The 230686-nt window shown below is 62.7% G+C and carries 196 protein-coding genes and 1 pseudogene (2 of these 197 running past the window's edge); 112 read left to right on the top strand and 85 right to left on the bottom strand.

The window, feature by feature from the left end:
* Positions 1–73, bottom strand: the 5' end (the start) of a protein-coding gene (locus tag ABIB80_RS11625; protein WP_007595372.1) for a phasin family protein. It extends 515 nt beyond the left edge of the window; the window shows 73 of its 588 coding nt (coding positions 1–73); the start codon lies at positions 71–73; its stop codon lies beyond the left edge, outside the window.
* 362 nt (positions 74–435) lie between these two features.
* Here ABIB80_RS11625 and ABIB80_RS39350 point away from each other — a divergent pair.
* Positions 436–546 (top strand): annotated as a pseudogene (locus ABIB80_RS39350) (autotransporter outer membrane beta-barrel domain-containing protein); the annotation flags it as partial.
* Between the two features lie 105 nt (positions 547–651).
* Here ABIB80_RS39350 and ABIB80_RS11620 read toward each other — a convergent pair.
* Positions 652–2442: an adenylate/guanylate cyclase domain-containing protein gene (locus tag ABIB80_RS11620; protein WP_354127443.1), complete on the bottom strand. Its 1791-nt coding sequence runs from the start codon at positions 2440–2442 to the stop codon at positions 652–654.
* A gap of 275 nt (positions 2443–2717) precedes the next feature.
* Here ABIB80_RS11620 and ABIB80_RS11615 point away from each other — a divergent pair, with 275 nt between their 5' ends.
* The 3 genes from ABIB80_RS11615 to ABIB80_RS11605 all read left to right on the top strand — a co-directional run bounded on the left by ABIB80_RS11615 (position 2718) and on the right by ABIB80_RS11605 (position 5714).
* Entirely contained in the window at positions 2718–3206 is a 489-nt protein-coding gene (locus ABIB80_RS11615) for a lipocalin-like domain-containing protein (protein ID WP_354127442.1), read from the top strand.
* A 289-nt stretch (positions 3207–3495) separates the two neighbouring features.
* Positions 3496–4410: an amidohydrolase family protein gene (locus ABIB80_RS11610; RefSeq protein ID WP_354127441.1), complete on the top strand. Its 915-nt coding sequence runs from the start codon at positions 3496–3498 to the stop codon at positions 4408–4410.
* A gap of 1007 nt (positions 4411–5417) precedes the next feature.
* Positions 5418–5714: a hypothetical protein gene (locus ABIB80_RS11605; RefSeq protein ID WP_245285915.1), complete on the top strand. Its 297-nt coding sequence runs from the start codon at positions 5418–5420 to the stop codon at positions 5712–5714.
* 685 nt (positions 5715–6399) lie between these two features.
* Here the strand turns inward: ABIB80_RS11605 and ABIB80_RS11600 are convergent.
* Positions 6400–6681 (bottom strand): hypothetical protein, encoded by a 282-nt coding sequence (locus tag ABIB80_RS11600; RefSeq protein WP_157158590.1) that lies wholly within the window; start codon positions 6679–6681, stop codon positions 6400–6402.
* Positions 6682–8085: 1404 nt separating this feature from the next.
* Between ABIB80_RS11600 and ABIB80_RS11595 the strand changes: the two genes are divergently transcribed.
* Complete coding sequence (locus ABIB80_RS11595; RefSeq protein ID WP_007595348.1) at positions 8086–8301, top strand: hypothetical protein; 216 nt, start codon at positions 8086–8088, stop codon at positions 8299–8301.
* 298 nt (positions 8302–8599) lie between these two features.
* Here ABIB80_RS11595 and ABIB80_RS11590 read toward each other — a convergent pair whose 3' ends face one another.
* Both ABIB80_RS11590 and ABIB80_RS11585 read right to left on the bottom strand, forming a co-directional pair.
* Complete coding sequence (locus ABIB80_RS11590) at positions 8600–8866, bottom strand: hypothetical protein (RefSeq protein ID WP_007595347.1); 267 nt, start codon at positions 8864–8866, stop codon at positions 8600–8602.
* 800 nt (positions 8867–9666) lie between these two features.
* Positions 9667–10404 carry a metallophosphoesterase gene (locus ABIB80_RS11585; protein ID WP_354127440.1) on the bottom strand — a complete coding sequence of 246 codons (738 nt, stop codon included), beginning with the start codon at positions 10402–10404 and terminating at the stop codon, positions 9667–9669.
* 592 nt (positions 10405–10996) lie between these two features.
* Between ABIB80_RS11585 and ABIB80_RS11580 the strand changes: the two genes are divergently transcribed.
* Positions 10997–12427 (top strand): undecaprenyl-phosphate glucose phosphotransferase, encoded by a 1431-nt coding sequence (locus ABIB80_RS11580; protein ID WP_219684428.1) that lies wholly within the window; start codon positions 10997–10999, stop codon positions 12425–12427.
* A 503-nt stretch (positions 12428–12930) separates the two neighbouring features.
* Here ABIB80_RS11580 and ABIB80_RS11575 read toward each other — a convergent pair.
* The 7 genes from ABIB80_RS11575 to ABIB80_RS11545 all read right to left on the bottom strand — a co-directional run bounded on the left by ABIB80_RS11575 (position 12931) and on the right by ABIB80_RS11545 (position 21688).
* Complete coding sequence (locus ABIB80_RS11575) at positions 12931–13224, bottom strand: hypothetical protein (RefSeq protein ID WP_219684429.1); 294 nt, start codon at positions 13222–13224, stop codon at positions 12931–12933.
* Between the two features lie 632 nt (positions 13225–13856).
* Positions 13857–14546, bottom strand: a complete 690-nt coding sequence (locus ABIB80_RS11570; protein ID WP_157158589.1) for a hypothetical protein — start codon at positions 14544–14546, stop codon at positions 13857–13859.
* Positions 14547–14572: 26 nt separating this feature from the next.
* On the bottom strand, positions 14573–15856 hold the full coding sequence (locus tag ABIB80_RS11565; protein ID WP_219684430.1) for a hypothetical protein: 1284 nt from the start codon (positions 15854–15856) through the stop codon (positions 14573–14575).
* Between the two features lie 226 nt (positions 15857–16082).
* Positions 16083–16718: a hypothetical protein gene (locus ABIB80_RS11560; RefSeq protein WP_354127439.1), complete on the bottom strand. Its 636-nt coding sequence runs from the start codon at positions 16716–16718 to the stop codon at positions 16083–16085.
* Between the two features lie 68 nt (positions 16719–16786).
* Positions 16787–19201: a polysaccharide biosynthesis tyrosine autokinase gene (locus tag ABIB80_RS11555; RefSeq protein ID WP_007595333.1), complete on the bottom strand. Its 2415-nt coding sequence runs from the start codon at positions 19199–19201 to the stop codon at positions 16787–16789.
* Between the two features lie 642 nt (positions 19202–19843).
* Entirely contained in the window at positions 19844–20827 is a 984-nt protein-coding gene (locus ABIB80_RS11550; RefSeq protein ID WP_007595332.1) for an NAD-dependent epimerase/dehydratase family protein, read from the bottom strand.
* Between the two features lie 402 nt (positions 20828–21229).
* Positions 21230–21688 carry a hypothetical protein gene (locus ABIB80_RS11545; RefSeq protein ID WP_157158587.1) on the bottom strand — a complete coding sequence of 153 codons (459 nt, stop codon included), beginning with the start codon at positions 21686–21688 and terminating at the stop codon, positions 21230–21232.
* A gap of 274 nt (positions 21689–21962) precedes the next feature.
* On the opposite strand from ABIB80_RS11545, the gene ABIB80_RS11540 reads away from it, so the two are divergent.
* Positions 21963–23033: a glycosyltransferase family 2 protein gene (locus ABIB80_RS11540; RefSeq protein ID WP_354127438.1), complete on the top strand. Its 1071-nt coding sequence runs from the start codon at positions 21963–21965 to the stop codon at positions 23031–23033.
* A 23-nt stretch (positions 23034–23056) separates the two neighbouring features.
* Here the strand turns inward: ABIB80_RS11540 and ABIB80_RS11535 are convergent, their stop codons facing one another.
* A complete protein-coding gene (locus ABIB80_RS11535) occupies positions 23057–24334 on the bottom strand; it encodes an O-antigen ligase family protein (RefSeq protein WP_007595325.1) in 1278 nt (425 codons plus the stop codon).
* A gap of 138 nt (positions 24335–24472) precedes the next feature.
* Here ABIB80_RS11535 and ABIB80_RS11530 point away from each other — a divergent pair, with 138 nt between their 5' ends.
* From ABIB80_RS11530 to fcl, 6 genes are all read left to right on the top strand, one after another.
* Positions 24473–25594 (top strand): acyltransferase family protein, encoded by a 1122-nt coding sequence (locus tag ABIB80_RS11530; protein WP_083869846.1) that lies wholly within the window; start codon positions 24473–24475, stop codon positions 25592–25594.
* A gap of 212 nt (positions 25595–25806) precedes the next feature.
* Positions 25807–27153: a glycoside hydrolase family 16 protein gene (locus tag ABIB80_RS11525; RefSeq protein WP_007595322.1), complete on the top strand. Its 1347-nt coding sequence runs from the start codon at positions 25807–25809 to the stop codon at positions 27151–27153.
* A 179-nt stretch (positions 27154–27332) separates the two neighbouring features.
* Positions 27333–28433, top strand: coding sequence for a glycosyltransferase family 61 protein (locus ABIB80_RS11520; RefSeq protein WP_007595320.1), 1101 nt, complete (start codon positions 27333–27335; stop codon positions 28431–28433).
* 13 nt (positions 28434–28446) lie between these two features.
* Entirely contained in the window at positions 28447–29994 is a 1548-nt protein-coding gene (locus tag ABIB80_RS11515) for a lipopolysaccharide biosynthesis protein (protein WP_007595318.1), read from the top strand.
* A gap of 5 nt (positions 29995–29999) precedes the next feature.
* The gene (gmd, locus tag ABIB80_RS11510; protein WP_035993338.1) at positions 30000–31082 is read left to right on the top strand and encodes a GDP-mannose 4,6-dehydratase; all 1083 of its coding nucleotides are present in this window, start codon (positions 30000–30002) and stop codon (positions 31080–31082) included.
* On the top strand, positions 31063–32019 hold the full coding sequence (fcl, locus tag ABIB80_RS11505; RefSeq protein ID WP_007595314.1) for a GDP-L-fucose synthase: 957 nt from the start codon (positions 31063–31065) through the stop codon (positions 32017–32019). The genes gmd and fcl overlap by 20 nt, the downstream gene beginning before the upstream one ends.
* A gap of 86 nt (positions 32020–32105) precedes the next feature.
* Here the strand turns inward: fcl and ABIB80_RS11500 are convergent, their stop codons facing one another.
* Entirely contained in the window at positions 32106–32906 is an 801-nt protein-coding gene (locus ABIB80_RS11500) for an FkbM family methyltransferase (protein ID WP_007595312.1), read from the bottom strand.
* A 424-nt stretch (positions 32907–33330) separates the two neighbouring features.
* Here ABIB80_RS11500 and ABIB80_RS11495 point away from each other — a divergent pair, with 424 nt between their 5' ends.
* Complete coding sequence (locus ABIB80_RS11495) at positions 33331–34458, top strand: polysaccharide pyruvyl transferase family protein (protein ID WP_007595310.1); 1128 nt, start codon at positions 33331–33333, stop codon at positions 34456–34458.
* A gap of 10 nt (positions 34459–34468) precedes the next feature.
* On the opposite strand, the gene ABIB80_RS11490 is transcribed toward ABIB80_RS11495, so the two are convergent.
* A complete protein-coding gene (locus tag ABIB80_RS11490) occupies positions 34469–36139 on the bottom strand; it encodes a putative Ig domain-containing protein (RefSeq protein WP_219684435.1) in 1671 nt (556 codons plus the stop codon).
* 276 nt (positions 36140–36415) lie between these two features.
* Here ABIB80_RS11490 and ABIB80_RS11485 point away from each other — a divergent pair, with 276 nt between their 5' ends.
* Complete coding sequence (locus ABIB80_RS11485; RefSeq protein ID WP_007595306.1) at positions 36416–37246, top strand: glycosyltransferase family 25 protein; 831 nt, start codon at positions 36416–36418, stop codon at positions 37244–37246.
* 88 nt (positions 37247–37334) lie between these two features.
* Here the strand turns inward: ABIB80_RS11485 and ABIB80_RS11480 are convergent, their stop codons facing one another.
* Positions 37335–38366 carry a glycosyltransferase family 2 protein gene (locus ABIB80_RS11480; protein WP_007595304.1) on the bottom strand — a complete coding sequence of 344 codons (1032 nt, stop codon included), beginning with the start codon at positions 38364–38366 and terminating at the stop codon, positions 37335–37337.
* 108 nt (positions 38367–38474) lie between these two features.
* On the opposite strand from ABIB80_RS11480, the gene ABIB80_RS11475 reads away from it, so the two are divergent.
* Positions 38475–39671, top strand: a complete 1197-nt coding sequence (locus ABIB80_RS11475; RefSeq protein WP_354127437.1) for a glycosyltransferase — start codon at positions 38475–38477, stop codon at positions 39669–39671.
* Here the strand turns inward: ABIB80_RS11475 and ABIB80_RS11470 are convergent.
* On the bottom strand, positions 39660–40658 hold the full coding sequence (locus ABIB80_RS11470) for a glycosyltransferase family 2 protein (protein ID WP_007595299.1): 999 nt from the start codon (positions 40656–40658) through the stop codon (positions 39660–39662). The two genes, ABIB80_RS11475 and ABIB80_RS11470, sit on opposite strands and share 12 nt — an antisense overlap.
* Positions 40659–41572: 914 nt before the next feature.
* Between ABIB80_RS11470 and ABIB80_RS11465 the strand changes: the two genes are divergently transcribed.
* The 7 genes from ABIB80_RS11465 to ABIB80_RS11435 all read left to right on the top strand — a co-directional run bounded on the left by ABIB80_RS11465 (position 41573) and on the right by ABIB80_RS11435 (position 55924).
* Entirely contained in the window at positions 41573–42544 is a 972-nt protein-coding gene (locus ABIB80_RS11465; RefSeq protein ID WP_007595297.1) for a UDP-glucuronic acid decarboxylase family protein, read from the top strand.
* Positions 42541–43524: a UDP-glucose 4-epimerase GalE gene (gene galE / locus ABIB80_RS11460; RefSeq protein WP_007595295.1), complete on the top strand. Its 984-nt coding sequence runs from the start codon at positions 42541–42543 to the stop codon at positions 43522–43524. The genes ABIB80_RS11465 and galE overlap by 4 nt, the downstream gene beginning before the upstream one ends.
* Before the next feature lie 12 nt (positions 43525–43536).
* A complete protein-coding gene (locus tag ABIB80_RS11455; RefSeq protein WP_198288247.1) occupies positions 43537–44697 on the top strand; it encodes a glycosyltransferase family 2 protein in 1161 nt (386 codons plus the stop codon).
* Entirely contained in the window at positions 44694–47624 is a 2931-nt protein-coding gene (locus tag ABIB80_RS11450; RefSeq protein WP_007595292.1) for a trifunctional glycosyltransferase/class I SAM-dependent methyltransferase/polysaccharide deacetylase, read from the top strand. Before ABIB80_RS11455 ends, ABIB80_RS11450 begins: the two co-directional genes overlap by 4 nt.
* On the top strand, positions 47621–48616 hold the full coding sequence (locus tag ABIB80_RS11445) for a glycosyltransferase family 2 protein (protein WP_007595290.1): 996 nt from the start codon (positions 47621–47623) through the stop codon (positions 48614–48616). Before ABIB80_RS11450 ends, ABIB80_RS11445 begins: the two co-directional genes overlap by 4 nt.
* Before the next feature lie 50 nt (positions 48617–48666).
* Positions 48667–50460: an ABC transporter ATP-binding protein gene (locus tag ABIB80_RS11440; protein WP_198288246.1), complete on the top strand. Its 1794-nt coding sequence runs from the start codon at positions 48667–48669 to the stop codon at positions 50458–50460.
* Between the two features lie 226 nt (positions 50461–50686).
* Entirely contained in the window at positions 50687–55924 is a 5238-nt protein-coding gene (locus ABIB80_RS11435; protein WP_354127436.1) for an Ig-like domain-containing protein, read from the top strand.
* Here the strand turns inward: ABIB80_RS11435 and ABIB80_RS11430 are convergent.
* On the bottom strand, positions 55911–57377 hold the full coding sequence (locus ABIB80_RS11430; RefSeq protein WP_157158586.1) for a lipopolysaccharide biosynthesis protein: 1467 nt from the start codon (positions 57375–57377) through the stop codon (positions 55911–55913). The genes ABIB80_RS11435 and ABIB80_RS11430 overlap by 14 nt on opposite strands.
* Before the next feature lie 415 nt (positions 57378–57792).
* Here ABIB80_RS11430 and ABIB80_RS11425 point away from each other — a divergent pair, with 415 nt between their 5' ends.
* Positions 57793–59433, top strand: a complete 1641-nt coding sequence (locus tag ABIB80_RS11425; protein ID WP_007595276.1) for a hypothetical protein — start codon at positions 57793–57795, stop codon at positions 59431–59433.
* Complete coding sequence (locus tag ABIB80_RS11420; RefSeq protein WP_354127435.1) at positions 59387–59881, top strand: thiol-disulfide oxidoreductase DCC family protein; 495 nt, start codon at positions 59387–59389, stop codon at positions 59879–59881. The genes ABIB80_RS11425 and ABIB80_RS11420 overlap by 47 nt, the downstream gene beginning before the upstream one ends.
* A 41-nt stretch (positions 59882–59922) precedes the next feature.
* Here the strand turns inward: ABIB80_RS11420 and ABIB80_RS11415 are convergent, their stop codons facing one another.
* On the bottom strand, positions 59923–61074 hold the full coding sequence (locus tag ABIB80_RS11415) for a glycosyltransferase family 2 protein (protein ID WP_354127434.1): 1152 nt from the start codon (positions 61072–61074) through the stop codon (positions 59923–59925).
* A gap of 617 nt (positions 61075–61691) precedes the next feature.
* Positions 61692–61982, bottom strand: a complete 291-nt coding sequence (locus tag ABIB80_RS11410; RefSeq protein WP_354127433.1) for a hypothetical protein — start codon at positions 61980–61982, stop codon at positions 61692–61694.
* Positions 61983–62983: 1001 nt separating this feature from the next.
* Here ABIB80_RS11410 and ABIB80_RS11405 point away from each other — a divergent pair.
* Positions 62984–64207: an acyltransferase family protein gene (locus ABIB80_RS11405; RefSeq protein ID WP_219684440.1), complete on the top strand. Its 1224-nt coding sequence runs from the start codon at positions 62984–62986 to the stop codon at positions 64205–64207.
* 1490 nt (positions 64208–65697) lie between these two features.
* Here ABIB80_RS11405 and ABIB80_RS11400 read toward each other — a convergent pair.
* Positions 65698–66771, bottom strand: coding sequence for a glycosyltransferase family protein (locus ABIB80_RS11400; protein WP_446479886.1), 1074 nt, complete (start codon positions 66769–66771; stop codon positions 65698–65700).
* A 307-nt stretch (positions 66772–67078) separates the two neighbouring features.
* On the opposite strand from ABIB80_RS11400, the gene ABIB80_RS11395 reads away from it, so the two are divergent.
* The 3 genes from ABIB80_RS11395 (at position 67079) to ABIB80_RS11385 (ending at position 70488) form a co-directional block, all read left to right on the top strand.
* Positions 67079–68086, top strand: a complete 1008-nt coding sequence (locus tag ABIB80_RS11395) for an NAD-dependent epimerase/dehydratase family protein (RefSeq protein ID WP_354127432.1) — start codon at positions 67079–67081, stop codon at positions 68084–68086.
* Positions 68087–68110: 24 nt separating this feature from the next.
* A complete protein-coding gene (locus ABIB80_RS11390; RefSeq protein WP_354127431.1) occupies positions 68111–69523 on the top strand; it encodes a mannose-1-phosphate guanylyltransferase/mannose-6-phosphate isomerase in 1413 nt (470 codons plus the stop codon).
* A gap of 74 nt (positions 69524–69597) precedes the next feature.
* On the top strand, positions 69598–70488 hold the full coding sequence (locus ABIB80_RS11385; protein ID WP_354127430.1) for an aldose 1-epimerase family protein: 891 nt from the start codon (positions 69598–69600) through the stop codon (positions 70486–70488).
* 30 nt (positions 70489–70518) lie between these two features.
* Here ABIB80_RS11385 and ABIB80_RS11380 read toward each other — a convergent pair whose 3' ends face one another.
* Positions 70519–71367, bottom strand: a complete 849-nt coding sequence (locus ABIB80_RS11380; RefSeq protein ID WP_354127429.1) for an MBL fold metallo-hydrolase — start codon at positions 71365–71367, stop codon at positions 70519–70521.
* Between the two features lie 247 nt (positions 71368–71614).
* Here ABIB80_RS11380 and ABIB80_RS11375 point away from each other — a divergent pair, with 247 nt between their 5' ends.
* A complete protein-coding gene (locus tag ABIB80_RS11375; protein WP_354127428.1) occupies positions 71615–72427 on the top strand; it encodes a winged helix-turn-helix domain-containing protein in 813 nt (270 codons plus the stop codon).
* A 226-nt stretch (positions 72428–72653) separates the two neighbouring features.
* Here the strand turns inward: ABIB80_RS11375 and ABIB80_RS11370 are convergent, their stop codons facing one another.
* Positions 72654–73442, bottom strand: coding sequence for a transglycosylase SLT domain-containing protein (locus ABIB80_RS11370; protein ID WP_354127427.1), 789 nt, complete (start codon positions 73440–73442; stop codon positions 72654–72656).
* Positions 73443–73540: 98 nt separating this feature from the next.
* Positions 73541–74668, bottom strand: a complete 1128-nt coding sequence (locus ABIB80_RS11365; RefSeq protein WP_354127426.1) for an alpha/beta hydrolase family protein — start codon at positions 74666–74668, stop codon at positions 73541–73543.
* Positions 74669–74810: 142 nt separating this feature from the next.
* Here ABIB80_RS11365 and pgm point away from each other — a divergent pair, with 142 nt between their 5' ends.
* The 4 genes from pgm (at position 74811) to ABIB80_RS11345 (ending at position 79542) form a co-directional block, all read left to right on the top strand.
* Complete coding sequence (gene pgm, locus ABIB80_RS11360; protein WP_354127425.1) at positions 74811–76457, top strand: phosphoglucomutase (alpha-D-glucose-1,6-bisphosphate-dependent); 1647 nt, start codon at positions 74811–74813, stop codon at positions 76455–76457.
* Positions 76458–76741: 284 nt separating this feature from the next.
* Positions 76742–77791 (top strand): aromatic ring-hydroxylating dioxygenase subunit alpha, encoded by a 1050-nt coding sequence (locus tag ABIB80_RS11355; protein WP_354127424.1) that lies wholly within the window; start codon positions 76742–76744, stop codon positions 77789–77791.
* 6 nt (positions 77792–77797) lie between these two features.
* Positions 77798–78550: a GntR family transcriptional regulator gene (locus ABIB80_RS11350; RefSeq protein ID WP_007595257.1), complete on the top strand. Its 753-nt coding sequence runs from the start codon at positions 77798–77800 to the stop codon at positions 78548–78550.
* An 11-nt stretch (positions 78551–78561) separates the two neighbouring features.
* Positions 78562–79542 (top strand): PDR/VanB family oxidoreductase, encoded by a 981-nt coding sequence (locus ABIB80_RS11345; RefSeq protein ID WP_354127423.1) that lies wholly within the window; start codon positions 78562–78564, stop codon positions 79540–79542.
* A gap of 213 nt (positions 79543–79755) precedes the next feature.
* Here the strand turns inward: ABIB80_RS11345 and ABIB80_RS11340 are convergent, their stop codons facing one another.
* Positions 79756–81717 (bottom strand): putative bifunctional diguanylate cyclase/phosphodiesterase, encoded by a 1962-nt coding sequence (locus ABIB80_RS11340; protein ID WP_354127422.1) that lies wholly within the window; start codon positions 81715–81717, stop codon positions 79756–79758.
* Positions 81718–82138: 421 nt separating this feature from the next.
* Entirely contained in the window at positions 82139–82510 is a 372-nt protein-coding gene (locus ABIB80_RS11335) for a hypothetical protein (RefSeq protein ID WP_007595254.1), read from the bottom strand.
* A 662-nt stretch (positions 82511–83172) separates the two neighbouring features.
* On the opposite strand from ABIB80_RS11335, the gene ABIB80_RS11330 reads away from it, so the two are divergent.
* On the top strand, positions 83173–84630 hold the full coding sequence (locus ABIB80_RS11330; protein ID WP_007595253.1) for a DUF1254 domain-containing protein: 1458 nt from the start codon (positions 83173–83175) through the stop codon (positions 84628–84630).
* Positions 84631–84795: 165 nt separating this feature from the next.
* Here ABIB80_RS11330 and ABIB80_RS11325 read toward each other — a convergent pair whose 3' ends face one another.
* Complete coding sequence (locus ABIB80_RS11325) at positions 84796–85161, bottom strand: nuclear transport factor 2 family protein (protein ID WP_354127421.1); 366 nt, start codon at positions 85159–85161, stop codon at positions 84796–84798.
* A gap of 98 nt (positions 85162–85259) precedes the next feature.
* Here ABIB80_RS11325 and ABIB80_RS11320 point away from each other — a divergent pair, with 98 nt between their 5' ends.
* The 3 genes from ABIB80_RS11320 to hemC are packed head-to-tail and all read left to right on the top strand — an operon-like array spanning position 85260 to position 88534.
* Positions 85260–85862 (top strand): TetR/AcrR family transcriptional regulator, encoded by a 603-nt coding sequence (locus tag ABIB80_RS11320; RefSeq protein WP_354127420.1) that lies wholly within the window; start codon positions 85260–85262, stop codon positions 85860–85862.
* A gap of 40 nt (positions 85863–85902) precedes the next feature.
* Positions 85903–87528 (top strand): GMC family oxidoreductase, encoded by a 1626-nt coding sequence (locus ABIB80_RS11315; RefSeq protein WP_354127419.1) that lies wholly within the window; start codon positions 85903–85905, stop codon positions 87526–87528.
* Between the two features lie 25 nt (positions 87529–87553).
* Entirely contained in the window at positions 87554–88534 is a 981-nt protein-coding gene (gene hemC / locus ABIB80_RS11310) for a hydroxymethylbilane synthase (protein ID WP_354127418.1), read from the top strand.
* Positions 88535–88737: 203 nt separating this feature from the next.
* Here hemC and hemE read toward each other — a convergent pair whose 3' ends face one another.
* Entirely contained in the window at positions 88738–89772 is a 1035-nt protein-coding gene (gene hemE, locus ABIB80_RS11305) for a uroporphyrinogen decarboxylase (RefSeq protein ID WP_354127417.1), read from the bottom strand.
* A 110-nt stretch (positions 89773–89882) separates the two neighbouring features.
* Here hemE and ABIB80_RS11300 point away from each other — a divergent pair, with 110 nt between their 5' ends.
* Together ABIB80_RS11300 and ABIB80_RS11295 are read left to right on the top strand one after the other, a co-directional pair.
* Entirely contained in the window at positions 89883–90098 is a 216-nt protein-coding gene (locus ABIB80_RS11300) for a hypothetical protein (protein WP_007595236.1), read from the top strand.
* Between the two features lie 170 nt (positions 90099–90268).
* The gene (locus ABIB80_RS11295) at positions 90269–92173 is read left to right on the top strand and encodes a sensor domain-containing diguanylate cyclase (RefSeq protein WP_354127416.1); all 1905 of its coding nucleotides are present in this window, start codon (positions 90269–90271) and stop codon (positions 92171–92173) included.
* A gap of 6 nt (positions 92174–92179) precedes the next feature.
* Here ABIB80_RS11295 and ABIB80_RS11290 read toward each other — a convergent pair whose 3' ends face one another.
* Complete coding sequence (locus ABIB80_RS11290) at positions 92180–92398, bottom strand: SlyX family protein (protein ID WP_007595232.1); 219 nt, start codon at positions 92396–92398, stop codon at positions 92180–92182.
* The gene (trhO, locus tag ABIB80_RS11285) at positions 92388–93185 is read right to left on the bottom strand and encodes an oxygen-dependent tRNA uridine(34) hydroxylase TrhO (RefSeq protein ID WP_219684455.1); all 798 of its coding nucleotides are present in this window, start codon (positions 93183–93185) and stop codon (positions 92388–92390) included. Before trhO ends, ABIB80_RS11290 begins: the two co-directional genes overlap by 11 nt.
* A 186-nt stretch (positions 93186–93371) precedes the next feature.
* Here trhO and ggt point away from each other — a divergent pair, with 186 nt between their 5' ends.
* From ggt to ABIB80_RS11260, 5 genes are all read left to right on the top strand, one after another.
* Positions 93372–94958 carry a gamma-glutamyltransferase gene (gene ggt / locus ABIB80_RS11280; protein ID WP_007595222.1) on the top strand — a complete coding sequence of 529 codons (1587 nt, stop codon included), beginning with the start codon at positions 93372–93374 and terminating at the stop codon, positions 94956–94958.
* Positions 94959–95127: 169 nt separating this feature from the next.
* Positions 95128–95742 (top strand): (2Fe-2S)-binding protein, encoded by a 615-nt coding sequence (locus tag ABIB80_RS11275; protein ID WP_007595221.1) that lies wholly within the window; start codon positions 95128–95130, stop codon positions 95740–95742.
* A 4-nt stretch (positions 95743–95746) separates the two neighbouring features.
* Positions 95747–96763, top strand: coding sequence for an FAD binding domain-containing protein (locus tag ABIB80_RS11270; RefSeq protein WP_219684458.1), 1017 nt, complete (start codon positions 95747–95749; stop codon positions 96761–96763).
* A 2-nt stretch (positions 96764–96765) separates the two neighbouring features.
* Positions 96766–99057 (top strand): xanthine dehydrogenase family protein molybdopterin-binding subunit, encoded by a 2292-nt coding sequence (locus ABIB80_RS11265; protein WP_007595217.1) that lies wholly within the window; start codon positions 96766–96768, stop codon positions 99055–99057.
* Between the two features lie 61 nt (positions 99058–99118).
* A complete protein-coding gene (locus ABIB80_RS11260; RefSeq protein WP_007595215.1) occupies positions 99119–99583 on the top strand; it encodes an FKBP-type peptidyl-prolyl cis-trans isomerase in 465 nt (154 codons plus the stop codon).
* Positions 99584–99641: 58 nt separating this feature from the next.
* On the opposite strand, the gene ABIB80_RS11255 is transcribed toward ABIB80_RS11260, so the two are convergent.
* Positions 99642–99860: a CsbD family protein gene (locus ABIB80_RS11255; protein ID WP_007595214.1), complete on the bottom strand. Its 219-nt coding sequence runs from the start codon at positions 99858–99860 to the stop codon at positions 99642–99644.
* A 128-nt stretch (positions 99861–99988) separates the two neighbouring features.
* Between ABIB80_RS11255 and ABIB80_RS11250 the strand changes: the two genes are divergently transcribed.
* From ABIB80_RS11250 to ABIB80_RS11240, 3 genes are all read left to right on the top strand, one after another.
* The gene (locus ABIB80_RS11250; RefSeq protein WP_007595213.1) at positions 99989–100501 is read left to right on the top strand and encodes a cupin domain-containing protein; all 513 of its coding nucleotides are present in this window, start codon (positions 99989–99991) and stop codon (positions 100499–100501) included.
* Positions 100502–100632: 131 nt separating this feature from the next.
* Positions 100633–101061: a VOC family protein gene (locus ABIB80_RS11245; RefSeq protein ID WP_354127415.1), complete on the top strand. Its 429-nt coding sequence runs from the start codon at positions 100633–100635 to the stop codon at positions 101059–101061.
* A gap of 40 nt (positions 101062–101101) precedes the next feature.
* Positions 101102–101590, top strand: coding sequence for a VOC family protein (locus ABIB80_RS11240; RefSeq protein ID WP_354127414.1), 489 nt, complete (start codon positions 101102–101104; stop codon positions 101588–101590).
* Between the two features lie 124 nt (positions 101591–101714).
* On the opposite strand, the gene ABIB80_RS11235 is transcribed toward ABIB80_RS11240, so the two are convergent.
* Positions 101715–102878: a hypothetical protein gene (locus ABIB80_RS11235; protein WP_354127413.1), complete on the bottom strand. Its 1164-nt coding sequence runs from the start codon at positions 102876–102878 to the stop codon at positions 101715–101717.
* A 2-nt stretch (positions 102879–102880) separates the two neighbouring features.
* Positions 102881–103582, bottom strand: coding sequence for a FecR family protein (locus ABIB80_RS11230; protein WP_354127412.1), 702 nt, complete (start codon positions 103580–103582; stop codon positions 102881–102883).
* A 51-nt stretch (positions 103583–103633) separates the two neighbouring features.
* Between ABIB80_RS11230 and ABIB80_RS11225 the strand changes: the two genes are divergently transcribed.
* Positions 103634–105064, top strand: a complete 1431-nt coding sequence (locus tag ABIB80_RS11225) for a phospholipid carrier-dependent glycosyltransferase (protein ID WP_354127411.1) — start codon at positions 103634–103636, stop codon at positions 105062–105064.
* Between the two features lie 56 nt (positions 105065–105120).
* Here the strand turns inward: ABIB80_RS11225 and ABIB80_RS11220 are convergent, their stop codons facing one another.
* Positions 105121–105762 carry an OmpA family protein gene (locus tag ABIB80_RS11220; protein ID WP_007595207.1) on the bottom strand — a complete coding sequence of 214 codons (642 nt, stop codon included), beginning with the start codon at positions 105760–105762 and terminating at the stop codon, positions 105121–105123.
* 507 nt (positions 105763–106269) lie between these two features.
* On the opposite strand from ABIB80_RS11220, the gene ABIB80_RS11215 reads away from it, so the two are divergent.
* The 3 genes from ABIB80_RS11215 to ABIB80_RS11205 all read left to right on the top strand — a co-directional run bounded on the left by ABIB80_RS11215 (position 106270) and on the right by ABIB80_RS11205 (position 108163).
* Entirely contained in the window at positions 106270–106515 is a 246-nt protein-coding gene (locus ABIB80_RS11215) for a hypothetical protein (protein WP_354127447.1), read from the top strand.
* Between the two features lie 119 nt (positions 106516–106634).
* Complete coding sequence (locus ABIB80_RS11210) at positions 106635–106883, top strand: hypothetical protein (RefSeq protein ID WP_354127410.1); 249 nt, start codon at positions 106635–106637, stop codon at positions 106881–106883.
* 116 nt (positions 106884–106999) lie between these two features.
* Positions 107000–108163, top strand: coding sequence for a winged helix-turn-helix domain-containing protein (locus ABIB80_RS11205; RefSeq protein WP_354127409.1), 1164 nt, complete (start codon positions 107000–107002; stop codon positions 108161–108163).
* Between the two features lie 92 nt (positions 108164–108255).
* On the opposite strand, the gene ABIB80_RS11200 is transcribed toward ABIB80_RS11205, so the two are convergent.
* Positions 108256–108684, bottom strand: a complete 429-nt coding sequence (locus ABIB80_RS11200) for a ribosomal maturation YjgA family protein (protein ID WP_007595193.1) — start codon at positions 108682–108684, stop codon at positions 108256–108258.
* A 78-nt stretch (positions 108685–108762) separates the two neighbouring features.
* Here ABIB80_RS11200 and ABIB80_RS11195 point away from each other — a divergent pair, with 78 nt between their 5' ends.
* From ABIB80_RS11195 to ABIB80_RS11150, 10 genes are all read left to right on the top strand, one after another.
* Positions 108763–110097 carry an MFS transporter gene (locus tag ABIB80_RS11195; RefSeq protein WP_354127408.1) on the top strand — a complete coding sequence of 445 codons (1335 nt, stop codon included), beginning with the start codon at positions 108763–108765 and terminating at the stop codon, positions 110095–110097.
* Positions 110098–110319: 222 nt separating this feature from the next.
* Positions 110320–111426 carry an efflux RND transporter periplasmic adaptor subunit gene (locus ABIB80_RS11190; protein ID WP_219684466.1) on the top strand — a complete coding sequence of 369 codons (1107 nt, stop codon included), beginning with the start codon at positions 110320–110322 and terminating at the stop codon, positions 111424–111426.
* A gap of 179 nt (positions 111427–111605) precedes the next feature.
* Entirely contained in the window at positions 111606–114743 is a 3138-nt protein-coding gene (locus ABIB80_RS11185; protein WP_007595187.1) for an efflux RND transporter permease subunit, read from the top strand.
* A gap of 35 nt (positions 114744–114778) precedes the next feature.
* Positions 114779–115378 carry a TetR/AcrR family transcriptional regulator gene (locus ABIB80_RS11180; RefSeq protein ID WP_007595185.1) on the top strand — a complete coding sequence of 200 codons (600 nt, stop codon included), beginning with the start codon at positions 114779–114781 and terminating at the stop codon, positions 115376–115378.
* Positions 115379–115518: 140 nt separating this feature from the next.
* The gene (locus tag ABIB80_RS11175; protein ID WP_354127407.1) at positions 115519–116142 is read left to right on the top strand and encodes a flavin reductase family protein; all 624 of its coding nucleotides are present in this window, start codon (positions 115519–115521) and stop codon (positions 116140–116142) included.
* A 279-nt stretch (positions 116143–116421) separates the two neighbouring features.
* Positions 116422–118689 (top strand): acyl-CoA dehydrogenase, encoded by a 2268-nt coding sequence (locus tag ABIB80_RS11170; RefSeq protein WP_354127406.1) that lies wholly within the window; start codon positions 116422–116424, stop codon positions 118687–118689.
* Positions 118689–119972 (top strand): acetyl-CoA C-acetyltransferase, encoded by a 1284-nt coding sequence (locus tag ABIB80_RS11165; RefSeq protein WP_354127405.1) that lies wholly within the window; start codon positions 118689–118691, stop codon positions 119970–119972. The genes ABIB80_RS11170 and ABIB80_RS11165 overlap by 1 nt, the downstream gene beginning before the upstream one ends.
* A gap of 2 nt (positions 119973–119974) precedes the next feature.
* Positions 119975–122071 carry a 3-hydroxyacyl-CoA dehydrogenase NAD-binding domain-containing protein gene (locus tag ABIB80_RS11160; RefSeq protein ID WP_354127404.1) on the top strand — a complete coding sequence of 699 codons (2097 nt, stop codon included), beginning with the start codon at positions 119975–119977 and terminating at the stop codon, positions 122069–122071.
* A gap of 37 nt (positions 122072–122108) precedes the next feature.
* Positions 122109–122519, top strand: a complete 411-nt coding sequence (locus tag ABIB80_RS11155) for an acyl-CoA thioesterase (protein WP_007595177.1) — start codon at positions 122109–122111, stop codon at positions 122517–122519.
* 216 nt (positions 122520–122735) lie between these two features.
* Positions 122736–122927, top strand: a complete 192-nt coding sequence (locus ABIB80_RS11150; RefSeq protein ID WP_007595173.1) for a hypothetical protein — start codon at positions 122736–122738, stop codon at positions 122925–122927.
* Positions 122928–123148: 221 nt separating this feature from the next.
* Here the strand turns inward: ABIB80_RS11150 and ABIB80_RS11145 are convergent, their stop codons facing one another.
* Complete coding sequence (locus ABIB80_RS11145) at positions 123149–123625, bottom strand: nuclear transport factor 2 family protein (protein WP_354127403.1); 477 nt, start codon at positions 123623–123625, stop codon at positions 123149–123151.
* Between the two features lie 153 nt (positions 123626–123778).
* Here ABIB80_RS11145 and ABIB80_RS11140 point away from each other — a divergent pair, with 153 nt between their 5' ends.
* Together ABIB80_RS11140 and ABIB80_RS11135 are read left to right on the top strand one after the other, a co-directional pair.
* On the top strand, positions 123779–124453 hold the full coding sequence (locus ABIB80_RS11140) for an HAD family hydrolase (RefSeq protein WP_007595168.1): 675 nt from the start codon (positions 123779–123781) through the stop codon (positions 124451–124453).
* Positions 124454–124543: 90 nt separating this feature from the next.
* Positions 124544–125389 carry a DeoR/GlpR family DNA-binding transcription regulator gene (locus ABIB80_RS11135; RefSeq protein WP_354127402.1) on the top strand — a complete coding sequence of 282 codons (846 nt, stop codon included), beginning with the start codon at positions 124544–124546 and terminating at the stop codon, positions 125387–125389.
* 2 nt (positions 125390–125391) lie between these two features.
* Here ABIB80_RS11135 and ABIB80_RS11130 read toward each other — a convergent pair whose 3' ends face one another.
* Both ABIB80_RS11130 and ABIB80_RS11125 read right to left on the bottom strand, forming a co-directional pair.
* A complete protein-coding gene (locus ABIB80_RS11130) occupies positions 125392–125817 on the bottom strand; it encodes a type II toxin-antitoxin system VapC family toxin (RefSeq protein ID WP_219684472.1) in 426 nt (141 codons plus the stop codon).
* Positions 125814–126083: a type II toxin-antitoxin system Phd/YefM family antitoxin gene (locus ABIB80_RS11125; RefSeq protein ID WP_007595159.1), complete on the bottom strand. Its 270-nt coding sequence runs from the start codon at positions 126081–126083 to the stop codon at positions 125814–125816. The genes ABIB80_RS11130 and ABIB80_RS11125 overlap by 4 nt, the downstream gene beginning before the upstream one ends.
* Positions 126084–126314: 231 nt before the next feature.
* Here ABIB80_RS11125 and glpD point away from each other — a divergent pair, with 231 nt between their 5' ends.
* From glpD to ABIB80_RS11090, 7 genes are all read left to right on the top strand, one after another.
* Positions 126315–127865: a glycerol-3-phosphate dehydrogenase gene (glpD, locus tag ABIB80_RS11120; RefSeq protein WP_354127401.1), complete on the top strand. Its 1551-nt coding sequence runs from the start codon at positions 126315–126317 to the stop codon at positions 127863–127865.
* The gene (locus ABIB80_RS11115) at positions 127862–129001 is read left to right on the top strand and encodes an ABC transporter ATP-binding protein (protein WP_007595155.1); all 1140 of its coding nucleotides are present in this window, start codon (positions 127862–127864) and stop codon (positions 128999–129001) included. The genes glpD and ABIB80_RS11115 overlap by 4 nt, the downstream gene beginning before the upstream one ends.
* Positions 129002–129013: 12 nt before the next feature.
* A complete protein-coding gene (locus tag ABIB80_RS11110) occupies positions 129014–130099 on the top strand; it encodes an ABC transporter ATP-binding protein (protein WP_007595153.1) in 1086 nt (361 codons plus the stop codon).
* On the top strand, positions 130099–131001 hold the full coding sequence (locus ABIB80_RS11105; RefSeq protein WP_354127400.1) for a carbohydrate ABC transporter permease: 903 nt from the start codon (positions 130099–130101) through the stop codon (positions 130999–131001). The genes ABIB80_RS11110 and ABIB80_RS11105 overlap by 1 nt, the downstream gene beginning before the upstream one ends.
* Positions 131001–131807, top strand: a complete 807-nt coding sequence (locus ABIB80_RS11100) for a carbohydrate ABC transporter permease (protein ID WP_007606994.1) — start codon at positions 131001–131003, stop codon at positions 131805–131807. The genes ABIB80_RS11105 and ABIB80_RS11100 overlap by 1 nt, the downstream gene beginning before the upstream one ends.
* A 10-nt stretch (positions 131808–131817) precedes the next feature.
* Positions 131818–132147, top strand: coding sequence for a DUF2160 domain-containing protein (locus ABIB80_RS11095; protein ID WP_007595147.1), 330 nt, complete (start codon positions 131818–131820; stop codon positions 132145–132147).
* 127 nt (positions 132148–132274) lie between these two features.
* Entirely contained in the window at positions 132275–134017 is a 1743-nt protein-coding gene (locus ABIB80_RS11090) for an ABC transporter substrate-binding protein (protein ID WP_035993295.1), read from the top strand.
* A 188-nt stretch (positions 134018–134205) separates the two neighbouring features.
* Here ABIB80_RS11090 and ABIB80_RS11085 read toward each other — a convergent pair whose 3' ends face one another.
* The 3 genes from ABIB80_RS11085 to ABIB80_RS11075 all read right to left on the bottom strand — a co-directional run bounded on the left by ABIB80_RS11085 (position 134206) and on the right by ABIB80_RS11075 (position 137556).
* Positions 134206–135306 carry an alkene reductase gene (locus tag ABIB80_RS11085; RefSeq protein ID WP_354127399.1) on the bottom strand — a complete coding sequence of 367 codons (1101 nt, stop codon included), beginning with the start codon at positions 135304–135306 and terminating at the stop codon, positions 134206–134208.
* A 183-nt stretch (positions 135307–135489) separates the two neighbouring features.
* Complete coding sequence (locus ABIB80_RS11080; protein ID WP_007595142.1) at positions 135490–135993, bottom strand: DUF1993 domain-containing protein; 504 nt, start codon at positions 135991–135993, stop codon at positions 135490–135492.
* Between the two features lie 261 nt (positions 135994–136254).
* Positions 136255–137556, bottom strand: a complete 1302-nt coding sequence (locus ABIB80_RS11075; RefSeq protein ID WP_219684475.1) for a lytic murein transglycosylase — start codon at positions 137554–137556, stop codon at positions 136255–136257.
* Positions 137557–137855: 299 nt separating this feature from the next.
* On the opposite strand from ABIB80_RS11075, the gene htpX reads away from it, so the two are divergent.
* Both htpX and ABIB80_RS11065 read left to right on the top strand, forming a co-directional pair.
* Positions 137856–138788, top strand: a complete 933-nt coding sequence (htpX, locus tag ABIB80_RS11070) for a zinc metalloprotease HtpX (protein WP_354127398.1) — start codon at positions 137856–137858, stop codon at positions 138786–138788.
* A 134-nt stretch (positions 138789–138922) separates the two neighbouring features.
* A complete protein-coding gene (locus ABIB80_RS11065; protein ID WP_354127397.1) occupies positions 138923–139564 on the top strand; it encodes a tetratricopeptide repeat protein in 642 nt (213 codons plus the stop codon).
* 4 nt (positions 139565–139568) lie between these two features.
* Here ABIB80_RS11065 and ABIB80_RS11060 read toward each other — a convergent pair whose 3' ends face one another.
* Both ABIB80_RS11060 and ABIB80_RS11055 read right to left on the bottom strand, forming a co-directional pair.
* The gene (locus tag ABIB80_RS11060; RefSeq protein ID WP_007595135.1) at positions 139569–139916 is read right to left on the bottom strand and encodes a hypothetical protein; all 348 of its coding nucleotides are present in this window, start codon (positions 139914–139916) and stop codon (positions 139569–139571) included.
* Between the two features lie 164 nt (positions 139917–140080).
* Entirely contained in the window at positions 140081–140887 is an 807-nt protein-coding gene (locus tag ABIB80_RS11055) for a hypothetical protein (RefSeq protein ID WP_219684476.1), read from the bottom strand.
* Positions 140888–141115: 228 nt separating this feature from the next.
* Between ABIB80_RS11055 and ABIB80_RS11050 the strand changes: the two genes are divergently transcribed.
* Positions 141116–141409 (top strand): antibiotic biosynthesis monooxygenase, encoded by a 294-nt coding sequence (locus ABIB80_RS11050; protein ID WP_007595131.1) that lies wholly within the window; start codon positions 141116–141118, stop codon positions 141407–141409.
* A gap of 111 nt (positions 141410–141520) precedes the next feature.
* Here the strand turns inward: ABIB80_RS11050 and ABIB80_RS11045 are convergent, their stop codons facing one another.
* Positions 141521–142966: a helix-turn-helix domain-containing protein gene (locus ABIB80_RS11045; protein ID WP_219684477.1), complete on the bottom strand. Its 1446-nt coding sequence runs from the start codon at positions 142964–142966 to the stop codon at positions 141521–141523.
* A 226-nt stretch (positions 142967–143192) separates the two neighbouring features.
* Between ABIB80_RS11045 and ABIB80_RS11040 the strand changes: the two genes are divergently transcribed.
* From ABIB80_RS11040 to ABIB80_RS11030, 3 genes are all read left to right on the top strand, one after another.
* Positions 143193–144824, top strand: a complete 1632-nt coding sequence (locus ABIB80_RS11040; protein WP_354127396.1) for an isocitrate lyase — start codon at positions 143193–143195, stop codon at positions 144822–144824.
* Positions 144825–144854: 30 nt separating this feature from the next.
* Positions 144855–145061, top strand: a complete 207-nt coding sequence (locus tag ABIB80_RS11035) for a DUF4170 domain-containing protein (RefSeq protein ID WP_007595122.1) — start codon at positions 144855–144857, stop codon at positions 145059–145061.
* 199 nt (positions 145062–145260) lie between these two features.
* Entirely contained in the window at positions 145261–145815 is a 555-nt protein-coding gene (locus tag ABIB80_RS11030) for a hypothetical protein (RefSeq protein ID WP_219684479.1), read from the top strand.
* A gap of 113 nt (positions 145816–145928) precedes the next feature.
* Here ABIB80_RS11030 and ABIB80_RS11025 read toward each other — a convergent pair whose 3' ends face one another.
* A complete protein-coding gene (locus tag ABIB80_RS11025) occupies positions 145929–146810 on the bottom strand; it encodes a metallophosphoesterase family protein (protein WP_354127395.1) in 882 nt (293 codons plus the stop codon).
* 78 nt (positions 146811–146888) lie between these two features.
* On the opposite strand from ABIB80_RS11025, the gene ABIB80_RS11020 reads away from it, so the two are divergent.
* From ABIB80_RS11020 to ABIB80_RS11000, 5 genes are all read left to right on the top strand, one after another.
* Positions 146889–147380: an NUDIX domain-containing protein gene (locus ABIB80_RS11020; protein ID WP_007595115.1), complete on the top strand. Its 492-nt coding sequence runs from the start codon at positions 146889–146891 to the stop codon at positions 147378–147380.
* Between the two features lie 62 nt (positions 147381–147442).
* Complete coding sequence (locus tag ABIB80_RS11015; protein WP_219684482.1) at positions 147443–148390, top strand: glycosyltransferase family 2 protein; 948 nt, start codon at positions 147443–147445, stop codon at positions 148388–148390.
* Between the two features lie 68 nt (positions 148391–148458).
* The gene (locus ABIB80_RS11010) at positions 148459–148974 is read left to right on the top strand and encodes a GNAT family N-acetyltransferase (protein WP_219684483.1); all 516 of its coding nucleotides are present in this window, start codon (positions 148459–148461) and stop codon (positions 148972–148974) included.
* Positions 148975–149009: 35 nt separating this feature from the next.
* Complete coding sequence (locus tag ABIB80_RS11005) at positions 149010–149687, top strand: methyltransferase domain-containing protein (RefSeq protein WP_219684484.1); 678 nt, start codon at positions 149010–149012, stop codon at positions 149685–149687.
* 33 nt (positions 149688–149720) lie between these two features.
* Positions 149721–150878, top strand: a complete 1158-nt coding sequence (locus ABIB80_RS11000; RefSeq protein ID WP_354127394.1) for a hypothetical protein — start codon at positions 149721–149723, stop codon at positions 150876–150878.
* A gap of 22 nt (positions 150879–150900) precedes the next feature.
* Here ABIB80_RS11000 and ABIB80_RS10995 read toward each other — a convergent pair whose 3' ends face one another.
* The 7 genes from ABIB80_RS10995 to ABIB80_RS10965 form a co-directional block, all read right to left on the bottom strand.
* The gene (locus ABIB80_RS10995; RefSeq protein WP_219684486.1) at positions 150901–153258 is read right to left on the bottom strand and encodes a TonB-dependent receptor; all 2358 of its coding nucleotides are present in this window, start codon (positions 153256–153258) and stop codon (positions 150901–150903) included.
* A gap of 147 nt (positions 153259–153405) precedes the next feature.
* The gene (locus ABIB80_RS10990) at positions 153406–153810 is read right to left on the bottom strand and encodes a DUF2946 domain-containing protein (RefSeq protein ID WP_219684487.1); all 405 of its coding nucleotides are present in this window, start codon (positions 153808–153810) and stop codon (positions 153406–153408) included.
* Between the two features lie 226 nt (positions 153811–154036).
* Positions 154037–155050 carry an alpha/beta fold hydrolase gene (locus ABIB80_RS10985; RefSeq protein ID WP_219684488.1) on the bottom strand — a complete coding sequence of 338 codons (1014 nt, stop codon included), beginning with the start codon at positions 155048–155050 and terminating at the stop codon, positions 154037–154039.
* Positions 155051–155310: 260 nt separating this feature from the next.
* Positions 155311–157374, bottom strand: a complete 2064-nt coding sequence (locus ABIB80_RS10980) for a hypothetical protein (RefSeq protein WP_219684489.1) — start codon at positions 157372–157374, stop codon at positions 155311–155313.
* A 7-nt stretch (positions 157375–157381) separates the two neighbouring features.
* Positions 157382–160195 (bottom strand): DUF4159 domain-containing protein, encoded by a 2814-nt coding sequence (locus ABIB80_RS10975; RefSeq protein WP_219684490.1) that lies wholly within the window; start codon positions 160193–160195, stop codon positions 157382–157384.
* Positions 160192–161136, bottom strand: a complete 945-nt coding sequence (locus ABIB80_RS10970; protein ID WP_354127393.1) for a DUF58 domain-containing protein — start codon at positions 161134–161136, stop codon at positions 160192–160194. The genes ABIB80_RS10975 and ABIB80_RS10970 overlap by 4 nt, the downstream gene beginning before the upstream one ends.
* Entirely contained in the window at positions 161136–162134 is a 999-nt protein-coding gene (locus tag ABIB80_RS10965; RefSeq protein WP_007595083.1) for an AAA family ATPase, read from the bottom strand. Before ABIB80_RS10965 ends, ABIB80_RS10970 begins: the two co-directional genes overlap by 1 nt.
* A 276-nt stretch (positions 162135–162410) precedes the next feature.
* On the opposite strand from ABIB80_RS10965, the gene ABIB80_RS10960 reads away from it, so the two are divergent.
* The 5 genes from ABIB80_RS10960 to ABIB80_RS10940 are packed head-to-tail and all read left to right on the top strand — an operon-like array spanning position 162411 to position 165980.
* Positions 162411–163022, top strand: a complete 612-nt coding sequence (locus tag ABIB80_RS10960; protein WP_219684492.1) for a DUF1285 domain-containing protein — start codon at positions 162411–162413, stop codon at positions 163020–163022.
* Positions 163019–163690: a CoA pyrophosphatase gene (locus ABIB80_RS10955; RefSeq protein WP_007595081.1), complete on the top strand. Its 672-nt coding sequence runs from the start codon at positions 163019–163021 to the stop codon at positions 163688–163690. Before ABIB80_RS10960 ends, ABIB80_RS10955 begins: the two co-directional genes overlap by 4 nt.
* Positions 163687–163950, top strand: coding sequence for a DUF6111 family protein (locus ABIB80_RS10950; RefSeq protein WP_007595079.1), 264 nt, complete (start codon positions 163687–163689; stop codon positions 163948–163950). Before ABIB80_RS10955 ends, ABIB80_RS10950 begins: the two co-directional genes overlap by 4 nt.
* Positions 163951–163959: 9 nt before the next feature.
* Positions 163960–165216, top strand: a complete 1257-nt coding sequence (locus ABIB80_RS10945; RefSeq protein WP_354127392.1) for a CCA tRNA nucleotidyltransferase — start codon at positions 163960–163962, stop codon at positions 165214–165216.
* Positions 165213–165980, top strand: a complete 768-nt coding sequence (locus ABIB80_RS10940) for a sulfite exporter TauE/SafE family protein (RefSeq protein ID WP_354127391.1) — start codon at positions 165213–165215, stop codon at positions 165978–165980. Before ABIB80_RS10945 ends, ABIB80_RS10940 begins: the two co-directional genes overlap by 4 nt.
* A gap of 42 nt (positions 165981–166022) precedes the next feature.
* On the opposite strand, the gene ABIB80_RS10935 is transcribed toward ABIB80_RS10940, so the two are convergent.
* Positions 166023–166517, bottom strand: a complete 495-nt coding sequence (locus ABIB80_RS10935; RefSeq protein WP_354127390.1) for a nuclear transport factor 2 family protein — start codon at positions 166515–166517, stop codon at positions 166023–166025.
* Here ABIB80_RS10935 and ABIB80_RS10930 point away from each other — a divergent pair.
* Positions 166483–169995 carry a LuxR C-terminal-related transcriptional regulator gene (locus ABIB80_RS10930; protein ID WP_354127389.1) on the top strand — a complete coding sequence of 1171 codons (3513 nt, stop codon included), beginning with the start codon at positions 166483–166485 and terminating at the stop codon, positions 169993–169995. The genes ABIB80_RS10935 and ABIB80_RS10930 overlap by 35 nt on opposite strands.
* A 94-nt stretch (positions 169996–170089) precedes the next feature.
* On the opposite strand, the gene ABIB80_RS10925 is transcribed toward ABIB80_RS10930, so the two are convergent.
* Positions 170090–170305, bottom strand: coding sequence for a hypothetical protein (locus ABIB80_RS10925; RefSeq protein ID WP_007595064.1), 216 nt, complete (start codon positions 170303–170305; stop codon positions 170090–170092).
* Positions 170306–170695: 390 nt separating this feature from the next.
* On the opposite strand from ABIB80_RS10925, the gene ABIB80_RS10920 reads away from it, so the two are divergent.
* Positions 170696–171769, top strand: coding sequence for a TauD/TfdA family dioxygenase (locus ABIB80_RS10920; protein ID WP_354127388.1), 1074 nt, complete (start codon positions 170696–170698; stop codon positions 171767–171769).
* A gap of 243 nt (positions 171770–172012) precedes the next feature.
* Here the strand turns inward: ABIB80_RS10920 and ABIB80_RS10915 are convergent, their stop codons facing one another.
* Positions 172013–172210, bottom strand: a complete 198-nt coding sequence (locus ABIB80_RS10915) for a DUF1127 domain-containing protein (protein WP_354127387.1) — start codon at positions 172208–172210, stop codon at positions 172013–172015.
* Between the two features lie 41 nt (positions 172211–172251).
* Positions 172252–173661 (bottom strand): MFS transporter, encoded by a 1410-nt coding sequence (locus ABIB80_RS10910; protein WP_354127386.1) that lies wholly within the window; start codon positions 173659–173661, stop codon positions 172252–172254.
* Between the two features lie 248 nt (positions 173662–173909).
* On the opposite strand from ABIB80_RS10910, the gene ABIB80_RS10905 reads away from it, so the two are divergent.
* Complete coding sequence (locus ABIB80_RS10905) at positions 173910–174689, top strand: ArsR/SmtB family transcription factor (protein WP_007595057.1); 780 nt, start codon at positions 173910–173912, stop codon at positions 174687–174689.
* A 177-nt stretch (positions 174690–174866) separates the two neighbouring features.
* Here ABIB80_RS10905 and ABIB80_RS10900 read toward each other — a convergent pair whose 3' ends face one another.
* The 6 genes from ABIB80_RS10900 to ABIB80_RS10875 all read right to left on the bottom strand — a co-directional run bounded on the left by ABIB80_RS10900 (position 174867) and on the right by ABIB80_RS10875 (position 178678).
* Entirely contained in the window at positions 174867–175064 is a 198-nt protein-coding gene (locus ABIB80_RS10900) for a YodC family protein (protein ID WP_219684499.1), read from the bottom strand.
* 371 nt (positions 175065–175435) lie between these two features.
* Entirely contained in the window at positions 175436–176182 is a 747-nt protein-coding gene (locus tag ABIB80_RS10895) for an HAD family hydrolase (protein WP_354127385.1), read from the bottom strand.
* The gene (gene hemF, locus ABIB80_RS10890; RefSeq protein ID WP_354127384.1) at positions 176179–177066 is read right to left on the bottom strand and encodes an oxygen-dependent coproporphyrinogen oxidase; all 888 of its coding nucleotides are present in this window, start codon (positions 177064–177066) and stop codon (positions 176179–176181) included. Before hemF ends, ABIB80_RS10895 begins: the two co-directional genes overlap by 4 nt.
* Positions 177067–177185: 119 nt before the next feature.
* Positions 177186–177551 carry a 6-pyruvoyl trahydropterin synthase family protein gene (locus ABIB80_RS10885; RefSeq protein WP_247357255.1) on the bottom strand — a complete coding sequence of 122 codons (366 nt, stop codon included), beginning with the start codon at positions 177549–177551 and terminating at the stop codon, positions 177186–177188.
* Between the two features lie 17 nt (positions 177552–177568).
* Entirely contained in the window at positions 177569–178201 is a 633-nt protein-coding gene (gene queE / locus ABIB80_RS10880; RefSeq protein ID WP_354127383.1) for a 7-carboxy-7-deazaguanine synthase, read from the bottom strand.
* A gap of 18 nt (positions 178202–178219) precedes the next feature.
* On the bottom strand, positions 178220–178678 hold the full coding sequence (locus ABIB80_RS10875) for a tRNA (cytidine(34)-2'-O)-methyltransferase (protein WP_007595044.1): 459 nt from the start codon (positions 178676–178678) through the stop codon (positions 178220–178222).
* A gap of 288 nt (positions 178679–178966) precedes the next feature.
* On the opposite strand from ABIB80_RS10875, the gene petA reads away from it, so the two are divergent.
* The 5 genes from petA to ABIB80_RS10850 all read left to right on the top strand — a co-directional run bounded on the left by petA (position 178967) and on the right by ABIB80_RS10850 (position 185561).
* Positions 178967–179497 (top strand): ubiquinol-cytochrome c reductase iron-sulfur subunit, encoded by a 531-nt coding sequence (gene petA / locus ABIB80_RS10870; RefSeq protein WP_007595042.1) that lies wholly within the window; start codon positions 178967–178969, stop codon positions 179495–179497.
* A gap of 62 nt (positions 179498–179559) precedes the next feature.
* Positions 179560–181632: a cytochrome b/c1 gene (gene fbcH, locus ABIB80_RS10865; RefSeq protein WP_354127382.1), complete on the top strand. Its 2073-nt coding sequence runs from the start codon at positions 179560–179562 to the stop codon at positions 181630–181632.
* A gap of 144 nt (positions 181633–181776) precedes the next feature.
* Positions 181777–182451, top strand: coding sequence for a dienelactone hydrolase family protein (locus ABIB80_RS10860; RefSeq protein WP_007595039.1), 675 nt, complete (start codon positions 181777–181779; stop codon positions 182449–182451).
* 396 nt (positions 182452–182847) lie between these two features.
* Positions 182848–185013: an anthranilate synthase component I gene (locus tag ABIB80_RS10855; protein WP_007595037.1), complete on the top strand. Its 2166-nt coding sequence runs from the start codon at positions 182848–182850 to the stop codon at positions 185011–185013.
* Positions 185014–185021: 8 nt separating this feature from the next.
* Positions 185022–185561: an adenine phosphoribosyltransferase gene (locus ABIB80_RS10850; protein ID WP_007595035.1), complete on the top strand. Its 540-nt coding sequence runs from the start codon at positions 185022–185024 to the stop codon at positions 185559–185561.
* Positions 185562–185600: 39 nt separating this feature from the next.
* On the opposite strand, the gene ABIB80_RS10845 is transcribed toward ABIB80_RS10850, so the two are convergent.
* From ABIB80_RS10845 to ABIB80_RS10810, 8 genes are all read right to left on the bottom strand, one after another.
* Positions 185601–186269 (bottom strand): hypothetical protein, encoded by a 669-nt coding sequence (locus tag ABIB80_RS10845; RefSeq protein ID WP_007595033.1) that lies wholly within the window; start codon positions 186267–186269, stop codon positions 185601–185603.
* Between the two features lie 60 nt (positions 186270–186329).
* Complete coding sequence (locus ABIB80_RS10840; RefSeq protein WP_007595031.1) at positions 186330–187082, bottom strand: P-loop NTPase family protein; 753 nt, start codon at positions 187080–187082, stop codon at positions 186330–186332.
* A gap of 205 nt (positions 187083–187287) precedes the next feature.
* On the bottom strand, positions 187288–188526 hold the full coding sequence (locus tag ABIB80_RS10835; RefSeq protein ID WP_007595029.1) for a M48 family metallopeptidase: 1239 nt from the start codon (positions 188524–188526) through the stop codon (positions 187288–187290).
* A gap of 150 nt (positions 188527–188676) precedes the next feature.
* On the bottom strand, positions 188677–189237 hold the full coding sequence (locus tag ABIB80_RS10830) for a LemA family protein (RefSeq protein WP_007595027.1): 561 nt from the start codon (positions 189235–189237) through the stop codon (positions 188677–188679).
* Positions 189238–189376: 139 nt separating this feature from the next.
* Positions 189377–190354, bottom strand: a complete 978-nt coding sequence (locus ABIB80_RS10825; RefSeq protein WP_354127381.1) for a small ribosomal subunit Rsm22 family protein — start codon at positions 190352–190354, stop codon at positions 189377–189379.
* A 112-nt stretch (positions 190355–190466) separates the two neighbouring features.
* Entirely contained in the window at positions 190467–193931 is a 3465-nt protein-coding gene (smc, locus tag ABIB80_RS10820; protein ID WP_354127380.1) for a chromosome segregation protein SMC, read from the bottom strand.
* Between the two features lie 217 nt (positions 193932–194148).
* A complete protein-coding gene (locus ABIB80_RS10815) occupies positions 194149–194805 on the bottom strand; it encodes a DsbA family protein (RefSeq protein WP_035995178.1) in 657 nt (218 codons plus the stop codon).
* 127 nt (positions 194806–194932) lie between these two features.
* Complete coding sequence (locus ABIB80_RS10810; RefSeq protein ID WP_007595017.1) at positions 194933–195427, bottom strand: DUF721 domain-containing protein; 495 nt, start codon at positions 195425–195427, stop codon at positions 194933–194935.
* Between the two features lie 122 nt (positions 195428–195549).
* Between ABIB80_RS10810 and mutY the strand changes: the two genes are divergently transcribed.
* Together mutY and ABIB80_RS10800 are read left to right on the top strand one after the other, a co-directional pair.
* Positions 195550–196650: an A/G-specific adenine glycosylase gene (mutY, locus tag ABIB80_RS10805; protein WP_035993278.1), complete on the top strand. Its 1101-nt coding sequence runs from the start codon at positions 195550–195552 to the stop codon at positions 196648–196650.
* Positions 196651–196718: 68 nt separating this feature from the next.
* On the top strand, positions 196719–197141 hold the full coding sequence (locus tag ABIB80_RS10800) for a PaaI family thioesterase (protein WP_354127379.1): 423 nt from the start codon (positions 196719–196721) through the stop codon (positions 197139–197141).
* Between the two features lie 211 nt (positions 197142–197352).
* Here the strand turns inward: ABIB80_RS10800 and ABIB80_RS10795 are convergent, their stop codons facing one another.
* Positions 197353–198630 carry a flavin-dependent oxidoreductase gene (locus tag ABIB80_RS10795; RefSeq protein ID WP_219684699.1) on the bottom strand — a complete coding sequence of 426 codons (1278 nt, stop codon included), beginning with the start codon at positions 198628–198630 and terminating at the stop codon, positions 197353–197355.
* Between the two features lie 141 nt (positions 198631–198771).
* On the opposite strand from ABIB80_RS10795, the gene ABIB80_RS10790 reads away from it, so the two are divergent.
* Entirely contained in the window at positions 198772–199392 is a 621-nt protein-coding gene (locus ABIB80_RS10790; protein WP_219684698.1) for a glutathione S-transferase family protein, read from the top strand.
* Between the two features lie 126 nt (positions 199393–199518).
* Here ABIB80_RS10790 and ABIB80_RS10785 read toward each other — a convergent pair whose 3' ends face one another.
* Positions 199519–200436, bottom strand: coding sequence for a LysR family transcriptional regulator (locus ABIB80_RS10785; protein ID WP_007595001.1), 918 nt, complete (start codon positions 200434–200436; stop codon positions 199519–199521).
* 90 nt (positions 200437–200526) lie between these two features.
* Here ABIB80_RS10785 and ABIB80_RS10780 point away from each other — a divergent pair, with 90 nt between their 5' ends.
* A complete protein-coding gene (locus tag ABIB80_RS10780; protein WP_219684697.1) occupies positions 200527–200970 on the top strand; it encodes a nuclear transport factor 2 family protein in 444 nt (147 codons plus the stop codon).
* A 335-nt stretch (positions 200971–201305) separates the two neighbouring features.
* Positions 201306–203315 (top strand): HAMP domain-containing methyl-accepting chemotaxis protein, encoded by a 2010-nt coding sequence (locus tag ABIB80_RS10775; protein ID WP_354127378.1) that lies wholly within the window; start codon positions 201306–201308, stop codon positions 203313–203315.
* 58 nt (positions 203316–203373) lie between these two features.
* Here ABIB80_RS10775 and ABIB80_RS10770 read toward each other — a convergent pair whose 3' ends face one another.
* From ABIB80_RS10770 to ABIB80_RS10760, 3 genes are all read right to left on the bottom strand, one after another.
* Positions 203374–204060, bottom strand: coding sequence for a glutathione S-transferase family protein (locus tag ABIB80_RS10770; protein ID WP_007594996.1), 687 nt, complete (start codon positions 204058–204060; stop codon positions 203374–203376).
* Positions 204061–204192: 132 nt separating this feature from the next.
* Positions 204193–204519, bottom strand: a complete 327-nt coding sequence (locus ABIB80_RS10765; protein WP_007594994.1) for a hypothetical protein — start codon at positions 204517–204519, stop codon at positions 204193–204195.
* Positions 204520–204686: 167 nt separating this feature from the next.
* Positions 204687–205817, bottom strand: a complete 1131-nt coding sequence (locus ABIB80_RS10760) for a site-specific DNA-methyltransferase (protein ID WP_007607106.1) — start codon at positions 205815–205817, stop codon at positions 204687–204689.
* A gap of 410 nt (positions 205818–206227) precedes the next feature.
* Between ABIB80_RS10760 and ypfJ the strand changes: the two genes are divergently transcribed.
* The gene (gene ypfJ, locus ABIB80_RS10755; protein WP_354127377.1) at positions 206228–207151 is read left to right on the top strand and encodes a KPN_02809 family neutral zinc metallopeptidase; all 924 of its coding nucleotides are present in this window, start codon (positions 206228–206230) and stop codon (positions 207149–207151) included.
* 156 nt (positions 207152–207307) lie between these two features.
* Positions 207308–207871, top strand: a complete 564-nt coding sequence (moaB, locus tag ABIB80_RS10750) for a molybdenum cofactor biosynthesis protein B (RefSeq protein ID WP_354127376.1) — start codon at positions 207308–207310, stop codon at positions 207869–207871.
* A 250-nt stretch (positions 207872–208121) separates the two neighbouring features.
* Here the strand turns inward: moaB and ABIB80_RS10745 are convergent, their stop codons facing one another.
* Both ABIB80_RS10745 and ABIB80_RS10740 read right to left on the bottom strand, forming a co-directional pair.
* Positions 208122–209048: a bifunctional helix-turn-helix transcriptional regulator/GNAT family N-acetyltransferase gene (locus tag ABIB80_RS10745; protein WP_354127375.1), complete on the bottom strand. Its 927-nt coding sequence runs from the start codon at positions 209046–209048 to the stop codon at positions 208122–208124.
* Between the two features lie 61 nt (positions 209049–209109).
* The gene (locus ABIB80_RS10740; protein WP_007594985.1) at positions 209110–209685 is read right to left on the bottom strand and encodes a glycosyltransferase family protein; all 576 of its coding nucleotides are present in this window, start codon (positions 209683–209685) and stop codon (positions 209110–209112) included.
* Positions 209686–210008: 323 nt separating this feature from the next.
* On the opposite strand from ABIB80_RS10740, the gene ABIB80_RS10735 reads away from it, so the two are divergent.
* Positions 210009–210848: an RMD1 family protein gene (locus tag ABIB80_RS10735; protein ID WP_007594984.1), complete on the top strand. Its 840-nt coding sequence runs from the start codon at positions 210009–210011 to the stop codon at positions 210846–210848.
* 233 nt (positions 210849–211081) lie between these two features.
* Here the strand turns inward: ABIB80_RS10735 and ABIB80_RS10730 are convergent, their stop codons facing one another.
* On the bottom strand, positions 211082–212269 hold the full coding sequence (locus tag ABIB80_RS10730; RefSeq protein ID WP_354127374.1) for an acetate/propionate family kinase: 1188 nt from the start codon (positions 212267–212269) through the stop codon (positions 211082–211084).
* Between the two features lie 8 nt (positions 212270–212277).
* A complete protein-coding gene (locus tag ABIB80_RS10725) occupies positions 212278–214692 on the bottom strand; it encodes a phosphoketolase family protein (RefSeq protein WP_354127373.1) in 2415 nt (804 codons plus the stop codon).
* A gap of 211 nt (positions 214693–214903) precedes the next feature.
* On the opposite strand from ABIB80_RS10725, the gene ABIB80_RS10720 reads away from it, so the two are divergent.
* From ABIB80_RS10720 to ABIB80_RS10705, 4 genes are all read left to right on the top strand, one after another.
* On the top strand, positions 214904–216067 hold the full coding sequence (locus ABIB80_RS10720) for a PA0069 family radical SAM protein (RefSeq protein WP_007594981.1): 1164 nt from the start codon (positions 214904–214906) through the stop codon (positions 216065–216067).
* A gap of 24 nt (positions 216068–216091) precedes the next feature.
* Positions 216092–216547: a VOC family protein gene (locus ABIB80_RS10715; RefSeq protein ID WP_007594979.1), complete on the top strand. Its 456-nt coding sequence runs from the start codon at positions 216092–216094 to the stop codon at positions 216545–216547.
* Between the two features lie 84 nt (positions 216548–216631).
* A complete protein-coding gene (gene rnhB, locus ABIB80_RS10710; protein WP_354127372.1) occupies positions 216632–217468 on the top strand; it encodes a ribonuclease HII in 837 nt (278 codons plus the stop codon).
* Between the two features lie 98 nt (positions 217469–217566).
* Complete coding sequence (locus ABIB80_RS10705) at positions 217567–219075, top strand: glycosyltransferase family 39 protein (protein WP_354127371.1); 1509 nt, start codon at positions 217567–217569, stop codon at positions 219073–219075.
* A 120-nt stretch (positions 219076–219195) separates the two neighbouring features.
* Here ABIB80_RS10705 and ABIB80_RS10700 read toward each other — a convergent pair whose 3' ends face one another.
* Positions 219196–220005 carry a uracil-DNA glycosylase gene (locus ABIB80_RS10700; protein WP_007594976.1) on the bottom strand — a complete coding sequence of 270 codons (810 nt, stop codon included), beginning with the start codon at positions 220003–220005 and terminating at the stop codon, positions 219196–219198.
* A 135-nt stretch (positions 220006–220140) separates the two neighbouring features.
* On the opposite strand from ABIB80_RS10700, the gene ABIB80_RS10695 reads away from it, so the two are divergent.
* From ABIB80_RS10695 to ABIB80_RS10685, 3 genes are all read left to right on the top strand, one after another.
* Entirely contained in the window at positions 220141–221802 is a 1662-nt protein-coding gene (locus ABIB80_RS10695) for an electron transfer flavoprotein-ubiquinone oxidoreductase (protein ID WP_219684688.1), read from the top strand.
* A gap of 336 nt (positions 221803–222138) precedes the next feature.
* Positions 222139–223941, top strand: coding sequence for a tetratricopeptide repeat protein (locus tag ABIB80_RS10690; RefSeq protein WP_219684687.1), 1803 nt, complete (start codon positions 222139–222141; stop codon positions 223939–223941).
* A gap of 86 nt (positions 223942–224027) precedes the next feature.
* A complete protein-coding gene (locus ABIB80_RS10685) occupies positions 224028–224912 on the top strand; it encodes a 4-(cytidine 5'-diphospho)-2-C-methyl-D-erythritol kinase (protein ID WP_354127370.1) in 885 nt (294 codons plus the stop codon).
* On the opposite strand, the gene ABIB80_RS10680 is transcribed toward ABIB80_RS10685, so the two are convergent.
* From ABIB80_RS10680 to ABIB80_RS10660, 5 genes are all read right to left on the bottom strand, one after another.
* Complete coding sequence (locus ABIB80_RS10680; protein WP_354127446.1) at positions 224909–225769, bottom strand: alpha/beta fold hydrolase; 861 nt, start codon at positions 225767–225769, stop codon at positions 224909–224911. The two genes, ABIB80_RS10685 and ABIB80_RS10680, sit on opposite strands and share 4 nt — an antisense overlap.
* 14 nt (positions 225770–225783) lie before the next feature.
* Complete coding sequence (locus ABIB80_RS10675; protein ID WP_354127369.1) at positions 225784–226416, bottom strand: LysE family translocator; 633 nt, start codon at positions 226414–226416, stop codon at positions 225784–225786.
* A 60-nt stretch (positions 226417–226476) separates the two neighbouring features.
* Entirely contained in the window at positions 226477–227733 is a 1257-nt protein-coding gene (gene fabF, locus ABIB80_RS10670; RefSeq protein WP_354127368.1) for a beta-ketoacyl-ACP synthase II, read from the bottom strand.
* Between the two features lies 1 nt (position 227734).
* Positions 227735–228250, bottom strand: a complete 516-nt coding sequence (locus ABIB80_RS10665; RefSeq protein ID WP_007594966.1) for a winged helix-turn-helix transcriptional regulator — start codon at positions 228248–228250, stop codon at positions 227735–227737.
* A gap of 315 nt (positions 228251–228565) precedes the next feature.
* Positions 228566–229573, bottom strand: a complete 1008-nt coding sequence (locus tag ABIB80_RS10660) for a polyprenyl synthetase family protein (RefSeq protein WP_007594965.1) — start codon at positions 229571–229573, stop codon at positions 228566–228568.
* A gap of 132 nt (positions 229574–229705) precedes the next feature.
* Here ABIB80_RS10660 and ABIB80_RS10655 point away from each other — a divergent pair, with 132 nt between their 5' ends.
* Together ABIB80_RS10655 and ABIB80_RS10650 are read left to right on the top strand one after the other, a co-directional pair.
* Positions 229706–229933 (top strand): putative signal transducing protein, encoded by a 228-nt coding sequence (locus ABIB80_RS10655; RefSeq protein ID WP_007607161.1) that lies wholly within the window; start codon positions 229706–229708, stop codon positions 229931–229933.
* Positions 229926–230686 carry the 5' portion of a tRNA1(Val) (adenine(37)-N6)-methyltransferase gene (locus ABIB80_RS10650; protein WP_219684682.1) on the top strand. 10 nt of this gene lie beyond the right edge of the window, so 761 of the gene's 771 nt are visible here — the first part of the coding sequence; it begins with the start codon at positions 229926–229928; its stop codon lies off the right edge, out of view. The genes ABIB80_RS10655 and ABIB80_RS10650 overlap by 8 nt, the downstream gene beginning before the upstream one ends.

The raw sequence follows: 230686 nt of genomic DNA, 5'->3' as shown, positions 1-230686 counted from the left end.
CTCTCTCGGCAGCGCGAGAAGCTTTATCCTCTGGATTATGGGTAGCCCTGTTCTCGTGGCGTTCGTGGGCCATTGTCCTTCTCCATCTCTCACGGGCATTTTCGGGGTGCTTTGCGGCTCCCTAATCAGAGCGGCATCCTAAGCAAAAAAAACGTGGTCAGTTTACGTCCGTTCCGGAAGGAATGAGATTTCACGTGCGGCTCGGCCGAGCGTGGAGCACCAATGGATCCGTGGAGTTGGTTACAGCCAGCCGGTGCGATGGACCATTGCCTCAAGTGGATAGGCGCGCTGCCGTGCCACAGTCAGGAGAACTGACGTTTCGCACCTAGGCTCCAATCGGGCGCGTGCTGCTGACCAACCGCGAGCACAGCGCCATGGACGCCAGTTTCAGACGCTGCCGGACGAGATTTGTGGTCAACGGCGGACGGCAGGCGGCTGCTGACCGGGTCCGCCGAAATGAAGTGGATCACCGGCTGGTCTACGGCCGCAACCTTCGAAGGGGAGTTCTCCAACGTGACGCGCAGCTACGCCCGATATGCTTGGTAACGTCGCGACTTCCGCTGTTGACCCACAGCGCCAGTTGCGAAGTGCAGCGACATGTCCCGACGCAGGCGAGGACCGGAAGTCGGTCGCTCAGCGGGAAACCGGACATCATCCGTCCGGCACCTCCGCCAGCCGCAGGCCCTGATACACACGCTCGCGTTTGGCGAGGTAAATTGGGTTATCGCTGCAAGCTCCATCTCGGAAGCGGCGGATGGTGAAGCTTGGAACCAGCGCAAATATCGCCTTTGCAGCAGCTTTCGCCTCGTCCAGCGAGCCAAGCAACGCGAGCGCGGCAGCCAACCCGAAATGTGCGTTCACGTCATTTCGATTGGCCTCGATGCTGCGGCGGAACCAGCAGACTGCTTCAGCATCCTCGTTAAGCTGCAGCTTGGCAAAGCCGGCTATCATGAGCCATCGATGGCCGAAGATATCACGAGGAGACAGGCGAAGTGCTTCGTTGATATGAGTCACCGTCTGCGCTCCGCGCCCCATGTACAACTTAGCGCCGCCGATTTGCGCGTGAGCCTCAGCCAAATTGTGATCCAACGTCAACGCCCTCTCGAACTCAGCGATGCCCTGAGCCGCGCGGTTCGTGCACATTAATGCGCAGCCCAAAGCCAAGTGTGCGTAAGCATGGTTGGGCGCGAGGCACAGCGCCCTTATTGATGTCGCCTCGGCCACTGCGTAATGCTCGCTCGTGGCGTCATCCAAGTAGCTCGCTCCAAGCATCAGATCGGCGCCAGCCATCCACACCATCGCGTCGACATTCTTGGGGTCGAGGGTCACCGCCCGTTCAAAAATCGTGCGCGCTTGTGGCACACCTTCCAACGTCCACCCCTTGTGCAACAAAGCTTTGCCTCGGAAATACAAGTCCATCGAATTGGGATGCGGAGATCGCTCTGATCGCCTGGCCTCTTGTTCAGTGAGTTGGGCGTCCAGTGTGTTGGCGAGGCGCGATACGATCTCGTCTTGCATATCAAAAAGATCGGCGACGGGTTTGTCAAAGCGGTCGGCCCATAGATGCGCGCTGGTTTCCGCATCCACGAGCTGAACGTTTACGCGAAGTCGATCGCCGGCTCCCTGCATAGAACCCTTTAGCACGTACCGAACATTCAGTTCGCGGCCAATCTGCTTGAGATCGATCGCTTTGCCCTTGTACGCGAATGCGGTGTGTCGGCCGATAACGAACGAGCCGGAGATGCGCGACAAATCTGTGGTCAAACTCTCGGTCACGCCATCGACAAAGTAGTCCTGCCCAGGATCGTCACTGAGGTTAGCGAAGGGCAACACAATGATGGAAAGGCGGGGCGGTGAAAGTGCGCTTGATCCCGCCCCCGGAGATAGCGCCGCCGTGCCGAACCCATCCAGAACCACAGCATAAGCTCGAACCGGACGGCCGATGTTTTTGAGGTTCTGTTCACCAATATCGGCGAACCTGTCGCCAAACTTGCCCTGGACCTGATCGTAGACAGCCGAAGAGATGCAGATGCCGCCGGGTGCTGCGACGCTCTCAAGCCGTGCGGCGATATTCACCCCATCGCCAAAGATGTCGTGGGGCTCGACGATGACGTCACCAATATTAATGCCCACTCGAAAAGCGATGCGCCTGTCTTCCGGGGCGCCGGCGGTAAGTTCGCGAACGCGCGCTTGGAATACCATCGCAGCCCGAAGAGCTTCGACGGCACTCGGAAACTCTGCGAGAAACCCGTCGCCGGTATTCTTGACGATCCGGCCGCTGTGTTCGGCGATTGTTGGATCAACAGCCTCCGCCAAGAGAACTGTCAGTTTGGTATGCGTGGTCTCTTCGTCATGGTGCATGAGCCTCGAATAGCCAGCCACCTCGGCGGCCAATATAGCCGCCAACCTCCGTTCGATCCGTCCTAGCCGCTCCTGTGCCATGACCCGCGATCCAATCTGAATGCCATTCTACGCCGGATCGGAAGGAATGCCCACGCGGACCGACAATCGGTTATTGGCCCTAAGAAGAGCGGTTCAGCCTCCCTGACGTCCGCTGTCGCTGGATAAACCGGACGCCGAGCTGCGCGTGGCTCGCCAGCTGCTTTTGACCCACAGCAGACCTTCCCGGCCCCCTCGCTCTGGCGGATTTCCTCTCTCACAGCTAGCCTTGGCATTTGTTTGAACGCACCCGGTCATCTGCTGAGAGGGAGGAAGATATGGTACTTCTCCGTGTGCTCGCTGCTGCTATTGTATGCGTCTGTTTTCAAGCTGGATTTGCCCTTGCGGAGGATACAGCGGGGCAACTCGCAGGTAGTTGGAAGCTAAGCTCATGGACAATTCAGATTATCGGTGGAGAGGCGACTGAGCCTTTCGGTCCCAATCCCAAAGGCAGGGCGGTCTTCGCGGCAGACGGATACGTGACATTCGTCATCGTGGCGGCAAATCGCAAACCGGCAACGAGCAATGAGGAGTCGGCAGTCCTTCTGAAGTCACTCCTCGCCTACTCCGGAAAATTTATGATCGAAGGAGACAAGTTTACGACCAAAGTTGATATATCGGGAAATGAGCTTTTGACCGGACAGGACCAAATACGATTCTTCAAGCTGGAAGGAGATAAGCTGACCATTCGAACGGCGGAACAAGTCAGCTCCGTTTTTCCCGGAAAGAGAGTGGTAGGAAGCCTGACTTGGGAACGCGAGCGCTAATAGCGCTGGGGTGGCACCTGTGTTCTGCTCCGCCCCGCGTCGATCAGGCATGAACTAAGAAACGACGACTTCCGTTATCGGACCAACGGAGCCAATATGCGCCGCAGGAAAGCTGCGATGCCAATCACCCTTTGAACCTTTATGGTCGCAACTTTGATTTACATTCATAAATGCGAGCAAATTCGCAGCGCTTGGATAGCGCGGGCTTCGGCCGCCACCGCGCGTGACAACATTAAGCAGTCAAGGAGGTTGAATGCTTTCACGCCGTCGTCTCCTCACCGGCACCGTCGTGACCGGTGTCGCGCTGTCAGTTCATCCGGCCACGACATTTGCGCAGCCAAAACGGGTGATCGTCGATTCGCAGGTTCACCTCTGGCCGGCGAGCACTCCGGAGCGACCTTGGCTACCCGGTGCCAAGCCGCAGCTTCCCGAGCCCTTCATCATCGAGCGGGTCATACCGCTGATGGACGAGGCCGGCGTCGATCGCGTCGTCATCGTTCCGCCGGCATCACTCGAAGGCGAGCGCGTCGACTATGCCCAAGAGGCCGTCAAACGGTATCCGAACCGCTTCGCGATCATGGCGCGTGTGACCCTCAACAAGCCCGAGGGCGCAGCGCGGCTTGCGACGTGGCGCGACCAGCCCGGCGTTCTGGGCGTGAGATTGAACTTCGGGCCCGACGAAGCCGCGTGGCTGACTGACGGGACCGCGGACTGGTTCTGGCCGGCCGCGCAGAAGGCTCGTTTGCCTGTGATGTTTCTCACATCGGGCCAGACGTCGCTGTTCGCACGTATCGCCGAGCGACACCCCGGCCTTACGCTTATCCTCGACCACATGGGCGTCGGCGCGGGTCTTCGCCCTCGTGCTGATTCATCACAATCCGGGAAAAACAACCAAGTGGCGGAAGCTATTGCCGAGGCGGCCGAGCTCGCAAAATACCCGAACGTTTCGGTGAAGCTGTCCTCGGTGCCACTGATCTCGACCGAGTCCTATCCATTCCGCGATACCATTCCGCATATTCAGCGCCTTTTCGACGCGTATGGACCGGAGCGCTGCTATTGGGGCACCGATATTACCAATTCGTTCGCCCGGGCCACCTATCGGCAGCGCGTGACGCAATTTACGGAGGAGCTTCCATTCCTCACCGAAAGCGACAAGGACTGGGTCATGGGTCGGGCGATCTTGGCGCGGCTTCGCTGGGCATGAGCTAACCTTGCGGCGATGCGCGAGTCTGCTGTTGGCCCTTCAGCGACCTCGGCAGACGTCCGCTTTCCCGCCGCTGGTAGGGGGTGAGCGGACATAAGGCGGCCAGCTGCTTAATGAGTACACAGCCTAGGAGGGTCCTGCTGCCAGTTAAATTCGGCGACTGTTCGCGATTCCTCGCCGTGCGCAGACGCCGCCCCTGCACTGGCGGTGATCCACAGGCGATGCTTGCGCTATTCCCGCCGCGGCATGCGGCACGGATCCGTAGCCCGCACATCGCCTGTTTCGTCCAGCCGTTTGCACGCAAATTCCCTGTTCACTACCGATAAATTCCCTGTTCGGATTCGGCGGATCGCGCCCCGGATGCGCTGAATTTCAAGGCAAATGTTCGCATTTCCATGGGATAGCGGCCTCACCGCAGGCGCGCTTTCCCTGTAAAATTCCCTGTTCGCAGGGAATTCGGACCGCATGTTGGCGCAGAGCGAAATGACAACCATCCAGTCGCGCACGAGCGTCCATTGCACGTCCCAGGAGAGATGGCCCGCGATTGGGACCACCCCTGAGACTAGTCAAATTGGGCCATCGGGTCTGTTCGCTTTCGCACTCGCGCGAGAGCCGGACCAGGGAGTCCTGATCGTCTCCCATGATGGTGCGTGCATCCGAACCGCCGATGAAATGGCGGCGGTCGTCGGATTGAACCTAACGATATGAGTTGGCGCGTCGGCGCCATTTGCCTGGACGAAAGCCACCGGGATCTCCTGTTGTCGCGTTGCGAATACAGCTCTTGGCTGCACTGCCGCGAACCCCGGGAGCGTTACTCATTCGACCGGGCGCACAGGTCAAATGCAGAGGAATGCCAGTCCTTTCTGCGGCAATGTTGTTGCTCATCTTGCGGCCAAATTTGTGGTGCAATCGATAACTGGGAACTTCAAGCGAGCGAGCGGGCGGCCCGGCACCGGCTCTCGCCCAAAAGCGACAAATCAAAGCCAAATGCATGAAGGGGCACGGCAATGAATCATGGCGAAAGAACGCCCATTGATCGCCGCACCGGTTACGCTAGAGCCAAAGCCGAACGGTCGATGCCAACAACTCTGCAGGAACACCTTGAACAGGTTGAGCGCGACATCGAATTATACGCAGAGTTTGATAAGGCCGAGAAAGCTCGGTTCAATCGCGAGTCTTACTTATGGACGGCAGAAGAACGCATCGAGTGGCAGGAGACACAATCTGACAATGCCAAAAGAGTTCGTGAATTGCTCGAACAGCGCGGCGCCTTGCGCCGGCAGCGACCAGTAAAGTGGCTGTGAAGCGGAGAGTTGAAACTGTCATTCTAAGTACTTCCGCCATCTTTAATCCGACGGGTCGCCTCGCCACTTTTCTGCACATGACATGTTGGTATTTGGGTTGCAGCGGGATTATGTTTTGCGGGCGTCCGCCGCAAGTTTTTTGGCCTTCTCGTTCTCCACCTGCTCTTCGACGAACATGAGGATCCTGCGGCGAGTAGCTTCGTATCACATGCTGAAAACCGCAGCATCCAAAGGCCTTCGATAGTGTTCGGCCGGGCTAAAGCCGCAAGCGTGATAGGGCTCCGCGAGCTCACAATCGAGGTGCGCGATCGAGGCGTGTGGCTGCTCGGCGCCAGTTCTCCGGGCAACAGTTCGCCGCCGCTCACGACATGCCGACCCGTGCTGCGTTTTCGCGGGTGAAGCGAATGACCGATTAAGGCTTCTGTCGTGTCGCCCGCCCGCGCCAGATCGATTTTCGTCTGTGAAATAGCCTGTGCGGACCGTAGTCTCTTCAGCCCTCAACACGCGGAGTCTAAGGCTCTGAAGTTCGGCAAGCTCGGAACGGGCGCATCGCAATGCTGTCTCAGCAAAATTGCGTGATTATACGCCGCAGCAGGTTTACTCGTTGCACGCCCCTAGAAATATACGTTGATCAAAAAAGCGGCAACAACATGCAATAGAAATACAACCTATGAGGTTACAATAGTCAAGATGCGCCGCGGCGACGTGCGTGAACCACCTCGAAAAGAACTTCAGCAGCACCGCGCTCTTTGGCGAAATTCTGTAGGCGGCGGCCAGTGCAGTTGACCCAAATCACGACGATGGCGGCCGTTACGGTGACTGGGTTTGCGCACTCAAGCGCGACCGGAGCGGCCGAGGGCAATCGCGGCACCGGAAGGAACTTCCTGCGTCTGTGGTGGATTTGCTGTTCAAACAAAGGGAGATCATCCATGATCAGAAAATCTGCACTCGTGGCACTTGCATGCATTGCTCTGTCCTCACCGGCCTTCGCGCAAGGAGGTGGCGGAGCAGGAGGAGCCGCTGGAGGTGGCAGCGCGGGGGCGGCGGCGAGTTCCGGCGCTGGCACCGGCACCTCGACGAGCAGCACTAATTCCGGAGCCTCAGCTCCCTCAGGCATGGGAACGCAGGACACCACGATTGGCGCCAGCCACAGCAATGCATCGCAGAACAATCCGAACGTCCAGCCGCCGACGCCAAACGGAACATCGCCGACCGCTGCACAGGCGGAGCGAAATAGCGGCGTAGGTCATGCCGCCAACGGGTTGCCGATCGGTAGTCCCGGTACGGGCACCAGCAACGAAGACCAAAAATAGCGCTTCCCTGAGACTAACGCCCGCAAGTTTTGTGGGCCTCTTTCGCGCGCATGCGGCGCGCACTCCGAACCGCGACTGGTGAGGAGCCTTGAAAGTAGGTAGGCAAGACGCTCCTGCATTGATGGGCACCTCCAACTCTATGGCCCGCCGAATGGCGGCAGCGAGATTCTTGAGCGGCAGACTTGAAGTGTTAGCCCGCCCAAGGGAAATGTCTTGGAAGGAGCGAGATCGGGCAGGAAAGCGATGGCGTCTCGACGCAAACTCGGATCACTTGTTCGGTCGATCGCTCATGCGTAGGCTCGTGTAGTCGCCCTTTTGCTTTGGCGCTTTTGCTGCGCGAGGCCCGCTTGCGGCCTTCTGTCTCTGCTTGGCATGGTTGAGACGAGTCTCATCTGCAATGGCCGTCGACAGACAGAGCTCATAATAGACGCTCCGTCCCGGGCGGCCACGCTTGGCCTTCAGCTTGCCACGGACGGCTTGCATGTCCTTTGACGCTTCGGGCGAACAGTCCGTGAAGCGTCGCCTCGTGCGGGTGTAGCTTGGTCGTTCGCCTGTCAAGCTTAACCTCAATCGGCTGCTCCAAAAATCTCGTAAGCTTCGACGGCCGCGGGAAGTGGGCGCTCTTCGGCCGGCCGCGCCGCTGAGGCTGTGGCCGGACTCCAAAGTGCGTTGCTTTAGGCGGCTTGCCGTAGCCGACCTCGTACGGACGTTCCTCGTGCTGCTTCGCAAGTTTGCGGCGGTCGGTGCCACCGCTCTCATCAGCTTCCATCATCTCAACTCCACTTCGGCATCAGCGCCTCGGAGTGAGAGGTCTTGCAGCAGAAAGCCACGAAGACGCCACACGCCCAGGCGCGACAATCGCGCATCTAAAGGCTTGATGACACTTTTTATTTTGACTTGGTTAGTTGGGATCAGCGCCGAATTTGCTTCATTTGCCCTGCTAATTCCCGTTCGGGCGTTCGCCTAAGATGATCGATGGTCGCCCGGCGCGCGCACCACTCCGTTTGAAGCGCTCCGAATAGATCGGACAGTCTGCGGCCGGTGTGTTAAAGGCGGGGATGAAAAAATTCATTTTGGCGACGCTGCTCATTACGACGCCGGCATTGGCGCAGACCGAACCGCCAGCTCCGAAGGCCCCATTGACCGATCGCGAACGGGTTCAGGCCGATCGTGCGCAGGCCGCCACGCAGGAGAAGGACGCCCCAACAGCGCGCCCTTGGGACAGAGGGACGGACGGCAAGCGGCCCTGGGAGCGGGGCGCGTCGCCGAAGTAGCGGCCCTCGCGGCAATCGGCGGTCCTTCCTGACGGAGCGAAGTCTTATTTGCCTGGCCCGCTGGCGGTGTTCGGCTTGTGCCCGACCCTGCAGCGCGAGCTGCATGACCAGCTCAAGGCCATCATTCAAAGCCAACACTCAAGGCCAGGGTCAAATACAAGGCTCAAGGCCAAGACGCGCATTCGTGCGCGAGCGCATTCTCAATGGGATCCAAACGAAAACCGCCGCCGCTGGTTGCCCAGTCGTGCGGCGGTTCATTATCGGAGCGCAGCTCGGCTCTTGCCAAGCGCGCACATATCTAGCGGACGTACCAATATCCCCACCAACGCTGGGACACGGGCCGCGCTTCCGCCTTCATGGCCGCGACGTCCTCGACGGAGCGTAGCTGCGGGCCATAGATCGCGGGCGGATAGACGTCATCCCACAACACGACCCCGGTTCGGATATAGGCGGCGTGATGATGTGGCGGAACGAGTGTGAGCTCCGCGGCAGGGGCGGCAGTCGTGGTCAAAGCGAGGCCAAGGGCAGAAAGAGCAATGAATGTACCGGGAGCGCGAAAGTTCATTGGATTGAATCCCTCTCAAAATGCGGCGTGAAAATAATGCGACGGCTTCGGAATGGTTGCAAGTGTCTTCCTGAGCGTCGGCTCATTCCCGAGGGGGATAGTTCGCAACCGAACCGGCTTGAGCAACGCCGCCTTGGAGGCCGTCCGCGCCACTTGCGAAAGCTTGCGCCTCGACGGGCAGAAAGAATGCCGGAGCACCGCTGCTTCCCGACAGAGCAGGCCTGAACAATCTTTCGGCGTCCTCAATCATCGCGAACCATGATGTCGACACACTGCGTGCTCTTGATGGGCATCGCACCATCCAGGACGGTTTCCATGGCTTCTGGATTGTTGGCGTCGTCCCCGGACCTCAACCTTCCGGCATTCCGACAAGCGTTTCGGTCTCATGGGTTCGCGTGACGGGATCTCGTTCGGATAAGACGTCAAAAGAAGGTACAAGGGCATGACCAAGGCGAGGAAGGATGCTCCGAGGCGCTACATCGTAGATGGAGCCGGACAGCGTGTCCTGGTCGGGCTGACGAGTTCGGAAACCGTCGAGTTCGAGAGGCTGGATAGTCCGGAAGGGTCTCTGGGAGGCCCTTCTTTGCTCCAGGAGCACCTTCGCCTTGGTCAGAACAACAGCGATGAGCGCTGGTTGGAACTTTACCTCAAGCACGAGCGGGCCTGGAGCGTTTGGATGGCGGAAAGCCGAGCACGCTCGCATTCGCTGTGCATGCTCAATTAGGTGTCGGTTGGAGGCATATTCGCCCCTCCTCGTAGAGCTCGCCCCGGCCGATCGACAGCAGGCGAATGCGGATCGTTCACACCGCGAGCATTCGGCTTCCCTGGATGCTCATCAGCGTGAGATTGCCCGTCGCATAGGCGCCTGTGTCGATGTTGGCGCGATTGTTTCGCACGTCGGCGCTCCGCACCGGCGTGTGACCGTGCACGATATATTTCCCGAAATGCTTCTCGCTCTCCAGGAACTCCGCGCGAAGCCACAAAAGATCGTTTTCCTGCTGTTCGGACAACCCCACGCCCGGTCGGACGCCCGCATGCACGAAGAAGAAATCCCCGCACGTAAAGCTCAGCCGCAGATTGTCCAGAAATTCCAGATGTTCAGTCGGCATTGCGCGAATCAAATCGCGCAAGATCGATGTTGGCTCATCGCGCTTCAGATCTGCCGGAGCGAGTCCATAGGACATCAATGTCTGGGTTCCGCCGACGGCAATCCAATCCTCGAACAGTGAAGGGTCTTCGAGCACCTCCACCAGAAATGCCTCGTGATTACCCTTGAGGAAGACCGCATTTCCTCGGCGACTCCGCTCGACTAGGATGTCGAGGGTGGCGCGCGTGTCCGGACCACGATCGATGTAATCGCCCATGAAGACCTCGATCGCATAGTGCGGGCGGCTGCGAGCCATGTCGGCGTCGATGACCCGCAACATGGGCTGCAGCAGATGCGCACAGCCGTGGATATCCGAGATCGCATAGATGCGAACCCCCTCGGGCAAGTGCGGCTTTTGGATTGGCCGACGTCGTCGGGCGAGAGATATCATGGCGCACAATCGATCAGGTGGTCGACAAAATCTCCCCAAGTCGCCGCACCTGAGAACTCTCCATCTGACGCGAACAGTGTGCGGTGGATAGAGTGACGTCCTCATTCTCCGGTGATCACGCCAAAAGAAGGGCGGAATTCTTTTGTGTGGTCCGCCGGACAACAGGGCCGTGGAAACTGCATTACTGAAGTGCACCGCGCGGCAAAGATGCATGCCTAATGCAAATCCGGGGTACATCCGTAGATAGATATCCGCCGGAGTTCGCGCAAATGACTCCAGTAGCAGTCTCGCAACACGATGGAAACGTCGCAAAGATGAGCGGACACCGCTCGCGCGACCATTGAAGCATCGTGTTGGAATGTGGAACTTGGTTCAGAACAGGGCAACGCGTCACCGATATGTCAGCACTGTGACGAGAGCTTTGAGCGCCACAAATTCGATGCGCATTTTCGACGCGACGCATATCCGGGCATCGTAAATTTGCGTGCGGCGCCACACAATCGCTGCGATCACTTAACACCCTCTGCTTGGGAAGCGGCAAATCTTCAGCATCACAATGACCGCCAGGCACCCTCCACACTTCGAGGATCGAATGGTTGTTGCAGCTTATAGCTCTGAAAGCGCTTATGCGGTGTCCTCCGCACGGGGCACGGCTCTTCAGAGGCCTTTTCAGCTTTTCGTTATCGCGGCCGACCTTTTGCAGATTTTGCTCTGCTACGCGCTAGCGTCGGAGCTTTATAACCTCGCCACGCCGTCATCCAGAGACGGAGCGCCCATCGGCGCCGGATTGATCGTCAGCACAGTGTTTGTTGTGATCGCCTATTCGCAGGGTGTGTATGCAACGCACCGTCTGCTAAATCTGGTCTGGCAATTGCGCAAAGCGGTGATCATCTGGCTGGTGTCACTGACAATCCTTGCGGTCGCGGCGTTTCTATTGAAATCGTCGGACAATCTGTCCCGCGGCACGTTCCTCATCTTTACCGGCGTTGGCGGTGTTGGGCTGCTCAGCCTGCGCTTTGCGTGGCAGTGGGCGCTTCAGACGAGCTTTGCCAAGGGCCGATTGGTCGACCGCAAGGTTGCCCTACTCAGTCTGAAGCCGCTTGATTTCACCTCGAGCCGTTTCAAGGACCTGCGCAAGAATGGGTTCGACGTGGTGCGCCATTTCGTGCTTCCCGCTAATAACGATGGGAACGGTTGGGAGAGGCAAATCCGCGATGTCATCCACCAAGCCCGTGCAGCAGATGTGCAGGAGTACCTGCTGGCGGTTGACTGGAACGAGCTACCGTTGTTGCAGCAACTCGAACTGCACTTGCGCGCCGTGCCACAGCCGATCCGGCTATTGCCGGATAATTCGATCGCCGATCTGGTATCGCGCCCGTTTTTGCCGGTCAGCGGCACGGTGGCAATTGAGATTCAACGGCCACCACTCAGCGTGTTTGAACGTCTCCAGAAGCGCTGCCTCGACATCGGTCTGGCCTTGTTTTCGCTCGTGGCCTTGGCGCCGGTGCTGATCACGGTTTCCATTCTAATCAAGCTGGATTCGCCCGGGAGCGTGATCTTTCGACAGTCGCGCCGCGGCTTCAACGGCAAGCCGTTCGACATTTGGAAATTTCGCAGCATGAACGTGTGCGAGGATGGTCACTCGATTACTCAGGCGACCAAGCGGGACGCCCGCGTCACGAGGATGGGGCGCTTCCTTCGCATGACCAGCATTGACGAGTTGCCCCAGCTCTGGAACGTGCTGCGAGGCGACATGTCGTTGGTCGGACCACGCCCACATGCGCTTGCCCACGACAACTATTATGACGAGATCATCAGCAATTATGTATACCGCCATCACATGAAGCCAGGCCTGACAGGCTGGGCCCAGGTTAACGGCTTTCGGGGCGAAACGCCGACCATCGACCTGATGGAAAAGCGGGTAGAATATGACGTTTGGTATGTAAGGAATTGGAGCATTTGGCTCGACCTGAAAATCATGGCGCGCACGGCGGCTACCGTCATTTCCCAAGAGGCCTACTAGGTCAGCGCAGCGGCTTTGGCGGCTGGGGCCGTGGACTCATTAGCGCTGAGCTAGCTGTGGATTGAGGCAAGCAGGCTCAGCGGAGAAGTTGCGTGTGAGCTTGTCGAAGCGGTCTGGTCGTCGGAACTGTTTACGCTTGCAGAAGAAGCGTTCGGTTTAGGTTGCCCTGACGGCACATCGCAGACCCGCAGATTGGATGTTGGGCTGAGCAACATTGCTCCCGATCGGATCGACCACGGCATTGCTGTCCTCGCCGGCGACGACCCTCGTGTGCGTAGGCGGGCCGGCGAGAGGTTGAGGTACTGCGCTTGGATCCGAGGCCTGTGAGCGCGAGAGCGGCAATCTCATGGACCAGCCATCTTGATCCACAACAGCGTGGATTTTTACACCAGTCCTCCACGAGAGCGGCCAATTGCGTGATCTATCAGCCGCCACTCCGCCTCGGTCAGACTCTCGCGCGCCATCGCAATGCTCCTTTTGGAGCTCGCGCCAATCACCGACCTTCAGGTTTTATGCCTCCCGCGCATCTTGTTCCACAGCCCCACGATGGCCTTTCTCAGTGCGAGCAGCCGGGGCATCAGGACGAAGAAAACTCCCGTTGCAAGTGATCCGAGAGCGTGGCGAAGGGAGAATTGTTCGTTGTGATCGAGCTGGTCTTGATGCTTTTCGATCGGGACCGGCGCCAAGATTGTTCCTGATCTGTTGAGGCGCGATCGCGACCCGCGGGGAGGAACCACGATGAGCACGAATAAAACGTTGAGCAGCAGCCAGATGCTTACTATGGCAAGTACCGTCATCCAATCCCACCGAAATGCAAGCTCAAATATGGGGCTAAATTAACCTTAGAAACCTCGGAACGGAAAGGCGCATAGCGCGCCTGGAGCGTAGATCGGCTCGTTCCGGCCAATGACGTCCCAAGATACTCTATCTCAATCACCTCACGGCTGCCTTCATCAATCCGTGCAAAATCGGCTACGACAGTGAGGGGCGTTTGTGGACTCCGTACGAACTACGGTCGGCGCTGGAGCCATGGATCGCGCGAGCGCTATGCCACAACGAAGCTCGCGTAGAACCGCTCGACATTCGAGGCGCAGCAGATGAGTCGGAAAGATGATCGAGCGGCAGCTCTCGGAGTGTCTTGCGCAACGGCGCTCGGCTCCCGCACTGCCATGAACCCCGTCTGGATGGGCATGACAATATGTCGGGCTACGGTGGAAATCGTACGTATAGCGCAGGAGAACTGATTATGAAAGGCAAACGCGCAGCGACGCGCCACGCACAACGGTTTGCCTGAACGATGGACGACCTGAAGCTGTGACGAAGCGGTAAACTCGGGCATCACCCCAGATCGGATCTGGTGAGGTTGAGAAGACCTGGTCAACTAGGTTCGGGCGACTGCAGCGAAGCGCGCCCACTAAACGCCACGAGGTCAACCGCGCAGTGTCGCTAGGAAGGACGAATCGATCGATCCAACGGCATCTTCCAGGAAAGTCTTGCCCAGTTTTGATGCCCGCCGATAAGCGGACACGAGTGCTGATCTCGACCCGGGTCGGCGAATTAGGATGAGCCGAACGTCACTGCGTACGAGGTCCTTGACGTCCGGAAGGGCGAGTGCGTCGAAGCGGGTCGCCATGTCGATCCGCGCCGGCATCAATCGCGCGTCGTTTGGTGCGACGAAATATGCCATCTTCAGGGCCTCGACCACGACCGGATCGTGCGGGTCGCGCTGGACCTGAAGCAGCGCCAGCGCCAGCCATAGTTCAGGATTGTAAGGAGACATCGACAGCGTTCGCCGGACCCGGCTGAGAGCGTCGGTATGCGCTATGGATCGCAGGATCGTGGCCCTTTGCCGACCGGACTCAATTGTCTGCAGCGCGGCGATCAAGGCATGATTGCTCTCCAGCTCCGATCCAAACGGCGGGCGCGTTTCCAGCAATGAGGGCGCGTCTCCAGTCCACCGCGCCCCAATCTCGGCCGCATCTGTAGGAAATGTCGTCCGACCCAGCGCCGTCACCTCCGTTACGGCCGACACAATCGCATAGGATCCGACCGTCAAGGTCAACGCCATCAAAAGAATGCGAAATGTGCTCGATGAATTCATTTTCGATGCATTGTTCATACAAAGCCAATGTTACGGCGCGCGCGTCATTCCGCCGAGCGGTCGGCGCCACTGGTCCGTCCTACCGATTGTGCAAGTCCAACTCCGACCATCACCGCCACGATCGCCTGAATCGTGGGGTTTGAGAGGCTTGAATCAAGAAAGCTCTCGCAGAGCGCGACGACGACGACGGCCGCCGCGGCGGCGGCGAAAAAGGAATCGCGTCCTCGCCGAACGGCGCCGCGAAAGCTAACGAGGAAGAACTGGGCGGCGAAGGCTGCCAGGATGGCGCTCGCCAATCTTCCTGCCTCGACAGCCATCAAGACTGCGGTGGAAGGAGGATCTGCCAGAGCAGCGCCGAACTCCCGATAGGCTATCGAAGTCAGCCTAAAGGTTCCGAGACCATTCCCCCACGTCGGTGCATCAGAGAGCAGGTGCTTTGCCGGCGTAATTGCTTCCGGGGGAAGGCTGACGAATCCAAGGAGGCCCAAGCCGCCGGATAGAGAGTGCGGCACAACCATCGCGCTGGCGATTGCTGCAAGGCCCGAGAACAACAGCGCCGAAGGCCAAAACCGAAATCCCAAGCGTCGCACAGCGGCTATGAAAACAAGGACCATCAATCCGCAGCCAGTAACCGCCACCAATGTGTGTTGTTCGAGGGCCATAAGTGCGGCGAGCGCTACGGTAATTCCCAACAAGCCCCAGAAAACGCCGACCCACAGTTGGGGCGAGGCCAGATTGCGGATGTCCTGCTGGTGCAGGTGGCGTTCGACGGCCCGGGCGACGAGTGCGCCATTTATCAACATTGCAAGAGCGGCTGCTGCCGGAAACAGATTCGTCGCCGCGCCTGTCTGGGGAATGAATCCAGCGAATGAATCGAGCTGGCTGAGTAGGAACTCGACTGATATGAGGGTCGTCACTGCGCTCAATACGTACAGGATCGTTTCGGCCGTGCGGCGATCCCTGGTGATGACGACAGTCGACACCAGGAGCGACACATTGACCAGATAGAGGAACAGGCTTTGCAACGTTGCGCCCGGATCAACGCTGATGCGGCCCGGCAACGATGGTTGATTCAACGCGATCGAAGTCGCCGACCAGATCGGGTTCGCAAGCGATGACATTGGAAAGATTTGCAACGTCATCCAGACGACCGGAAGCAAGAATATGAGGAGAAATTGCTTCAGCAATTGCGCGGCAGACGCGATTTGCGTCTCCGGACCTCTTGTTATCACGGCCACCATCACCGCAGTAGCAAGTGAAATCACATGCTGTGCGGAGGAGCCGTCTGTGATGGCCAATATCGGAGTCGCGGCCAGCAATGCGATCAAAAGCCGGGACGCCACGAACAATCGGAGAACCGTGAGACGAGGAAGCGGGAATAGAGTGCAGCATTACACGAGTGGGACATTGATATGCGCCGCATGGCCAAGAAGGCGACGCCACCCTCGTCTCGGTGATTGCCACTATGACCCATCATCATTACGCGCCCTCCCAACTGGCCCCAGCATGCGGTTGATTTGCGGCATTCGCGCGGCATGACAGTTCCGGGCCAAATTATCGAACGTAGCAGTACTGCGACAAGTAACGGAGAGCCGTCGCCAGTCCAGCCATCGGCACCGCTCCGTGGATCGCACTCGGCGCGGTCCCAATTTCAACCGCAAGCTCGTTTGCGTTTTGCCAGTCGCTGGCAGCAAGCTTCGAGGCGTCGGCGGGTAGTAGGAGCGCCACGCCGCTCTGGATCACAGATGCCTGGAACTCTGCGCGCTTCTCTCCTGCTATGAGGGCTACGTTCGGTTGCGCCGAGCGGGACAGTGGCTCGAGTACAATGAGTACAATTTCGATACCACCTTTTCCACATTGCAGGCTCAGGCCAGCAAGGCCCGTATCCGACTTGGCACTATCGACGACATGCATCACTGAAATGGCATCGGCGCCACCGTCCGGATTTTTGCTCTTCACCAGTCGCCATCCGCTCTCAAGCTGTGTCGATTGGCTGCCGGACTGGATCTGCTTGAACGCCTCTTCGTCGCAACGTCGACGCTGCTCGGCGGTGATCCCAGACCCGCAGTTCACAATGCCCGGACTCACCGGCTCGGCTCGGCCGGGAGTTGTCGTCATCAAGAGACCAACACAGAGCAGACTTGAGCGCACCATCAGAAGTCCCGAATGCGCTAGCGCCAAATCATTCATGTTGTACCCAACGGCCCTGTCAAATATCGGGCAAGCGCTGCCCGCAGCTCCGGATCAAGCATCGGATGTTAATCGACGTAACCGTACCTCTTGTAGTATCGATTGCGATAGTAGGTCGCGCCGTACGTATCGTAGCGGCTCATCACTGACACGTTCACCTTGTTGAGAACCGCACCGAGCATACGCTCGCGTACAACCGGCGTTTCGCTTAGCACGCGCTCGACGATATCCACTTTGGACTTCGCCCATTCGATGACAAGGATATAGGAATCAGCCAGCCCCCTGGTCGCCCGGACGTCGACGACGGGCGCCAACGGGCTAAGATCAAGAACGATACGATCAAAGTGCTGCCGTAGTTCCTGGAACAGGTCTTCCATCTGTTTCGAGGCCAGCAGGTCGCTCGAATTCGAGAAGCGCGATGTGATGGCACAAGGCAGAAATTGTAGATTCGTCTGCGGGTCTATCCAGACGACATCCCTCCAGTCGGCTTGGCCCAGGACGACATGGATCAAGCCGCCCTGCGCAGCCGGAGTAAGCCTCGCCGTGAGGCTTGGGTTGCGAATGTCGCCGTCCATCAGCAGTGTACGGCAGCCGCTTTGCGCCAAGGTTTGGGCCAGCGCTTCGCTGATGGTTGACTTTCCCTCGTTCGGAAGAGCGGAGGTAATCCCCAGGACCTTGCTGGAGCCTGCACCGAAATTCGCAAAATCGCTGGCTAGCTTAATCGACCGAAATCCCTCTGCGAAGCGTGAAAACGGGGCATTGATCACGTGCCGCCCGACGCTCTCTTCGGTCGAAAGCAGACGGTCGCGGTGGGACTGCTGGTGGCTGAACCCGGGCGCGGATCCGTGGAGTGGCAACGTCGTGCCGGATCTTCCGTAGTTCGTGGGTGCCTGCTGCAGATTGGGCTTGTCGCGTTTGCCGAATCGCCAGGCCGCTTTGCCGGATTGAGCGGAATTCGCTTTGACGGCGCCCCGCTCTATCACCGGAATCGAAGCGAGACAGCGGGTATCCACGAATTGCTCGACCTGCGAAACGGTACGGAAGACGCGATCCATCATGTCAAGCAGGATTGCAACGAGAGCTGCGAGAATCGACCCAGCCACGATCGCCGCAAGTAGGATGAGTGTCGTTCTTGGCGACGTCTTGTTGGGCAGAGTCGACGCGGCCTGGCTGATCACCCTCGCTTCGGTAATGGGAAACGACTGCTGCTGAACCGAGACCATGTAGAGTTGCAGGAAGTTGTCAGACAATGCGCGAGCGCTCTGAGCGTTGCTTTCCAGATCTCTGAGGACGATTTGGGCCTGACCTGTATTATTCGAGATCGCTATCGTATCGTTCAAGCTCTTCTGGCTGGACTCTTCGCGCGCCTTGGCAATTTCAAGGTCACTCTTGTAGACCTCGGCGGTGCGCCGCAATTCGTCAATGATCGAGCGTCGGAGTTCCCGCATCTGGTTGCGCAAATTGACGACCGCCAGATGTGTTGGTCCATATCGGTTCGACCAATCGGCCTGCTTGGCCGCGTACTCGAGATAGGTCTGGCGCAATTTGGTGATGACCGGGTTGGCCATCGTCTCGCTCACAGTCGCGAGGTCATTCAGAATGACCTTAGAATCGTCGCTGTCCGCATTCAATATCGCGGTGATGCGTTCGAGCTTAGCTTGTGCCTCCGCACGCTGGCTACGCGCAGCCGTCAGCGAAGTATTGATTTCAGCGAGTTGCTGCTCGGTGAGCAGTCGCCCGCCGGCGTCGATGATGTTGTTCTTGGCCTTGAAATCCGCAACAGTGCGTTCGGCAGAAGATGCCTGCGACCGCAATTCCTTCAATCGGTCCTGCAGCCAGACCGCCGCCCGTCTCGATGACTGATATTTCGATTCCAACGAGTCCAAGATATAGCCGTCGGCAACTGCGTTGGCGATCCGCGCTGCCAGCTCCTGCGATAATGCCTGAAAGGAGATCTCGATAACATAAGTCACGCCGACGCGCTTGATGCTGAGGCCGCTCGCAAAGCGAGAGAGTGCTGCGCGCAGTATTTGCTCTTCCGTGGGCGGGGTCGATTCGGAGAATATTCCGGTAATCGCGCCACTGATGCTGCTGAGCAATCCGCCACCATCGCTCATGAAGTCTGCCGACCCCACAAGTTTTAAGTCCTTGATGACTTTGGTGGCGATCGCTTCGGACTTGAGAAGTTCGACCTGACTGTCGACCATCGCCGAGTCGATCGGGTTATCTCCGCCGCTCGCGGGCGCTTGTGTCTGCAGGCCCTGCATCTTACGGCTGTCGATCATCAGGATCGCCGTTCCGGTATATCGCTTCGGTGCCGTGAACACGTAGATGCCGGCAAGACCGATGCACAGGAGCAGCGTGAAAATCATCACAGGATACTGCCGGCTCACCAGCGCAAGCACGGAGGAGATGGTCTGCTCCAGCGATGGAGCCTCCGGCGCGGTGGTTTCGATCTCTCGAGATGTGATCTTCTGAAGCATCCCGCCCGCCTACCTAAATCTCTGTGAATGCGGCAACAGGCTGCCTTGCCGCCGCGCTGATTCTTGAATGGTAAAGTGCCGCTTAGAAGTCATGCCTTGGCAGAACTCGACACGCCGGATGTGGTGATCGAGATCGCGGCGCTCGAGGGTCGACCAATGCCATCGAGGCTCCGGCGAAACACCTACTTGGATCGTCCGACACGCTGTTTGGTCAGACAGGTTTCGGCAACGCTGCCGGGCCAACGTCGGTGCCGATCGCCGCAAAATCGTCACAATGCCTCTCCGCCAACTCTGCCAAAAAAAGGGACCTTCAAAACTAACGATTTACGCCGCCTGAGAAGATCAGGGGTTGCCCATGATCTGGGCAGACAGCTCGACCCGCCTGGCGCCGCGGTGGATTACGCGCGACCAGCATCGAATTCTGCAATGCAATATCGGCCTCAGTGTGACGGACAAGCATGAGGATCGAGCAACTCCCAGAGGCAAGGGATCCGGTCCGGAGTTACGTCCGAGCACGAGATGCCGGAGTGCGAACGAGCCGGGGGGCTTCGGAGCATCCGCTGTAGTGGCGAGGGTCGGCTTTGGAGTTCCACCGGTGAATCTCTGATCGGCCGGGCACTTAAAAATTAAGCCAACGAGACCTCAATCAAAATCCTTGGTCGAGGATTCCCGATGCCAATCGACAAGCGAGCTTGCCAGGTCGTAGTCGAATTTGAACCCGCTTGCGATCAGATGCTTCGGCAGAATGTTCGTAGAAAACCACAACTTCTTGATCCGGTCACGATTGATGCCGGTCTTGATGCCGACGGCCTGCAGCACCTCGAATGGAAGCACGGCGAGATCCATCAGCCATACCGGAATCGTTATCGTCGGCTTGGGGTATTCGGCAGCTTGAGAGAAGGCGGAGCAAATCTGGCTGATGGTGTAACGGTGCTCATAGCAGAAATTGTAGATCGACAGACTGTCGTTGCGAGACGCCATGAAGAGCATCGACGAGACGAGGTCCTTCACGTAGCCGCACGACTTGATAGTGTCGGTTCGGCCGGGATAGATGAAGGCCCGCCTTTCGAGAAGCCTCGACAATCGCGTGAAATTGCCTCGCTCGTAGCGGCCATAGATGACGGCGGGACGTACGATGGTCAGCCGCCTGTCCGGGTGTTCGGACTGCCATAGACGATGGATCGCTTCGGCCGAGAGTTTGGAGCGTCCATAGGCACTGACAGGGACTGGCGTCGCATCTTCGGTAAGTGGGGTTTCCGTCGGACCGTAGACCGATATCGAACTGGTAAAAATGATGTTCCGGCTGCCAGTGTCTTTCGCAAATCGGCAGACGTGCACCGCCCCCAGCACGTTTGTATAATAATAGTCTCCGTCCGGATGACCGGGGGTGACATGGATCGCAGCCAGGTTGAAGATGTCGGCAGGCACCCCGCCACCCAGCTTCGGGTCGATTGGCTCACGGACATCATGATGGACATATTCGACGCCTTCGACGTGCGCCCTAGGCTTCCCGATATCCACCGAAACGATCCGGTTGTAGCGCCCGGAAGCGAGCATCCGCGTCATCAGATGTGTACCGATGAAGCCTGCGCCTCCAAATACAATAGCCTGGGTGAGATTGGACATGTGCGCGAGGGTCAATGTGAGTGAAGGTGCCGAGTTAACTGCGATGAACTTCGGTCAAGGCTCCCCGGTAATCGAGCGCGCGCATCAGAGAGCTGCACGGCCCGCCGGTGCAAAAATTGTGCCCGCCAAAACCGAGATCGCTTGACGTGTGGTGCCCCCGCCGGCGAGCGTTGTTGCTTCTGCAGATCAAGCATGCGTGGCTCATGCGGCGAGAACAACATCGTTAGCGGGTGTGACATGCTCAGCGTCATCGGTTCCATTTAGGTGATCCTGAATGCGGTGGCACTGGTTCGATCGGCAACGCGAGTAGATGGGAGGATGTGTTCGCCACGGGTATGATCGTAGATGTCTTGTGAAGGTATCATTTCGCGTTCAACCAGGTTGCTCGTTTGGTTCAGCAGCTCAATAGAGCTCGCGATACTCAAATTGAAAATTCGTTGATCCGGCCGCGATCCCCAACAGCCTTTGCAGCTTCTGGTATCCTGCGAGTGGCACGTCCATGCAATCGGAACTTCCCGCGTAGCAAACCCGAACCCGGATCGATTGACCGCAAATGTTTTGAACCAGCACAATCTGCTCGATGATCTTGGGGTTGTTGGCTTGGGGGTGCGTCAACGGATTGACTGATATGCAAAGCTTTCCGTCTACTGTCGTGTGATTTGGAGCGAACGTACCTTCCATCGGCCGAACCGAACTCGAAGGCCGAGTGGAAATGCCGGAGCCGCCATACATCGGAGGAGACGTGCGACCGAAGCCTGAAATTTGAGCATCGGCTGTCGTTGCGACGAGCGATGAAGCGATCACCACAGAGATCGCCAAATAACCGTCTAAGTGCCTAGATAGGTTATCATGCATCTTCACTGCTCTGCACATCCATGATGGTTGGAAGCCGCGGTTATCGGCGGCAGGATAGAATTGCAGTTGCGGCAACAGAATGACGGGTAAAATAGTTCCGTGGAATTGCGGGCGAGGAACTTGCCTCTTCCTTGCGCTTGAAAACACGTGCTAAAGGCTGCACCTTCCTGGATTGGTGTCTGACGTCCGTTGAGTGTGATGTTCTCTCGGCCGTCATGCGACGTACTTACAACGCGAGTATTCTAGGCGGCGAATGTTGAAGAGACCAGGACACGCTGTGTTGTCGGAAGTCGAGCTGGCGATCCTGCCGCGCCTCTCGGTCGTCATTCCGAACCACAATTACGCAGCTTACGTGGGATCCGCGATCCGCAGCGCGCTGGATATACGATGGCCAAACGTCGAGGTGATCGTCGTCGATGACGGGTCGACGGACCATTCACTCCACGAGATCAACGAATTTGCAGACGAAGTCACAATCATCAGCCAGGCGAACGCCGGGCAAATGATGTCCTGCGTGAATGGCTTTCGCAGGTCGTCCGGCGATATCGTCATATTTCTCGATTCGGACGATGCCTTGCACCGTGATGTGATGACGGAGATCGTATCCGTTTGGTCCAAAGCCGCGAGCAAATATCAGTTTCAGATGCGCGTGATCGATGCCGAGGGGCAGCCGACCGGAAACCTCCTGCCGCAGTACTTCTCCTGTCCAACCTCGGAGGACGTCCGCAAGTGGATGGCAACCACCGGCGCTTATCCGACCCCGCCCGGGTCTGGAAATGCCTACCCGAAATGGTTTGTCGAGCGTATTTTCGATTTTGAGTCCGACTTCGTTGATCGGGCTCCCGACAGTTATCTGTTGGCGGCCGCTCCCGCCTGTGGCGAGATCGTGACGATCACCAAACCATTAGCATATTATCGGGTGCACGGCCTCAATCACGGGGCGTTCCTTCAACTAGACGATACCCGCTTTGCCAGAGAGATCGACCTCACGCAGAGGCGGTACGGATTCTTTTCCGAGATCGCACGCACGGAGAAGCTGCCGGTTGCGCCCGATGCGCTTAAGAGTAATTTGATATTTCTTTGCTTGCGGATAGCGTCGTTCAAGCTGCGGCCGGACCTTCATCCAATCGCGGCGGATAGTTCATTGAGCATCGCTGTCGATGCCCTTGGAGCGGCTGCGTCGCCACAAGGCTTCTCAAGGTCGCAGCGTATATCGCTGCTGGCGTGGATCTTCTGCATCCTCATCAGTCCGCGGTACTTTCGTCGTGCCCTGGTGAGTTTGCGGTACGTGCCCGCCCAGCGGCCGAAATGGTTGCGTGCGTTGCTCGGTCGATTCCGCATCATTCGATGATGGGGCTGGCTGGGACACTTCGGTCAGAGAGCCTGAGGACGGATCGACCTCAGGGCAGCGCCTGGCGATTGCGACCATACGCACAGCATTGCCATCAAGATCAGGAATGGAGCCATGGCGAGGTTGCCGCCGCCGAGCTGATAGCAGGCCAGCATTGTCAATGCGAGCATCGAGTTGTCTTTTCTGAATATCGAGAGGACGAGATAGAATAGGAAAATCAGTAGCCCGACAATTCCGTAGTCCGCAACGAGCTTGAGAACGGGATTTCCGCTGCCGCCGAAGTAGGCGGGCGACCGTTCCAATCCGCCGGGCCCGGAGCCGATAAGCACTCTGTCGGTCTGAAAGAGATAGTCCCAGGTCTGCAGTTGTGCGACGTAGCGGGCATAGCCGCTCGACTTGGTTGAACTGAATTCATCAAGCCTACTAACGATGGGATCAAAAGGCTCCGGTGCAATGAGGTACGTTGTACCGATCATCAAGGCAACGGCCGCCCCGATGGCGATAACCCGTAGTGATTTGAGCGGAGCAATCAGGGGATAGACACTCAGGGACACGACGAGCACCAGGAGGCCTGATCCGGACCGGGTGAGCACGTACGAGATGGCGTATAACGGAAGATAGGCAAGTCGCCGCAAAATGAACACATCGACGACAACTCCTATAGCGAGCAATTGGGACAGCGCTCCCGGCTCCATCGGGAAAAACCCGTTCGCGCGCCGATTCAGCGAGCCATAAAATTCCACCGCATTTTGATTGTAGGCGGACTCGACGAGGACGGGATCGAGCGCCGGGATTGTATCCTTGAACGAGAAGATCCGTATTCCGCCGAATTGAAGAACGATCTGGACGATTGCCAGAACGGCGCACAGGCGAACATAGAACAGGAAGACGGGAAGGACCGCCTCGTTGGAGAATCTCGTCGAGGGTCCGAACAGGAAGATCGAATTCGTGACAAGAACCATCGCAAGCGATGCCGAGCTGATCTCCACGCCGCGATCGGGAGATTCGGCTGCGGCGACCGCGCTGAAGAGAAACCAGACGACGACGAGTCCGAATGCGAGAGTCTGCGGCCCGCGAATGCTCACCAGACCAACCCACCATCCCCACGCGACGAGCGCGAAGAATCCGAACAGCGAAAAGAAGATCTGTCCGGTTCCAATGAGGAGTCCGAAGCGCTGCATGCAAATGCACAGAATGAAGGCGATGTGCGCGAAAATGACGCTATTGGTCTCGTCGCTTGACGCTGCTGCAGCGCGCTTGTTAGACGAGGTTCTGGCTGGGAATGTGTCGAGGCTCACCATGTTGGGACTCGTCGATTACTGTTTCGTGGCGCCTCGGTTGGTGGGTGCGTCTGGGCACAGGGTAACGATCGCGATCCACCTTGGTCTCTCTCGTGAGGCTGTTCACCCTCTATACTAGAGCCTGTAGCGACTTCCCACATGGAACACAACGCGAGCGCAAGAATTAACCCTTACGTTCATGGTGCCAGAGGTTTGTTTTGCCTCATGGTATTCGTCTATCACGTCGTTCATTCCGGATTACCCACGTTCGATCTGTTTGCCAGAGGGCTGTTGGGTGAAGCGCTGCAGTCCGGAAAATTCGGTGTCGAGTTCTTCTTCGGCATCAGTGGAATCGTGATTCTGCCAAGCCTTTATCGAGCATCCTCGGTCGTGACCTTTATTCTTGATCGCTATGCGAGGATTCTTCCTGTGCTCTGGATGACCGTGATCGCGATCGCGATTTCTGGCTGGCTTTCAGGAAAGGGTCCAAGTCTGCTGTTGGTTGGTGCAAATCTGTTGGCGCCGCCGCCATTTATTGACATCATCCAGATCAATCCCGCGGCGTGGTCGCTCGGATACGAATTCCTGTTCTATGGAGTATGTGCCGTCGTTTTCCTAGTCAGCGGCGTCAGTCGGCCGCTGGCGCTGACGTTAGCCGTCAGTTCGCTGGTCTTGCTCGTGTACTATCCCCGCGCGCTCCTGATGATTGGTGGCGTGCTCATTGCGGAGAAGTACCTATCGTCGACGTCGTTGCAATCGCTGGCGAAGTACCCGGCGATCTTCTTCGTGCTGTTCCTGACTGTCTGGAGAGGCCTCGAGCTTGCCAGTGCAACAGACTACGTTGGCTTTGTCACGCCGGCATATTTGCCATTCCATGACTGGATCTCTGCTTTTCCATTTGTTGTTCTTGGTGGCGTCTTCGGGACTATTTTCCTGCTTGGCATGTCCCGAGGGAACGGCCTGTTCGGAAGAATGCTGCGTTGGCAAATGATGCAGTGGCTTGGAACGATCAGCTTCAGTTTCTATCTCTGGCCGCCGATCGTCATGGCCGGGGTCAAGCTGATCATGTATCGAACGGGCATGGTCGATGCATTGGGGAGCGGATCGCAACTGTTTTTTCTCCTGGCCTCGCTTCCGCCGTCGCTTGTCGTTGCAACGATCAGCCATCGCCTGCTTGAAGTGAAGATGACGGGACAGATTCGAAGCCGGCTTGACCGCGCCGCGAACCGGCAGTCCGGCCGATCAATCAAGCACTCGACGGCACTCAAGGAGGGAACCTGATCGGGGAACAGTCAAATGTTCTTGATTGTTCGACAAGTCACCGCCCCAAAACGATCGCAAGTTGCACGTCTACTTGCGAAAAAGCCGCAGGGCCGTGCGCTTGCGTGTGCCGGCTCGCGACGTGGCAGCGTCACCATTGCCAAAGTCTTTGCGCATTGAGCCGGCACAGCGTTTCTCAGCCGGCTAACAGCCGTACCGAAAGGATCTCGTTGATGTTCGCAGCCGTGCGCAGGCAAGTCCTTTGTGTCGCCTCGATAGTCGTTGCATTCGGATCCGCAACGCCGGCCTGGTGCGCTGGCTGGGAGCTGGTGTTTTCGGATGAGTTCAACGGCGACAAGCTTGATCGAACCAAATGGGCGACCCGATACATCTACAACAACGAAACGATGGATCATTTCAACGATGAAAAGCAGCGCTACCGCGACAACCACGTGGTGTCCGAAGGTACGCTGAATCTGACTGCAAAAAAGAATGAGGGGGCGGACACGTTCGATTCCGGGATGATCCGGAGCCATCAGACATTCTACTACGGCTACTATGAAGCGCGGGTCTTTCTTCCGAATGCGCGGGGATCGTGGCCGGCATTCTGGCTCGAAGCCGACTACGATATCGATGGAAAGTTCTGGCATCCGCCGGAGATCGACATTTTCGAGTACGTCATCAATGGTGTGGAAGACAAGCCGAACATGCTGCACTCGAATGCCATGACTAAAGATAAGTGGACGCCGCAGTCCTACACGTATGTGGACAGCTCCTTCGTGCTCAGGTTTCAGGACATGGTCAGCAAGGAGGATCTGAACAAGGACTGGCATATTGCCGGCTTCGTTTGGGCTCCTGACCGCATTTCGTTCTTCTGGGATGGCCGTCTCGTCTACACGCGCATGTACCAGTGGCTCAGGAAGGATGGCCAACTGGGACCACCGGCGCACATCGATCTCAATTTTGCTGTCGGCGGAGCAGCCTGGGCCGGCCGGCACGGGATCGATGATGCGGCTTTCCCGCAGGCGTTCAAGATCGACTACGTTCGCGTCTGCCAGTTCACGCCCTCCGAACGGGGAAGCCGAAAATGCGGTCCGAGCGACGTGACACCGGATCCGAATGATTTTGGATATAGGGCAGCGCTCAACGACATGCCCAAGCCGACATTCCTCAACGTTACGAACGTAGTAGCGGATAAGAAGCCGAACGCGGGGGTATTGTCGCTGGGCACGACCGATCCGCTCAAGATCGAAATTCCGATCAAGATTCCGGACGACTATCCGACAAATCGAACGCTTCACGCGTACGTCTTCGACGAAATAACCGGCGCTATGGTCGCATCGGCAAAGAAGCCGCTGCAACAGGACTCTCGCAAGGAAGGGGAAAATGGCGTCAGCGTGATCGAGTTTGCGCTGCCGGCCGTGCGGCGTGAAGGGAACTATCTGCTGGGCAGCAAACTGACGGCCGAAGTCGCGGGCGAGGTCGGCCCCAAAGAAGTCCCAGTTGCTTGCGACACCACGGTGATCCAACCAAAAAAAGCCAGATCTTGCCGTCTACTGTCGCTGCATGTGCACCGCTGATCGGAGGGGTGCACATGCAGCGTGAGCACAGCTCCGTGTGATCTGAATCAAGCCGAGTACCGCTGATTGCGCTCGGCACGCTATCCGAAGGTCGGTCTGAATTTTGCTTGGCTGTGGCAGGTGAGCCGTCATGCGGGCTTGCCTGTCACGGTCAGTGTCTCTTGCATTGGTAGTTGTCCATGAACTCAAAAGTTCGCGCCGTCAGGCAAATCCTCCGTGGTACATTGCGCGGCAGCCCGAGCCGGCTTTGTGATCATCGCACGTGGCGAAGTGAACATCCGCATACGTGGGTCACTGCCGTCGAGGAACAGGTCCTGACCCGGAAGGCACCGGTTCGATTCGGCAGCCGCGACGCAGGTTTCGGTGAAAGCGTTGACAACAGAATGCCCGAGCTGGGCGTTCTCCGCCTGGACAAGGCCCGCATCCTCGGTCCCGACGGCTGGCTCGTGACGGAGGATGGATCGCTGCTCTACGAGAGCACTTGGTACGGATCGTCGTTCTCGCGCCATCCGCGATCAGTTGCCTATGGGACGCCGCTGCCGCTAAGCGGCACCTGTCTCTCGCTAGCGAGTGATTTCGCCGGAGGGAACTATGGGCACTTCCTGCTCGATTGCCTGGGACGCTTGGCGCTATTCCAGAAAAGTGGCCTGTCGCTCGAGGATGTCGACTATGTCTATTTGCCCAAGCCTGCGTCCGAAACGGCAGCCAAACTCGTTCGCCGGCTTGGAATTCCAGTGCACAAGTGCGTGTGGGCAGGCCAGGAGGACATCCAGGCCGATCTCGTGATCGGCACTTCGTTTCCAGGCTTGCGACGGAATTATGCACCATGGCTTACGGAGTTCTTCCGCTTGCCGGTCGCCAAGTCGCCGCTTCGTCACGACAGGCGCGTATACGTTCCGCGCAAAGGACAAAGGAAGGTTGCCAACGAACAAGAGCTGATGCCTGCACTGAGAAAGTTCGGCTTCCAGATCTACGATTTTGATGACGTTGAGGATGAAGCGGCGTTTTTCTCGGAATGCGCGATTGTCGTTGGCCCACACGGTGCAGGGCTGACCAATCTCGTATTCTGCTCGCCTGGAACGAAAGTCCTGGAGCTGATCCCCTCAGACCACGTGCATCCCTATTACTACACGATCGCTACGTCGGCCGGCGCGCACTATTCTTACATCGTGGGAGACAGCAAGGGAACACGCCCGCGGGGAGCGTTTGGGCCAAGTCCATTCGATTTCGAGGTTGCGCCTGACATCTTCGAGCGCGCACTGGAAACCATCTGTCAATGAACGAGCATTGAAAATGGTCGCTATTGGTGCGCGTACGGCGCTCCCTTTGTCGAAAAATTCAATCGCCATCGGAGCCGCCTGGATCGGCGTGAGCCGGCTGGTGGTTGCCAGTCTCGGCTTGCTGAACACGCTCATATTGGCGAGAATGCTCACGCCGGAAGATTTCGGCCTGGTTGCCGTCGCGACGGCCATCATTGCTGTTCTGACGTCGATGACGGAACTGTCCCTGGCATCGGCGCTCATTCACCACAAGGATCCTAGTGAGGATCAATTCCACTCCGCGTGGACGTTGAGCCTGGCTCGCGGCTGCTTGCTGGCACTCTTGCTCTCGCTGCTCGCTTATCCGGTGGCATTGTCGTACGGCGATGGCCGCTTGATTCCGATCCTGTTGGTGCTGAGCTGCTCGATTGTGATATCTGGGCTTCGAAATCCGATGCTTGCGATGATGCAGCGTCAACTCGTCTTCTGGCAGGAATTTGTGACGAGCAGCAGCCGGGCGCTCGCAACCATCCTCGTCTCATCCGGGATCGCCATTTGCTTCAGGAGCTACTGGGCGCTTATCGCAGGAGCCGTCATCGCCAACTTCATCGATGTCGTCGCCTCTTATCTCATCCATCCGTTCCGGCCGAAATTCCGGATAAGGGGGAGCCGCTCCCTATTCTCGTTCTCTGTTTGGCTATCACTCGGACAGGCCGTCAGCACGCTCAACTGGCGTTTCGACCAAATCATCATCGGATATTTTCTCGGGAAATCCGCCCTGGGTGCGTATGTGCTGGGCAGCGACTTGGCCGCCACGCCGACAAGAGAAGCAACAAATCCACTCGCCGGGACACTGTTTCCCGCGTTTGTGAGGCTGAGGGACGACAAGGCCGCCCTTCAACGCGCTTATCTGTCGGCGCAATCAATGCTGTGTGCGATTGCCTTTCCGGCTGGGTTCGGCTTCGCGTTGATCGCCGATCAATTCGTTCCGCTCGCACTGGGTGAAGCCTGGGCAGGCGCGACAATCGTGATCCAGCTCCTCGGTGGTGCAATTGCGTTGCATACGCTCAGTGCGACCGTTCAACCCCTTGGTCTGGCCCTTGGGCAGACGCGCAGGTTATTTCATCGCGACGTTGCGATCCTGATCGTGAGGCTGCCTGTCATCGTGGCGGGCTTGTGGGTCGGGGGGGTACTTGGCCTGCTGGTCGCTCGCGTGGCGGTTACGCTCGGCGGTGTCGTCTACAACATGGTCCTGGTCCGCGAATTGATTGACACTTCTGTCTCCCGACAATTTCTCGTGAATCTGAGGACCGCTTTGTCCACCTGCACGATGATCATTGTCGGTCTTCTGACCAATTGGAGTTTCATCACATCGTTTGGCCATGAGTCTCACGTCTATGCTCGGTTGATCGCCATTGTTCTCGTGAGCGCTCTCGCTTATGTCGGGTCCCTCTTTGGAGTCTGGCGAGCGACAGGCGCGCCGGCCGGGCCAGAGCGTGAGATCCTGCGAATCCTCGGCGCAATTGCCAACAGGTTTCGGGAAACTGGGAAAATCGTCGATGATAACCGAGGAGTCGGGTGAGTAATATGGATGAAAGGTCGAAGCGCCGCGTCGCGCTGGTTACGGGCGTCACCGGTCAGGATGGTGCCTATCTCGCCGAGTATCTGGTCGGGCTAGGCTACACCGTTCACGGCATCAAGCGGCGATCGTCCTCGTTCAACACCGCCCGTGTCGATCATCTTTATCAGGATCCGCATGCCGACAATGTGCGGTTCCTGATGCATTACGGCGACATGACGGATTCGACAAACCTGATCCGTCTAATGCAGCAGATCCGACCAACCGAGATCTATAATCTGGCTGCACAGAGCCATGTGGCGGTTAGTTTCGAGAGCCCGGAGTACACCGCGAACGCCGACGCGATCGGAACGCTGCGGCTATTGGAGGCGATCCGCATTCTTGGCATGGAGAAGGAGACACGGTTCTATCAGGCGTCCACCTCCGAGCTCTACGGCCTCGTGCAGGAAGTGCCGCAGAAGGAAACGACCCCCTTCTACCCGCGCTCCCCTTACGCGGTGGCGAAGCTTTATGCGTATTGGATCACCGTGAACTACCGCGAGGCCTACGGCATGTTTGCCTCGAACGGCATTCTCTTCAACCACGAGAGTCCGATCCGCGGCGAAACCTTCGTCACCCGCAAAATCACGCGTGCCGTTGCCCGCATCGAGACGGGCCTCGAAGAGACGCTGTATCTCGGGAATCTCGAGGCCAAGCGCGACTGGGGCCACGCCAGGGATTATGTCGAAGGCATGCACATGATCCTGCAGGCCGACCGGCCCGATGATTTCGTACTGGCGACCGGGGAGACCCGCTCGGTGCGCGAGTTCGTGGAGCTCGCCTTTGCGGAAGTCGGCCGCAAAATCGAATGGCAAGGCAGGGGCGTCGAAGAAACCGGCCTCGACAAGGAGTCAGGCAGGATCGTCGTGCGGATCGACCCGACTTATTTTCGTCCCACCGAGGTCGATCTCCTGATCGGCGATCCCAGCAAGGTGCGCGAGAAGCTCGGCTGGAAATCCAGGACCCCGTTCGCGCAGCTGGTCAAGGAAATGATGGCTTGCGATTTGCTCGAGGCGAGGCGAGAGGTTGCCAATGGCAAGTACTCCATTTGAACTGGCCGGCAAGACCGTCTTCGTCGCCGGCCATCGCGGCATGGTTGGCTCCGCGTTGGTGCGGCGACTCGCTGAGGAAAATGTCGAACTGCTGACGGCCTCGCGGAGCGAGGTCGACCTGCGTGACCAGACCGCCGTCGATAAATGGTTCGCTGCTAGGCGTCCGCAGGTAGTGTTCCTTGCTGCCGCCAAGGTCGGCGGTATCGTCGCCAACAACACGCTGCGGGCGGAGTTCCTCTACGAAAATCTCGCGATCGCGACCAATGTCATTCACGCAGCGCATGTCAATCGATGCGAGAAGCTGATGTTCTTTGGCTCCTCCTGCATCTACCCCAAACTGGCAGTCCAGCCGCTGCGCGAAGAGTCGATGCTGACAGGCCCGCTGGAGCCGACCAATGAACCCTATGCGATTGCCAAGATCGCCGGCATCAAGATGGTCGAAGCCTATCGCAGCCAGTACGGTTCAAACTTTATCAGTGTGATGCCGACTAACCTTTATGGTCGCGGCGACAATTATCATCCCGAATACAGCCACGTCGTCGCGGCGTTGATCCGCCGCTTCCATGAGGCCAAAACGTCGGGGGCGAAGAACGTCATGGTGTGGGGCACCGGCACGCCGCGGCGCGAATTCCTCTTTGTCGACGATCTGGCGGACGCCTGCATCCACCTCATGAAGACCTATTCGAGCGGCGAGCTCGTCAACGTCGGTACCGGCACGGACATTGCGATCGCCGAATTCGCCCGGGTGGTCGCGGCGACCGTCGGCTATTCCGGCGAGATCAGCTTTGACAGCTCGCGCCCCGACGGCACTCCGCGCAAATTGCTCGACGTCAACCGGTTGGCGAAACTGGGTTGGCGGGCCAAGACCCCGCTCGAGGATGGGCTCAAGCTGGCCTATCAGGCATATCTCGGCGAGAACCGGCAGTCCGGAGAGTAGGAAGCGCACTTCCGCCATTGCGAGCCGACGGTCGCGCACCCGATGTCCGCGGCTGGCGCGATTCATCGGTGGGGCCACGGTGGCGATCACCCCGGAGCGAACCAGCATTTCGGCAGCACGACATCATCCCTATTGGCGACGTTTCTCCTGTCGAGGTCGTGAGGAAACCTTCTGGCAGGCGCTCGGCGAGAAACGCGATCCTTGCGCAAGAACGAGAATTCCATGATCGGCGGGACCTTGAAGTCCCTGTATTCGATGGGTTTGAAGTAATTATTCGGATGAATGTGTACGACGTCGAAGTGCTTGGTGATCTTCTTGAAAACAGCGCCGATCAGCTTGAGACCGATAGGATTGAAAATTCTGTCCAAGGAATGGAACTCGATGATCATGATCCTGAAGCGCTTCAGGTCGTCGCAGCTCGTTTCGATGATAACCTCGTATTCGCCGCCTTCAACGTCCATCTGGAGGATGAGATCGCCGGTCCGAGCGCCCTTTCTCGACATCCAGTTCTCTAAAGTCATGAACTTGGCGTTGTTTTCGTTTCCGAGGAATTTTTTTTCGAAATCGAGCAGGTCATTTTGGGTCGCGGGTGCATCCACCGAGAAGTCGGCGAGGAAGCACGGGATGCCGCGTTCGGCAAGGCCGAGCTCGAAGTCAGAGACGTTGTAGACGCCCGGCGAAAAGCAACCGACGCAGCCTTCGAGGTCATCCGGAACCAAATAGCCGCCATCAGCGGATCCGCCCAGTCGAACTAATTTCTTGTCCGTAACGACAGGGAAAAGGTCCCGGAAGAATTCCCTGAGCTCCTCCTCCTTTGAGGTGCCGGATATCATAACGTCGCTGTTGAGCAGGCGTGTCTTCACGTAGTCTTTTAATAAACCGATCATGCGATGACTCCGAGCTCGCTAACGCACCTGGGTGCAAGACGTGCTGCAAGAATCGGCATTCCTGCAGGCTCGCTGCCTATGTTCGTTGCGATCAACACATTTGCCTGCCTTAAGACTCCAATAGATTCGATTCTTGTCATGAATATGTGCGGTGGTATCGCTATTCGGCAGTGTTGCCGAGACTTGCCTTTTGGCTGCTAAGCCGATCTATTCCGTGCTCTGGAACCGGTCGGCTTCCGCATCGGCGAGGGGACCGAGTGAGGCACGAGAGCGTAGAGGCGGAAGCGGCTGAGCGCGAAGATCGAATGACAGACGCGGGAAGCTCGCAGCGCAAACATCCGGCGTCCGCGCTGGTGGCGCGCAGATGCGTTGTTTGCACAACCGTTGCGGGTGCTTGGCGCAATGGCAGAAGTGGATTAGTCGAATGGGAAGTTTTGCCGATGCATCGAAAGCCATTCGATGCTGTGATGCGACCGATGGGACCGAACTCAGGACGATGGCCGAAATTCCCATGAAGGATTCTCGTACACTGATTGCAGAACTGCAGGATGAGATCGAAAAGGTCATCGGGCCCCATCTGGTGGGTGTCGAGAATTTCGCGCTGGTGGATTTCCCCAACCACTCCAATGTGGGCGACAGCGCCATATGGTTGGGTGAAGAGACCTATCTGCAGAAAAAGCTAGGTCGAGCACCCTCCTATGTCTGCACCTATGACACCTGGTCAAAGAAGGAATTTGAAAGAGCCGTTCCTGTTGGACCGATCCTTATCCATGGTGGGGGCAATTTTGGCGACCTGTGGCCCAGCCATCAGGAGTTTCGGCTCAGGCTTCTGTCGGAGTTTCCGGATCGCCCGATCATTCAGTTGCCACAAACTATACACTTCTCCTCGAAGGCAAGTCTCAAGCGCGCCGCGGAGATCATCAACTCGCACAAAAAATTCCGGATTCTGGTCCGTGACGTGCAAAGTTTGAATATCGCGACAGCGGAATTTACTGCGCCCGTGGATCTCTGTCCGGACATGGCGTTCTGCCTGGGGGCGCAGAGCTCGCCAGCGGCAGTAACCAAGAAATTGTTGCTGCTGCTCCGAACCGATCACGAGAAGGTAGAGCAAAAGCATTTTCCGCCGCTCCCAAACTTTGCTGTTGTCGAGGACTGGCTCAACGAACAACGAGGCTTGGGAAAGTGGTTGTTTGTCAAGGCGCTGCTCGAGACGGCGCTCCTCTTGCTCAAGGGCAGGACGTCGTCGGAGCTCGACGTGCGCATTCGGTGGTTTCACCTGCTGGCGTCGAATCGTGTAGCCCGTGGAATGAGGCAGGTTGGATCGTCGGCCTACGTGATCACGGACCGGCTTCACACGCACATCTTTTGCGTGTTGCTGAATCTGCCGCACTCGGTTCTTGACAATAATTATGGGAAAATCAGCACGTTCGTCGATGCGTGGAGCAAGCCCTTCGAAAAGTTGAGCCGGCCACTGAGCACGAGTGTGGACGGCGCCCTCGCAAAGTTTCTGGATATCTGCCAGGGCAGTTCGGCGCCGACGGATCAACGTTGAGGGTCGAGCATCATCCTCCGTACGGGCGGTTCGCCGGCTCGTGCGCGTGGACGGTGAACGTTGTTGTGCTCTTTGTGGTCTGGCCCGCATTGTTCGCGCAGGAGATTGTTAGGTTGGCGACCCCTGCCGCCGTGGGAACGCCATTGATCAGTCCGGTGGAAGGGTCAAAGGCGAGCCCCTGCGGCAGTCCTTTGACGGACAAAATCTTCGGCATCATGACGCCGACATCGCACTCCCCATAGATATCGTGGTGATAGCTGTCGCCTGCGGCGGCTGAAAGGGGGGGCGTCGTCACGCGCGGGCCGCGATTGATGGAGAATCGCAGGGGCTCCATCGTTGAGCCGTCAGGCTTGTAGCCGTAAACGACGACATGGGACCGCCCGGGATTTCCCGTAGCGGTGGTGAAGTCCGCCTTGATCGTGCGCGCCGCCGCATCGTACGAAATTCCTTCCGGGAATTGCGTAAACGTCGACTGCTCCGCCATGCCCGGTTCGGAGCTGTCGTAGGGTACGACCTGGACGAATTCGGTGACGCTTGCATCACCCCACAGGGCCTTGGCGCTCGGGAGCACGACCTTGCCGCTGCCGTCATAATCGACATTAAGGTCTTCGACCGAAACCAGCGGCTTCCAATGCGCGACGCCTGCCGTCCGCCAGCCGCGAATCCAATCGACATCGAGATAGGCCCCGGTCGTGGAGCTGGCCCACGCCGCGGCGTCGTACGCCTCGCCCGCGAACGTATTGTTGAATATGTGTGACGTCAGCAGCAGAAATGAGGGCATATTCTTGGTATTGGAGTCCACGCCAATAAACTGGGACCGAAGGGCACTATCGACGTAAAGCTGGGTGCTTCCGCCGTTTCGAAAGACGAAGCTGAAGACGTGGAACGTATCGTCCATATAGTCGAACGGTCCGGCGCTGTTGTCGGTCGAGATTGCCCCCGAGGTGTGGACGATATTGCTGAAATGCATCCCTTGAGAGTTGCACTCCAGATCCCACTCGTTGCCGGTTGGGTTGAGCACGGGTGCAACGGAATAGGTCCAGAATGCTGGATGAAAGCCAGCCGGATTCGTAAGCCTGGAGCTGAACCGAGCACGTATCTCGACGATGACGGCATTGGTGCTCGGGTAGTATGCAAATGCCCCGGCCGTATGGATCATCGCGGAGAGGTGCGGGCGGACGCCTCCGTTGATGGACCGGTCGGTCGGTGTAAGGAATGCCTGCTCGCGCACTGTTGCCTTGCGCGCCCCGAGCCGCAGCACCGAACTGGAAACCGACATGTTGTCGAAGTCGACCGCGACGCCGCGGTTCCGGTCTTTGTAACCTGTCGTTAGCGGGTCGGCATCAAAGCCTGTCCCTAGCGACGTGGTATTGCCGCGGATGCCTGGATGATAGGCGCCAGTCGGGAAGAACTTGCCGCGCGGGTTTGCCGGACCAACGATATCGAGGGCGTCGAAATCGTCACCCCAGGACAGCGTATAGCCCGCATACAACCCGCTGCCATTCTGGCCGACGACGGCGCCACCGACGATCTGGCTGCTTCGCTTGGAGGGCGTGATGGATCGCAGGCGCTGTCGCACACCATCGTTGCTCAGGCCTAGATAAAGTGCTGAGCCAGCAACAGCCAACGATGCGACGAACAATGCTGCCATGGTGCCGTTGATTCGACGCTTTGATGGCATCCACGCCTCTCTTGCCTAACCGTCATCATTTTTGCGGCGTACACATTCACTCGCAAGTGTGGAAACCTTCGGTTTGCACCAACGCGTTCGAATGCGGACCATTTCAGTGTGTAGCCGCAGATTTCGTGCTGACGGGGATAACAATGTGAAACATCGTCGCGAACATGGCAGCCTGGGCGCTTGCCTCCTCCTTGTCAGCAGAGACAAGTTCGCGCTAATCCTTTTGAGATCATGTGCAATGCGGTTCCAAGTTGACAGCGCAGGACTGACTAATCAATGGGCAGCGATCTCAGAGTTGTGGCGATTAGTTTGGACGGTTCCGTGCGCCGCGAGCGCGCGAGTGCAAATCTGGATTCGCTTGGTATTCCCTGGACCTTCTTTGATGCCTTGCGTGTGCCAGCCACGGGGCTCCCGCAATATGATGAAGCGCTGGCCATCCGCTTTTGGGGCAGGGGCCTTTCACGAGCCGAGATCGGCTGCGCAGCGAGCCATATGAGCATCATGGCGCAACTGGGGGCATCGGACACCGACGATTCATGGACACTTGTGGTGGAAGACGACGTCGTTCTCGATGCCGGATTCAGCTTTCGATCGCTTCCGGATATCTGCAAGGCTGCCGAGATCGGTTATCTCCGGCTGTATGGGCGACACATGGCGCCGTGCAAGCACGTGGCCTGGCTGGATCAGCGGGAATTGGTGCGGTTTGAGCGCGCGCCAATGGGAACGCAGGCCTATCTGATCTCCAGCGGCGCAGCGCGTCGATTTATCCACAGCGTGACGACGATCCATCGGCCAGTCGACTGGGAGATGGATCGCTTCTGGGCAAATGGGCTGTACAACTATGGCTTGTTTCCATTTCCATGCCTTGAGCTGACGCTGCCATCCTCGATTGCAAAAGCGGCGGAGTCGCTCCGCGAGCCTACTGCGCTTGACAGGGCGGCATGGTTTGCGTGGAAATCGAAGGAATACGTTCTGCGCTTGTCGGAAAATATTCGCCTTCGCCAGTCCGACAGGCGGATTCGCGGCCGCCTTGCCGGCGTAACCAGTCTTTACGGGCCAATGCCGGGGACAATTCGCGGGGTTCGAAAGCCTGTGATTGATGCCTGAAGGGCGTGCGACGAGGATCTTGCGAGGTGGGTTGGCTTTGCGCCATCGCGCATTCAGGCGTGCTTGCGTCGGATAACGCTGCCGAACCTCAGGAGCGGCCGAACCTCAGGAGCGGCCTCAGGAGTTCTGCCCTGTTGAACCGGAGCATGATCAGCCGGTATGCAAACCAGGAAGGACTCAAGAATAACACAGTGAACCAGACGATATGAGAGGCGGCGGTCCGCCATTGTGTCGTCTCGGTCAGAGCCAGCCATATGCCGCGACGCAGGAGCGAACTCGATGTGTCCATCTCCTGGGCGACATACCTCAGTCCCAATTTTCGGGACGCTAAGCGATAGTTGATAAAGACGATCTCGTTATCGATTGGCCTTGCCGATTGCACATGTACCGACTTCCTGTCGCAATGCGCCTTCAGGATATCGAACTCGGCGACGCGAAACCCGATTTGCCTAGGGAAATCGGGAAAGCGCTGGGCGCGGCCCTGCGCGTCGTTCCGGCTGATATTTCGACCGTGGAGCCGATATTGCCCCAAGATTGCCTGCACCGTGACGACGTCCCCGTAAAGCGGCGCGATCGTGTTGAGAGCGCCATCGTATCCGACGGGCGGATTGAGAGGGATGACCTGACGAAGAAACTCTCTGGAATACGCATTGCCCGACATGACCGGCCAGATGTACGTTCCTGACCGGATAAATTCTGCATGCACGTCCTGTAACGTATACGACGTCGGAAACGCACAAAATGACCGTCCAAGAGGCGTACCAGCGCCGTCGATGAGTTCCAGATTGAACTGAACTTTCGAGAGACCCTCGCGCCAGTGTGCGGCGACATTTTCCACTGCTGTCGGCATCAGGATATCGTCCGCATCAAGGAACAGCAGCACATCGCCTGTCGCTTCGCGATACCCAACTTCGAATGCTGCGATGTTGCCTTGATTTGCCTGAAATATGGCTCGAATCCTGTCACCATACCCGGCGATGATCTGACGGGAACCGTCGATCGAGCCATCGTCGACGACAACAATTTCATCCGCTGGACGCGTCTGATTCAACGCGCTGTCGATTGCGAATCCGACATACCGTTCGTAATTGTAGACTGTTATGACGATGCTAATCTTCAACGCGTCTCGCTCAGGAAATCTGCCAGTGTCATCGAAGGCTATCAATCCATGCGTTGATGAGCCAGAAGTAATTTCACAGTCCGCAAGCATGGTTGGTGAGACAATCGCATGAAAATCGCTCTGATCGATCCGTCACTGTTTACCTGGCCGTATGATCTTAAATTAGCCAAAGGATTGACCGATATTGGGCATGCAGCCAACATTGTCGGGCGCCAGCTTGGGCAGAAGCCGTCCGTCGACGAAGTGCGGTTTCTTGACCGACATTTTTATCCTGGGATGCAGTCGCGCTTTTTCAAGAAACTTCCGCGCAACGTGCAGCTGGGACTGAAGGGTCTCAGTCACGCTGAATCAATGGCTCGGCTGATCAGGCGCTTCAGGAGAGCGCCGCCCGATGTGATCCATTTCCAGTGGGCGCCCTTGGCGATTGTTGACAGCCAGTTCGTTCCCAAGTTCAGAAAGGTCGCGCCAACGGTTCTGACCGTTCATGACTCGAATCCGTTCAACAACAATCCGAGCTCGCGGATACAGCGGATTGGCGCGCTCAAGATTCTGCATTGCTTCGACCATCTCATCGTTCATACGGCCGTTGCACGCGATCGCCTTCTGGGCGTCGGTATCCCGGACGAGAAGATATCCGTTATCGCGCACGGATTGCTGACGGATCATATCGCCCGACCGGCGGACGAGCCTTCGGCCGGTGGCGGGCGCGTTCAAATACTCCTGTTCGGCAAGATAAAGCCCTACAAGGGCGTCGACGTTATGCTTCGCGCACTTGCATTGCTTCCCCGAGAGGTCAGGGCACGTTGCGTGGTGAAGGTCGTGGGCTGGCCGGAAATGGCGATGGAGCCGTTGTTTGCGATGGTGAAGGATCTGCAGCTCGACGACCATGTCGAATTCGACCTGCGGTTCGTTCCGGACGATGAAATGACCTCGCTGGTCGCGCACGCCGACATCCTGGCTTTTCCGTACCGAGACATTGACGCATCGGGGGTGCTGATGCTGGCGATCGCGGCGGGACGTCCGATTGTCGCGTCGAACATTGGAACCTTTGCCGAATGGCTGAACGATCGGGCAGAGGGAACGCTCGTTCCTCCAGATGACCCCGCCGCATTGTCCCGGTCACTCGAGCGGCTAATTGATGATCCTGATTATCGAAACTCCAAGGGACAAGCAATGCTGGATCTGCGCGACTCCGTGCCGACGTGGACCTCAATTGCCCGCCTGACCGAGGTCGCTTATGCGAAGGCGGGCCGGCATGCAGACGCACTGGTCAGCGCCCAGGTTCTGCAGGATTCAGGAAACTGAAGGGGTCATCTGCCAGGTGGTCTGGCGGATCGACAGGATGCCCCAGAAAAAGCCAAGTGCCCACGCGAAGTGCATCACGACAGCGGCCGGCAGCGCAAGCAACCCGCAAATCGAGCGATGCTTTTGTGCAATTGTCACTGCAGTAAGCCCAAGTATCGCCAGATAAGCCATCGGCAATGTCAACAGTACAGGTGCGAATGGAGACAGAACGATGGCGCAGAACATCAACGCGACGTGAGTCGGTACCAGGAACTGGCGCAGTCGCAACGATCCGGGATGCCGTCTCACGGTTCTCGATCGACCGCGACCATAGTTGAAGTACTGCTTCGCCAGGCTCAGAAAACCCGACCTCGGTCGATATGAAAGGCGGATGTCCGAATCCAGAAATATCCGGCCGCCGATTGCACGCAGCCGGCAGTCAAACTCTGCATCTTCATTGTGAGTGAAGGTTTCATCGTAACCACCGGCCCTGCGAAAGGCGTCGATGGTCATCGCTGCGTGATGTCCATGATCGACAAAGCCGCTTTTCTTTCCGCCGCGATGTGCCGATCCGCCCGAACCGACCTTTGTGTCCGATACCCAGGCGACGGCCTTTTGCAGGCAGCCGTCACCGCGCGAGTCCATAGGGACCACGACCGAGTCGGCTTGGCGCTCGTCCAAGGTCTTGAGGAGGCGCGAAATATAGTCCGTCGGATATTGGCAATGGGCGTCACACCGCACCAGGACCTGCGCTGCAGCACCGTAGACTTGTACGGCCAGATTAACCCCGGCGCTCTGCAGCCGCTGCGGATTGCGCAACAGATGGACGCCGGCAATCTCCTCGGCCAGCTGGCGCACAATGTCAGCCGTCTCATCGGTGCTGCCGCCATCTGCAACCACGATTGTGCGATCTTCATGAACGCTGTCGCTAGCGAGGTTACGGACAACGGTCTCGATGTGGGGAGCCTCATTCAATACCGGTACGACGATCAGGACTTTTCTGGACACGGTTTAGCTACCATCCTGCGGTTCTTTGCTCAATCCGTTGGCAGGCACAGCATTGTTCTCTGATGCTCGCCAACGGATGTGTCGACGGTCAAATATAACAATGGCCAACTCGTGACCTGCCGCTCTTTTGTTGCCTTGATCAGCCAGTATGCTCAGCTACCAAGCCATAAAATGGCGATATATTTTGGTGGATACTGTGTGGCCGATCGCCTGAAGATCCGGCATCAAACCTGACCGGAGCGATATGTGAAAATTGTTGTCGCCGTCTTCGCGTTGTTGCTCGCGCTATGTCATCCTGCATCAGCTGATCCGATGACACTTGATTTTTCATGGGGCGGGACACGCGGCTGTATCACACTTTTCCCAAATCCCGAGATCCGACTGAGCAATGTTCCCGTGGGCGCCACGTCGATGTCGCTCACACTAGCGCAAGGCACCCGAGAGATGGGAGGCCAGGACGTTCCGGTTCCCCGTAACGGCGTTGTGCCGTCTGGGACGGTCCGGACATTTGGTCCTTGCAAGCCTGGAATGTACGAATGGACCGCTCTGGCGAAATCATCGACAGGGCAGGTTCTCTCGGAAGCGCATCAAACGCGGTTCTATCCCGCGGACGAAACCGCCACGAGGCAATAGTTTCATAGCAATGCGCGCACCAAGGACACCGCTCGCGGCTGCATCCGACACGAGGGGCCGCAGGGGCGCATTTGTCGATTTTGTCAGATGGTTGCTGACCTAAATTCGATGTGACGAAAGTGTCGAGGCCTTGCAACTGCGCGTTCCCGGTTCCTGCGTCCCACCTGCGGCTGCGTCGGAGCCACGCATCGCACCAACTCAGGCCACAATTGCTTTAGATAAGGATCAGCTGGAATTTGGAAGTCGGAGAGTTGACAACAAGAATTTGTGACGAGGAGTAAATGTTGGCGCGAACGAGGCGAATCCTTGTAACGGGCGGTGCCGGCTTTTTGGGTTCGCACCTCTGCGAACGGTTGGTAAGCGCCGGAAACGAAGTTTTGTGTGTCGATAATTTCTACACCGGCTCAAAGGATAATCTGACTGGATTGCTTTCCAACCAAAAAGTTGAAGTAATCCGGCATGACATCACATTTCCTCTCTATGTGGAAGTCGACGAGATATTCAACCTCGCGTGCCCGGCCAGTCCAATTCATTACCAGCACGATCCTGTTCAAACGACCAAAACGAGCGTGCATGGTTCCATCAACATGCTTGGGCTGGCCAAGAGGATACGCGCAAAAATTCTGCAGGCGTCGACTTCGGAAGTTTACGGTGATCCCGAGGTTCATCCGCAAGACGAAACCTATTGGGGCAGGGTCAATCCGATCGGGCCGCGCTCGTGCTACGATGAGGGAAAGCGGTGCGCGGAAACACTGTTTTTCGACTATCGGCGGCAACACAAGCTTTCGATAAAGGTTGCCCGCATCTTCAATACTTACGGTCCACGTATGCGTCCCTATGACGGGCGTGTCATTTCCAATTTCATTGTGCAGGCACTAACCAATCAACCAATCACAATTTACGGTGACGGGCAGCAGACACGCTCATTCTGCTACGTCGATGACCTGATCGACGGTCTGGTCCGGCTGATGAACACATGTGATGACGTCGTCGGTCCTATGAATCTCGGCAACCCCGCTGAGATCACAATGCTTGAATTGGCCGGGATGATCGTGGACCTCACTGGATCCAGATCGGCTATCGAATTCATGCCGCTTCCGATCGACGATCCCAAGCAACGCCGACCCAACATCAGTTTGGCCCAGAAATCGTTGGGATGGCTTCCATCCTTCTCGTTGCGCGACGGCTTACGCAAAACCATTGCATATTTCGAGAGCCTAATGATTGCGCGGGGAGCGGAAGCGGCGAGATGAAAAAGACTGTTCTTGTCACTGGTGGTGCTGGCTACGTCGGCTCGCATTGCTGCAAGGCGTTTGCGATGGCGGGCTGGAACGTCGTGACGCTCGACAATCTTTCCCGAGGCTGGCGCGATGCTGTGCGCTGGGGACCGTTGGTCGAGTGCGATATTCGCAATTCAGCCGGCGTACGCGCAGCGCTGGAAACCTACAAGCCTGACCTCGTCGCGCAGTTTGCGGCACTGGCTTATGTCGGCGAATCGGTGGCTGATCCCGCCATTTACTACGATAACAACACGAGAGGAACGCTTGCCCTCCTGGATGCCATGCGGGCGGTCGGCTGTTCGCGCGTGCTCTTTTCCAGCACGTGTGCCAGTTACGGAGTACCCACGCGCACCCCGATAGACGAAACGCATCCGCAGGCGCCGATTAGTCCCTATGGATGGTCCAAGATGATTATCGAGCGTATGCTCGAGGACTTCGGTCGCGCGTACGAGATGTCGTCGGTTTCGCTGCGCTATTTCAACGCGGCGGGCTGTGATCCTGATGGCGAGATCGGCGAGCGCCACGAACCGGAGACGCACGCCATTCCGCTGGCGATCGAAGCGGTGCGCCGACCCGATCGGCCTTTCACCATTCTGGGAACGGACTTTCCGACGCCGGACGGCACTGCAATAAGGGACTATATACACGTCACTGACCTGGCGCAGGCCCACCTTCTGGCAGGTGACATGCTGGTGGCTCGAGGCGGTACTCATGTCTTCAATCTCGGTACGGGGGTTGGCACGAGTGTGCTCGAACTAGTAGAGGCGGTGAAGCGTGTCTCCGGAAAGGACCCGGTCGTCCGCCGCGGCCCACGCCGCCCAGGGGACCCGCCCACGCTCGTCGCCTCCTTTGCCAAAGCCAAGCGGGAGCTCGGTTGGAGCCCGTGGCAATCCGAGATCGATTTCATTATCAAGACCGCACTGAGGTGGAGCGATAGCCACCCGCCGGCATGATTGCGCACGAAGATGATCGACACCTCATTCGCAAGAATTGGATTGGGAAGAGGCGTGACGCATGTCTCCGTGACGTCGGCGTCCGATGTTGCGGAAACGACGTTGAGCGAGGGCATGACGGTGTTCTGGCGTGCCAACCAACCGATCGGCCATGTGCTGATGCATGAAGGCCAGATAACGGACGCCAGGATCGATCATATCAACGACAGCTTTCTGTCAGCTGTCGACTCCAAAGTGCGAACCCCGACGAAAGTGAGGCTCTCGGCGAGCGTGGTGATCTGCACGCGCGATCGTCCGGACGAGCTGAGCAAATGCTTGTCGTCGTTGCCGCGGCAGACCCATCCTCCACGAGAAATCATTGTGGTGGACAATGCATCGCGCGATCGGAGGACGCGGGATGTCGCGTTGGCCGCGGCAGCAACTTATATTCGCGAGGATCGCCCCGGTCTGGATATTGCGCGCAATGCCGGCGCGCTCCAAGCGACCGGAGATATTGTCGCCTATACGGACGACGATGTGCTGCTTCACCCGCGCTGGCTGGAGCAACTGACATCTGCGTTTGACTCTCCCGAGATCGGTGCAGTGACTGGGCTTGTGCTTCCCGCCGAGCTCGCGACCGAGGCGCAACGGCATTTCGAGACGTATTGGGGATTTGGCAAGGGCTATCGCGAACAGGATTACGACCCCGCAGTTTTCCGATCTCATCGCGGCCAGGTTCTTGCCGCGTGGGAGATCGGCGCCGGAGCGAGCATGGCGTTCCGGCGCGAGGTGTTTCAGGCCGTCGGGCTCTTTGATGAGCGCCTGGACGTCGGTCAGGCCGGTTGCTCGGGCGACTCGGAGTACTGGTATCGATTGCTCGCGGGCGGCTACACGTGTCGTTATACTCCGGCGTCAGTCGCATTCCACTTTCACCGCAGTACAATGGATGGACTGGCCAGCCAGATCTATCACTACATGCGCGGTCATGCAGCCGCACTTTTGGTGCAGTATGAGCGAACGGGGATCTCGGCGAACCGGTGTCTGGCCTACTATTACAAGCCGCGTTGGTATCTCTATCGGCTGCTCCGGAATGCAATGGAAGGAGGGAGCATTCGCGACCGCTTCCTCAAAGAGGAGGTGACGGGGTATTTCGCCGGATTGCTGTTCTATCATCGCCGAAGGTTTCGAAGATGACGGCCCATCCGCGTACGTCCGTCGTGGTGGCCGCCCGCGATGCTGCAGGTACCATTGCCGAAACGCTTGACGGCCTGCTCGCGCAGCGCGACCTCGACTGGGAAGCTCTTGTCGTGGATGACGGTTCGACCGATGCCACGGCCGCGATCGTCGCCGAATATGCGGCGCGGGATTCCCGCTTTCGGGTTCTGCAGTCTGGCGGAGTAGGCGCTTCAGGTGCCCGCAATAAGGGAATTGCAAGCGCGCGCGGCGAACGAATACTGTTCCTTGACAGTGACGATTGGATTGATCGGTCCTTCCTTGCCCGAATGAATGATGCGCTGGATCTCGATCCTTCGGCGGTGGCTGCCTATTGCAACTGTTGCCGGGTCATGCCTGACGGCAGTGAATCTCCCGTTCGCTGCGATCCGGCCATCCAGGACAACGCCTTCGAGCGGTTCGCTCGTACGTGTGCCACGTTCATTCATGGCGTGCTCGTCTTGAAGAGCGCTGTTGCAAAGGTCGGCGGCTTTGAGGCCAGCCTCCGCACGTGCGAAGATTGGGACCTGTGGCAACGGATCGCCCGCTGCGGCGGCAGGTGGATCCATGTTGATGAGAAATTGAGCTATTACCGGACAAGCGACCGTTCACTGACGCAAGATGTCAAACGGATGCTGGCCGACGCGCAGGTGGTCGTTGCTCGCGGATTTTCGAGTGATGATCGCGTTAGCGCGCCGGCACCCGCACATCGGGCGGGAGCGTCAACTGCATACGGCGGCGCCGCGGCGGCGTACGCGTACTTCGCGCTCTGGTGTGCCGGATTTGAATGCGGGCGCAGAAACGCCAGCCATCCAATGCTGGAAACGCTCAGGGACATTCCAAAAGCCCAGACGGCGGCGGACGAGATCACCAGCGTCCTGCTCGAAGCCGTCGTGGTCGGCGCCAGAACGGTGCCTGCCAAGTTGGCGGAACGGTGGTCGCAGTACGGGGACGGGGTAACCGGCCTCATCTTGGCAATCGGCTGTGCGTGGAACGACCCCGCGGCGGGGCGAAAGTGCCAATACAGGTTTGAGCGGAAAGTGCTCGAGTATGACGACCTTTCGGCACCCAGGGTGCTCACACTGACGCTCGGCATGCGCGTTGACCTTCGCCGTATCGCCACCATCAGGCCGATCGGGACCATTGATCGATTATACGTCTATCTCTGCGACGGCCCTCGCATCCTGGCGCTGCTGGATATTGGTGCCCTCGGCACTATCGACAGCCGGTTCTGGATCGCGCTGGCCTCCAATGGCCTGGTTCATTCCCAGATCAGAGCACAGCTCGGAAATCTCGTTCGTGCAAGAATCGAACTTCACAAGTGGACCGGAATGCTTCGTCGTTTCATGCGAGACGGCCGAGATACTCACCGGGCGCGACTGCGCGAGCTGGCCTCGCGAGCTTCAGGCCAGGCGCGGCCGCTGGCCATTTCGGGTATACCCGATTCCAGCAGCCGGATTCGATGTGCCGAAAGGTCTCGACACACCGCGCGCAAGCAATTTTGGGAAGGTCTGTTCGAGCAGGAAGATCCCTGGAACTACGGTTCGCCGTATGAACAGGAAAAGTACAGCCGGCAACTTGAACTCCTTCCAGACCAACCAGTGGACGACGCGCTTGAGCTTGCCTGTGCGGAGGGACATTTCACGCGGCAATTGGCTCCCAGGGTCAAGCGCCTCCAGGCCACCGATATTTCGAATAAGGCGCTCGATCGCGCCCGTGTCCGGTGCAATGGGCATCAGAATATCGAATTCTCCCAACTGGATTTGTCCGCCAATCCGCTCCCGCAGGACATCGATCTGATCGTCTGCTCCGAGGTCCTTTACTACCTCGATGACGAGGCTGAACTCCAATCGGTGGCGAAGCGACTGGTGCAGGCGCTGCGTCCTGGCGGTTACCTGGTGGTTGGGCACGCCTTTGTGCTGAAGGACAACATGTCGCGAACGGGGCTCGACTGGGAGAGTCCGTATGGGGCGGAGACGATCACGCGAATTATCCAGAGCGTACCCGGACTTGCCCTGGAGACGTCGATCGAGACGGAGCTGTACCGTATCGATCGATTCAGGCGGTTACTCCCGGGTGAAGCTGCCCCTGACACACAGGTGAAATGCGCGGCTATCGACGCCCCGATTGAAGTCGAGGTTGTGCGGTACATCGTGTGGGGTGGTGCCGTCGCGCGCAGGTCTGACGTCGCGCAATCCGAAAGACGCGCGCACGCTCCGGTCCTGATGTACCACAGAGTTGCGGTTGAAGGACCACGTGAATTGGCGCGGTACCGGCTGTCTCCCGATGCGTTCCGGCAACAGATGCTGTGGCTTCGCCGCAATGGATACCATACCATCAATTCGGATCAGCTCGCCTGGTTCGTGGCAAGCAATCATCCGTTCGTCGGCAGGCCGGTGCTGATCACCTTCGACGATGGGTACGAGGATTTTGCCGAGCATGCATGGCCGATCTTGCAGGCAAACGATTTCTCGGCAGAGGTGTTCGTTGCGACCGACTTCGTGGGAAAGCGGGCGGAATGGGATGCTCCGTTCGGAGAGCCCGCTCCACTGCTCGACGCGGTCAGGATCGCCGGGCTTGCCGCCGAGGGCGTATCCTTTGGTAGCCATTTGGCGAGCCATCCGCGCGGCGAGGAACTTGCGACCTGGACTCTCGCCGAGGAATTGACGCGATCTCGTGCACAGTTGGAACGATGGCTTAGGCGACCCGTAACGTCACTTGCCGCGCCTTTTGGCTCCACAGATCAGCGGCTTGGAATTCTCGCAGCCGAATGCGGCTACAAGACGCTGTTCAATACTGTCAACCGGGCCGCCACACTAAGGGACAATTTGTTAGACCTGCCGCGAATTGAGATCAGAGGCGATTTTACGCTGGACACATTCGCGCGCTGCCTGGAGCAGTATCAATGAATATGGATGCGTTTCTGGTCGGTGTAGTTATTCCGGCCTTCAACGCCAGTGCAACGATCGACGAGACGCTTCGCAGCGTCAGATCCCAGTCGCACCGGGAGCTGGAAATTATTGTCGTGGACGACGGCTCCACAGACGACACGGTCGCAGTTGTGCAGCGGCATCTGATTCAGGATTCTCGAGTAACAATCATAGAACAAAGTAATGCGGGGGTGGCGGCCGCTCGGAATGCGGGCTGGCAGGCGGCGCGCGCGGACTTCGTCGCGTTCATTGATGCTGATGATCTCTGGACGCCCTGCAAGATTAAACGACAGCTTCAAGCCTTGCTTGATGGAGGAGAACGGACTGGTCTTGTCTACAGCTGGTATGACTGGATCGATGCCGATAGTCGCGTAAGCGCCAGGTCCGATCCCGTGTTTCATGCGGGCGAGGTGCTGGACTATCTCTGTCAGGGAAATTTCATCGGCAACGGCAGCTCGTCACTGGTCCGCCGAGAAGCCCTCATAGTTTCAAAAGGATTCGAGAGTGGACTCAGGGCATCGGGGGCAGAAGGCTGTGAAGATCTGCTGTTCTATTGCCGTGTCGCGGAAGCGTATCGTTTCGCGGTCGTGCCCGAGTACCAGATTGGATATCGCTACCTCCCGAACAACATGTCGAGCAACAAGACCCGGATGTTCCGGTCGTGGATGCTGGTCGCGGATGAGATCATGATGCGGCACCCCGAGCGCGCGGCGCTCCTTGACCTGGGCTTCAGAAACTATGCGCGTTGGTTGCTTCGGAGAGCTCTGACGGGCGGTGAGTTGTGGTACTTCGTTTCAATCTTTGGACTCCTTTTCAAACGGAATCCCTTGCTCGCGCTCAGGGTCGCGGTGCACGATGTGCCGCGGGATACCGTCTCGGAAATCCGGTGGAAATGGCGTCATCGGCGTCGCAGGGCGGTTCGACCCCCGGCTTCGTTGTTTGCCATCGGCGATCCCAGTCAATCGCTATGACACAACACGCGAACAACGCACGAAGACCGAGAGCTGCTCGCCGCGCTGCATTGGTCGAACTGTTCAAGCTGCTCAAGCTTGCTCCGCTGCCCGGTTGGGTGACGCCCGCACTAATTGTCCTTGGCTTGGCTACATCGTTGGCGGAGACGGTCGGGATCACCCTCGTGCTCCTGTTCTTCTATTTCGCCATGGGGCAGGTGGAACTTGCAACGTCGACCAGTGGCCTCCTGGGCGAAGCGCTCCGATACGCGGCGAATTGGTTTCAGAGCTCGACCGAAACTGCTGTCGTTCTGCTCCTTCTCATCATTGCTCGCGGTGCTCTTTCCTTCGTCAACACACTAGTCAGTGCGCGTGTTGGAGAGAAGATCAATGAGGTCGCGCGCAACCGCGTTCATCTGCAGTATCTGTCAACTTCCTATTCGTTCTTCCAACGCCATGACGAAGCATATCTCATGGAGGTGTTGGGAACCGAGACGTGGGTGATCTCCGGGGCATACGCGAGTCTTACCCGCATTATCGTGAGCTCGTGTTCGGTGTTTCTCTTCGCGTCCTTTCTGTTGGCGCTCTCAATCAAGGTAACCGTCCTCGCCCTCGTCGCTTCGATGATTGTGTCGGCCGGATTGCGGCATCTTTCGTTGCCCATGCAGCAGTTGGGTGCCGGTGTAAAGCTGGTTCATCAAAAGCTGGGTGAGCATATGCTGATGACACTCCAGGGTATGCGCACGATCCGCGCGTATGGCCAGGAGGAGATTCACCAGAAACGCTTCGAGCAGGCCTCGACGCAGGCCCGACAGGTCGCACTGCGGCTTGCGCGCCTAACCGCTATGATCTCGCCTCTGACGGAGGTGGGATATCTTGTCGTGCTGTTTCTCGTAGTCGCGTTCGCTGACTTATGGGGAATCGGTTTCGCGACGAGCCTGACCGCGGTCGCGTTGCTCTATCGATTGCAGCCGCATATGCGAGATTTGGAAGGGAACCTGCTGTATATGGCGCAGATCGAGCCTCAGCTTCGGTCCATCAGACACATGCTGTCGACAGATGACAAGGAATATCCGAAGGCCGGGCACGTGGCGGTGGCTAAACTGGAGGACGGCATCTCCTTTCGCAACGTGACGTTCCGCTATGATGCCGGTACGGAGCCCGCTCTTTTGGATGCTTCGTTTGACATTCCGGCGGGGAAGACCACTGCGCTCATTGGAGCCAGCGGAGCGGGCAAGACCACGATCGTAAATCTATTGTTACGCCTGTATTCGGCCAGCGAGGGTGACATACGGGTTGATGGCCGATCCATCGAAGACGTTCGTCGAACCGATTGGCTCGGCATGCTCGCGATTGCGGGCCAGGATGTCGACCTGGTCGAAGGCACGGTAATCGAGAACGTTCGGATGGCCAAGAACGACGCCTCCGAGGAAGAGGTTCGGCAGGCGCTGCGGGTCGCGGGCATTTCAGAGGTCGTCGAGGCCTTACCCGACAAATACGACACCTGGATAGGACAGCATGGCCTGCGCTTCTCGGGCGGTCAGCGGCAGCGTCTTGGTCTTGCACGAGCGGTTGTGCGCAATCCGAAGTTCCTCATCCTCGACGAAGCGATGAGCGCGCTCGATCTGACGCTTGAGGACAGCATTCGACGCGCTATCCAGCTGCAGTTCAAGAACCGAACCTTGTTGCTCATAACGCATCGCCTGGATTCCGTGCGCGATGCGGACCACGTGGTGTGCATTGAAAACGGCCGGGTTCGTGCTGAGGGCCCTCCGGCGAAAGTCCTGGTGAGTCGAGGAGCGTGCGTAACAGGAATTTCGCAAGATGATGTGGTTACCTACCGCATGCGGAATACGGTTCCCTAGTCGGAACCCAGGGTGTCGGCGCCCGCCCGTGAATGACGAGCCCTGCACTGAGCCTCCTGTTGCAAAGCAGCGCGGTTCACACGAGCCCGTAGCATTACGGTGTCTGTGCAGAAATATCCAGCCACCAGCCGATTCGCTCGTCATGCGTCAAATTGCGTCGAATCCATAAGGCTCTTTTGAACGCATGCATAGTTGTGTGCCACGTAAAAGGAGCACGCAATCCATCATGACGATTATCAATGGAAGCGCCGGTGCCGACGTTCTGTTTGGCGGTACTGGAAATGATGTTCTGACCGGAGGAACAGGCAGCGATACTTTCGTCGTCTCGAAGGGGTACGGCTCCGATACCGTCACTGATTTTCAGGCGGGCTTAGGCGGCGATGTGTTGCGATTGCAAAACTACGGCTTTGCGACGTTCGCCAGTTTCCTGGCAGCGGCCGCCCAAATGGGCTCCGATACGGTTGTGACGCTGTCATCCACCGAAACCTTGACGCTGCAGAACGTCGCGCTTTCGACCTTGGTTGCCAGCAATGTCGCACTGGACAGTCCGCTGCCAGCGAGCGGAACGGCATGGAACTGGGCGGGTACCGTCCTCGCGGGCGGCACGCTGACGACCGGGCCGACAAATGACGGCATGGAGGCCGGCGGCACGGGGGTCACGCTTATCGGCGGAGCAGGGGACGACACCTACTATGTCTATGACCACAACACCAAGGTCGTGGAGCAGGCCGGAGAGGGTATCGATACGATCCGTGTCTGGAACATCAACGGATACAGCCTGGTCAATGCGCCGAACGTCGAGAATCTTGTCCTGACGGATAGCGTTCCGTCTCCCGCCACCGGTAACGACCTCAACAACATCATTGTCGGCAATGCCGGCGACAACATGATCGACGGCGGGCGGGGCAACGATGTGCTGACCGGTGGGGCCGGTCGCGACACCCTTGTCGTCACCGCGGGCAACGGCAACGACATCGTCACCGACTTTCAGGCGGGCGCCGGCGGAGATGTCCTGCAGCTCAACAACACAGGCTTCAAGACGTTCGCCGACGTTACGGCGGCCATGAAGCAGGTGGGCACTGACCTTGTCCTGACGACCGCCAACGGCGAAACGATAACGCTTGAAAACACCAGCCTCCAGAATCTCACGGCCGCCAATATAAGCATCGTCAGTCCCCCGACCGGACTGGTCCAGACCTTCAACGACGACTTCAACGCGCTCTCCGCGGGCCAGGATCCGAGCCTGACCTGGCGCACGAGCTATGCCTGGAGCGGAGCCGCAGGGTACGGGCTGGCCGGCGAACAGGAAGTGTATGTCGATCCCAGCTTTTCCGGGCTGCCGGCCACTCAGGCATCAACGTCGCTCGGGCTTAATCCGTTCTCGATTCAGAACGGTCACCTCGTCATCACGGCGCAACCGCTGCCTGCGAGCGCAACGCCTTATACGGGCAGTGCCATATTTTCGTCGGGCATGATCTCGACTCAAAACAGCTTTACCCAGACCTACGGCTATTTCGAGATGACGGCCACGCTGCCCAGTACAAGCGGCGCGTGGCCGGCGTTTTGGATGTTGCCGAGCACTGCCAATAACCTCAACACGGAAATCGATGTGCTCGAAGCCTTTGGTCAGGACCCTGACCAGGCGCATTGGGCCATTCACTCACCGTACGCGCCTTCGACGAACGGGGCCTGGGCCAATACGGCCAACCTGACCGCTGGAGAGCACACGTTTGCGCTCAAATGGACGCCCTACGACCTGACATTGTCCGTCGACGGGAAAGAGGTCGCACAGCAGGCGACACCCTCCGACATGAACACGGCGATGTACATGATCGCCAACCTGGCAATGGGCGGGAGCTGGCCGGGCAACGCCACTGCAGGATCGACGGCGACGATGACCATCGATTCCATCACGGCCTATCAATTGCCGGAGTACACGCTTGCGAACTACACCCTGCTCACGAGTGGCGCGCCGACCAACACGATCGCGGGAAGCGCGGCAGCAGACACACTGACCGGCACATCCGGCAATGACCTGATCGGTGGTGCAGGAGGCGCCGATGTCATGACCGGCGGCGCCGGCGATGACACTTATGTCGTGACCGATTCCGGTGCGAAGGTTATCGAGGCCTATGGCGGAGGCATCGACACCGTAAACTCCTCGGTGACGTATACGCTTTCGAGCTACGTCGAAAATCTGACGCTCACCGATTCGACGGTCGTCAATGCCACGGGAAATATTCAGTCCAACATCATCATCGGCAATTCCGCGGCGAACGTGATCACCGGCGGGCTCGGCAATGATATCCTGACCGGGGGCGGCAGCGCGGATACCTTCGTATTTAACTCCGGCGACGGTTCGGACATCATCACCGACTTCTCGCCGGGATCGGGCGCCGGACACGATGTTGTCCAGTTGAACGGCTTCTCCTTTACCTCATTCGCCGACGTTCAAGCGGCTATGAGCCAGGTCGGAAGCGACGTGTATCTGAAGCTGACGAGCCAGGATACCTTGGTGTTCCGCAACACGACGGTCTCGGCGTTTACCGGCGACGACTTTCAGTTGCCTGCGACGCCGCCGGTCGGGGGGACGATCACATCATGGATCAGCGGGAAAGCGAGCAGCCGCATGGTGTATGGCACCGCGGCCAACGACAAGCTCTCGGCGCTCAATATCGATGACACGCTCATCGGAGGGAACGGCGACGACACCTACGTCATCGGAAGCGCAAACCAGAAGATCGTCGAGAATCCCGGCGGCGGCATCGACAGTGTGGAGGCATGGACGTCGCACACGCTGTCCACGAACGTCGAAAACCTGACGTTGATGATGGGCGGGCTCGCGGGTGTCGGCAATCAAATGGCAAACCGTATGGTCGGTTCGAGCGGCGACGACATCCTGGACGGCGCCGGCGGGAATGACTGGCTCTCCGGAGGAGCCGGAAACGATACGTTCATTTACAATGGAGGCAGCGGCAACGATACGGTCGCCGATTTCCACGTCTTCACGAGTGCGACTGCCGAACACGACAAGCTGAGTCTGAAAGGTTACGACAGCGGCGCCTATTTGACCCATGTGAACGATGTGTGGACCGTTCACTACGCTGGTGGAGCGGATACGCTGCGCATTGCCGGCGTCACCAGCTTGACGTCGGCGGACTATTCATTCATTTCCGCGACGAATTCGCCGATGGCGATGAGGTCTATCGCCGTGCCGACGATCTCGGCGGTCAACGACAGTGGCTCGATCGTGTCGGGCCTCATCAATACAAATCATCTGGTTCTCACGGGTCGCGCGCAACCAGGTTTAACCGTCAAGGTTTTCGACGGGGCAAATCAGATCGGCACGACGATCGCCGACGGCAACGGTAGCTGGAGTACGGCGACGGCATTGCTGGCTGAAGGCGGGCACGCTTTTGCCGCCTCAGCGATGGATGGGGTCGGAAACCTCACCGCGCTTTCAGCCGGGGTCAATGTCACCATCGATACGCTCGCCCCGAACGTGCCCAAGCTCGCGTCGTTCTCGCCAGACAGCAACGTTGCCGGCGATGGCATCACCAATGTCAACCACGTGAATTTGACTGGAACCGCGGACGCCGGGAGCACCGTTCAGGTCTTCGACGGAGCGACGATGATCGGAACGGCGATCGCCGATGCCAACGGAGCCTGGTCTTTTGACACAGCAACGTTGGCGGACGGTAATCACACCTTTACCGGCAAGACCGCGGACGCCGCCGGAAACGTCAGCGCTTCCTCCGGCGCGTTGAAGGTCGCGGTCGATACGCGTGCGCCGGTTGCACCTATCCTGACCTCGGGCGCACCTGGAGCTTCGGGCGCGATAATCGTTTCCGGCACGGCCGAGGCCGGAAGTACTGTCCGCCTGCACGAGGGCTCGACTTTGCTCGGCACGGGCGTCGCGGCGACGAGTGGGGCCTGGAGCGTCACCACCGGGGCGCTCACGGCGGGGCAACACAGCTTCACCGCGACCGCCACCGACATCGCCGGTAATTTGAGCCTGCTTTCGAACGCTCTCAGCTCCGCCGTCGGTACGGTGATCGAAGCGGCGGGCACGACATCGCTTATCAAGTCGGGAAGCAACTTTTACCTTTCGACGGCCGGCTCATCGGTGATCCTGAAGAATGGCGGAACAGCGGTTGTCGCGGGGCAGCTTGGCTCATGGGTGCCAGTGGCTGCGGAAGCGTCATCGAACGGCTACCTCGTCGCGTGGAAGATTCCCTCGACCGGCCAGTTCGCAGTCTGGAGCACCGACAGCAACGGCAATTTCGTATTCAACTATTTGAACAAGCTGCCCGGCACCGATCCGGCTCTTACATCGAGCGAGACCCTCTTTCATCAGGATCTCAACGGGGATGGCGTGATTGGTCTTCCACCAGCGCCTCAGAAGGTTTCGGGCACGACAATCGAGGCGTCCGGCTCGACCAGCCTGGTTCTGGTTGGCTCGAATTACTTGTTCGACGCGATGGCCAGCGGCGCGGGGCCGACCTTGAAGTACGGTGGCGTAGCGGTTGTGTCAGGACAGTTCGGCGCCTGGACGCCGGTGGGCGTGGAACAAACGACCAGCGGCTATGATGTAGCCTGGAAGATTCCGGCCACCGGCGAACTCTGTGTGTGGACCACGGACAGCAATGGCAACTATGTATCGAACCTCCTGAACAAGATGTCCCCGACCGACCCTGCTCTTAAAGCAGTCGAGACGACTTTTTATCAAGACCTCAATGGCGATGGTGTAATCAATACGTCATCGACCATCCTCAAAATCTCCGGAAATGTCGTACTGAATCTGGGCAATATGTCACAGGCCGTGACGGTCGACCCGGGCGCCACGCTCGAATTGTCTGGCGCCGCTTCCGGGTCGATCACCTTCAAGGCGTCGACCGGCAATCTGGTGTTGGACCACGCGTCACAATTTACGGGAACGCTCATCGGTCTGACGGGTGACGGCACCGCGTCCAATTCCAACCATATCGACCTGAAGGACATCGCGTACGGAGCGGGAACGTCGGCGTCCTTTTCCGGCAGCACAGCCGGTGGCGTGTTGACCGTGGTCGATGCTCAAAATCACACGGCACATATCTCGCTTGTTGGCGACTACACCAACTCGACCTTCAATCTCTCGAGCGACGGATCCGGGGGCACGCTGGTCATCGATCCTCCGAAGGCCGGCTTCGACTTTTCGGCGGTTGCGCCGTCGCAGCCGCCTGCTGCCGCACCGGCCGTCGGCCCCGCGCGCCTGGGGGACGGTGGCTTCGTGTTCGAGCAGTCCGCTAGCTCCAACGGACATGACATAATCGGCCAGGCGTTTGATCAATCGACCGGGGCAGTGTTCCTCTCGGCGACCACTTGGCCAGGTGTTGACACAGGCGTTCATCAGGTCGACGCCGTTCACGCGATCGCCGCGATCGATGTCCATCTAGCCGCGTTGCACGGCTTCATCCTTCACTAAAGGCCTTTGCCTTTCGAAAAACGTTGCGCAATACGCGTTTCGCCAATGCCCGTTTTCCCGCGAAGAAGGTCATGGGGAGGAGATATGATGCATAGGCAAGCGCCAGCAGCGCAGCCAGCCCAGCGAAGGAGTTTCCATCCAATGAGATGATCGAAATGCTTGTGACGGCCGCCGCAACGCCACAACCGATCCAATGCGGGACAGTCGTCTTGATCAAGCTCCTTGTCGTCACGGGGCCATGACGACCGATCGATATGGCGTAAAGCGGCAGCACGACCGTGCAGTTCACCAGCGTATACGCCGCGGCGATTCCAAGCGCGCCCCAGGGAAGACCGATGAGGAATGAGGTCACGTTGATCAGGGCGGTCCAAACGCCGAGCCTGAAGTACTCTTGGCCACGTCCTTGACTGAGGAATAGCCAAGCTGCCGTCGCGGTCGCGACCTGGATCAAGCCCGCGACGCCAAGCCAAGAAAAAATCGGGGCGGCACCCACCCAATGCTCGCCAAGGAGAACTCTGAAGAGCGGCTCCGAGAGCAGGATGGCGAAGACGATGCCCGGCTGACATATCAGCATAACCATGGAAAGGGCATCGTTGTAGGTGCTCAGATATCTCTCCTTCTCGAAACGAAGCCGTGAAAGCAACGGGACAATCACCTGGCCGATGGGGTTGTGTAATTGGATGATCGGCAGCAGCAACAGCTTATAGGCCCGATCGTACAGGCCGAGTTCGTCGCTCCCTCGAAATCTGCCGATCAGAATGTTGTCCGCATTTCTCGAGAGATAGTTGGCCAGATTGAACCCTGACACGTGCAGGCCAAATCGCGCCATGTGCCGCGTCTCGCTGTCCAGACGGGGATATCCAGGGCGATAGCCAGAGTACGCCCAGATCCCGACTGTCGAAATGAGCGTGAGAACGAGCGTGGACAGGTAAAGTGCCCAATAGTCTCTCAAGATGATTACGGCGACGATCCCTGCGGCAACGGAAGCGGTTGTCGCAGCGACGTCCAGGATTGCCAGGGGCTTGAACCGGGATTCTCTGGCAAGTAGCGCCGCCGGAACGGTCGGAAGGCCAGCAATGAAGCTTAGGCCGGCAATTGCGATCATGAGCTGTTGAAGCCTCCTATCGCCGTAAAACAGCGCAGCCGGATGGGCGCACAACGCCAGAACGAGAGCGGATGCCGCGGAAGCGAGCACCGACAGCCAGAACAGCGCATCGATCTGGCCCTTGGCGATTTCCGTGCGTTGAATGATGGTCTGTCCAATGCCGATGTCCTTGATGAGCCCGAGGAACGTTGCAGCCGTCGCAGACATGGCCAGCAGGCCGAAGTCTGACGGGGCAAGATTTCGCGTCGAGAATATCATCAAGACAAAACCGGCCGTCAGTTTCCAGGCCTGGGAACCGCCCGTTATGAGGATGTTGGTTACGGCCCGTGACTTGCTATCTCTGTCCAACGAGCTCACCCCCGCCACCTCAACAGTCTTGCGCGGTCTTGCGCCTGCCAGCAATGCCGCGGGAAATCCAGCGCGCTGAACGATGGCGGTTCCGATCGTCTCCGGCTTTTAGCTTGGCCTTGACACGAACGGAAGACGTGATCGGGCGATGTGGAATCGGCTACCTGGGCGAGCCTGGTCGAAATAGATTTCAAACGAGGGCCTGACCATCACCAATGTCAATGCCGAGATTTGTGGTCCAATCGATGCCCGCAGTGTGTCCTATTTCAATTCGCAGTGCTGAGGTTCCCGTGAGATGATTTTGTGAGCACTCACGCCAGGGGAAAGGCAACATGCGCTTGCGATGTTTGCAGACCGCTGCTGATTCTATATGTTCGGTTGATCTCGATGGCGAAGCACCGGAGTTCGAGACGGGATGACGTTGTATACCGTTGCATCACGGCAGGGAACCCGGTCTGGCGTCACGTCACTTGCGGGACCTCTCTTCCTCCTTGCAGTAGCCGTCATTCTTTCGGCGATTTCGCGGCGGGCCGTCACGCATCTCGCGCGCTGGTCTGACATTTACGCACTGGTGCTGGTTTGCTTGGCATTTGCCGGCGCGCTCGCCTTCAACTCCATTCGCTACCGTGATTTCTCGCCGCCATTGCGGATCACGGCCGTCGCGATCGGAATGGCGATCTTCGTGCAGTTGTTGTTCGATTCATTGGGGCCTTTTGCGGGGCCTCCCAACATCCTGTTCGGCTCGAGCGACAAAACACTGTTCTTCCGCTACGGTGCGGTGCTTGCGGTTGTGGCAGGAATAGCCGCGATCTGGCGACCTTCATTTCTGCTGCCGCTGTTTTACTTCTATCATGCATGGCGCGAAATGGTGAGCGTCGTGTCCAGCATCTTCGTGACCGAGACCGATTATCTCGGCATGCTCGACATCGGTAACTTCGTCGTCCTTGGCGTGCTCGGCACGATCGTCCTCACCAGCGCCCCGGTGATCGATCGCGTGCCGCGGCTGCGCACACTGTTCGCTTCCGCAGACAACGTGACGCAGCTTCGCGATCGCACCTATGGCTTGATTTGGGCGTGCGCCGTCGGGGCGCATCTCGGCAGCTATTTTTGGTCGGGAATCTCAAAGCTGCTGGCTGGTGGCGAGAAGCCATGGACCTGGCTGCTCGCAAATCCCACGCAAACCTCAATCCTGATGGGACTGGAACGCGGCGACGCCCCTCTCGGCCTATGGCCGGGCGCGTTGCAGACGATCTGGGACGCGATCGCGAGCAACCAGCTGATCTTCAACGTCTTCGTGCTGGGTGCCCAGCTCCTGTCGCCGCTGGGTGCGATCTCGACACGCGTGCTGTCGTTCTTCTGCCTGCTGTTCGACATCTTCCACATCGGCGTGTACTTCACGCTCGGGGCTCTGTTCTTCTTCTGGATTGCGCTCAACCTGTTCATCGTAGCCGCGGCACGCACGCTGCCACGTGGTGGGTTTACCCCGGCGATGAAGGTTGTGATGGTCGTGACAATCATCTGTGGCCGGCTCTTCTTCTACACCAATTACCTTGGATGGCTGGACGGGCCGAAGCTGGCGAGCCCGCGGCTTTTCGTCGAGACTCGGGATGGTCGCCAGATTCTCGCGCCTTCCACGTATTTCGGTATCTACTCGTACATGATCGGAACCGGAACCATGTACATCCCTGAGAATCATTTCCGGGCTCGCGTTGGCGGCAACAACCACGATCTTGCGACTTGGCACGACGCGACTACCTGCGGCCCGGAGATGCTTCCGCGTCAGGACACAGGCGTAGCCATGGAGGCGGTGGAAAAATTAGTGCGCGAGACGGATCGCTTTTTCCGTGTCTATCCCTGGGTGAAGGACAACAACAGCTTCTATGCCTATCCGCACCACATGCTCTCCAATCCATGGCTGTATGGAGAATTCAACAAGCTGACCATGGACGATATTGTCGCCTATCACTATGTGGTGGACTCAGTATGCCTCGGTCTGGTGGAGGGCAAGCTTGTGCGCGACGTTCGGAAGCGAACGGATTATCGAATTGCCCCATAGCGATGACGATATCTGGGTGGTCTATGACGGCGAATGCCCGTTATGCAGTCGCTATGTTCTGCTGTACCAGTTGCGGGAACGTGGGCAGCGCATTCACCTGATCGACGCGCGTTCGGAGCATCCAATCATAGGCGATATCCGCGCGCGCAACCTCGATTTCAATGAAGGCATGGTGGTTCGCTGGCGTGGGCAGCATTACCATGGGGCCGATGCAATGCATCTGCTGGCAACGCTTGCCGGCAAGGCGACAGTCTTCAATCGCCTCAATCGACTCGTGTTCTCCCGGCCACGCCTCGCAAGCGCACTTTATCCGGCGCTGGTGCGCGGAAGGAAGCTTCTCCTTCGAGTTCTCGGCCGCAAGCTGATCGTTGAAATCAATGCTCCAGAGCAGCGGATACCGGTCGGTCCTTCCGACGAAGACATCAAGCACGACGACGGGGTCCGGTGACGATTGGAGGAAGGCTCCAGCGCGACTCCTGTGCGTCAGGATTATCGCATCGCGGCCTGGTAGGCCGGAGAGAGACGCATCAGACCGCAGCGGACAAGATCGTCGGATGATTGGTAGATCAGGCTTTTGGGATAGATGAGTTCGAATGACGGATTCTGATCGAGCCGCTCCGCGTAGCGTTGATACTCGACCGATCCGAGATAGTAGTTCCCCTCACGGACCGCGATTGCGACCTTATCGGTGAAGTCGTGGAGAAATTTGAAATGGAGCAGGGCGCCTGTGACGTCGCCTGGCTTGCCTGGCGGAGCCATCAGGTGACCGGCGGCGATATAGCGCCGGCCAGGCAACCAGCGCGCGAACGGCACTTTAGTGAGCAGCGGTGGCTGCCAGCGCGTGATGTTAACTGCAGGCAGCAGCCGCGCCAGCCCATATGGCTCAAGCAACTGTACAAGTGCGTCGTAAAGCGCGATCTTCGGCGGCATCGGTTCGTCATAAAACAGCCTCGCTCGCGCACCACCCACCAGGTAGCTGGTCGGAAAGCCGCGCCGACGGCGCTTCACATAGGTATCGGAATCGAAGTAGGAGGAGAAAGCGACGAGGCTCTCGCCGGCATGGTAGCGCTCCGGACCGCCGAGCCAGCGTGGATACATATCGACCATCTCCGCGGTCATGCAATCAGCGCCGACGCTCTCCAGATAACGGCACAGCCATCGAAGATCAAAATTTTCGCAGCCGGGGTAGACAAAGAGTTCGTCGGCGTCGAGCGTCAGCGCCCACCGTCCTGGCGCGAATTGGTCGAGCACGGCGCTGGTCCAACGCGCGCCACCACTTGATTCTGCAAAGGGCTCCCGGATCTCGAACACGTGAACGTCCGGCTGATCGAGCAGGAATGCTCGCGTGCCGTCATCCGAACGGTCGTCGATTGCGAGGAAACGTCCGACCCCGAGCCGGCGATGATGGCGCAGGAAATCGGGTAATCGCAGCATCTCGTTCCGGAGCTTGCCGACAGCCACGATCTCATCGGCGCCGAATTCGAGCGGCCGGGTGTCGATCCGGTGAATGACCGGATCGGGGCGCTGCTTGGTCCGTGATCGCGTTGGCGTCACGACAGCCGCTTGACCCCTTACAATCGACTGTTGTAACGCGTTCTGCGCGCGGTTCCCGCCCGCCGCTGCTCTCGCCAGCAATTCCATAGAGTGTCCAGCCAACCGATCACATCTGCATTATTTACGATAAAAGAAGGCGAATATAGGTGCTATGGACGGTCACGATGTCCCAACGGGTTGATCTAGCCTCATAAGCCGTGGTGAGGGACAATGTGCGCCTCTTCTTTGCAATCGAGGAATATCGGCCGGCGGCTTCGCGCCGGTTCTAAATAAATTGCATCGCCATTCGTTCCCAAACGTCTTGAGCATACAGTGATGTGTCGCGGCAGCTTGTTGCGCATTCGTCTCGTCCGAAAGCATTTGCGCCAGTTGATTTTGTGCAACACAGCCACTGAAGTTTCAAGGAGCTGACATCAAAGTCAAAGGAAGGAGCCTCCGCCACGCATTCACACGCGTATTCAGTTGGGTGCAGGAGATCTTTCGGTTGAGCAGATTAGCGCTTGGCCACCAGCTTGTGCGGAGCATCACTCGTGCGCGGGATCATGCCGCGTAAACGAAGCGCGCTCACAAGCACACCACCACGAATAGGGCCTGCGGGATGATCTACATGGTAATTAATCAGGTGCGGAGCTTCTACAGGAGGATGTGTCAATGAACCGGCTAAGAGCACAACATCCTCGCTGGCCGCTTATGATAGGGGCTGACTAGAAGGCAATTTGCGATTCAGGCATCTGCGGTGATGCCTCCGACTGCACCTGGTTGAGCACCGAGAGGTTCGCGATGAGCAGATAGATCAGCAGGCTCGCGCAATAGACGACTTGCAAAATCACCGCGCCAGCGACGAATGCTATCGCGCCCGTGGCGAAACCCTGCTCGAGGCCCAAATACCACGATGCAACTAGGATCAGCGCCGTTGCGGGAATAAGCGCGTATGCGCGAAGAAATCGCCCCAGAACAACTCCCGCCACGGCGCTGGCAATCATCAGCACGATCAAAATCTGCCCTCCTGCTCTTGCACCAGAGATGTTCCGGACGCATGACAGGCCGTATTGTAGCCACAGAACCGCTAAACACATACCACTTTTGCGCAGCGGACGCCAGTCTTTGGTGCGCCTGCCGCTGCGCTGCGGGCGGGCGGTTCTTTCCCGGAACGTGTTCGGCCATTGACCCGGTTCCTTTGACCCCAGTCTCTCCGAAATCTGGTGCTTTGTTCCAGGGGTTTAATTCTTCGACGCGAAGTGGTCGACCTGGCAACGGGCCGACCCGCAGATGCCGCAAGAGACTTGTGACCAACACGCCCCGGGAGGGCGAGCGGCCTACCTTTCCTGTTTTTTGCGCAGCAGGAGCCCGACCAGTTCTTCGAGGCTCTGCTCAATCTCCACGGACTCCAAAGATCGCGTGTCGGGCTTAGACAAAGGAGGCTCGATGAGACGCAAGTTTGCGCCGGCAGGCCGGGCGGGTTTCACTGGGTTCGGCTCCCCGACGGATATGCCTTGAAACGACTGAGGCATGTCATGGCTCGTCCGCTCAGGCATTGCGGGATGGGATGAGGCGGATCGCGTCCTGGTGCTTTCATCCGAAGACGGTTGCCTGGTTCTGAGCACGGGGGAAACGTAGGGTTGCAAGTTCAAGTACTCAGTGTGCCGCTTACGAGAGATCAGCTCGCGCGTGGCATAGCCGGCAGCGAAGCCAATCGCGAGCAGAACGAATATGATGAGGAGGCCTCCCATTAAACTATACGTGTCCGCTCATAATTCTGCCTCACAGTCAACCTGCTGCCGTCTTTATCCTATCGTTGATAGCTGCCGTAATTGACGATTTGAAGGCACGTCGTTCGCCGAGTCCGAGTTGGGCTGTGCTCGCCTGAGCCTAGTTGCTGGTCAATGTGCCCTCCGTCTGGCATCGCCCTCGAAAGTGATGCGACAGCCATTTATTGACAGCTCGCTCAACGTAGCGAGCATCGCAACAGGAAGCCACGAACATTGAGATCGCCGTCTTGTCATTGCAATCCCCAGGTTCCACCATCATAGCCGACAGCCCCGCGCAGAAAATCGGGGCCGTCAACGGTTTTCGCGGACTCGCCATCATGATGGTGATTCTTTTTCACTTGCTTGTTCCGTTCACATCCAGCGCGCCGGCGTTTCCCGGAGAACTTGATCCGAACGGTTTCCTAGCCATTGTCGCGAAGCACGGCTTCCTCGGCGTAAATATCTTTTTCGTGCTCTCCGGATTCGTTCTGTACCTGCCCTATCGCACAAAGAAGCGAACCATCGATCGGCTCGCCGACTTCACACATTTTTATTGGCATCGCGCAGTCCGGTTGCTTCCGCTTTATTATACGGTCGTCCTGGTGACGGTTGCACTCCATGCCAAGTCGCCTGCTGGATCGCACGCGTGGTATTTGGAGCTCGGCGGGCTTCTATCTACGCTTTTCATTTTCGTGCCGCATGGGTTTATGCCCCCCTCCAATCCGGTATTGTGGTCCGTAGGCGTTGAAATCTGGTTCAGCCTTTTGTTTCCGCTGCTGATTCTTCTGATCGCGCGCATCGGCCTTGGATGGCTGTTGCTGTCGAGCGTCGTCATCTGCTCAGCTTTCGTGGTGGCTGGGCATCTTATCGCGGTGGATCGGATTGGGATGTTTCGCCCGTTTGTGGGCGGAATATTCGGGTCGTGTTATCAGTTCATTTTCGGAATGTTGGCTTGCGATCTCTACGTCAAGTCCAGGGACAGCGTTTCAGCCAGGAGATTTCAGTCGCGCGGGCTGCTGCCCGGACTGCTGCTGATGATTGCCGCCATATATCTCAAGGATAACGGCCCCTGGGCTGTGAGCATTCTCTATGCCACGATCTTTTGCGCCGGGTTTTCCATGCTGCTGCTGGCGGTCTTGTGCGGGGCCTGGTCCGCAAATCGCTTGTTCGAAGCATGGCCAGTCCAAGTCGTCGGATGCATGTGCTACAGCATCTATGCGTGGCATTCGGCCATTATGGTTGAAATGATCCCGCCTGATACCTCTTCGTTAAAAGACACGCTTCGATTATCATTGCCATATCTCACGATAGTGATCGCGCTGAGTGCTTTGAGCTACCGCTATATTGAGTTTGGCCATCAGCGTGATTGGAGGGCTTTGTTCTTGTTGCGCAACACAAAATCCAACGAGGTCCCCGGCAATCAGGGATTCATTGGTGATCATGCCGACTCTAAGGCCTCTGCATCGTCCTGAAAGACAATTTCTATTGGAACACGTGCGATGCCGCCATTGGCATATCGGGTTCGGGTCGCTAATTTGCTATTTGGTTTCCACTTCTCGCGGCCGGTGTCGTCGTTGCGCTGCCTTTCGTAGCCTTCACTAGATCTGGCTTACTGCGGCGGAGTATCGCCAGCTGCCATCGAAATCGCGCTGCCCTTGCTGATGTTTTGACTGTGCGGAAACCTCAAGCTGCACTTCCTCTATCAGAGGTGGGCGTGAGTACTTGATTGCTGGTAAGCGCGCGTTTGTGCGCTTGGATCAGCAGCGAGCCGGGACGTTGGCTTTCTGGCTAGAAATGTAGGTGGCGACAATCACGGACATTGCTCGGGACCTGAAACGATGGCTGAGCAAGGTTGGGAAGTTGCTGAATTCGGGCGAGACCTCGTTCGAGCGGCACGAAACCGCGGTCAAAAGCTTGAGGCGAGGTCTCCCTTGAGGGGCTTGAGGCGAGGGCGTCGGAGCTGATGGGCAGCGGACGTGGCTAAATCGGCTCGTGACAGATGACTTTGATCCGGATCTTCGAACAATCGCGCGGTGGCACGTCGTAACTGCGGTGATGCAATAGCTCTCGCTTATGTCACACTGGCAAAATGCGAGGGTCCATCCGCTGGGGTTGGCGCCACCTTGGATTCTGCAACTCTTGGAATCGACACCTGGTGGCTCGCGCAGACCCGGCAGGTCCGCTAGCGCCGGGAATGTCTTCTGCGACTCACGCCTTTGGCGCGACCTCGACTTTCACGCCTTCTCTCTTTGAGCCGTTGCACCCGGTGACGGAGTCTCTGCAGCTCCCTAAGGAGAGTGACCAGCCTCTGAACTCTCTGACGCAGAATAGCCGAACGACTATAAACTTGACTTCGATTACTCATAGCTGCCTGGAAATGACTACCTGCTGAAAAAGGACGAGCAAAATGGGGAGTCTGGGTAGCGGGCCGGAAAACAACCGCTCTAGTGCTTCAGTTATAAAGGTTGTCCCAGTATCAAACGAAATGATTTGATCGATTGCAACCCGATTTTCTTCGCATTTTGCGATAGTCAGCTCGGAACCAATATGAGGGCCGCAGGCCCTCCAAACTGGCGGCTCGGCTCCTCCAAAAGAGTATGCGTGTTGCCGAACAGCTGCCCCATTTCTTTCGATCGAATTGGAGCTGAGCTCAGCTGCACAGTCACGGTTGCTGCGTCGCAGTCGCAAGCGGAACTGATCTTTGTGCGCTCGCATTATCCACCCTCGGCAAAGTCCACGCGAAAGGTATGCCTCGGGTGGAGGCCGCCTTCCCGGATCGGGTTCGAGCGTGAGATGATTTGCTCATTAATTCGCAAGCAACTGAGCAAACGGGACGACGGTTACGGTTCTATCCGGTCCAGAGCGGCGACGGCGGTGGACAAGTGCCGAAAAGCTTCGGATTGTGGAGGAGAGTCTGGCGCCTGGGGCCACCTGTTGTCGAGGTCGCTCGGCCACATGACGTTCACCGCAATCTGGTTACGGCTTGGCGGGGGCAGGCGCGCACAGGCGGCCTTGCGGCCCGGAGCCGATGCAGCGGCAGGATGGCGAAGTCCGTTTTGCGGCAGTGTCCATTGCGCCCGACCGGCGATCGTTGACTGCGCCCTCCGGAAGCTGCGGTGCGATCGAGATTGAGTTCTCGGCCGGGGCTCGGATGCGGATCACGGGCGCAGTTGACGCGGCGACGCTGAGCGCAGTCGTGGCAGCGCTGACTGATGGACGGCCACGATGATCCCGTTGCCGGCCGGCGTGCGGGTATGGCTCGCAGACGAGCGAAAACACCCACACGATCCGCAGCGGCGGGCTCACCGCGACCATCAAGGCGCAAGGCGCGGAGATGTGTTCGCTGGCGAGCGATGCCGGCCTCGAGTGCGTCTGGCAGGCAGAGGCGGCCTGGCCGCGCCATGCGCCGCTGCTGTTTCCAACTGGGATCGGGCGTTGTGGATTTCGAAATGCTCTGCGCTGTTGGGAATATCGGAATGTCCGTTTTCGAAAGGCCAAGCATTGCAGCCAGTTCATTGCGAGAAAAGGCTGATACGGTCGCGATCGTGGCCCGGCGTGCAAGCAGGCAACCCATCGTTCGGTGGACGGCCAAATAGCGCCAATTGAAGAAATCGGGCCGGCGGAAGACCTGTGCGTCGTGGATGACGACGATATGATCGCGATGAAAGACGGGTCCGGCATTGGCTAGACTGATCAGGCGACCTCCAGCGGCAGCGCGCGCGAGTTCAATCTGATCCCAGGCATGTCCGCTCAGCCGTCCTATCTTGTGGACCTTGATGCGGGTGAGTTTGATCGCTTCGCTCGTCTCGCTCGGCACGAGCAATTGCCACTCGGCTCCTTTGAGGGCAGCGGGCGATTGGTCGGACGCAAGCAGGGCATCGATCGCTTTGACCAGTTCGGCGGCATAACGCTGAACGCCGGTCAGCTTTTGCGAGAGAAAGCGGCCGTTGATGAAATGCTTCAATTTTGTGCCGTTCGGGTTGTCGATGCCATAAAGCGTGGTCGCGATGTGTGCTTTCGAACCAAATGTGAGCACGGAAAGAAGCAGCCCGAAGGCACGGAATTATGACGACATCGGTCGCGTGATCGCGCTGTTCGTTCGGTGCTCCCGGGGAACACTTGTTGAAAGTCTTGCCGGGCAGCGGGCAGCCTTTTATGGACGCGCGTCCGATGTTGCGTCCGCAGGCAAAGGGCGCCCCTTCTGGTTAATTGGGAAGGCTGACAACCGAAGCGCCCGGCATTAAGGTTGCCGATGCGAGGCGGCTGTTCTCCAATGCTGAACCCTTGCCTCTACCGGTTCAGTCTGGCAATGCGGTATATGAGGACGGACAACGGAGTTTATTTTGGCCCCCGTGGTGGTTACCGGCGCTGCCGGCTTCATCGGCATGCATGTCTGCGAGCGCTTGCTTGCGCGCGGGGAACGAGTTGTCGGCATCGACGCAGTAACTCCCTACTATGATCCGGCGCTCAAGCGCGCTCGCCTCGAGACGCTCAAGCATGACGCCTTCACATTCCACGAGATCGATCTTGCAGACTTCGCTGCGGTGGCGCGTGTGTTCGACGAGGTCTCGCCCGACCGCGTGGTGCACCTTGCGGCGCAGCCCGGCGTGCGCGCTTCGATCGACGATCCCATCACCAGCATCCGCGCCAATTGTGATGGCTTCGTCACCGTGCTCGAAGCCGGCCGGCGCCACGGCCTGGCGCATCTCGTCTACGCCTCGTCGAGCTCCGTGTATGGCGCCAATCGCACCTTGCCATATTCGACCGAGCATTCGGTCAATCATCCGGTCAGTCTCTATGCCGCGAGCAAAAGGGCCAACGAGCTGATGGCGCACACGTTCGCACATGTTCACAAGCTGCCGGTGACCGGTCTTCGCTTCTTCACTGTCTATGGTCCATGGGGCCGGCCCGACATGGCCGCCTGGCTCTTCACGCGCGCGATCTTTGCGGGTGAGCCGATCAAGCTTTTCAATAATGGGAATATGTGGCGCGATTTCACCTACGTCGACGACATCGTCGAGGGCGTGATCCGCACCCTCGATCGGCCCGCGACGCCGAATCCCGCGTGGAACGCCGAGCAGCCGGAAATCTCGTCGAGCTATGCGCCGTATCGCGTCTACAACATCGGCAACAATTGCTCGGTCAATTTGATTGAGTTCGTCGAGACACTGGAGAAGATCATCGGCAAGCCCGCGATCCGCGCGCTTTTGCCGATGCAAGCTGGCGACGTCCTCGAGACGCGCGCCGACATTTCGGCCCTGCAACGCGACGTCGGCTTCACGCCCTCGACGCCGCTGGCGGATGGCTTGGGCCGCTTTGTCGAATGGTATCGAAATTATCACCGCGTATAAACCCCTCTCTCGAGTAGCTCACACGTGTCCCAAAAAGTCATCCCCCTGATCATGTGCGGCGGTGCCGGAACGCGGCTGTGGCCGGCTTCGCGAGAGGTGCGGCCCAAGCAGTTCCTGCCGCTGTTCGGCACGCGCTCGACCTTTCAGGACACGCTGTTGCGCGTCTCGGAGGCCTCGCTGTTCGATCGCCCGATCGTCATCACCAATGCGTCCTATCGCTTCATGGTGCTGGAGCAGCTCGCCGAGATCGGCATCGAGGCCGACGTGATCCTCGAGCCGATGCGGCGCGATTCCGGCCCGGCGATCGCAGCCGGCGCGGTGTTCGCACAGAACCGTTCGAGTGAGGCGATCGTGCTCGCGCTCGCCGCCGACCACGTGGTGCAGGACAATGCCGCCTTCGTCGCGGCGTGCCGCCAGGGCCTCACCGCCGCGAGCGCCGGGCGCATCGTCACCTTCGGCGTCAAGCCGGAACGGCCGGCGACCGAATACGGCTATATCAGCCCGGGCGAGGTCATCTCCGGCGAGGTACACGCGGTCGCGCGCTTCGTCGAGAAGCCGGATGCGGTGAAGGCGGCCGACTACGTCAATTCGGGCTATCTCTGGAACAGCGGCAACTTCATGTTTCCGGCCGCCGTCCTGCTCGACGAATACCGCAAGGTCGACGCGGCGAGCGTGGAGGCGATCTCCAATGCCGTGACCAATGCCGGCCGCGATCTCGGCTTCGTGACGCTGGAGCCCGAGGCGTTCGGCGCCGCCAAGGCGATTTCGATCGACTATGCGGTGATGGAAAAGACCGCGCGCGCGGCGGTCGTGCCGGTGTCGTGCGGCTGGTCCGACGTCGGCTCCTGGCACGCGGTGTGGGAATTGTCGGACAAGGACGCGCAAGGCAATGCTTCGCACGGCGCCGCCGTGTTCGAAGATAGCCGCAATTGCAACGTCACCACCGATGCCGCGCTGGTCGCGCTCGAAGGCGTCGACGATCTCATCGTCGTCGCGACCGCGGATGCAGTGCTCGTCTCGCGCCAGAAGGATGCCAACGGGCTGAAGCGGCTGGTCACAAAACTCAAGGCGGTCGCACCGAAAGTCACCGAGGAGCACCTCAAGGTGCATCGGCCCTGGGGCAGCTACCAGTCGGTCGACAATGGCGAGCGCCACCAGGTCAAGCGCATCGTGGTGAAGCCGGGCGGACGGCTGTCGCTGCAGAAGCACCATCATCGCGCCGAGCACTGGATCGTGGTCCGCGGCACCGCCCGCGTCACCGTCAACGAGACCGTCAAAAGCGTGCACGAGAACGAGTCGATCTATATCCCGATGGGCGCGGTGCACCGGATGGAGAACCCCGGTAAAATCATGCTGGAGCTGATCGAGGTCCAGACGGGAAGCTATCTCGGGGAAGACGACATCATCCGGATTGAAGACGACTATCAGCGCTCTTGAGCAGAGTGTCGCTCCAACATTCCGCGAACATTTAGAAATTGTCCTGCGAACTGCGATGATCTGAACAGGCTGTTATGACCGACGACACGCATACGATCCGCAGCGGCGGGCTCACCGCGACCATCAAGGCGCAAGGCGCGGAGATGTGTTCGCTGGCGAGCGATGCCGGCATTGAGTTCGTCTGGCAGGCGGAGCCGGCTTGGCCGCGCCATGCGCCGCTGCTGTTTCCGATCGTCGGGCGTCTCGCCAATGACGAATTGCGGCACCGGGGCAGGACCTACCGGATGACCCAGCACGGCTTCGCGCGCGACAGCCGCTTTGCGTGGGCGGAACGTGGCGAAAGTCGCTGTGTCCTGGTGCTCGAAGACAGCGAGACGACGCGCGCGCTCTACCCCTTCGCGTTCCGCCTGACGGCAACCTATGCGCTCGACGAATCCGGTCTCGATCTTTCACTCGTGGTCGCGAACACCGGCAAGGAGATATTGCCGGCCTCGCTCGGCGGCCATCCCGCTTTCAACTGGCCGCTCCAACCGGGACTGGCGAAGGAGAGTTACGCGCTGAGCTTCGCGAACGCAGAGCCATCTCCCGTCCGCCGTCTCGACGGCGGCCTGCTGCGTCCGGCACCGGAGCCGAGCCCGATCAAAGGCTCCGTGTTGCCTCTGTCCGAATCCCTGTTCGTCGACGATGCAATCATCTTCGATCGGATCGCGAGCAATTCGGTCCGCTATGCCGCGGAGCGGGGCGCGTCCACCGGGCCGTGGTTGGAAATGTCATGGCGCGGCTTTCGCGAGCTTGGCGTCTGGTCGAAACCATCTGGCGCGCAGTTCCTCTGCATCGAGCCCTGGCGCGGCTATGCCAGTCCGGCCGGCTTCGACGGCGAATTCACTGACAAGCCGGGCCTGATGCACATCGCGCCTGGGACGGAAGAGCAATTGTCATTTCGGGTTGAGGTTGGATCGTTCTGAAGTCGGACGGTCTTCGCGCATCTCGAGTTTTCAGACCTCGATCCGGGTGAGGTCCTCGCCGAGCACGACAGGACCCGAGTAGTCCCGCCTGACGTCCACGAGCAGCGCGTTCAGCATGGAATCGTCGGTGCGAGGCCGGTGATGGGTCAGCGCGAGCTTCTTGACGCCGGCCTTGGCCGCGACTTTGCCGACCGTATCGCCACAGGCCATCGTGAATTTCGCAAGCCGGCGCAGGTGCTCGTTGTCGATCTCCGGCGTGGCGAGGAAGCAGCACTGGACCAGCAGGTCGGCCCCCTCAGCCAACCGCTCGAGACCGGGGCAGGGCACCGTGTCGCCGGAAATTGCGATGACCTTGCCCTCGGCCTCGAAGCGGTAGCCGAGACACATCCAGCGTGCGAGGAAGGCCGGTGACATGTCGAGGCCGTCGCCATGCGAGACGAGTTCGGCGCTGATCTTCCAGCGCCCGGTGTCGAGAACGGGGCCCGCTATAATGTCGGTCGCGACGACAGGTTTCCAGCCGCCGAAGCTCGGCTCGCCCTGATCGCGCCAGGCGATGTCCTTGTCGTAGACCTGCGTGACGAGCGTATTGACGAGCCGTTCGGTATCCGGCGGTCCATAGATGCTCAGATCGTCCTTGCGCCCGTGCAACCATGAATTGAGCATCACATCGTAGAGGTCGCCGATGTGGTCGAAATGGTGATGGGTGAGAAAGACCGTGTTGATGGAGCCGAGCGGCACGCCCGCTTTGCTGAGCTGCACCATGACGCCGCGGCCTGCATCGATCAGGATGTTTTCCTCGCCGAGCCTGATCAGCGTGGTCGTCGCCATGCGGCGCGGGTCCGGGCGCGGGCCGCCGGTGCCGAGCAGGATGACTTCCATGGCGCCACCTCCTGGGGCAGACTTTTCGGGACGCCACAGTAGATTTGAAGCTCTTGGCGGGGCAAGTGGCCGCGGGATGGGCGTCAGCCCGCACAACAGCCGCTCGTGCGGGGCTCCCGAACATGATGCTCGGGATGAGAAGTGTGGGCCAATTCATACTTAATGCGGCCAGATCGTGACCAATGTTGTTTGGGCGCGCTAACGCGCCTAGTATTGCAGCAGGCAATTCGAGGGGGCTCGAACAGTCGTGAATGTACGTTCACAGGACGGCGCGCTCGGCGACCTGAGCTTCCAGGTCGGCCCGCAAGCACACAGGACATCCAACATCGTGGCTGATTCCGCAGTTCAGGAATTGCGTGTCGCTGGCCGCGAGCGGCTGATCGTCGTCGAGGACGATCCGGTGACGCGGACGATGCTGGTCGGTTATTTCAGCGAGAACAATTTCGACGTGGTCGGCGCCGGCTCCTGCGCGGAATGCCGCCAGGCGCTGCGGATGCGGACCGATCTCGTCTTCCTCGACGTGCAACTGCCCGACGGCGACGGTTTCGATCTCGCCAAGGAGATCCAGGCGACCAGCAATGCGGGCATCATCTTCGTCACCCGCCGCGACACCGACGTCGATCGCATCCTCGGCCTCGAGGTCGCGGGCGACCACTACGTTACCAAGCCGATCAATTTGCGCGACCTGCTCGCGCGCGCGCGAAGCGTGCTGCGGCGGCGCTCGATCGACCGCAAGGCGGCGCGCAACCACAATTCGATCGCCTTCGGCGACTGGATCATCGACCTGACGCGGCGCGAGCTGCTCGGCAGCGACGGCAAGCCGGTGGCGCTGACACGCGCCGAATTCGACCTGCTCGCGGCGCTCGTCGGCGCCGACGGCAGGCCGCTTAGCCGCGACTATCTGATCGAGGTCGTCAGCAATCGCCAGGCCGAGGTCGACATCCGCACTGTCGATGCCTTGGTGGCGAGGCTGCGCCGCAAGCTCGTCGGCAGCGGCACGCCCGTCATCACCACGGTCACCGGCGTCGGCTACAAGCTCGCGCTGAGCGAGCGGCTCTAGACGGAGGCGCAGCACGACATGGTGCCGGCGGCGCCAGCGGGTTCAGCCACTGAAACCGACCAGGAACCGAATCGCGAGAAAGGCCGACAAGGCCACGGCGCCGGTCGCGACGATTGCGAATAAAACTCTCAAACTGTTGTGCATGATCTCTATTCAGGTTCGGTTTCAAAGTTCGGTTTCAAAAATGTCGTTCGTCTAACCGCTGCTCGTCTCTGGGCAGGCAATTCTATTGGCGTGATGCGACCCGTTTCCACCTGGCTTCGACGCGAGCCTTGATGAGGCGGACCCGGGCTTCCTGTGCTGCCCAATATGCCCTGCTCGCGACCGCCGTGCCTTGACGGTAACGCGCGTAAACGTCCTTCGGCTGTGCCGGGGTTTTTTGATTGTGCGCTGACTTCGAGATGGTGGGCGCCGGAGTTGGCGCCGGTGCCACATCTGGGATTGCGGCAGCCTGGCTTCCCACACTCGTCGAGTTCATAGAGACAAGACGATTGCGGGCGCGGTGACAATAGACCTGGGAGCGCGGAGTCATGGACTCCTCGTCGTGACCGGCTCGATATTTCATCAGGGCTCGGCAAAGGTCCCCGCCGGCCAGGCGCCATGCGCGGCTCAGATAGAGAACGCCGTAGTGGATGTTGATGTCGGGCTCTGCGAGTTCTGCGTTATTTCCCCGAAATCCGAGCATCGCTGCCGTTTCGGGCCGAACCTGCATGAGGCCGATCTCGCCGACGGCGCCAATGGTGCCCGGATTGTATCCGCTTTCGACGAAGACGACGGCCTCGGCTATGCCGGCGGGCAGATTGGTCTTGGCCGTTTCTCTTTCGATGATTTTTCGGATCGCCGCCCGCGACGCCGGCGTCTCTCCAGCGCCGAGATCTGCATCGCGACCGCCCGCCGCCAACGCCGGTTCCACGTCGTTCTGGGCGTGCACGGAGGTGGATGCCAACCAAAGCACAGCGATCGCAACGTGTGTCCACGTTGCGCGGGCGTTGATGTGTGTTCGATCCCACAGCATGGACCACGTATTATATCTTTCGAGTTAATAACCGATTTTCTGGCGGCTCGGGGTGCGGCCCGGCTCGGACGGCGCGAGCGGCCGGCGGCGCAATGAAGCTATCGCGACCGCGAGCTCTGGTCGGTTGATGTGCTTGGCGCAGCCCCGGCCAATTTGTCGTCGACTGCATAGAGCGTGCAGGCAGACGACCATTTTGTGCAGGCGGCAAGTGAATCGCGCTGGGCGTCGTCGGCCGTCGCCCGCCCCGAACGCCAGCCGTAACCGCCGTTCGGCGACACCGCAAAAGCCTTGTGCGGCATCGTGCTGGCGAGATAGCGCCCGAACTCGGCGCGCGCGGCCTCGCTGAGCTGGCCCGGCGGCGGCAGCGGATCGGGCGGGCTCAGGACATCGTGGCCGAGACCTCGCTCGCGCAGGAAGGCGTCGAGATAGGGCGTCCATTGCGGACGGCTCACGACCGAATAGAGATAGTGGCCATCGTCGCCGTAAGGCGGCGCCGCGATGAATTTCGCGTTGCCGCCATTGGCGCGAAATCCGTCATGGAGGCGGCGCGCGAGGTCGGGACCGAAGTAGGAATCATTGCTGGCATAGACCCACAGCATCGGAGCGCGCGAGGTTTTGCCGAACGTGGCGAAGGCCTGCACCAGCCCGTTCGGATTGCAGACGTCGTCGTCATCGCGCGAGCCGCGCCCGCCGGCAAAGCTGATCGCGGCGGCGAGACCCGCTGGCGCCTGCGCGGTCAACGCGACGGTGGCGAACCCGCCGGCGGAATGGCCGGCCGCGATCATGCCTGAGGTGGTGACGTCGGCCCTCCGCGCCATCGCCTCGATCGACGCGCGCAAATCCGCCACCGCGACCGCCGCGGCCGGCAGATAAGCGGCATTGGCGCAGCCGCCGACGCTGTCGACGCGCCCGCCGGGCGAGGTGCCGTAGCCGCGCCGCATCACGATCAGCGCGGCAAAGCCGCGCCGGGCATATTCGAGAGCGATGCCGTAATATTTGTGCGCGGACATCGTCGCGCGATCGTCGAAACTGCGCGGCGAGCCGTGGCTGAGCAGCGCGAGCGGATAGCGCCTGGTCCCGGCCGGCCGGACCAGGAACGCCTCCAGCCCCTGCGGTCCGGCCTCGACCATCGGGATACGCAAATCCTCGGTGTAGAACTCCGCGGCCATCGCATCGGGCGCGATGCCCGCCATCAGAACAAACAAGAGCCTCTGAAACAGCGTCATGCCCCGACTCGAAAAGCCCCGATCGAAAGACCATAGCATGATCTCAGGAACGGCCGCCCCATTGCGGGTGTTGTGCTCTTGGCGCGGGCTTGGCCGATGCTATGGTATTGCGCAATCTCTACGACAGGACGAGGTATATCCAGTGGCTGATGTTCATCCCGCGGCGGGCAAGCAGGCCTCGCCGGACGCGCTCACCAACGTTCCGCGGCTGGTGACGGCCTATTTCGCCGGCAAGCCTGATGTCGCGGATCCCGCGCAGCGGGTGGCGTTCGGTACCTCCGGCCATCGCGGCACCTCGTTCAAGACCAGCTTCAACGAGGGCCATATCCTCGCGACGACGCAGGCAATCTGTGATTACCGACGTGAAAAGGGGCTGACCGGTCCGCTCTTTATCGGCATCGACACCCATGCGCTGGCCGAGCCGGCGCTGGTCAGCGCCGTCGAGGTGTTCGCGGCCAACGGCGTCGACATCATGATCGACAAGGACGGCGGCTATACGCCGACGCCGGTGATCTCCCACGCGATCCTGACCTACAACAAGGGCCGCACCTCGGGCCTTGCCGATGGCGTCGTCGTCACGCCCTCGCACAATCCGCCCGAGGACGGCGGCTACAAATACAATCCGCCGCATGGAGGACCGGCCGACACCGATGCGACCTCCGTGATCGAGAGGCGCGCCAATGCCTATCTCGCCGACGGCCTCAAAGGCGTGAACCGCATCGACTACGCCAGGGCACGCAAAGCCGCGAACGTCCACGCCTATGACTACGTCACACCCTATGTCGCCGATCTCGGCAACGTCATCGATCTCGACCTGGTCAAATCCGCCGGCGTCAACATCGGCATCGATCCGCTCGGTGGCGCCGCCGTGCACTACTGGCATCCGATCATCGAGCGCTACGGCCTGAAGGCGACCGTGGTGAACGAGGCGATCGACCCGACCTTCCGCTTCATGACGGTGGATTGGGACGGCAAGATCCGCATGGACTGCTCCTCGCCTTACGCGATGGCGAGCCTGATCGCGATGCGCGACCGCTTCGACGTCGCTTTTGCCAACGACACCGACGCGGACCGCCACGGCATCGTGACGCGCACCGGCGGCCTGATGAATCCGAACCATTATCTCGCGACCGCGATCTCCTATCTGTTCGCGCATCGCCCGAATTGGGGCAAGGACGCCGCGATCGGCAAGACCGTGGTGTCGAGCTCCATCATCGACCGCGTCGCGAAAAAACTCGGCCGCAAGCTGGTCGAGACGCCGGTTGGGTTCAAATGGTTCGTCGACGGTCTCCTCACGGGCGGCTTCGGCTTCGGCGGCGAGGAGAGTGCAGGCGCCTCGTTTCTGCGCCGCGATGGCACGGTGTGGACCACCGACAAGGACGGCATCATCCTCGGCCTGCTCGCGGCCGAGATCATGGCGAAGACCGGCCGCGATCCGAGCCAGCTCTTCAACGACCTCACCGCCGAGTTCGGCGTGCCCCATTACGCGCGCATCGATGTCGCCGCCACCACGCCGCAGAAAAACATCCTGAAGTCCGTCACGCCCGAGCAGCTCGGCCTGAAGGATCTCGCCGGCGATCCCGTCCGCGCCACCCTGAGCAAGGCGCCCGGCAACGGCCAGCCGTTCGGTGGCATCAAGGTCGAGACCGATTTCGGATGGTTCGCCGCGAGGCCCTCGGGCACCGAGGACGTCTACAAGATCTACGCGGAGAGTTTTCGCAGCCCCGAACACCTGAAGGCGATTCAGCAGGAGGCTCAGGCAGGGTTGGCGAAGGTGTTCGGGGCATAGGACACTCCAGCGGCAGGTGCCACTTCTCCGGGGAAGCGCGCCGTATCCTAGGTGTCATCGCCCGCGCAGGAGGGCGATCCAGTACGCCGCGGCGGAAGTTGTGTGAACCCAACGTCTGCCCCGGCGTACTGGATTCCCTGCTTTCGCGGGGAATGACCGCGGAGCTATGTATGTATACACGATCTGGTATTAAGGTATTATAATACACCATATCCGCGCTTGAACGATTCCGTTCCTCCGCTATTGTATACATAGCGTATCCATAAGCCTTGGGAGTGAGACCGGTGACAAAACCCTTCCCGATGAACGCCTGGTATGCCGCCGCCTGGGACGCCGATGTGAAGCCGGCACTGCTGCCGCGGACGATCTGCGGCAAGCACGTCGTGATGTACCGCAAGGCCGATGGCTCGGTCGGCGCGCTGGAGGATGCCTGCTGGCACCGCCTGGTGCCGCTGTCCAAGGGCCGGCTCGAAGGCGACACGGTCGTCTGCGGCTATCACGGCCTGAAATACAATGCGCAAGGGCGCTGCACCTTCATGCCCTCGCAGGAGACCATCAACCCGTCGGCCTGCGTGCGCGCCTATCCGGTGGTCGAGCGTCATCGCTACATCTGGCTCTGGATGGGCGATCCCGCGCTGGCCGATCCTGCGCTCGTGCCCGACCTGCACTGGAATCACGACCCGGCCTGGGCCGGCGACGGCAAGACCATCCACGTCAACTGCGACTACCGCCTCGTGCTCGACAATCTCATGGACCTCACCCACGAGACGTTCGTGCACGGCTCGTCCATCGGCAACGAGGCGGTCGCGGAGGCGCCGTTCGACGTCACCCATGGCGAGAAGACTGTTACGGTGACGCGCTGGATGCGCGGCATCGAAGCGCCGCCGTTCTGGGCGAAACAACTCGGCAAGTCCGGGCTCGTCGACCGCTGGCAGATCATCCGCTTCGAGGCGCCGTGCACCATTGCCATCGACGTCGGCGTGGCGCCGACCGGCACCGGTGCGCCGGAAGGCGACCGCTCGCAAGGCGTCAACGGCTTCGTGCTCAACACCATCACGCCGGAGACCGAGAAGACCTGCCACTATTTCTGGGCCTTCGTGCGCAATTATCAGCTCGGCGAGCAGCGCATCACCACCGAGATCCGCGAGGGCGTCTCCGGCATCTTCCACGAGGACGAGCTGATCCTCGAGGCGCAGCAGCGCGCAATGGACGAGAACCCGGATCGCATCTTCTACAATCTCAACATCGACGCCGGCGCGATGTGGACGCGCAAGCTGATCGACAAGATGGTGGCGAAGGAAAACCCGCCGCAGCATCTCCAGGCCGCGGAGTAAGCCGACATGGCCGAGCGTGAGGTCGACCGCTCCGTCTCGCAGACGGTGAAGGCGCAGCTCGCGCTGCGCGATCAGCTCCTGTCGGGCTCGTTGCGCCCCGGCGAGCGCATCTCCGAGCTGCAGGCGGTGGAGACGACCGGCGCCTCGCGCACCCCGGTGCGCATGGCGCTGGTGCGGCTGGAGGAGGAGGGCCTCTTGGAGGCGATTCCCTCCGGCGGCTTCATGGTGAAGGCATTCTCCGAGCGCGACATCTCTGATTCCATCGAGCTGCGCGGCACGCTGGAAGGGCTCGCCGCGCGCTTTGCCGCCGAGCGCGGCGTCTCCGCGCGCGAGCTCGAGCCGCTGAAGGAGTGCCTCGCCGCGATCGACGAGTTGTTGCGCCAGGTCCCGATCTCGGTCGATGCGTTCTCGTCCTATGTCACTCTGAACGCGCGCTTCCACGCCCTGCTCACCGAATTGTCGCGTAGCCCGCCGCTGATCCGGCAGATCGACCGCGCCTCGTCGCTGCCGTTTGCGTCCCCAAGCGGTTTCGTGATGGCGCAGTCGGCGCTGCCCGAGGCGCAGCAGATCCTGATCATCGGGCAGGAGCACCACCGCGTCGTGATCGACGCCATCGAGAATCGCGAAGGCGCCCGTGCCGAAGCGGTCATGCGCGAGCATGCGCGGCTCGCGGTGCGCAATTTGCGGCTCGCATTGCGCAACCGGACCCATCTCGACCTGCTGCCAGCGCTCGCGCTGATCAAGTCCGCAACCGATTGAGGGCCGTCACCATGCGCTTCATCGAAACCTGGATTCCGGCGACGCTCGTCTCGACGCGCGATCTCGCGCCCAGTATCCGCGAATTCCTGATCCGGCCGGACCAGTTCGATGGCGCCGCCTATGCGGTCGGCAGCCACATCAATATCAGCGTCACCATCGACGGGCAGCCGGAGACGCGGTCCTATTCGCTGGTCGGGGAAGCGTCGTCGCAGGGTTTAAGGATCGCGGTGCGCCGCGCCGAGGATTCGCGTGGCGGCTCGCGCTATATGTGGTCGTTGCGGCCGGGCGCGCGGCTCGACATCACGACGCCCGCCTCGCTGCTCGCGGTCGACTGGGCGCGCCAAAACTACTGCCTGATCGCCGGCGGCATCGGCATCACGCCAATCCTGGGTGCGGCACAGGCGCTGGCGCGGCGCGGCGCCGATGTCACGCTGCATTACGCGGTGCGCTCGCGCGCTGAGGCCGCCTATCTCGACGATCTCGCCGCAACGCTGGGTGATCGCCTGGTCGTTCACGCCAGCGATGAGGGCACGCGGCTCGATCTCGACGCTCTGTTCGCCTCGCTGCCCAAGGACGCGCTGGCGCTGTTCTGCGGCCCGATGCGCATGCTGGATGCCGCGCGCCACGCCTGGATCGGCGCCGGCCATCCGCTTCCCGATCTGCGCTACGAGACTTTTGGTTCGAGCGGCACGCTGCCGACCGAGACATTTCGCGTGCGCCTGAAAGGCTCCGATGTCGAGCTGGAGATCCCACGCGAGCGCTCGATGCTGGACGTGCTCAACGCCAGCGGCCACGACGTGATGTACGATTGCAAGCGAGGCGAATGCGGCCTGTGCGCCATCGATGTGGTCGCCATCGACGGCGAGATCGACCATCGCGACGTCTTCTTCAGCGACCATCAGAAGCAAAGCAACCAGAAGATCTGCGCCTGCGTCTCCCGCGCACGGGGCACCATCACGGTGGATACGCTGCTGCGTGCGGATCCGGTCTAAACGAATTGCAGCGGGATCCATCTGGCGGAATGGAAGGCGCCGCGGGCTCCACCTCGCCCGCTTGCGGGAGAGGTCGCGCCGAAGGCGCGGGTGAGGGCTCTCTCCTCTTGGGGATTCCCTCTACGGAGACACCCTCTCCCCAGCCCTCTCCCGCAAGCGCGAGAGGGGGCTCACCGTCCTTGTGGTCGGCATACGGGCCCATCTGATTTCCACCTACGCCGCGTAGGTTGCCCGCAACTTCTTCGGATCAAGCAGCGCTAGAACCTGATCCGCCGACACAGGCCGGCTGATGAGATAACCCTGAACTTCGTCGCAACCAATCTGGCGCAGATATTCGAGCTGGTCGGCGGTCTCGACGCCTTCCGCGACCACGCCGATGCGCAGATCGCGCGCGAGCCCAATCACGGATTTCACGATCGCGGCGCAGTCCGGCTGCACCAGCATGTCGCGGATGAAGGATTGGTCGATCTTGATGCGGCTGAACGGCAGCTTGCGCAGGTAGGTCAGCGAGGAGAAGCCGGTGCCGAAATCGTCGAGCGCCACGGTGACGCCGAGCTCCAGCAGCGCGTTCAGCACCGACGCGGCGGAGGCGTATTTCGACAGCAGCATCGATTCCGTGATCTCGATCTCGAGCCGGTGCGGGGCGATCTTCGCGTCCGCGAGCGCCTGCACGATGATCTGGAGCAGGCCGTTGTTGTGAAACTGCGCGGCCGAGAAATTCACGGCGACCCTGATCTCTTTGGGCCACTGGGCGACCGTCGCGCAGGCGCGGCGGACGACCCATTCGCCGATCTCGTGGATCAGCCCGGTTTCCTCGGCGATCGGAATGAACTCGCTCGGAGGCACCAGTCCGCGTTGGGGATGCTGCCAACGCAGCAGCGCCTCGAACCCGGTGATGCGGTTGCCGCCGAGGTCGAGAAAGGGCTGAAACACCAGGAACAGCTCGTCCCTGGCGATAGCACCTTCCAGATCCGAATGCAGCGCCTTGCGGTCGCGTGACGAGCGGTCGTCGGCCTCCTCGAAGAAACACACCGTGCCGGGTCCGGCCTTCTTGGCGCGGTAGAGCGCGGTGTCGGCGTTCTTCATGATGTCGAGTTGCGTGCTGCCGTCACGCGGCGCCAGCACGATGCCGACGCTGGTCGCGCCGACGATCTGGCGGCCCTCGATCCGGAACGGTTCGTCGAAGGCCGCGACGAAGCGCTCGGCGATCTCGAGCGCATCCTCAGGCCGCGCCAGATTGGCCATCACCAGCGCGAACTCGTCGCCGCCGATGCGTGAGACATGCTCGGCCGCGCGGGTGCAGCGTTGCAGGCGGCTCGCGATCTGGACCAGAAACTCGTCGCCGGCGGGATGGCCGAATTTGTCGTTGACCTCCTTGAAGCGGTCGAGGTCGAGCAGGAGCACCGCGAATTCCTCGCCGGAGAGGCTGAGCCGCTTCAGAGCGGCGTCGAGCGTTTCGTTGAAAGCGACGCGATTGGGCAGATGGGTCAGCGGGTCCTGCCGCACCGAACGCTCGGCCTCGATCTGCCGCATCACGCGCCGTGCGAACGAGGCCGAATTGACGAACACGCTGCGCAGCAGCACCGATCCGTAGACTACCACGAGGAAGGCGATCAGCAGAAACGCCGGATCGCCATTCCTGCCGAGGCAGATCGCGATGCCAGCGAAAATTGGAGCCGTGAATGCGATCGCCGCGATCGGGATCGTGGCGAAGGCCAGCGCGCCCCCGGCCAGCATCCCCGAACAAAGGCAGGTGATGACGAGCTGCCCGCCCGTTGAGGCATTGGCAAAGAATGCGACCGGAACGGTGCCCCAGGCGGCGCCGAGGATGAAGGCATTGCGCACCAGCCGATGCATGGCTCGGCGCGAGACGAATTGTGGTTTGGTGATGCGGCGCGCGGCATGGGATTGCAGGCCGAACGCGATCGCGGCGCCCGCCACGATGGCGGCCCAGATCAAGGCCAGCTTCAAGTCCGGCGAATGCCACAGCGCGATGACGAGCACCGCGGCGTTGCAGACATTGGCCAGCATGATGCCGACGGAATAGCCGAGCACCAGCGACATCTGTTCGGCGCGGATATGGCCGGCGACGGCTTCGTCGGTTACGGGACCGCCAAAGGCCGACAGATCGCCCGCGAACAGCCGCGCGAAATAGCTGGTCGTTTGAGTCTGCATTCCATAGCCCAGCAGCATGGGCCGTTTGTCCGGCCCGATCCGGAGAATTCGCTGCAAACCTTTGACGAACTATGAATTATCCCCGCTTGCGACGATAGCCGCGACCACTTCTGCGTGTTCGTCACGTCGTATCGATAACAAATCGATACAAATGCGCGCCGGCGAGGTTACGGTCACGGAGCTTGGGGCGCTGAAGCTACTATGGCGCCATGGCCGGGCTAATCCGTTCGAAGGACAGCGTCGCGTCCGCTCGCCTATGTCCCGGCCATCGACGCCTTTGAGGCCACGAGGGAACGTGCGTCCAAACAGCTTCGAGCCGGCGGTCGGCTCGGTGCTGAGACTTCCGATCACGCGATGCGGTTAGGGCGGGAGCGCCTGGACTTGGCACGGCACCCGGCTGCAAATAATCCTCGGCGCCATCTCACAGCTTGTTTCGGTTCTTGCTCGCTCCCTTCAATTTTGGAGCGTCCGAAGTCGATTTTGCCCAATCTGCCATTTGCATGCAGGTCAGCAGGTCGACATAGCTGTCACTGCCGCCAGCCGTCGCTTCGCCTTCGCATCGGGTTCGAAGGCTGTCGGAATTCGTGAGCCAAACGGAATGAAGTTGTTGCAGCGCGGAATTTTCGTCGCGCATGCAATCGTCGTAGGACTGCGCCAGATCCAGGCCCATCGCCTTGTCAGTGGCTACGGTGGCCTTGCAGGTCGCCTCGACATTGAGTTGAGGGACGCGTTCGCTGACTGGAATTGTTGTTTGGCCGCCTATCATCGCCAAGGTCAGCAATACAATCTTCATGCAGGACTCCCCGTTTGAGATTTCACTGAAGCAATTTCATCAGGCGACCGAGCGGGCATCGTATTGATCTGAATCAAGGGGAACGAAGGAGATTGTCTCTCAATATTGTGCGAGTAAACACACCGACCAGCACCGAGACAGTTTCGGGCAACCAGCCCGATCGCGCGAGCAAGAACACGAGGCAGATTGTGATAGTAGTGGGGTATTGAAGACGCAGACGATCCCTGCTGGCCCAAACGTTCAGGTTGTGCTAAAGTAATTCTAGAGGGCCCGTATTGCGCAAGCGACCGAAGATGCCCCTCAAGCGACGCTAGTTCGACCAGGCTTTATATCTCTGTTTCTAGCAATTTGTTTCGAGTTCTGCAGACGCCGTGCGGCGTTTGATGCGGTCGGTGACGCACGTTATCTTGCAAGCAATAAGCGCCCCTCGCGCTGGATCGAAAATACTTCAATTCATACCGCCGCGAGCGGTGTGAACGCATCTGACATCGGCTTTGCTGCCATTCTTCTCTTCGTGCTGAATTCCCGTGGCGCCACGCTGCAAGGCAATACGCTGAGACCTTCAATGCTCAGACCCTCGAACGCGGTCATTCCGACGGTACAAAGTGAATTGAACGAAGTCGCAAATCAGAGGTCACCAAATCAGAAGAGGAGGATTCGACATGTTTCGAGGAATTCTGACGCTGACAATTTCTCTTTGCCTTGGTGCGGCGGCCGTGCCTGTCGCGCAGGCGCAGGGCACTGCACCGGCCATCACCGAACAAGAGGCGCATGCCATCGCAGTGGATGCCTATGTCTACTTCTACTCGCTCATGTCGATGGACATCTCGAGAAAGCAATTCACCAACGGCACGACCGATTTCAGAGGTCCGATGAATACCTTTGTCAACGTGCCGGAATACCCCCCGGCCAATTTCAAGGGCGTGGTGCGGTCGAACTTCGACACGCTGTATTCCGTCTCCTGGCTGAACATGACCAAGGAGCCCGTCGTCATCTCCGCACCAGATACAAGTGAGCGCTACTATCTGCTGCCAATGCTCGACATGTGGACCGATGTCTTCGCGTCGCCAGGCTGGCGAACGACGGGCACCAAGGCCGGCACGTTCCTGATCACGCCCCCGGGCTGGCGGCCCGATCTGCGCGAAAGATTCGCGGAAGAATTCAAGCTTCCGAGCGACACCCAGCGCATCGAGGCGCCGACGCCCCATGTCTGGGTGATCGGCCGCACCAAGACGGATGGCCCGCCCGATTACGATGCCGTCCATAAGATCCAGGCCGGTTACAAGGTCACGCTGCTTTCCGAGTACGGCAAGACACCCAAGCCGGTCGAGTTCAAGCCGGACCCAAGCGTCGACATGAAGACGCCGCCGAAGGTCCAGGTCGATACCATGTCGGCCGGCGTGTACTTCGCCAGCGCCGCAGAACTGCTCAAGCTTCACCCGCCGCATGCTACCGATGAGCCGATCATTGCGCAGATGAAGAAAATCGGCATCGAGCCCGGCAAGAGCTTTGACATCGGCAAGCTCGATCCGGTGTTGCAACGGGCGCTGGAGACCGCTCCGCACGACGGCCAGAAGCTGATGGCCTGGAAAGTGCCGACACTTGCGCGGGTCGCAAATGGCTGGTCGATGAACACCGATACGATGGGTGTCTACGGCAACTACTATTTGAAGCGGGCCATCGTCGCCCAACTTGGGCTGGGCGCGAACCTGCCTGAGGATGCCATCTATCCGCTCAATCTCGGCGACGCGACCGGCAAGCCGCTGGATGGAGCCAACAAGTACACAATTACGTTCGAGAAGGGCGCCGCCCCGCCGGTCAACGCCTTCTGGTCGATCACGCTATACGACCCGGAAGGTTTTCAGGTCGGCAATGCGCTCAACCGTTTTGCCGTGAGCAGCTGGATGCCGTTCAAGTACAACGCAGACGGGTCGCTCGATATATTCTTCCAGAATGATAGCCCGGGCAAGGACAAGGATGCGAACTGGCTTCCGGCGCCGAAGGGAGCCTTTAATCTGACCATGCGCCTTTATAGCCCGAAGTCCGATGCGCTGACCGGAAAGTGGAATCCGCCGCCGGTCGTGAGGACGGAGGCCGGAACAGTGGGCTTGGCCCAATAAAGTTGATTTGAGCGCCGGCGCTTCGGCGCCGGCGTTCGACCGCATGAACACAATGGCGATGCGGCTCCACTGGCCCAGGACCGAAGCACAGTCGATCCTGCCTTCGGGCGAAGGGACATGGTACCTGCCGGGCGTGAAGCTGGTCTTGTAGAGACAGTCAGCGGCTCAGCGTCCCAACTGCTTGGGGTCGTAATAAAAGCGTTCCTCGACGAGTTCATCCCCCCGCCATGTCTGCCATGCGATCTCATCCAACGTTCGGATGATGCCCTCGGCGGTGGTGAAGCTGAAGGTCCAGCGCGTCGCGACATGATCGCCCTCGATCAGGCTCGGCCCGATGCGCACCGCCTTGACTTCCCTGGAGGCCGCCAGCACGCCGCGCTCCTTGGCGACGAGCTTGTCGCGGCCGACTGTCGGTGCCGCGTTGTTCTCGTAGGTCGCGGCCTCGGGCGTATAGAACTGCTCGATTGCGCCGATGAAATCCCCGGTCTCCAATCGCTTGGCAAAAGCTTCGACGACGTCACGGCTCGGCATGGCACACCTCACGAATAACCGACTGATGGTCGGTAAATACCGACCGATAGTCGAAAAGTCAACTGGCCGCTTGTGCCGAATTCGATTAGACGAGACCCATGGCAAAACAGGCGGAGCGACGGGCGGGGACATCGGAGGCGATCCTGACGGCGGCGCGTCGCCTGTTCGGGGCGCAAGGATTTGCCGCGACGACGATGGACGAGATCGCCGAAGCCACCGGCGTCGCCAAGGGCGCGGTCTATCATCACTTCAAGACAAAGGAAGCGGTGTTCGAAGCGGTGTTCGACAACGTCTCGCGCGATCTCGTCGCCGAGATCGACGGCGCCGCGCGTTCCGAGAAGGATGTGCTCGCCGCGATGGTCGCCGGCAGCCAGCATTATTTCGCCGCAACCGCGAAGGGGCCGACCGGCCAGATCATCCTGCGCGACGGCCCGGCGGTGCTCGGCTGGGAGCGCTGGCGAGAGATCGACGCCAAACATTTCGGCGGCAAGCTGCCGCGCGCGATTGCGGCGGCGATGGAGGGCGGCCTGATCGCACGGCAGCCGGTCGAGCCGCTGGCCCGGCTGCTGCTCGGCGCGGTCACGGAAGCGGCGGTCGCCTGCGCCGGACGCGCCGATATCGCAAGGGCGGGTGCGGAATATGCCCGTGCGTTCAGGTCGCTGGTCGAGGCGCTGCGCGTCGCTCCATGTCGTGCTAAGTGACGATTGGAAACGCCCACACCAACAAAAAGAACAGTAGCGCATGAACGCAACTTCCTCCCTGACGCCCTCCGACCCTGAGTTCGACTACATCATCGTCGGTGCCGGCTCTGCGGGCTGCGTGCTCGCCAACCGGCTGTCGGCCGACGGCAAGCACAGCGTGCTGCTGCTCGAGGCAGGCCCGAAGGATTCCAACATCTGGATTCACGTGCCGCTCGGCTACGGCAAGCTGTTCAAGGAAAAGACCGTCAACTGGATGTACCAGACCGAGCCGGAGCCCGAGCTGAAGGGCCGTCAGGTGTTCCAGCCGCGCGGCAAGACCCTGGGCGGGTCGAGCTCGATCAACGGCCTGCTCTACGTTCGCGGCCAGCACGAGGATTACGACAGATGGCGTCAGCGCGGCAACGCCGGCTGGGGCTATGACGACGTGCTGCCCTATTTCAAGAAGGCCGAGAACCAGTCGCGCGGCGCCGATCAATATCACGGCAGCGGCGGCCCGCTGCCGGTGTCCAACATGGTGGTGACCGATCCGTTGTCGAAGGCGTTCATCGATGCCGCAGTCGAGAGCGGTCTGCCCTACAATCCTGATTTCAATGGCGCCACCCAGGAAGGCGTCGGCCTGTTCCAGACCACGACGCGCAATGGCCGCCGCGCCTCGACGGCAGTGGCCTATCTCGGCCCCGCCAAGGCCCGCGGCAATCTCAAGATCGAAACTGGCGCGCTCGGCCAGCGCGTGTTGTTCGAGGGCCGCCGCGCCGTCGGCGTTGAATACCGTCAAGGCGCCAATTTGCGCCGCGCCCGCGCGCGCAAGGAGGTCGTGCTGTCGAGCGGCGCCTACAACTCGCCGCAGCTGCTTCAACTCTCCGGCGTCGGACCCGGCGACCTCCTGCGCAAGCACGGCATCGACGTCGTGCTGGACGCGCCGGGCGTCGGTCACGACCTCCAGGACCACATGCAGGTCCGCATCGTGATGCGCTGCTCGCAGAAGATTACGCTCAACGACACCGTCAATCATCCGCTCCGCCGCACCATGGCCGGCGCACGCTATGCGCTGTTCCGCAAAGGCTGGCTGACGATCGCGGCGGGCACGGCGGGCGCGTTCTTCAAGACCAGCCCGCGGCTGGCCTCGCCGGACATCCAGGTCCACTTCCTGCCGTTCTCGACCGACAAGATGGGCGAGAAGCTGCATGATTTCTCCGGCTTCACGGCGTCGGTGTGCCAGCTCCGTCCCGAGAGCCGCGGGTCCTTGCGCATCAAAAGCGCCGACCCGACGGTGCCGCCGGAGATCCGCATCAACTACATGTCGACCGAGACCGACCGCACCACCAACGTGGAAGGCCTGAAGATCCTGCGCAAGATATTGCATGCACCGGCGCTGAAGCCGTTCGTGGTCGACGAGTACGATCCCGGAGCGAAGATAGCCACGGATGCCGAGCTGCTGGATTATTGCCGTGAGCGGGGCAGCACCATCTACCATCCGACCTCGACCTGTCGTATGGGCAATGATGCGCTCGCGGTGGTCGATCAGCGGCTGAAGGTGAGGGGCCTCGAAGGCCTCCGAATCGTCGACGGCTCGATCATGCCCGATCTCGTATCGGGGAACACCAATGCGCCGATCATCATGATCGCCGAAAAGGCCTCCGACATGATATTGGAGGATGCGCGGTAATCCGTGCGTTGAAAGGGACCAGGGCTTGGCTACGCGATTCAAGATCGGCACACGCAAGAGCGCGATGGCGCTGGCACAGACGGAAGAGATCGCGCGCCGCCTGACCGCTGCCATGCCCGATCTCGACGTCGAGATCGTCAAGTTCGACACCACGGGCGATCTCGACCAGACCAGCAAGCTGTTGCCCCATGGCGGCAAGGGCGGTGCCTTCGTGGCGCAGATCCGCGCCGCCGTGTTGTCGGGCGAACTCCAGGCGGCGATGCATTCGCTGAAGGACATGCCCGGCAACGAAGACACACCCGGTCTCGTGATCGGCGCCACGCTCTCGCGCGATCCTCCCAATGACGCGCTGGTGCTGCGCGATGGCGTGACGCTGGAGGCGCTGCGCCAATCTCGTGGCAAGGGTTTCAAGATCGGCACCAACGCCGTCCGCCGCGCCGCCTATGCGCGGCGATTGTTTCCCGACGTCGAGATAATCCACTTCCGTGGCGCCGCCGACACGCGCGTGCGAAAACTCGACAATGGCGAGAAGCAGCGCCTGCCGGATGGCGGCGCGGTGGGGCCTGCCGATGCGCTGATCATGGCGCGGTCCGGCCTCGACCGCGTCGGCCTTTCCCATCGCATCGGCTACGAATTCTCCGCGGCGGAAATGCTGCCGGCAGCGGGGCAGGGCATCGTCGCGGTCGAATGCGCGGCACAGGACTGGCAGACGCGTCGCATTCTCGCATCGATCGACGATCCCGCTGCTCACGCCTGCGCCGATGCCGAGCGCGAGGTGCTGTGGGTGCTGAACGGCCATTGCAATTCGCCGGTGGCGGGCTTTTCGACCATTGCGGGCGATCAGATGTCGCTCACCGCGTCCGTGCTCGATCTCTCCGGCAACACCATCATCGAAGCCTTGCGTTCGGGTCCCGCCAATCGTCCCCGCGAACTCGGCCGTGCGGTGGGACTGGATCTGCTGGCCAAGGGCGCCGCCGAGATTATCGAGCGCAGCCGGCCGCGCTAAGTCGGCCGCGAGGCGGGCATCGGTGTGATGATGGCATCATGCGCCTGTTTTGCCCGACGGGTCAAATGTTGGTGCGATCCGATGCGATGACGGCGCACCTGATTTCCGTCCGCCCTAAGTCATTGATCGGGCGTGGCCTCTCTACTGTGCATGGGGTTGTTTTCGTGCTTTTTTGTTTTCCCACTCCCCAGGCGCAAAATAAATCAGCCCCGCACACGCTTCAGCATCTGCTCAACATGGGCGATCGGCGTCTCCGGCTGGATGCCGTGGCCGAGATTGAAGATGAACCGCCCCTGCGCAAAATTCGCCAGCGTGTTGTCGACCGCGCGGTCGAGCGCGGCGCCGCCTGTGATCAGCACCAGCGGATCGAGATTGCCCTGAACCGCAACCTTGCTCTGCACGCGCTCGCGGATGAAGGCCGGCTCCGCGGTCCAGTCGATGCTGACAGCGTTGACGCCGGTCGCCTCGACGAACCCGGGCAGTTGCGCACCGGCACCGCGCGGAAAGCCGATGATCTTCGCATCCGGCACCTTGGCGCGCACGCCTTCGACGATGCGCCGGGTCGGTTCGATCGACCAGCGCGCGAACTCGGCGGGTGGCAGCACGCCGGCCCAGGTGTCGAAGATCTGCAAGGCGTTGGCGCCTGCCGCAAGCTGCGCCAGCAGATATTCGATCGAGTTCTCGACCAGCACGTCGATGATCTCAGCGAACGCCTCCGGATGCCGGTAGGCCATCAGCCGCGCCGGCGCCTGGTCAGGCGTGCCCTGGCCGGCGACCATGTAGGTCGCCACCGTCCAAGGGGCGCCGCAGAAGCCGATCAACGCGATCTTGGGATCGACCGCGCCGCGCACGATTTTGAGCGCCTCGAACACCGGCGCGAGCTTGCCGAAATTGGCGTGCTTGGCCAGTGTCGCGACCTTGGCGGGATCATCCAGCGGCTCGAGCCGCGGACCCTCGCCGACCTCGAAGCGCACGGAGCGTCCGAGCGCATAGGGGATCACCAGGATGTCGGAGAAGATGATCGCCGCATCGAAGCCGAACCTCCGGATGGGCTGCAGCGTCACCTCGGCGGCAAGCTCCGGGTTGAAGCAGAGGTCGAGGAAGCCGCCGGCCCTGGCGCGCACCTCGCGATATTCCGGCAAGTAACGGCCGGCCTGCCGCATCATCCAGATCGGCGGAATGACCTGCCGCTGGCCGGAGAGGACGTCGATGAAAGGCTTTGTCGCAGACTGGGGCACGAACGGTCCTGAGGATGGTTAGGGCTCCTGATACACCGCCGCGGCCCGAAGCGGAACAGGGGAACCAAGCGCAATTCGACCGCGTTGACCAGCCAACGGAGGACGAGACCATGGCTGAGACATTCAACCCCGCGCCGCATGACAAGCACGCCGACGATCTGCACGAAGCGCTCGCCGCCGACCGCCACGCCAAGCTCGACGCCGGGCTGAAAGATACCTTCCCGGCGTCCGATCCCGTGAGCGCCGCCCAGCCAACGCCCTCGAAGGCCGATGCGGAGGCCGACAATCCCTCGCTCTGGGACAAGGTTAAGGCCATCTTCAGCTAGCCGCGGGAGCGCCGGATTCCGATAGGTCTGCTAATGCCCTGTTAGCGATGCGCTGATTCCGGTGTCCGTACGACTACGGGAACCGCCGACATCGCCGCATATTTCTGCGGGCGTTTCAGAGTTCAATAACAGAAGCAGCAGAGTTTCCGATCTTCGGAGAATTCTGCCGCATGAGTGCTGTGACCCAAAGAGCCGGATTGAGCCGCCTGCCGCTGCGGGCAGCTGCGTTCGTCGCGCTGACCTGCGTGGCCATCCTCGGCGTCAGCGGCTGGCGGGAATGGGCGGCCCGCGACGCGGTGCTCAAGGGCGCCGAGACCGAGATGGCCAACGTTGCGCGATCGCTGACGCAGCATGCCGATGACAGCCTCGATCTGCTGGATTCTGGCGTCGTCGGCGTCGTCAGCCGGCTGGAGATGGACGGCACCGAGCCGGCCACGATCGCCAAGCTCAGAACCCTGCTGGAGGTGCGCAAGAAGGCGGTAGAGCGCATCCACAGCCTCGCCATCATTGACGACCGCGGCAACTGGTTGACCTCGCCCGGTACGATCGGCTCGACTCTCAACGACGACGCGTTCTTCCGTTATCACCAGCTCTCGCCGAAACGGGAGCCCCATGTCGGCCGTCCCGTGAAGAGCCTGCTCGACGGCGAATGGGTCGTCACCTTGTCGCGGCGGTTCAACAAGCCCGACGGCAGCTTCGGCGGCGTGGTGCTCGCGACCATCAGCTCCAACTATCTCTCGCATTTCTACGAACAGTTCGAGATCGGCCGCAACAGCTCGGTGGCGTTGACGCACGGCGACGGCCTGATCATCGCGCGCTACCCGAGCAACGAGAAATACATCGGCCGCAGCGTTGCCAATACGCCGCTGTTCCGCGACGCCGCTCTGCAGCGGCCGGGCGGCGTCTATCATTTCAAGTCGCCGCTCGATGGCGCCGAACGCGTCAGCTTCTTCAAGCGCTCTGGCCGTTATCCGCTGGTCCTGCTCGCCACCGTCGACAAGGACGAGCTGCTCGCACCCTGGCGCGCTGCGGTGATCTCCCGCATGCTCTACGTGCTCGCGTTGGTCATGCTGATCGCAATCATTGGTGCGGTGCTGGTGCGGCAGTTGCAGCGGGGCCAGAGCATGGCGGCCGCGCTGGTCGAGAAGGAAGCGAATTTCCGACTGCTTGCCGAAAGCTCCAGCGACATGGTGACGCGTATGGGGCTCGACGAGCGGCTGCGCTATGTCTCGCCATCGTCGATTGGCGTCGTCGGCTGGCGCGCCAATCAGCTGATCGGAACCCTCGCGCTCGCCGGCATTCACGCGGACGACCGGCCGCAGGTCCAGGCTCTCGTCGACGCCATGAAACGCGGCGAGAAGGAGGAGGTGCGCGTTACCTATCGCAACGCGCACCGGCAGAACGCCGAAGTCTGGCTCGAATCGACCATGCGGGTGACCCGCAAGGAGAGTGGCAGCGTCGACGGCGTGGTCGCGATCTCGCGCGACATCACCGAGCAGAAGAAGCTCGAGACCCGGCTCGAAACGCTCGCGATCGAGGACAGCCTCACCGGGCTTGCTAATCGCCGCCGCTTCGATGAACGACTGAAGGAGGAGTGGGCGCGTGCCTATCGCGAGCGCTCCAGCCTTTCCCTGCTGATGATCGACGTCGACCACTTCAAGTCTTACAATGACGAATACGGCCATCCCGCGGGCGATGCCTGCCTCCGGCAGGTGGCGCAGATCATCGCCGCCGAGATGCATCGTTCCGGCGATCTGGCGGCGCGTTACGGCGGCGAGGAGTTCGCCATGCTGCTGCCGAACACCGACGCTGCCGGCTGCGCCCTGATCGGCGACCGGATCCGACGGGCGATCCGCGATGCGGGCCTCGTCCACGCCAGCAACCATGCGGCTGGCTGCGTCACCGCTTCGCTCGGCGGTGCTGCCTGCCGGCCGGCGCTGGAGCGCACGGCCGGCGTCACCTCGCTGATCGAGGCCGCCGACCAGGCGCTCTATGCCGCCAAGGAAGCCGGGCGCAACCGGCTGATGATGTCGGGCGAGGTGAGCAACCTTCTTCTCAAGGCGTCCGGTCAGTAACCCCGCTCAATAATGCGGGGGGCGCTCATTGGCGGCTCCCGGCGCATTCGCCTCGGCCTCCTGCAGCCGCTCGCCGAGCTCTGCGATCCTTCGCGTCAGCGCGTCGATCTGCTTCCACTGCGCGGTGATGGTCTGGTTCAGCGTCTCGATCGCGTCGTCCTGATAGGCGAGGCGCGTCTCAAGCGTGTCGATGCGCTCGCCGAGCGTCTGGATCTCATTCGTCACGTGCCGCGTCCTTATTTCGTTCGGGCGAGCCAAGTTCTTGCAAGCCGAGTTGTTGCGCGCCAAGTTGCTGCAAACCATGACCGAGCGCGACCCGTTCGTCGAACACGAAGCATTCGCCGCGCCAGCGACTCTGAGCCTCCGGCACCTCTTCCAGATATTTGAGAATGCCGCCCTTGAGGTGATAGACCTCGGCAAAGCCGCGCGCGAGCAGATGCGCGCTCGCTTTCTCGCAGCGGATGCCGCCGGTGCAGAACATCGCGATTCTGCGGTGTTTGACAGGATCGAGCCGTTCGGCCGCAAATTCCTTGAACTGGCCAAAGCTCTCGATGCCTGGGTCGAGCGCGCCGTCGAACGTCCCCATCGCCACCTCGAAGGCGTTCCTGGTGTCGAGCACCAGCGTGTCGGGCGCCGCGATCAGCGCGTTCCATTCGCTCGCATCGACATAGGTGCCGACCTGCCGGGTCGGATCGGCGGCTTCGTCGCCGAGCGTGACGATCTCCTTCTTCAGCCGCACCTTGAGCCGGCCGAATGGCATCGCCTCGGCGGTCGAGAACTTCAATTCGAGATTGTTCAACCTGCCGCTGAAGATGTCGCCGTGCGCGAGCTCATGGACGAGAGCGTCGATCGCCGCGCCCGCACCCGCGACCGTGCCGTTGATGCCCTCCTGCGCGAGCAGCACGCTGCCCTTCACCGCCAGGCCGGCGCAGAACGCGCGCAGCGGCTCGCGCAACTCCCGGTAATCGGGCAGGGCGGCGAATTGGTAGAAGGCGGCGACCTTGCAAATCATGGCGCCCGTTTAGCAGGCGGGGCGCGCCCGGAAAACCCGCAAGAAGCAGCTCTATTCCCAGCGGATGGCAGCCATTTCCCTGGTATGCCAGCATTGCCCCGGCGGGCCGGAATGTGTCATGTAGGCGCGGCTTTTTCCGAAACGACACGCCATCCGCGCCAAACGCCCAACGAGAGCAAGAATTCGATGAGAAACTTCCATTTCCCCGGCAGGTCCACGGTCCACGCCACCAACGCGATGGTGGCAACCTCGCATCCGCAGGCGTCACTCGCCGCGATCGAGGTGCTGCGCGAGGGCGGCACGGCGGTGGACGCGGCCGTTGCGGGCTCGGCCATTCTCGGCGTGATCGAGCCGCAATCGACCGGCATCGGCGGCGACTGCTTTGCGCTGATCCAGCCGCGCGGCGAGGGCAAGATCATCGCCTATAACGGCTCCGGCCGCGCCCCGAAGGCGGCGAACGCCGACTGGTATCTCGAGCGCAAGATCAACTCCGTGCCGCTGACCTCGGCGCATGCGGTCTCGATCCCCGGCGTGATCGACGCCTTTGCGACCGTTTTGCGCGATCACGGCAAGTTCGGCTTCGACCGCCTGCTCCAGCCCGCGATCAAGGCCGCCGAGGAAGGCTACGTCGTCGCCCCTCGCATCGCCTTCGACTGGAAGAACCAGTTCGAGAAGCTGAAGGGTGGCACCAACACGGAGCGGTATCTGTTGCCGCACGGCAAGCCGCCGGTGGCCGGCGACGTCATCCGCCAAGCCGAGCTCGGCAAGACGCTACGGGCGATCGCCAAGGACGGCCGCGACGCCTTCTACAAGGGCCCGATCGCCGAGGACATGGTGGAGACCCTGCGCGGAATCGGCGGCCTCCACACGCTCGACGATTTCGCCGCGCACACCACCGAGACGACGACGCCGATCGGCACCATGTACAAGGGCTACGACGTCTGGCAGTGCCCGCCGAACGGACCCGGCCTCACCATGCTGCTGATGTTGAACATCCTGTCGCGGTTCGACCTGACGAAATACGCGCCGCTCAGCGTCGAGCGCTTCCACCTCGAAGCCGAGGCCGCGCGCATCGCCTACATGCATCGCGAGCTGCATGTCGCCGATCCCGAGCATATGCAGATCGAGGTCGCCAGGATCCTCGCCAAGGAATACTGCAACGAGCACATCGACAAGATCCGCATGGACGGCATGCTCGACCTGCCGAACGTCGCGCCGCCGATGAATCCCTCGACCATCTACATCACCGTCGTGGACAAGGACCGCAACGTCTGCTCGTTCATCAACTCGGTCGCGCATTCCTTCGGCTCCGCCATCGTCTCGAACAAGACCGGCATCCTGCTCCAGAATCGCGCCGGCGGCTTCCGCATCCAGCCCGGCCACCCGAATTGCATCGCCGGCGGCAAGCGCCCGCTGCACACGATCATGCCGAGCCTGCTCACCAAGGGCGGCCGTTCGGTGATGCCGTTCGCGGTGATGGGCGGACAATATCAGCCGGTTGGCCAAGCCCATGTGGTGACCAACATTCTCGATTATGGCTGCGACGTGCAGGAGGCGATCGATATGCCGCGCGGCCTGCATTACGAAGGACAGTACCAGCTCGAGGACAGCGTGCCGGCCAATATCGTCGAAGGCCTGAAGAAACTCGGCCACAAGACCACCAGCGTCGTCGGTCCGCTCGGCGGCGCGCAGGCGATCTGGATCGACTGGGACAAGGGCACGCTCACCGGCGGTTCCGATCCGCGCAAAGACGGTTGCGCGCTCGGATACTGACCGCCGCGCACGGGGTTCCCCGCGCAACATCAGCAAAATTTGACGAAGGGCGACGCGGCATTTGCTGCGTCGCCCTTTCTCGTTCGGAACGGAGTTCACTGCTTCAGGTTAAGGGCCGATGAGCGGTGCAGGCGTGCGCTGCTCTTGCTCGAAGCGGCGGAGGCCCTCCATGTCCGAAAAATCAGGTTCCGGACCGACCGGATTCGATCGGCGCGCCTTCATGGCTGGCGCTGCCGGCAGTGCGCTGGTCCCCATGACAGCGCGTGCGGCCGCGCAGGATGCGAGCGTGTCGGCCGCGCAGGATCCGGCGCTCCCCGTCGATGTCACGCTGCGGGTCAACGGCACGGACAAGCGCCTGCACATCGACGCGCGCACAACGGTGCTCGACGCGCTGCGGGAGCATCTCAAGCTCACCGGCAGCAAAAAGGGCTGCGACCACGGCCAATGTGGTGCCTGCACGGTACTGATCGACGATCGACGCGTGGTGTCGTGCCTGACGCTCGCGCTCGCGGCCGAGGGGCAGGAGATCACCACGATCGAGGGCCTTGCCACCGACGATCATTTGCATCCGATGCAACAGGCCTTCGTCGACAACGACGCGTTTCAATGCGGCTATTGTACGCCGGGCCAGATCATGTCCGCCGTGGCCTGCGTCAAGGAGGGGCATGCGGGCAGCGAGGCCGACATCCGCGAATACATGAGCGGCAACATCTGCCGCTGCGCCGCCTATCCCAACATCGTCGCTGCCGTGAAGCAGGCCGCGCCCGAGATCATGAAAGGCTAGGCCCATGCGATCGTTTTCCTACCAAAGGGCAACAGACCCCGACATGGCCGTGCAGGCGCTCAGCGCTGCCGCAACTGCGAACAATCCGCTGACCAAGGCTACAGCACAGCCGCTCGCCGGCGGCACCACGCTGATCGACCTGATGAAGCTGGACGTGATGCGGCCCGCGGCAATCGTCGATATCAATCCGCTGGCGCGCAGCTGGTCGGCGATCGAGCCCGGCAGTGACGGCTTGCGGCTCGGCGCGCTCGCCAAGATGTCCGACGTGGCCGCGCATGCCGAGATCCAGCGCAACTATCCGGTGATCGCGAATTCCCTGAAGCTCGCCGCCAGCGCCCAGCTGCGCAACATGGCGACGCTCGGCGGCAACGTGATGCAGCGAACGCGTTGCAGCTATTTCCGCGATGTCTCCTATGAGAATTGCAACAAGCGCAATCCCGGTTCGGGCTGTGCCGCCATGGACGGCGTCAATCGCATGCATGCGGTGCTCGGTACTTCCGATCAGTGCATCGCAACCTATCCCGGCGATTTTGCCCAGGCGCTGATCGCGCTGGATGCGGTGGTCGAAATCACCGGCAGGTCCGGCACGCGCAGCCTGCCGTTCGCAGATTTGCACAAGGCGCCCGGCACGACGCCCGAGATCGAGACCACGCTTCGGCCCGGTGAGCTGATCTCTGCGTTCTCCATTCCCGGCCGCTGGCCGCGCTCGGTGTATCTCAAGGCGCGCGACCGTCAGTCCTACGAGTTCGCGCTGTCGTCGGCTGCGGTCGCGCTCGATGTGCAGGATGGCACGATCAGGGACGCGCGTGTCGCGCTCGGCGGCGTCGCCACCGTGCCGTGGCGGGCGCGCGAGGCTGAGGCGCTGCTGAAGGGACAGAAATTCGACGACGGTCTGGCGCAGCGTGTGGCCGATGCCGCGTTTGCCGACGCCAAGGGCCGCCGGCACAACAGCTTCAAGATCGCGCTCGGCAAGCGCGTGGTGGCGCGCGCGCTCCAGCAGGCCGTAACCATGGAGATCTGATCATGACCGCTGCAGCTCCCGAGCCGAAAGCAAACATGGGCCATCCCGTGCCGCGCTATGACGCGGCCGCAAAGGTCACGGGCCGGGCGACATATGCGTCCGACATGCCGCTCGACAATCCAGCCTACGCATTCCTGGTCACCAGCGCCATCGCCAAGGGCCGTATCGACGGTTTCGATCTCGACGATGCCAGGCAGGTCCGCGGCGTGATCGACATCGTCACGCACGAGAACGCTCCGAAGCTGAAGGAATCGAAACTGTTCAGCAATGGCGGCTATGCCGGGACCACGATCCAGCCGCTGAAATCAGCCGACGTCGCCCATGATGGCCAGATCATCGCCGTCGTCATCGCCGAAAGTTACGAGGCGGCGCGCGAGGCCGCCAATCGCGTCAAGGTCAGCTACACGGCCGTGGCGCCGAGTGCGAGCTTTGAGTCGCCGGGGACCACCACGGCGGCGGCAAAGGGACAGAACGCACAGTTCAAGGAAGACCCGGAGGTCGGCGATTTCGCCAAGGCGTTCGACGCAGCCGAGGTCAAACTCACCGCCTCCTATGACACGCCGACCCAGCACCACAATCCAATGGAGCTGTTTACGACGAGCTGCGCCTGGATGGGCGACAACCTCGTCATCTACGAGGGCAGCCAGTATGTCTACGGCCTGAAGAACGGCGTCGCCGAGCAGCTCGGCATCGACGCCGACAAGGTCCGTGTCGTCAATCCCTATGTCGGCGGGGGCTTTGGTTCGCGCGGCTCGATGACGCCCCGCACCGCCATCATCGCCGGCATTGCCAAACGCCTGAACCGGCCGATCAAGCTGGTGCCGACCCGCGACCAGGGTTTCACCATCGCCACCTACCGGGCCGAGACGCGCCACGAGATCAGGCTTGGTGCGGGCCGGGACGGCAAGCTGGTGGCTTTGAGGCACGACGGCGCGGAGGTTTCGTCGCGTCCGGATGCCTATTGTGTCGGCGGCACGAAGACGACGACGCGGCTCTATGCCTGCCCGAACGTCGCAAGTCTGGTGTCGATCGTGCGCGCTGACCGCAATACGCCCGGCTTCATGCGCTCTCCGCCGGAGGTGCCGTATCTCTTCGCGCTTGAGAGCGCGATGGACGAGCTTGCGGTGAAACTGAACATGGACCCTGTCGAGCTCCGCCGCATCAACGACACCACCGTGGAGCCGATCGGCGGCAAGCCTTATACGTCGCGGTCCTTGATGGCGTGCTTCGACGAGGCCGCCAGGGCGTTCGGCTGGTCGCAGCGTTCGCCGCAGCCGAAATCGATGTCGGACGGCGACTGGCTGATAGGCTATGGCTGTGCCGCCACCTGCTATCCGACGCAGATGGCGCCCTCTGCCGCGCGCGTCCGCCTCCAGCGCGACGGCCGTACCCGGGTCGAGATCGCCGGTCACGAGATCGGCACCGGCGCGTATACCGTCATCGCCCAGACCGCGGCCGAGCGGCTCGGCGTGCCGCTGGAGAAGGTCGCGGTGTTCCTGGGCGACAGCGATCTGCCGCCGGCGCCTGTTGCCGGCGGTTCGAACTCGACTGCCAGCACCTGCTCGGCGGTGATGATGGTGTGCGACCGAATTCGTCAAAGGCTGTTCAAGGCCGTGATGCCGAGCGACAGCCTAGCCGACAAGGCCAAAGAGACCGTCGGCATCAGCCAGGCGCCGAGCACGCAGGCGGCGCAGAGCGATCGTCCACTCGATATCGAAAAGGCCTTCGACGCACTCGGTGTCGGTATCGTCGAGGAATACGGCGAGTGGAAGCCCGAAGGCGCGCCGCTGGATTCATTCACGGCGATGCACAGCGGGCACGCGCGGCTCGTCGGTGGCCATCAGATGAAGGACAAGATCGCGTACGCCTTCGGTGCCGAGTTCGTCGAGATCCGCGTCAACCGCTTTACCCATGAAATCCGCTGCCCCCGGCTGGTCGGAGCGTTCGCGGCGGGCCGCATCATGAATCCGCGCACGGCGCGCAGCCAGCTCATGGGCGGCCTGATCTGGGGCATGTCCTCGGCACTGCTGGAGGCCACCGAGATCGACGAGCGCAATGCGCGTTACGTCAACGACAATCTAGCCGACTATCTCGTGCCAGTGAATGCCGACGTCCCCGGTGTCGAGGTGATCCTGCTTTCCGAGCAGGACGACCACATCAACCCGGCCGGCGTGAAGGGCCTCGGCGAGCTCGCCAATGTCGGCACCAATGCGGCGATCTGCAATGCGATCTATCACGCCACAGGCCAGCGCATCCGCAAGCTGCCCGTGCGGCTGGAAAATATCGAGGCCTGAGGGGGTGGCAACGGCGTCGGCGTTGCGCTAGACCCCTTCCGCCTCAAACGTAAGGTGTCTTATGCAGCGTTTACAGCGCGTGCTCCTCGCCATCATGTCGGCACTCGCGATCACCGTGATCGCCGGCGTGTCCGATTTCGTCTCCACCACGGCCTCGGCCCAGACCGCAGGGAAGACCATGACCACAGCTTCAGGTTTGCAGATTACCGACAGCGTCGTCGGCACCGGCGCTTCGCCGAAGCCCGGCCAGATCTGCGTGATGCACTACACCGGCTGGCTCTACGAGAACGGCCAGAAGGGCAAGAAATTCGACTCGTCGGTCGACCGCAACGAGCCGTTCGAATTCCCGATCGGCAAGGGCCGGGTCATCGCCGGCTGGGACGAGGGTGTTGCCTCCATGAAGGTCGGCGGCAAGCGCACGCTGATCATTCCGCCGCAGCTCGGCTATGGTGCCCGTGGCGCAGGCGGCGTGATCCCGCCGAACGCAACGCTGATGTTCGACGTGGAATTGCTCGGGGTGAAGTAAGCCCGCAAACAAAAAGACCGGCCTCTCGGCCGGTCTTTCACTTTGAGTGCGATGCCCGTTATTCCGTCGCGCGCTTGGCCGAAGCCGCAGCGCGATCGACCGCGTCTTTCGCGGCATCCTTGGCATCGCCCATGGCCTGCTGGCCCTTGCCCTTCACTTCCTGGACCGCACCTTCGCCCTTCATGCGCTCGGAACCGGTGGCTTCACCGATGCCCTGTTTGGCCTTTCCCATTGCCTCGTTTGCGGTGCCCTTGATCTTGTCGGTCGTGCTACCCATGAAATCCTCCTTGCGGTTTGCTCGTCAGGACAACGTTCGACGGTTATGAGGGTTCCGATTTTGGTATGGCTCGATGTCGCGGCTTTGGGTTAGTTTGCCGCGCACGGAACCAACAGAAAGCAAGTCTCATGACCGGTCATGACCATTCGCATTCCCACCATGACCACGATCACGATGATCGCTGGAAACATGACGGCGTGCGCGTCATTCCCGGCAACCAGCTCGATACCAACGTGCCGTCGACGGCGGGCATGGACCGCGCGGCCGCGATCAATTTCGCGCGCGTCGGTGCGCAGAAATTGTGGGCGGGCACGGTCAGCATCAAGCCCGACGCCAAGACCGGCGCGCATCACCACGGCCATCTCGAAAGCGTCATCTACGTCGTGAAAGGCAAGGCGCGGATGCGCTGGGGCGAGAGCCTCCAATTCACCGCAGAGGCCGGCCCCGGCGACTTCATTTTCGTCCCGCCCTACGTGCCCCATCAGGAGATCAACGCCAGCCGGGACGAGGTGCTGGAATGTGTGCTGGTGCGCAGCGACGGCGAGGCGGTGGCGATCAACCTCGACATCGAGCCGGTCGAGAAGCCCGAGACCGTGCTGTGGGTCGATCCCATTCACCGCGATCCGAACGAGAAGAAGTGAGGAACACCTGAAAGCCAGCGGGTTCTGTGCGACAGAACCTCGCAGGCAGGGGTCCAAAAAAGATCCGGAAGCCGTGTCGGATCGCCGCTTGGCCATCCGTCCTTGGGCAGAACCCCGCCCAAGGAGCTCCGATGCCCAGGATGATTTTCCTCAATCTGCCCGTGACCGACCTCAAGCGCGCCACTGCCTTTTACGAGGCGGTCGGTGCGACCAGGAACCCGCAATTCAGCGACGAAACAGCGAGCTGCATGGTCTTTTCCGAGACCATCTATGCGATGCTGACGACCCACGAGAAATTCCGGCAGTTCACGCCGAAGCCGATCTCGGATGCAAAGACCTCAAACCAGGCGCTGTTCTGCCTGTCCGCCGATAGCCGGACCGAGGTCGACGATATCGTCAGCAGGGCCGCGGCTGCAGGCGGGGTGGCCGATCCCAGCCCGAAGGACGAATACAGCTTCATGTACGGCCGCAGCTTCGAGGATCCGGACGGCCACATGTGGGGCGTGAACTGGATGGACATGGCAGCCTTCGCGGCGCAGTCCGAGATGGCGAACGCCTGATCTAGCGCGCGAACATCACAACTGAAGAGGAGCATTCACGATGTCGAAGGTCGTTCCCTGCATGTGGTTCAATGGCGATGCCGAGGAAGCCGCGAAGTTCTACGTCTCGCTCGTGCCGAATTCGGCGATCACGCATGTTCAGCGCAACGTTTCAGATGGCCCGTCCGGCAAGGAAGGCTCCGTGCTCGTCGTCGAATTCTCGGTGGCGGGACAGCCTTTGGTCGCGCTCAACGGCGGCATGAAAATGGAATACACCCATGCGATCTCGCTGATGACCCATTGCGACGATCAGGCCCAGGTCGACAGCGTCTGGAATGCGTTCCTGGCCCATGGCGGCAAGGAAGAGCAGTGCGGCTGGCTCAGGGATCGCTGGGGCGTGGCCTGGCAGGTCGTGCCGAAGGTGATATTCGAATTCCTCTCGAGCCCCGACAAGGCGGCTGCCGCACGCGCGATGCAGGCCATGATGAAGATGGTGAAGCTCGACGTGGAGACCTTGCGCCGCGCGTTCGAGGGCAAGTCGGCAGCGTGATGTGGAAGCCACAGTATCGTAGGGTGGGCAAAGGCGCGCTTGCGCCGTGCCCACCATTTTTTCTCGGCGAGAGAAAGTGGTGGGTACGCTCCGCTTTGCCCACCCTACGAGATTGAGCCCGCCGCTAATAATTGATCCGCAGCCCCACGCCGCCATGGATGGTGTTACCCACTGGCTGCGGGCCGAGCGTGCCGTTGGCGAACAGGTCCACGATCCAGCCCTTCTGCATGCGGAAGCCGAGCCGGCCGCCATATTCGAACCAGCCCTGGTTGCCCATGGTCGGCACCACCACGCCGTCGCCGGTCACGGTGGCGACGATGCCGCTATGGCCAGCGAACGACTGCACCCAGCCGCCATTGATGTTGGCCTCGATATTGCTGCCGTAGAGATGCGTCCACTGGCCGCCGATCTTGACCAGGCTGGTGCGGTCGGTGCCGGTCGCGATGCCGGCATCGAACGGATTGAACGCCACTGCGCTGTCGGTGTAGCCCGAGACGCGCTGCCAGAGCTGCCAGACCTCGATCGAGGCGGCGACCTCGTCGCGGGGCGACACGCGGCTCATCCAGCCGGCGCGGCCGTAGACGGCGTAGTTCGCGGCGTTGGTCGAACTCGTGACGCTCACCGGGCCGAGGCTGGTGTTGTAGCTGCGGGTGTAGCGCGCCTTCTCCCACGGCGTCAGGATCGTGCCGATGTCGAAGAACGGACGCGACGAGCCCCAGTCGGTGAAGTCATAGCGTAGCGCGAATGCGCCGATCGGCGCGCTGGTGATGTTGTAGCCGCCTTCGCTGTATTGCGTGTAGGCGATGCCGGCGAGCAGCGACAGATTGTTGGTCAGCTCCTTGCGGCCGTGGATGCCGGCCGAGAACGAGCCGGCGGAGCCGAACGCGCTGACGCAGTTGCTGCAATTGACCTGCTCGTTGACGCCGAGCAGCACCGTGCCGAGCACTCGGTTGGTGATCATCTGGTTGAAGCGCTGGTTGGCGAGGTCGCCGATCGAGCCGCCGCTGGAATCCGCGCCGGTCGGCGTCGGTGTCGGCGTCGGGCTCGGCGAAGAGGACGGATAAGGGCTCGGCGACGATGACGGGTAGGGGCTGGGCGCGGGCGAGGGGCTGTAGGTTGTCGTTGGAGAGGGTGAATATGTCGGCGAAGGGGAGGGCGTCGGCTCTCCGCACCCGGATTCGCACGTCGCCCCCTGGGCTGCCGCCGGACGGGCATCCAACGCGACAAACGCAAACACGGCGGTCAGCACGCTCGCGACGATGAAGCGCCTGACGTTGAATACCGCCATCTTCAGCGTCCGCACAGCATGCCGTCGTCGTGGACGGCAGGCGTGATGGTCGGCGAGGCGTCCGCATATTGGTTGACCGCGCACAGTCCCGCGCTCGCGGCGCAGGTCGCGGCAAAGGTCCAGGGCGGCGTATTGGTCTTACTGATGGAGACCTTGCCGCCGGTCGAGCTGATGATTGCGGTGTCGCCGGGCTGGGTGAGCTGCACGCACTGTTGGCTCGTCGTGCAGACACTGGCGGCGCCGTCCTGCAGCACGACGACCGAGCGGCCGCGCTGGGACAGGATATCGAGTGTAGTACCGCGCACGCCGATCGTCGCAAGCGGGGTCGTGATCTTGTAGGCGGTCTTCTCGGAATGTCCGGTGACGAAACGGAATGCGCCGGTCGTCATGCGGATCGCAACGTCACGATAGCTGTGCTCGTCGTTGAAGACGGTGCGGTCGAGCTTGAGCGTGGCGCTCGGACCGAGCGACAGATTGGTGCTGTCGGCCATCACGAAGCGCGCTGCGCTGCCGGCGCCGGTGCGCACGGTCTCGTCCCGCAGCATGCCGTCGCCGACGCTGATCGGCGTCGTGGTCGCGGCCACGCGAACGACTTCATTCTGAATCACGACGGCTTCACCGACGCGCGTCTGCGCCTGCGCGCAAGGGGCCACGCACAAGGCGATCGACAACAGCGTGGAGAAAAGCCAGAAACGCAAATTCATTTCGCAACCGATCGATTTGTCCCTGATCGTACCGGATCGCGCGCGCTTGCGATGTGGCGAAATTATCACATGCAGTGCGAGACCTGCGCTATGCTTAGTGACAGTCGCGGCAGAATGCGTTCAATGAAAACCGCGACCTCTATTATTCTCCGCGGTGACGCAAATTTGCCACGCAAAACATCCCCACAAACGCGACTGGACTTGCCCGCGGTTCCGAAGGTGTCGCGGAGCGCAGTGATTGCTGTCGCGATTTTCCTGGTGGCCCATCTCGTACTGCTGATCGGCCTGACGACGCCGGAGAAGTTCGTGTTCGACGAGGTGCACTATGTGCCGGCGGCGCGGCAGATGCTGGCACCATCGATGTCGCAACCGATGCTCAATCCGATGCATCCGCCGCTGGCGAAGGAGCTGATCGCGCTATCGATAGCGACCTTCGGCGACACCGCGCTGGGCTGGCGCTATCCCGCGACATTGTTCGGCGCGCTCGCGATCGTCGCGATCTATCTGTGCGGCCTCGCACTGTTCGCCGCGCAAGGGCCTGCGATCGCCGCTGCGCTGATCGCCGGCTGCAATCAGATGCTGTACGTGCAGGCGCGCGTCGCGATGCTCGACATTTTTGCGCTCGGCTTCGGCCTGCTCGCAATTGCCGCCTTCATGCACGGTTTTCGAAAGGATCGTCCTCATGCGTTGTTCGCGGCTGCCGGCAGCCTGTTCGGCTGTGCTGCCGCCTGCAAATGGAGCGGCCTATTTCCACTCGGAATCTGCATCGTCATCGTCGCAGTGATCCGCCTGATGCAGGGCTGGCACACCCTGTTTGCCGACGCGAAGCCGGGGGATTGGTACCGGCCCGACCTCTGGCCCGACTTCAGATTACATCACGTCGTGCTCTGCTTCACCGTCCTGCCCGCGATGACATATCTTGCGGCCTTCGTCCCGCTGTACGGCGTGTCGCTGCCGGATCTGGTCGAGGCGCAACGCCGGATCTTCGCCGACAACACCACCACTGCCATCGCCGGCCACACTTATATGAGCGCGTGGCCGTCATGGCCGCTGCTCGCGCGCCCGGTATGGTTCCTGTTCGACAAGACCGCGGACGGCAATGTCTCCGCGATCGCCTTCCTCGGTAATCCCCTGGTGCTGTGGCCGGCGCTGCTCGCGCTCGCCGTCGTGCTGCGCGACTTCGTCGTTGCGCGCCGCCGGGATGCGTTCCTGATCGCGGTCTTCTATTTCGGGTGCTGGCTCGCCTGGGCGTTGCTGCCGCGCACGCTCGCCTTCATCTATTACTATCTGCCGGCTGCGACCCTGGCGTCGCTCGCGCTGGTCTATGTGCTGCGCCGGGACGGACTGCCACGCTGGCTGCTGTGGGCCTATGTCGGGGTCGCCGCGATCGGCTTTGCCGCCATGCTGCCGATCTCGGCGGCCTTCATCGGCACGTCGATGCAGACTTTCAACCGGCTGATGCTCTTCCAGAGCTGGATATGATATCGCCGCCTGCCGGGGAACGACAGGCGGCGCCTTTATGGGCGATGACCTGGGAATTACTTTGACGCGGTCTGGGTGTCCATGTTCACGACCTGGACGCGGCGGTTGATCGGGTCGGCGCCGTTGGCGGCATCCTTCAGCTTGGTCTTGCCGTAGCCGACGGTGACGAGATCGGTGCCGGTGAGTCCGTAGTTCTGCACCAAATACTTCTTGATGGTGTCAGCCCGCCGCTCGGAGAGCCCCTGATTGTACCCCTCGGTGCCGACCGCATCGGTGTGGCCGGCGACCACGAAAGTCGAGCCCTTCAGCGAGGGATCGGACAGCGCCTTGCCGAGCGCCTGCACCGACGGCACCGACGTCTTGGCAATGTCGGCCGAGTTGTAGTCGAACTGGATCTCCAGATCGATCTTCGGCTTGGTCGCGGCGAGCTCGGCAATCTGCTCGCGCTCGCCCGTCGAAAGCGACCGGGTCGAGCGGTTGCGCACCGTGTTCAGGAACGTCGATTCCTTGGCCTGCGCCGCCGGATCGACCTGCGGACCTGCGGACAGCCCGCGGGTCGCGGCCTTCGGCTTCAATGCATCCAGGATCTGGTTGGTCGAGACATTGCCGTCGCCGGCCATAGCCAAGCCGGCCGTCATCGAGAGAAGTGCCGAGAGGGTCATCGCCTTCAGTGCAAAAGACTTATTGAAACTAGTCATTGTCGTATCCTCGTTGTGACGCCTGATGGCTATTTGATGCTGCAAGCATAGGGCAGGTTCAAAACCCCTGGTGTGATCTTGGTCACGGTGGAAACGGGGCCCTCCAGGGCCATGGCAGCGAATTTCAAGCGGTTTCGGGTTCATGGAGGGCCGACCCGCGGTCCACTCCGAGGGCCGACGCTGACGTGTGAAGAGAGTGGTCGCACGCTGCCCCGCGAGCGTTCGAGCCGTCGCAGTCCTGTCGTGATCCGCATCACTGAGGACCGCCGCGCCCAAGTGCCGCTCGGGGGGCCGGGTTCACTCAGGGAAACCCGTGCTCACCGATTGTCGCAAAGCCGTCGCGTGTTGGCCTGTCTGCGGACAATTTTTCGGCCAGATGGACGCCTAGCAGGGCACAGCCTCCGACAAGCGCAAACGAAGGGAGCCGAGTTCCAGCCAGTGCCGAGGCCAAGTGATTATCAGTTCTATCGCAGTGGCCCGCCGGATCGGACCGTGTCCCTGAACTCCATGCCCATTTACATCGGCGCGGCGATGATCGCGGTGGCGATCCTGCTGTCGACGCTGACTACGGGACTGACCTCCCGCTATGTCGGGCTTCAAGCGCCGACCGACGAGAACATGTGGCTGGTCGATCGCCTCACCGGCAACGTCTATCGCTGCCAGGCGGAGGAGCGCGGCAAGGCCTCGTGTGAACCCGATGTCGCCACAGGCAGCGTTGGCGACCGATCCAAAGCCCCGAAAGCTGCGCGCTGAGCGCTCCGCCTTCGCACCGCAGCAAGAAAATTGTCTTCTCCACGAAACGTCTTCGCCGGAGAATACGTAATGCGAAGGCCGGTATGACGCCGGTTTCGTTTTACGGAGGAGACCTTTCGATGAAAATATTGCTCACAGCCGCAGCTTTGGCCGCGTTCGCCGTTTCCCCTGCATCCGCCGCGATGATGGCGTGCACCAGCGATAATATGATGAAGTCCGCCGCCATGATGGGCGGCACGGCGGATACGCCAGCCAAGACGGCCATGAACAAGGAAATGGCCATGGCCAACACCGACATGAGCAACGGCAAGATGAAAAGCGCCTGCATGCATTACATGAAGGCGCAGAAGGCCATGTCGATGAAGTAGGCGCGGGTAGCGCACCTTCCGACCGCGCTGTCAGCAGATGGCAGCGCGGTTTTTCCTTGTCCGCTCCTTGATCGGCTTCTTGCCTGGATGCGAATCCCGCTACACTGCATTCCGCAATGTCCCGCGCGCCCAAACCGATTCCACTCACCACGACACAGGCCCGGCAAATCTGGCTTCATGCCCAGCGGCTGGACGAGCGCGCGCCGTTCGGTGACGGCGCGCAAGCCGTCGCCGACGCGGTCGCCCATCTCGGCTATGTGCAGATCGACACCATCAACGTGATCGAGCGCTGCCATCATCACATCCTGTTCAGCCGCATCCCGTCTTACCGCCGCGCCGATCTGCGCCACGCCCAGAGCGTCGACAAGAGCGTGTTTGAATATTGGACGCATGCGCTCTCTTACGTGCCGGCCGGCGACTTCCGCTTCTTCCTGCCGGCGATGCGCGAGCACCGCCGCGAGGGGCACAAATGGTTCGCCTCGGTGAAGCCTGCCGACATGCGCAAGGTGATGCGGCTGGTGCGCGCCGGCCCGCTGACGATCCGCGACATCGAGGACGACGTGCTCACCGAGAAGGAGCATCTGTGGCAAAGCCGAAAACCCTCGAAGCGGGCGTTGCAGCTCGCTTTCTATACGGGGGCCGTGACCGTCAGCGAGCGCCAGGGCATGCTCAAGACCTATGAGCTGATGACGCGCCATTTCGGCTGGGACAAGCTGCCGAAGCCGGCCTCGGCAAGGGACATTACGGCCTATCTGCTCGATCGCGCGCTGCGATCGCAAGGTGTCGTGAGCCTCGATTCGGTCTGCCATCTCGACGCGCCGCGCAAGCCGGCGGTGGCTGCCCTGATCGGCTCGCGCGTCCGCCGTGGCGATCTCGTGCCTGTCGCCATCGAGAGTGCCGGAAAGCAGGAGCACTGGGCACTGCCTTCTGCGCTCGAGCCGGGCGAGCGCGCGCCACCTGACCTCGTCCATATCCTCTCGCCGTTCGATCCGCTGATCATCCAGCGCAAGCGCACCAATCTCATTTTCGGCTACAACCATTTGTTCGAGGCCTATGTGCCGAAAGCCAAACGCAAGCTCGGCTATTTCGCGCTGCCCGTACTGGTCGGCGACGAGATCGTCGCGGCGCTCGATCTGAAGACCGACCGGCAAGCGAAGAAGCTGCTGATGCGGAAATGGACCTGGGTCGGTGAGGGAAAGAAGGCCGCGGGGCGCAAGGAGCTCAAGCAAAAGATCGAGGAGGAGCTCGATCGGTTTGAGAAGTTTCAATTGGCGGAGTGAAATGCGCCCTCGTCGGTCTGTAGGGTGGATTAGCGAAGCGTAATCCACCTCTTTCACTTCCGCGGAGACAAACAGTGGTGGGTTACGCTGCGCTAACCCACCGTCCGCACCCTGGCGAGCCGATCAATCCAAACGCCGAACGCAATCCCAACCGCATACGCCAGCAAATTCCATGGCGAGAAGATGCGCCCGAGCAGCAGCGCCCCGGCCGTGGTCAGCCGGAACGCGTCGAGCCAGGGCATGTGCACCAGCCGGGAGAATTCGACCACGACCGCTATCGCGATTGCGATGGCTGCGATCTGCGCCCGTGGCAGCCGCGGCAGCAAAACGCCGACCAGCAGAAACACCATCGTTGCCCATAGCAGCGAGCCGCCGTACTTCACCACGAAGGCCGGCAGGCCGATCGGAAAGCCGTACCAGCGCAGCGACAGTCCGCAGGCAATAACCGCCAGCGCCAGACCGGCGCGGATCAGCGATGTCCGAAGCGGTGCAATGGGTTTGACCGGTTGTGCCTCGTGCATTGCTTGCTCCATTGACTCTTTCGCGGCGATGCTCAAAACCCCGGATCAGCCCATAAAAGCAACAACCCGGGGGAAGCCATGAGCCAGACCACGACCTATGCCGGTTCGACCGGCGCAGCCAAGTCGGAAATCGAGACCTCGACGATCCGCGCCATTTCCTGGCGACTGATCCCGTTCCTGGTGCTGGCCTACTTCTTCTCCTATCTCGATCGCGTCAATCTCGGTTTCGCCGCGCTGACCATGAATGCCGAGCTGAAATTCACGCCGCTGATCTTCTCCTGGGGCGCCGGCATCTTCTTCATCGGCTATTTCATCTTCGAGGTGCCGAGCAATCTGGCGCTGGAGAAGTTCGGCGCCAGCCGCTGGATCGCCCGCATCATGGTGACCTGGGGCATCATCTCGGCGCTGATGGCGCTCACGAGCGGCGTCACGAGCTTCTACGTGCTGCGCTTCCTGCTCGGCGTCGCCGAGGCCGGCTTCTTCCCCGGCATCATCCTCTATCTCACCTATTGGTATCCGGCCGAATACCGCGCCCGCTTCCTCGCGGCCTTCGCCATCGCCGTGCCGGTCTCCACCTTGATCGGCGCGCCGGTCTCGGGCCTGCTGCTCGGCCTCGACGGCGCGATGGGCCTGAAGGGCTGGCAGTGGCTGTTCATCATCGAGGGCATTCCGTCTGTGCTGCTCGGCATCGTCACCTGGTTCTATCTCACCGACAGGCCGGAGAAGGCGGATTGGCTCTCGGCCGAGCAGAAGGCCTGGCTCAAGACCAAGCTCGATGCCGAGATCGCGGCCAAGCAGGCGGTGAAGCATTTGTCGCTCAGTGAGGCGCTGACCTCACCGAAGGTGATCATGCTCGCCCTGGTCTATTTCGGCTTCGTTGGCGCGCTGTATGGCATGCAGTTCTGGTTGCCGCAGATCGTCAAGGCGTTCGGCCTCACCAACGCCCAGACCGGCTTCGTCACCGCCATCCCGTATCTGTTCGGCACCATCGCGATGATCCTGTGGGCACGGCATTCCGATGCCACGCGCGAGCGCGTGATGCATGTCGGCGCGCCGTTGCTGCTCACCGCCGTCGCTCTCGGCGTCTCCTCCTATCTCACCGACCCCACCCTGACGATGATGGTGCTGACGGTGGCCGCGATCGGCGTGTTCTGCTGCTTCGGGGTGTTCTGGACCTTGCCCACCGCCTGGCTCTCCGGCACGGCGGCGGCCGGTGCCATCGCCTTGATCAACTCGATCGGGAATCTCGCCGGCTTCGGTGGGCCCTATCTGATCGGCTGGGTCAAGGAAGCCACCGGCCAGACCTCGACCGGACTGCTCGTGCTCGCGGTGCTGCCGCTGATCGCCGGCATCCTGGTCTTCATCGGCGGTCACGAAAGCAAGCACGAGTTCGCGGAGCAGGGGCGGCGATAGCCTCGAAATGTCGCCTCCGCGAAAGCCAGGGCCTATTTCCACGCGGCCCTCTGGGGGACCTGCGGCGCGACGCTTTCTTCGAACAGTCCAGGCTTCCGCCAGGGGCAGCCCGCGGAGGTTACCACCTCTTAACGATCACAGATTCCTGATGACTGACGATTATTGACTTTTATCAGTGATTAGTCGACATTCCTCTCATTGCAGCCGAGGGAGTGTCCTCCGATGTTCGTCCGCTCCGTTTTGTCCAGCTATTCGAGGCTCTTGGCCGGTGTTTCGCTGGCGCTGATGGCTGCCGCCCTCGCTGGGTGCAATGACACCGTCGCTGAAAAGGCCGAGCCGCCGCGGCCGGTTCTTGTCGCCACCGCCCATTATGATGCCGAAAAGCCCGAGCGCAGCTTCGTTGGCACCATTAGGCCGCGGATCGAGAGCGATCTGGGCTTTCGGGTCGCCGGCAAGGTCGCCAAGCGTCTGGTCGAAGTCGGCCAGACCGTCGAAATCGGCCAGCCGCTCGCGGTCCTCGATGAGGTCGATCTGAAGCTCCAGGCCGAGCAAGCCGTCGCCGAGCAGACCGCTGCGACCGGCGTGCTGGCCCAGGCCGCCGCCGCCGAGCAGCGCGCCAAGGATTTGAAGGCCAAGGGCTGGACCACCGACGCGCAGCTGGATTCGAGCCGCGCCGCCGCCGACGAGGCACGTGCCCGCCTGAACCGGGCCGAGCGCTCGGTCGAACTGACCAACAATTCCCTTTCCTACGCGACGCTCAACGCCGACGCCCGCGGCGTCGTCACCGCAACGCTGATCGAGCCCGGCCAGGTGGTCGCCGCGGGCCAGGCTTCGATCCGTGTCGCCCGCTTTGCCGAGAAGGAAGCGGTCGTCGCGATCCCTGAGACGCTGGTCGGACGTGCCAAATCGGGCGCCGCCAGCGTCACTCTTTGGTCGGAGCCGGGCAAGAAATATACGGCCAAGCTGCGCGAGATCGCGCCCACCGCGGATCCTGCGACACGCACTTATCTCGCCAAGTTCTCGCTGCCCGAGGCCGACGACAAGGTCTCGCTCGGCATGACCGCGACGCTGACGCTGTCGGACGCTGCGACCGAGCGCGTTGCGCGGCTGCCGCTGTCGGCACTGTTCAACGAAGGCGGCAAACCGTCCTTCTACGTCGTCGACGACAACGGCGGGGTCACGCTGAAGCCGGTGACGGTGAAGTCCTATGAGAGCAACGACGTCGTCATCACCGGCGGTGTCGAAGAGGGCGCCAAGATCGTCGCCCTCGGCGTTCAGAAGCTCGATCCGGGCCAGAGGGTGCGGATCGTCTCGTCACTGTCCTTTTAAGTCTCGTTTACGAGTTGCGTCGTGTGAGGTGAGTTTCGGCCCGAGCGCAAATGCTTTGGCTGAAGCGGCGAAGCGATCCAGAACCTGCCCAGCCCCCTGGATTGCTTCGCTGCCTCGCGACGACGCGTTGAACAGAGTGGCTGTCGTTTTTTGCAACCGGATCATCTTTGGAGAGTGCGATGAAGCGCTTCAATCTTTCGGCCTGGGCCGTCAGCCATCCGACGCTGATCCTGTTCCTGATGCTCATCCTCGGCGTCGCCGGGTTCTTCTCCTATCAGAAGCTCGGTCGCGCCGAGGATCCGTTCTTCACGGTGAAGGTGGTCAACGTCTCCGTGCTGTGGCCGGGCGCGACCGCGCAGGAGATGCAGGCGCAGGTCGCCGATCCCATCGAGAAGAAAATCCAGGAGCTGCCTTACTTCGAGAAGGTGCAGACCTATTCCAAGCCCGGCTTCACTGCGCTCCAGGTGACCTTCCGCGACTCCACGCCGCCGAAGGACGTTCCGTATCTCTTCTATCTGCTGCGCAAGAAGCTGGCCGACGTGCAGGGCCAGTTGCCCGCAGGGATTCTCGGACCCGTGGTCAACGACGAGTTCTCCGACGTCGATTCCATCCTCTACATGATGACCGGCGACGGCGCCGACTACGCCCAGCTCAAGAAGGTCTCGGAGGGTTTCCGTCAGCGCCTCCTGAAGGTGCCGGGCGTGACCAAGGTCGACGTCTACGGCAACCAGGATGAGCGCATCTTCGTCGAATTCAGCCATGCCAAGCTCGCCACCCTCGGCATCACGCCGCAGGCGCTGTTCGATTCGCTCGCCAAGCAGAACAACGTGACGCCGGCCGGCACGGTTGAGACCTCGTCGCAGCGCGTGCCGCTGCGCGTCACCGGTGCGCTCGACGGCGCCAAGGCCGTCGCGGAGACTCCGGTCGAGAGCAACGGCCGCGTGTTCCGCCTCGGCGACATCGCCACCGTCACCCATGGCTATGTCGACCCTCCGAGCTTCATCGTGCGCCAGGAAGGCAAGGCCGCGATCGGCATCGGCGTCGTCACCGCCAAGGGCGCCAACATCCTCGATCTCGGCAAGGAGGTCGAGAAGGCGACGGCTGAATTCATGAAGGCGGTGCCGCAGGGCGTCGACATCAAGCTGATCGCCGACCAGCCCAAGGTGGTCGAGCACGCCGTCAGCGAATTCGTGCACTCCTTCATGGAAGCCCTCGTCATCGTGCTGTTCGTGTCGTTCCTGGCGCTCGGCTGGCGTACCGGCATCGTGGTCGCGCTGTCGGTGCCCCTGGTGCTCGGCATCGTCTTCGTCGTCATGAACACGATGTCGCTCGATCTGCACCGCATCACGCTGGGTGCGCTGATCATCGCGCTCGGCCTGCTGGTGGATGACGCCATCATCGCCGTCGAGATGATGGTGGTGAAGATGGAGCAGGGCTGGGACCGCATGCGTGCGGCGTCCTTTGCCTGGGAATCCACTGCGTTTCCGATGCTCACGGGAACGCTGGTCACGGCCGCTGGCTTCCTCCCCATCGGCTTTGCCAATTCCGCGGTCGGCGAATATGCCGGCAGCATCTTCTGGATCGTGGCGATCGCGCTGGTCGCGTCCTGGTTCGTGGCGGTGATCTTCACGCCCTATATCGGCGTCATGCTGCTGCCCAACATAAAGGTGCACCACAATCACGATCCGCACGCGGTCTACGAGACCCGCATGTATCGCGGCCTGCGCGCCATCGTGCAGTGGTGCGTCAACCACCGCATCACGGTGGTGGCCGCGACCGTCGGCGTCTTCATCGCCTCAATCGTCGGCTTCGGCCACGTCCAGCAGCAGTTCTTCCCGCTGTCCGAGCGCCCCGAGCTGTTCCTCCAGCTCCGCCTGCCCGAGGGCACCGCCTTCAACGTCACGGAAAAGGCGGTGAAGAAGGCCGAGACCATGCTCAAGGACGACAAGGATATCGAGACCTACACGGCCTATGTCGGGCAGGGCTCGCCGCGCTTCTGGCTCGGCCTCAATCCGCAGCTTCCGAACGAGGCTTTTGCCGAAATCGTCATCGTCGCAAAGGGCGTCGAGGCGCGCGAGCGCATCAAGGCCAAGCTTGAAAACGCCGTTGCCGACGGCGCGCTCAACGAGGCCCGCGTGCGCGTCGACCGCTTCAATTTCGGTCCCCCCGTTGGTTTCCCCGTGCAGTTTCGCGTCATCGGACCCGATGCCAACAAGGTGCGCGAGATCGCCTACCAGGTCCGCGACGTCATGCGGCAGAACAAGAGTGTCAAGGACGTCCAGCTCGACTGGAACGAGCAGTCGCCTTACCTCAAGCTCGTCGTCGACCAGGATCGCGCCCGCGCCATGGGCCTGACCCCGCAAGACGTGTCGCAGGCGCTGTCGATGCTGATCTCGGGCTCACAGGTGACGACCGTGCGCGACGGCATCGAAAAGGTCGGCGTGGTCGCGCGCGCCGTCTCGTCTGAACGGCTCGACCTCGGCGCAGTCGGCGATCTCACCATCACCTCGCGTAACGGCGTGGCCGTGCCGCTGCAGCAGATCGCCAAGATCGAGTATGCCCACGAGGAGCCGATCATGTGGCGGCGTAACCGCGACATGGCGATCACCGTGCGCTCCGACGTCGTCGACGGCGTGCAGGCGCCCGACGTCACCGGCCAGATCGCGCCGAAGCTGAAGGCAATCAAGGACAACCTCGAGCCGGCCTACCGCATCGAGGCGGGCGGCGCGTTCGAGGAATCCGCCAAGGGCAACGCCTCGATCTTCATTCTCTTCCCGCTGATGGTCATGGTGATGCTGACGCTGCTGATGTTCCAGCTGCAGAGCTTCTCGCGCCTGATCCTGGTGTTCCTGACCGCACCGCTCGGCATTGTCGGCGCCTCCTTCGGGCTCAACCTCGCCAACGCCCCGTTCGGCTTCGTGGCGCTGCTCGGCCTGATCGCGCTTGCCGGCATGATCATGCGCAACGCGGTCATCCTCGTGGATCAGATCGAGACCGACGTTTCGCATGGCCTGACCCGCCGTGAGGCGATCGTGGAGGCGACTGTCCGCCGGGCCCGTCCGGTGGTGCTGACGGCGCTTGCCGCCATCCTCGCCATGATCCCGCTGTCGCGCTCGGCGTTCTGGGGGCCGATGGCGATCACCATCATGGGCGGCTTGTTCGTTGCGACCTTCCTCACGCTGCTGTACCTGCCGGGCCTCTACGCCCTCTGGTTCCGCAAGAGCCTGGACGAGGCGGGCACCCCCGAGCAACCTGCCGCGCCGCAGCATGGGAGCGATGACCAGAACGCAATTCCGCTTGCTGAGGCGGCTGAATAAGTGAAGATGAACTGCTGATTGACGAGTCCTGACAGATGACACTGGTTTCGGAACATATCGAAGGCGACACCCGGGATCGTATTCTCGAGGTGGCCGAGCGGCTGTTCCGCCAGATCGGCTATCTCAAGACCACGGTCGGGGACATCGCCAAGGAGCTCAAGATGAGCCCCGCCAACGTCTATCGCTTCTTCGAATCGAAGAAGGCGATTCATCAGGCGGTGGCCCGCTCGCTGATGGGCGAGGTCGAGCTGGAAGCGCAGCGGATCGTGGCGAGGCCCGGTCCGGTAACGCCGCGCTTCCGCGAGCTGCTCACCACCATCAATCGCATGAACACCGAACGCTATGTCGGCGACAATAAGCTGCACGAGATGGTCGAGATCGCGATGCAGGAGGACTGGGATGTCTGCGTCAACCACATGGAGTGTATTGCCGGGGTCATCGGCCAGATGATCGCGCAAGGCGTGGCGTCCGGCGAGTTCGAGGCGCCGGACCTGCAACTGGCCGCGCTCTGCGCCTGCACCGCGATGATGCGGTTTTTCCACCCCCAGATGATCGCCCAGTGCGCGACCAAGCCGGGCCCGACCATCGACCAGATGATCGATTTCGTCATCGCGGGATTGTCCCCGCGCCACTGACGCGGCGACGGATTTCCTCCTATAAGCAGGCCGACGTAGCCCGGATGGAGCAAAGCGCAATCCGGGATGGTTCAGCGTTGTGCTGCGGCCCCGGATTACGCTTCGCTCCATCCGGGCTACAAGGACCAGGAAAACAGCGCGTGACCGACAAAGACCTGCACTTCTACGAGCCCGCCAAGGGCCACGGCCTCAAGCACGATCCCTTCAACGCCATCGTCGCGCCGCGACCGATCGGCTGGATTTCGTCGCGCGACACCAAGGGCCACGTCAATCTCGCGCCCTACAGCTTCTTCAACGCGTTCTGCTATGTCCCTCCGATCATCGGCTTCTCCTCCACCAATTGGAAGGACACGGTCGCGAACATCCAGCAGACCGGGGAGTTCGTCTGGAATCTGGCCACCATGGACCTGGCCAGGCACATGAACGCGACTGCGGCGCACGTCGGCCCTGAGGTCGACGAGTTCGAGGTTGCCGGCCTCACTGCCGTGCCCGGCAGACTCGTCAACGTGCCGCGCGTCGGCGAGAGTCCCGTCGCCTTCGAGTGCAAGGTGTCCGACATCGTCCGGCTCAAGGGCGCCAACGGCAAGGAAGCCAATGCCTGGCTGACGCTCGGCGAGGTCGTTGCCGTCCACATCGACAAGGCCATGATCAAGGACGGCGTCTACCAGACCGCCGCCGCCCGCCCGATCGTCCGGGCCGGCCGCAGCGGGGATTATTTCGAGATCAAGCCGGAAAACATGTTCGAGATGGTGCGGCCGGATTAGGCGCCTCTCTCTCCATCCCGTCATTCCGGAGCGCGCCGTTAGGCGCGAACCTGGAATCCATTCATCGACCAGCGCTGCCGCACCATGGATTCCGGGCTCGCGCTTCGCGCGCCCGGGAATGACATCCCTCCCGGAACTGCCACCACGCCTCGGCCGTTATGGCCCTTGGGCGGCTGCCCGGCCGCGTCAATTCGCGTCTTTTCGCAGGTGAAGTGTTCACCTCCGCCGGCCACTTTCCGCTAAAATGCCCGATCACCGCGCCGATGCATGAGGTCCGCCATGAGCTTCCGCCGCGACACCCTGACCAAGCCGATCTTCTCCTGGGCGCGCGGCGTGCTGCCGGCGATGTCGGACACCGAGCGCGAGGCGCTGGAGGCCGGCGACGTCTGGTGGGACGCCGATCTCTTCACCGGCAACCCTGATTGGTCGAAGCTGCTGAAGATTCCGCAGGCAACGCTGACCGAAGAGGAGCAGGCCTTCCTCAACGGCCCGGTCGACGAGCTCTGCGCCTTGCTCGACGAGTGGAAGATCTTTTGGGAATGGCGCGACCTGCCGCCCGACGTGTGGCACTTCATCAAGCGCGAGAAATTCTTCGGCATGATCATTCCGAAGGAGTTCGGCGGCCTCGGCTTCTCGCCTTATGCGCATTCGGAAGTGGTGCGCAAGATCTCGACCCGCTCGATTGCCGCCGCGGTGACGGTGATGGTGCCGAACTCGCTCGGCCCCGGCGAACTCCTGATGCACTTCGGCACCAAGGAGCAGCAGCAGCGCTGGCTGCCGCGTCTTGCCGACGGCCGCGACATTCCCTGCTTCGGCCTCACCAGCCCGGAGGCCGGCTCCGACGCCGCCTCGATGGTCGACACCGGCATCATCTGCAAGGGCACCTTCGAGGGCCAGGAGGTGCTGGGCCTGAAGCTCAACTGGCACAAGCGCTACATCACGCTCGGTCCCGTCGCGACGCTGCTTGGCCTCGCCTTCAAGGCCTATGACCCCGATCATCTCGTCGGTGATCAGGAAGAGCTCGGCATCAGCGTGGCGCTGATCCCGACCAACCTTCCCGGCGTGGAAATCGGCAAACGCCATCTGCCGTCGATGCAGGTGTTCCAGAACGGCCCGAATTGGGGCCGCGACGTTTTCATTCCGCTCGATTACGTCATCGGGGGCCAGGCGCGGCTGGGGCAGGGCTGGAAGATGCTGATGACGGCGCTCGCCGCCGGCCGCGGCATCTCGTTGCCGTCGCTCTCCGCCGCCGGCGCCGCCTATGCCGCGCGCACCACCGGCGCCTATGCCCGCATCCGCGAGCAGTTCGGCATTTCCATCTCCAAGTTCGAGGGCGTCGAGGAGCCGCTCGCGCGCATCGTCGCGACCGCCTATCAGCTCGACGCGGCGCGACGGCTGACCTGCGCGGCGTTGAATGCCGGCATCCATCCTGCCGTCATCTCGGGCATCATGAAGCTGCACGCGACCGAGCGGATGCGCACCGCGGTCGACGACGCCATGGACATCCATGGCGGCAAGGCCGTGATCGACGGCCCGCAAAACTATCTCGGCAATCTCCACCGTGCCGTTCCTGTCGGCATCACCGTCGAGGGCGCCAATATCCTCACCCGCAATCTCATCGTGTTCGGGCAGGGCGCCATCCGCGCCCATCCCTATTTGCTCGACGAGATGAATGCGCTTGCCGATGCCGATCGCGAGCGCGGGCTCACCGCCTTCGACAAGGTGTTCTGGAAGCATGTCGGCCACAGCTTCGAGACACTCTTGCGCGCGTTCGGCCGGAGCTGGAGCTTTGGTGTCTTCGCGCTTGCACCCGATGCGGGTGACGCCAGGCCCTTCTATCGTCAGCTCTCGCGCTACTCCGCGGCGTTTGCCCTCTGCGCCGATATGGCGCTGCTGACGCTCGGCGGAGCGCTCAAGCGCAAGGAGATGCTGTCGGCGCGCTTCGGGGACATCCTGTCCGAGCTGTATCTGCTCTCGGCCGCGCTCAAACGCTGGCAGGACGAGGGCCGGCAGAAGGAAGATTTTGCCGCGCTCGAATGGTGCATGGCGACGGGCTTTCGGACCATCGAGAACCGGCTTGCTGAGATTCTCGCCAATCTGCCGAACCGCTTCGTCGCAGGCATCCTCAAGCTCGTGGTCCAGCCCTTCGGCGCTCGCGTGCTGGGTCCCTCCGACCGGGTCGTGCATCAATGCGCGAGCCTCGTGCTGGAGCCGTCGGCAGCGCGCGACCGCCTCACGCCCGACCTCGCTTATGTCGATGACGATGGCGGCTTCGCCCGGCTGGAGCGCGCGTTCAAGCTGGTCGCGGCCACGGACGCCATCGCCAGGCGCATGCGCGCGGCTCACATGAGCGACTGGAAGGATGCGGTGGCCAAGGGTGTGATCACGCAGGCAGAGGGCGAGCAGCTGGCCGCGGCCCGCGAAGCGGTGACAAAGGTGATAGAGGTCGACGATTTTGCGCCGGAGGCGCTGTCCCCGATTTACAAGAAAACCGGCGACGTGCATCAGTTCTTCCAAGAACTCGGTGAACAGAGGGCGGCGAGCTGATGGCACGACCGGTTTTCATCGTCGACGGCAGCCGCACGCCGTTTCTGAAGGCGCGCTCGGGGCCGGGGCCGTTCACGCCGGTCGATCTCGCGGTGCAATGCGGCCGGCCGCTGCTGGCGCGCCAGCCGTTTTCGCCTGATACCTTCGATCAGCTCATCCTCGGCTGCGTCAACGTGATCGCTGACGAAATGAACCCGGCCCGCGTCGCAGCACTCCGGCTCGGCATGGGCGAGGACATGGTCGCCTTCACCGTGCAGATCAATTGCGGCTCCGGCATGCAGTCGATCGACACCGCCTATCGCTACATCCGCGAGGGCCATGCCGACATGATCCTCGCCGGCGGCACCGAGGCCTTGAGCCACGCGCCGCTGGTGTGGCCGAATTCCGGCGTGCGCTGGTTTGCCGGGCTCGCCACCGCCAAGGGCGTCGCCGCGAAGCTTGCCGCGGCCTTCAAGCTGCGGCCGCGCTATCTCAAGCCGATCATCGGCCTGGAGCGCGGGCTGACCGATCCCATTACCGACCTGAACATGGGCCAGACCGCCGAAGTCGTCGGCCATCTCTTCGACATCACCCGCGCGCAGTCCGATGCCTATGCCGCCGAGAGCCATCGCCGGCTCGCGCATGCGCAGGCGGAAGGTTTTCTCAAGGGCGAAGTCGAAACCGCGTTCTCCCGCGACGGAAAATTCTTCGACCATGATGATGGCGTGCGTCCGGACTCGACAGCCGAGACGCTCGCGAAACTGAGGCCGGTGTTCGAGCGTCCCTGGGGCCAGGTCACTGCCGGCAATTCCTCGCAGATCACCGACGGCGCGTCCTGGGTGATCCTGGCGTCCGACGACGCGGTCGCCAAGTACAAGCTGACGCCGAAGGCGGTCATCGTCGACAGCAACTGGGCCGCACTTGATCCTGCTATCATGGGTCTTGGTCCTGTGATGTCGGTGACGCCGCTACTGAAGCGCAACGATCTCACCATCCAGGACATCCAGACCTGGGAGCTCAACGAGGCCTTCGCCATCCAAGTGCTCGGCTGTCTCGCCGCCTGGAATGACGACAAATTCTGCCGCGAGATTTTGGGGCTGGACGGCGCCGCCGGCGAGATCGACCGCGAAAAACTCAATGTCGACGGCGGCGCTATCTCGCTTGGGCATCCCGTCGGCACCTCCGGCAATCGCATCGTGCTGCATCTCGTCAACACGATGAAGCGGCTCGGCACGCGGCGTGGCGTTGCCACCGAATGCATCGGCGGCGGGCTCGGCGGTGCCATGCTGATCGAGGCGGTGTGACCATGGATTCCAGGATCATGACTGCGCTCGGCGATCGCATGCTCTCGCTCGGGCCCCAGCCGGCGTCAGACAGTCCCTACAAGAACTTCAAGCTGACGCGCGATGCCGACGGCGTCGCCTGGCTGCTGTTCGACCGTGCCGATGCCAGCGCCAATACGCTGTCCGCCGACGTGATGGAGGAGTTCGACGCCGTGCTCGCGGCGATCGAGACTGAGCGTCCGGCGGGCCTCGTGATGCGCTCCGCAAAGCCGTCCGGCTTCATTGCCGGCGCCGACGTCAACGAATTCCGCGGCGCCAGCGATCCCGCAATGGTGGAGACGCGGATCCGCGCTGCCCATGCGGTGGTCGACCATCTGGAAGCGCTGAAGCTGCCGACCGTCGCGGTGATCCACGGCTTCTGCCTCGGCGGCGGGCTCGAGGTAGCGCTCGCCTGCCAATCGCGTATCGCGATCGACGGCGCGCGCTTTGGCTTCCCGGAGGTGATGCTGGGCTTGCATCCCGGTCTCGGCGGCACCGCGCGTTTCACCGCGCTGGTCAATCCGACCCAGTCGATGGCCCTGATGCTGACCGGCCGCACCATCGATGCCCGCCGCGCCAGATCGCTCGGGCTCGTCGACACGGTGACGCAAGAGCGCCACGTTCGCAATGCGGTCAGGGACGCACTGTTCGGCCGGCTCAAGCGGGCGCGGCCGGGTTTTCTGACGCGTGCGGCGAATTTCGGCCCGGTGCGCGGGCTGCTGGCCCGGCGCATGCGCTCGGAGGCGGCGAAGGCCGCGTCCCGCGAGCATTATCCTGCGCCCTATGCCTTGATCGATCTCTGGGAGACCCATGGCGGCAGCAAGGCCGCGATGCTCAGGGCAGAGCAGGCTTCGTTCGCCAAGCTGATGGTGACGCCCACCGCGCAGAACTTGATCCGCGTGTTCTTCCTGCGCGAGCAGATGAAGAAAGCGGCTGGGAGCGGCAATACGATCAAGCATGTCCACGTCATCGGCGCTGGTGCCATGGGCGGCGACATCGCGGCCTGGTGCGCGGGGCAGGGGCTGCGCGTCTCGCTCGCCGACATGAAGGCGGAGCCGATAGCGGGCGCCGTCAAGCGCGCCGCTGATCTTTTTGGCAAGATCATTCGGAAACCTACCGATGTCCGCGACGCGCTCGATCGCCTGATCCCCGACATGGACGGGGAGGGCGTCCGCAACGCCGATCTCATCATCGAGGCTGTCCCGGAGAAGCTCGAACTCAAGCAGAAGGTCTATGCCGGCCTCGAGCCGCGAATGAAGCAGGGCGCGATTCTCGCGACCAACACCTCGAGCATTCCGCTCCGGGATTTGCGCACCATGCTGGCGCGGCCGGAGCGGCTGGTGGGCCTTCACTTCTTCAATCCGGTGTCGCGGTTGCAACTGGTCGAAGTCGTCAGCCATGACGGTAACGATACGCAGGTGCTGAAGGAGGCACTCGCTTTCGTCGGCGCGATCGATCGGCTGCCGTTGTCGGTGAAGAGCTCGCCGGGGTTCCTCGTCAACCGCGCGCTGACGCCCTACATGCTGGAAGCGATGGTGATGCTGGACGAGAAGATCGACCAGCGCCTGATCGACGCCGCCGCGGAGCAGTTCGGCATGCCGATGGGACCGATCGAACTGGCCGACCAGGTCGGGCTCGACATTTGTCTCGACGTCGGCGACATGCTGCGTAGCAAGTTCGGCGATCTGCTGCCGCCGACGCCGGCCTGGCTGCGGGAGAAGGTCGCCAAGGGCGAACTCGGCCGCAAGACCGGCAAGGGTTTTTACGTCTGGCGCGACGGCAAGGCCGAGAAGGCGCCGTTGCCCGAGACCGGTCCGCGCGTCACCGACCAGATGATCGACCGCCTGGTGCTGCCGATGTCCAATGTCTGCGTTGCGGCGCTTCGCGAGGGTATCGTCGATGACGCCGACATGGTCGACGGCGCCATGATCTTCGGCACCGGTTATGCACCGTTCCGTGGCGGTCCGCTGAATTATGCGCGCACGCGTGGCGTCGATCATGTCGTATCCACCTTGCGCGCGCTGGCCGGGAGATTCGGCGAGCGCTTTGCGCCGGATCCGGGCTGGGATAATTTCAAGTGAGCAATCTTCAAGTGAGCAATCTTCAAGTGAGAGCGGCATGAACGAGCAAGCCAATGCCGGGCCGGGCGGCGATCTCTGCATCCGCACGCTGGCGATGCCGGCCGACACCAACGCAAACGGCGACATCTTCGGCGGCTGGTTGCTCAGCCAGATGGACGTCGGCGGCGGCGTGTTTGCGTCAAAGGTCGCGAAGTCGCGCACGGTGACCGTCGCCATCGAGGCGATGAATTTCCGCAAGGCGGTCTATGTCGGCGATCTCGTTTCGGTCTATGCCAATCTCGTCCGCGTGGGCCGCACCTCGATGACCGTGCATCTCGAAGCCTGGGCGCTACGGCGCAGGGAGCTCCAGCCGATCCTGGTGACCGACGGCAATTTCACTTACGTCTCGATCGACGAGGACGGCCGTCCGCAAACGATCCAGAGAAACGATCCACCAATCGCGACGTAATCGCGCGCGACTTTGCGTCCCATCTCAAGTGCGGCACCGCCAAACGCGGCGCGACTGAGTCACGGCGCCGCGGCTTTGCCAAGAACCAGTCATAAAACGGATGAGGTCCCGGCGTACTCGATCCCGTGTCGATCCGGGGTGGAAACGGCGTCAAAATGCCCAGGAACCTTTGGGCAGAACTGCCGTTATTTGCCCGCACTGAGGAATCCACGGACCATGCCGGACAGCTACATCATCGAAGTCGATTCGCAGACCGCAGGTATCGTCGTTCGTTCCCAGGGAGGCTACTGCTTTTTCGCCTCATCCAACCGCTTTAACCGTCTCGAAGGCCAGCTCTTCCGCAACGCCCGCGAAGCCGAGCGCGCCGCGCGCAAGCTGGTTAACGGTGACGTGAAGGAAGCGGCTTAGTCCTCCCGCTGGTCATTCCGGGCCGGGCGTGGCGCGAGAGGTGGGAATCTTTTGCCGCGAACTCTGCCTTCCCTTCTCCCCCTGTGAGAAGGTGGCGCGAAGCGCCGGATGAGGGATCGTCTCCGCGAATTCCAATGCGAGAGATCAATCTGCGGAGAGAAACCCCTCACCCGACTTCGCTTCGCGAAGCCACCCTCTCCCGCAAGGGGAGAGGGGAAGCATCACAACTTCGTCGCCGCCCGCGAGAGCAGCTTCCAGTCGTCGCCCTGCTTCTGCCAGTTCATCAGGATGTGAAGGTTGGTCGGCACTTTTTTCCCATCGGCCGCCATCTCCTGTTCCGCCACCCAGTGGAAACGCACGATCGCGGCGGGGCCGACGACCTTGATGGTCGGGTCCTTGTACTCGATCGACAGGAATTTGGATTTGCCGTCGGTGGCGTTGGCGACGAAGGTCGCCTTGTCCTCGACCTTGCCGCTGGAATGGCTGTAGCTCACCTCATCGGCGCAGAGCGCGCCGAGCGCCTTGGGATCGGCCGCGATCTGGGCGAGACGGAAGGCCTCGACCTTCTTCGCCACGGCTTCCTCGTCCGCCGAGGCCGCCAGCACCGGTGCCGTAAGCGCTGAAACTGCAAGAGTGGAGACGGCAAGAGCTGGGACTGCAAGAGTCGAGAGAGCCAGATCGCGTCGGTTGATCGTCATCGTTTCCTCCTTTTTGATCTTGCATGGAGTGTTGCAGCCGCGCGCGACTTTGTCGAGTGTCGCGTGGTGGTCATGCACGTGCGTCATTGCGCGATTGGCGCTGTATTGATACGGCTTTCGTATTGATGCGTCATATATCGGGAAAGTACGGACATGATCGAGGCTATCGGCAGGGCGTTGCTGTTCGACATCGACGGTACGCTCGCCAACACCGATCCGCTGCACCTGAAGGCCTTCAACCAGGTGCTCGGCCCTCGCGGCCATGTCTTCGATCACGCGCGCTTCTCCAGGGAGCTGCAAGGCTTCGCGAATATAGCGATCGGCGAGCGCTTTCTGCCCGACGAGGCGCCGGAACGGCGTGCCTTGATCCTCGATGAGAAGGAGGAAGTCTTCCGCGAACTCGTCGCCGGACAGATCGAGCCGCTGCCGGGCCTGATGGCGCTGCTCGACAGGGCGGATGCGGCCGGTATTCCCATGGTTGCCGTGACCAACGCCCCGCGACTCAATGCGGAGCTGCTGCTGTCCGGCCTCGGCATCACGCACCGTTTCAAGGCGCTCGTGATCGGCGCCGAGCTGTTGCACGGAAAGCCGCATCCGCTGCCTTATCAGGAAGGGTTGCGCTTTACCGGCGCCAGCGCGATGGCCTCGATCGCGTTCGAGGACTCCCGCACCGGCGTGCAATCGGCCGCGGCGGCCGGCATTCCGACCATCGGCATCCGGACCAGCCTCAGCCATACTGATCTCGTCGCCGCCGGGGCCATCGCTTCCGCCAGCGCCTTCGACGACCCGGACCTGCTCGCGCGCCTCGCCGCTGCGATGGCGTGGTGAAGACCTCGTCCGTTAACCGTGATCGGCGCGCGCATTGACCGAACGCGCGAACCGCCGCACCATGCAGCTTCCTGACTTGAGGCCATCGCCGTGACCGGACTGACCCATCGCCAAGCCGAAATCCTCAACATCGCGCGCGCCTCGGGCCGCGTCATGGTCGAGGAGCTGGCGCGCCGGTTCGAGGTCTCGGCGCAGACCATCCGCAAGGATCTCAACGATCTCTGCGAGCGCCGCTCGCTGACCCGCATCCATGGCGGCGCCATCATCGCCTCCGGCGTGGAAAACCTCGCTTATGAGGCGCGGCGCTTCGTCGCCGCCGACGAGAAGAAGGCGATTGGAGCCGCGGCCGCCTCGCTGATCCCGAACGGCTGCTCGCTCTTCATCAACATCGGCACCACGACCGAGGAGGTGGCGAGCGCGCTGACCTCGCACGAGGACCTCCTCGTCATCACCAACAATCTGAACGTCGCCATGCTGCTCTACCGCCATCCTCGCATTGAGGTGGTGGTCGCCGGCGGCACGGTACGACGCGCCGACGGTGCGGTGGTCGGCTCGACCGCGACGCAGCTGATCGGCCAGTTCAAGGTCGACTACGCCATCATCGGCGCGTCCGCGATCGACGAGGAGGGCGCGCTGCTTGACTTCGACTATCGCGAGGTGCAGGTGGCGCAGGCCATCATCGCCAATGCCCGCAGCGTCATGCTGGTCGCCGATTCAACCAAACTCCGCCGCAGCGCGCCGGTGCGCATCGCCCATATCAGCCAGATCCAGACCTTCGTCACCGACCAGGAATTGCCTGAGCGCCTCGCCACCATCTGCCACGGCAAGGGCATCGAGGTGATGGCGGCGATGCCGAAGGGGGCGGAGGTCGATGAGGCCCAGGCCGATGTGCAGGATGCAGCACCTGAATCGGCGCCGGTGGTGCGGCTGAGGTAGGACTATGGGTCGTCCCACGGGTTCAGCAGCGGCACGCCGAATACCGCGAAATCCTTCACTTTGCGTGTGACGAGCATGAGGTTGTTCGCGAGCGCGGTCGCGGCAAAGAAGCCGTCCATGACAGACAATGCGACGCCGCTTCTGCGGCTCTGAGCCATGAGGTCACCCCAGCGTTCCGCCACCGCGTGGTCGATCGGCAGGGTGCGCCCGGCAAAACGCTCCGGCAGATCGTGGGCAAGCCAGGCGGCCAATGCTGCGCGCCGACGGCCGTCCTCCAGCAATGCGATGCCGCGGCGAAGCTCGGCGATCGATGCCACGCTGATGAACGCACGATCCTCGTCGATCGTATCAAGCCATGACAAGACTTTCGGCGAAGGGGCCGGCCTCTGGACCTCCGACAACACGTTGGTGTCGAGCAGTAGATTCACGGCGTCTCGTCGTGCACGCGTTCAAGCTCGAGGTCGGCGCTGCGCAGCGGCGAAGCCAGCAGGAATTCGGCCAAGGTTCCTTTGCGCGCCGTCTTGCGCGCCCATTCCTCGGCGGAAACGATCACCGCATTGGGCTTGCCGTGTCGGGTGATGATTTGCGGGCCGGCTTGGGCACGGTCGATCACCTCGGAGAGCCGGGCCTTGGCGTTGGCAAGCGTCCACGAGTCAGTCGCCGGTGAGTCTGGTGCAGTGCTGTGTTCTGTCATGCAGATAAAGACCAATATGACTATCGTAACTAATAATGGTCGTCGACGACTATTCAAGAGCAATAATGCTGCGCGAATCCCGTCCCGAACTGCCCATTTCCACACCCATATGCCCACTCGAAAGTTCCGCTTTCACTTCCTTTCTCCCCTCTTTCATCTTGCTTTCGTTTTCTGGTGTGATCTAATCAAAAGCGAAAGTAACCGCTCGATTGAACGGGCGGTCGCCGGGGGATGCGTCTGTTGGAGCGGATTTTCGACCTCGCCATTATTGGAGGCGGTGTTAACGGCTGCGGCATCGCGCGCGACGCGGTGGGCCGCGGCAACACGGTTTTCCTGTGCGAAATGAACGATCTGGCGAGCGGGACCTCGTCCTGGTCGACCAAGCTGGTGCATGGCGGCCTGCGCTATCTCGAATACTACGAGTTTCGGCTGGTCCGCGAGGCGCTGATCGAGCGCGAGATTCTCTGGGGGATCGCGCCTCACATCATTCGCCCCCTGCGTTTCGTTTTGCCGCACCATGCGGGCTTAAGGCCAGCCTGGCTGCTGCGCCTCGGCCTCTTCCTCTATGACCACATCGGCGGCCGTCATCTGCTGCCGGCGACGCGCTCGGTCGACCTTGGGCGCGACGAGGTCGGCCGCCCGCTGATCCCGAACCGCTACCGCCGCGCGTTCGAATATTCCGACTGCTTCGTCGACGACGCCCGTCTCGTCGTACTCAACGCCCGCGATGCCGCCGACAAGGGCGCCGAGATCCGTACCCGGACCCGCGCAACCGATATTAAACAGACCGACGGCATCTGGACCGTCAGCATGATCGACACGCTGACCGGCGCGCGCTCGTCGATCCGGGCCCGTGCGCTGGTCAATGCCGGCGGGCCCTGGGTCGAGGATGTGCTCGGCCGCGGCGCCGGCGTCAACGCGAAAGCCAAGGTGCGCCTGGTGCAGGGCTCGCACATCGTCGTAAAGAAACTCTACGACCATGACCGTGCCTACATGTTCCAGAATGCCGACGGCCGCATCATCTTCGTCATTCCCTATCAGGACGATTTCACGCTGATCGGCACCACCGACCGCGACTATGACGGCGATCCCGCCAAGGTGAAGGCGACGGCCGAGGAGATCCAGTATCTCTGCACGGCGGCAAGCGAATATCTGGCCAAGCCTGTCACGCCCGATGACGTGGTCTGGACCTATTCCGGCGTGCGTCCGCTCTATGATGACGGCGCCAGCGAAGCCAAGGCCGCGACGCGCGACTATGTGTTCGAGCTCGACACGCCCGGCGGCGTGCCGCTGCTGTCGATCTATGGCGGCAAGATCACGACCTACCGCCGCCTCGCCGAGGAGGCGCTGGAGCGGCTCGCGCCCTATCTTCGCAGTGCGAAAGCGCGCGAAGGCTGGACCGGCAAATGGCCGCTGCCCGGCGGCGACATGGGCGTGTCCGATGTCGACGGCCTGATCGCCGAGCTTCAGCGCGGCTATCCTTTCCTCAGCCACGAGCATGCGCGGCGCCTCGCACGCGCCTATGGCACGAGGGCGATCAAGCTGCTTGGGGATGCGAAATCGGCGGCCGATCTCGGCCAGGCCTTCGGTGCGACGCTGACCGAGCGCGAAGTCCGCTACCTCATGGCCAACGAATGGGCCGTCACCGCCGAAGATATCGTCTGGCGCCGTTCCAAGCTCGGCCTGCGACTAAGTGCCGACGAGATCGCGGCGCTTGATGACTGGATCAGGACCCACGCCGTGCAGCAAAGTCCCCTGCTGGAAGCGGGAGGACGCTCATGACAGTGGCACTCGATCACGTAACCCGGACTGTCGACGGTATCGAGCACATTCGCGACGTCTCGCTGACGCTCGAGAGCGGCACGCTCAACGTGCTGCTCGGGCCGACGCTGTCGGGCAAGACCTCGATCATGCGGCTGCTCGCTGGCCTGGACAAGCCGACATCGGGCAAGCTGCTGGTCAACGGCAAGGACGTCACCGGCGTCGACGTGCGCCAGCGCTCGGTCGCCATGGTCTATCAGCAGTTCATCAACTACCCCTCGCTGTCGGTCTACGAGAACATCGCTTCGCCCTTGCGCGTGCAGGGCAAGCCGCGCGCCGAGATCGAGGCGCGGGTCGCGGAAGCCGCCCGGCTGCTCAGGCTCGAGCCGTTCCTGAAGCGCACGCCGCTCCAGCTTTCCGGCGGCCAGCAGCAGCGAACTGCGATGGCGCGCGCGCTGGTGAAGGGCGCCGACCTCGTGCTGCTCGACGAGCCGCTCGCCAATCTCGACTACAAGCTGCGCGAGGAGCTGCGCACCGAGCTGCCGCGCATCTTCGAGGCGTCCGGTGCGATCTTCGTTTATGCCACCACGGAGCCGACCGAGGCGCTGCTGCTCGGCGGCAACACGGTGTGCATGTGGGAGGGGAAGGCGCTCCAGATCGGCGAGACGCCAAACGTCTACCGGCGGCCGCAGACCTTGCGCGTCGCGCAGGTGTTCTCCGATCCGCCGCTCAATCTCGTCGGCATCGAGAAAAAGAACGGCTCGGTGCAATATGCGGGCGGCATTGCCGCGCCGGCGTCCGGTCTCTATTCCTCGCTCGCGGACGGCGCCTATCGCGTCGGATTTCGTGCCCATCAGCTCGCGCTTGCCAATGGCGAGACCGACCGCCACGCCTTCCATGCCACGGTAACGGTGACCGAGATCACCGGTTCGGAGAGTTTCGTGCATCTGACCCGCGACGGATCGAACTGGGTGGCGGTGTTGCACGGCGTGCACGAGTTCGAGCCCGGGCAGACCATCGATGCCGTGCTTGATCCCAACGACGTTTTCGTGTTCGACGCTGGCGACCGCCTGGTCGCAGCGCCCGGTCCCATAGCGTTTTCAAGCGAAGTGCCGAGCGGTTCGCGTGAAGAAAACGCGTCAAAGAAACAAGCTTGAGGGGGATGCGACATGGCCCGCATTGACCTCGTCGATCTCGCGCACTCCTACGGTGGCAATGATGCGCCGCAGGACAGCTTTGCTCTCAAGCCTGTCACGATGACCTGGCGACAGGGCGGCGCCTACGCGCTGCTCGGGCCGTCCGGCTGCGGCAAGACCACGCTGCTCAACGTCATCTCGGGCATCATCACCCCGTCGCGCGGGAAAATCCTGTTCGACGGCGAGGACATCACACCGCTGTCAACCCAGAAGCGCAACATCGCCCAGGTGTTCCAGTTTCCGGTGATCTACGACACAATGACGGTGGGGCAGAATTTGGCGTTCCCTCTGAAGAACCGCGGTGTACCGAAGGCCGAGATCGACAAGCGCGTCGCCGAGATCGGCCGCCTGCTCGACCTCGATCCCTATCTGAACCGCAAGGCGACGCGGCTCACGGCTGACGCCAAGCAGAAGATCTCGCTCGGTCGCGGCCTGGTCCGCTCGGACGTCGCCGCGGTGCTGTTCGACGAGCCGCTCACCGTGATCGACCCCGAGCTGAAATGGCAGCTCCGCTCCAAGCTGAAGGCGCTGCATCGCGAGCTCGACCTGACGATGATCTACGTCACCCACGACCAGACCGAAGCGCTGACCTTCGCCGACACCGTGGTGGTCATGCATGACGGCCGCGTGGTGCAGAGCGGCACGCCGGCCGAGTTGTTCGACAAGCCGGCGCACACCTTCGTCGGCTATTTCATTGGCTCGCCCGGCATGAACATTTTGCCGGCCGAGGTAAGGGGCCGCGAGGCCAGGATCGGCGGTCACGTCATCGCGCTCAATCGCAGCTACGACAGCCTTCCGCCAAGCGCGAAGATCGAGATCGGCGTCCGTCCGGAATTCGTCGAGGCCGTCGCGCCTGCGCCTGGCCTGCTCAGTGCAAAGATCGAACGCGTCGACGACCTCGGGCGCATCCGTTTCGCGCGTGCGCGGCTCGGTGATGCAAAGCTCGCGGCCCGCGCGCCGGCCGGCTTCACCAGCCCGGATGGCACGGCCGGCCTGAAATTCGACCCGTCGCACGTCCACGTCTATGCCGACAGCCTTCTGGTGGAGGGAGCCGCCTGATGGACAAGACCGTCAACCAAAAAGCCTGGTTCCTGGTGCTGCCGGTGTTCCTGGTCGTCGCCTTCTCGGCGGTGCTGCCGTTGATGACGGTGGTGAACTATTCGATGCAGGACACCTTCGGCAACAACCAGTTCTTCTGGAACGGTGTCGGCTGGTTCAAGGAATTGCTCGATCCCTCGACCGATCTCGGCGGCCGCTTCCTGGCTTCGCTCGGGCGCAATCTGTTCTTCTCGCTGGTGATCCTCGCGATCGAGGTGCCGCTCGGCATCGTCGTCGCGCTGTCGATGCCGCGACAGGGGTGGACGGTTGCGGCCTGCCTCGTCATCCTGGCGCTGCCGCTGCTGATCCCGTGGAACGTGGTCGGCACGATCTGGCAGATCTTCGGCCGCCCCGACATCGGCCTGCTCGGTTATGTCCTCAATGCCATCGGCATCGATTATAATTACGTGTCCAACGATATCGACGCCTGGGTCACCGTCATCGTGATGGATGTCTGGCACTGGACCAGCCTGGTCGCGCTGCTGTGCTACGCCGGCCTGAAGTCGATCCCCGAAGCCTATTATCAGGCGGCGCAGATCGATGGCGCCTCCCGCTGGGCGGTGTTCAAGGCGATCCAGCTGCCGAAGATGAATCGTGTGCTGCTGATCGCGGTGCTGCTGCGCTTCATGGACAGTTTCATGATCTACACCGAACCGTTCGTGGTGACGGGTGGTGGGCCCGGCAACTCGACGACCTTCGTGTCGATCGAGCTGGTCAAGATCGCGCTCGGCCAGTTCGATCTCGGCAAGGCCGCCGCGCTGTCGCTGGTCTACAACCTCATCATCCTGATCGTCTGCTGGATCTTCTACACCGTCATGACCAATGCCGCCGCCGAGCGGAAGCCGCAGGAAGGAGCCGCGTGATGCATTCGATCCCCGGCCGTCGCCTCATCATGGCGCTGTTTTTGATCTTCCTGCTGTTGCCGATCTACTGGCTCGTCAACATGAGCTTCAAGACCAACGCCGAGATCGTCTCGACGATGACGCTGTGGCCACACGCGCCGACGCTCCAGCACTACAAGCGCATCTTCACCGACGAGAGCTGGTATTCCGGCTATATCAACTCGCTGGAATATGTCGTCCTCAACACCATCATCTCGATCTCGGTGGCGCTGCCGGCAGCCTACGCGTTTTCGCGCTACCGCTTCCTCGGCGACAAGCATCTGTTCTTCTGGCTGCTGTCGAACCGCATGGCGCCGGCCGCGGTCTATGCGCTGCCGTTCTTCAATCTCTATTCGGCGATCGGCCTGTTCGATACGCCCTGGGCGGTCGCGCTGGCGCACTGCATCTTCAACGTCCCGCTGGCGGTGTGGATCCTGGAAGGCTTCGTCTCCGGCGTGCCGCGCGAGATCGACGAGACCGCCTTCCTCGACGGCTATTCCTTCCCGCGCTTCTTCATCAAGATTCTGGTCCCGCTGATTGCGAGCGGCATCGGCGTCGCCGCCTTCTTCTGCTTCATGTTCTCCTGGGTCGAGCTGCTGCTGGCGCGCACGCTGACCTCGGTGCAGGCCAAGCCGATCGCGGCGATCATGACGCGCACGGTGTCGGCCGCGGGCATGGACTGGGGCCTGCTGGCTGCGGCCGGCGTGCTGACGATCATCCCGGGCGCGCTCGTGATCTGGTTCGTTCGGAACTACATCGCGAGCGGTTTCGCGCTCGGTCGGGTTTAGGGAGGCATCAATGGAAGCTATTGCATGGATGGCCTGGACGCCGCCGACGGCGATCTTCTTTGTGGCGCTCGCCTGTACGCTGGCCGTGATGACCTGGCTCGGGGTGGCCTATCCCGAAGCCGAACGCGTCGGCGTGCTGCGCATCCCGACCACGCGGGGCGACCGTCTGTTCATCTCCCTCATCACGGCAGCGGTCATCCACTTGCTGTGGATCGCCTTCGCCGGCACCGACGCCCTCGCCACGCTGCCGATCGGCGAGGACGGAGTTGAAATTTCGCGCCTTTGGATCGCATCAGGAATTTCGCTGGCCACGGCCGTACTCATTTTCCGCACGGTCTAGCCCGCGAAGGAACGGCCAGATCCGGGACCAACCCGGGCCTGTAAAAAGTTTGTCGCTGCAACGGAGGAATAACATGCGGCAGTTTAGGAGAAGGGAACGTCCATTGACCAAGAATAGCTTTCTGACGATGTCCAGCGTCGCCGCCATGGTCGCGGTGTCGTTGGCCGTCTCGGCGCCGGTGCGCGCCGCCGACGACGCCGCGATCCAGAAGTGGATCGCGGAATTCCAGCCCTCGACGCTGTCGAAAGACGAGCAGAAGAAGGAGCTGGAGTGGTTCGCCAAGGCCGCCGAGCCCTTCAAGGGCATGGAGATCAACGTCGTCTCCGAGACCATCACGACCCACGAATACGAGTCGCAGACGCTGGCCAAGGCGTTCTCCGAGCTCACCGGCATCAAGCTCAAGCACGACATCATCCAGGAAGGTGACGTGGTCGAGAAGCTGCAGACCCAGATGCAGTCCGGCAAGAACGTGTACGACGGCTGGATCAACGATTCCGACCTGATCGGCACCCACTTCCGCTACGGCCAGACCATCGCGCTGTCGGACTACATGACCGGCGAGGGCAAGGACGTCACCGATCCCATGCTCGACGTCAACGACTTCATCGGCAAGTCGTTCGGCACGGCGCCGGACGGCAAGCTCTATCAGCTGCCCGACCAGCAGTTCGCGAACCTCTACTGGTTCCGCTACGACTGGTTCACCAACCCCGACTACAAGGCCAAGTTCAAGGCCAAGTACGGCTACGAGCTCGGCGTGCCGGTGAACTGGTCGGCCTATGAAGACATCGCCGAGTTCTTCACCAACGACATAAAGGAGATCAACGGCGTCAAGGTCTACGGCCATATGGACTATGGCAAGAAGGACCCGTCGCTCGGATGGCGTTTCACCGACGCCTGGCTGTCGATGGCCGGTAACGGCGACAAGGGCATCCCGAACGGTCTGCCCGTCGACGAATGGGGCATCCGCATGGAAGGCTGCCGTCCGGTCGGCTCCTCGGTGGAGCGTGGTGGCGACACCAACGGTCCGGCCGCGGTCTACTCGATCACCAAGTACCTCGAGTGGATGAAGAAGTATGCTCCGCCGCAGGCCCAGGGCATGACCTTCTCCGAATCCGGTCCGGTGCCGGCGCAGGGCAATATCGCCCAGCAGATGTTCTGGTACACCGCCTTCACCGCCGACATGGTGAAGCCGGGCATCGCCGTGATGAACGCGGACGGTACGCCGAAATGGCGTATGGCTCCGTCGCCGCACGGTTCGTACTGGAAGGAAGGCATGAAGCTCGGCTACCAGGACGCGGGCTCGGCGACGCTGCTGAAGTCGACTCCCGCTGACCGCCGCAAGGCGGCCTGGCTCTATCTTCAGTTCATCGTCTCCAAGACGGTCAGCTTGAAGAAGAGCCATGTCGGTCTCACGTTCATTCGTGAATCCGACATCTGGGACAAGTCGTTCACCGAGCGTGCGCCGAAGCTCGGCGGCCTGATCGAGTTCTACCGCTCGCCCGCGCGCGTGCAGTGGACCCCGACCGGCAACAACGTGCCCGACTATCCGAAGCTGGCGCAGCTGTGGTGGCAGAATATCGGCGATGCGTCGTCCGGTACGAAGACGCCGCAAGCCGCGATGGACTCCCTTGCCGCCGCCCAGGACTCCGTCATGGAGCGTCTGGAGAAGTCCGGCGTGCAGGGCGCCTGCGGTCCGAAGCTGCACAAGAAGGAGACGGCCGAGTACTGGTTCGCCAAGGCCCAGAAGGACGGCACGATCGCCCCGCAGCGCAAGCTCGCCAACGAGAAGCCGAAGGGCGAGACGGTCGACTACGACACCCTGATCAAGTCGTGGCCGGCACAGCCCCCGAAGCGCGCTTCGCTGCAGTAAGGCACTTCAACATAACGACGAAAGGCCGGGAGCAATCCCGGCCTTTTTCTTTTTATTGTCGTGGATTTTGCTTCCACAACGTCATTGCGAGCGAAGCGAAGCAATCCAGAGTCTTCCCACGGAGGTAGTCTGGATTGCTTCGTCGCTTCGCTCCTCGCAATGACGGAGGGTGGAGCGACGACGACGCCTTACTCAGCCGGCTCAGCCGCCAGCGTCGGGTAATCCGTGTAGCCCTTGGCGCCGCCGCCGTAGAACGTGTTCTTGTCCCAATCGTTCAGCGTCGCGCCCGCCTTCAGGCGCTCGACCAGATCGGGGTTGGAGATGAACGGCTTGCCGAAGGCGATGAGATCAGCCGCGTTCGCGTCCAGCACCTTGGCGGCGAGATCGAAATCATAGCCGTTGTTGGCGATGTAGGCGCCGGGGAAGCGCTTGCGCACGCCCGCATAGTCGAACGGCGCGATGTCGCGCGGACCGCCGGTGGCGCCCTCGACGACATGGAGATAGACGAGCTTCAGCGCCGCGAGACCATCGACGATATGGTCGTACAGGGCTTGCGGGTTCGAATCCGAGATGTCGTTGGCAGGCGTCACCGGCGAGATGCGGATGCCGGTACGATCGGCTCCGGCCTCCGCCACGACGGCCCTGGAGACTTCCAGCATCAGTCGCGCGCGGTTCTCGATCGAGCCGCCATAGGCGTCAGTACGCTTGTTGGTGCCGTCCTTGGCGAACTGCTCGAGCAGATAGCCGTTGGCGCCGTGGATCTCGACGCCGTCGAAGCCGGCTTCGAGCGCATTCTTCGTGGCGCGCTTGAAATCGTCGATGATCCCTGGAATTTCGGAGAGTTCGAGCGCACGGGGCTCAGAGACGTCAGCGAAGCCGCCGTTGACGAAGGTCTTGCCCTTGGCGCGGATCGCGCTCGGTGCCACCGGGGCTGCGCCATTGGTCTGAAGGTCGACATGCGAAATGCGGCCGACATGCCAGAGCTGGATGAAGATCTTGCCGCCGCGCTGGTGCACCTGATCGGTGACCTTGCGCCAGCCGGCAACCTGCTCCTTGGAATAGATGCCGGGGGTGTCCTGGTAGCCTTGGCCCTGCTGCGAGACCTGGCTCGCTTCGGTGATCAGAAGCCCCGCAGAAGCACGCTGGGCGTAATAGTCGGCGGCGAGCGCGCCCGGTACGAAGGTGCCGGGAAAGGCGCGGTTGCGCGTCAGCGGCGCCATCACGAAACGGTTCGCCAGCGTGATCGGGCCGAGCTTGTAGGTCTCAAACAATTTGGTCGAACGGCTCATGAGAATGCTTCCAGGCGGTGAGAGATCCGGAACACTTGTGCATCGCGGCAATCAGCGCAAGGGAGGAGCCATACGGAAACTGCAGGCGAGATGCGCAGCGGGGCTACGCAGCATAAAGCATGTGCAATTTCAGCCGCGGCAGCAGATTCGATCTCCCGCCGCGGCCGCCTGAATCATCGGGTATTAGTTAGCGCCGAGGAAATCGCGTTTGCCGACCTCGACGCCGGCGTGGCGCAGAAGGCCGTGGGCGGTGGCGGCGTGGAAATAGAAGTTGGGCAACGAGAACGCGCTGAGGAATTGCTGGCCCTTCATGGTGATGGACTTGTCGGGACCGGCCGGGAAGGTGACGTCCTTGGTGTCGGCGCCCTCGAACTGCTCGGGCTTGAACGATTTCACATAGTCGATGGTCTTGGCGAGCCGCTGCTTCAATTCGGCAAAGCTAGTCTCGGTGTCTGCTGTGGAGGGCACTTCGCTATGGGTCAGCCGGGCGCAGCCTTTGGCTGCAAAATCGCTGACCAGCTGGATCTGCTTCGAGAGCGGCAGCATGTCCGGAAACAGGCGGGAGCCCAGCAGGACGGCGGGATCGACCTTCTTGGCCGCGCAATGCGCCTCGGCTTTCGTGAGCAGGCCGGTCAGGCTGTTCAGCATTTGCAAATAGGCGGGAACGACGGCGTCGTGGAAGGACATGTGATGCTCGCTATTGTGGTGGGAAATCTCAGGAGAAACCTGAGCCACTCACATGGGAACCTCATGGAAAAATACAATCGCGGGAGCGGCTTGTGCAGTGCGAAAATTCTACCGAGCGGGCTTGTGGTGCTATCGGCGCCCCCCGCTGTCATCGTCCGGCCTGACCGGACGATCCAGTACTCCGAGGCAGCTGTGATTGAATCGATAGGCCGCGGCGTACTGGATGCCCCGCTTTCGCGGGGCATCCAGTAATTCTAGTGCTTAGCGGATCGTCCCCGCCGGCTGCGCCTGTGCCGTGCCACCGCGCATTCGGGCCAAAAGCTCGGCGGTCGGCCAGGAATCCGCGGGCAGACCGTATTTGATCTGCATCGCCTTCACCGCGGCGCGGCTCTGCTGGCCCAGCACGCCGTCGACCTTGCCGACATTGAAGCCGGCCTGGACCAGAAGCTGCTGCAATTGCTTGAGCTCGTTGAACGGCAGCTGCGCGACCGGTGTGGACGGCTTTCGCATCGGAGCCGCGCCCGCGATGCGGGTAGCGAGATAGCCTGCGGTGGTCGAATAGATCAGCGAGTTATTCCACTCGGTGTAGGCCGCGAAATTCGGGTACGCCATGAAGGCTGGCCCGAAGCGCCCCATCGGCAGCAGCACGGAGGCCGCAAGATTGTCGTTCGGCAGCGGCCTGCCGTCGGGATAGGTCACACCGAGCTGCGCCCATTTCGAGCGCGGCAGCTGCACCGTGAGGTCGGTCTGATCCCACGGCAGGTTTTGCGGCACCTTGATCTCTTCCAGCCACGGCTCGCCGCGCCGCCACTTCAATCCGTTGGCGATGTAGTTCGCGGTCGAGCCGATCACGTCGTCCTCGCTGCGGAGGAGATCGCGTCGTCCGTCGCCGTCATAGTCGACGGCATAGTTGACGTAATGCACGGGCAGGAACTGGGTCTGTCCGAGCTCGCCGGCCCAGGAGCCGACCATCTCGTCAGGATGCAAATCGCCGCGGTCGATGATCTTCAGCGCGGCAATGGTCTCGTTCACGAACATCTCCGAGCGGCGGCAATCATAGGCCAGCGACACCAGCGATTTCAGCGTCGGCAGATTGCCCATGTTGACGCCGAAATCGCTCTCCAGTCCCCAGAACGCTGCGATCACCGCCGGCGGCACGCCGTATTCCTTTTCCGCGCGCGCGAATGCGGCCGCATGTTGCTTGATGTGCTGCTGGCCGTTCTGCATGCGATAGGGCGCGGCCATGCGGCCGGCAAATTCGGTGAAGAGCTGGCCGAACACGCGCTGGCCGCGATCGCGATTGACGATGCCCTGGTCGTAGACGAGGTAAGGCGCGGCCGCCGCGATCGTCCGCTGCGACACGCCGGCGGCAACGGCCTGTTGTTTCACGTCGGCCAGAAACCGATCGAAGTTCGCGCCGTTATGGCACGCCGCCGCGCGCGGCGACGGCGCGGTCGCCCTGGGGGCTGCTGGTTTTGCGGGCGCTGGCGCGAACTGGGCGGAGGCGGTTGCAGACAGCGCGACAAGAGTGACGGCCGCGATCGCAAATCGGGTCTGGAGCATGAGGTTTCCGGGGGGAGGGCGCGTGGGGAATCTTGCCAAAGCTTAAGGGAATTGAGCGCCTCAAACCATCCTTTCGTCATGGCCGGGCTTGTCCCGGCCATTCACGCTTTCGGCCTTGCGCCGGAGGGAGAACGTGGATGCCCGGGACAAGCCCGGGCATGACGGAAAAGCAATGTTGGTCAATAGCCGCGGCTCCGCGACGCACCTTGAAACCTTGCACGCGGACGGGGGGCATCCCTACCTCATGCTTGCCGGCCTGCAACGCCTCCAGCGGCCACGGCCGGCCTCGGGAGACGGCCATGAACTATCTTCGTACCGCAATGCTGCTTGCAGGCCTCACCGCCCTGTTCATGGGCATCGGCTATCTGATCGGCGGTGCCGGCGGCGCCATGATTGCGCTCGTCATTGCCGCGGCGACCAATCTCTTCACCTACTGGAACTCCGACCGCATGGTGCTGTCCATGTATGGCGCCCATGAGGTCGACCGCAGCAGCGCACCGGAGCTGGTCGGGCTCGTCGCCGAGCTGGCGGGCCGGGCCGGCTTGCCGATGCCGCGCGTGTTCCTGATGGACGAGCCGCAGCCCAACGCGTTTGCCACCGGGCGCAATCCCGAGAATGCCGCGGTTGCGGTCACCACCGGGTTGATGCGCCAGCTCAGCCGCGAGGAGCTCGCCGGCGTGATCGCGCACGAGCTCGCTCATATCAAGCACCACGACACGCTGCTGATGACTGTGACCGCGACCATTGCAGGCGCGATCTCGATGCTGGCGCAGTTCGGCATGTTCTTCGGAGGCAACCGCGACAACAATGGTCCGGGTATCGTCGGCTCGATCCTGATGATGATCCTCGCCCCGATCGGCGCCATGCTGGTGCAGATGGCGATCAGTCGTACGCGCGAATACGCCGCGGACAATCTCGGCGCACGCATCGCGGGTCAGCCGATGTGGCTGGCATCGGCGCTGGTGAAGATCGAAGGCGCTGAGCATCAGGTCCCGAATGTCGAGGCGGAGCGAAATCCCGCCACCGCGCACATGTTCATCATCAATCCGCTGTCGGGCCACGGCGTCGACAATCTGTTCGCCACCCATCCTTCGACGCAGAATCGCATCGCGGCGCTTCGGCAGCTCGCAGCCGAGCTTGGCGCGCAGGCGTCGCCCTCGGTCGGCGCCAATGAGAACTACCCGCCGCGGAGCCCATGGGGCCGCTCTTCTTCACGCGGCCCTTGGGGCTGACGCGGAAGCAGCGCGAATTTGCTCGCTTTGTGACCTGTCGCACACAGGACGGTCCCGGCCGGTGCTAACACCCTGCCGTGACAGTTCCTGCGAAAGGGGATGCGTGGCCGGCCCTCTGCCTGCCACCCTCGAAGATGACCAAAGCTGCAGTACCATTGTTGATTGCCCTGGGCATGCTGATTGGCCTGTCCACGCACACCGTCGTCAATTGCGGGGACGAGGACGAGCCCGACATCTGCTCGGCGGTGATCGGCTTCTCGCCGCTGCGCGGCTCGCTGATCGCGTTCGCCTATGAGGGGCGCGGACGGATCGCGCTGCGCCATAGCGACTGGCGGCGGGCGATCGCTGATTTCGACGAGGCCATCCACCTCAATCCCAACCGCGCCTCGCTCTATCGCGATCGGGCGCTGGCGCGCCGGCAGAACGGCGACCTCGAACTTGCCATCGAGGATTACGACGAGGCGATCGCGCATGACCCCAGGCATGCCGCGCCCTATCACCAGCGCGGTCTCGCGCTCGCGGCCGCCGGCGATCTCGATCGCGCGATCCTGAGCTACAACACCGCGGTTCGCCTCGACCCCTCGGATGCGCAGCCTCGGCTCGACCGCGGCCTCGCCTTCCTCGCCCGGGGCCAGGCGAATGAGGCGCGCGCCGATTTCGAGGCCGCGCTGGCGCTGCCCGCCGGCAAGGACGTCCGCACCCGCGACGCGGCACGCGCAAAGCTCGCCGAACTGGCGAGCGCCGAGCCGACCCGGCTCGCCGCTCCAGGAAAGTGAGCGTCTACTTCGCCTTCTTGGCTTTGGCCTTCTTCGCTTTCTTGGCCGGCTTTTCCTTGGGCGCCTTCTTCTCCACCTTCACCGCGACCGGCGTGCTGGCGGCGATCCGCATCGACCGCGCGTAGCTGTCGGCGACGTTGTCGGCGGACATCTGCAGGCGCTTGGCGGCGGCAATGGCCTGCTCCATGGTGGCCTTGGCCATCATCTTGAAGCGGTCGCCGGTCTCCTTGCCCTTGGCCTTGGCCGCAAGGCCGTTGAATCGGTCCCGCCGCTCCTTGGCGCGGGTCATCAGGCCCGTATGCAGCTGTCTGGCCAGTTGCCGGATCACGACATCCAGGTCGGCTTCCGCCATGTTGTTCTATCCTCTTCGAAAACGGTATCGATGCGGGCGGGACTATGCAGATCGGGCCCCACCTTGGCAATTCCCGGCCACGCGTCATCCGCAGCTTCTGTTGACCAAAACAAAAAAGCCGCGCTGCGCGCGCGGCTCTCTGGCTGGGTTTGGCGCTGTCTGCCTTACTTCAGCGAAGCGACCGGCCCACTTGGTGCTGCCGGATCGGGGTCGAAGCCGAACACGCCGACCAGATATTTATAATAGTCCGGCAACTTCTCCTTGAGCGCCTCGCGCGACTTCGGGTCGTGGAATTCGCTCTTCCCGGCCAGGAAGATGCTGGCGGTTACCGCGAAGAACTCCATGTGATTCTTCAGCGCGTAGGATTCCTTGGGCAGGAGATCCTTGGACTTGGCGTAGGCGTAATAGCCGATCACGCCCTTGTTGGCGTAGCCGTCCGGCAACAGCCGCGCGTGGTAGGCGTGCAGCAGCTCGTGCAGCAGCACGGCTTCCTTTTCGTAACGCATCATGTCCGGCCGCAGCATGATCACGCCAAGGCCGGAATCGACCGCGAGGTCGACGGCGTTCGGATTGCTCCAGCGCTGCTTGTTGGGGTCCCAGACCGTCAGTGTGCGGGGAGCGGTGCGCTGGATGTCAGGCGTGACCCGGCCGTAGCAGGCAGTCGCGGCGCCTTCGTCGAGGCAGGCGAGCTCGCTGGCGATGATCGGGACGGTGCGGAAGAAGCGCAGCACGCGCGGCGAGAGGCCGGCGGCCTCGACCACATCGATCTGGCTCTTCACATTGTCGGTGAGCTTGTCGACATCCTTGCGGTCCGAATTCTCCGACAGGTCGAACATGTAGCCGCGGTAGCTCTGGAAGCCCGGCGGTAGCGCCTGCGCTGCGCCGGCGGACGCATCCAGCGGTCCGGCATGGGACGGATCGGCAAAGAGCGCGCCGACAATGGTCGCGGTCAGCAGCAACCCAATGCGCATGATGAACCCCCTGATGTCACTTCACGCGGCAGAATAAGCCGCCGTTGTTTGCGAAAAGTGAGTGGGGCGAGACTAAGGCAGCGATGTTGAGGCGTGCTTAATCGATGGTTGCAGATCGCGGAAGGGAATTAGTGCCGGATTAACCAAGCGTGGATTGCCCGCGCGCTTCGGCGTAGCATGCGATCCGGGCACCAAGCCCCACACCAGATAGCCGGAAGGGAGGATGCCATGTATGCCGCCATCCGTCAGGCCAAGGCGAAAAGCGGGAGCGCCGAAGAGCTGGCGCGCCGTATCAAGGAAGGCGCTGTTCCGATCATCAGCGACGTCGACGGCTTCCGCGCCTATTACGTCGTCTATGCCGGCGACGACACGGTCACGGCGATATCGATCTTCGACAAGTTCGAGCAGGCGGAGGAGGCGAACAGGCGTGCGATCGCCTGGATCGAGAAGGATCTGGGCTCGCTGCTTGCCGGCGACGCCCGCGCCGCCGCGGGTCCGGTGATCGTGCATACGCTGGCGTAAGTCCTTCGTCATTGCGAGGAGCGAAGCGACGAAGCAATCCAGGCTGTCACTGCGGAGACAGTCTGGATTGCTTCGCTTCGCTCGCAATGACGAGGAGGTAGATGTGCCCCTTCACAACTCCCGCGCATTCGAGAACGCAAAACTCGACACCCGCCGCGTCGTCTCGTCCAGGATCAGCGTGCGCGTGATCGGCGGCTCGGCGCGCTGGGCGCAGTTTTCGCGCTCGCAGAGACGGCAGTTGACGCCGATCGGCGTGCCCTCCGTTTTCTCCAGATCGATGCCGGCAGCATAGACGAGGCGCGCGGCGTGACGAATCTCGCAGCCGAGGCCGATGGCGAAGCGCGGCTGCGGCAGCGGGTGCGGCGCGACGGGACGGCGCACCATCTGTGCGATCGAGAAATAGCGCGTGCCGTCCGGCAGCTCGATCACCTGCTTCAGCAGGCGGTCAGGCGTGTCGAAGGTCGAGTGCACGTTCCACAACGGACAAGTGCCGCCGAATTTCGAGAACGGGAACGTGCCCGATGAAAATCGCTTCGAGACGTTGCCGGCATTGTCGACACGAAGCAGGAAGAACGGGATGCCGCGCGCGTTCGGCCGCTGCAGGGTGGTGAGCCGATGGCAGACCTGCTCGAAGCCGGAATTGAAGCGCTGTGCCAGCAGATGGATGTCGTAGTTCAATGCTTCGGCGGCAGCCAGGAAAGCCGGGTAGGGCATCATCACGGCGGCCGCAAAATAGTTGCCGAGCGTGATCCGGAACAGGCGGCGCGGTGTGTCGTCGAGCGGGCCGGCGCGGCCGATGATGGTCTCCAGATGCTGCGTGCATTCAACGAGACCAAGCTGGAAGGCGAGCTGGAATGCGCGGCCGGGCGGGTCGACCAGCTCGGAGATCAGGAGCTGGCGCCGGTGGCGGTCGAAGCGCCTCAGCGTCTCGCGCATCACGTCCACGGGCATGATGCGGGTCTGGATCGAATGCTTTTCGCGCAGCCGCGCCGCGAGCGCCGCATAAAGCTCTTCGGCCGGCACGTTCAGCTCGTCGCGCAAAGTCTCCGCGGCCTGCTCGAGTTCCGGAAAGTAGTTGCGGTTGGCCTCGATCAGCTCGCGGACGCGCTCGACCGGATTGGCCTCATAGCGGGTGCCGACGTCGCGGTCGGCCATTTGTGCCGCGGCCAGCGTCTCGCCCTGGCGGGCCTCGGTATAGGCGGCATAGAGCCGTTGCAGCGCATGGGTGACGCCCGGGCAGAGCTCGGCGAGGTCGCGCAGTTCCTGCTTGGGAACGTCGATCTGGCGGAACAGCGGGTCGGAGAAAATCTCGTTGAGTTCGGCGAAGAAGCGGTCCTCGTCGGCGGTCGCGAGGTCGCGCAGGTCGAGGTCGTAGGTTTCGGCCAGCCGCAGCAGGATCTGTGCGGTCACCGGACGCTGGTTGCGCTCGATCAGATTGACATAGCTCGGCGAGATCCCGAGCCCCTCGGCGATTTGGGTCTGCGACAGCCCCAATTGCTGTCGGATCCGCCGGAAGCGCGGGCCGACGAAGAGCTTCTTGCTGGAACCGGCGGGCATTCTCAGGTCTCCGGAGGCATCAAGGGCAGGCTTGTTGACCAATTTTATTTACAAGATTTACAAAGTTACATCTATTAAAGTACCGATGTTACATGACATCACCATTCAAATACAAGCCCACTATACGAGCTGAGCTTTCTCGCGTTTAGCTTCTGACACGCATCTCGCAATGCATTGTCAAGAATGTCGATGGCTGGTGGCCATCGTCAGCGAAAGGATCAGGCACATGAATTACCAGCCCCGCGGCATCAGCACCCTCCAGGCCCCCGCCTCGTATCAGAGCGAGGTCGAGGCGGCCCGGTCGCTCCTGGAGACCCAGCCGACCTGGAACGGGGTGTCGGCCGAGGCCGTCGCCCGCATGCGCCTGCAGAATCGCTTCAAGACCGGCCTCGACGTCGCCCGCTACACCGCGGCGCTGATGCGGGCGGACATGGCCGCCTATGACGGCGACCCCACCAAGTACACGCAGTCGCTGGGCTGCTGGCACGGCTTCATCGCCCAGCAGAAGCTGATCTCGGTCAAGAAGCACTTCGGCAAGACCGATCGCACCTATTTGTACCTGTCCGGCTGGATGATCGCGGCGCTGCGCTCCGAGTTCGGCCCGCTGCCCGACCAGTCGATGCACGAGAAGACCTCGGTGCCGGCGCTGATCGAAGAACTCTACACCTTCCTGCGTCAGGCCGACTCGCGCGAGCTGAACGATATCTTCCGCAACCTCGATAAGGCCCGCAAGGAAGGCGACAAGACCCGAGAGAAGGAGTTGATCGAGAAGATCGACAACTTCCAGACCCATGTTGTGCCCGTCGTCGCTGACATCGACGCCGGCTTCGGCAATGCGGAGGCGACCTATCTGCTCGCCAAGAAGATGATCGAGGCGGGTGCCTGCGCGCTCCAGATCGAGAACCAGGTCTCGGACGAGAAGCAGTGCGGCCACCAGGACGGCAAGGTCACGGTGCCGCACGAGGTGTTCCTCGCCAAGATCCGGGCCTGCCGCCACGCGTTCCTCGAACTCGGCGTCGAAGACGGCATCGTCGTGACCCGTACCGACTCGCTCGGTGCCGGCCTGACCCAGCAGATTGCGGTCAGCCACAAGCCCGGTGACCTCGGCGACCAGTACAACAGCTTCCTGGATTGCGAGGACGTGACGGCGGAGAACGCCCGCAATGGCGACGTCATCATCAACCGCAACGGCAAGATGATGCGTCCGAAGCGGCTGCCCTCCAATCTCTATCAGTTCCGCCCGGGCACCGGGGAAGACCGCTGCGTGCTGGACTGCATCACCTCGCTGCAGAACGGCGCCGACCTGCTCTGGATCGAGACCGAGAAGCCGCATATCGAGCAGATCGCCAAGATGGTCGACCGGATTCGCAAGGTGGTTCCGAACGCGAAGCTGGCCTACAACAACTCGCCCTCGTTCAACTGGACCCTCAACTTCCGTTGGCAGGTCTACGACGCGATGAAGGAAGCGGGTAAGGACGTCAGCAAGTACAATCGTGCCGAGCTGATGAAGGTGGAATACGACGATACGCCGCTGGCAAAGGAAGCCGACGAGCGCATCCGTACCTTCCAGGCGGATTCGGCCAAGCGTGCCGGCATCTTCCACCACCTGATCACGTTGCCGACCTACCACACGGCGGCGCTCTCGACCGACAATCTGGCGAAGGAATATTTCGGCGACCAGGGCATGCTCGGCTATGTCAAGAACGTCCAGCGCGCCGAGATCCGTCAGGGTATCGCCTGCGCCAAGCATCAGAACATGGCCGGCTCCGACATCGGCGACGACCACAAGGAATACTTCGCCGGCGAGGCTGCCCTGAAGGCGGGCGGCGCCCATAACACGATGAACCAGTTCGGCTAACGCATCACGCTAATCGACAGGAGACTGACAATGACCAACAGCAATTTCTGGGTGATCGGCGGCGAGTTCGGCTCGATGAACTTCCACAAGCTGGTGGAAGGCTCGGCCCAGGTGCAGGGTCCGTTCAAGACCCGCAAGGAGGCCGAGGACGCCTGGCGCTCGGTCTCGGAAGAGAACCGCCACAAGGCGGGCGTCCGCTTCTCGATCGTGGAAGAGCCGTCGCGGGTCTCGGCGTGAGAATCTGAACTAACATGCCAATCTGAATAAGAAGACGTCCAAGGACGGAGGGTCCCATCCGGCGCAAGCCGGGTGGGACCGTCTGTTTTTGGCACAGGTGAATAGCCTGTGGGCTCCGTAAGTAACTGGAATTGTAGGGCCTTTGCGGACACATTGGTTGCTGATAGGTTAATCCGGCCAAGTGAGGACGAGGCCGTCAATGTCAGAGCCCGAGACCAGCGGGATCCATCCCAGCCAGCCGCGCCCGGTGCGGCTGCGCGATGCGCTGTTGCGGGCGCGGATCGAGGCCGCCGACCGCACCGGCGTCGTCGTCGATTTGCGCGATGCCGAGGTGGCACGGCTCGAGATCCTCAACGATTCGCTCGATCCTCTGTTCGCGCAGGTGCCTGACAAGATCGACCTGTTCGACCGCGGTATCAGCCAGGGCGATACGCCCAGGCTCTGGATCGACGTCGTCGCGCACATCGTGATGGGGCGCGACAAGCGGATGTACCGCTTCGTGCAGGACACCCGCTTCGGCCGCATCGTGCTCGCCGAATCGCACGACACCGCTGTCATCGTCGAGGCCGTGACCGATTACGTCGCGCGCCGCATGATCGAGCGCGAGCATGCGATGGTGGTCCCGCCCGAGCCGAAGCCCGAGGTCGCGCAGCCGCAGCGCCGCTCGCGCCTCTGGCCATTCGTGCTGGGGTTCGTGCTCGGTGCCGCCGCACTGTTCGGGGTTGCCGTGCTCGCGGCCCTGCGGAGCTGGTGAGGCGTCGTCATTCCGGGGCGCGCGAAGCGCGAACCCGGAATCCATTTATCAGCACGTATCGCGGCCCGATGGGTTCCGGGTTCATGCTTCGCATGCCCCGGAATGACAGCGGTCTAAATCAACTTCACATGCTTGATCTGCCCGATCTGAAGTCCAGCCCCCAGGCTCCGCACCGTCTGCTCGCAACGCCAGCCGGTGTTGTCCTTCTCGATCGTGAACAGATTGTAGGCCGCAGCCGGGGTGCGCCCGTGCGCGAGCGCGGAGGCCGAGGGCACGCCGAGCGCGGGAATGTTGCCGTTGGGTCCCTCGAACCACATCGTCGAATGAATGTGGTCGTGCCCGTGCAGGATCAGCTCGACGCCGTGGCGTTTCAAGAGCGTCAGCAGCTCGGCCGAGTCGATCATCCGCTTGTGGCTTGCGCCGGACTTCAGTGGATGATGCACCAGCAGCACGCGAAAGACGTCCTCGGCTGCGAACCGCTCGAGCATCTCTTCGAGCGACGCGAGCTGATCGCGTCCGAGCGTGCCTGTCGCCATCAGCGGCAAGGTGGGCACCGCCGTGGACAGGCTGATCAGCGCGAGCGGCCCGCGCCGGCGCAGGCTCGGAAAGCCGATACGGCCATCGTCACCCGCAAGATAGGGCGCGAACGTTTCGCCGAAGCGATGAAGAGTGGCGCGGACATAAGCGTCGTGATTGCCGGGAATCGTGGTGACGCGGTCGGGCGGACCGAGGCCGTCGAGCCAGGCGCGCGCCGGCGCGAATTCCGCCTCCAGCGCCAGATTGACGAGATCGCCTGTGACCGCGATGTGGTCGGGACCTTGCGCCTTCACGTCGGCGACGAGTGCGTCGAGCACCTCGCGGCGCTGATACTTGTGACGGTTGCGCGTCCAGTTGACATAGCCGAACGCGCGCTTGCCGGCGAGCTCGATCAGCCGCGGCTTCGGCAGCGGCGGCAGATGCGGGTCCGACAGATGGGCGAGCGTGAAGGGGGCCATTGGGGCGATTGCCTCGCTATTCGCCCGCTGTAATGGCAAGGTCGCAGGCCAGGTGCAAGCGGGGATCAAGGGGGCCCGATGGCGGAACGTCTGAACAGCGTCCGACGCAGATTCGAGCCGCTGCTGCGGCGAATCTTCCACGCCTATTTCCTGCTGGTCCGCGGCATGACGCTCGGCGTCCGCGCCGTGGTGCTGGATGCCGACACCAGGGTGTTCCTGGTCAGGCACAGCTACGTCACGGGCTGGTATCTGCCCGGCGGCGGCGTCGATCTCGGCGAGACCATGGAGCAGGCGATGCGCCGCGAGCTCAAGGAGGAGGGCGATATCGATCTCACTGGCGATGCCGTGCTGCACGGCATCTTCCTCAACAGCCACGTCTCGCGCCGCGACCACGTCGCGGTCTACGTCGTCAGGCAGTTCAAGCAGGATCGCCTGCCCGCGCCCAACCACGAGATCGCCGAGTGCGGGTTCTTCGCGGTCACCGCGCTGCCCGAGGGGACCACGCCCGGCACGCGGTTGCGGATCGCGGAAGTCCTGCACGACAGGCCGCGGATTGCGACGTGGCGATGATGGCTGCCTGTGCTAGTAAATCGCCGCACCTGCGGTGTCGGCGCATGGACGAGGGATGAAGATTGTCTGAATCGACGAGGTCATGGCCATTTCGGGTCGCCGTGCTGGTGCCCTGCTACAATGAGGAAGCCGCCGTCGCGACGGTCGTCGCTGATTTCCGCAAGGCCCTGCCTGCGGCCGAGGTCTACGTGTACGACAACAATTCGACCGATCGCACCGCGGCGGTCGCGCGCGAGGCGGGAGCGATCGTGCGCAGCGAACGGCGCCAGGGCAAAGGCCACGTCGTGCGCCGTATGTTCGCGGACATCGAGGCCGACATCTACGTGCTCGTCGATGGCGATGCGACCTACGACGCGCCGAGCGCGTCGCGCATGATCGACGAGCTCCTCGACGAGCATCTGGATATGGTTGTCGGTCTGCGTGTCGATCAATCGCAAGCGGCCTACCGGCGCGGTCATCGCATCGGCAACCGGCTGTTCACCGGTTTCCTGGCATCGACCTTCGGCCACGCCTTCAAGGACATCCTGTCCGGCTACCGCGTGTTCTCGCGCCGCTTCGTCAAATCCTTCCCGGTCCTGTCCGGTGGCTTCGAGATCGAGACCGAGTTCGCGGTCTATGCGCTGGAATTGTCGCTGCCGGTCGCCGAGGTCGAGACGCCCTATTACGCGCGCCCGGAAGGCTCCTTCTCCAAGCTCGATACCTGGCAGGACGGGTTGCGCATCTTCAACACGATGCTGAAGCTCAACCGGTCGGAGCGGCCGCTGCGCTTCTTTTCGGCGATCGGCATCGTGCTCGCGCTGCTGTCGATCGCTTTCGGGCTGCCCGTCGTGATCACCTTCCTCGAAACCGGCCTCGTCCCGCGCCTGCCCACCGCCGTGCTCTCCATGGGTCTGATGATCATGGCGCTGCTTTCGGCTTCGTCGGGGCTCGTGCTCGACACCGTGACGCGCGGGCGGCGGGAAATAAAGATGCTCGCCTACCTGTCCCAGCCGCCGCTCTGGAGGAGCTGAAATTGCCCCCGGGGGCAGGGCGCAATCCCATGGACCGCTGCCCTCCAAGGTGATATCCCGCCGACGCGATGAACGATCTCTCCCTCACCATCCGGTCGGAAGCCGCCGGCGATGCTCAGGCGATCGAGCGGCTGCACGAACGCACCTTCGGACCCGGCCGCTTCGTGCTCAGCGCGTACCGAATCCGCGAGCATGTGGATCATGTGCTCGATCTATCCTTCACCGCCCGCGTCGGTACGTTGCTGGTCGGATCCGTACGGCAATTGCCGATTTGCGTCGGTGACACGCCGGCACTGCTGCTCGGGCCCCTGACGGTCGAGCCTCCGTTCCGCAGCCGCGGCGTCGGCCGGCTGCTGCTCGAGCGCGCACTGACGGATGCGAAGGCGCAGGGCCATCGCCTGGTGCTGCTGGTCGGCGACGAGCCCTATTACAGCCGCGTCGGCTTCAAGCAGGTCGCCAAGGGACGCGTCACCATGCCGGGCCCGGTCGATTACAGCCGGCTCCTCGTCATCGAGCTGGTCGAGGGCGCGTTCGAAGGCGTATCGGGGCCGATCGGCCCGGACTGGAGCAAGACGCGCACCTGACGCCATCGCTTCGAAGCTCACATGAAGGTAGGGCAGTGCCGGTCGATCAGCAATATTACCGGGAAGTGGCGTCCGGGAGCACGGCGGAAAAGCTGCTGATCGCCGCGCGCGACCGCATCTACCAGGATTTCATCGCCCGCATGCAGCCGTCTGCCTTGGACGAGATCCTGGATGTCGGCGTATCCGACGTGATCAACGACGGCGCGAACGTGCTGGAGCGAAGCTACCCGCATCAGCACAAGATCACGGCGTGCGGGCTCGGCGAAGGAATCGGGTTCAAGGCGGCTTTTCCGCTTTGCCGTTACGTGCAGATCGAACCGAATACACGGCTGCCGTTCAACGACAATGCGTTCGATGTCGCGACGTCCAATGCCGTGCTCGAGCATGCCAGTAGCCATGAAAATCAGGTGCTCCTGGTCGAGGAGCTTTGCCGCGTCGCGCGGCGGGTGTTCATCACCGTGCCCAACAGGTTCTTTCCGGTCGAGCACCACACCGCCATCCCGCTGGCGCATTATTTGGACGGCACCTTCAGGATCGCCTGCAGGATCGCCGGCAAGTCGGAATGGACCGACGAGCAGAACCTGATCCTGATGACGCGAAAACGGCTGCTGGGGCTCGCCGCCAAGTCCTCCACCCCTAAGTCCGCGGCCGTGGGCTACACCGGTTTGTCGCTCGGCCCGCTATCGTCCAATCTCTATCTTGCATTCCGCTAAAGCAGCGCCGCCTCCGTCGCATCATGATCCCCGATGAAGAAGATCCACACCAGCAAAGCCGTCTTCGCCGTGTTGTTTCTCGCGGTGCTGGTCGGCCATTTCTGGACCATGATGCGGTGGAATGAGGCGCGCGGCGTCTATGACGACATCTGCTACCTCAGGCAGGCGCATCTGTTCCAGAGGTTCGGGCTGGTGGAGGGCTTCGACACCAACCTCGGCCGCGACGACGATGGCTATCAGAAAGCGAAGCTGAAGGAGATCGGCTACCCGGACTGGAACGATACGACCGCGGCGCCCTGTCACAATCTGATGCCGGCCACGGGGAAGGTCGTCATTCAATATCCGCCGGGTGTCGGCCTCGTGTTGGCGCTGTTTCCGCCAGGTCACCAGGTCGTGCCCATGTACATGCTGGCGACCATTATCGTGCTCGGCTTTGCGCTGTTTGCGCTTTCTCTCGCGCGCAGCATGCGGTCGGTCCTGATGGCCGGGACGTTCGGCTGTCTTGCGATCTACCTGATGGTCAATCCGGTCAAGGCGAGCTATTCGATGGCCCCGACGGTCGTCGTCTGCGCGCTCGCGGGATGTCTCACGGCGCGATGGCTGGCGAGCCCGCGATCTCAACCGAGGATTTGGCCGCTGGCGCCGATCGGTTTCCTGCTCGGACTGACCGTCGATTTCCGGTTGGCCAATCTCTTCCTGGCGTCCGGCTATGGCCTGTTTCTCCTCGTCGCGTTCCTTGCGGAACGGACGTTGTCCCGGTTCTTGCAGGGGCTCGTGTTCGGCCTCGCGTTGCTGGCCGGCGTGATCCCGACCATCGTCTCTTACGCCGTCAACGCCGGCAGTCCGTTCGCGTCGACCTACGGCAACAACCCCGATGTCAGGCCGCTGGATTTTTCGTTCGCGGTGGTCCGGGACTATCTCGCCGACCCGCTCCAGACCTTGCTGATCGTCATCGGAATTGCAGGCTCGATCTGGCTGTTGCGGCAGGCGAACGGCATTCGCCGTGTCGCGCTGCTCACGTTGGCCAATCTGGCGCTCAACCTCGCCTTCTTCTTCACCTATCCGATCGCGACGCCATACTACACGATCCCCATTTCTCTCCTGACATTGTGGACCCTGCTGTTCGCCGTGCTGTTTCGGGAGGCGGCAGAGGCTTCCCCCGATGCAGCCACTCTAGCCGAAGCGCGATGAGCTCCGGCTAGCTATCGCGCTTTCAGAACTTGAAGTTCGCAAACGCCCGCACGCCGATGCCGGGCATCAGCACCTCGTCCTTGGTGTAGGACACCGAGTTGCGGATGTTCTCGTTGAGGAGATTGTTGCCGACGATACCCGTCGTCACCTCGCGCGCACCGAACCAGTTGCGGTCGAGCTTGGTCTTGTAGCTCACCTCGGCTTTCAACAAATTGTAGCCCGGTGTCGGCGTCTCCGCGATCACCGCGACGTTGTTCTGCGCGAAGGCGTGCAACAGATTGACGCGCATCAGCCAGTTGTCGTCGCGCCAGAACACGCCGCCGCCCAGCCGCACCGGCGGAATGCGCGGCACGTTGGTGCCGTCGGTGAAAGTGGCACGGACCACGTCGAACTGGTTCTCGATGCCCCAGATGCCGCCCTGGAATGCTCCGACATCGAGCTGCGACTGGAATTCGCCGCCGCGGAAGTTCGCGTCCCGCTGCGAATAGACCGCCTGGTTCACCTCGGCGCCGGGCGCGCCGCACGAGGCAAAGTCCTCGTCGCACATCACGCCGGTGAGACGGCGATAGATGAAGTTGTTGAAGTGCGTGTAGTAGACGGTCGCCTCGAACCGGAACGGCCCCGTCGCCTTGCGCAGGCCGACCTCGACGGACTTCGCCGTCTCGATGACGAGGTTAGGGTTGCCGATGTCGAAGGTCGCGGTCGCATCATGCGCACCGCGCGAGAACAGCTCCGCCGCCTTCGGCGCGCGCTCGACATATTGCGCGGTGATGCTGCCGACCATGCCACCCGGCAGGTCCTGCAACAGGCCGATGCTGCCGCTTTTCGGCGTGAAGGACGGATTGCGCGAGATCGCCGCCTGCGGCGTGCCATCGGGCAGGAAGTCCGCGGGAAAATCCGGCGTCGTGCCGTGCAGCTCGACATGCTCGATGCGGCCGGCGATCTGCGCCCGCGTCGCGTCCGTGAACTTGAACTCGTTGAAGGCGTAACCGGCAACGCGCGTGCTGTTGTTGGGATCCCACAGGCCGTTGAACAGCGTGCCCGGATTGTCCGGGCTCGGCGCGCTCAATTCCTGATGGCCGACCTGGAAGCCCAGCGCCGTCGTCACCTCGGCGAAGCGCGCGTTGAATGGCATCAGCTGCACCTCGGTGCGGATCTCCTGCTCCTTGTTGGTGAAGGTCTGCCGCACGCCGTCGGTATTGGGATCGGCGGGATCGGCAAGCCCGATCTCGTTGTGCCGGTAGTCGGTCGCGCCGGCCCAGAAGCGAACGACATCGATCGCCGTCGCGTCGGGATGGTACTCGCCCTTGACGTTGATCTTGGTCTGGTGACCGTCGATCCGCGTGTTGTGGTCGGCGCCGTCGATGCCGGGGATGTGGTAGAGCGCATCGTTCTGCGTGATCGCCGCACCGATATAGCCGCCCTGGAAAAAGTAGGAGCCGCCGATCGAGGCGCCGTCCGAGCGCGTCGCCGAATTGGGCTGGCGTCCGTTGACGACGGGCCGGGTCTGGTCGGCGAGGTACGGGTAGCTCGGGATGCTGTAGTCGGTGGTGTTGCGCCCGTAGACGTCGGCATGGAAGGCAAAATTGCCGCCGCCGGTGTCGAGCAGCACGCCGCTTTCAACGCCACGGTCGACCGAGCTGAACGCGCTGCGCGTCTCGGCGATGACGCAAGGCGATGTCGCGGCGCTCGCGAGCGGCGCCTTGGCCGGCATGCCGTAAGCCTGGAACGACGGAGCGCAGTTCGGCAGCGTGTCGGGAATCCGGTTGTTGGTGGCGCTGACGACGCCACCGATCGAGGTCGAGCCGTAGCGCAGCGCAGCCGGCCCGCGCACCACCTCGACCTGGTTGGTCGCGAGCGGATCGATCGGGACGAAGTGATCCTCGCCGAGATCGGAGGCGCCGCCGGCATTGGTGCCGTTCTCGACGATGCCGACGCGGTTGACGTCGAGCCCCCGGATGATCGGCCGGCTGGAAGCGCCCGGCGCGAAGCTCGAGCCGGTGATGCCGGGTTTCGAAAACAGGAGATCGCCGAGCTGGCCGCCGCCCTCGCGGCGAATTTCCTCGTTCGGCACCACCGTGACGGTCGCGAACTGGTTGGTCACGATGGGCAGCACGCCCTGCTGAGATGCGGCGGGCGTGGAGGCTGCCGGCGTGGCGTCCGCCGTGCGTTCCTGGCTGCGTGCCCGCGCGGTTCGCGTGGGGCGGCCCGGATTGCGGGTCGGCACCACCGCCCTGCGTACGATGGGGCTCGGAGCCGTCACGGTGACGGCGGGGATCTCGGTCGATGACTTATCCTCGGCCAGCGCCGAGGTGGCGACGCCGATCAGGAGCAGGCTTGCTCCGCCAAGGCGCTGCGTGCGCCGCAATTTGAATGACATGGTCCTGATTCCAGTCAGGCGCCGTCCGCATGATGATCTGCTGATCGGAGGCGGCCTGCCGTCGCTGCGCGACGGAATTCGACTTCAACTGCTCCCGGGCACGCGCCTGAAAGCGGCGAGCCGAGCGTGATCAAGCGTTGTTGGAAGTCAGGACGCGGGAGGGGCGCGCGGCTGGAATGCCGTGCCGGCCGATTTCAGATGGACGAATTCGGCGTCGGTGGTGCGATAGAGCAGGTCGATCGCCTGCGGCAGCAATAACACAGGCGGCGCCGCGAACATGACGCTGCCGGCCATCGCGACCAATGCGCAGATCGCACAATTGTCCTCGCCCGGCTGTTCCCTGTCGGGAGCCGACGGCGATTGCCTCTCGACCGCGGCACGGTCGATCGACGCAACGCCGTTGCTGTCGTCGGTCTGCTGAAGCGAGGCCTGGGCGAGGGGAGCGGCCTGGGCGAACCAATGGCTGTGGCCGAACGTCAGCGCGAACTGCACCAGCATCGCGAAGATCGCGAGCCGGGCGCCGTGTCTGATATTCGACCGGAACCACTTCATCTGGAAACGCCACCCCCACATCGCGAGGGATCATCCCCTGATCCCGCGACGTTATAATGTAACATCGCCCGATCGGTCAGCGGATGTCAACCGCAGCCGCACCGACCCGAGTGGGCCGGCTCCTCGATGTGTCGTTCGGGCAACTGAAAGATCTCGGCTGAGGACCTATCGAATGGCTTACGGGAACGGCGATTGATTGACTCAGTGCCAGCGCGAGGAGGCGGCATCAGAGCTTTTTGCTCTGGAGCCAGGTGCGGATAGCCTCGATGTGTTCTGCCTTGCGCTCCAGCGGCAGCCAATGCCCTGCGGGCATGCTCGTTACGGTCAAGTCCGGGCAGGCGGAGCGCATCGGGTCACCTTGGCGATTTCCGGTGATGCTGCAGATCTGATCAAAGTCGCCGTTAACGAACAGCACCGGCTGCGACAGGCGGCCGCCACTGGGTGCCTTGCGCGCATAGGCGATGTCGGCGTCGTCGTTCAGGTACCACGCGCAGGATGGGCGGAAGCCATGAGCCTGGAACGACTGCACCAGCACCTCGAAGTCCGCCGGCGGCCAGAGAGCCGGATCAGGCTCAGTCGGCGGGGCGCGGTGCGCGGCGCCAAAGCGCCCTCCATTGCGCGTGACCATCGCATTCGGCGAAACCTTGCCGATGCCGGCGGGGTTGCCTGGCCGAAAGATCGACGCCAGCGATGCGGCCAGATCTGCATCGAGGTCGGCGACCGCCGCCTCGAAGTGCGTGGTGTAGTAACGGTAGTAATCCCATTGGCCGTCCGGATATTGGTCAACCGGATAAATCGTTCGGTCGACCAGCGGGACGACTGTGCGCAGGGCGTGCCCGTCGGGTTGATACGCCAGCGAGGTCAGCACGACGCCGCGGCTGCGCTTGGGCTGATGCGCGACCAACTGACCAACCACAACACAGCCCCAGTCGTGGCCAACCCAGATCGCAGGCTTGCCGCCGAGGTGATCATGGAGTTCGGCCATGTCTGTCACGATTTCCTCGATGGTATAGGCGTCGTTGGCTGCGGGCGTGGAAGAGCCGCCGTAGCCGCGCAGATCGGGAGCGACGCAGTGCCAACCGTCGGCGGCAAACGCGTCCATCTGAGCGCGCCACATCAAACTGATGCTCGGCCAGCCATGGACGAAGATCATCAACGGTCCGTCGGCCGGCCCGCACGCGATGTAGCGCGTTGTCTGACGAGGCGAGCTGAACGTGCGCTGGTGAAGTGTGTCTGTCATGGTCGAGTAACTCCGCTTCTCATCGAACGCTCGCGCTGTTTGGGTGCTGCGAAGGCTCCGTCGAGAACTGCTCTTGTCCGCGGGGAGCGATGCCTGGACAGGGACACGCCTGCCCAGGGCCGAGGAAGAACCGCCCCCAGATTTCACAACGCGCTACATTCGACCGAGTTCGGGGTCGAAGGCGCTATGGAGCTTCCGGCGAAGAAGTGACGATTGGATTTATCCGACTAACGGGAAGCGAAGGGACGCGCGTAAGCCGCCTAGCGCCCTTCACGGACCCACGTCGCAGCAAACGCGCCGAGCAGCAGCAATAGGCCGATCAGGCCGGCAAAGATCGGCAGCACGCCGACGCCCTTCACGACGCTGGCGTCGCGCATCCGCACGCCCATCCAGCCGTCACCATGGAAGACGCTCGCCGAGCGGACCGGCAGAATGCGCGGCAGCTCGACGCTGGCGCCGTCGACCACGCGCACGGCATCACCGCCGGTCGCCTGGGTCAGCGGCTTCAACGTCTCAGTGGTGGAGGTGACTTCCGAAAACTCCTTCGGATTGGTCGGGCCGACATTGATCAGCGCCTTCAGCGTGCCGTCGGTGGCTTGCCACAGGCCGAGCTCGCTCGCCGGCAGGCTGGCGCGCCATTCGCCGGGATCGCCGGCTGCAAGCGTCAGGTCGCGCGACACGCCCGACGGCGAGGTCACGCTCACCGGCTGAACGCTGTCCGCCATGGTCTGGCGCACCACCACGAGATTCTTGCCCTGCACCTGCAGGCGCAACGCTTCCTCGTCCAGATCAGGCTGCTTCATCAGCCAGTGCGACATCCGCCGCAACAGATCGAGATGCGGACCGCCGCCTTCATAGCCGCGCGCCCACAGCCAGATGTGGTCGGAGAGCAGCAGCGCGACGCGGCCCTCGCCGAAACGCGATAGGAACAGCAGCGGCTTGCCGTCGACGCCCGTCATGACGGGCGGGTTGACCGCATTGCGGGTCTCGACGGTGCGGAAGAAGCGGCTCCAGCGCGGCGGCTCGGAGGCCGAGCCCTCGAGGCCGCGCGTGACGGGATGGCGTTTGCCGACGTCGGACAGATGCGCGTAGAACGGCTTTTCCGTCACCCCGACGGGTTCGGCCGGCAGCACCGAATCCAGCGGCGTGCGCCAGATGCTGGTGTTGGACGCGTAATCGGGGCCGGCCGAGACCAGCACTGCGCCGCCGGAACGCACGTAGCGTGCGATGTTGTCGAAATAAGCGATCGGCAGCACGCCCTGGCGGGCATAGCGGTCGAAGATGATCAGCTGGAATTCGTTGATCTTCTGCTGGAACAGCTCGCGGGTCGGAAACGCGATCAGCGACAATTCGTTGATCGGCGTGCCGTCCTGCTTCTCCGGCGGCCGCAGAATGGTGAAGTGGACGAGATCGACGCTGGCGTCGGACTTGAGCAGATTGCGCCAGGTGCGCTCGCCGGAATGCGGCTCACCCGAGACCAGCAGCACGCGCAGCTTGTCGCGCACACCGTCGATGGCGACGACGGCGCGGTTGTTGACCGGCGTCAATTCCCGCTCGAGCGGCGAGGCCTCGATCTCGACGATGTTCGGCCCGGAGTGCTTGATGTCGACCTCGACGCTTGCGGCCTGGCCGCTCGAAAGCGTGCGCTCGTTGATGACCTCGCCGTCTCTGCGGACCGTGACCTTGGCGCGCTCGCCGCTGACGCCCTGGTCGTCGAGGCGGTAGGTGATGGTCTGGGGCTGCCCGACGATGCCGAAGCGCGGCGCCGCGATGACCGCGATACGGCGGTCGCGCTCGTCCTTCTGCCCGGTAATCAGCGCGTGCACCGGCGCCTGGAAGCCGAGCCCGGCGGCGTTGGCCGGAATGTCGTGAACGCGGCCGTCGGTGATCAGGAACGCACCGGCGACGCGGTCGACCGGCACGTCGGATAAGGCCGACGCCAACGCCCCGAACAGCTTGGTGCCGTCGGTCTCGCCGTCGGCCTGTCCGGCATCGACGACGCGGACCTCGAGCCCCTTGATCTTCTTCAGACTGTCGACCAGCGCTTCCTGCGCCTGAGCGGCCTCGCGATTGCGATTACCGAAATTCTGGCTCGGGCTTTTGTCGACGACGATTGCGGCAACCGAGGTGAGGGGATCGCGGTCCTCGCGGGTGAAGGAGGGATTGGCGAGCGCCAGCAGGAACAGCGTCAACGCGGCCACGCGCACGGCAGCGCCGCGCGCACGCGCCAGCAGCAGCACCAGCGCGATGACGACGATCGCGGCCAGCGCGAGCCACAGGACGATCGTGGGAACCAGCGGCGTGAATGCGATGCCGTAATTCATATCGATCCTATTGCCCCAGTCGTTCGATCAGGGCCGGTGCGTGCACCTGGTCGGCCTTGTAGTTGCCGGTCAGCGTGTACATCACGATGTTGGCGCCGGCGCGGTAGGCGAATTCGCGCTGGCGGGGGTCGCCGCCGGTCACCGGCAGCATGGCCTGTCCGTCGGGCCGCACGGCCCAGGCGCCGGCAAGGTCGTTCGAGGTGATGATGATCGGTGAGACGCCGTCGCCGCCGCGTGCCGGCCGTTGCGCGCTGTCGTCGTCGTCTTCCCGCGGCAAGGTCTCGACCCAGGTCTGGCCGGTGGTGAAGCGGCCGGGGAAGTCGCGCAATAGAAAGAAGGTTTTGGTCAGCACGTGCTCGCGCGGCACCGGCTCCAGCTCGGGCACGTCGAGCGAGGACAGGATCTCGCGGAGCGTCTGCATGGCGGGGGTCTGCGCGGCGCCGTTCGCGCCGGGCGGCGCTTCGACCGCGTCGCGGGTGTCGAACAGCACGGTGCCGCCCTGCTTCATGTAGGCGTCGATTTTGTTGATGGCGTCCCGCGACGGCTTGGGCGCGCCCGGCACGATCGGCCAATAGATCAGCGGGAAGAAAGCGAGTTCGTCGCGCGCCGGGTCGATGCCGACGGGATCGCCGGCCTCAAGCGCGGTGCGCTGCGCCAGGAACAGCGTCAATCCTGATAGTCCGGCCCTGACGATGGAATCGACGTCGGCATTGCCGGTCACGACATAGGCGAGGCGGGTCTGCGACACCGCCTTCATCGCGAACTCGTCGGACGCGCTGTCCGCGTGCGACGGTGTTGGCATGAACGAGGCGAGGCTTGCGAGAACCAGTCCGAAGACGATCATCGCGGGCGCGGCGCGGCGGCGCAGCAGCGCGGCAAGACCGCCGCCGAGCACCGCGACGATGATGGCGTCGATCAGGAACAGCGCGAGCGCCGTCGACAACAGCCAGCCGCGCAAGTCCTGCGGCTCGGCATTGGTGTAGGTGGCGTGCCGCGCGCGCAGGCTCGCGGTGTTCAGGGCTGCGATACGGTCGGCGCTGGCAAGCGTGTTCACGGCGAGCGGTCCTTCTGCCGGACCATAGAAGCCCGGCGGATGATCGGGTGTGGCGCGGTCGCGATAATCCGCGGGCAGCGGCTTGGCGGCGGCCGGCGGCGGACCGAAGGCGCCGAAGCCGTCGAGGATATGCAGCGGCGCCACCGTCTCGGCGCTCGCCTCAGTGGCGACGCCTGCGCCCGGTTTGGCGGTATAGCCGGACATGTCGACGACGCGCCGCAGGATTTCGACGAAGGTGCCCGACATCGGCAGATCCGACCAACGCATGTCGGCGCTGACGTGGAACAGGCTGACGACGCCCTTGCCGCGATGCTCGCCCGTCACCAGCGGCGTGCCGTCTTCCAGCGAGGCCCAGCTTTTGGTGGCGAGCACGGCGTCGGGCTCGGCCAGCACCTGGCGGCTGATGGTGACGTCCTTGGGGACCACCACGCCGGCAAACGGACCATCGGCGGCAAAGGAGGCCAGATGTTGCGGCTTTTCCCAGGTCAGGCTGCCGCCGAGCGTCCGGCCGCCCTTGCGCAGCTTGACCGGGACGAGATCGTCCTCGGCCTGCGCCAGCCGCGGACCGGCGAACCGCACCAGCACGCCGCCCTGGTCGATCCAGGCATTGAGACGCTCGCGGATTTCAGGGGCGATGGTGCCGACATCGGCAAGGATGATCATCGGCAGCTTCTGGTCGAGGAACTGCGTGATGCCCTGCTGCGGCGAGCCCTTGTCGGCGAGCCGCACGTCGGCGAACGGCGCCAGCGCGCGGGTGAGATAGAAGGTCGGCGCCAGCAGCGGCTGCGCGGTCTCGCTGGTCGAGCCCGAGACAATGCCGATGGCGCGGCGGCGCCAGCGCTTGTCGAGCAGTTGCACCGCGCCTGCGGAGCGCTCACCGGCAATTTCCAGCCGCGTGATGTCATTGCGCAGCTCGACCGGCAGATCGAACGACGCTTCGGTTTCCTTGTCCTGCGGGCCGAACGAATAACGCGCTTCGCCGATCGGCGAGGCCTTCTGGTCCAGCGCGCGTACGGTGCCGATCGCGATGCCGCTGTCGGTGCGCAGCACCTTCACCGTCATTTTGGCTGCGGCGTTCTCGGCCGCGACCAGGGCCAGCGGCGACGAGGTACCGCCTTCGAACACGGTCAGGCTGCGATCGCCGATGGTCTTGCCGAGGCCCGCCACGAATTCCTCGCCGCGACCGGTGTCGACGCTGTCGGAGAGCCAGGCGATCTCGCAGTCGCCGGTCGCTTTCAGGAAGCGATCGATTGCGGTCAGGGTCTCGACGCGGTCGATGGAATACGGCTTTGGCGTCAGCTGCCGCAACGCGACGCGCGCGGCGCCCGCCGGCATCAGGGTGATATCGCGGTTCGGCTCCGACAGCGGCACCAGCGCAATCGCGCGGCGGTCGTTCTCGGCACTGGCGATCAATTCGTCGGCGGCCCTGATCCTGATGTCCCAGTTCGAGGCCGCGCTCCAGCCGTCGTCGAACATGATCATCAGCGGCGCCTTGCTGGCGGCCGCGCCTGTTTGCGGATTCCAGATCGGGCCGGCGGCGGCGAAAATGACCAGCGCCGCGGCCAGCAGCCGCAATGCGGTCAGCCACCACGGCGTCCGAGACGGCGTCTCTTCACGAGGCGCGATGTCGAACAGCAGGCGGGTCGGCGGAAACTCGATCCGGCGCGGCCGCGGCGGCATCACCCGCAACAGCCACCACAGCACCGGCAGGCTGACGAGGCCGATCAGGAGCAGCGGTTCGGTGAAGGCGAGCGGCAGTCCCATCATGCTGCCGGCCCCGCCTTGATCGTCGTGGTGCGGGCGCCCGACTTGCTCACCTGCATGCCGGCGTGGAGGAACAGCAGGAGCTCGGCGGCCGAGCGGTCGGTCGCATGTGTCGTGAACAGCCAGTCGAGCTTGTTGGTCTCGGCGCGGATCTGGTCGCGGTGCAGCGCGAGCCGCGCGGTGTAATCCTGCGCCCAGCTCTCGGCGCGGCCGGCGGTGATCACGCCGAACCCTTCTGGCTCGACGAACTCGACGCGGCCGGAATAGGGGAATGATTCCTCGGCGGGATCGACGACCTGCACGAGCGTGCCATGCGCACCGGAGCCGGACAGGCCGCCGAGCGTGGTCCTGATCTCGGAGATCGGCGACCAGAAGTCCGACAGCACGATCGTCTCGGCTAGCGCCGCGGGCACGAAGGACGGCGGCAGGCTCAAGCGGTCGGCATCGTCATGCAGCATCGCCTGCGCCATCTTGTCGATGACGCTGCGGCTCGCGGTCGGTGCCATCAGCCCGGGAATGCCGACGCGTTCGCCGCCGGAGACGAGCAACTCGGCCAGCGCGAAGGCGACGATCAGCGTCCGCTCGAGCTTGGATTCGCGCGCCTGTTTTGAAGCGAAGGCCATCGAGGGCGAGCGGTCGGGCCAGATCCAGACCGTGTGCGAGGCTTCCCATTCGAGCTCGCGGACATAGAGCAGATCGTCGCGCGCCGATCGCCGCCAGTCGACGTTCTGCGACGGCTCGCCGGAGACGAAGCGGCGGTACTGCCAGAAATTTTCGCCGGAGCCGGCGCGACGGCGGCCGTGCAGGCCGTGAATGACGTTGGCGGCGATACGGCGGGCCTCGAGCACCAGGCGCGGCAAGGAAGCTGCGAGCGTGCGGCTTTCGCCATCGGCACGTCGGATCGCGATGATTTCCTTTACTGCGTGCCCGTTCTCCGCCGCCATCAACCGATCCGTGTCTTCAATTGCCGGATCACGTCCGGAATCGTGCGGCCTTCGGCGCGCGCCTGGAATGTCAGCGCCATGCGGTGCTTCAGCACGGGCTCGGCGAGGTCAAGCACGTCGTCGATCGAAGGCGCGAGGCGTCCGTCGATCAGCGCGCGTGCGCGCACCGCGAGCATCAGCGATTGGCTGGCGCGCGGGCCCGGGCCCCAGGCGATGAATTTGCTGGTGTCGCCGCCGTCCGGACCCGGACGGGCCGCGCGCACCAGCGACAGGATCGCCTCGACCACGGAATCGCCGACCGGCAGGCGCCGGATCAGTCGCTGCGCGGTGATGAGTGCGTCAGGTGTCATCGCGCCCTTCGCCAGCGTCTCGTCAGCGCCGGTGGTCTCGAACAGGATGCGGCGCTCGGCGTCGCGGTCGGGATAGTCGACGTCGATCTCCATCAGGAAACGGTCGAGCTGGGCTTCAGGCAGCGGATAGGTGCCTTCCTGCTCCAGCGGATTTTGCGTGGCGAGCACGTGGAACGGCTTCGGCAGGTCGTGACGCGCGCCGGCAACGGTGATGTGCTGCTCCTGCATCGCCTGCAGCAGCGCCGACTGCGTGCGCGGGCTGGCGCGGTTGATCTCGTCGGCCATCAGCAGTTGCGCGAACACGGGGCCGGAGATGAAGCGGAAGGCACGCTTGCCGGAGGTGCTCTCGTCGAGCACTTCGGCGCCGAGAATGTCCGACGGCATCAGGTCGGGCGTGAACTGGATGCGCTTGGCATCGAGGCCGAGGGTGATGCCGAGCGTCTCGACCAGCTTGGTCTTGGCGAGGCCGGGCACGCCGATCAACAGCGCATGGCCGCCGGAGAGGATCGTGACCAGCGTGTTCTCGATCACGCGATCCTGACCGAAGATGACGGAGCCGATCGCCTCTTTCGCCGCGCGAATCTGGCTCGACACCTGCTCGGCCGAACGGACGATTCCGTCTTCGAGCTTCTCGACACTCTCCGCCATCCGTTAGCTCCTTCAGCCTGCCATGCAGCTCGCTTGCGTCGTCATGTCGTCACGTCCTCAACTCAAGACGTGGGCCCTATGCTAGACTTGCAGGAAGGCCATGTATTCGTTGAATTAACCTATCCCCACCTTATCGGCTTAGGGATATGTAGGGCATCACGAAGTGGCGACCTCCACACCGGATGAATCCGGGGTGGAACCGTGCACCGGCATACAACGTAGACTTACAATTCAGACTTGCACCGATCGTGCCAAATGACAAAGTCAGGGCAAACCATGGCGAACCAAGGGCAGAGCGCCGATCGCGGTCTTGAGGGGCTGACTGCCGCTGCCAAAACTGCTGCCGATGCCGAAGGCGCCAAAAAGGGCCTGCCTCCGGTGCATTTGTGGAATCCGCCGTTCTGCGGCGATCTCGACATGCGAATCGCGTCCGATGGTACTTGGTTCTATTTGGGGACGCCAATCGGCCGTCATGCCTTGGTTCGCCTGTTCTCGACCATCCTCAAGCGCGAAGGCGACAAGCATTTCCTCGTCACTCCGGTGGAGAAGGTCGGCATTCGCGTCGACGACGCGCCGTTCATGGCGGTCGAGATGCAGAAGGACGGCGAGGCCAACCATCGCGTGCTCCGCTTCCGCACCAATGTCGACGACTGGGTCACCTGCGATGCGGCGCACCGGCTGCGCTTCGAGCAGGCCAGAGACGGCGGGCTGACGCCCTATCTGCACGTCCGCGCCGAGCTCTGGGCCAAGGTCACCCGCGCGCTCTATTACGATCTTGTTGACATGGGTGAGGAGCGGATGGTCGATGGCCAGCCGATGTTCGGTGTCGAATCGGCCGGCGAGTTCTTCGCCATGGCCGATGCGGAGCAGGTGAGGGCCGCGCTTTGAACAAGCCTATCTCCAGGAACGATCCCGCCGTGATCGGTGCGGCCGATTTCTTCGCCCGCTCCTCCGCGCGGCTCGGCTTCGACGTTCCGCCCGGTCTCTACGATCCCAACATCATTCCTGCCTCGGGCGATCCCGGTACCGACAAGATGCTCGAGATCATCGCGCGCGAGCAGCCGGTGCGGCCGGCGGCGGTCCTGATCGCGGTGGTCGATCATCCCGAGCCGACCATCCTCCTGACGCAGCGGTCGGCGCATCTGAACGACCATGCCGGCCAGATCGCCTTTCCCGGCGGCAAGATCGACGCGACCGACCGCTCGCCGCTCGATGCGGCGCTGCGCGAGGCCGAGGAGGAGGTCGGGCTGTCCAGAGACTTCGTCGAGCCGATCGGCTATCTCGATCTCTACGGCACCGGCTTCGGCTTCCGCATCCTGCCGACGGTTGCCAGGGTGCGCCCGGGTTTTGAGCTGACGATCAACCATTCCGAGGTTGATGATGCGTTCGAAGTGCCGCTATCCTTCCTGATGAACCCGGCCAACCACCAGGTGCACAGCAAGGAATTCCGCGGCATGGAGCGGTCCTACTACGCGATGCCGTTTGCCGAACGCTACATCTGGGGCGCGACGGCCGGCATGCTGCGTGTTCTCTACGAGCGGATCTATTCGTCATGATCCGGCCGATCCTGACCGAGATCGGAATCTTCCTCGTTCCCTTTGCCGTCTATGCGCTGTTCCTGGCCGCCACGCGTTCCGGCCTGTTCGTGCAATCGTCCTGGCCGACCACCATCGTCGCGCGTCTCATGCTGGCGGCGCTCGTGCTGGTGATCGCGGGGCTGATCGGCTTTGCGCATTACTCCGGCGCTGCGCCGGATTCGACCTATGTCCCCGCCCATGTCGAGAACGGCAAGCTCGTGCCGGGCGTGGAAAGATAGGGCCGGCCGATGAGCGCGGTGCCCATGCTCGCCGATGCGCCCTGGCTGATTTCGGGCGGGACCGCGCGCGTCCTGCAATTGCTCAATGCGGATGGCGAGGAGGCGCGGGTTGTCGGCGGCGCCGTGCGCAACGCGCTGCTCGGCCTCGTGCCCGGCGACATCGACATCGCGACCACGGCGCTCCCGCACGAGGTGATGCGGCGCGCCAAGAGCGCCGGCATCAAGGCCGTGCCGACCGGCATCGACCACGGCACGGTCACCCTCGTCATCGACAGCCAGCCTTACGAAGTCACGACGCTGCGCGAGGATACCGAGACGTTCGGCCGCAAGGCCAAGGTTGCGTTCGGCCGCGACTGGGTGAAGGACGCCGAGCGCCGCGACTTCACGATGAACGGGCTCTCGGTCGATGCTGACGGCGTCGTCCACGATTATGTCGGAGGCATCGCGGATGCGGCCGCGCGGCGCGTGCGCTTCATCGGCGATCCCGACCAGCGCATCGCCGAGGATTTCCTGCGCATTCTGCGCTTCTTCCGCATCCACGCCGCCTTCGGTGCCGGCGATCCCGACCGCGACGGCTATCTCGCCTGCATCCGCGGCCGCGCCGGACTTGCCAGCCTCTCGGCCGAGCGGCTGCGCATGGAGACGCTGAAGCTGCTGGTCGCCGGCGGCGCCTCTGCCGCCGCGCTCGCCATGGCGGACGGCGGATTGCTGCAGGCGCTGACCGGCGGCGTCGTCTATACCGGGCCGCTCTCGGCGATGATCGCGATCGAGCGCGAGCTTGGCCTCACCGCAAGCAGCACGCGGCGGCTCGCCGCGCTGACGGTCGCGGTGACCGAAGACGCCAAGCGCGTCGCCACGCGCCTGAGACTCTCCAATGCGGAAACCAGGGCGCTGGATTCGATGGGGCATCGCTGGTGGCGCTTGGCCACCAAGGGCGAAGCCGATGCGCGGCGATTGCTCTACCGGCTCGGTGCAGAGCGCTATCACGATCGCGTGTTGCTGGGCTGGGCGCGAGCCGGCGGTGACGTCGGCTCGTCGCGATGGCGGGCGCTCGCCGAGCTGCCGCAGCGCTGGACTGCGCCGAAATTTCCGCTTCGCGCCGCCGACTTCATCGCGCGCGGCATGGCGGAAGGACCCGCGCTCGGACATGTCTTGACGCTCGCCGAGGACGCTTGGCTTGCGGCGGATTTTCCCCTAGAGCAAGCCGCACTCGCTTCCATCGCCGATCAAGCTGCGGCACGAATCAGCCGCGACGAGAGAACGTGACCATCGTCTCAGGCTTTGCCGACATCTCGATCTTTCAGCTCCTGCTGGTCGCGTTGATGGCGTTGTTTGCTTCGATCATCGGCGGTCTCGCCGGCTACGGCACCGGCGCCTTGATGCCGCTGGTGCTGGTCCCTCTCGTTGGCGCCGAGCCGGTGGTGCCGATCATCGCGATCTCCGCGATCTTCACCAATTCCAGCCGCGCGCTCGCCTATCTCCGCTATGCCGATCGCCGCCGCGCGCTGATCGTGCTGGCCTGCGCGGCACTGACGACCGCGCTCGGCGCCTACGGCTATACGCGGCTGACCAATGCGGGCGCGGCACTCGTGATCGGCTCCATGCTGATCCTGAGCGTGCCGCTGCGCCGTGTGCTCCGCCGCCGCCAGGTCAAGATCGGCGACACCGGTCTTGCGGCCGGCTCGGTCGGCTATGGCGTGCTGGTCGGCGGCACCTCCGGCTCCGGCGTGATCCTGCTGTCGCTGCTGATGGCCGCGGGCCTCGAGGGCGCCGCCGTGATCGCGACCGATGCCATGATCTCGCTCGGCACCGGCCTCATCAAGATCTCGGTGTTTGGACTGGCCGGCGCCGTGACCGCGCAGGTGCTCGCCTTTGCACTTCTGATCGGCGCCATCGCGATTCCCGGCGCGTTCTTGGCCAAGGCCTTTGTCGAGCGGATGCCGGTGCACATCCACACCGCGATCCTCGATGTCGCGGTGATCACGGGCGGGCTGGTGATGATTTCGGCAGCGGCGAGGCAGCTCATCTAACGCCGCCAGGTGTCCCGCTGCGGGTTGGGTTACGCCGCAGGTCTAGTGTGAGGGACTGCAGTCCAGTTCCTTGATCCTGCCGGCGGCGTCAAACGCCAAAAGTGCACTCATCACACCAGCACTGGTGATGTACGAGATAATGGTGCGGTCGTTCTGCGAGGGATTGAGATCATCCAACGTGCCTGCCGGATATTTTCGGAGGCGATCGACCCAATAGGCACGAAGTGCCTCGCGGCCGGTAATGGTTTGGACACCGGCGCAGCCGCAGTGCACAACGGCATCTTCGGCATATAGCTCCAAGATCGCCTCGATATCGCCCGCGCGATAGGCATCAAGCCAGTCAACCGCAACGGCCATCGGGTCAAAGGACATATTTTTCACTCGCATGCCGTCCAAATCTGCTTCAGGCTCTGGAACTGCCGAGCCTTTTTTGATTTTAATATCCCACCCGGGCACGGCCATATGGCGAACGACATAGAGGACCGGGCCGAGGGCAAGATCGATGTTGGACGCGTCCGCCAGGCAGGGGATACTCAAGCCCATCCGGCTTGTGATCGTCGATCCACAGCCGATCGTTTTGCAGGGACTGAGGTCGGTTCTCGGGACGCAGCCGGACTTCGACGTTGTCGCATCGTCCAGCGATCGGACAAGCTGCCTCGAAGCAATTCGAAAGCTGACACCCGACGTCGCGCTTCTTGCCGACAAGGTGCCGGATCTGACGGCCCCCGAGATCCTCGCGATCGTGAAAGCTGAGAAGCTCTCCACGCGCCTGGTGTTCTTCACCGAGTCCGACACCGACCACGATCTGACGTCCGCCATCGCAGCCGGCGCCTGCAGCGCAATTTCCAAGTATGCCTCTCCCGCCACGATGCTGCGATCGCTGCGGCTGATGACGAAGAGCGGTGTGGCACTGGAGAAGTCCGATCTCTCGGCAGCCGGCAAGGAGGTGGACGGCGACGGCAAAGTCGAAAAGATGCTGGAGCTGTTGACGCAACGGGAACGTCAAATTGCACGGCTGGTGTCGGAAGGACTGTCGAACAAGGAGATCGCGCGCCAGCTCAACGTTTCCGACGGGACGGTCAAAGTCCACTTGTACAATATTTTCCAAAAGCTTGAGATCACCAACAGGACCGTGCTCGCGACCATCGCATTGCTGCAGCGCCCCTCCGGCCTGGCCGCGCTCTCCCTGGCGTTTCTGGCGTTGGCAATTGCGGACGAACTCAAGGCGTCCGAAGCGAACGACATCTTTCCGGATCAGAACGGCGTCGGCCATGCGGACGAGCACGCCGCGTACGAGCCCTGGAAAAAAGGCATTCTCCGGCACCTCATCGCCTGGGAATCCGGCGAGACGCCCACGCTCGCCCAGAGAGACTTGTTCGCCAAGGCCGCCCAAATCACCAACCCGGCGACGGCAATGGAAGCGCTGCGCGCGGCCGAGCAATCCGGAGGCGCGAAAGCCTGGACACACTACGGTCCTGCTGGATCGAGCACGCCCGATCTTTCTGGGCTCTTGCCGCGAGCAGCAAACGACATACAGGTCGGAGTTGACCCGGCCCCGGAACATCAATTCCCGCGGCTTCTTTCAAATGCGATGTCGATGCAGGGCGGGTATGGCAACTTCGCTATTCTCGCCGGTGCGTTGATCTACGCACTGCAGGATCCCCATCTCGCCGCGCAGGCGCATGACCTCCGTGAAGCGTCGATCGACAGCATCCTGGCCGTTACTGAAGAGAGTGCGACCACAAAACTGGCCGCGATCACCCATGCTGCCGCCAATCATGACGACAACTCAGCCCCGGGTTTCCTGTCGCACGATGTCCGCCTGTCTTCCGCCGTTGCGACCGCTGGACACGACGACGTCGCGGAAGGCGCTCTGGGCCAAAAGGGCCCGGGCGATGCGAGTGACAACCTCCATAAACCCGTTGGCGCGGACCTTGGTCACGATGCCAGTATCGGCTTGGGCGGCAACGTTGAAAAAATTGTTTATCGCTCCCCGATCGATTCCGTGTCTAACGATTCCAAGTCGACCGCTTCCGACACCGTGTTCGATTTCGCATCTGGGTCGAGCAGGATCAATCTTGCGGCTTTCGGAGCGCTTGCTTGGCTGCATATGACGGCGGCAAGCAAGTCTATACCGCCACATACACTCGCCTGGGTCTACGACTCCGCAAGCAACGAAACGATCGTCTATGTGAATGCGACCGATCGTATCCTTGATATCGGCGATCGCGGCTTGCTGGAAATTCATCTGGAGGGAATTGTAGCCGTTGCGGAGGCGGATGTCGTCTCCGAGCCAGATGGCGCGGCTGTCGCGACCACTTTGGAGCAGCTCGAAGCCGCGCTGATACCGGCGACCGCACCCGATGAGGCTGTTTCGAGCAAGGACCATGTCCAGACCAGTATCGAGGGGGGCGAGAGCACGCTCGGGACGGCCGGAGCCTGGGCCCTTCTGGCCAATAACGGCTCGGGTTTCCATTTCGGGCAGACCCGGACCGGCTTGGGAACGCCGTCGAAGTTCGAAACCTCCACGGACCCGTCCGCGGATGCAACGGAAGAGATCGATGGTGCGTCTGCCGCGTCGGCTCACGGATCATCCATCGAGCTTGCTCATAGTGCCACAGCGCCGGCAGTCGCAAATGTCACGTCGCACAGTGGCCCGACCGACACGGGCACCGGCGTTTCGTCGATTGCACCCAACGAGATCGGCCAACCGAGCGTCGTAACTGCCGACAACGCGGGGCACGGCAACTCGCAGCACGCTTTAGAGCCAGGGTCTGCAAAGGATGCAGCTACCGAATCGACTGAAGCTGGCTCCAAACCGGGCAAGGGCGACGACAATGGCGCCGAGCATCACGCATCGGCTTCGGAAGCTCCGGGAGGGGCAACGCAGAAGGCAGAACCAGCGGGCGCGGAACACGGTAAATCCGGGCACTCAACCGCTGCAAGCCCGCCGGACGCAGCAGAGATCGATCGGGGCGTCGCAACGGCCGCCGGCGCGGGCCACGACAACTCGCAGCACGCATCGGAGCCAGGGTCTGGAAAGGCGGCAGCTACCGAATCAACTGAAGCTGGCTCCAAACAGGGCAATGATGGCGGCGATCATCATCACGCTTCGGCTTCTGACGCTGCGCAACCACCAGCGACGACGGCAGAACCAAGCGGCGCGGAACACGGAAAATCCGGGCACTCAGCCGCTGCAAGCCCGCCGGACGGAGCAGAGATCGATCCGGCCGCCGCAACGCCCGCCAGCGCGGGCCGCGGCAACTCGCAACACGCTTCGGAGCCAGGATCTGCAAAGGCGGCATCCACGGAATCGACTGAAGATGGGGCCAAAGCGGGCAACGCGGCCGACCGTGGTGCCGAGCATCACGCTTCGGCTTCTGACGCTGCGCAACCACCAGCGACGACGGCAGAACCAAGCGGCGCGGAACACGGCAAATCCGGGCACTCAGCCGCTGCAAGCCCGCCGGACGGAGCAGAGATCGATCCGGCCGCCGCAACGCCCGCCAGCGCGGACCACGGCAACTCGCAACACGCTTCGGAGCCAGGATCTGCAAAGGCGGCAAGCACGGGATCGACAGAAGATGGGGGCAAACCGGGCAACGGCGCCGGCGATGGCGCCGAGCATCACGCTTCGGCTTCGGATGCTGCGGGGACCATGAAGACGGCAGAACCAGCCACCGTGGACCACGGTAACTCGCAGCACGCTGCGCAATCTGCAGCAATCGCATCAGACGACGCACACCCGGCCAAGGCTGCGTTCGAAATCGGCGGCGCAGACCAAGGACCGGTGTTCCGGTTCGATAGCGGACCAACTCCTTCTCCTCTCGTCGCGATAGTTGAGGTTAAAGAGTTCAATGATCCGCTCGATGGGCACGTTCCGCCCAGTCAGGAAGAGAGCCTCGGGTTCAACGCCAAGCTCGTCCCTCATGCACTGAACGGACACGCGGACGATCACGGCAATAACGGCGCGCATCAAGCCATTGTCCCTGCGCATCATGATCTGCTGATTTGAACCGCTGCATCGTCATTGACCGAAAATGGCAACTGTCACCGCAGTACAGGTCTCAGGAACACGACGCCGGATCAGCCTCATTGAGCGGAATTGTTCAGGGTTGCAGCCGTGAGAGCAGACGTTGCCGATCCTGATCGCGACGTCGCTGCTCCATCCGCATCCGTTCGAGTTCGCCTTCCGCCTTGGCTGTGTCCTCGTTCTGGCGCTTCATTTCAATGATCAGCGCCTCCTGCTCTGCGAGCCGGCGTTCTCCTTCGACGACGTCGCGCTCGATCTGCCTCAGCTCATCGTATATCGCCGTCGTGTACATCGCGGTCCTCGCGCGGCCGTGCCGCGAAGCACGCCGCAGAGTAGCTTTCGCCTCTTCCAGAGCCTTATCCGGGCCGCGCGGTGCGGCCATGACCGCAGCGCGACGCGTATGACTTTTAACTCAGCCAGCTTCGTGAACGTTCCGGCTGATGCCATTTTTTCCCGGGCTTTGTCCGGTCGAACGAAGCGCCGCGTTGTAATCATTTTGGCGGAAGCGGCTCACCTAACACGCGACTGCCTGGAACGGATCTCGTCACGGCGAAAATGCGCTCAGCTCACGGCGGCGCTTTAGCCAAGTTGCAAACAAGTTGTCGGCACAATATCGTCGATCGTCCGCCCCCACGTCTTCCGCCCCCATGTCTGACGTCCAATCTCTTCGGGAGCCAACACTATGAATTTGGTCTCAGTGCCCGGCGGGATTCATCGCCCTCCAGGGAAGGTCGATATCCCGTCTGCCTGGCAGGGAGCTGAGATGAAAGCCAATCCTGATCGATGGTTGATATCGCTTGCGGCCGGCGAGATCGCCGAGCTTGAGGGCGCGGCCGAAACATATCTTGGCAGAAACAAAAAAATCGCCGAGATCACGAAGGAAAGCTTTCCGCTTCCCCACTTCGGCAGGCATCTGGAAGAGCTTAAGACAACGCTCCTGGCTGGCCTTGGCTTCGAAGTCATGCGCGGCCTCCCGGTGGCAAAATATAATCAGGAGTTTGCCGCTACGATCTTTTGCGGAGTGGGCGCGCACCTTGGATCGGCGCGGTCTCAGAATGCAGCGGGTCACATTCTCGGTCACGTCCGTGACACCGGCGCCGATGCAAGGGATCCCAACACCCGAATTTACCAAACGTCGGAACGGCAGACATTCCACACGGATTCGGCCGACGTGGTTGGATTGTTATGCATTCGCGAGGCGATGGAGGGAGGGGATTCTCTCCTCGTCAGTACGACGACAATCTACAACGAGATGTTTGACAGACGTCCCGACCTTGCCGCTCTCTTGTTTGATCCGATCGCGACAGACCGGCGAGGCGAAGTGCCGGAGAACGAAAAGCCATATCTTGAGATTCCGGTGCTGAATTGGCATGCGGGGTTCCTGACCGGCTTCTATCAGCGCCAATATATCGATAGTGCGCAACGCTTTCCCGATGCGCCAAGACTGACGCCGGCTCACGTCGAGGCGCTCGATCTCTTTGACGCGCTCGCAAATGATCCCGCGCTGCATTTCGGCATGCGGCTTCAGCCGGGCGACATGCAGTTCGTTTACAATCATGCCTTGCTGCATGACCGGACCGGATTTCGCGATTGGTCCGATGCAGGCCAGAAGCGTCATCTGTTGCGCCTTTGGCTCAGCATGGAAGGCGACCGGCCGCTGCCCGATTGTTTCAAGCAGCGCTATGGCTCGATTGAGATCGGCAACCGTGGTGGCATCATCACCAAGGGTACCAGTTTGAACGTTCCGTTGGATTGACGTTCGAAGCATCCAGCGATGTCCGCTCTTATGCCGATATTGGTAGACGAGCGGACATCGTTGCTGCGAAGCCTGGCACTAGATCGAGGCAGGCCATCTCGAGGCCACGGTCCGGCGCCATTTTCCTTTGCGCAACTGCGGCAAATGTCGCGATGGGCCAAAAGCGGAAGAAATTAGTTAGACAAGGGTCCGCCTTCTTTGGCCGGCCTCGTCGCGCAGGAGGCCGCTCTATCCGAGTGCTATTCAAGCCCGCCAGAAGGACTTTTTGATTTCCAGAGCGATGTCAGACCAGGACAATCCGACATCATGTAAGTCGTGGTCAGTCCATTGCGCCAATTCGCGGCGCTGCCGAACCCGTTCGCGCCAAATTTGCAGTGTGACAAACGCGCGCTTCACTGCGTCAGAAAGCTGCGAACCGTCGGACCCCACGGTCTTCGACATCCGGGCACCATACGAGGTCGATCGGCCCCTCCCTTTCACCGTCAGTCCTTTGCTCGGCCAAGCCAGATCGCGACCGCACCGGCGAGCAACACAGCGGCCGAAATGAGCAGCGAGGTATGTGCGCCCGCAATGAACACGTTGTTGTCTCCGACCAGCGAGCCGAATAGGGCAACGCCAAGCACGCTGCCGGTCTGCCGCGTTGCGTTCAAAACGCCCGCGGCGATGCCGGATCGCGACTTCTCGACACTGCCGAGCAGCGTCGAGGTCAAGGACGGCACGAGCAAGCCGAGCCCGCCGCCGAGGATCACAAGCTGAGTGCCGATCGCCCCGTAGCTGGTGCCTGAGGCGATAGGCAGCAGCGCAACGCAGCCCGCGGCAGTAATCGCACAAGCCAGTGCAATGGTTTGCGGCGCGCCGAGGCGCTCGCTGACCGATGCGGCGACGAGGTTGGCGGGCAGCACCATGCCCATCATGGGAACGAAAGCGAGACCCGTTGCGAACGGCGACCAGCCATTGATTTTCTGAAAGTAGAGACTGAGCACGAAGATCAGGCCGTAGAAGGCGATGTTGAAGAGGAGCCCGACCAGAGCGGTCAGCGCAAACACGCGGTGGCGGAACAGCGAGAGTGGCAGCATCGGTTGTGGCGCGCACGCCTCGCGCCATACGAACAGGAGTCCGATCACGGCCGCTGCCACGAAGCCCATGATGACGAGCGGATGGCTCCAGCCGAGCACGCCGCCTTCGATCAGGGCGCCGGCCAGCGTGCCGAGGGTTGCAATCGCCGCGATCTGTCCCGGCAGATCGATCTCGCGCTGCGCGAGCCGCGGCGTCTCCTCGGCATAACGCCAGGCAAGCCAGAGGCCGGCGGCGCCAATCGGCAGGTTGACGAGAAAGATCGCGCGCCAGCCGACCAGCGCGATCAGCGCGCCGCCGACAAACGGCCCAGAAGTCAGTGCGACGCTCGCACCTGCGGCCCAGAAGCCGACCGCGCGGCCGCGCGCCTTCGGATCGGTATAGGCATGATTGAGCAGCGTGAGCGAGTTCGGCACCAGGATCGCTGCTGCCAGGCCCTGCACGGAGCGTGCGGCGATCAGGAATATCGCCGACGGCGCCAGCGCGCAGGCGAGCGAAGCCAACGTGAAGATCGCAAAGCCCGCGATGAATATCCGTTTGGCGCCGACGCGGTCACCGAGCGCGCCGGAGGTCAAAATGAAGGCCGCGAATGCGATGGTATAGGCGGTCACCACCCATTGCAGCTCGGCCACGCTACCGCCGAGCGAAGTGCCGATGCTGCTCAGCGCAGTATTGACGATGGTGATATCGAGCTGCACCACGCCAAGGCCGAGGCTTGTGGCAGCAAGTGCCAGCGCCGTCGCGAGAGGCGAACGGGATGACGTGTTGTCGGAGTGGGCTAGTTCCGGCTGTCTTGTATTGAACGAAGTTGTTGGCATTGATCACACTCAGTTGCCTGCGAGAATTTGACGGCCCTGATCAGCCCACTTCGCGATGGTCATTCGATACCAACCGAATACTCGGAGCCGCGGGATGATCTTTCTCCTCGTCGCGGCATTTCTTCACCGGGCCTACTGGCGTCCGGGCAACCTATGTTTCGTGATCGATCCAGTCTCGCGGAAACACTACGGTCTTGACCGAAGTATCCGTGCTTGGCACTGCGTCCTTATTGGCGTACGAGAAGGGCATGGACACGGGACCCAAAATCGCCCAAGTCGCAGCGGTCATCGGCGATCCGGCGCGCGCCAACATGCTGAGCGCGCTGATGGATGGCCGAACGTTGACCGCCTCGGAGCTCGCCTATGTGTCTGGCGTGGCGCCGCAGACAGCGAGTGGCCATCTTGCGAAACTCAGCGACGCGGGATTGCTCGCGCTCGCAAAGCGGGGCCGACGGCGATATTTCCGCCTGGCCTCTCCGCACGTCGCGCGCGTGCTAGAAGGTCTCATGGTCGTGGCGCAGGACGGCCCTGCCCGGCAGCGCAATCTCTGGCGCGGTGGAGAAACGCTCCGGCACGCGCGCACGTGCTATGACCACATGGCAGGCCGCATCGCCGTCGCAATCGCCGACCGGCTGGTCCAACAGTCGTTTATTTTGCTCGACGAGGATGGCGGGCAACTCACCGACGCCGGCCGGTCATTCTTCAATGAGTTGGGCGTCGATCTTGGCCTCGCCTCTAAGCGCCGGGTGTTCTGTCGCCCCTGTCTCGACTGGAGCGAGCGCCGGCCGCATCTGGCCGGGGCAGTCGGCGCCGCCATTCTTGATCACGCTCTCGAGCACGATTGGGTCGAGCACGTCAGGGATAGCCGAGCGCTCGTCGTAACCCCGGTTGGCGTTAGAGAACTCGCCACAACGTTCGGCATTGAGGGCGTACCCCCGACGGACGGTCACGATGGGCGTGTTGGATCACTATCCGGAGGCCGGGTATCAGCTATAACGGTCGAGTCAGCGCCTCCCGGACGGAGGTAGTAGCGCGATTAGCCATTTTAGGCTGTGGTGACCGGAGCTAAGGCAGATGCGCTCCATTGTGGCCGTTCTGCGCCCTGCAGCGATGTCCGCTACCGCGCCATTGTTGGCGAAGAAGCGGACATCACGCGCGCCGGAGCTGTGCGCTCCGATCAAACTAGGACGCGGCCTTAGGCGCGCCTACTCCTCGTCATCGTCCTCGTCTTCGTCGTCGAGCTCTTCCAGTCGATCGAGGACCGCGAGCGGCAGCGTCTCGCGAAACAGATCGCCTTCCGCGCCCATCCAGAGACAGATCACGTCGTCGCCCTTCACGTCCGCGACGGTGAGCGGCTGCCCGCCGGATTTCAGCATGACGATATCGCCGGCTTTTAGTTCCATGGATGGTCCTTTCGGGTTGATTGACGGAGAAGCTAGCAAACCGGCATGACATGCCGATCACGGGCTACTCGGTCAGTGGATGTGTTGCGGTAGCGCGCATCCGCCGGCCGTGCTGCTGAAACGTCGATCAGAGAGCTTTAGGCCGGAGCGATCCCATCACGAGAGGCAATGGCGCCTGTTCGATGGATGGCGCAAGGGCTCTTCCGTCCCGTGCGTCGCGACCATGACACCATGCGCCTGTTTTGCCCGACGGAGCAACCGATTTCGTCGGATCCGCAGTTCGCGTTTTCCGCAAGTCGTTGATTTTGCTGCGGCCGTCTACTGTGCATGGGGTTGTTTTCGATGTTTTTGTTTACGCACCCTGATTGCAGTCAGCCCGGCACCAGTTCTGTCAGCGAGCGGATGATGCGGTCGGGCTTGACGATCGAGCCTTCGGGCAGGCCGTCGCCATGCACGTCGATCCAGATCGAGTAGATGCCGAGACGCTGCGGCGTCACGACTTCCCATTCCAGATTGTCGCCGATCATCCAGGTATCCTCAGCGGTGACGCCAAGCGCGTCCATCGCGTGCAGATAGGCACGCTCCTCGGGCTTGCCGAAGCCGTGTTCGCCCTCGATCTGGATGTGGTGAAAGCGATGCGCCAGCTCGAACCGCTCGACCTTGGCGCGCTGGGTGTCGGCGGCGCCGTTGGTCACCAGCGCGAGCTTGATGCCGAGCGCCTTCAATTTGTCGATCGCATCATGCGCGCCGGGGAAGACGAACATCTCCTCCTCGCGATAGGTGGTGAAGCGGTCGGCGAGACGAATGGCGAGGTCGTCCGGCAAGGCGCGGTGACCAGCGGCTGCGAGCGCGGCAAAACCGCCCTTGACCGTGAGATGGCGGGCCTCGGCGAGCTTCATCCGCCACGAAGCGTCCGCATTGGCCCAGAAGTTTTTCGCGAAAGCGAGCACCGTGGTTGCAACCAGTTGCGGCGGCAGCGGCGCCAGCTCCTCGGCGAACTCCGCTGTGATCGTGTTCCAGGCGATCTCGGGCCGCGCATAGGCCGACAGGATGGTGTCGTCCATGTCGATCAGCATGGCGCGCGGCAGCGGCCTCATTGCGGGCTTCATCATCGTCATGGCCACTTCACCTCCGGCGGCAGCGACGACAGGATCGAATCCACATTGCCGCCGGTCTTGAGCCCGAAAATGGTGCCGCGGTCGTAGAGCAGGTTGAACTCGACATAGCGGCCGCGCCGGATCAATTGCTCCTCGCGATCCTGCGCGGTCCAGCTCGTCGCGAAATTGCGCCGCACGATGTCGGGATAGATCTTCAGGAAGGCGCGGCCGACATCCTGGGTGAAGGCGAGGTCGGCGTCCCAGTCGCCGCTGTCGTGCCAGTCGTAGAAGATGCCGCCGATGCCGCGCGCCTCTTTCCGGTGCGGCAGGTGGAAATACTCGTCGCACCACTTCTTGTACTTGTCGTAATCGGCGACGCCGTTCGGCTGGGTGCAGGCCTGTTTCATTGCGGCGTGGAAGGCGATGCTGTCGGCATCGTCCTGCGTGCGCCGGCGGTCGAGCACCGGCGTGAGATCGGCACCGCCGCCGAACCAGGCTTTCGTGGTGACGACGAAGCGCGTGTTCATGTGCACCGCCGGCACATGCGGATTGCGCAGATGTGCGATCAGCGAGATGCCGGAGGCCCAGAATTTCGGGTCGTCCGCCGCACCGGGAATCTGCGCGCGAAACTCGGGCGCGAATTCGCCGTGCACGGTCGAGCAATGCACACCGACCTTCTCGAACAGGCGGCCTGACATCATCGACATCACGCCGCCACCGCCGGCCGCGCCGGTATGATCGGTGCGCTGCCACGGCGTGCGTTTGAAGCGGCCGGGCTCGCCCGAATAGAGGCTTTGCGGGGCATCGTCCTCCAGCCGCTCGAAGCTCGCGCAGATGTCGTCGCGCAGGGCTTCGAACCAGGCGCGTGCGCGCGTCTTGCGGTCTTCGATCGTAGAAACGTCCATATGCAAATCCCAACGAACCGGCTCGTAGGGTGGGTAAAGGCGCACTTGCGCCGTGCCCACCATTGATCACCGTTTATCTTGAATGGTGGGCACGCTACGCTTTGCCCACCTTACGAATTTCACCCCTGCGGACCGTAATAGGTGCAGCTCTCGTTGCAACTGTCGCGGTGGATGCTGACGCGGGTGAGCTTGCCGATAGGGGCCAGCCGCTCCCAGACGAAGCGCGAGAGGTTTTCCAGCGTCGGTGTGCCCAGCGCCTCGATCTTGTTGAGGTACTTATGGTCAAGCGTCATGCGCACGTCCTCGATGGCGCGCTGGACCAGGCCGAGATCGACCACCATGCCGGTTTTGGGATCGGGTGTGCCGCGCAGCGTCACCTCGGCGCGAAAGGAGTGGCCGTGGATCTCTTCGCTATCAGCGCCGAATGTCGTTCCCGACAATGAGTGCGCCGCCTCGAAGCGAAACGATTTCGTCAATTCCCACATCTGTTCGAAAACCAATCCTATCTGATACCGAGCGATTTATGGGTCTGCACGCTGAGCCGCCATTGCGGATGATTGAGGCAATAGTCGATTGCGCCCGCGGTGTTTTGGGCGACCTCGGGCCCGTCCATCGGCTGCAGCGAGAAGCGCTCGAAGGCGAGATCCGCGAAGGCCTCCGGCATGGCGAGCGGCTGCGGATAGACCAGCTTCAGCTCGTGGCCGCGCCGGATCACCAGATCGCTGCCGCCCTTCGGGCTGACGCAGATCCAGTCAAGCCCCTCGGGCGGGGCGATCGTGCCGTTGGTCTCGACGCCGATCTCGAAGCCGCGGGCATGGAGCGCGTCGACCAGCGCCGTATCGACCTGGAGCAGCGGCTCGCCGCCGGTGAGCACCACGTAACGGTTGTCGGTGGAGGCCGTCCATTGCGCGGCGATGGTGTCTGCGAGGTCCGCGGCCGAGGCATAGCGCCCGCCGAGCGTGCCGTCGGTGCCGACGAAATCGGTGTCGCAGAATTTGCAGGTCGCCTCGCCGCGGTCCGCCTCGCGCCCGCTCCAGAGATTGCAGCCGGCAAAACGGCAAAATACGGACGCGCGCCCGGCATGGGCGCCTTCGCCTTGCAGTGTCAGGAAGATTTCCTTGACCGCGTAACTCAACCGTCTCTCCTCAACATATCAAACTTGCGGGTTCCGGAGCTGCCGCAGCGCTTCGCCTGCGGCCATCGCCGCGGTCATGGCGACATTGAGCGACCGCAGCCCCGGGGCGATCGGGATCACCAGCCGCGCGTCCGCGGCCTCGACCACCGCCTCGGTGACGCCGGCGCTCTCGCGCCCGAATAGCAGGATGTCCGCCGTCTGGTAACGGAAATCGCGGTAGTCGGTCGCGCCTTTGGTGGTGAACAGCAGCAGGCGGGCGCCTTGCGCCGCGCGCCATTGCTCGAATTTCGACCAGGAGTCGTGCCTGACGATGCTGACCTGATCGAGGTAGTCCATTCCCGCCCGGCGGAAATGCCGGTCGGAGACGGGGAAGCCCGCCGGTTCGATGATGTGGGCGGCCACGCCCAGACAGGCGCAGAGCCTGAGAATCGTGCCGGTGTTCTGGGGGATGTCGGGTTGGAAAAGCGCTATCTGCATGGGCTGTGCATGGGCTGTCTCGGTTCGGTGCGGGCCGGAAATGTCTCAATAAAACATCGCTGGCCGCGGAATTCGTGCATTGCACGCTCCCGCGCCGATAGCGGGCTTGCGCTCGCCCGGCAAGGGTGCCAATAGAACGATTCTGGACTGCTGTTTTCGCCTTGTTTTGGTGGGGGCACGTGAAGTTCTGCCGCCGCGGGGGGCCGCGGGCGCCGGCAGGCTGTTCTGGGGACCTTGGGGGCTCCTGGAGCGGTTCCGCCGGCTGCATAAGAAGAAAGGGTTGGAATCGTGACGACAGCGTCTTCGGCGGACCATCCGACACGCCGTGATTTCTTATTCGTTGCAACGGGGGCAGCTGCAGCAGTAGGGGGCGCAGCCGCGCTCTGGCCCTTTATCTCCCAAATGAATCCCGATGCGTCGACCATCGCCGCCGGTGCGCCGATCGAGGTCGATCTCAGCCCGGTCGCCGAGGGGCAGGACATCAAGGTGTTCTGGCGCGGCAAGCCGATCTATATCAGCCACCGCACCAAGAAGCAGATCGACGAGGCGCGCGCCGTCAACGTGGCGAGCCTGCCCGATCCGCAGTCCGACGAGGCCCGGGTCAAGTCCGGCCATGACCAGTGGCTGGTCGTGATCGGCATCTGCACCCATCTCGGCTGCATCCCGATCGCCCATGAAGGCAATTACGACGGGTTCTTCTGCCCCTGCCATGGTTCGCAGTACGATTCGTCCGGCCGTATCCGCCAGGGGCCCGCGCCCGCCAACCTGCCGGTGCCGCCGTACCAGTTCGTTTCCGACACCAAAATCCAGATCGGCTGAGCTTCGGGCCCTCGTCCGAAGCTTCGCGCCGTCTCGTCGTACTATTTCCTCAGGATCGCATCATGAGCGGACCATCCGACTACCAGCCGAGCAATCCGGCCCTGCAATGGATCGAGCGGCGTCTGCCGATCCTCGGCCTCATGCACTCCTCCTTCGTGGTCTATCCCACCCCGCGCAACCTGAACTATTGGTGGACCTTCGGCGCCATCCTCTCCTTCATGCTGGGGATCCAGATCCTGACCGGCGTGATCCTGGCGATGCACTACACGCCGCATGCCGACCTCGCCTTCAAGTCGGTCGAGCTGCTCGTCCGTGACGTCAATTACGGCTGGCTGCTGCGCAACATGCATGCCGTCGGCGCCTCGATGTTCTTCGTCGCCGTCTACGTCCACATGCTGCGTGGCCTTTATTACGGCTCCTACAAGGAGCCGCGCGAGGTGCTCTGGATCCTCGGCGTCATCATCTACCTTCTGATGATGGCGACCGGCTTCATGGGCTACGTGCTGCCCTGGGGCCAGATGAGCTTCTGGGGCGCAACCGTCATCACCAATCTGTTCTCGGCCATCCCCTATGTCGGCGAGAGCATCGTGACGCTCTTGTGGGGCGGCTATTCGGTCGGCAACCCGACGCTGAACCGCTTCTTCTCGCTGCACTATCTATTGCCGTTCCTGATCGCGGGCGTCGTCGTGCTCCACGTCTGGGCGCTGCATGTCTCCGGCCAGAACAACCCTGATGGCGTCGAGCCCAAGACGGAGAAGGACACGGTTCCGTTCACGCCGCATGCGACCATCAAGGACATGTTTGGCGTGTCCTGCTTCATGCTGCTCTACGCCTGGTTCATCTTCTACATGCCGAACTATCTCGGTGACGCCGACAACTACATTCCGGCGAACCCGGGCGTGACGCCGCCGCACATCGTGCCGGAATGGTATTACCTGCCCTTCTACGCGATCCTGCGCTCGATCCCGAACAAGCTCGCGGGCGTGATCGGGATGTTCTCGGCGATCATCATCCTGTGCTTCCTGCCCTGGCTTGATGCTGCCAAGACCAAATCGTCGAAGTACCGTCCGCTGGCCAAGCAGTTCTTCTGGATCTTCGTCGCGGTCTGCATCCTGCTCGGCTATCTCGGCGCGCAGCCGCCGGAAGGCATCTATGTGATCGCCGGCCGGGTCCTGACGTTCTGCTACTTCGCCTACTTCCTGATCGTGCTGCCGCTGCTCTCGCGCATCGAGAAGCCGCGTCCGGTGCCGAACTCGATCTCGGATGCCGTCCTGGCCAAAACCGGGAGCAGGTCGACGCCGATGGTGTCGAGCGCGATCGTGCTTGCGCTGGCGGGCGCGTTGTTTGCGGGCTCAGCCGATCGCGCGCGTGCCTCCGAAGGCAGCGACAAGCCGCCGGGCAACAAATGGTCGTTCGCCGGTCCGTTCGGCAAGTACGACCGCGGCTCATTGCAGCGCGGCCTGAAGGTCTACAAGGAAGTCTGTGCCAACTGCCACGGCCTGTCCTACGTCGCCTTCCGCAACCTCGCGGAAGCCGGCGGTCCCGGCTATTCGGTCGCGCAGGCTGCAGCCTTCGCCTCCGACTACAAGGTCAAGGACGGTCCGAACGACGCCGGCGATATGTTCGAGCGCCCGGGCCGGCCGGCGGATTATTTCCCCTCGCCATTCCCGAACGAGCAGGCCGCGCGTGCGGCGAATGGTGGCGCGGCGCCGCCGGATCTGTCGCTGATCACCAAGGCGCGCTCCTACGGCCGCGGCTTCCCCTGGTTCATTGTCGACTTCTTCACCCAATATCAGGAGCAGGGCCCGGACTACGTCTTGGCGGTGCTCCAGGGGTTTGAGGACAAGGCGCCCGAGGGTGTGACGATCCCGGAGGGGTCCTACTACAACAAGTACTTCCCGGGCCACGCCATCAAGATGCCGAAGCCGCTCAGCGACGGCCAGGTGACCTATGACGACGGCTCGCCGACCACGGTCGCGCAATACGCTAAGGACGTCACCACGTTCCTGATGTGGACCGCCGAACCGCACATGGAAGCGCGCAAGCGCCTCGGTTTCCAGGTGTTCATCTTCCTGATCATCTTCGCCGGCCTGATGTACTTTACCAAGAAGAAGGTCTGGGCCGACTCGCACTGAGCGGCCCGAGGCGAGAATGAAGAGGCCCCCGCAAGGGGGCTTTTTTGTTGGGCACGAGAGTGTGTTGTCAGGCGCGATTGCCTATCGCCCGCTCAAACGCCAAAATGCCGCCAACCGCTCCCCAAAAACTCGTCGGAGGACATCATGGGAACCGCCATCACCTTCAAGCGCCCGGACGGCAAGGACGCATCGGGCTATCTCGCCAATGCCGCGCGCGGCAACGCGCCGGGCGTGGTGGTCATCCAAGAATGGTGGGGCCTGTCGGACCAGATCAAGGGCCTGTGCGACCGCTTCGCGCTGGCCGGGTTCGATGCGCTCGCGCCCGATCTCTACAGGGGCAAGGTGGTGCCGTATCACGACACGGACGCGGCCGGCAAAGAGATGAACTCGCTCGATTTCATGGACGCCACCACGCAGACGGTGCGCGGCGCCACGCAATATCTGTCGCGCAACGGCGCCAAGGTGGGCCTGACCGGCTTCTGCCTCGGCGGCGCCGTCACCATCATCGGCGCGGTGCATGTGCCGGAGCTCGCCGCCGGCGTGGTGTTCTACGGCATCCCGCCAGAGCAGGCGGCCAAGCCCGCCGACGTCAAGATCCCGCTCCAGGCCCATTTCGCCAACAAGGACGATTGGTGCACGCCGGAACTGGTCAATGGCTTCGAAAAGGCCATGAAGGCCGCCGGCAAGTCGCTGGAGCTGTTCCGCTATGACGCCGAGCACGCCTTCGTCAACGAGCAGCGCCAGGCCGTGCACGACCGCGAAGCCGCCGAGCTGGCCTGGGGCCGGGCGACGGAGTTTTTCCGCAAGCATCTGGGGTAGGTTGGGCGCCAATCGCGCTACAATTTCGGTGTCGTCCCGGCGAAGGCCGGGACCCATAACCACAACACTTTGTGGTCGGGGCGAGCTGCCACTGCGAGTCTTCGCCAAACTCAATTTTGTGGCTATGGGTCCCGGCCTTCGCCCGGACGACGGTGGAGATTGACATCACTGCCGGGCTACGGCGCAGGGGCCTACCCTTGACGCCGTCCCCGCGCCATGATGAGTATCCGTCCATGAGCACCGCCGTCCGCCCATCCCGTCTTTGGTGGCGCACCTCCTGAGAGGTGGCCGGTGCGATTTATTCTCCCAAAATCGTCTGAGGTCGCCCACGCAGTGCGGCGGCCTGATCGTTTGTCCTGTGTGGCGTTCCCTCGACAAGTTTCGTAAGAGGACCCCATGAACAGGACCGTCTTTGCCCTTCCGGCTCGAAGCGACTATGTGACCCGCGCGGGGCTTGCGATCACGCGCGTGGCGGAACAGTTTTCCGGCGGCGCCAACCGGCTCGACGATCTCGTCAACCTGCTCGACCGCCGCCGCGGCGTGGTGCTGTCCTCGGGTACGACCGTGCCCGGCCGCTACGAAAGCTTTGACCTCGGCTTCTCCGATCCGCCGCTCAAGCTCGAGACCACTGGCGTCAATTTCAAGCTGGAAGCGCTGAACGCGCGCGGGGAGGTCCTGATCGCCTTCCTCGCCGACGTCTTGCGCGAACCCTGCGTCGTGATCTCCGAGAAGACGCCCACGCGCCTTGCCGGTCATATCATCCGCGGCGAAGCCCCGATCGACGAAGATCAGCGCACGCGGCGCGCCAGCGTGATGTCGCTGGTGCGCGATCTCGTCGCCGCTTTCTCCGCCAATGACGACGGGGTGCTGGGTCTGTTCGGCGCCTTTGCCTACGACCTCGTGTTCCAGATCGAGGACCTCGTGCAGAAGCGCGCACGCGAGGCCGACCAACGCGACATCGTGCTCTACGTCCCCGACCGGCTGCTCGCCTATGACCGCGCCACCGGCCGCGGCGTCGTGCTCACTTACGATTTCGCGTGGAAGGGCAAGTCCACCGCGGGCCTGCCCCACGAGACCGCCGAGAGCCCCTACCTCAAGACACCGCGCCAGGGTTTTGCCGATCACGCGCCCGGCGAATATCAGGCTACGGTCGAGACCGCGCGCGCTGCCTTTGCACGTGGCGATCTGTTCGAGGCGGTGCCGGGGCAACTCTTTGCCGAGCCCTGCGACCGCTCGCCGGCAGAAGTGTTCCAGCGGCTCTGCGTCATCAACCCGTCGCCTTACGGCGCGCTGATGAATCTCGGCGAGGGCGAATTTCTCGTCTCGGCCTCACCGGAAATGTTCGTGCGCTCGGACGGACGCCGGGTCGAGACCTGCCCGATCTCGGGGACGATCGCGCGCGGTACCGATGCGATCGGCGATGCCGAGCAGATCCGCCAGCTCCTGAACTCCGAGAAGGACGAGTTCGAGCTCAACATGTGCACCGACGTCGACCGCAACGACAAGGCGCGCGTCTGCGTCCCCGGCACGATCAAGGTGCTGGCACGCCGGCAGATCGAGACCTATTCAAAACTCTTCCACACGGTCGACCATGTCGAAGGCATGCTGCGTCCCGGCTTCGATGCGCTCGATGCGTTCCTCACCCATGCCTGGGCCGTCACCGTCACCGGCGCGCCAAAGCTCTGGGCGATGCAGTTCGTCGAGGATCACGAGCGCTCGCCGCGCCGCTGGTATGCCGGCGCGATCGGGGCGGTGAATTTCGACGGCAGCATCAACACCGGCCTCACCATCCGCACCATCCGGATGAAGGAAGGCCTCGCGGAAGTGCGTGTCGGTGCCACCTGTTTGTTCGACTCCGATCCCGCCGCCGAGGACCGCGAATGCCAGGTCAAGGCCGCGGCCCTGTTCCAGGCGCTGCGCGGCGATCCGCCGAAGCCGCTGTCGGCCTTCGCGCCCGATGCCACCGGAAGCGGCAAGCGGGTACTGCTGATCGACCATGACGACAGCTTTGTGCATATGCTGGCCGATTACTTCCGCCAGGTCGGCGCCGACGTCACCGTGGTCCGCCATGTGCATGCGCTCGACATGCTCAAGCAGAAGCGGTGGGATTTGCTCGTGCTGTCGCCCGGCCCCGGTAGGCCCGAGGATTTCGGGATCAAGAAGACCATCGACGCAGCGCTGGAGAACAAGCTGCCGGTGTTCGGGGTCTGCCTCGGCGTCCAGGCGATCGGCGAGTATTTCGGCGGCGAGCTCGGGCAGCTCACGCATCCCGCCCACGGCCGGCCCTCGCGGGTGCAGGTGCGCGGCGGGCGGCTGATGCGCAATCTGCCGAACGAGATCGTGATCGGCCGCTATCACTCGCTTTATGTCGAGCGTGACAGCATGCCGGAGGTGCTATCCGTCACCGCCAGCACCGAGGACGGCGTCGCCATGGCGCTCGAGCACAAGACCCTGCCGGTCGCCGGCGTGCAATTCCATCCGGAATCGCTGATGTCGCTGAGCGGCGAGGTGGGCTTACGAATTGTCGAGAACGCGTTCCGCCTGGATGCGCGCGCTGATTGAGAGGCACCATGACTTTTGACCACGATCTGAAGGCGAGCGTCCGCACCATCCCGGACTACCCGAAACCCGGGATCTTGTTCCGCGACATCACCACGCTGCTCGCGGATGCGCGTGCGTTCCGCCGCGCGGTCGACGAACTCGTCAATCCCTGGGCTGGCAACAAGATCGACAAGGTCGCCGGCATGGAAGCGCGCGGCTTCATCATAGGCGGCGCCGTGGCGCACCAGGTTTCGGCCGGCTTCGTGCCGATCCGGAAAAAAGGCAAGCTGCCGCACACCACCGTGCGGATCGCTTACTCCCTCGAATACGGCATCGACGAGATGGAGATGCATGTCGACGCGATCCAGCCCGGCGAACGCGTGATCCTGGTCGACGACCTCATCGCCACCGGCGGCACCGCGGAAGGCGCGGTGAAGCTGCTGCGTCAGATCGGCGCCAATGTGGTCGCCGCCTGCTTCATCATCGACCTGCCGGACCTCGGCGGCGCCGCCAAGCTGCGCGCGATGGACGTGCCGGTGCGCACGCTGATGACGTTCGAGGGGCACTGAGCCAGGACGCCGAGGAGTATCGCCCGGGTAAATTATCGCCTAGGACCGTTGCAGGATCAGGCTGAGCTCCAGCTCGCGGAAGGCGAGATAGTTCCGCCGGGTCCACTGGTGCAGCTCGGTCGAGGCATCCTTCTCCTGGCGCAGATAGCCGGTGAAGGAGAAGTTCAGCCGGCCGATATAGGTCTTGAGAAAGCCGGGCAGCGCAGGCAGGCGGAATACCCGTCCGGCAGCCATCGCCGCCGGCAGCTCGCCGCGTATGATGTGCTCGTTGTCCACCGTGATCAGGTTAATCCGCGGGATCTGTTCGCGCAGCATCTCGTGGGCGCGGGCCGAGACGCGGTCGGTGTCGGCGACGAACAGGATCATCGGCGCGACGTGGCGGCGCGCCGCCTCTTTCAACAGGCCGATCTCCTCGGTCATCTTGAAGAACTCGTCAAAGGCGTGGAAGCCGAGGTCGATCACCTTGGCAACCCCGTCATCGACGATGACGCGATCCATCAGCTGCATCTTGCCGTAGGTGTCGATCACGTCGGCGGTCTCCGTGATCGTTGGCAGATAGTCGAGCAGCGACGGCTCCTTCAGGTTGACGTCGAAGGCCACGACGTTGCCGTTCTTGAGCAGCAAAAATTCGCTCAAAAGCCGCGCCAGCAGGGTCTTGCCGACCTGCGGGCGGGGCGAGCAAATGATGTAGAGGGGCGTCGCGGGCATCGATAGCTATATCAGTCGAACTCGGCGACCAATCCAGCCGTATCCGCCCGGCTTGCGCAACTATTTTTCGCTGTTGCGGGTCGTGGGCTTGGAGCCGACAATGTCGGTCAGCCGGATCCGGTCGAATTCGCTCCAGACGTTCGCCAGCCAATGCCGGACATAGCCGCGCAGCACGAACGAATAGTTCGCGGCCTCGTCGTTGATACCCTTGTTGGCGACGAATTTCAGGAACGGAACGGAAGACACCTCGACCTGCTCATAGGCCATTTCGTTGAGCTTGGGGATGGTTAGCTCGGTCGCATCCTTGATGCGGTGGAAGTAGGAATTATAGGTCGCCTGGTCCCACTGGAAGAACTGGGTGTCGTTGATGAAGTTCTTCACCAGGAAGTATTTGGCGCCGGTCATGAAGCCCGCGGTCTCGGCGATTTCGTCCAGAGAGGCGATCGAGGGTCCGAGGATGTGGAACACGGCAAAGGTGATCTGGCCGGCCTTGGCGGCATCGAGGAAACCGATGTCGCGCAAGGAGGCGAGCGCCGGCGAGAGCAGGCCGGCGCGGACGTCGATCACGGTGACCGACGGGCTCGTGGCGTTGAGCGTATCGAAGATCTTCATCTGATCCGACGTCGTCGTCATGTCGACGATCTCGGTGATGTCGGGGTGGAAGCGCTTCAGGGTTCCGCGCGGTGACTCTGTGTCGAAGGCGCGCGTCGGCACGTTGTTGGCGGAAAAATAATCGAGCAGGGTGCGCGATACCGTGGTCTTGCCGACCCCGCCCTTGTCCGCGCCCACCACAACCACTGCCGGCTTTGCCATTGCTGTCCCCTAACGCGCGCCCCCGATCGCGAGGTCGCAATCGGACGGGCCCCAAATCGATGTCGCAAAGATGTCCCAAGTCTGCTGTTGGGCGCGAACATGGCAGAAACAAGGGAGAATTCAATTCCGCAGGCCCCAGTTACGGCAATTCCCGAGGTTTTTCCCAATCGCGATCAATCCTTCCGCGCATGGCGTCAAATCGCGCTCAATGGCGGCCCCAAGGACCCATAGGATTTCCCAAGGGATTGCTTACCCGATTGCCTATTGGGTTGCTGCTGGCGGTTCCGGGTGCGGGCACGGGCGGCGGACTGGCCGTGCCGCCTGCGTCGTTCCAGGGACCCTGGCGCAGCGGCGGTGGGGTGTTCTGGCGGTCGGCTTGCGTGTCTGGCTCCTCGCCCTCGTAGGCGGGAGGCGGCAGCGGGCCAGGATCACGGCCGCCGGCGAACTTGACCAGCGCGTCCACCCGGGACTGCACCGAGGGGTGGGTCGCGAATAAATCGGCGAAGCCCTCGCGCGGATTGTCGACGCAGAGCTCCATCACCGCCGAGGTTGCGCCCGGCAGCTCGCCGCGGTTCTCGATCTTGCGCAGGGCCGAGATCATGGCGTCCGGGTTTTTCGTCAGCTCAACGGAGCCCGCGTCCGCGAGATATTCCCGCGAGCGCGATAGCGCGAGCTTCACCACCTGCGACAACAGCCAGGCCACCACGATCAGCACGACCGCGATGATGATCACGATCACCGCGCCGCCGCCCGAACTCTTGCTGTCGCTCGACGACGAGGACGATCGTGAGGACGAGGAGGAGCCCGACGACCACGAGCCGCCGGAGCCGGAGCTCCAGCTGAAATTCGTGAACAGGCGGAAGAACAATTCGCCGAAGAACCCGACCACGCCCGCGATGATGACAGCGACCACCATGAGCTGCACGTCGCCGTTCTTGATATGGGTCAGCTCGTGACCCAGCACCGCCTCGATCTCCTTGTCGTCCAACGCATTGAGGAGACCGGTGGTGACGGTGATCGAATATTGCCGCGGGTTGAGGCCGGTCGCGAACGCGTTCAGCGCCGGGCTCTCCATGATCTTCAGCTTCGGCATCGTGATGCCGCGCGAGATGCAGAGATTTTCGAGCAGATTATAGAGCCGCGGCTCTTCCTGCCGGGTGACGTCGTGGCCGCCGGTCACCGCATCGATCATCGACTGGTGGAAGAAATAGGCGATCACGATCCAGGCCGCTGCCACGACGGTCGCAACCGGAGCGGCCACTTTCAGGTCATAGAAGGCACGGCTCAGATAATAGACGACGGTCTCGTCGCCATTGATGACGACTTCAGCGATCAGCGCGCCGGCATAGACCAGCACATAGACCAGCGCGAACAGGCCGGCGAGCAGCAGCATCGAACGAAACTTGTTCGAGGCGATGTGCGTGTAGAGACCATACGCGGCCATGACGCGCCTTCCTCAATGTCCGTCGTTCCGGGGCGCGCCGAAGGCGTGAACCCGGAACCTCGAGATTCCCTGGTGCGCAAGCGCGCACCATGGTTCGTCGCCTTGCGACGCCCCGGAATGACGAAGAAAAACGATGGACATGTCAGGCAATCAGAACTTCACCTGCGGCGTGGCTTCGACCTCGGAGCGGCTGGCACCAAGATCGAAGAAGTCCTTTTTGGTGAAGCCGAACATGCCGGCGAACAGAGCGGCGGGCATCTGCTGGATGCCGGTGTTGTATTCCTGGACCGCGCTGTTGAAGAAGCGGCGGCTGGCCGCGATCTTGTTCTCGAGGTCGGACAGCTCGCTGGCGAGCTGCTGGAAATTGGCGTTGGCCTTGAGGTCGGGATAGGCCTCCGACAGCGCGATCAGCCGGCCGAGCGCGCCCGAGAGCTGGTTCTCGGCCGCGGACACCTGCGCCGGTCCCTGCGCCGACATCGCCGAATTGCGCGCCTTGATGACGTCGTCGAGCGTGCCGCGCTCATGCGAGGCATAGCCCTTCACCGTCTCGACCAGGTTCGGGATCAGATCGTGACGCTGCTTGAGCTGCACGTCGATGTCGGCAAAGGCCTGGCCGACGCGCTGGCCCAGCGCCACCAGCCGGTTGTAGGCGGCGAAGGCAAAGAACACGAGGACGACGATAACGCCGAGGACGATCCAGCCGGTCGACATGGAGAACTCCTGAAGGGGGAAGAAGGCGAGCGCTAGGGTAGACCAAATTGGCGCGGAGCGAGAGCCCCGGCGCAGAGGGAAGGTAGGATTTGGTCGGATGAGGGACCATCCGAGTTCAAGGTGAAAGAGCCGGAGGAGGTTAACTTTCGGACATGGCGGCATCACCCCAGCGCCACCGCCTTGCGTCCGCATAGGCGGCCTTGTCCCGCCGGGGGACCTTGGCGAGTTCGACACCGTCCTCCGTGCAGAGCTTTGCAGCGATCTCGGCCTTGCCGACATCCGGCGGCGCCAGCACGCGCGCGGCGCGGGCTGCGGGCGGCGTGCGGGTCAGCGCCACATAGATGAATCGCTCGTCCTCGAACGGCACCTCGGCGCCCTTGATCTGGCGGTGAGCCTGCGAGCGCGGCAGGCGCTGTGAGAAATGGCACCAGTCGGGCGCCGTCAGCGGACACGGCTTTTCGTGCGGGCAGGGTGCGGCGACATAGGCGCCCGCCGCGATCAGTTGCTGGCGCAAAGCGAGGATGCGGGCGTAGCCGGCGGGCGTGCCAGGCTCGATCACGACCAGCGCGCGGCGCGCTTTCGCCCACATCGTTTCCGCGAGCTTGCGTTGATCGCGCTCACTGAGCTCGCCAATGACATAACTCGCGACCAGGAGATCGGCTGGCGAGACCTCGGCGAGGTTCGCGCCGGCATCGCCCGGCAGATAGCGGCAATCCGCCAGACGCGTGCTGTCGCGCGCCAGTTCGAGCGCGAGACGGCTGAGCGTGGCGTTGACGTCGAGCAGGGTGAAATCCTGCAGCGAGGAGAACGCCTCCGCCGCGGCCCAGCTCGCGGTGCCCGGACCTGCGCCGACGTCGAGCAGCGTTTCCGGAGCGAGGTCAGTTACGATCTCGGTCAGCGCATTCAGACTGGCCGCCACCGCCGCGTAGGTCGCCGGCATGCGCGCGAGCGCATAGGCGAGCGCGTCGGCATCCGACTTGATCGTGCCGGAGCCGCCGCCTGTGCGGTAGGTGGTCGAGATTCTCTGCGATCGCTGCGCTGCGTCGGTGCGCGAGAACCCCTGGAGCTTGCCGTCGAGGGCGGCCTTTAGCTCAGCGGGAAGCGTGGGCGAGATCATCTTAATTCGCCGTCATTCCGGGGCGCGCGTAGCGCGAATCCGGAATCTTGAAATGGTGACGCGAGATTCCGGGTTCGATGCTGCGCATCGCCCCGGAATGACGGCCAAAAAATCACGCCACGTTCTGGTCGAGAATGTCCACCGCCTCTTGCAGGTTCACCGACACCAGCTGCGAGACGCCGCGTTCGGCCATGGTGACGCCGAACAGGCGGTTCATCCGCGCCATCGTGATCGGGTTGTGCGTGATGATGATGAAGCGCGTGTCGGTCGAGGCGGTCATCTCGTGCAACAGGTTGCAATAGCGCTCGACGTTGTGGTCGTCGAGCGGCGCGTCGACTTCGTCCAGCACGCAGATCGGCGAAGGGTTGGTGAGGAACACCGCGAAGATCAGCGCCATCGCGGTCAGCGCCTGCTCACCGCCGGAGAGCAGCGACAGCGTCTGTGGCTTCTTGCCCGGCGGCTTGGCGATGATTTCGAGGCCCGCTTCGAGAGGATCATCGCTCTCGATCAAATGCAGCGCGGCTTCGCCGCCACCGAACAGCTCGACGAACAGGCGCTTGAAGTGGTTGTTGACGACCTCGAACGACGTCAGCAGCCGCTCGCGCGCCTCCTTGTTGAGGCTCTGGATACCCTGGCGCAGCCGCTTGATGGCCTCGACGAGATCGTCGCGCTCGGTGACCAGACCGTTGTGCTGGGTCTCGACCTCGCGCAGCTCTTCCTCGGCGCGCAAATTGACCGCACCCAGGCGCTCGCGATCGCGGCGCATTTTTTCGAGGTCTTCCTCGATGTCGTGCAGCGGCGGCAACTCCGTGCCGGGTTCGATCTCGGCGAGGCCGGCAACGGCCTGCGGTTCGACTTCCAGCATGTCGCGGATTTCGCGCTCGATGTCCTCGAGCCGGCGACGCGCACCTTCCATGCGCTCCTCGGCGCGGGCGGTGGCCTCGCGGGAGCTTGAGAGTGCCTCGAGCGTCAGCTTCGCGACGCGATCGGTTTCGGCCATCGCGGTTTCCGCGCTGGCGAGCGCATCGGCGGCCATGCGGCGGTCGTTTTCGGCATATTCGATCTCGGTGATCACCGCGCTACGCTTCTCCGCGAACACGGCCGGCGCGTTCTCGAGATCGCTGCGCTCGATCGAGACTTCGGCGATGCGCGCCTGGATGGTGTCGATGTGGGAGGTCGCGCTCTCCTTTCGGTTCTGCCACTCGGTGCGTTCGGCGAGGATCGCCTGCACGCGGCGGTCGGCCAGCTCGGCTTCGCGCGCCAACGCCTGTGCCTCGGCGCGGACCTGGGCGGCCATGCGGCGATGGCCTTCGATGTCGCTGCGGACGGCGGCGAGACGGGTTTCGGTGTCCTCGCTCGACGGCAGCTCGGAGATCCCGGCTTCGGCGTATTCGTAGGCGGCTTCGGCCTCGGCACGGTCGGCGGCCAGACGGCTGTGCGCTTCCGACAGCGTCGCCTTGCGCGCGGCGTGGCGGCTGATCTCGCGCTCGACCGTGGCATGGCGCTCGCGCGCGACGTTGAGCTCGCGCTGTGCGGCGCGCCAGGCTTCGCGGCTCGCACCTTCGGTGCTGGCGGCCATCTGCAGCTCGGCCTCGGCGTTCTCCAGCGCCTGACGCTTGATCTGCGCGTCGATGCGGGCCTGCTCCAGTTCGTTCTCGATGTCGATGAGGCGGGCGCGCTCGGCGAGCCGCCGTGCTGCGCCGGTCGGCGCGTGGGCGGCTGCGACAAAGCCATCCCAGCGCCAGACGTCGCCTTCGGGCGAGACCAGCCGCTGGCCGGTCTTGAGCTGCGAGACCAGTTCGGCGCCGCGCTCGCGCGGCACCACGCCGATCTGCGCCAGGCGGCGGGTCAGCTCGGCCGGGGCTTGCACGTGGCTGGCGAGCGGCACGACGCCTTCGGGCAGTTCCGGATCGCCGTCGGTGACGCCGGCATTGGTCCAGCGCATCGGCGCGGACGGATCGACCGGGGCGTCGAGATCGTCGCCGAGGGCTGCGCCGATCGCCTTTTCGAATCCCTTGTCGACGGTGATGCCGTCGATGATCGGCGGCCACAGATTCTTGGTCTCGCCGTTGAGGATCTTGGAGATCGTGCGCGCCTCGGTATCGAGCCGCTGCACGCGCTTGTCGGCTTCGACGAGCGGCGAGCGCGAGGATTCCAGCGTCTGCCGCGCGGCGACATGCGCGGCTTCGCTGGCCTGAGCCGCGGCTTCCGAGGCCGCCAGCGTCTGCTCGGCGTTCTCGACGGTCGCGGTCAGCTCGTCGAGATCGCCGAAGCCGCCGGTCGCCTCGGTGAGCTTCTGCTCTTCCGCCGCGACGTTCGAAATCTCCTGATCGAGCCGGGCGAGCTTGTCGCGGTGGGTGCGAACGTTGGCTTCGAGCTGATTGCGCTTGGCGGTGAGGTCGGCGAGCGCGGTGGTGAGCTCGGCGAACTGCTGCTCGGTTTCGGTCAACACCGCCTCGGCTTCGGCGACACGCTCGTCGACGCCGGAGCGCTTCTCGACGCGCGACTTGATCTCTTCCTTCAGCTCGGCATCTTCGGCGTCGAGGCGCTGCAGCGCGACGTCGGCGTCCATGGTCTGCTGCTGGGCACGCGAGATATCGCCTTCGAACTGTGCGAGGCGCCGCTCGAGCTCCGCGACGCGCTCCTTGGCGCGCTCTTCCTCGCGATCGAGCAGCTCGCGGGCGTTGGTGAGGCGCTGCAGCCCGGCTGCCGCGCGCGCTTCCGCATCGCGCAGCGCCGGCATTTCGGCGGCGCGGATCGCCTGGATGCGGGCGGCCTCGGCCTGGTGCTGGGTCCGCTCGGCCATCTCGCGGACCGCGAGATCGTGGGTGTGGCCGGATTCGTTGACGTCGGCATGGGCGCCGATCCAGCGCAGGTGGAACAGGGTTGCTTCGGCCTTGCGGACCTTGGCCGCAACTTCGCGATAGCGCACGGCCTGGCGGGCCTGCTTCTTCAGGCCTTCCATTTGCCCCGCCAGCTGGCCGATCACGTCCTCGACGCGGGTGAGGTTGGTTTCGGCCGCCTTGAGCCGCAGCTCGGCTTCGTGGCGGCGGGCGTGCAGGCCGGCGACGCCGGCGGCGTCTTCCAGCACGCGGCGGCGTTGCTCGGGCTTGGCCTGAATGATCTCGCCGATCTTGCCCTGGTGGACCAGGGCTGGCGAGCGCGCGCCGGTGGCGGCGTCGGCGAACAGAATCTGCACGTCGCGGGCGCGCACGTCGCGGCCGTTGATGCGGTAGACCGAACCTGCCTCGCGCTCGATACGGCGGGAAATTTCCAGAAGCTGGCTGTCGTTCATCGCCGCCGGCGCGGTGCGATCGGAATTGTCGATCGTCATCGTCACTTCGGCGTGGTTGCGCGCGGGACGATTGCCGGAGCCGGCGAAGATCACCGCGTCCATGTCGGCGGCGCGCAACGACTTGTAGGAGGTCTCGCCCATCGCCCAGCGCAGCGCCTCGACGAGATTCGACTTGCCGCAGCCGTTGGGGCCGACCACGCCGGTCAGGCCGGGCTCGATGACGAAGTCGGTGGCCTCAACAAAGGACTTGAAGCCGTGAAGGCGCAGGCGGGTGATTTTCATAAGCACGCATCTCTGTTGGCAGGCGCGAATCCCCCTGCCGGGACAATACCATGGAAGGCAATGTCGCTATCCGGGCGAGTCGCGCGAGGCGCCTCATGCGGCTGGACAATGGCCGCGGTGCGCTGCGAGGGCAACCGGCGAAAGCCGCTTTTCCAAGGGATTTATGCCGGGAAAGATACGGCTATCGAGATGCGAATCAGGGATTGTGCCGTGCGAATCAGCTCTTCAGCAGCGGATTGATCTTCTTGGCGAATTCCTCGAACGAGGTCTCGCCCTTGATCTTCTCGCCGTTGATGAAGAACGTCGGCGTCGAATCGACCTTCAGAACGTCGCTGGCATATTTCTGGTCGGCGGCGATCTTGTCGAGCAGCGCCTGGTCCTTCAGACAGGCCTCGACCTGCTGCTGGGTGAGGCCGGCTTGCTTGCCGATCCGCGTCAGGGTCTCCGTGGTGTTCTTCGCCACCCAGTCGTTCTGCTGGCGGAACAGCATGTCAGTGACCGCAAAGTATTTCGGTGCGTCGCCATTGGCGATGCAGCGTGACAGCATCGAGCCGGCGGCGGCTTTGATGTCGAGCGGGAACTCGCGGAAGATGTAACGGACCTTGCCGGTGTCGATGTATTCCGACTTGATCTTGGGAAACACCTGCTCATTGAAAGCCGCGCAATGCGGGCAGGTCATCGAGGCGTATTCGGTGATGGTGACCGCGGCGTCCTTCGGGCCCAGCGCCATGTCGGGCAGTGACACCGGCTTGGCGACGTCGCCAGCGGCCTGCGCGATAGCTTCCGAGATGAACCGCAGCGGCGAGAACCCGGCGAGCGCGGCAAGCCCGGTCAGCGACAGCATCGAGGTGAAGGCGCGGCGGGTGATGATCAAGGTCGGCTCCCGGATTGGCGTGGTCTCGCCCGAAATTCCCATTCAGACGGCCTGTCGCTAGCTTGAAACGTCGTTTGAGGCAATGGCGAGCGGCAAGGACAGGTCCAGTTTGGCCGCCGAATAAGGCTCAATTTCGCTTGATAGCGGCCCCCAGGCGCGCCAGCGCCGACTTCAATTGTTCATCTTCGATGTCGCCCAGGCGCTCAGCCACCTCGGCCACCGATTTGGCGTCCGGCGGGGCGGGCCGGGTTGGCCGCCGGGCGCGCGACAGTGGAGCCTGGCGGAAGGCCAGCTTGCCGACCGCGCTCCAGCCGAAGAAGCGGTTGACCCGCTGCAGGATCACATCGGCGGAGTGCTGGATCTCCAGCGCCATCGGCCCCTCGACCCGCAGCACCAGCGTGGCCGGCTCCTGCGGCTGACCCTCGACCGGCCGCGGCCATTGCATCTTGAGCGGCTCGGCATGGGCCGCGATCTCCGGTCCGGCAATCTGCGCCCACCGCGTCACCAGCTCGCGCGCGGCAAAACCCTGCTTGGCATAGGCCTCGGCGAAGACGTCGTTGAGCAGGAGCGACAGCGGCTTGGCGCTGATAGGACCGGGTTTGATGGGGCGAAGCTTGGACATGGGACCTTATAGCACTCCGGCGCGTCGGCCACAGGCTCTTCGCCGCGAAGAAAAACGTGGACGCCCGCGACCAGCGTGGGCACGACGTGGAGAGATCGGTGCATTGCCGTTACAGTGCGAACATGAGCCCCAAATCCGCCCTCAGGGCGAAATCGGAACCAGTTCCGCCGCAGACCTCGTCGCGCCCGCTCGCGCTGCTCGATTGGTACGACCGCCACCGCCGCCGCTTACCCTGGCGCGCTGCGCCCGGCGAGGCATCTGACCCTTACCGCGTCTGGCTGTCCGAGATCATGCTGCAGCAGACCACGGTGAAGGCGGTCGGGCCCTATTTCGAAAAATTCGTCGCGCGCTGGCCTGATGTCACCGCGCTCGGACGGGCCTCGCAGGACGACGTGCTGCGGATGTGGGCCGGGCTCGGCTATTATTCTCGCGCCCGTAATCTCCATGCCTGCGCGGTCGCGGTGATGCGCGAGCATGGCGGCACCTTTCCCGACACCGAACTGGGCCTGCGCGCGCTGCCGGGCATCGGGCCCTATACAGCGGCAGCGATCGCGGCGATCGCGTTCGACCGCCGCACCATGCCGGTCGACGGCAATATCGAGCGCGTGGTCTCGCGGCTCTTTGCTGTTGAAGAAGAACTTCCGCAGGCCAAACCGCGGATCCAGCACTTGGCTGCGACGCTGCTCGCCGACTCCCGCGCCGGTGATAGCGCGCAGGCGCTGATGGATCTGGGTGCCTCGATCTGCACGCCGAAAAAGCCAGCCTGCTCGCTATGCCCACTCAACGAGGACTGCACGGCGCGCACGCTGGGAACGCAGGATACGTTTCCGCGCAAGGCGCCGAAGAAGAGCGGCGCGCTACGGCGCGGCGCCGCTTTCGTTGTCACGCGCGGCGACGAGCTTCTCGTCCGCAGCCGTCCCGAAAAGGGTCTGCTCGGCGGCATGACCGAGGTACCGGGATCGGATTGGCTGGCCGAGCAGGACGATGCCAAGGCAAAACAGCAGGCGCCCGAGCTGAAGGGGCTGTCGCGCTGGCAACGCAAGGTCGGCGTGGTCACCCACGTCTTCACGCATTTCCCGCTGGAACTGGTGGTCTACACGGCCAAGGTGGAAGCGCGCACGCGGGCACCGGCAGGCATGCGCTGGGTGCCGATCGCCACGCTCCCCGACGAAGCATTGCCCAACGTCATGCGTAAGGTGATTGCGCATGGATTGGACCCCTAGCAGCCCATCCTGCTGACAACATGCTGGCAGCAGCCCTGCGTTAGCTGTGATCGGCAACGGAGGCTCGCATGGTCAAGACCGCGCTCGACAACTTTCCCAGGCCGCCTTGTGCCGAGCTATTGGGGTGGCGTCTGCTCGATGCCCGTCCCGGGGAAGGCTGGATCAAGCTCGCGTTTGACGGCAAGCCGGAGTTCTGCAATCCGGCCGGCTTCATCCAGGGCGGCATGCTCTCGGCCATGCTCGACGACACGATGGGCCCCGCCGTGCTGGTGATGAGCGAAGGCCGGCTCTACACCACCACCATCAGCATGACCGTGAATTTCCTGGCGCCCGCAAAGCCCGGACCGATCATCGGTGAGGCCAAGGTGACGCAGCTCGGCAAGACGATTGCGTTCGTCGAGGCAAAGCTGATGGCGGAAGACGGAACAGTGCTGGCGACGGCAAGCGCGAGCGAGCGGCTGCTCGAAGCGGCGAGGGTGGTGGGCAAATAGTCTAGCCGCGTAGGCGCTACCCCTTCTCCCCTTGCGGGAGAAGCTGGCGCGAAGCGCCGGATGAGGGGTATCTCTCGGCGAGGTCAAGTTGTCAGAGATGCGCTCGCGGAGACAGACCCCTCACCTGAGTGAGTCCGCGTCTACCGGCATCGCTGCCCTCTCTCACAAGGGGCGAGGGCGCATCAACGCGCGTCTCGCTTCGCGCGAATACTCATTTCGTCGCGCGCGCACCCGCGCTCACGATGGGCGGCTTCGCATTCAGCGCTTCCACCTGGAAGCCGGCGACGCGCTTGTAGTTGGCGGCAACATCCTCCAGCTCCTGTTGCGACAGCACGTCGGTGACGACCTTGTAACCATCCGGCGCGCGCTCTTCGACGAGCTGCATCACCTGCTCGGGGCCGTTCTTGCGGTTGAGCAGGACGAGACTGGTGGTTGCAGGCCGCCGCTCGGCCTCATAGGCGAGCAGGGCCGCTTGCGTCGGGCCGTGCGCCAGGATCTCGCGGGTGATGGTGCGGGCATCGAGGATCGCCTGCGAGGCGCCGTTGGATCCGATCGGGTACATCGGATGTGCGGCGTCGCCCATCAGCGTGACGCGGCCGAAAGTCCATTGTGACACCGGATCGCGATCGACCAGCGGATATTCATAGGCGTGCGGGCAGTTCTTGATGAGGCCGGGCACGTCGAGCCAGTCGAACCGCCAGCTCTCGAACCAGGGCAGAAACTCTTCCAGCCGCGCGGTGCGGTTATAGTCTTCGCGCCGCCATTGATAGGTCGGCGGCATGTGGCGCTCGGCAACCCAGTTGATCAGATGGTTGCCCGCGGCGTCCGGTTCCTTCGAGATCGGATAGCAGACGAATTTCAGGATCTCGTGGCCGGCCATGATCATGGTACGGCCGCTGAGGAACGCCTTTGCAGGCGTGACGCCGCGCCAGAGGATGCGGCCGTTCCAGATCGGCGGGCCTTCGTCGGGATAGAGTTTTTCTCGCGCAGCCGAATGGATGCCGTCGGCGGCGATCAGGATCGTGCCGTCGTAAGTCCCCGCGGCCTTGCCGGTGGCCTTGTCGATGAAATCGGCGCGCACGCCGTCTGCGGTTTCGCTCCAGCCGGTCAGATGATGGTTGGTGAGGATGTTGTCGCGGCCGAGCCGCTCGATAGCGGTGTCGAGCAGGAGCTGCTGGAGCGTGCCGCGATGGATCGAGAATTGCGGCCATTTGTAGCCGGCCTCCAGTCCGCGCGGCTCGCTCCAGATCGGCTTGCCGTGCTTGGAGAAATAGGCGAGCTCGCGGGTGCGCACGCCGCTGGCATCGAGCTTGTCCATCAGCCCGAGCTCGATCAGCTCGCGCACCGCATGCGGCAGCACGTTGATGCCGACGCCGAGCGGCCGCAGCTCGGCGACGCTCTCGAACACTTTCACGGGAATGCCGATTCCGTGCAGGCTGAGCGCAAGCGTCAGGCCGCCGATGCCGCCACCGGCGATGAGTACGGTCATGGGAAAGCCCCTCCAACTAGAGGCGTCTTGGCACAGCCGGGCGCCGGTGGGCAACTGCGAAGAGCAAGGGCACTGAGAACGCCGTGCTATGGACCTCGGGGCCGGCAGCCGTTAACTTCCGGCTTTCCCATGAGGTCCGACATGCTCAAGCTCTACTACGCCACCGGCACCTGTGCGCTCGCCACCTACATCACCCTGGAAGAAGCCGGCGCCGACTACGCGGCCGAGCGGCTGAGCTTCAAGACCAACCAGCAGAACAGCGCGGAGTATCTCGCGATCAACCCGAAAGGCCGCGTGCCCGCGCTGGTGACCGATCGTGGCGTCCTGACCGAGACGCCGGCGATGCTGGCCTATCTCGCGCAGACCTTTCCCAAGGCGAAGCTCGCGCCGCTCGACGATCCCTTCGACTTCGCCCAGGTGCAGTCCTTCAACTCCTATCTCTGCTCGACCGTGCACATCAACCATGCCCACAAGATGCGCGGCGCGCGCTGGGCGAGCGAAGAAAGCTCGTTCGCCGACATGAAGGCGATGATTCCGAAGACCATGGGCGCCTGCTTCGGCCTGATCGAGCAGAAGATGTACAAGGGACCCTGGGTGATGGGCGAGCAGTACACGATCTGCGATCCTTATCTCTACACCCTGTCGACCTGGCTCGAAGGCGACAGAGTCGACATCAACGCAACGCCGAAGATCGCCGATCATTTCAAGCGCATGTCCGATCGCCCCGCCGTGCGCAAGGTGATGGACGCGCAGAAGGCGTAGGGCTCTTGTAGGGTGGGCAAAGGCGCGTAGTGCCGTGCCCACCATCTTTGATCACTTCAACAGAAGTAGTGGGCAAGCTTCCGCCCTCGCTCTTCGAGCTACGGCGGACAAGTCGCTTTGCCCACCCTACGAAGCCTTCCGCTTCTCCAATTCCCGTCCCGTCTCCAGCATCAGCCGCCTGAGCCAGATCGAGCCGGGATCCATCTGTGCGCGGGTCGGGTAGAACATGAACTGCTCGTCGATCCCAGGGTCGAGCGGTGGCGTCACCGTAACGAGGCCGAGCTGCTTGGACAGCGCCGCGATCAGCCGGCGCGGCACGAAGGCGACGAGGTCGGTGCGGGCAGCGACGTGCAGCGCTTCGAGATAACCCGGGACCACGAGAGCGATGTGCCGGTCGATGCCCTTGGTCCGCAGCCAGGTGTCGATCAGGTCCTCGGGCTGGCCGCGGATAATTACTCCGACATGGCGCGCCGCCAGGAACGTCTCGCGCCGTTTCAGCTTCGCAGCCATGGGATGGCCGCGCCGCACTGCCAGCGCGTCCCTGTCGGTGTAGAGCAGCTGGCGATGAAAGCCCTTGAAGGCGTTGCCGATCGAGATTACGAGATCGATGGTGCGGGCGAACTCGGCGTGGAAGATCGCCGGTCCCCGCCACGGCACCACGTCGATCCGGACGTTGGGAGCGGCCTGCGTCACCTTTTCCATCAAGGGCGGCATCAACAGCTCGACCGCGAGGTCCGGCATCATCAGTCGGAATTGCCGCTCGCTGCGCGCCGCATCGAATTCATCCGATACGAACAGCCCGCGCACCTGGTCGAGCGCCTGCGCCAGCGGCGCGCGCAAGGCTTGCGCCCGCGGCGTCAGCTCCATCCGCGTGCCTGTGCGTACCAGGAGCGGATCGCCAAGGATGTCGCGCAGACGCTGGAGCGCATGACTGGCCGCCGGCTGCGACAGCCCGATCCGCAAGGCGGCGCGGCTGACGCTGGCCTCGCGCAGCAGTGCGTCGAGCGCGGTCAGGAGATTGAGGTCGAGCGAATTCAAATTCATGAGGCGAATAGATATCATACCCACTATCGATTTGAAGAATTTAGAGCCGGCGGCGATGATCTCGGTGTTCTCACCGAGGGAGATGCCGCCATGAACGCGAGCGCCAACAAGAAACTGATGCAGGATATCTTTGCAGCCGCCGCCAGCCCCAATCCGGCTGCGCGCGACCGTGGTTTGTTCACCGAAAGTCTTGCCGACGACGCCAAATGGATCGTGACCGGCCAGTACTCCTGGTCGCGCACCTTTTCCGGCAAACAGGCGATCCTCAACGACCTGCACGGCTATGTGCGGACCCGTCTTGTCGACCGGACACGGACGGTCGCCCACCGCTTCATCGCCGACGGCGATGTCGTCGTCGTCGAAGCAAAGGGCGACAATGTTACGCCCGAGGGGGTGCGCTACGACAACGATTATTGTCTCGTGTTTCGGCTCGAGGACGGCAAGATCAAGGAGATCCGGGAATATTGCGACTCGGTGCTGACCGAGAAGGCCCTCGGCCCGTTTCCGCAAACGGCCGTGAGGGCCGCGAGCTGAGCGGATCGAGCGGCGTCGCGTCCGCCGACCGGTGCCGTCCGCCGCGGTCGGCGAGGGGCGGTCGGTCGCGCAGGCCGGTAGGCTGCAGCGGCATGCATGGCGCTGCGGGCTTCGCGCCAAAACCTTGCTCACCTGCCGATAAAATCAGCAGATGTTGTGCCGTCTGGCGCATGCGCGCGCGAAAAATCTGAAGGTTCAATTAACGAGTGTCGCCCATTGTGTCGCGGTGCAGCGTGGTTCGCGAACAACGCGACCCGCGGCTGCCGGGGTGGCGCGACAAATCGCCGGAGTTGTTCGTCCGCCCGAATTCACATGCTTCTGAGTGGACAGTGGGAATGCCGAGTTTTCGTTTGCGGATCAGGGGACGCCTGTACGCTGGTTTCATGGCCTTGGTGGCGGTTGGTCTTGTGATGGCGGTGGTCGCCATCTGGAATTTGCGGTCCGTCCAGGATCAGGTCGCAAAACTCTCCAAATTGTCGGACAGCACGGCGCACATCCTGGAGATATCGACCCATCTTCAGGCCATCCAGCGGGCCAATCTGCGCTACATTTACGATGCCAACGAACCTGCGATGCGGGAGGCTGCCGAGCGAGAGACCGCGGCGACCGGGCTGTTGCAGCTCGGAGCAAAGGGCACCCTCTCGGAGGAGCGGCGGAAGCTCTACAACGATCTGATCGCCGACATCGCCAAAATGAAAAGCCTGCGTGACAGTCTCGGCGACGCCGTCAACGAGGCGCGGACCGGCAAGGCGACTCTGTTGCCAAGTGGCGAAGAGCTGACCGTCAAGATGGCCAAGCTGGTCGATGTGGCCCGCGCCGCCGCCGACGACGACACGGTGTCGCTCGTCGCGGACCTCGAGTCCCGGGTTCTGCTGGTTCGAATCGCGAACTGGCGCTTCCTCGCTCTGCGCGACACCAACGGCCCCACCGCCTTCAGAACCAATGTCGACAGGGCGGTACAGCGGCTGGCAGCCGTCGAAAGGAGCCCGCAGGCGGCGGACCTTCGGTCGTCTCTGACGCCTGTGAAGACCGCGCTCGGTATCTACAAAGCCGCGTTCGAAACGACCTCCGCCGCGATGCTGCGGTCCGACGAGATCTACCACAAGGATCTCGCACCGCTCATCTCCGCGAGCATCGCCAAGCTCAAGGTCACGGAAACCACCTTGAAGGCGGATTACAACGATTCGCGCATGGCGGCCGATGCCGTAATCGACGGCACGACCTCGCTACAGGAGATCGCGGGCGGCCTCGCCGTCCTGTTCGGACTGATCGTCGCCTTCCTGACCGCCCGCAGCATCGTGGGGCCGCTGACCTCGATGACGCGCGCAATGGGGCTGCTTGCCGGGGGCAATCTCGCCGTCGAGATCCCCTCGCGCGGCAAGGCCGACGAGATCGGCGATATGGCCAAGGCGATCGACGTCTTCCAGACCAACATGATCGAGACCGAAAGGCTGCGCCATGAGCAGACCGCAACCGAGGCTCGGCAGGCCGAGGGCCGCAAGGCCGACATGGCCCGGCTCGCCAGTCAGTTCGAGCAGGCGGTGGGCGAGATCGTCGATACCGTATCCTCGGCATCGCAGGAGCTCGAGGGCTCGGCCGGCACCCTGACCGCGACCGCGAGGCGCGCGCAGGATCTCTCCACCGAAGTGCAATCCGCCTCCCAGGAAGCCTCGGCCAATGTGCAGGCGGTCGCCTCCGCGACCGAGGAATTGTCCTCCTCGGTGACGGAGATCGCGCGCCAGGTGCAGGAATCCGCGCGCATCGCGGGCGAAGCCGTCGGTCAGGTGAGCAAGACCAACGCGCGCGTAAGCGAGCTCTCCAAGGCTGCAGCCCGCATCGGCGACGTGGTCGAGCTGATCAGCACCATCGCCGGCCAGACCAACCTTCTGGCGCTGAATGCTACCATCGAGGCGGCGCGCGCGGGTGAAGCCGGCCGCGGCTTTGCCGTGGTCGCCTCGGAGGTCAAGGCGCTCGCGGAGCAGACCGCGAGGGCCACCGGTGAGATCGCCCAGCAGGTCTCGGGCATCCAGGCCGCGACGGAGGAGTCGGTCGGCTCGATCAGGGAAATCAGCGGCACCATCGAGCGGCTGTCGGAGATCTCGTCGACGGTTGCCGCCGCCGTGGAGGAGCAGGGTGCGGCGACGCAGGAGATCTCCCGCAACGTCCAGCAGGCGGCCCAGGGCACGCAGCTTGTGTCGTCCAACATCGGCGACGTGCAGCGCGGCGCTTCCGAGACCGGCTCGGCCTCTTCGCAGGTGCTTTCGGCGGCACGCTCGCTGTCGGCCGACAGCAACCGCTTGAAGCAGGAAGTCGCCAACTTCCTGAACTCGGTCCACGCCGCCTGAGCATGAAAAGCAAAAGGCCACGCGCATGCGCGTGGCCTCGCATTGTGACGTGGTGCGATCAGGCGACTTTCGTCGTCATGTGCTTGAACATGTTGCTGCGGGCCTCGTCGTCCATCTCCGCCTTGAACGTGAACTTGTCCTTCAGCGCGATCGCGCGCGTCGCCGCGGGCCGGGCCGAGATCTCGTCCACCAGCCGCTTCACGTCCGGATATCGCGCGAAGGCGTCGTCGCCAAGCTTGAATGGCACCATCCGCGCCCAACCCCACAGCGCCATGTCGACGATCGAATAGTTGTCGCCGACCATGTAGCGGCGACCTTTGAGGTGACCGTCGAGAATCTTGTAATGGCGATCGGTCTCGAACTGGTAGCGGTTATGCGCGTAGTCGTGGTTCTGGTCTTTCGGCGCAAAATGCTTGAAGTGCACGGCCTGGCCCGAATACGGCCCGACGCCGGTGGCGACGAACATCAGCCATGACAGCATCTCACCGCGAACATTGGCGGCGGGCAGGAATTTGCCGGTCTTCTCGGCCAGATAGAGCAGAATGGCGTTGGAATCGAACACGATCGTGCCGTTGTCATCGATCGCCGGCACCTTGCCGTTCGGATTGATCTTCAGATAGTCCGGCGTGAACTGCTCGCCCTTGCGGGTGTCGATCTTCACCGGCTCGAAGGGCAGGCCGGCCTCTTCGAGATAAAGCGCGACCTTGGTCGGGTTCGGCGAACCGTTAAAATAGAATTTGAGCATCGGGCATCTCCCCTGTGTTTGTTGGCCGAGAGTGGAGGCAGCAACATGTCCGCAAGCGGCCTTGTCTTGCCTGAACCTTGTCGGGGAGGGCAACCGGCGAGTTTGCCGGGCGGTATCTGCGCGCGACGCAGATCAGCCGGCGTAACAAAGGCCGATCGCCGCCGTAATGACCATGGCCGCGCCCACAGCCTCGAGGCGCAGCCCGATCCGCGTGGCGATATGCATGTCGGAGGCCCGCGCCGCGCGCTCCGATCCGCGCGCATAGCCGTGAACGATGACGTCGTGATTGAAACTGTCATGGGCCTCGTTGCTGCTGGCGAGCCCGACACAGACCACGAGCACGCCGAACAAGGCGAGGCCGAAAAATCCCAGCAGCGCAATCAGGAACATCGGAAACATGCCGACCAGAAAGATCGGAAGCAGCGGCACCAGCAGCAATGTCTCGGACTGTCGTCGCATGGCTCGACCGGTCAAGACGGGGCGTAGACAGTCAATCTAGTCCCGGCCGTCGCGTCATTCAAGACGCCGTAGGGTGGGCAAAGGCGCAAAGCGCCGTGCTCACCAAACATCGCGGCGAGAATGGTGGGCACGCTTCGCTTTGCCCACCCTACAACATCACGGGAAGGCTACCCCGCCGCCATGCCGGCGCGGATCTCGGCGCGGAGCTCGTCGATCAGCTTGAGACCCTTCTTGGTCTCGATGTGCCAGAAGGTCCATCCGTTGCAGGCTTGCGCGCCTTGCGCCACCGCGCCCATGCGGTGAATGGAGCCGACCTTGTCGCCGAACATGATGGCGCCGTCGGCGCGGACCAGCGCGCCGAGCTTCTTCTTGGCGTCGAACAGCTTGGTGCCGGGCATGATCATGCCGCGCTCGATCAATTCCGAGAACGCAACCCGCGGCGCTTCGCGCGCCGTCATGAACGGGGCGAGGCTTGCCTCCGGCAACGGCTCGACCGCGGCGATGCGCGCTTGTGCCGCTTTCGCATAGGTCTTGTCGCGCTCGAAGCCGATATAGGAGCGGCCGAGGCGCTTGGCGACCGCGCCGGTGGTACCGGTGCCGTTGAAGGGATCGATCACGAGATCGCCGGGTTTGGAGGACGACAGCAGCACGCGTGCGAGCAGGCCTTCCGGCTTCTGCGTCGGGTGCACTTTCTTGCCATCGGCGCCCTTGAGGCGCTCCTCGCCGGTGCAGAGCGGGATCAGCCAGTCGGACCGTGCCTGCACGTCCTCGTTGGCGGCCTTCAGCGCCTCGTAGTTGAAAGTGTAGCCCTTGGCCTTCTCGTCGCGCGCGGCCCAGATCATGGTTTCGTGTGCGTTGGTGAAACGGCGGCCGCGGAAATTCGGCATCGGATTGGTCTTGCGCCAGACGATGTCGTTCAGGAGCCAGAAGCCGAGATCCTGCATGATCGCGCCGACGCGGAAGATGTTGTGATAGGAGCCGATCACCCAGATCGTCGCCGACGGCTTCATCGCGCGGCGGGCGGCGAGCAGCCAGGCGCGGGTGAAATCGTCATAGGCGGAGAACGAATCGAACTTGTCCCAGTCGTCGTCGACCGCATCGACATGGGATTCGTCGGGGCGCTTGAGATCGCCCTTGAGCTGAAGATTGTAGGGTGGATCGGCGAACACCAGGTCCACCGAACCAGCCTGAAGCTTCGACATCTCTGCGACGCAATCGCCGAGGACGATGCTGTGCGAAGGAGACTCAAAATTTGTGCGGGGCGCCCTTGCAGACGCCCCGCGACGCGACTCTACCATGACTCAAGAACTCTGACTCAGGCGACGCTGTCGGCGACGCGGGACCAAACAACCGACTGACCGTTACATTGAAGCGGCAAAGTAAAAATCGACTTAACCCGCCGCTTTCGTAAGCAGCCCTCGCATCGCGCCTCGCACGCGGTTCGCTCCGCGTATTCGCCGTGTTTTGCAGTGTATTTCGCGTTTCTTCGCGTTGCGGCTGTGATCGGAGCGCAAAAAGACTCGAAATTCCTCTCGGAAAAAATTGCTCGATGCCCGGAAAAAATTGCTGGCATTGCCATGCTGTCGCACTAGGCAATAATTGCCGAGCGGGATATTGATTAACGCAATGGAAATTTTACGTGCATGGTGCGTTGAGCTTTGCCGCCTTTGCGCCCAATTGATGCCAGCCAGGACCGAGGGAAGCCGCCATGCGCTACGATGATTTCCGCCGCAGCGACGACATCGAGGATCGTCGCGACGATGGTGGAGGAGGCGGGTTCGGCCTCCCCATGGGCGGCGGCGGGCTCGGGATCGGCACCATCATCGTGCTCGGCTTGGTCGGCTACGCCTTCGGCATCGATCCGCGCATCCTGATCGGCGGCGCCGAGATCCTCACCGGCGGCGGCCAGGCGCCGTCCTACCAGACCGATCGCCAGTCGTCGTCCAACGCCAAGCGCGGCGCGCCGACCGACGAGATGGGCAGCATGATCTCCGGCATCCTCGGCGAGATCGACGATCGCTGGAGCGAGATCTTCCAGGCCTCGGGCCAGTCCTTTACCGGTCCGAAGGTCGTGCTGTTCCGCAACGTCACCAATGGCGGGCGTTGCGGCCGGGCCGAGTCGGCGATGGGACCGTTCTATTGCCCGCCGGACAAGACCATCTTCCTCGACACCGGTTTCTTCCGCGAGGTCGAGACGCGTTTTCGCGGCTGCTCCGGCAAGTCCGCTTGTAACTTCACCACCGCCTACATCATCGCCCATGAGGCTGGCCATCACATCCAGAACCTGCTCGGCATCATTCCACGCGTGACGCGCCTGCAGCAGCAGGCCGGCAGCAAGGCGGAGTCGAATGCGCTCCAGGTGAAGGTCGAATTGCAGGCCGACTGCCTGTCCGGTGTCTGGGTCAATCGCGAGGCGAAGAAGCGGCCGAACTTCCTGGAGCCGGGCGACATCGACGCCGCACTCACCACGGCGAGCGCGATCGGCGACGACACGCTGCAGCGCCAGTCCACAGGCCGCGTCGTGCCCGATTCCTTCACCCACGGCTCGGCGGCGCAACGCAAACAGTGGTTCATGACCGGCTACCAGCAGGGCACCGTCCAGGCCTGCAACACGTTTGGTGGCGGACAGTAGGCTGACGGTTTCGTGCCCCCGGACGCAGCGCAGCATGTAACGCTGCGCTGCTGAGCCGGGGCCCATAACGCCGGCGCCTCTTCACGAGCATGGGTCCCGGCTCTGCGACGCACCGCTGACGCGCTGCATCGCGTCCGGGACACGAGAGGAAGTACAATGACCTCCATCGACGAAACAAAACAATTCGTCCCGCTCGACATCGCAGTGCTCACCGTGTCCGACACGCGCGTGCTCGCGGATGACAAATCCGGCCAGACCTTGGCCGACCGTCTCACCGCGGCCGGCCATCATCTCGCCGCGCGCGAGATCGTCACCGACGACGTCGAGGCGATCCGCACCGTCATCCGCCGCTGGATTGCGGACGCAGGCGTCGACGTCGTCATCACCACCGGCGGCACCGGCTTCACCGGGCGCGACGTCACGCCGGAGGCGATCGAGCCCTTGTTCGAGAAGCGCATGGACGGTTTCTCGATCGCATTCCACATGCTGAGCCACGCCAAGATCGGCACGTCGACGATCCAGAGCCGCGCCACGGCCGGCGTCGCGGGCGCAACCTACATCTTCTGCCTCCCAGGTTCGCCCGGTGCCTGCCGCGACGGCTGGGACGGCATCCTCAAAGCCCAGCTCGATTACCGCACGCGTCCCTGCAATTTCGTCGAGATCATGCCGCGGCTGGACGAGCATCTGCGTCGGCCGAAGGCCCAGGGCGCGACGGTGTAGGGGTCCGCGTTGGCGCGCCATTCTTCCCTTCCCCCTTGTGGGGGAAGGTGGCATAGGCCGCCTTGGGCCGCCGTTCTTAAAGAACGCCGAAGCGAAGCTTCGGCTATGGCGCCGGATGAGGGGTATCTATCGGCACGGAATGTGCCGAAGCAAACCCCTCACCCAAGTGGGCTTGTGTCTACCAGCGTCGCTGCCCTCTCCCGCAAGGGACGAGGGCGCATTCATGCGCATCTCGCTCGTTGCGAAATAGTCAGAGATCCCGCTCCCAGGTCTCGCCGATCAGATCGACACCGAAGCTGTGGTGCTTCTCTTCCTTCACGAGCTTGAAGCCTGCACTTTGATAGATGCCACGCGCGGCGACCAGGATGCTTTGCGTCCACAGCGTCATCTTGCTGTAGCCCCTCTCGCGCGCACCCTGGATACATTGCTGGACCAGCGCGCGGCCGACACCGAGTCCCCGCGCCTTCTTTTCCACCTGCAACAGGCGCAGCTTGGCAATCTCGTCCGTAGCCTTGACCAGAAAGATCGAGCCGACCGGCTCGCCGCCCACTTCCGCAATCCAGCAGTGCTCGCGGGCGACGTCATAGTTCTTGATGAACTGTGCGCAGATCTCGGCGACCAGGGCCTCGTAGCTGATATCCCAGTTGTAGTCGGCCGCATAGGCGGCGGCCTGCCGGGAGATGACCCAGCCCATGTCGCCGACGCGATGGCTGCGCAGCATGAAAGCCGCGGGCTGGCTTCGACGCTCCAGCACGGCCTCGATGGTCGCCATAGCCTGCGTGAGCCGCGTTGCATCGCTGGCCGAAAGCTGAGCCAGCATTGCGGCGACCTCATTTTGCGAGCTCAGGTTCAGCTTGGCAAAGGTCTGGCGACCCTTGGCGGTGAGGCTGAGCTGGTATTGCCTGCGATCCGCGGGCAGGGGCCTGCGGGTGATCAGGCCCTTTTCGTCGAAGCTTTGGACTATGCGGCTGAGATAGCCGGGGTCGAGGCCAAGCTCGTTGCCGATCTCCTTGGCGGCAAGGTCGTCCCGTTGTGCGAGCTCGTAGAGCACGCGGGCCTCGCTGAGCGAGAACGGGCTCTTTCCAAGGTGCTGGTCGAGCACGCCAAGTTTGCGGGTGTAAAAGCGGTTGAAGGCGCGGACCGCTGCGATGTGGTCGTCGGTACCGTTAAATGACATGGGTCACCTTGATACTTGCCATTGTCAAACAATTATTTGACTTTGGCAAGTATCGAGAGTGTTAGCCGACCATGACGATCCGACTGCGCAGCATGATCCGCGACGAGCGGCCGAGCCGCCGCAGCAGCCGCGCCTCGGAGCGGCGGGCTTGGGGCGCGTAGCCGCCGATGCGGTCGTAGTGATCACGCGCGATCAAAAGTCCCTGATCGCCGAAGGGACCGACGAGCTTGCGCATCAGGGCCCAGAGAATATCGCGGAAGCCGGCATCGGCGTAGGGCGAGCGGGCATAGCGGAAGACGGCCGCACGATCCCGGCCGCTGGTCGAGACGGACTGAATGAACTGGGTGGTTTCCTCGATCCAGCCGGTTTCCAGCACAGCGCCCGCAGGGAGGAACATCAGCCAGGACGAACGGGCCTGGAGTGCGCCGGCGGCGAGCGCGGCGCCTTGCGTGGATCCTTCGAAGCCGATGAAACGGCAGCCCGCGACGTCGGCAACGCGCTCGATGACGCCATTGCGGGTGCCGTCGACCAGGAGCACTTCCCGGATGATGCCTGCGGCGGCACCGGGTACCAGCGCGGCCAGAGTGGCGACCGCCGTCTGCTCGACGCCTTCGGTCGGAATGATGACGCTCAGCATGATTGAGGCTTCAGTGTCCACACTTCGGGAGAAGCGTAGCTCATTATGAGGGCGTCATAAAACATGTGGCGCTGCCGAGCAACTTTCCGGCCGCGCTTCGGGTATACGATGGTAAACCGCTGCAGCTGTCGCATCCAAATGTGTCCCGTACGGGTCGGCGATATTGCCGAATGTGTCGCCCCAAGCCTGTCCTGTCCGTATTAGGCCGGAGACGAACCGCAACATTGCGAGGCGCGCCGGCCGTTCGTAAATCCTGCAAGAGGAGGATGCGATAGCGGGAGAACGGGAAAAACCGTGCAATGGTGCTGCTGACGAGGCTTTGAATGAACGCCGATCAACTTGCTGTTAACTCGCCGGCAACATCTCCCAGGCCGGACGGCGCGCCGACCTTGCGGATCCGCGCCGTGATGCTGGGTGAACGCATCAATCCCTCCGGACTCGAAATGGGCGCGACAGTCTCCTCGATGCCGGCCGCCTTCCGCGTCCATGCCGGCCTTGCGGTCATCTTCCGCTACGGCGTCGTGGTGCTGATCGGTCTCCTCCCTTCGGAGGAGAAAGTGCTGATCGACAGCCTGAAGCCCCGCGTGATCGGCGAGTTCAGCCCCTACGAGGAGGAGATCGCGCATGCGCAACTCTGCAAGGACGAAAGCGCCGAGGCTATCCAGCCGGGCGGCCCGATCTGTCTCGCCAAATTCTCCGACGACCGGCTGCTGCTGATCGCGGACGCGCTTGCCAAGAGCACTTCGCTCGCACGTGACGAGCGCCGCGTCGCCGCCGTCTTCGACGTGATCGAGCCATTTGCGCGCAAGCTCGCCGAGCAGGGCCGCACGCCGCCCCGGCGCAAGGGCATCTTGCAATTGATCGGCAATGCGCTTCTCGTCCAGCAGCGCGTCGCCGGCCGTGTTGCGGTGGCCGAGAAACCCGACGTGCTCTGGGAGAAACCCGAACTCGACCGGCTCTATGCCCGCCTTGAAGACGAGTACGAACTGAAGGAGCGCCTGGACACGCTCGAGCGCAAGCTCGCCGCCGTGTCCGCGACCGCCAACGCACTTACCGACATCATCGATACCCAGCGCTCGCTCCGCCTCGAAATCGCCGTGGTGGTGCTGATCGTGATCGAGGTCGCGATCGGGTGTTTCCAGATTTGGTCGGGGACGCATTAGAACGCGCGGGCCGCTGGATCAATTTACCCCGCGAGCGAGATGCTCGTGACTGCGCCCGCGCCCCCTTGCGGGAGAGGGCAGCCCCGCAAGGAGACACAAACTTACAGGGGTGAGGGGTATGTCTCCGCATACTCACATGCATACGTGAGCGACTAAAGAACCCCTCATCCGGCGCTTCGCGCCACCTTCTCCCGCAACGGGCGAAGGGAAGCGACGCCGACGTACGCCGTTGATCACGAGCTGACGGCCCGCAGCACCGCCGCACAATGCCGCGCGATCATCAGTTCCTCATTCGTTGGAATGACGAAGACATCGACTGCGCTATCGCCATCGTTGATGCGCTCGCGCGCCGCCTCATTCGCAGCGGCATCGATGCGCACACCGAGCCAGTCGAGACGCTCACCGATCGCGCTGCGGATTTCCCCGGCGTGTTCGCCGATGCCGCCGGTGAAGATCAGGCAGTCCAGCCCGGCAAGCGTTGTCGCCATCGCCGCCACCTCCTGCGCGGCGCGGAAGGTGAAGAGCTCGACCGCCTCCCGTGCCGCAGCTTCGCTGCTCGCAAGCAGCGTGCGCATATCCGAAGCGATGCGGGAGACGCCGAGCAGGCCCGATTCGTGATAGAGCAGGTGCTGGACATCTTCGACCGACATTTTCTCGTGCTGTTGCAGATAGAGCAACACGCCCGGGTCGATCCTACCGCAGCGCGTGCCCATCACCAGCCCGTCGAGCGGCGTCAGTCCCATCGTGGTGTCGATGCTGCGGCCGTCGCGCAAGCCGCACAGGCTCGCGCCGTTGCCGAGATGCGCGATCACAGTGCGCTTCGCCACGAGTTGCGGCGCGATTCGGGCGAGCCGTCCCGCGACATATTCGAACGAGAGGCCATGAAATCCGTAGCGCCGAACGCCGCGCTCTTCATAACGTCTCGGAATGGCGAAGCGGCTGGCGGGCGGCGCAATGCCGTGGTGGAAAGCGGTGTCGAAGCAGGCGATCTGCGTCAGGTCGGGCCTTATCGCCGTGATGGTGCGGACTGGCGCCAGGCAGCGCGGCTGGTGCAGCGGCGCCAGCGGCGTCAGCGCTTCCAGCTTTGCGGTGATATCGTCCGTCAGCTCGACCGGAGCGGAATAGTCTAGACCGCCATGGACGACGCGGTGGCCGACAGCGCGCAAGCGATGGTCCCCGAAACGATCCTCGATGAAGCCGAGCACGTCGGCGAACAGATGATCGCTGTCCGCATCCGATGCTTTCCTCCGTTTCTCGAACAGGTCCTCGCCCGCGGGGCCCTTCACGACGAGCCGCGGCTTCGTCTCGTGCTCGTCGAGCAGGCCCTTGCAGAGCAGGGTGGGCTCGGCCGCCGAGATCTCGAACAAGCCGAATTTGACGCTCGACGATCCCGAGTTGAAAACCAGTACCGTGTTCGACATGGCTGCTGTCAGTCGCCTGCCTGCGCCGGCGTGTTGCCGCCGGCGCTGTTCTGCCAGACCCATTCCTGGATTTCCGGCATGTCCTCGCCGTATTCGCGCACATAGCGCGAATGCTCGATCAGCTTGTCGCGGAATTGCTGCTTCACCTGCGCCGCCTTGGTGGCCAGTCCCGGCACGCGCTCGATCGCCTCGATCGCGAGGTGATAGCGGTCGAGCTCGTTGAGCACGACCATGTCGAACGGCGTCGTCGTGGTGCCTTCCTCGGCAAAGCCGCGGACGTGCATGCCGGCGTGGTTGGTGCGGTTATAGGTCAGCCGGTGGATCAGATAGGGATAGCCGTGATAGGCGAAGATCACCGGCTTGTCGCGCGTGAACAGGCCGTCGAAGTCGCGGTCGGACAAACCGTGCGGGTGCTGCTCCCTGGGTTGCAGCGTCATGAGGTCGACAACGTTGACGACACGGATCTTCAGCTCGGGCAGCGCCTTGCGCAGCAGGTCGACGGCGGCGAGTGTTTCCAGTGTCGGCACGTCGCCGGCGCAGGCCATCACGACATCGGGCTCGCCATTCGCGTCTTCCGTGCCGGCCCAGCTCCAGATGCCGATGCCGGCGTCGCAATGCGTGGCCGCCTCCTGCATCGACAGCCATTGCGGCGCCGGCTGCTTGCCGGCGACGATGACGTTGACGCGGTCATAGGTGCGCAGGCAGTGATCGGCGATCCACAGCAGCGTGTTGGCGTCCGGCGGGAAGTAGATGCGGACGATGTCGGCCTTCTTGTTGGCGACGAGATCGACGAAACCGGGATCCTGATGGCTGAAGCCGTTGTGGTCCTGACGCCAGACATGCGAGGTGAGCAGATAGTTGAGCGAGGCGATCGGTCGCCGCCACGGCAGATGCCGGGTCACCTTCAGCCATTTGGCGTGCTGGTTGAACATGGAATCCACGATGTGGATGAACGCCTCGTAGCAGGAGAAGAAGCCGTGCCGGCCCGTGAGCAGATAGCCCTCTAACCAGCCCTGGCAGAGATGCTCGCTCAGGACTTCCATCACGCGTCCGTCCTGGGCGAGATGCACGTCGTAAGGTTTTGTCGGCTCCATCCAGACGCGTTCCGTGGCCTCGAACACCGCATCGAGCCGGTTTGACGCGGTCTCGTCCGGACCCATGATGCGGAAGTTGCGGGCCTCGGCGTTGAGGCGGATGACGTCGCGCAGGAATTTCCCGAGCTCGCGGGTTGCCTCCGCCACGACGCCGCCCGGCTGAGTTACCTCGACGGCGAAGCTGCGGAAGTCCGGCAGCTTCAGCTCCTTCTTCAGAAGGCCGCCATTGGCGTGCGGATTGCCGCCCATGCGGCGATTGCCTTCGGGCGCGAGCGCCTGGAGCTCGGCAATCAGAGCGCCGTTGGCGTCGAACAGATTTTCCGGCTCGTAGCTGCGCATCCAGTCTTCGAGAATCTTCAGATGCGCCGGATTCTCGCGGCAGTTCGCGACCGGCACCTGATGCGCCCGCCAAAAACCTTCGACCTTCTTGCCGTCGACTTCCTTGGGGCCGGTCCAGCCCTTCGGGCTGCGCAGCACGATCATCGGCCAGCGCGGGCGTTCGATGCTCTTGCGGCCGTCGCGGGCGTGCTGCTGGATCGACCGGATGCTGGCGAACGCGACATCCAGCGCGTCCGCCATGGCCTGATGCATCGGCTTGGGATCGTCGCCCTCGACGAACAGCGGCTCGTGGCCGAGCCCGCGGAACAGATTGCGGATCTCGTCGTCGCGCATCCGCCCGAGCACGGTCGGATTGGCAATCTTATAACCGTTGAGATGCAGGATCGGCAGCACCGCACCGTCATGGGCGGGATTGAGGAACTTGTTGGAGTGCCAGGACGCCGCGAGCGGGCCGGTCTCGGCCTCGCCGTCGCCGACGACACAGGCGACGATCAGGTCGGGATTGTCGAAGGCCGCGCCATAGGCATGCACCAGCGCGTAGCCGAGCTCGCCGCCTTCGTGGATCGAACCGGGCGTTTCCGGCGCCGCGTGACTCGGGATGCCGCCGGGGAAGGAGAACTGTCTGAACAGCTTGCGCAATCCGTCGGCATCGCGCGCGATATCGGGATAGATCTCGCTGTAGCTGCCTTCGAGATAGGTGTTGGCGACCATGCCGGGGCCGCCGTGGCCGGGACCGCAGACATAGATCACGCTCAGGTCCAGCGCGCGGATGACGCGGTTGAGATGGGCGTAAATGAAGTTCAACCCGGGCGTCGTGCCCCAATGGCCGAGCAAACGCGGCTTGATGTGCTCGGGCCGTAACGGCTCGCGCAGCAGCGGATTGTCGAGCAGGTAGATCTGCCCGACGGAGAGATAGTTCGCGGCGCGCCAGTAGCGGTCGAGCAGATCGAGGTCGCTGCTCGCTGCGGCCAATTGTTGTTGATTTGTCATGTTCCTGCCGACCTTCACCCGGGATCGTCACCAACCGAGTTCCGGCGAGATCGATCCTTCGGCAGCATCAAACGGGATCGCCGTGACGCCACTGTTGCGTGAGGTCAAAAGCGGGCGCGCGAAGTTTGGGCAGCTCTACTGTGCATGGGGTTGTTTTCACGTTTTTCGTTTGTGTTCTTGATTTGTTCCTTTGGCGTGCTATCTTGGCTTCATGAGTCCAGCATCCTCTCATGCTCTCAAGCACCCGCCGGTCACGGCGCCCTCCGAGCCGGCGGGTGCGCCTTCTGACTTCCCTGAGCTGGCGGTCGCCATCGACCGCCAGCGCAGGCGAGGCCGGGGCGCGCAGTCCAACGCCAGCGGCCGGTTCGAGGCCGAGGCGCGCGTCGCATTCGACGATGGCTGGCAAAGCCTTGAAGAACTGCCTCCGTTCAAGACCACGGTCGGGATCGACACCTCGCGCAAGGTGATTACCCGCAACGATTCTCCCGACATCGGCTTCGATCGTTCGATCAATCCCTACCGCGGCTGCGAGCACGGCTGCGTTTATTGCTTCGCGCGGCCGACCCATGCCTATCTCGGCCTGTCGCCGGGGCTCGACTTCGAGTCGAAGCTGTTCGTGAAGCCCGAGGCGCCGGCGCTGCTCGAGAAGGAGCTTGCAGCGCCGGGCTACGAGCCGCGGATGATCGCGATCGGCACCAACACCGATCCCTATCAGCCGATCGAACGCGAGCGCAAAATCATGCGCGGCATTCTGGAGGTGCTGGAGCGCGCCGGCCATCCCGTCGGGATCGTCACCAAGTCGGCGCTGGTGACCCGCGACATCGACATTCTCGCGCGCATGGCCAAGCGCAACCTCGCCAAGGTCGGGATCTCCGTGACCTCGCTCGATCCGAAATTGGCGCGCACCATGGAGCCGCGGGCGTCCACGCCGCCGAAGCGGCTGGAGGCGCTGAAGCAGCTTTCCGAGGCCGGCATTCCGACCACCGTCATGGTCGCCCCCGTCATCCCCGCGCTGAACGATTCCGAGATCGAGCGCATCCTGGACGCCGCCGCTCATGCCGGCGTCAAGGAAGCCTCCTACGTGTTGCTGCGGTTGCCGCTCGAGGTGCGCGATCTCTTTCGGGAATGGCTGATGGCGAACTATCCGGACCGCTATCGCCACGTCTTCACGCTGATCCGCGACATGCGCGGCGGCCGCGACTACGACGCGAAATGGGGCGAGCGCATGAAGGGCACCGGTCCGATGGCCTGGACCATCGGCCGCCGCTTCGAGATCGCCTGCGACAGGCTCGGGCTGAACAAGCGGCGCTCCAAGCTGACGACGGATCATTTTGCCAAGCCGAAGCGGAACGGCGATCAGCTCAGCCTGTTCTGAGGGACGAAGTGGGAGAGGCGTCGTATGAGTCAGGAACTGCCAGCTCCAATCCCGCGGCTCACCGTCATCACGCTGGGCGTGAATGACATCCGCGCCAGCATTGCCTTTTACGACGCGCTCGGGTTTTCGCGCCGGCTCAAGGTGACCGGTGAGGCCGTTGCGTTCTATGACACCGGCGGTCCGGTGCTCGCGCTGTTTCCCTGGGACCAGCTCGCGGTCGACGCCAGATTGCCGGATCATCCGAGGCCATCGACGTTCCGCGGCATGACGCTCGCTTGGAACTGCCGCGCGCGTGAGGAGGTGGATGCGGTGCTGGCTTTCGCCATCGGCAAGGGAGCCGCGCTGCTGAAGGCCGCGCATGAGACCGATTACGGCGGCTATTCCGGCTATTTCGCCGATCCTGATGGCCATCCATGGGAAGTCGTGGTCGCACCCGGCATCGACGTCGGCGAGGACCGGCGGGTGCATCTGGCGGAATAGGGCGGCTGACTTGAATCTTGAATAGCGGGAATTGTCCGAGGTTCCCGGTTGCGCAGGCCGTGCCGCTTGCGCACGATCCCCGCCATGATTCGGGATCAGTCCGCCAAGAAGCCGGCCAAAGGTGCGCCCAAGAAGGCTGCGCCTGAAAACAAGAAAGCTGCGCCGAAAAAAATCGCCAAGGCGCTGGCCGGGACCAAGAGCGCCATCGTCGTCGCCCCAAGCTTCCGCCGCGAGCGCGCGCTGATCAAGCGCGGCGTCTGGCCGGTGGCGGGCTGCGATGAGGCCGGCCGCGGGCCACTGGCCGGTCCTGTGGTGGCGGCGGCGGTGATTCTCGATCCCGACCGCATCCCGCGCGGCATCGACGATTCCAAGCGCCTGACGGCCGAGGAGCGCGAAAGGCTGTTCGACAAGATCTGCGCCACCGCCCAGGTCTCGGTGGCCGTCGCCTCGCGCTCCCGCATCGACCGCGACAACATCCTGCGCGCCTCGCTGTGGGCGCTGAAGCGCGCCGTGGTGGCGCTGCCCGAGCAGCCCCGGCACGTCTTCGTAGACGGCCGCGACCGGCTCGACACGGAATGCGATTGCGAGGCCGTGATCGGCGGCGACGGCATCGTCCTGTCGATCGCAGCGGCCTCGATCATCGCCAAGGTGACGCGGGACCGCCTGATGTGCGCGTTGGCTCAGGACTGTCCCGGCTACGGTTTCGAGCAGCACAAGGGCTACGCTGTGCCCGAGCACCTCGACGCGCTCAACCGCCTCGGTCCCACCGTCCACCACCGCAGCTTCTTCGCCCCCGTCGCCGCCGCCCGCGCCAAGCACATGCCCTGGACGGTCGAGCCGGCACAGGATCTGTTTGCGGTGACCGAGATCGAGCTGCAGGTGGACACGAGCCTGGAAGTCGACGCGTCGGCAAATCTCTAGACGAGACTCGGTTGCCACGACGCGCCGCGCCCTCTATCAAAATAGTCGTGAGCGAATAGGGCCGGCTTCACGGGTTGGCTGCATCTTTCGGACGTTGCATGCGGTTTACCTCCCTGGTCATCGAGCTCATTCGCGCGCGGCCGCGGCTGATCGTCTGGATCGCCGTGCTGCTCCAGGCCGCGATGTGGCTGCTCGTGGCGCTGGTGTTTTATCGCAGCCCGCCCGGCAGCCTCGCGACCCTGCTGGCGTTCGGCCGCGAATACCAGGTCGGCACTGATTTGGGCCCGCCCTTGCCGGTCTGGCTCGCCGACATCGCCTATCGCGCCGCCGGCGGCCACGTGTTCGGCGTCTACGTCCTGGCGGAGCTCTGTGGGGTCGCGACCTTCATCGCGCTCTATCATCTGTCCCGCGCGGTGGTCGGCCCCCAGCAGGCAGTGCTGGCCGTGCTGCTGACCATGACGCTGCTGGCCTTCTCCTCGCCCGCACTCGACTTCGGCCCCCTGGTGCTGGCGCGGCCGCTCTGGGCGCTGCTGCTGCTGCATTCCTGGCAGATCATCGGACAGCGCCGCGGCAATGCCTGGTTCGCCTGGTCGATCGAGGCGGGCCTCTTGCTGCTGACGACGCCGGCTGCGATCTTCTTCTTGCTGCTGATCGTCGTCTTCGCGCTCGCAACCGCGGACGGCCGCCGCACGCTGCGCGCATTCGACCCACTGTTTGCGCTGGTGGTCGTCGCCGTGCTGGCATTGCCCTATGCCGTCTGGCTGATGCGCGCCGAGGTGCTCGTCCTGCCGGCCTTGCCTGAGGTCGCCCAGCTCAATGCCCGCGCGCTGCACGCGGCCTGGCTGCTCGGGGGGCTCCTGCTCGGTGCGGCGGCGATCCCGGCGCTGACGGTCCTCAACACCGGCCTGTTTGTTCCCAAGAGCGAGGAGGCGCCGATCATCTACCGCCCGCCGGTCGAGCCGCTCGCGCGCAACTTCGTCTATTTCTTCGCGCTGGCGCCGCCACTCGGCGCGGTGCTGATCTCCGGCCTGCTGGGCCTCGACGCCGTCGTCGGCGGCGCCGGCGTCGTGCTGGTGTTGTCGGGGCTTGCCGTGGTCGTGGGGGCCGGCGATCTCATCGCGATGCGCCGCGCGAGGATGCTGCGGATGGTCTGGGCGGCCGCCGTCATCGCGCCCGCAATCGGCGTCGTGCTCGCCGTCCTGCTCCTGCCGTGGACCGGTGCCAACGAGATCGCGACCTCGATGCCGGCGCGCGCGATTTCGGACTTCTTCGACGAGAGCTTTGCCCGTCGCACCAATCATCGCCTGCGCGCGGTCGCCGGCGAGACCCAGCTTGCGAGCCTGATCACGCTGCATTCCGGCCGGCCGCATCTATTCATCGATGCCGAGCCCGCGCGGACGCCTTGGATCAATCAGGCCAAGTTCAGCGAGACCGGCGGCGTCGTGGTCTGGCGCGCCTCTGATACCGGCGGCACTCCGCCGCCGGACATCCTCGCGCGCTTTCCCGGCATCGTCCCGGAAGTCCCGCGCGCCTTCGAATGGCTGGTGACCGGACGCCAGCAACTGCTGCGCATCGGCTGGGCCATCGTGCGGCCGAAGGGGACTTAGTCGCTCGCCCTTTCCCTCGTCATTGCGAGGAGCGCTTGCGACGACGCAATCCAGAGTCCGCGGAAAGATTCTGGATTGCCTCGCTGCGCTCGCAATGACGGGGAAGGGTCGTACGGCTCCTCACGCCCCCGCCAGCGCCTTCGCGATCGCGCGCAGATCCTGCCAGGCCAGCCGCTTGTACGACGGCGAGCGCAACAGATAGGCGGGGTGGAAGGTCGGCAGCGCGCGGATGGTGCGCGCGCCCGTCTCGTAGTCGAACCAGCGGCCGCGGGTGCGCATGATGCCTTCGCGGGTCGACAGCAGCGTCTGCGTCGAGGGATTGCCGAGCGTCACCAGCACATCCGGATTCACCAGCTCGATCTGGCGCTGGATGAACGGCAGGCAGATTTGCGTCTCCTGCGGCGTCGGCGTGCGGTTGCCGGGCGGCCGCCAGGGGATCACGTTGGCAATGTACGCGGTGGTGCGGTTGAGGCCTATGGCTCCGATCATCAAATCGAGCAGCTTGCCGCTGCGCCCGACGAAGGGAAGCCCCTCGATGTCCTCGTCGCGGCCCGGTGCCTCGCCGACGAACATGATGCGCGCCTGCGGATTACCGTCGGCGAAAACCAACCGTGTCGCTGTGTGCTTCAGCGCGCAGCCGTCGAAGCCCTGCATCAGCTCGCGCAGCGCCTCCAAGGTCGGCGCGGTGCGTGCGGCCTCGCGCGCCGAGGCGATCGCGATATCGGGTGCGGGCGCAGCCTCGCCGCGCAACACCGCCGGCGCGGCGGCCGGCCGTGGCGCCTCGAGCGGAGGTGGGGCGCGCGGGGCCGCAGGTGGAGCATCCAATTCCGCCAGGCGGTCGATCGGTTCCTCTGCGAGCGTGCAATCGACTCCGGCCTCCAGATAGAAGGCGAGAAGCTCTCGGACCGTGGGTGCGGGTTCTGGGATCATTGGAAAGTCTGACTATTAGTCCAGTTTGGGGCGCCTTGCACCCCGGCGAAACGCATTTCCGAGGTTGTCCTACCCGGAAAAATCGGAAACAAGAGGGCGCAATCGACCAAGGACCGTCTCAAGGGCTGAGATCAGATGAGCACCGAAGAACTTCCCCCGCGCGAATCCATGGAATTCGACGTCGTCATCGTCGGCGCCGGCCCCTCGGGCCTGGCTGCAGCGATCCGGCTGAAGCAGATTAATGCCGATCTCAATGTCGTCGTTGTGGAGAAGGGCTCCGAGGTCGGTGCGCATATTCTCTCCGGCGCCGTGATCGACCCGGCCGGGCTCGACAAGCTGATCCCGGACTGGCGCGAGGATTCCGATTGTCCTCTGAAGACCCAGGTGAAGGACGATCGCTTCTACTGGATGACGGGCGGCAGCGCGATCAGGCTGCCTAACTTCATCATGCCGCCGCTGATGGACAATCATCACTGCTATATCGGCTCGCTTGGCAATGTCTGCCGCTGGCTGGCGCGCAAGGCAGAGGCCCTCGGCGTCGAGATCTATCCGGGCTTTGCCGCGGCCGAGGTGCTCTATGACGAGCAGGGCGCGGTGAAGGGCATTGCCACCGGCGACATGGGCATCGGTCGGGACGGCAAGCCGAAGGACTCCTTTACCCGTGGCATGGAATTGCTCGGCAAGTACACGCTGTTCGCGGAAGGCGCGCGCGGCAGCCTGACCAAACAGCTCATCGCGAAGTTCGCGCTGGATACCACGAGCGAGCCGGCGAAATTTGGCATCGGGCTCAAGGAAGTCTGGCAGATCGATCCCGCCAAGCACCAGAAGGGCATGATCCAGCATTCGTTCGGCTGGCCGCTCGATCTGAAGACCGGCGGTGGCTCGTTCCTCTATCACTACGACGACAACCTCGTTGCCGTCGGCTTCGTCGTGCATCTCAACTACGACGACCCGTATCTGTCACCGTTCGACGAGTTTCAGCGTTTCAAGACCCATCCGTCGATCCGCTCCACCTTCGAAGGTGCCAAGCGGCTCGCCTATGGCGCGCGCGCCATCACCGAGGGCGGCTATCAGTCGGTCCCGAAACTCAGCTTCCCCGGCGGCGCCCTGATCGGCTGCGCGGCCGGCTTCGTCAACGTTCCCCGGATCAAGGGCGTGCACAACGCGATGGGCACGGGCATGCTCGCCGCCGAGCACGTTGCGTCCGCCATTGCCGCCGATCGCGCCAATGACGAGATCGTCGATTACGAGAACACCTGGCGCTCCTCCTCGGTCGGCAAGGATTTGTTCCTGGTCCGCAACGTCAAGCCGCTGTGGTCGAAGTTCGGCACAGTGCTCGGCGTTGCGCTCGGCGGCTTCGACATGTGGTGCAACACGCTGTTCGGCGGGTCCCTGTTTGGCACCCAGTCGCACGCGAAGCCCGATCGCGCGACGCTCGATCCGGCCAAGACCCACGCGCCGAGAACCTACCCGAAGCCTGACGGCAAGATTTCCTTCGACAAGCTCTCCTCGGTATTCCTGTCCAATACCAATCATGAGGAGGACCAGCCGGTCCATCTCAAGGTCACGGACATGAACCTCCAGAAGACGTCCGAGCACGACGTGTTTGCAGGTCCCTCGAATCGCTATTGCCCGGCCGGCGTCTATGAGTGGATCGAGGAAGGTTCCGGCCCGCGCTTCCAGATCAATGCCCAAAACTGCGTTCACTGCAAAACCTGCGACGTGAAGGACCCCAACGGCAACATCACCTGGGTTCCCCCCGAGGGCGGCGGCGGTCCGAACTACGAGGCGATGTAGGCGGGGTCAGCAAGCCACGATCCAGGTGACCAAGGCCCAAGGGCGACCAATATTGCGTGACCTTGGCCCTGCGACGCACGTTCGCGTGAGAACCCGGCCGCGGTCGCGGTCCGTGGTCACGATAAGGCCATACTGGCGGCGTCTTGGGGCGCTCTTGACCGGTCACTTGGCCGATTTGGGGCGTGCGGAGGGGATCGCCCGGCCCGAATCCTTGCGGTGAAGCGCCAAAAGCGGCATTGTCGGCCCGACGGTTCCGGGTCCCCATGCCACCGGCCGCGTTCGCATGCGATACGGCCTTCTTCAGACCCAGGCACTACCAACTCAAGGCGAGCCCTGATGTTTTCAAATCGTTTCAACCGCTGGACTGTTGCCGCCATTGCCCTCATGGGCTCAGCGATGGCGACGGTCCCCGGCGCGGTCCTGGCGCAGACGCCGGACCATCCGTCCGACACGGCGGCGCAGTTTCCGACCCGAAACGATCTGAAGGCGCTGACCACCTCCGGCAGCTATCTCGCCGCCCGCCACGCCAGCGTCGAGCGCGACGCGGCCTCCGCCGCCGCGTTCTATCGCTCGGCCCTGCGCACCGATCCCAAGAACAACGAGCTGCTCGACCGCGCCTTCATCTCTTCGGTCGCCGACGGTGACATCGACGAAGCCGTCAAACTCGCCGAGCGCATCCTGACCATCGACAAGACCAACCGCGTTGCGCGCCTCGTCGTCGGCGTGCACGATCTCAAGTTCAAGAAGTACGCGACCGCGCAGACCAACATCAACCAGTCGATCCGCGGTCCGATCACCGATCTCGTCGCCACGCTGCTGTCGGGCTGGGCCGCCTATGGTGCGGGTGATGCCAAGGGCGGCGTCGCCACCATCGACAAGCTGGCCGGTCCGGAATGGTATCCGCTGTTCAAGGATCTCCATGCCGGCATGATCCTCGAGCTCGCCGGCAAGGAGAAAGACGCGGGCGCCCGGTTCGAGCGTGCCTACAAGCTCGACGATTCCATGTTGCGTGTCACCGAGGCCTATGCGCGCTGGCTGTCGCGCAACAAGGACTCGGCCGCCGCGACCACCGTCTACCAGGCTTTCGACAAGAAGCTCGCCCGCCATCCGCTGATCGTAGAAGGGTTGCGCGACACCAAGGCCGGCAAGAAGATGCCGCCGCTGGTCGATAGCGCGCAAGCCGGCGCCGCAGAAGCACTCTACGGCATCGGCGCCACACTGACCCGCCGCGGCGGCGAGGATCTGGCGCTGGTCTACCTCCAGCTCTCGCTCTACCTCCAGCCCACCCATCCCCTGGCGCTGCTCTCGCTCGCCGATCTCTATGAATCGGTGAAGCGGCCGCAGATGGCGATCAAGGTCTATGAGCGGGTGCCGGCGTCCTCGCCGCTCAAACGCAACGCCCAGATTCAGCTCGCCATCGATCTGGATTCCGCCGACCGCACCGACGAGGCGATCAAGATCCTCAAGGGCGTCACCACTGAGGATTCCAAGGATCTCGAAGCCATCATGGCGCTCGGCAACATCGAGCGCGGCCGCAAGAAGTTCGGCGAATGCGGCGCGACCTATTCGCAAGGCGTCGACGTGCTGCCGGCCGGCAACGACAAGGCCAACAGCGTCTGGTATTATTATCGCGGCATCTGCGAGGAGCGCTCCAAGCAGTGGGGCAAGGCCGAAGCCGACATGAAGAAGGCGCTGGAGCTGCAGCCCGACCAGCCCCACGTCCTCAACTATCTCGGCTATTCCTGGATCGACCAGGGCATCAATCTCGACGAAGGCATGAAGATGATCAAGCGGGCGGTCGAGCAGCGCCCGGATGACGGCTACATCGTCGACTCCCTTGGCTGGGCCTATTACCGCATCGGCAATTACGAGGACGCGGTGAAGAACCTCGAGCGCGCCATTGACCTCAAGCCCGAGGATCCAACGATCAACGATCACCTTGGCGACGCCTATTGGCGCGTCGGCCGCACGTTGGAAGCCAAGTTCCAGTGGGCGCACGCCCGCGATCTCAAGCCCGAAGCGGATGAGCTTCCGAAGATCGAGGCCAAGATTGCCAACGGAATGACCGACGACAATTCGAACTCCTCGGCTGCGCAGGCGGAGAAGGAGAAGAAAAAGGACGACGGCAAGGGCGGCTGAGTTGAGCGCATGATCCGGAAAAGTGTGTAGCGGTTTTCCGGCAAGATCATGCGTAGGAAGAACTAAGTTCTGGGGGCGTGTCGTCAATGCCGGCGTTGATTGAAGAAGGGCGCGCGAAGGTCAATCTGAGCCTTCGCGTGGTCGGCCGTCGTGCCGACGGCTATCATGATCTCGAAAGCGTGGTCGCGTTTGCCGACTGCGCCGACCGGCTCACGCTTGAGCCCGGCAGCGAGCTGAAGCTCACCACGACAGGGCCACTCGCGGCGGCCTGCGGCGATATGGCCGACAACCTCGTATTCAAGGCGGCCAAGCTCCTGGCCGAAGCCGTTCCGAACCTGAAGCTGGGCGCCTTTGCGCTCGACAAAGTGCTCCCGGTCGCGGCCGGAATCGGCGGCGGCTCGGCCGACGCGGCTGCGGCGCTGCGGTTGCTGGCGCGTCTCAACAATCTTTCGCTCGACGACCCGCGGCTGCAGAAGGTTGCGCTCGCGACCGGTGCCGACGTGCCGGTGTGTCTGTTCTCGCGCGCCTGCGACATGACTGGTGTCGGCGAACAGCTGCTGCCGCTCGCGTTGCCGAGCATGCCGTGCGTGATGGTCAATCCGCGCGTGCCGGTCGCGACCAAGGACGTGTTCCAGGCGCTGGGCCTGCGCAACGGCGAACTCCTGGTCGGCGCCACCTCCGTCCTCGACGCTCCGGCCTGGCCGGGCGAGGGCGCCTCCATTGCCGATTGGGTCGACACGCTCGAGACCGTCGCCAACGATCTCGAAGCCCCCGCGATGCGCATCGAGCCTGTCATCGGCGACGTGCTGGAAGCCTTGCGTGGCTCCGCCGGCGTCAAGCTTGCCCGCATGTCCGGCTCGGGTGCGACGTGCTTTGCGATCTATGGCGAATCTTCCGAAGCGCACGCCGCCGCCGAGACGATCCGCAGGGATCATTCCGGCTGGTGGGTGCACGCGGGGACGCTGAGCTAGGCCAGCCCGAGAAACTCCCGGATCTCACCCAACACTTCCTGCGGCTTGTCATGTTGCAGCCAGTGTCCGGCCCCGGCGATGGTCTCGACGCGTGCCTGCGGAAAGTAGCGCTCCAGGCCCGCGGTCCTCGCGCCAGCCAGAAAGCTTTCGCCGGCATTCAAGAGCAGCGTCGGACAGGTGATACGGGACCACAGCGCGATGTGATCGTCCGGCCAGAGCCGGTGCGGCGCAGAGGCGCGCTGGTAGGGATCGAACTTCCAGCTATAGGTGCCGTCGTCGTTCTGCCGCGCGCCGTGGGTGGCGAGATGCAGCGCGAGGTCGCGGGACAGCCGCTTGTTGTGAAGGACCATCTGCGCCGCCGCGTCTTCGAGGGTCGAATAGCGGCGCGGTGCGCGGTCGTGCAGCTTGTCGAGCTGACCGACCCATTTGCCGATCCGCTCATGCACCGGCGGTTTTGGTGTATCCGGCAACATCGTCACGCCGTCGAGCACGACCAGCTTCGAGACCTGTTCGGGGAATGCCCCTGTAAAGATCAGGCTGACCATGCCGCCCATGGAATGGCCGATGAGAGTGACTTGAGGCGCTGCGACGGCACGGACGAGCTGGGCCAGATCGTACACATACTCCGTCAGTGCGTAGCTGCCGCCTTTGGTCCAGTCCGAATCGCCGTGACCGCGCAGGTCGGGTGCGAGCACGTGGAAATGCGGCTGCAGCGATCGGGCGATGACGTCCCAGCTCCGGCAGTGATCGCGGCCGCCATGAACCAGGATGGCGACCGGCGCGCCGTCGTTGCCCCAGTCGGCATAGTGCAGTCGCAAGCCGTGAGACTCGTAAGTGCGGCTTTGCGGGGCGAGCATGGTGGCGCTATCCATTATCCATTCGCGGGCCGCCGCGCCAGTGCGAGCGACAGGCCGAGCCCTGCGATGAAGACGCCGGAGCCCTGGGTGAGACGTCGCATCAGATGTGGCTTTCCGATCAACTGCGTGCGTGTCGCGGAGGCCATCAGCACCACCACGATGTCGGCGAGCGTGTTCAGCGTCACCGAGATCGCACCCAACATGATGAATTGCAGTGTCGGGTTCGATCCCGCGGGGTCAAGGAACTGCGGAATGAAGGCGAGGAAGAATGCGGCGGTCTTCGGGTTCAGCGCCTCGACCAGCACGCCGTCGCGAAAGGCGCGCTTGTCGCCGACAGGCACGCTGTCGAATGACAGCGCGCGGCCGGCGCTGCGAAAGGTCCTGATGCCGAGCCAGACCAGATAGAGTGCGCCGACGAATTTCACGGCGGCAAACAGCTCGGCGCTGGCGAGGATGATCGCGGAGATGCCGAGGCTGCCGGCGACCACATGAACCAGCCCGCCGAGCGCGGTGCCCACGGTCGATGCAAAACCGCTGGCGCGCCCTTCCGACAAGGTCCGTGCCGCGACGTAGAAAATACCGGGGCCGGGAACGGCGGCGATGAGACAAGCGGCGGCCAGGAACAGCCAGAAATTCGTGTTGATCATCCTGCTTTGGTAGCGATGCTTGCCGCGATTGCAAGGCCCCGTCGTCTACAAGGCTTGCGTTTAGCCCATCTGGCGGAAGATCACGCTGGCATTCACCCCGCCGAATCCGAACCCGTTCGAGATCGCGTGCTGCATCGGCATCGGGCGCGCCACACCGGCGACGATGTCGATGCCGTCAGCGGCGGGATCAGGGTTTTCGAGATTGAGCGTCGGCGGCGCGATCTGGTCGCGCAGGGCGAGCACGGTGAAGACCGCTTCCAGCCCACCCGCGGCGCCGAGCAGATGGCCGGTGGCCGATTTGGTCGCGCTCACGGCGATGCCGCGGTGACGACCGAACAGGGCGGCAATCGCGCCAAGCTCGCTCTCGTCGCCGGCCGGTGTCGACGTCGCATGCGCGTTCAGGTGCTGCAAATCCGCAGGCGCAAGCTTCGCCTGCCGGAGCGCGATCTCCATGGCGCGCCGCGCGCCGTCACCGTCAGGCGGACCCGATGTCATGTGATAGGCGTCCGCGGTCGTACCGTATCCGACAATCTCCGCGATCGGCGTCGCGCCACGCGCCAATGCATGCTCCAGCTCCTCGATCACCAGGATGCCGGCACCTTCGCCCATGACAAAACCGTCGCGGTCGCGATCGAACGGGCGCGAGGCGCGTGCGTCATTGAACCCGCTCGACAGTGCGCGGGCCGCAGCGAAGCCGCCGAGGCTGACGATGTCGATGCAGGCTTCCGCGCCGCCGCAGATCGCCACATCAGCCTCGCCCGCGCGGATCATGCGCGCGGCATCGCCGATCGCCTGAACGCCGGCGGCGCACGCCGTGACCGGTGTGCCCAGCGCTCCCTTGTAGCCGTATTTGATCGAGACGTGCCCCGCAGCGAGATTGGCGAGGAAAGAGGGGATCGTGAACGGCGACAGCCGGCGCGGGCCGCGCAGTTCGGTGATGCGCACCGCCTCCGCCATCGCCGGAAAACCGCCGACGCCGGAGGCGATGATCGTCGCGGTTCGTTCCTGTGCTGCCGCGTCCTGCGGTGTCCAGCCGGCCTGCGCCACAGCTTCTGCAGTGGCGAGCAGCGCGAACAGGATGAAGCGGTCCATCTTGCGCTGGTCTTTCGGCGCGGCGGCCTGCGCGGGATCGAAGCCGCCGTCCGCATCATCGGCCTTGTCGGGCACGAGGCCGGCAATGCGTGCCGGCAGCGCCTGCGACCATTCCGGCAGCGGGCGCAGCCCGCTTTGACCGGCCAGCAGCCGGCGCCACGACAGTTCGACACCGCAGCCAAGCGGCGACACCGCGCCCATTCCCGTCACGACGATACGACGCATGTCAGTCTCCAGCCGGCGCGACGGCCGGGTTCATGGCTTTGAGCGAGGTCAGCCGTTTGCGCATGAGACGGCTGGCGCGGGGACCGGCGATGATGACCGCATTGGTGAGCGTAATCGGCTGCATGTCGGCGGCATCGACCACCACCGGATTGAATGGACGACGATCGCGCCGGTTCGCGAGCAGGATCGCTTCGCCCTTCGGTGCGAGATGCTTGTTGCCCCAGGCGAGCAGGGTCGCGACCACGGGGAAGAAGTCCCGGGCCTTGTCCGTCAGCACATATTCATAGCGCGGCGGCCGTTCATTGTAGCGGCGGCGGACGAACATGCCGCTTTCGGTGAGATGGGCCAACCGCCGCGACAGGATGTTCGGCGCGATCCCGAGGCTTTGCGAAAATTCGTCGAACCTCGTTGCGCCCTGGAACGCATCCCGCAGGATCAAAATGCTCCACCATTCGCCGACCGTCTCCACGGCGCGGCCGACCGGACATTCCTGGATGGAAGGGGATTTGGGCTGCATGAGGCAAAGGTAGGAGAGTGGCTTGCAAAATGCAAGTTACTTGGCGAGCAGTGGCCGATGTGGGTGGAGGGAGCCAAGGCAGCTGCGAAGCTGGAGCTGTCGCTGCGCTCGCAATGACGGTGTTGATGAAGTGGTGAGGCTATCTCAACGATGTCGTCCCGGCGAAGGCCGGGACCCATAGCCACGACTGTTGTTGTGGTGGCACGATGGTGGCCACAGCGCGCTCAGACGACGCTGACCGGGGTAATGGATCCCGGCCTTCGCCGGGACGACACTGAGGGTGTGGCGACCAGCAAGCGCTAAGGATGCGGAGCCCTAATGCGACCGTGCCAGACAGAACGCCACGACCTGCTCCAGCGCGCTCTTCATTGGCGAGGATGGGAACAGCGCCAGCGCGTCCACCGCCATGGCGCCGTAGTGCTGGGCGCGGCTGCGCGTGTCTTCGAGCGCACGATGCTTGTTCATCAGCCCGATGGCGTGGTCGAGGTCGGTGTCGCCGATTTCGCCGCGCTCGAGCGCGCGGATCCAGAAGGCGCGCTCGGTGTCGTTGCCGCGGCGGAAGGCGAGCACGACGGGCAGCGTGATCTTGCCCTCGCGGAAATCGTCGCCGGTATTCTTGCCGAGCTTCGCGCTCTTGCCGCCATAGTCGAGCACGTCGTCGACGAGCTGGAAGGCGATGCCGAGATTCATGCCGACCGAGCGGCAGGCGGTCTGCTCCGCCTTCGGACGATTGGCGATCACGGGGCCGACCTCGCAGGCGGCCGCGAACAGCTCGGCGGTCTTGCCGCGGATCACGGCGAGATATTCGTCCTCGGTGGTCGCGGTGTTCTTGGCGGCGGCAAGCTGCATCACCTCGCCCTCGGCGATGGTGGCGGCGGCCGCGGAGAGAATGTCGAGCGCGCGGAGCGAGCCGACCTCGACCATCATGCGGAAGGCCTGGCCGAGCAGGAAGTCGCCGACCAGCACGCTTGCCTCATTGCCCCAGAGCATGCGCGCCGACAGCTTGCCGCGGCGCATCTCGCTTTCGTCGACGACGTCGTCATGGAGCAGGGTGGCGGTATGCATGAACTCGACGCTGGCGGCGAGCTTGATATGGCCGTCGCCGGTGTAGCCGGCGAGGTTGGCCATGGCCAGCGTCAGCATCGGCCGCAGGCGCTTGCCCCCGGAGGAGATCAAATGGTTGGCGACCTCCGGGATCATGGTCACGTCCGAACCGGTCCGCGACAGGATCGTGGCGTTGACGCGCTCCATGTCACCGGCGACAAGGGCAACCAGCTCTTCGATCGACGCGCCGGGAGTTTCGAAAGGTACGATGACGGCCACGCCGGTCTCCAATATTTGCCCCGGAAGGGCTATTCTGATGGAAAGACAATAGAAACTGGACGGGGATGCGGCAAGGGCCGTGGAACCATTGACATTTGGCGCTTAATCCCCGTCAGGCAGGAGGCTTGTGTTTTGCGAGAACTGGTTCGGACCAACGATATGGTGCTGGTGTCGGCGATCGGCGCGCTGCTCGACGGCGCCAACATCCATCATCTGGTGCTGGACCAGAACATGAGCATCATCGAGGGCTCGCTCGGCATTTTGCCGCGGCGGATCCTGGTCCACGAGGACGACGCCATCGAGGCCCGGCAGCTTCTGACCGAGGCCGGCCTCAGCCACGAACTGCGCGGCGATGAGTGAAGCACTGGCAGACCTCACCGAGGACGCCTTTCTCGGCGGGCAATTGCGGCTGAAGCAGAAGCGGTCCGGCCATCGCGCCGGGCACGATGCCATTCTGCTCGCGGCGGCGACGGAGGCGAGGGCGGGCGACCGCGTCGTCGATCTCGGCGCCGGCATCGGCACAGCCGGGCTTGCGTTGGCTCGGCGCGTTCCCGGGATCAAGCTCGGCCTGGTCGAGATCGATCCCGAGCTGGCGGAGCTTGCGCGCGTCAATGCGGCAGCGAATGCGATTGCCGCCGAGACGATCGTGCTCGACGTCACCGCGGACGCACAGGCCTTCGCGGCCAGCGGGCTCGCGCCCGACAGCGTCGACGTGGTGCTGACGAACCCGCCCTTCAACGATCCCGCTCGCCATCGCGGCTCGCCCGACCAGGCGCGCCAGATCGCGCATGTGGCGACGGATGAGACGCTGAATGCCTGGGTACATGCGGCGCGCCGCATCCTCCGCTCGAATGGTGCGCTGACATTGATTTGGCGCGCAGATGGGATCACGGAGGTTTTGGCAGCGCTGTCTCGCGGCTTCGGCAGTCTCGCGATTCTGCCGGTTCACGGTGAAGCCGGGCGGCCCGCGATCCGCGTGCTGGTGCGCGCGGTCAAGGGCGGGAGGGCCCCGGCGCGATTGTTGCCGAGCCTCATGCTCAACGAGGAGTCACGCGTGCCTAAAAAAGAGGTGATGGATATTCTGGAGGGGAGGGCGATTCTACCCCTGGTGGA

Origin of the sequence: Bradyrhizobium sp. i1.15.2, assembly GCF_040548425.1 — a bacterium.
GTDB lineage: Bacteria > Pseudomonadota > Alphaproteobacteria > Rhizobiales > Xanthobacteraceae > Bradyrhizobium > Bradyrhizobium canariense.
Note: the sequence above shows the minus strand (reverse complement) of the source record. Positions and strands in the feature narration are given on the sequence as shown.

Bases quoted from the DNA above. Each gene is read 5' to 3' on its own strand.
- ABIB80_RS11435 (WP_354127436.1), top strand. From the start codon at position 50,687: ATGACGATTATCAATGGAAGCGCCGGTGCCGACGTTCTGTTTGGCGGT.
- ABIB80_RS11100 (WP_007606994.1), top strand. From the start codon at position 131,001: ATGCATTCGATCCCCGGCCGTCGCCTCATCATGGCGCTGTTTTTGATC.
- gmd (WP_035993338.1), top strand. From the start codon at position 30,000: ATGGATGAAAGGTCGAAGCGCCGCGTCGCGCTGGTTACGGGCGTCACC.
- ypfJ (WP_354127377.1), top strand. From the start codon at position 206,228: ATGCGCTACGATGATTTCCGCCGCAGCGACGACATCGAGGATCGTCGC.
- ABIB80_RS11385 (WP_354127430.1), top strand. From the start codon at position 69,598: ATGACCGACGACACGCATACGATCCGCAGCGGCGGGCTCACCGCGACC.
- ABIB80_RS11250 (WP_007595213.1), top strand. From the start codon at position 99,989: ATGACCGGTCATGACCATTCGCATTCCCACCATGACCACGATCACGAT.
- ABIB80_RS10690 (WP_219684687.1), top strand. From the start codon at position 222,139: ATGTTTTCAAATCGTTTCAACCGCTGGACTGTTGCCGCCATTGCCCTC.
- ABIB80_RS10930 (WP_354127389.1), top strand. From the start codon at position 166,483: ATGTTGGACGCGTCCGCCAGGCAGGGGATACTCAAGCCCATCCGGCTT.
- ABIB80_RS11585 (WP_354127440.1), bottom strand. From the start codon at position 10,404: ATGATATCTCTCGCCCGACGACGTCGGCCAATCCAAAAGCCGCACTTG.
- ABIB80_RS11570 (WP_157158589.1), bottom strand. From the start codon at position 14,546: ATGAACAATGCATCGAAAATGAATTCATCGAGCACATTTCGCATTCTT.
- ABIB80_RS10855 (WP_007595037.1), top strand. From the start codon at position 182,848: ATGAACAGGACCGTCTTTGCCCTTCCGGCTCGAAGCGACTATGTGACC.
- rnhB (WP_354127372.1), top strand. From the start codon at position 216,632: ATGATTCGGGATCAGTCCGCCAAGAAGCCGGCCAAAGGTGCGCCCAAG.
- ABIB80_RS11590 (WP_007595347.1), bottom strand. From the start codon at position 8,866: ATGAACTTTCGCGCTCCCGGTACATTCATTGCTCTTTCTGCCCTTGGC.
- ABIB80_RS10715 (WP_007594979.1), top strand. From the start codon at position 216,092: ATGAGTCAGGAACTGCCAGCTCCAATCCCGCGGCTCACCGTCATCACG.
- ABIB80_RS11265 (WP_007595217.1), top strand. From the start codon at position 96,766: ATGACCGCTGCAGCTCCCGAGCCGAAAGCAAACATGGGCCATCCCGTG.
- ABIB80_RS10980 (WP_219684489.1), bottom strand. From the start codon at position 157,374: ATGAATTACGGCATCGCATTCACGCCGCTGGTTCCCACGATCGTCCTG.
- ABIB80_RS11200 (WP_007595193.1), bottom strand. From the start codon at position 108,684: ATGCACGAGGCACAACCGGTCAAACCCATTGCACCGCTTCGGACATCG.
- ABIB80_RS10910 (WP_354127386.1), bottom strand. From the start codon at position 173,661: ATGCCAACAACTTCGTTCAATACAAGACAGCCGGAACTAGCCCACTCC.
- ABIB80_RS10775 (WP_354127378.1), top strand. From the start codon at position 201,306: ATGCCGAGTTTTCGTTTGCGGATCAGGGGACGCCTGTACGCTGGTTTC.
- ABIB80_RS11300 (WP_007595236.1), top strand. From the start codon at position 89,883: ATGGCTGAGACATTCAACCCCGCGCCGCATGACAAGCACGCCGACGAT.
- ABIB80_RS11235 (WP_354127413.1), bottom strand. From the start codon at position 102,878: ATGGCGGTATTCAACGTCAGGCGCTTCATCGTCGCGAGCGTGCTGACC.
- htpX (WP_354127398.1), top strand. From the start codon at position 137,856: ATGAACTATCTTCGTACCGCAATGCTGCTTGCAGGCCTCACCGCCCTG.
- ABIB80_RS10695 (WP_219684688.1), top strand. From the start codon at position 220,141: ATGAGCACCGAAGAACTTCCCCCGCGCGAATCCATGGAATTCGACGTC.
- ABIB80_RS10905 (WP_007595057.1), top strand. From the start codon at position 173,910: ATGGACACGGGACCCAAAATCGCCCAAGTCGCAGCGGTCATCGGCGAT.
- ABIB80_RS11035 (WP_007595122.1), top strand. From the start codon at position 144,855: ATGACCAACAGCAATTTCTGGGTGATCGGCGGCGAGTTCGGCTCGATG.
- ABIB80_RS11425 (WP_007595276.1), top strand. From the start codon at position 57,793: ATGACGTTGTATACCGTTGCATCACGGCAGGGAACCCGGTCTGGCGTC.
- ABIB80_RS10995 (WP_219684486.1), bottom strand. From the start codon at position 153,258: ATGTCATTCAAATTGCGGCGCACGCAGCGCCTTGGCGGAGCAAGCCTG.
- ABIB80_RS11220 (WP_007595207.1), bottom strand. From the start codon at position 105,762: ATGACTAGTTTCAATAAGTCTTTTGCACTGAAGGCGATGACCCTCTCG.
- ABIB80_RS11365 (WP_354127426.1), bottom strand. From the start codon at position 74,668: ATGACGCTGTTTCAGAGGCTCTTGTTTGTTCTGATGGCGGGCATCGCG.
- smc (WP_354127380.1), bottom strand. From the start codon at position 193,931: ATGAAAATCACCCGCCTGCGCCTTCACGGCTTCAAGTCCTTTGTTGAG.
- ABIB80_RS10945 (WP_354127392.1), top strand. From the start codon at position 163,960: ATGAGCGCGGTGCCCATGCTCGCCGATGCGCCCTGGCTGATTTCGGGC.
- ABIB80_RS11215 (WP_354127447.1), top strand. From the start codon at position 106,270: ATGCCCATTTACATCGGCGCGGCGATGATCGCGGTGGCGATCCTGCTG.
- ABIB80_RS10740 (WP_007594985.1), bottom strand. From the start codon at position 209,685: ATGCTGAGCGTCATCATTCCGACCGAAGGCGTCGAGCAGACGGCGGTC.
- ABIB80_RS11580 (WP_219684428.1), top strand. From the start codon at position 10,997: ATGGTTGTTGCAGCTTATAGCTCTGAAAGCGCTTATGCGGTGTCCTCC.
- ABIB80_RS11230 (WP_354127412.1), bottom strand. From the start codon at position 103,582: ATGAATTTGCGTTTCTGGCTTTTCTCCACGCTGTTGTCGATCGCCTTG.
- ABIB80_RS11155 (WP_007595177.1), top strand. From the start codon at position 122,109: ATGAACGAGCAAGCCAATGCCGGGCCGGGCGGCGATCTCTGCATCCGC.
- ABIB80_RS11530 (WP_083869846.1), top strand. From the start codon at position 24,473: ATGGAACACAACGCGAGCGCAAGAATTAACCCTTACGTTCATGGTGCC.
- ABIB80_RS10705 (WP_354127371.1), top strand. From the start codon at position 217,567: ATGCGGTTTACCTCCCTGGTCATCGAGCTCATTCGCGCGCGGCCGCGG.
- ABIB80_RS10970 (WP_354127393.1), bottom strand. From the start codon at position 161,136: ATGGCGGCGGAGAACGGGCACGCAGTAAAGGAAATCATCGCGATCCGA.
- ABIB80_RS10825 (WP_354127381.1), bottom strand. From the start codon at position 190,354: ATGATCTCGCCCACGCTTCCCGCTGAGCTAAAGGCCGCCCTCGACGGC.
- ABIB80_RS11490 (WP_219684435.1), bottom strand. From the start codon at position 36,139: ATGCCATCAAAGCGTCGAATCAACGGCACCATGGCAGCATTGTTCGTC.
- ABIB80_RS10685 (WP_354127370.1), top strand. From the start codon at position 224,028: ATGCCGGCGTTGATTGAAGAAGGGCGCGCGAAGGTCAATCTGAGCCTT.
- ABIB80_RS11295 (WP_354127416.1), top strand. From the start codon at position 90,269: ATGAGTGCTGTGACCCAAAGAGCCGGATTGAGCCGCCTGCCGCTGCGG.
- ABIB80_RS11050 (WP_007595131.1), top strand. From the start codon at position 141,116: ATGTATGCCGCCATCCGTCAGGCCAAGGCGAAAAGCGGGAGCGCCGAA.
- ABIB80_RS11025 (WP_354127395.1), bottom strand. From the start codon at position 146,810: ATGGCCCCCTTCACGCTCGCCCATCTGTCGGACCCGCATCTGCCGCCG.
- ABIB80_RS11125 (WP_007595159.1), bottom strand. From the start codon at position 126,083: ATGACAGAACACAGCACTGCACCAGACTCACCGGCGACTGACTCGTGG.
- ABIB80_RS11620 (WP_354127443.1), bottom strand. From the start codon at position 2,442: ATGGCACAGGAGCGGCTAGGACGGATCGAACGGAGGTTGGCGGCTATA.
- ABIB80_RS10800 (WP_354127379.1), top strand. From the start codon at position 196,719: ATGGTCAAGACCGCGCTCGACAACTTTCCCAGGCCGCCTTGTGCCGAG.
- ggt (WP_007595222.1), top strand. From the start codon at position 93,372: ATGAGAAACTTCCATTTCCCCGGCAGGTCCACGGTCCACGCCACCAAC.
- ABIB80_RS11350 (WP_007595257.1), top strand. From the start codon at position 77,798: ATGGCCGAGCGTGAGGTCGACCGCTCCGTCTCGCAGACGGTGAAGGCG.
- ABIB80_RS10795 (WP_219684699.1), bottom strand. From the start codon at position 198,630: ATGACCGTACTCATCGCCGGTGGCGGCATCGGCGGCCTGACGCTTGCG.
- ABIB80_RS11320 (WP_354127420.1), top strand. From the start codon at position 85,260: ATGGCAAAACAGGCGGAGCGACGGGCGGGGACATCGGAGGCGATCCTG.
- ABIB80_RS11145 (WP_354127403.1), bottom strand. From the start codon at position 123,625: ATGACGATCAACCGACGCGATCTGGCTCTCTCGACTCTTGCAGTCCCA.
- ABIB80_RS11040 (WP_354127396.1), top strand. From the start codon at position 143,193: ATGAATTACCAGCCCCGCGGCATCAGCACCCTCCAGGCCCCCGCCTCG.
- ABIB80_RS11445 (WP_007595290.1), top strand. From the start codon at position 47,621: ATGAATATGGATGCGTTTCTGGTCGGTGTAGTTATTCCGGCCTTCAAC.
- ABIB80_RS11455 (WP_198288247.1), top strand. From the start codon at position 43,537: ATGATCGACACCTCATTCGCAAGAATTGGATTGGGAAGAGGCGTGACG.
- ABIB80_RS11150 (WP_007595173.1), top strand. From the start codon at position 122,736: ATGCCGGACAGCTACATCATCGAAGTCGATTCGCAGACCGCAGGTATC.
- ABIB80_RS11475 (WP_354127437.1), top strand. From the start codon at position 38,475: ATGAAAATCGCTCTGATCGATCCGTCACTGTTTACCTGGCCGTATGAT.
- ABIB80_RS11380 (WP_354127429.1), bottom strand. From the start codon at position 71,367: ATGGAAGTCATCCTGCTCGGCACCGGCGGCCCGCGCCCGGACCCGCGC.
- ABIB80_RS10850 (WP_007595035.1), top strand. From the start codon at position 185,022: ATGACTTTTGACCACGATCTGAAGGCGAGCGTCCGCACCATCCCGGAC.
- ABIB80_RS11085 (WP_354127399.1), bottom strand. From the start codon at position 135,306: ATGAGCCGTTCGACCAAATTGTTTGAGACCTACAAGCTCGGCCCGATC.
- moaB (WP_354127376.1), top strand. From the start codon at position 207,308: ATGACCTCCATCGACGAAACAAAACAATTCGTCCCGCTCGACATCGCA.
- ABIB80_RS11600 (WP_157158590.1), bottom strand. From the start codon at position 6,681: ATGCATGCAAGTGCCACGAGTGCAGATTTTCTGATCATGGATGATCTC.
- ABIB80_RS10875 (WP_007595044.1), bottom strand. From the start codon at position 178,678: ATGCAGATAGCGCTTTTCCAACCCGACATCCCCCAGAACACCGGCACG.
- ABIB80_RS11245 (WP_354127415.1), top strand. From the start codon at position 100,633: ATGCCCAGGATGATTTTCCTCAATCTGCCCGTGACCGACCTCAAGCGC.
- ABIB80_RS10770 (WP_007594996.1), bottom strand. From the start codon at position 204,060: ATGCTCAAATTCTATTTTAACGGTTCGCCGAACCCGACCAAGGTCGCG.
- ABIB80_RS11030 (WP_219684479.1), top strand. From the start codon at position 145,261: ATGTCAGAGCCCGAGACCAGCGGGATCCATCCCAGCCAGCCGCGCCCG.
- ABIB80_RS10845 (WP_007595033.1), bottom strand. From the start codon at position 186,269: ATGCCCGCGACGCCCCTCTACATCATTTGCTCGCCCCGCCCGCAGGTC.
- ABIB80_RS11075 (WP_219684475.1), bottom strand. From the start codon at position 137,556: ATGCTCCAGACCCGATTTGCGATCGCGGCCGTCACTCTTGTCGCGCTG.
- ABIB80_RS11090 (WP_035993295.1), top strand. From the start codon at position 132,275: ATGTCCAGCGTCGCCGCCATGGTCGCGGTGTCGTTGGCCGTCTCGGCG.
- ABIB80_RS11340 (WP_354127422.1), bottom strand. From the start codon at position 81,717: ATGCAGACTCAAACGACCAGCTATTTCGCGCGGCTGTTCGCGGGCGAT.
- fcl (WP_007595314.1), top strand. From the start codon at position 31,063: ATGGCAAGTACTCCATTTGAACTGGCCGGCAAGACCGTCTTCGTCGCC.
- ABIB80_RS11190 (WP_219684466.1), top strand. From the start codon at position 110,320: ATGTTCGTCCGCTCCGTTTTGTCCAGCTATTCGAGGCTCTTGGCCGGT.
- ABIB80_RS10925 (WP_007595064.1), bottom strand. From the start codon at position 170,305: ATGTACACGACGGCGATATACGATGAGCTGAGGCAGATCGAGCGCGAC.
- ABIB80_RS10700 (WP_007594976.1), bottom strand. From the start codon at position 220,005: ATGATCCCAGAACCCGCACCCACGGTCCGAGAGCTTCTCGCCTTCTAT.
- ABIB80_RS11140 (WP_007595168.1), top strand. From the start codon at position 123,779: ATGATCGAGGCTATCGGCAGGGCGTTGCTGTTCGACATCGACGGTACG.
- ABIB80_RS11335 (WP_007595254.1), bottom strand. From the start codon at position 82,510: ATGAAGATTGTATTGCTGACCTTGGCGATGATAGGCGGCCAAACAACA.
- ABIB80_RS10720 (WP_007594981.1), top strand. From the start codon at position 214,904: ATGAGTCCAGCATCCTCTCATGCTCTCAAGCACCCGCCGGTCACGGCG.
- ABIB80_RS11255 (WP_007595214.1), bottom strand. From the start codon at position 99,860: ATGGGTAGCACGACCGACAAGATCAAGGGCACCGCAAACGAGGCAATG.
- ABIB80_RS11465 (WP_007595297.1), top strand. From the start codon at position 41,573: ATGTTGGCGCGAACGAGGCGAATCCTTGTAACGGGCGGTGCCGGCTTT.
- ABIB80_RS10840 (WP_007595031.1), bottom strand. From the start codon at position 187,082: ATGGCAAAGCCGGCAGTGGTTGTGGTGGGCGCGGACAAGGGCGGGGTC.
- ABIB80_RS10810 (WP_007595017.1), bottom strand. From the start codon at position 195,427: ATGTCCAAGCTTCGCCCCATCAAACCCGGTCCTATCAGCGCCAAGCCG.
- ABIB80_RS11415 (WP_354127434.1), bottom strand. From the start codon at position 61,074: ATGGAATTGCTGGCGAGAGCAGCGGCGGGCGGGAACCGCGCGCAGAAC.
- ABIB80_RS10730 (WP_354127374.1), bottom strand. From the start codon at position 212,269: ATGTCGAACACGGTACTGGTTTTCAACTCGGGATCGTCGAGCGTCAAA.
- ABIB80_RS11275 (WP_007595221.1), top strand. From the start codon at position 95,128: ATGTCCGAAAAATCAGGTTCCGGACCGACCGGATTCGATCGGCGCGCC.
- ABIB80_RS10735 (WP_007594984.1), top strand. From the start codon at position 210,009: ATGAACGCCGATCAACTTGCTGTTAACTCGCCGGCAACATCTCCCAGG.
- ABIB80_RS11525 (WP_007595322.1), top strand. From the start codon at position 25,807: ATGTTCGCAGCCGTGCGCAGGCAAGTCCTTTGTGTCGCCTCGATAGTC.
- ABIB80_RS10920 (WP_354127388.1), top strand. From the start codon at position 170,696: ATGAATTTGGTCTCAGTGCCCGGCGGGATTCATCGCCCTCCAGGGAAG.
- ABIB80_RS11170 (WP_354127406.1), top strand. From the start codon at position 116,422: ATGAGCTTCCGCCGCGACACCCTGACCAAGCCGATCTTCTCCTGGGCG.
- ABIB80_RS10960 (WP_219684492.1), top strand. From the start codon at position 162,411: ATGGCGAACCAAGGGCAGAGCGCCGATCGCGGTCTTGAGGGGCTGACT.
- glpD (WP_354127401.1), top strand. From the start codon at position 126,315: ATGCGTCTGTTGGAGCGGATTTTCGACCTCGCCATTATTGGAGGCGGT.
- ABIB80_RS11605 (WP_245285915.1), top strand. From the start codon at position 5,418: ATGAATCATGGCGAAAGAACGCCCATTGATCGCCGCACCGGTTACGCT.
- ABIB80_RS11165 (WP_354127405.1), top strand. From the start codon at position 118,689: ATGGCACGACCGGTTTTCATCGTCGACGGCAGCCGCACGCCGTTTCTG.
- ABIB80_RS11095 (WP_007595147.1), top strand. From the start codon at position 131,818: ATGGAAGCTATTGCATGGATGGCCTGGACGCCGCCGACGGCGATCTTC.
- ABIB80_RS11210 (WP_354127410.1), top strand. From the start codon at position 106,635: ATGAAAATATTGCTCACAGCCGCAGCTTTGGCCGCGTTCGCCGTTTCC.
- ABIB80_RS10900 (WP_219684499.1), bottom strand. From the start codon at position 175,064: ATGGAACTAAAAGCCGGCGATATCGTCATGCTGAAATCCGGCGGGCAG.
- ABIB80_RS11325 (WP_354127421.1), bottom strand. From the start codon at position 85,161: ATGCCGAGCCGTGACGTCGTCGAAGCTTTTGCCAAGCGATTGGAGACC.
- fabF (WP_354127368.1), bottom strand. From the start codon at position 227,733: ATGCGTCGTATCGTCGTGACGGGAATGGGCGCGGTGTCGCCGCTTGGC.
- ABIB80_RS10785 (WP_007595001.1), bottom strand. From the start codon at position 200,436: ATGAATTTGAATTCGCTCGACCTCAATCTCCTGACCGCGCTCGACGCA.
- ABIB80_RS11225 (WP_354127411.1), top strand. From the start codon at position 103,634: ATGTGGCGAAATTATCACATGCAGTGCGAGACCTGCGCTATGCTTAGT.
- ABIB80_RS10915 (WP_354127387.1), bottom strand. From the start codon at position 172,210: ATGTCGAAGACCGTGGGGTCCGACGGTTCGCAGCTTTCTGACGCAGTG.
- ABIB80_RS10790 (WP_219684698.1), top strand. From the start codon at position 198,772: ATGCTCAAGCTCTACTACGCCACCGGCACCTGTGCGCTCGCCACCTAC.
- ABIB80_RS11000 (WP_354127394.1), top strand. From the start codon at position 149,721: ATGAAGAAGATCCACACCAGCAAAGCCGTCTTCGCCGTGTTGTTTCTC.
- ABIB80_RS11240 (WP_354127414.1), top strand. From the start codon at position 101,102: ATGTCGAAGGTCGTTCCCTGCATGTGGTTCAATGGCGATGCCGAGGAA.
- ABIB80_RS10950 (WP_007595079.1), top strand. From the start codon at position 163,687: ATGATCCGGCCGATCCTGACCGAGATCGGAATCTTCCTCGTTCCCTTT.
- ABIB80_RS11055 (WP_219684476.1), bottom strand. From the start codon at position 140,887: ATGCGCATTGGGTTGCTGCTGACCGCGACCATTGTCGGCGCGCTCTTT.
- ABIB80_RS11595 (WP_007595348.1), top strand. From the start codon at position 8,086: ATGAAAAAATTCATTTTGGCGACGCTGCTCATTACGACGCCGGCATTG.
- ABIB80_RS11045 (WP_219684477.1), bottom strand. From the start codon at position 142,966: ATGCCCGCCGGTTCCAGCAAGAAGCTCTTCGTCGGCCCGCGCTTCCGG.
- ABIB80_RS10895 (WP_354127385.1), bottom strand. From the start codon at position 176,182: ATGACGATGATGAAGCCCGCAATGAGGCCGCTGCCGCGCGCCATGCTG.
- ABIB80_RS10665 (WP_007594966.1), bottom strand. From the start codon at position 228,250: ATGCAGCCCAAATCCCCTTCCATCCAGGAATGTCCGGTCGGCCGCGCC.
- ABIB80_RS11260 (WP_007595215.1), top strand. From the start codon at position 99,119: ATGCAGCGTTTACAGCGCGTGCTCCTCGCCATCATGTCGGCACTCGCG.
- ABIB80_RS11195 (WP_354127408.1), top strand. From the start codon at position 108,763: ATGAGCCAGACCACGACCTATGCCGGTTCGACCGGCGCAGCCAAGTCG.
- ABIB80_RS11555 (WP_007595333.1), bottom strand. From the start codon at position 19,201: ATGCTTCAGAAGATCACATCTCGAGAGATCGAAACCACCGCGCCGGAG.
- ABIB80_RS11450 (WP_007595292.1), top strand. From the start codon at position 44,694: ATGACGGCCCATCCGCGTACGTCCGTCGTGGTGGCCGCCCGCGATGCT.
- ABIB80_RS11080 (WP_007595142.1), bottom strand. From the start codon at position 135,993: ATGTCCTTCCACGACGCCGTCGTTCCCGCCTATTTGCAAATGCTGAAC.
- ABIB80_RS11575 (WP_219684429.1), bottom strand. From the start codon at position 13,224: ATGACGGTACTTGCCATAGTAAGCATCTGGCTGCTGCTCAACGTTTTA.
- ABIB80_RS11115 (WP_007595155.1), top strand. From the start codon at position 127,862: ATGACAGTGGCACTCGATCACGTAACCCGGACTGTCGACGGTATCGAG.
- ABIB80_RS11270 (WP_219684458.1), top strand. From the start codon at position 95,747: ATGCGATCGTTTTCCTACCAAAGGGCAACAGACCCCGACATGGCCGTG.
- ABIB80_RS10835 (WP_007595029.1), bottom strand. From the start codon at position 188,526: ATGGCCGCGTATGGTCTCTACACGCACATCGCCTCGAACAAGTTTCGT.
- ABIB80_RS11020 (WP_007595115.1), top strand. From the start codon at position 146,889: ATGGCGGAACGTCTGAACAGCGTCCGACGCAGATTCGAGCCGCTGCTG.
- ABIB80_RS11205 (WP_354127409.1), top strand. From the start codon at position 107,000: ATGTCCCGCGCGCCCAAACCGATTCCACTCACCACGACACAGGCCCGG.
- ABIB80_RS11560 (WP_354127439.1), bottom strand. From the start codon at position 16,718: ATGAATGATTTGGCGCTAGCGCATTCGGGACTTCTGATGGTGCGCTCA.
- ABIB80_RS11520 (WP_007595320.1), top strand. From the start codon at position 27,333: ATGAACTCAAAAGTTCGCGCCGTCAGGCAAATCCTCCGTGGTACATTG.
- ABIB80_RS11180 (WP_007595185.1), top strand. From the start codon at position 114,779: ATGACACTGGTTTCGGAACATATCGAAGGCGACACCCGGGATCGTATT.
- ABIB80_RS11615 (WP_354127442.1), top strand. From the start codon at position 2,718: ATGGTACTTCTCCGTGTGCTCGCTGCTGCTATTGTATGCGTCTGTTTT.
- ABIB80_RS10780 (WP_219684697.1), top strand. From the start codon at position 200,527: ATGAACGCGAGCGCCAACAAGAAACTGATGCAGGATATCTTTGCAGCC.
- ABIB80_RS10745 (WP_354127375.1), bottom strand. From the start codon at position 209,048: ATGTCATTTAACGGTACCGACGACCACATCGCAGCGGTCCGCGCCTTC.
- ABIB80_RS10760 (WP_007607106.1), bottom strand. From the start codon at position 205,817: ATGGTAGAGTCGCGTCGCGGGGCGTCTGCAAGGGCGCCCCGCACAAAT.
- ABIB80_RS11160 (WP_354127404.1), top strand. From the start codon at position 119,975: ATGGATTCCAGGATCATGACTGCGCTCGGCGATCGCATGCTCTCGCTC.
- ABIB80_RS11110 (WP_007595153.1), top strand. From the start codon at position 129,014: ATGGCCCGCATTGACCTCGTCGATCTCGCGCACTCCTACGGTGGCAAT.
- ABIB80_RS10830 (WP_007595027.1), bottom strand. From the start codon at position 189,237: ATGTCGACCGGCTGGATCGTCCTCGGCGTTATCGTCGTCCTCGTGTTC.
- ABIB80_RS11065 (WP_354127397.1), top strand. From the start codon at position 138,923: ATGACCAAAGCTGCAGTACCATTGTTGATTGCCCTGGGCATGCTGATT.
- ABIB80_RS11105 (WP_354127400.1), top strand. From the start codon at position 130,099: ATGGACAAGACCGTCAACCAAAAAGCCTGGTTCCTGGTGCTGCCGGTG.
- ABIB80_RS11535 (WP_007595325.1), bottom strand. From the start codon at position 24,334: ATGGTGAGCCTCGACACATTCCCAGCCAGAACCTCGTCTAACAAGCGC.
- ABIB80_RS11345 (WP_354127423.1), top strand. From the start codon at position 78,562: ATGCGCTTCATCGAAACCTGGATTCCGGCGACGCTCGTCTCGACGCGC.
- ABIB80_RS10765 (WP_007594994.1), bottom strand. From the start codon at position 204,519: ATGCGACGACAGTCCGAGACATTGCTGCTGGTGCCGCTGCTTCCGATC.
- ABIB80_RS11550 (WP_007595332.1), bottom strand. From the start codon at position 20,827: ATGTCCAATCTCACCCAGGCTATTGTATTTGGAGGCGCAGGCTTCATC.
- ABIB80_RS11370 (WP_354127427.1), bottom strand. From the start codon at position 73,442: ATGCTGTGGGATCGAACACACATCAACGCCCGCGCAACGTGGACACAC.
- ABIB80_RS10725 (WP_354127373.1), bottom strand. From the start codon at position 214,692: ATGACAAATCAACAACAATTGGCCGCAGCGAGCAGCGACCTCGATCTG.
- ABIB80_RS11060 (WP_007595135.1), bottom strand. From the start codon at position 139,916: ATGGCGGAAGCCGACCTGGATGTCGTGATCCGGCAACTGGCCAGACAG.
- ABIB80_RS10965 (WP_007595083.1), bottom strand. From the start codon at position 162,134: ATGGCGGAGAGTGTCGAGAAGCTCGAAGACGGAATCGTCCGTTCGGCC.
- trhO (WP_219684455.1), bottom strand. From the start codon at position 93,185: ATGATTTGCAAGGTCGCCGCCTTCTACCAATTCGCCGCCCTGCCCGAT.
- ABIB80_RS11495 (WP_007595310.1), top strand. From the start codon at position 33,331: ATGGGAAGTTTTGCCGATGCATCGAAAGCCATTCGATGCTGTGATGCG.
- ABIB80_RS11010 (WP_219684483.1), top strand. From the start codon at position 148,459: ATGAACGATCTCTCCCTCACCATCCGGTCGGAAGCCGCCGGCGATGCT.
- ABIB80_RS10885 (WP_247357255.1), bottom strand. From the start codon at position 177,551: ATGTGGGAATTGACGAAATCGTTTCGCTTCGAGGCGGCGCACTCATTG.
- ABIB80_RS11485 (WP_007595306.1), top strand. From the start codon at position 36,416: ATGGGCAGCGATCTCAGAGTTGTGGCGATTAGTTTGGACGGTTCCGTG.
- ABIB80_RS11315 (WP_354127419.1), top strand. From the start codon at position 85,903: ATGAACGCAACTTCCTCCCTGACGCCCTCCGACCCTGAGTTCGACTAC.
- ABIB80_RS10860 (WP_007595039.1), top strand. From the start codon at position 181,777: ATGGGAACCGCCATCACCTTCAAGCGCCCGGACGGCAAGGACGCATCG.
- fbcH (WP_354127382.1), top strand. From the start codon at position 179,560: ATGAGCGGACCATCCGACTACCAGCCGAGCAATCCGGCCCTGCAATGG.
- hemF (WP_354127384.1), bottom strand. From the start codon at position 177,066: ATGGACGTTTCTACGATCGAAGACCGCAAGACGCGCGCACGCGCCTGG.
- ABIB80_RS10985 (WP_219684488.1), bottom strand. From the start codon at position 155,050: ATGACAGACACACTTCACCAGCGCACGTTCAGCTCGCCTCGTCAGACA.
- ABIB80_RS10680 (WP_354127446.1), bottom strand. From the start codon at position 225,769: ATGCTCGCCCCGCAAAGCCGCACTTACGAGTCTCACGGCTTGCGACTG.
- ABIB80_RS11330 (WP_007595253.1), top strand. From the start codon at position 83,173: ATGTTTCGAGGAATTCTGACGCTGACAATTTCTCTTTGCCTTGGTGCG.
- ABIB80_RS11500 (WP_007595312.1), bottom strand. From the start codon at position 32,906: ATGATCGGTTTATTAAAAGACTACGTGAAGACACGCCTGCTCAACAGC.
- ABIB80_RS10975 (WP_219684490.1), bottom strand. From the start codon at position 160,195: ATGATGGGACTGCCGCTCGCCTTCACCGAACCGCTGCTCCTGATCGGC.
- ABIB80_RS11515 (WP_007595318.1), top strand. From the start codon at position 28,447: ATGGTCGCTATTGGTGCGCGTACGGCGCTCCCTTTGTCGAAAAATTCA.
- ABIB80_RS10675 (WP_354127369.1), bottom strand. From the start codon at position 226,416: ATGATCAACACGAATTTCTGGCTGTTCCTGGCCGCCGCTTGTCTCATC.
- galE (WP_007595295.1), top strand. From the start codon at position 42,541: ATGAAAAAGACTGTTCTTGTCACTGGTGGTGCTGGCTACGTCGGCTCG.
- ABIB80_RS11185 (WP_007595187.1), top strand. From the start codon at position 111,606: ATGAAGCGCTTCAATCTTTCGGCCTGGGCCGTCAGCCATCCGACGCTG.
- ABIB80_RS10990 (WP_219684487.1), bottom strand. From the start codon at position 153,810: ATGAAGTGGTTCCGGTCGAATATCAGACACGGCGCCCGGCTCGCGATC.
- mutY (WP_035993278.1), top strand. From the start codon at position 195,550: ATGAGCCCCAAATCCGCCCTCAGGGCGAAATCGGAACCAGTTCCGCCG.